Origin of the sequence: Pedobacter cryoconitis (assembly GCF_001590605.1) — a bacterium.
Lineage (GTDB): Bacteria > Bacteroidota > Bacteroidia > Sphingobacteriales > Sphingobacteriaceae > Pedobacter > Pedobacter cryoconitis_A.
In genome coordinates, this window is record NZ_CP014504.1 from 4,497,955 (window position 1) to 4,728,640 (window position 230,686).

Genomic DNA, 230,686 nt, shown 5'->3' on the forward strand with positions numbered 1-230,686 from the left:
GACCAGAGTATCGCAGAAATTAAAGATATCCTGAACGGAAAAATCGGTAACGTTATCAAAGACGTTAAACTAGTGATCAAAAAAGCAGTCGATGAACTGAATTTTGAATATGCCCATCAGTATCAGAAAAAATTACTGGTCTTGGAAAAGTATCAAAGTAAATCAACTGTAGTCAACAGCTCTATTACGAATGTAGATGTGGTGAGTATTGCTTCTGATGAGCGTTATGCTTTTGTCAATTATTTAAAGATTATGAATGGAAGTATCATTCAGACGCAGACCATAGAGATCAAAAAACGACTTGATGAATCTGATGAGGAACTGCTTACCCTGGCTATTACCGAATTCAGGACGAAGTTCAATAGTACTTCCAAAGAGATTATCGTCCCTTTTGATATCAAATTAAAAGATGAAAATTTAAAGTTTACTGTTCCTAAACTAGGTGAAAAGAAAAACCTGCTGGAACTTTCTCATAAAAACGTATTGTTCTTTAGACGTGAAAAGCTGAATCAATATGAAAAACTAAACCCGGATTTAAGGTCTGAACGTATTTTAACACAAATGCAGAAAGATCTGATGCTGACACAGCTGCCTGTCCATATTGAATGTTTTGATAACTCGAACTTTCAGGGCGCTTATCCTGTTTCAGCGATTGTGGTTTTCAAGGATGCTAAACCTTCTAAAAAAGATTACAGGCATTTTAACGTGAAAACGGTAGAGGGCCCTAATGATTTTGCAACGATGGAGGAAGCTGTTTACAGGCGATATAAGCGCATGTTAGAAGAAGAGGAATCATTGCCTCAACTGATCATCATTGACGGCGGTAAGGGCCAGCTATCATCTGCAGTAAGCAGTTTAAAGAAATTAGGAATAGAACATAAGGTTACTGTCATTGGTATCGCTAAAAGACTCGAGGAATTATATTATTCCGGAGATAGCTATCCGCTGCACCTGGATAAGAAATCAGAGACATTAAAAGTTATTCAGCAGCTCCGTGATGAGGCTCACCGTTTTGGGATTACCTTCCACAGAAAGAAAAGAGATCAGGGCACTTTAAAGACCGAACTGGAAGATATTCCGGGTATTGGCAAAACAACAGCCGACAAGCTTTTACGCCAGTTTAAATCCGTTAAAAAAATCAGAGAGGCTACAGAAGCTGAATTGGAGAAAGTGCTGAACAAGGCACAGGTTAAAACCCTGCTGGCACATTTCACTCCAAAAATCACTTAAATTTACCAACCCTTTCAGTAGAAAGAATTTAAAATTTAAACCTTACAAAAAAGCGCTGCTATCTAATGATAACAACGCTTTTTTTATGTTTTGATATTGATAAAGGTCTTAGTATTCCCACAAACTTTGTTCGTAGTCTGCCATTCCTTTTTTAATCCGTTCTGATTCATACAATTTTCTAGGATCTTTAGGATCGGTCTGATTCAAAATCTCTATAATAGTTTTATTGGCCGGGTTTGTTTCTTTCACGATATTACTGGAAAACAACCTTCTCACAAAGAAATCATCGAAAGTTAGTACCGATGCATCATTTGATGGATCCTGTAGTTTCTTCTTGCTCAATATCGTTCTGGCTTCATCATAATAAATCCAGAATACGGGTTGCCAGTTCCCCTCAACCATTTTCATGGGTGCAAGCCCCACAATACGTGGTTCAAAGATTGAGCGCTTCACGTCCAGAATCCAATCTTCCTTAATTCTGTATTTTAGGAATTCATCTGCTCTTAAACGTTTCAATACAGGATCTCCGATTTTACCTTTCTCATCAGCTTCTCCTTCAGAAGTCCCTCTTGCATTTCTCAATGCCTCGGCCGAAGTCAGCGCAATCTTGAAAGCGTCATTATCTTCCAGCACTTTTCCAGCAGTGGTATCTTTAGGTGAATAAGCTGTTAATTCCTCGTTTCCAATGGCTTCCAACAGAACTTCTATCAGTTTAGAGTTCTCTGTATTCAACACTGAATTGATCGTATCCCGTAAATCAAGCTCTCTCCAGATACGTTTAGAATAAAATACATCTTCTTCTCTGACATCTGCATAAGGAACCATTACACTGCTATCTACATCTTTTCTTGCAAAAAAACCATCTTTTGGAGGGGTCTTGATCTTAGATTTTTTAAGCAAAGGCGTAGTGGCGGCAGCAGCTGTTGTAGCAACTGGTGTATTAAATGATGGTGTATTTGCAGCAGGAGTATTCACCGAAGGTGTACTAACTGCTGGTGTAGCAATTGGTGTAACCGTTTCAGGTACTGGCTTCGTTACTTCTGTAGCCGGTACTGCAACCGCATCCGGAGCTGGTGTAACTGCTGCAGGAGTTGAGTTTGTTGGTTTTATCTTCGGACGCTGACTAACAACTGGTTTTACAGGTTTACTCTGCGCGAACGCCTCGGTTCCCACGAACAACAGGATAATCAGATATAAAAATTGTTTCATCTTGATTCTATTTAGCTGTAAATGTTATACCATCTAAATTCTTTTGTCTGCCGTCAGGTCCTTCAGCAATGATATCTTTAAAGATTACAGTTGCTCCTGGTTTAATCGAATTCAAAGCCCCTTTGATCTGACCGCTGAATGAACCACCACTGTTAGGGATATTCACCGCATCCGATCTTGGATTAATAAAGGTAGCGTTAAACCTGATTACTTTATATTTAATGTCAAACACGAAATCATCCAGTTGCGTCTCAATTGCGCCAGACCTTGCTAACCATTCCAACTCAACATTTCCACCAGATTTACCTTTTATAAAGGCTTTTGGCGTTGGTAATGCTTTTACTCTGAATTGTTGTGAGCCCAAATTCACTGTTTTACCAGCATTGTTCGCAGTTACATTAATATTCAGTGTTTTACCAATCTGATCACCGCCTACGCTCACTGAATATTTACCATTCGAACCGCTCATTGAACCGCCAGAAATACTTGCTTTCACACTTTCCAAAGGAAACCCTGCTGCAGAAACAGAGAACGGATTCGGAATACCGGCATAAATTACGTTCATCTTATCTGGTGAAACCGTAGCCGATGGCTTGGCAACCTGGTAAGTTTGTTCAGGAGTTCTGTATTCTTTAATCTGCCCGTCAGTTTGTTTTACACGGATTGTTCCAACCCATTTAAACACGCCTACAGAACCAGTTCCACCTGTATAAGTTCCTTTACCGTCTTTAATGGCCAATCTGCCACCGCCAACACTAATTTCAGGACTTGATTTAGAGTCACTAGCTGTTAAAAATACCTGGGCACTGTAAGGTTGTCCCTGAATTACGTAAGAAGTCGGCGCAACCGCTACAGCTGCAAACTGATCCAGATTAACCAGTGACTTGTCCATGTTTCCGAATAACTTTTTAACAATTTCTGCTTCAGCATTTCTTGTATCTGACTGAATTTTAGTTAATACGGTATTTGCAGCAGTTAAAGGGGTACCTTCTCCGAAGTTAATGTCTTCCCACTTCTTTTTACCTTCTATGCTTTTCTCTGCATCTTTTGCTTCCAGAGAGAAAGAAACATGTTTACGGTCTTCGGCCTCTAACAGGGCAATTAATTTTTCACGTGTTTCATTAATCTTTGCTTTAAGCTTTTCGCCTTCTTTCGCATTGATCATAATACCCTGAGCGATATCCTGGTTTCCTCTTTCTTTAAGGTCACCTGTTTCAGGGTCGATACCACCACCGGCAGTATTGAATTGTTGTTTCAATTGCTGAATATAACCGTTCAGGTCATCCGCATATTTTTTTGCCTGATTGGCTTTGTCCCAAATCGGCTGTGCCCTTCCAGGCTCCTCTTTAAGTTTAGTATTCTGAAATGCAGTGAACAACTGATCAATGCTCGTACTTACATTCGTGCGTGACGAATCCAAACTATCATTGATATTCTTAAAGGCATTCAGTATAGTATCAGATACGTTTAGCGCAAGCATAGCTAACAATACCAAATACATGATATTGATCATCTTCTGCCTCGTTGTTTCTTTTCCTCCGGCCATTAGTTATGGTTCTCTGTGGTTATAAATAAATTGATTACCTGGTTATGGACGTGGCTGGTTCATCGCTGTCAACATGTTGCCATAAATAGCATTCAGCGAAGAAAGATTTTTTGCCAGTTTACCTACTTCTTCCTTAAATTGTTTCGAATCATCCATCGATTCATTGAAATTATTCATTGTCGCAGAAAGGTTCTGATAGAATTTGTTCATTGACTTAAGGTGTGTAGTAGAATCCTGTAATTCTAATTCATAAACTGCGTTAAGGGCAGAAAGATTTTTAGAAAGGTTGTTCACCTGCTCATGGTAAGATTTTGAAGCATTTCCACTTTCGCCCAGTTCTACCAGTTGAGAAGTCGCTTTACTAAATGCGCCGTTCAGCTGATCGAAACCTGCAGAAGCTTGTTTTACTTTTCCGGTGAAATCATTCGTTGCAACTGCTGCATCAGCAACTGTAGAAATGGTCGCTACTTTGTCTCCGAAGTTACGTAACCCATTGCCCAGGCTTTCGATTAATTCAGGGCCGATTTTAGCATCGCCCAGCATTTTATCCAATGCTGCTGTAGAAGAAGGCCCTGCCACAGCAACTGGTCTTGCAGTAGCTACAGGCAATTCGCCTTTAAAATCATCTCTTAATTCAGGATATACTTTTTCCCAGGCCAATTCTGGTTCTGGTGGAAAAAATCCGGTGATAAAGAATAAGGCTGCTTCCACCCCCAAACCTATACCGATTGCATAACTTCCCCAAATACCTCCAATGTGAAGGATTTTACATAATGCCCCCAAAATTACAATACTCGCTCCCCATGAGATTGCCGAGTGTAACCAATTAGAATTCTTTTTAGCTGCCATATTACTACTAGATAGATGTTATTTTTAAAATTTTATAATTGAGATTGAATCAACTTAATTTTTGAAGTGGATGTCAGTACCCGCATAAGAAGAAACACATCTGAATCCGATGTATGATCTCGCCTGATCCTGGTATTCGTAAGTACCAACTGAGTTCTGAAGGAAGAAACCGATGTCTTTCCACGATCCACCTCTAACTACTTTACGTTTAAGGTATTTACTATCTGTAGTTTTAGCTACATAAGTGAAATTAGGGTTGAAATCCAGCAATTGAGGTGCTGCTGAATTGTTGTAAGCTGTTACTGTCCATTCCGCAACGTTACCAGCCATGTTATACAGCCCGTAATCGTTAGGGAAATAAGATTTCACATTAACAGTGTATAAACCACCGTCATCAGAGTAATTTCCTCTGCCTACTTTAAAGTTGGCTTGCATACATCCCTTTGTATTTCTGACATAAGGACCGCCCCATGGGTATTTCGTTTTCACATTGCCACCTCTTGCTGCATATTCAAATTCAGCATCAGTAGGCAATCTGTACTCAGGACGTGAGCTTAAAGGAATTTTTCTGGAAGCTGCAACCGGCTCATATAAGCGGGTACGCCAAAAACAAAATGCATTGGCTTGTTCCCAGGTTACCCCTACAACAGGATAGTTATCATAAGAAGGATGATTGAAATAAGATTTCACCATCGGATCGTTCTGGGAATAAGAATAATCCACTTTCCAAACCATTGTATCCGGGTAAACGCTCACCGAAGGAAACTGGTTCGGGTTATTCGGATCTGGTGAATCCACATAACTTTCAATAAAGTCTTTACGTTTTTTTGTCGGATCTTTTCTTCCGGCTTCTGCCAGGTCAAGATTTACAAAACTATAAGAATATCTTAATTTTCTGATGTCTAAGTCATTGCGGCCGGGTAATGCGTCATCACCTGCATAATACATGTCCTTGAATTTATTGCTCAGGCCACCTTTTTTATCGTTCCACATCGCAGAACCATTACCAACTTTCTTCCAGTCAATATTTTTCTGTCCTGAGGTAAGGCTTGCGCCACCTGCAGTCTGGCCTTTAGGCGTAATGAAATAGCCTGGTGCTCCGCTTGGGCCGACAGAAGTTAAAGCAACTGAGTCTCTTACCCAGTTTACAAACTGTCTGTACTTTGCGTTGGTGATCTCAGTTTCGTCCATATAAAACGCACTGAATGAGGTCATCTTACTGGGAGAAGTCTGTGAGTTGTTAATATCCTCGTCAGACATACCAATAAGCGTCTTACCCTGAGGAATGTAAACCATTCCCCTTGGCATTTTCTTGTTGTTAAATTTCTTATTGTATACACCAACAAGCTCTCCCTGCCCACCTTTTCCGCAGCTTGAAAACAATGCTGTAATTAATAAAAAACCCAGTGTGTAAATTTTCCTCATAAGCCCTGGAGCAATTTTACAACAATTTTATCAAATATGATTGATATAAACAATTATTATGAGATAAATATAAGTCTTAAACACAAAAAAAGCAAGATGTTAATAATTATATAACATCTTGCTTACTAGATTAAAAGAATTTAGCAGGCCATTTGATTCCCCAATTTGGGAAAATTTATCAACAGTACTATTTTACTTATTTGATTTCTTAATATAATTTTCAATAGCCATGATCATCGAAGGTGATTCCGGTGATGGCGCGGCGATGTCAACAATCAGGTTATTATCCATAATCGCTTTATGTGTATTTACTCCAAATACTGCAATCCGCGTATTATTTTGCTGGAAAGTAGAGAAGTTTATATAAAGCGATTGAATACTTGACGGGCTAAAAAAGGCAATCATGTCATAAGTCACTTCAGCAAGATCTGAAAGATCGCTTACTACGGTCTTAAACAATACTGCAGGGGTCAGATCGTATCCATTTTTCAACAGGAAATTCATAGTATCTTCCGTCGCTACGTCAGAACATGGGTAAAGAAACTTCTCTCCTGCATGTTTCTTCAGTACTTCCGATAAATCGGCAGCAGTCTGCTTGCCAAAAAAGATCTTCCGTTTCCGGTACTGGATATATTTTTGAAGATATAGGGCGGTTGATTCCGAAATACAAAAGTATTTCAGATCTGCAGGCACTTCGTACCGCATTTCCTCACTAATTCTAAAAAAATGATCCACCGCATTCCTGCTTGTAAAAACTACAGCAGTAAAATCAGCTAATGTGATCTTGTCTTTTCTGAAGTCCCTTGCCGGAATACCTTCCACATGAATGAAGGATCTGAAATCAATTTTTAAATTGTATTTCTTAGCCAAATCAAAGTATGGGGACTTCTCTGTTTCGGGCTTTGGCAAAGTTATCAGTATACTTTTTACTTTACGCAACCTATCTTCTGTTTTTTCTTGCATTTTACCTAATTACAGCTCCAATCCTATGGCCTTGATTAATATCAAAATAGGACATATTTCGAGGGCACAAAAGTACATAAATAAATAGAACTTAGAAAACCGATAATGAGATAAAATATTTATTCCTGCTCTTATAAATTGAAACGTGAAGATAATCCCCAACAAAATAAATGAGATAACTATGTAGTATATACCATATTTCATTGGCGATAAAGCAAAAGCGACAACCAATGGAATGAAGATTAAAGAGATGTTAAAATAACTCAAATATAATATAGAAACGTACTCGTGGACGGCTTTTTGGATGTTAAACAGATGTCCTAGCACACGCAATAAAAGAATTTTCGTCGCATATAATACGACAATAAGAATGGAAACACTAACGAAAAAACGAAAGCCCTGATGTACGTAAGCGAGCTGATAATATTGTGCAACGAGATAAAAAAACATCCCGATTGTGAAGCCAAATTGTATAAATAAAAATAAAAATGGCCAGGAACTGAACACATTATCTTCTTTATTCAGGTTATTTAATCCGCGATTACTGTAAAAAGATTGGATAATACTCTGTAATTGTTTCGCAAAAGAGATCCTGAGGATGGCAAAAACAACCAGCAACAGGACAATAAATCCAAGTACCCAGGTCTGTCCTTTGTGCAAAGGATTACCCGTCCTGAACTTGCTCACTTTTTTCAGTTTACTGTACTTTTTAAACCAGGCATCGAGGTCTAGTTTCTCAAAAACATTGGCTTTGAGAATACTGTCAATCAAAATATGTTTGTTGATCAAAGAGTCCGGAAGGATCCAGGTGTGCGTCATGATGGAATCGGTGACGAACTTTTGCCGCGCCAAAAATGCAGAGTCTCTGACCACACGAGGTTTATAAACCCTGCGTTGTATGGTAGAATCTCTGACAACTGGCAAATTCTGCGCATTCGCCTTTCCAAAGCCCGCGGTGCACAGCAGGAAAAAAGTCATCAAAAAGTATTTATACATCGACCTATTAATGTAACGGGATTATTCCTTTGTGCAAATCTAAGATATTATTATTTCACATTCATGCTTTGCTACAGAATACCACGGCTGGGATGACTAGGGTCTTAGTTAAGTACGTATCCACATCAGGTCAGTAATGAGTCATAGTGAGCCCACGTATTTACGGGAAAAAGTGGACTCACGCCCTAGTCAACCAGACGCGTGTAATAACCTCCTCTTTACAAAAGCAGGTAGAAATTCAGGAATAAATAAGGAATTTTTAAAAGATTGGGCAATCAGCGACAGGCAAGATCCCTTCCTGATCTGTTTTCAGCACTTTGTCTTTGCCACTGCCTGTAATGATCCAGATGGAGTCGAAATCCTTTGGATTCCAGCTTAGTTTTTGGTGCTTGATTCCGAGCGCTTTGGCTAATGCAGGAATATTGCCATGGTTCCAAACTAATAGTACCGTTCCTTTTTTATGTTTAAGTTCTTTAGCAATACTGGCGTAATCTGCGCCATCAAAACTGCTGTTGATACTTAAATCGTATTTAACAGCAAAAGGGGTAATAGTCTGAAACATGCGCGAATGGCTGGTTTGGTTCCCATTCCCTAAAGAAGGTACATAGATCGCAGCTGGAACTCCAATCTTTTTAGCGAGTACATTGGCTAATTTTAAAGACCGGTTAAGCCCTTTACAGTTGAGGTTTTCATTCTTTTCTTGTTTTTCTCCATGACGGATGATGAAAATTTTAGTTTGCGATTTTACGAATAATGGTAAAATCAGGGTGTATATTATACAAAGAATGGTGAAGGCGGTTTTTTTCATGGGGTTTAATATTATTTCAATTGTAATTCGTAATGCACATTTCTCCCTGCTCCAAAGGAAGTTAAAATACCCATTTCGGCCAATGTTTGCAAATCACGTGTTGCGGTTGCTTTTGAAGTTTTAACTATGCTCATATATTTCTTAGCAGTCATCCCTCCTTGAAAACCATCCAGACCAGCTTCAAATATCCTGTTGATCACTTTTAGCTGCCTTTCATTTAATATTTTCATGTAACGATCAAAAAACATCGTTTTTTTCAATGTGAAGTCTATAGTTTGACGTGCCTCCTGTTGCGCTTTCAACACAATATTAACAAAGTATGTCAACCAATCTGTAATTTCATTATGCTGTTGTGCATCTCCCAAAGCTTTGTAGTAAGCTTTTCTATCAGCTTCAATCGTTTTTGAAAGACTCATCATAATTGGCTTAGTCAGTGTTTGTGACAAGGCTTTTTCTGCAATTGCCCGCCCTAAGCGCCCATTACCATCTTCAAAAGGATGAATACTTTCAAAATATAAATGTGCAATAGCAGCTCTTACCGGAGCACTGTAAATTTCTCCTTTTCCATTTGGCCCAGTTTCATTAAACCAGGTCACAAATTTCTCCATTTCTGCGTTAACCTCGTCAGATGGTGGTGCCTGAAAATGTATTTTTATCCTACCCATAGCACCTGAGATCACCTGCATGGGTTCTTTACCTTTCCTCCAAACTCCTTTATTTATTGTACTATAAGAAGACATCAATATTTCATGCCAGCTCCACAGTTTCTCGCAACTTAGTGGCTCTTTATACGTTTTCCGGACATCGACCATCAATTGTCCCACTCCCATAGCCTTTCGATCGAGAATAGCCTCTTGCTTTTCATTTAGTCCTAAATTATTACGGATAGAAGACATCAGATCTTGTCTGCTTAAAAATTCACCTTCGATCTCTGAAGTTTTGATAGCTTCGAGCAAAATAATTTCCAACAAGGCTTCTTGCTGTACATAAGCAGGAAGAGCTTGCAGCATTCCATCTATCACTCCTGCTTCTGTTGCAAAAGTATAAAGCACAGGTTCAATTGTATCGAGCCGATAACGAAAGTATGGCCAGTCAGGTAATTCCCAATTATAGAGCATGAGCCGATTAAATAATTATTCGGCTCAAATATACAGAATAAATGAGCCGATTAATTATTTCATCAGCTCGTTAGCTTGTCCATTTCAAGTCTTGCTTAATTTTGGTAAGATTCAGCATTAACCACTTTAATTTCGGATTGGGGTCATCTTTACAAATACAGATGCCTCAAAACACATAATTGCACTTACCTTTGCCCCATGGCAGGAATTTATATCCATATCCCCTTTTGTAAACAAGCTTGTAATTATTGCGATTTTCATTTCAGCACCTCTCTGCAACATGTAGATGAAATGACGGATGCGATTTGCAAAGAAATCCTTTTAAAAAAGAGCAGAATAGCTGATGAGCACATAGGGAGTATTTATTTTGGTGGTGGTACACCTTCTCTTTTACCGGAGAAATCATTGGCCAGAATCTTTGACACTTTAACTTCTAATTTTTCTATCGCAGCCGATGCTGAGATTACGATTGAAACTAATCCTGATGATTTAGACGCAAAAAAGATCGCACAGTTGCGTCAGCTTCCTGTGAACCGCTTCAGCATTGGCGTACAATCTTTCTTTAATGATGACCTGGTCTGGATGAACAGGGCACATACTGCTAACGAAGCAGAAACTTGTATTAAACGGAGTCAGGATGCCGGGTTTGAGAATCTGAGCATCGATCTTATTTATGGATTTCCCTTGCTGACAGATGAAAAATGGCTGAGTAATATCAACAAAGCAATCAGTTTGCAAACACCGCATATTTCGGCCTACTCCTTAACTGTTGAACCTAAAACTGCTTTAGCCGCAGCGATAAAAAAGGGAAAGCAAATTCCTGTAAATGATGAGCAAAGTGCAGCGCAGTTTATCACACTGACGGAGAAGCTGGCTATTGCTGGTTTTGATCATTATGAAATATCAAATTATAGTTTACCTGGTCGTCACGCGGTGCACAATACCAATTATTGGAGAGGTATTCCCTACTTGGGAATCGGCCCTTCGGCACATGGATTCAACGGAAATGTAAGGTATCTGAACATCGCAAACAATGCTAAATATATGCAGCAGTTAGCGCTGGGTAAACTGGCAGAAACGATAGAAGAACTGGATAGCTATGACCGCTTTAATGAGTATATCATGACTTCGCTCCGCACCATGTGGGGTACAGATTTACAAAAGATAGGCAACGAATTTGGTAAAATATTTTTAGAAGACACGCTAAAAAACATCATTCCGTTTTTACAGCGTGATTGGTTGAAAAACGAGAATAACAGGTTAATATTAACACCGGACGGCAAATTATTTGCTGACTATATCGCTTCAGAATTATTCCTTTTAGACGAACATCCGGAAGATTAATCCTGAATAATTAATAAAAAACAATGAAGAATAAAGTAATCTGGATCACGGGAGCTTCTTCGGGTATCGGTGAAGCACTCGTTTATGCTTATAATAATTCAGGGGCAAACCTTATTATTTCTGCCCGCAACAGAGATGAACTTTTCAGGGTAAAAGGAAACTGTAAAAATCAGATTAATGTCCATGTCCTTTCTTTTGACCTGGAAGACACTGCCTTATTAGCAGACAAAGTCAGAGATGCACAGAAAATATTTGGCCATATTGATATGCTGATCAACAGCGGAGGATTGAGTCAACGGTCATTAGCCCTGGAAACTGCTTTAAACGTAGAACAAAAGCTGATGAATGTTAACTTTTGGGGTACAGTCGCTTTGAGTAAAGCAGTATTGCCTCAGATGATTGCTAAAGGTGGGGGTAAAATTGTCTGCATCAGCAGTCTGACAGGTAAATTCGGTACTGCTTACCGCTCCGCTTATGCAGCTTCCAAACATGCTTTACATGGGTATTTTGATTCATTACGTTCAGAAGTATTTGATAAAAACATCCAGATCACCATGGTTTGTCCAGGTTATATTAAAACAAATATTTCGCTGCATGCAATGACTGCCGATGGCCAGCTGCATAACCAAATGGACGAGAATCAGGAGCACGGTCTTGCCGCGGCTGAGTGCGCAAATTTAATTGTCAAAGCTATTCAGCAAAATAAGGAAGAAGTCTATATGGGTGGCAAAGAAGTGAAGGGGATTTTGTTCAAACGCTTTTTTCCACTGAGGTTCTCCAAACACATGCGAACAAAAAATTTAGCTATTCAGAAAACCAAGCACTAGTATTCGCCGTATCTCCTGCTATAAAACAAAATCATGAAAAGATTCATCTTACCTGTATTTGTCATAGTAGCTATGGCATTTTCAACTTCAGTTTACGCCCAAAAAAATCCAATGGTTGGTGGTGCAGCTATGTACGCCAATAAAGATATTGTTGACAATGCGGTGAACTCAAAAGACCACACTACATTGGTTGCTGCTGTTAAAGCTGCTGGCCTTGTAGAAACTTTAAAAAGTGCCGGCCCTTTCACTGTATTTGCTCCAACGAATGAAGCTTTTGACAAATTGCCTGCTGGTACGGTGGAAACAGTTTTGAAACCAGAAAACAAAGCAATGTTAACTAAAATCCTTACTTACCATGTTGTTGCTGGAAAAATGGATTCAAAAGCAATCGCTAAAGCAATTAAAATGGGTAATGGTAAAGCAGAATTAACTACTGTTGCTGGTGGAAAATTATGGGCTTCTATGGACGGAGACAAATTAATTCTAACTGACGAAAAAGGCGGAACAGCTACCGTAACTATTGCCAATGTAATGCAAAAAAATGGTGTAATTCACGTTATTGACAGTGTTTTAATGCCTAACTAATTCTTTTAGTTTATTTTTTATAACAGTGAAAACACAGCAACTTATGCTGTGTTTTTTTATTGTCAGAATTTTTTATTTTCCATTGACCTGTTGGTAAGAAAAGTCAAATTCTATAGTTTTACATGAATTAACATTATTTTAACATGAAGTTTGATTTAACTCAGATTGATTGCGTTGATGATATCTCCAAAGAGGACTTTGAAAAAAACTATCTCAATGCGCGCAGACCATTAGTCATCAAAAACATGGCTAAAAACTGGCCGGCATATGAGAAATGGTCTATGGATTACATGAAAACTGTAGTTGGAGATAGACTAGTGCCGCTCTACGATAGTTCTAAAGCTGATCCGTCCAAGCCAATTAATGCTGCTGCTACAGAGATGAAGTTTGCAGATTATATTGACCTGATTAAAACTACGCCTACTGACCTTCGGATTTTCTTATTTGATCCGATCAAACAAGCGCCTAAGTTATTGAATGATTATATCGCTCCTAAAGATTTGATGGGTGGTTTTCTGGATAGTTATCCTAATATGTTCTTCGGTGGAAAAGGCTCTGTTACCTTCCTTCATTATGATATAGACATGGCGCATATTTTCCATACGCATTTTAACGGCCGCAAGCATGTCATTTTATTTGAGAACAAATGGAAGGAGCGCCTTTATCAAATTCCATATGCAACATATGCTTTAGAAGATTATGATATTGAAAACCCCGATTTTGATAAGTTCCCTGCTTTAAAAGGAGTAAAGGGTATAGAAGCTTATCTTGAACATGGAGATACGCTGTTTATGCCTACAGGCTACTGGCATTGGATGAAATATCTGGACGGTTCTTTTTCTATCAGTTTGCGGGCCTGGGATAAGTCATGGGCAGTAAAAGCGAAGAGCTTATACAACCTGACTATCCAACGTAAATTCGATGATTTCATGAAGGCCAATTTCAGAGAGAAATATATGGCATGGAAAGAGCGGCTGGCTATAAAAAGGGCGAATAAAGCATTGGCAGAACATGCTCCATTCTAATTAAGAATCAGTTTAATTTCATATAGTATATTTTTTCTGCGTCATACCTTGCGTTTTTATATAAATAAATAGATTTTAATTTACACTTTTGTTGTCAAACAAGATCTTTTTTGATTATGAGCTTTATATTAAAGCCGGTAGATACCGTTGAGAATATCAGTCCCGCAGATTTTAAAAAAAACTATTTAGACCCTAGAAAACCTCTAATCATAAAAGGTTTAACAAAGACCTGGCCTGCAAGAGAAAAGTGGACAACTGAGTACCTGAAAGAAATTGCTGGTAACCTGGAGGTTCCATTATATGACAATGCAAAAGTAGACCCATCCAAGCCTATCAATTCGGCGGCAGCGCATATGCGTTTCGGTGATTATCTTGACTTGATTAAGTCAGAGCCTACAGAACTCCGTATATTTTTCTTCAATTTATTCAAGCATGTACCAAGTCTGATCAAGGACATCGTATTGCCTAAAGATTTAATGGGTGGTTTCATTGAGAGTATGCCTGCCATGTTTTTTGGTGGTTCAAATTCTGTGACCTTCCTGCATTATGATATCGATCTTCCACATCTTTTCCATACACACTTTGGTGGCAGAAAGCATATTATATTATTTGATAACAAGTGGAAAGACCGTCTTTATTGTATTCCAAATGCTACTTATGCGCTGGAAGACTATGATGTGGCCAATCCTGATTTCGATAAGTTCCCTGCACTAAGGGGGGTTGAGGGATATGAGGTTTTCCTTGAGCATGGCGATACGCTGTTTATGCCTACAGGAATGTGGCATTGGATGAAATATCTGGATGGTTCTTTCTCTTTGAGTTTAAGAGCATGGGATGCCTCTCCGATCAGAAAAGCGCAAAGTTTATTCAATCTTGCAATTAAAGGCGGTTTAGACAGTGTGTTGAAAATGGCCTTGAAAGCCCCTTACGCAGAATTCAGAGAAAAGCTAGCTATTAAAAGAGCAGAAAAGGCTTTAGCTAGAGGCTTGCCAAAAAAATAAAGGCACAATTTTGTGTCATAATTCCTTTTTAAATTAAAGGTTGTCTATAGCCTTTTCGTCATAAAACCAGTATTCTTAAATCTGAATGCTGGTTTTTTTGCTTTTAAGACTCCGGAGGGTATTTTTACAAGCAGGTAACATTAGTTGTCTGGCAAACTTTTACCTTCGATATTCCGTTATATACTCACATATGAAAGGTTTCCATTTTTCTAATTTTCAAGCAGATGACAAGCCTAAGGGCGGGTTTGATGAAATGCTGAAGTTATTTACACAGCTATTGAATTACACTGCAGGTGATGCAGGTGAAACATTGGCCTGGATGAATGAACTGGACAAGCAATATAAGTTTACCACGGGCGATTACGGCATGGGTGATTTTATTGATGAGCTGAAAGATAAAGGCTATATCAAAGAAGATCCTAAGGATGGAAGTGTGGATATTACTTCCAAAACTGAACAGGTAATCCGGAAGTCTGCACTGGAGGAAATTTTCGGTAAATTGAAGAAGGCCGGAAAGGGTAATCACAATAGTAATATCTCTGGTATCGGGGAAGAGAAGAATGCCGATCGCCGTGAATATACATTTGGTGATAGCCTGGATCAGATTGACATGACTGCATCGATACAAAATGCACAGATCAATCATGGTATCGGCAATTTCACTTTAACTGAGGGTGACCTGGAAGTAGAGGAAAAAGATTACAAGACGCTTACCTCGACAGTGCTGATGATTGATATCTCCCATTCTATGATTTTATATGGAGAAGATAGGATTACCCCGGCTAAAAAGGTAGCGATGGCCTTGGCGGAGCTGATCAAAACCCGTTATCCTAAAGATACACTCGACATTGTAGTATTTGGAAATGATGCCTGGCCGATTACGGTGAAGGATCTTCCCTACCTGCAGGTTGGGCCTTATCACACCAATACCCTTGCTGGTTTGGAACTGGCTGCAGATTTATTGCGCCGGCGTAAAACACATAACAAACAGATTTTCATGATTACTGATGGTAAACCAACCTGCTTGAAAGAGAATGGGCGTTACTATAAAAACAGTATGGGACTGGATAGAAAGGTAATTAATAAAACCTTGAACATGGCAGCACAGTGCAAACGCCTGAATATCCCGATTACGACCTTTATGATTGCCCAGGACCCCTATTTACAACAATTTGTAAGGGAGTTTACAGAAATAAACGGTGGAAGGGCATTTTACAGCTCTTTAACTGGTTTAGGCGAGTACATTTTTGAAGATTATATTAAAAACCGAAGAAAAATAGTCCGTTAATACGGACGAATACAACCTATGGAGCAAAACTCAATTAAAACTCTTGGCGAATTAAAAGCCTCAAATTACATCTCCTTAACAGTAAAAGACGAATTGCGTAAGAACCTTATTCAGCAGCTTCAAAATAAAGATGCTGGTTTTGAGGGTATTGTGGGTTATGATGAAACTGTTATTCCAGAACTTCAGACTGCAATTTTATCCAGACACAACATTTTACTCCTGGGCTTAAGGGGCCAGGCTAAAACACGTATTGCGCGTTTAATGGTTAACCTCCTTGATGAATATATCCCTTACATTACAGGAAGTGAAATCTTTGATGATCCTTTAAATCCAATTTCATGGTTTGGGAAACAGGAAGTTGCTGCACATGGTGATGCTACACCGATCAGCTGGCAGCACCGTTCTGAGCGTTATACAGAGAAATTAGCGACGCCGGATGTGACTGTGGCCGATTTAATTGGCGATATGGACCCGATTAAGGCCGCTACACTAAAGTTAACTTATAACGATGAGCGTGTGATCCACTTTGGGCTAATTCCAAGAGCACACCGAAGCATTTTTGTTATCAATGAGCTTCCCGATTTACAGGCAAGGATACAGGTAGCATTATTTAATATGCTTCAGGAAAAAGATATTCAAATCAGAGGTTTCAAATTACGTCTTCCTTTAGATGTACAATTTGTATTTACGGCCAACCCTGAGGATTATACCAACAGGGGATCAATTGTGACTCCATTGAAGGACAGGATAGAAAGTCAGATCCTTACTCACTATCCTAAAACGATAGCGATCTCCCGGAAAATTACTTTTCAGGAGGCAAAAATCACTGCAGCACAAAAACTAATCGAAGCCGATGGTTTGGTGAAAGATTTGATTGAGCAGGTTGCTTTTGAGGCACGTAAGAGTGAGTTCATCGATCAAAAATCTGGTGTATCTGCACGTTTAACAATTTCTGCTTACGAAAACCTGATCAGTACTGCTGAAAGAAGGATGCTGATCAACGGCGAGAAGAAAACCTTTGTAAGACTTGCCGACCTGACAGGAATTATACCGGCAGTAACTGGTAAAATAGAATTGGTTTATGAAGGTGAGCTTGAAGGGCCTGCAAAAGTGGCCAATATCTTAATTGGTAAAGCTATCAAAAGTCTGTTCAACCGTTATTTTCCTGATCCTGAAAAGGCAAAGAAAAGCAAAACTGCAAATCCTTATCAATTGATCACAGATTGGTTCACGGATGGCAATACACTGGACATTGCTGATAACCTGACAGAGTCTCAGTATAAGAAGGAGCTGATGCAAGTTGGAGGTCTGAATGAATTGGTTAAACAATTTCATCCTAAACTAAGTGCCAATCAAACCCTTTTATTAATGGAGTTTGCTTTACATGGCCTGGCAGAATATTCTCAGTTGAACAAAAAATACCTGAGTGGTGGTTTCGGTTTCTCTGATATGTTTGACAGCTTATTTAATACTGATCCTGAAGAGGACGAAGATGATGACATCGATTTCAATGCTTAGTCTATTTTAAGAAGTATCTTTTAATATTAATATAAATAAATGGGCCGATTACCCTTTCTTATTATAGGATGCCTTTTAATCATCGCATTCGATTTTTACTTCGTTAAGGCTATTTTATCTGCTTTTAAAAATTGGAGTGAAACAGCAAAAAATAGGTTTACCCGCATCTATTGGGGGATTACCACGGTATTGATTGCTGGCGTTTTTGCGGGTATCTTCTTAAATCTCTTTTTATCCCTGCGTGCGGTAATCTTGGTCATTTTTTTCCTGACCACAGCCTGCAAAATCGTGATGCTGCCTTTTCTGCTGGTTGATGACCTCCGCAGATTAGCTATTACAATATTCAGACGTATCAAAAGATCAGAAAACAATAGTGCATTAGTAGCAGGAAACTCAAATGATCAGGATAACGCAGTAGATTCATCCCGTAAAACAAGCACCATTAGTAAAACCGGTTTAGCTATCGAAGAACCAATCAGCCGTTCTTCATTTATCGTCAAAGCCGGGCTGGTTGCGGCTGCAATCCCGCTGACTTCATTGTCCTGGGGTATTGTATCCGGAGCGTATGATTACCAGGTTCGCAGAAAAACACTGATCCTCCCCAATTTACCTGCTGCCTTTGATGGCATCACTATGGGGCAAATTTCTGATATCCATTCGGGAAGCTTTTACAATAAAACTGCTGTAAAAGGTGGGATAGAAATGCTGCTTGGTGAAAAACCTGATTTCATCTTTTTCACTGGTGATATCGTTAATGATATGGCTACTGAGATGCGCGACTATCAGGATATCTTCAGTAAAATAAAAGCTCCCCTTGGTGTCTATTCATCCCTTGGGAATCATGACTACGGAGATTATCATTTTGGCAAAGAGCCCTCTCCTGCTAAAGCAAAAAACCTGAAGGATGTAATCAAAACCCACGAACTTATGGGCTGGGATCTATTAATGAATGAGAACCGCAGGTTAAAGATTGACGGAGAGGAAATCGGGATCCTGGGTATCGAGAACTGGGGCATGGGACGTTTCCCGAAATACGGTCGTATGGACCTTGCTGTTAAAAACACCGATGATCTTCCCGTAAAGCTTTTACTTTCTCATGACCCTTCACACTGGCGCGCAGAAGTACTGCCTAAATATCCTCAGATAGACGCCATGTTTAGTGGCCACACGCATGGTATGCAATTCGGTGTCCGCACAGAAAAGTATCAATGGAGTCCTATAGAGTATATCTATAAAGAATGGGCAGGATTATACCAGGAACAAAAACAGCAACTCTACGTGAATGTAGGTTACGGTTTCCTCGGTTATCCGGGAAGAGTAGGTATTTTACCGGAAATCACCATCTTCACACTCAAAAGAGCATAAAAAAGAATCCATAAAAACGTCCCTGTAATTTCTGATCCCTTTGTATAGTTCACAAAAACGAAGGCTGGAAATTACAGGGATTTGTATATCCGGGAATTTATCCCTGTACTCAGGACAATCCGGTTAATTTATCATAGAAACTAACTATTAAGCGTAACTAAGTTATTCTGCCAGTTTTCCAACAAGTTCTTCTATTTATCATCCAACAAACTTTCACAGTTTTCCGTATAAAGCTATCACAACTAATCTTTCCAACAAGTTCTTCCTTTTAACCATCCAACAAACTTCCTCTATGTATGGATATCGAAAAAAAACAAGTATGCTAATGTGAGGGCATTCGTTCCGAGCCTCTTCAGGCGAAGGCAATGCCGGCCGAACATAGTATGCTTGTTTTTTGCGAAACCGGACATCCCCCCACACTGTTAATAACTCACTAACAACTTATTCAAACTCGTTAAAATTAATTTATTACATTATAAATAAATTAAACGCTATGAAAACTCACTTTATAACCTATGGAGACGATAAATACAGAGCGCAGAGAAAATTTCTCAAAAAAACAGCCATAGACTCCAACTTTTTCGACGAAGTAAAAATCTTCAGTCCAGCCGCCATTGACCCAATCTTTGCCAAACGCTTTAAAACCATCCTTGAACAATCAAAAGGCGGTGGATACTGGATCTGGAAACCCTACCTCATCAAAAAAATACTCGATACCCTTCCCGAAGATGACATCTTAATTTATGCCGACGCAGGATGCCTCATTAATAAAAGCGGTAAAAAACGTTTCCACGATTACTTAACGCTTCTAAAAGCAACCGACACCGGTACAATTGCCTTTGAACTACCCCACAAAGAAAATGAATATACCAAACAAGAAGTATTCGATTACTTTAATACCACCACAGAAATCATCAATTCTAATCAATTAATAGCGACTGTGATCATGCTGAGGAAATGTCAGCATGCCACACATCTTATAGACAAATGGTACGACACCCTCTATGAAAACCTATCCCTTTTTACAGATCAGAAAGACGCAGCCCTACAGCAAAAATCCTTCATAGACCACCGCCATGACCAAAGCATATTCAGCGTGCTCAGAAAAACCCACGGAACCCTCATTCTGCCCGACGAAACTTATTTCCCCAATTTCATGCAAGACGGTGCAAAATACCCCTTTTGGGCAACACGCCTGAGAGACTAATCTTAACTAAAAAATTAACTCCTCTAAAAAACTAACCAAAAAAATAGCGCATTCCTGTAAAAAGACTGCGCTATCCTGTATAACAGTTAAAAAAACCTATCCCGCATTAAAACGGTATCCGATACCTCTGACAGTTTGCAACAACTGAGGATTATCAGGATTCAATTCAATCTTCTTTCTTAAACGAACAATATGCATATCAAGCGTACGCGTATTCACATCAGAATTGTATCCCCAAACAACCAGCATCAACTCATCACGGTTAATCACCTTATTCGGATTTCTCAGGAAATACAATAGAATCCTGTTCTCTAATATCGTCAACTCAATCTTTCTTCCACTTCTGTAAAGCGTATGAATATTTGGATGATGCTCCATATCGCCAAAACGGTGAATCTCTGACTTATCATTATTCAGCAAAAACTTCACCTTACTCTCCAGCATCGCCACCAAAACATCCATATTAAACGGCTTGGTTACATAATCAGATACACCAAAAGTATAAGCATCGATCTTATCCACATCCTGTGCCTTCGCAGTCATCATGATAATCAGGTTCTCAAAACCTTGCTTACGCACCTCCTGACAAACATCCGATCCCTGCTTTCCTGGCAACATCCAGTCCAGCAAAACAATATCCGGCTTCTCATCCATGATAGTTTTTACCGCCAGCTCACCATCTCCGGTTTCCAGTACATCATAACCTTCAGACTTTAGCCTGTGTACAACTAAAAACCTTAAATTTTCATCATCCTCAACTATCAGTATTTTAATTCCTTTAGACATATCATTAATTATTATAAGGCAGTACTATTTTAAACTCTGTTCCTTTATTTACTTTGCTCTTTACCGAAATCTCACCCTTCATGAAATTCACCAGTTCTTTACAGAAAGCTAATCCCAATCCAACACTACCATTCTGATTATACTGATTCTGTATCCGGTAAAATTTCTTAAAGATATTATTAATTTCTGGTGTAGGAATACCTATCCCCTGATCTACAAACCTGAATACAACTTTTCCCTTAATCATTCTCGCTACAATATGCAGCCGCTTATGTTCAGGACGTGAATACTTGTAAGCATTCTCCGCCAAATTATCAAAAAGGCTGCCCAGCAATACCGGATCAGTGATAAACGTCCCAAAACCAGTAACTTCATAGGTAACTACAAAATCAGGATGCTTCAAGGTATGAGACTCTATCGTACTCTCTATAAAATCTACAATATTGATTTCATCATGATTCAACTGAATAGCTCTGTTTTCAATCTGTGTAAAAGCCAGTAACTTGTTCATCAATCCATTCAACTTATCGGCTTCCTCATCCAGGATCTTACCGTATAACTTTAGCTCTCTTTCTGTGAGTACACTCGCACTTTTAATATTATTACCTGCTATTTTAATCACACTCACGGGCGTTTTAAACTCATGCGTCAGATTATTCACAAAATCATACTGCAATTTAAACATCTTATGATTAATATTCAGATTTCTGTAAATCAAAACAGTTACCAGAACCAGAATCCCATAGAAAAGTAACAAGACCAAGGCAATAGGCATAAAATAGTTCAGGATTCCACGAGCTACAAACGACTTTGCAGAAATGAAATAAAGCTTATAATCTGAAAATGGGCCCGGTAAGGTGATCTCTGTAGCTACATAATCTGCAGACGTATTTAAAGGATCATAAGTAAGCGGTTCAATTCTTATATTTTGATACAATAGCGGACGCGTATTGATAATTTTGATCTTATAAGGATCAAGATGAAAAGATAACATATCCTGCTGATAAACCGGAGATGGACTCAGTTGCTGCCTTAACATCTGCTTGTAGACTTTTAAATCTTCAAATCCAGGAATATTCAGATAGGATATTTTATTGGAACGGATAATGCTGAAATTGGTAAAAAGCTCCTCCTGGCTAGGCACAATAGTCGTATCCAGACTCTCAATGTAAGAAATCAACTTGATCCCCAGCGCATTAAAGTCATCTCCCCTGCTGAACTTCTTCGTATCATCTCTCGAAAACAACTTGACAGAATCCAAAGGTACCAGATCACCGAACTGATATATTTTTTTAGGGCCAAAAGAGAAATGCCCTGTATTTAATCCATCTCTGACTGGTGTATTTCCAATCTCTGAATCATAAAAAACCACCTTTGAAACAAAGGGATAGGCATTAATAATCGTATCGACAAACTTAGATGCCGTAGCAGAATCAAGATACCCGTTGTAGTAAGAGATTTCAGGAACCTTATTCTGAAAAAATTCATTGTAAGGCTTGATACTTTCTTCCAGCACCTTTACCTTTTCAGAGACAAATTCACTCTCTATAAATTTTTTGCTAAAATTATAAGCTAAAAATAGCGACAAGATGAACAGCACAGAGATCAGCACAATAAAGGTGACGATCAGTGAAAAGTTCTTACGATAGCCGCTAGTTTTTTCCGGAGCCATATTGTTCACCTATTTTCTGGATAAATTTACAGACAAAAATTGCTCCAGGGAAGCATATAATTTCTGGCGCATATCTTCGCCCTGTGGAGAAAACTCACTATGTTCTTTTTCCAGATAAGTTACATTCACGTTTCTTTTTTTAAGCTCTTTTACAAACTGGACCGCTTCGCCCGAATTGCTTCTCGGATCCTTTGGACTTTGTGCCAGAAACACAGGAACCCTGAACTTATCTGCATGAAAAACCGGAGATACCTGGCGCATCCGGTCACCTTCTGTTACTGGATTACCGATCACCTCATAATACATTTGCAAATTGGTCTTTAAAAATGGAGGAATAGACTTCAGATAACTGAATAAATTGATCACTCCTGAATTAGATCCACCGCAAACATACATTCCCGGACTCGAATATAAACTATTCAGTGCAATATAGCCGCCAAAGCCAGAGCCATATATAGCTATTTTTCTTGGGTTCGCTATCTTATTTTCAATGAGCCATCTCACGCCATCATTAATATCATCTTTAATTTTACCCCCCCATTGACCGGACCCTGCAGCCGCAAAAGACTTCCCATAACCGGATGAGCCTCTGTAGTTAACCTGAAAAACTGCATATCCTCTATTCGCCAGGAATTGTACTTCTGCTTTATAACCCCAGGAGTCTCTGCGCCCTGGCCCATCATGTGGCAATACAACTACAGGAAGGTTAGAAGACGGTTTATTAATCGGTAAAGTGAGGTATCCCTGTATTTTTAAGCCGTCACGTGCAGTATAAGAAATAGGTTTCATCTCACACATTTCAGCCTCTTTAACGTAAGGATTAAAATCGCTTAGTTTTCTGATCGTGCCTTTATCGGCGATATATAAATAGTAAGACCCTGGATTTCTATCTGTAAACGTCCTGACAATAAATGTATTTTCTGCTTTATCTCTGTCAATAATCCTGGATTCTGTGCCTGGTAATAACTTATCCAGCTTTTCATACAGTTTTTTAACAGAGGGATCAAGATAATGCTTCTCCTTTTTCCAGGTTTCGCAAATTACAAAGGCTATTGTTTTCTTGGATTCGGAATATTGAGCATCCACCACATTCAGCGTATCATTACTAAAAAGCACTTTGCTTTCTTTTCCCGTTGCACAGTTCAATTCTATCAATGCATTTTTATCTCTTTTGACGTTAGAAATCGCATAAACAATATTTGGTCTTACGTCTGAAATCGCAATAGGTGTGAAAGTAGTTTTAAAATTATTGGTCACAACAGCTCTGAAAGCTTGGTTTTCTGTCTCTCTGTACAGTAAAGTCTGGTTCACACCATCACTGGTAGTAGCCAGCCGGATTTGCCCTTTTGAGTCTGTAACCCAGTTTGTGATATTTCCAGGATTCCTGGCCGCCATATCCATCTGTCCATCCCGTACATTTAAGCGGTAAACATCAAATACTGTAGAATCTCTCTTATTGGAGGAAACCAATAAGAATTTACCATCAATCAATTGATCTTTGAGTACGTGCATCCTGCTTTTTCCATTATCACTAAGCTGACGTTCATTTTCTCCGTTTTTATTGATAATAAAGATATCAGATAACCGCTCCGCACCCGCCTTCTCTTTATAATAAACGATCTCATCGTTACTTACCCAGAAATAATAATTGATATTTTTTTCATTTAATTGTGTAATCTGTGATGATCTGCCGGTAGTCAGATCTTCGACAAACAGGTTTTGTTTTTTACCCTGCGATTTTAGGTAAGACATAGTTTTACCGTCCAGAGAGATTGCATAATACCCTTTATCTTGAGCTTTAAAGAATTCTGCTACAGGAATAACCCTTACTTGCCTGTTTTGCCGGCAAGCACTGAAAAGGGCGAGAAGAACAATCAATAAATATCTTTTCTTTAAGGTCATAGCATTCTGGTAGCCTGCAAAAATACGCAACACCTTCTGTCTAAACAGGCAATACACTAATATTGTTACCTGATTGCAAATGGAGAGCGTCTCAAAATAGGAATATTTTATCGCTGACAAAGAAATGTGTGGTAACATTTAAAATACGGGTAATCGGGAATGATGGAAAACCACAATTTAGTATCTTTATTTTTGAGAACAGTTTCTTTGCTGTTCAGGTAGCTTCAGAATATTATGATAAAAACAATATTGGCGATTATACTCTGCTTTACAGGTTCATTATCATTATTAGCACAAAGTAATAATGATAATGAGATGGCGATGCTGTACTATCAAAATGGAGATTATCAAAAAGCTGCTGTTTTATTGGAAAAGATAGTCTTTAAAATAAAAAACGAAGCTTATGTGGACCTGTACTTCAACGCCCTGCTTAAATCAAAACAATATGAAATTGCCGATAAAGCCATTAAAAAGCTGATCAGGCAAAGTCCTGAATCTTCAAAATACCTGACTATACAAGGCAGGATTTACAAAGAAAAAGGAGAATTGGAAAATGCAAAAAAGACTTTTGACCAGCTTTTACATTCTCTTCCTGATGACGAGTCAAAAATAAGAGCACTTGCCAATGATTTATATCAGATGGCTGAGTATGAGCTGGCTGCTGATGTGTTTCTGCAAGCCAGAAAAAACCTGAAAAATGAGCAGATCTTTACTTTTGAATTGCTAAGTATTTATCGTTTCAAGAAGGACAAGATTAAACTGGGAGAAGAATATTTGAATGCGTTGTCAACCATGCCGCAAATGCTCCAGCAGGCTGAAACAGTATTGCCTTCAGTGTTTGAAACGAATGCAGATTATCTGATGCTTCAAAATTCATTATTTAAAAGGATACAGAAGGATCCTCAGAATGAATCTTATTCAAAGCTGCTGATCTGGCAATTTTTGCAGCAAAAAGAATATGATATGGCTTTACGCCAACTAATTGCACAAGATAAAAGGATTAAGGATGATGGCACAATCTTATTCGGGCATGCACAAATATTTGCTTCCAACAAGGCTTATGATACAGCTATAAAGGCATACACCTATTTAGCGCTTAAAGGCAAGGATAGCCCATATTATCTGCCTGCTAAATTAGCTTTGATTGATGCCAGTTATCAAGCACTTTTATTGGGCAAAAATGATCAAAAAGATATTATTACACTGGCGGCCCAATATCAGGAAATCCTGGATGAATACGGTAAAAATGCAAAAACTCTTTTTGCACTCAGGAAATGGGCAAATCTACAAGCTTATTATCTAAAGGATCTAAAAAAGGCAGAATCGGCTTTAGAAGAAGCGATAAAGATTCCAGGTATTACCAATGCTGATTTAGGTGAGATGAAACTTGAACTCGGAGACATTTACAGACTTACGCAACAGCCATGGGAAGCCATTTTAATGTATGAACAGGTTGCTAAGGAATTTGAAAATCAAAACATAGGAACTGAGGCCAAATACAGGTCTGCAAGGTTATCATTTGAGCAAGGAAATTTTAGTTATGCCAAGTCTCAAGCCGATGTATTAAAGGCTTCGACGGAACAATTAATAGCAAATGATGCGCTAAATCTGAGTCTTTTGATTTCAGATCATCTGGAAACTAAAACGGATACACTAGCGCTTAAAATGTATGCTGCTGCTGAAGCGCTACAATTCAGAAACCTTAACAAAGAAGCAATAGCCAAAGTGGACAGCATTGCGTTGCTATATCCTAAAAATGGCCTGGCTGATGATATTCTAATGTTTAAATCAAACATTTATATCAAAAACAGAGATTTTATACTTGCCGTACCACTGCTTAAGGAATTGATTGGGCACCAGCAAAAAGGGAATTGGGCAGATGAAGCCTTATTTATTCTTGCCGGAATCTATGAAGATCAGCTGAATGATACTGTGCAGGCTAAAGTATGCTATCAAAAACTGATTGCAGACTTCCCGGGCAGCATGTTCGTAACCGAGGCACGCAAGCATTTCAGGAAGCTGAGAGGTGATCCTGCTGAGTCCTGAATTTATTCCTGTAATTTATAAAGTTACACAAGCTCTTAATTATATCTTTGTCTTATGTTATTATACAATGTAACCCTGATTATTGAAGATGCCTCTGCTGCAGCATGGCTGCAATGGATGCAAGAAGAACATATTCCTGAAGTAATGGCTACTGGATTATTCGTTTCCAACAGATTATTAAAGGTGGTTGATTCACCAAATGAAGGTGTAACTTATTGCGCACAATATGTTGTACAGTCCATTGAAGATTATGATGCTTATCAGTTAACGTATGCAAATGCGCTGGCAGCAGAATTAAATAGTCGTTTTAAGGATAAATTTGTTTCTTTCACTACCGTAATGGAATATATAGCCTAACTATGAATATAATACAAACACCTATAGCTGATCTTTTTGTCATCGAACCTAAAGTATGGAAAGATAACCGCGGCTATTTTTTTGAAAGTTTTAGTGCACGCGCATTTGCAGAAGCCGGCATTCAGGCCGACTTTGTACAAGACAACCAGTCTTTCTCACAAAAGGGTACTTTGCGTGGCTTACATGCACAGAAAGCCCCTTTTGCACAAGGGAAATTGGTAAGGGTTATACAGGGTAAAGTTCTTGATGTTGCTGTAGATGCGAGAAAAGAATCTGCTACTTATGGCCAGCATTTCAGCATCGTCCTGAGTGGGGACAATCATAAGCAATTATGGGTTCCGCCAGGGTTTCTTCATGGTTTTTTAACGCTTGAAGATGATACTATTTTCACGTACAAAGTGACTAACTATTATGACAAAGAATCTGAATGCGGGGTAATCTGGAATGATCCGGATTTGAATATTAACTGGAGTGAGGAACTTACAAAAGAAGAACTTTTACTTTCTGATAAAGATTTGATACTTCCTTCTTTTAAAGATTTCTCAAGTCCTTTTTAATTCACGGACCTAAGTCTTCCCATGTTAAAAGAAGCTATAAAAAAATGGCATCCGGATAGTCCGGATGCCATTTTTTTTATAATGATAACTTATTTTTTGATCAGGTTGTACAGTTCATCCAGTTTAGGCGAGAGTACAATTTCAATTCTGCGGTTTTTGCTTCTTCCTTCAGGAGTAGTATTCTGCTCTAATGGCTGGAACTCACCTTTTCCAGTGGCGGTTAACCTTACACCAGGAACTTTTTCAGTTTCGGTCAGGTAACGCACCACAGAAGTAGAACGCAGCACACTTAAGTCCCAGTTATCTTTGATCTGACCCAGATTCGTTATTTTCTGTGAGTCTGTATGTCCTTCTACGGCGATGATAATTTCTGGCTGCTCCTTTAATACTTTAGCAAGCTGGGCCAATGCTTGTTTCCCTTTTTCATCAATAATGATACTTCCTGAAGGAAATAATAATTTGTCCATCAGAGAAACATAGACTTTACCGTTTTTCATTTCAACCGTTAATCCGTTCTTAGAGAATCCCAGCAGTGCTTGCTCCAATTTCTCTTTTAATTGATTAGAGGCTTCATCACGTTTGCGTAAAATGTCTTCTACTTCTTTAAGGCGTTGTTCACGCTTTTTAAGATCATCTGAGAGCTTACTGATTGCTGAAGAACTATTGTCCTTTAGCTTGGCATAATTGCCGTCTATGGCTTTATATTTACCCTGAAGCTCATTAAGCTTACCATTCAGGTTGGCTGTGTCACGCTGTAATTTAGCAATAGCGCTTTGCAGCTTATCCATGGATTCTTGCGCTCCACTCCAACCGGTACCTAAAGAATCTTGTTTAGCCAGCAGGGCCTTATATTTTTTTGGGGACAGAACTACACAGGAACTAAATGCACTGGCTAATAGCACAATGCTCAAAAACAAAATAACTTTCTTCATAATTATGGTGCTATAGCTCCTCTCAGGAAGCGGATAAATGGGTATATCCCTATAAATGCCTTTTTTAAATGATTGACTAATGCAGGTTTTAGTAGTTCCGCATCTGTAAGCGGAAGTACAGCAATATAGCTTTTGAGTTTTAACAAATCAATATGAGGATGTTCCGGATCATATCCTTTAGGAGCTTTCTTCAGTGTATCATTTTTACTCAATTCAAACTGGTCTTTAAAACCTTTTGCTGCTATAATTTCAAGGAAATCTGAAGTATTATAGTCTATTTCTTCTCTTATTTTTTTTAGCAGGGATGCCTCCGGCATCCAATAGCCACCGGCAAAAAACGAATTCCCTGGTTGCAGGTGTAAGTAAAATTCCGGTCCGTTCCCTTCTGAGTTTTTCACAGAAAAGGAGATTCCAAAGTTATTCTTGTAAGGGTCTTTGTTTTTACTGAACCGCACATCTCTGTAAATGCGCATCACGCATTTCTTAGCTTGTGTTTCGAGTGGGAATTGTGGGTCAACGTTTGCAAGAATAGGAATAAGTTCTTCAACCAGGCTAATTACATCAGCCTTTGCTGTTTCATAAACTTCCTTGTTCAGGGCAAACCATTCCCTGTTATTATTTGCTGCTACTGCGCTTAAAAAAGCTAGTGTTTCTGGCTTAATCATGGTCTGTCGTAATAGGCGTTATAACTAATTTTAGGGGAGAGCCAATGTAATAAAATCACGCGTGAATAACGATAGTTAAATGGTGCAAGAACTAAGCATCCACTAAAAATCACACCTACATACATCCATAAGGAATCAAATTCCAGATTACCTCCAGAAAAAATATAGGTCGCAATACCCACGGCAATCATTTCCATCACATTCATTGCATAGCTGACATACATAGCGGCATAAAAGTAGCCTGGCTCTATCTCATACCGCTGTCCGCAATGACTGCAGATCTCATTTGTGCGTTGTAAATCGAAACCATATAATGTACCAGTAAAGATATTTCCTCTGCGGCAATGCGGACATTTACCTTGTACCAATGCATATAGTTTTGTTGTTTTCTCCATCTAAGCTGAAGGAGATCAGGAACGCAGGGAAGCTTGTGAACGACGGTATCTTTTATACCACAGGAAGCCAATAGCAGCGATCATCAGGTAAGGAATTGCCATCAGATACAAAACACCGGTGTTTAGTCCGACAGCTTGTGTATTCCCATTTTGAGTTCCCTGTTCTGCACTGATTGTACACATGGCACATTGTGCTGCAGCTTTCTGCAGACCAGCTCCTGCTGTTACAGCAACCAAAAGAATAAAGAAGATAATAGCTCTTTTCATTGGATTTTATTGTTTATAAACCTTATCAAAAGCAAGGTTCACTATGTGAATTGGTAACGCTAACAAATATAAAGATTAAACGAACAATTAAGCCTGACATTACATAAGCCTAATGTAAAAATGCCAGATGTTGTTTAAAAATTATAATATGGTGAAATCATCAGGTAAACAATTACTCCGGTAACAGCTACATATAGCCAAACCGGATAAGCCCATCTAACGATTTTACGGTGTCTTTCAATCTGCATACTAAATCCTCTCAGGAAACTAATCAGGATCAATGGCAACACAATGACGGCCAGCATAATATGGGTAATCAGAATAAAGAAATAAATCATTCTTGTTCCGCTTACTGCTGCAAGTTCAGCGACAGAAAGGATTCCGTTATGATCAATATCACCGTATTTGGTATCCTTTTCATAAAGGTGAAACAGGATATAAAATACAAGGAAAATAGCTGACAGGATAAACGTAATCACGTTCGTTATTTTATGGGCTTGTATATTTTTATTCTTGATAAAAATTAAAGACAGGATCAGTAATACTGCACAGGTAGCATTAATACCACCAATTAAATGTGGTAATAAATAGATGAAAGATGGTTTTGTTGTTGGTGGAGGTACAATCTTCAAAGCAATCACTACAGCAAGGACTACTGCACTAACAATCCAGATCAGACGTAAAAAGAATTTATCGTTAATATTCATGGTGTGTATCTTTATTAAGCATCAGGCGTCCCGCAGGGCAAATCTACCTTCCGTCTCTTACATTTCTAAGTTCTTCGGCAACGAGAACTTTTATTTCATCATTCAGCTTGGAGAGCGCTTCTTGATTAGTCGCATCATAATAACCTCTGATACGGTGCTGAGGATCCAGAAGAACAAATAGATTGCTATAGGTGAATTTGCGTTCTCCCTTTTCAAAATGTTGCTGGGCATCAATATAAAGCCCTTTATTAATCCAGTTATAAACTGCAGTACTATCTCCGGTCAGTATATCCCATTTACCTGCCTTTGCTTTTAGTTTCTCAGCATAAGGAAGCAGTTTAGCAGGAACATCTGTTACCGGATCTATACTTAAGCCCATAAAATGAATTAACGGATTCTTGATATAGGTATTCATATACACGTTCATTGCTTTGTTAGCAAATTCTACGGCATAATTATTCCCGGATGTGTAAATCAGGTTCAGCACAATTATTTTTCCTTCGTAATTCTTCCAGCTCACAGTGTCTGCCCGCTGATTGATAAACCGGAAATCAGGTAACTGATGATAAATAGTATCTGGAATCTGTTTTCCTCTTTTGGAATGGAAAGTAGCAGCTACTTTTTTGGGGCCGAAAAAGGGTAATGGTTTATACCTGTTCTTTCCTTGTTCAACCAGTTCATAATATAAAAATCCCGGTACCGCTAAAATCGATACCAGGATTATTATTTTTTTTATTGAAGAAAACTTCATGAATTAAATAGTCATATGTATATGCAAATAACCACCTTCAATGAGCATCAAGGTTATAAAGTACGCAATAAATATAAATGCGAGCCCAAGTGAAAGCTGCAGCCCTGTTTTCTCAAACTTAAGGTGCATAAAGTAGGCAACAATATAATATGCTTTTAAAAGGGTTAATAAGATGTAAGCAATATTACCAGCAGTGTGAGAAACCAATCCTTTTGGTAAAATTACCAATGCAATGATAAATTCTACTACAGTAATCCCTAATAAGATAAAGAATACTTGCCAGATTTTTGATTTGCTTAGGCCAGCATGCTCATCATGTGCATGCTCTTCTGTATTTTGTAAGTTATGTTCAGACATAATATATTTTTTGAGGAATTAAACTAAATAGAAGAAGGTAAATACGAATACCCAAACCAGGTCAACAAAGTGCCAGTATAAACCTACTTTTTCAACCATCAGGTAATGACCACGTTTCTCGAAAGTTCCGTTGATAGTCATAATCAGGATGATGATATTTAATAAAACACCCGTGAATACGTGAAATCCGTGGAATCCTGTAATCGTAAAGAACAAGTTAGCAAACTGTTGCGCTGCGACGTTAGACACAGGCCCAACAAAGAATTCCTGTAACTTCTCTGGTTTTGGAATAGATGCCCACCAGAAACCTTCATGGTGAAGGTGAGTCCACTCTAATGCCTGGCAACCCAGGAACATGAAACCACCGATAATAGTAGCAACCATCCACCAGATCACTTCTTTCTTAGCACGTCTGTGACCAGCTTCAACAGCTAATACCATAGTTACCGAACTCATGATCAGGATAAAAGTCATAATACCTACGAACACTAATGGTGCTCCGGATTCTACTAAACCTGGAATAGACTGGAATACCAAATCCGGATCAGGCCATGTAAATTTCGTGAAACGTTGCGCTCCGTAGTATACCAATAATGAAGAGAATGTAAATGCATCTGATAGCAAGAAAAACCACATCATTATTTTTCCGTATTCTACCGACCACGGTGAACGGCCGCCACTCCATGGAGTAGTTTTTACCTGATCTAATTGTGATAATGAATTCATTTTAAAAATTGTAATAGTTTGTTAAAAAGTCTAACTGTTCAAAAGTAAAAAAACATAGAGATATATCCATAATATATCTATAAAATGCCAAAATATAGAGGCTATTTCTATGCGATATACCGCATTTTCTTTAGGAATTTTGCCATATGCACCCCAAAGGCTATTCAGGATGAAACAAAGTCCCGCAAAAATATGCAGTAAGTGCATGCCGGAAACAATATAAATCGTAGAAATTGCTGCGTTATTGTTAACCAGTGTTGCACCGCTTTGGTATAATGCCGACCATGCGTCTACTTGAAGATAGCCAAAAGCAATCCCCAATGCCAGGGTTGACCATAGAAATATTTTTTGCGTCTGTATATTTTGCTGACGGACTGCTTTTGCTGCGAAGAATAAACAGATGCTGCTTAATACCAAAACTGCTGTGCTGTACATAAAGACATCGGGAAGAACTAATCCATGTCCTTTACCTTTAGATGCCGCAAAAACAATATAATAACTTGTAAATCCTCCAAACATAATAGTCGAAGAGACCACAAATAGCCAAAGAACAAATTTCTTAGCTTTAAAAGAGGTAGCTAATCTATCTTGTGCTACGTCTTCCGGTTTTAATGTGTGTACCATATATAAAAAACTATTTACCTATAAAATCAAACAATAAAATCAATTGTACCAGTGGTATATAAAAGAACGAACAGAACATCACTTTACGTGCGCTGTCTATATCCAGTTTTACCAGTAGTTTAAAGGCCAGCAGTGCAAAAACCACCCCGGCTATCATCGAAACTCCTGCAATGTAATACCCGCCAAATCCAAAGAAGGTAGGCAACAAACTCACAGGTATTAATATTAATGTGCTTAAGAAAACAAGAAATGCGCTTGTCTTGTCTCTTTTTTTAGTTGGCAACAACCTGAAACCTGCTTTTTTGTAGTCATCATCCAGCACCCATGCAATTGCCCAGAAATGTGGAAACTGCCATACGAACTGTACAAGAAAAAGAATCCCTGCTACTTCATAATCTACATGCGTAAAATTAGTGGTATGGCCCAGAGCAGCTAAATAACCAATCAGCGGTGGTAAAGCACCTGGTATTGCACCTACAAAAACGGCAATCGGAGATTTACGTTTTAAAGGGGTATAAACAAATGCGTAAAGTAAAATAGAAAACACTGATAAAAGACCTGTTTCCAGATTCAGCTTCCCTAATAACCAGGTACCAAGCATTCCCATGATCAAACCCAGTACTAAACCCTGGCCAGTTGTCATTCTTCCTGCCGGCATTGGACGATCCATGGTACGGGTCATCAGTTTATCCAGATCCTTTTCTATAATCTCATTGAAGCAATTGGCTGCTGCAGTGACTAAAAATCCACCCGCTACCAGAATCAGCCAGTTTCCCCAGTCAATAGACGGAACCTCACCCCTGGCAACCTGCATCCTTGAACCAATTAAAAAAGTAATTGACGCAGAAAACACAACCAGAAAAGTAAGTCTGAATTTGATGAGTTTAGATAAATCTGAGAAAAATAATTTCAATTCTATGTGTTTTAATATTATTGATTATAAGTACTTGTTCTGTATACCAGCAGATAAAGATAAAACTGGAGTGTAAACAGAACTGTTGAGAACACTAAATGTATAACCTGAGCTGCAGGCGGCAGTGCAAAGCTAGCTAATAATAATCCACTCGCAATTTGTACCATCAGTACCAGTACTATTGAATTACCTAATTTCAATTCCGTCGCTTTACCGCCAAATTTATTCATTACGAACTGGTAAATGAATGCATTCAGTACCACTACAAAAATTGCCAGATCACGGTGATAAGAGAAGATATCCCCTATTTTTCCAATCCAGGTATGTCTTTCCTGGTATAAAAGGTTTTTTGAAATCTCATCAATAGCTTCTCTTACTTCTGTTCCCAAAACGATTTGCAAAACACTCAGAACCAAAGAAACCAGGATCAGTACTTTTAACCAGAATACTTTAGAAATAACGACAGTTGGTTCCTTATGCAGTGATTGCGCATAGTAATGCGTGTAGACCAATATTGCCAGCATGACCAGGGCCAGCAGCATATGAACGGTCACTACCCAGGCCAGTAAATTAGTGGAAACAACAATTGATCCCAGCCAGGCCTGAAAAACTACCATAAAAAGGTTCAGTATACTTAAAACTATAATCCTTTTAGCTTTACTCTTATACGTAAATGAAAGAACGGTAACTGCAATTAATAAAAATCCTGTAGCTGCTCCGGTAAGGCGGTTAATATATTCAGTCCAGGTTTTTGCTGCATTAAATGATTCCGGAACTGTTATACTTTGATCGTGACGGATACTATCTGCCACATCTTTTTTACCCATTTTATCAAGCATAAGCGCAAAACGCTCATTCTTTTTAACCCTGCCTGCTACGTATTTATCTTTATAGTCTTTCGGAAGCTGATCTACCGATGTTGGCGGAACGTATTGGTCAAAACATTTTGGCCAGTCCGGACAACCCATACCTGAACCTGTACTTCTTACTACTGCACCAGCTAAGATGAGTACTAATGTCACTATTAAAGTAATCAGGTTTAACCGGATAAATCTCTTTTCAGATTTAGGAACCATTAGTTTGATTTTAAAAAAAATGAGGTTATCGTTCTAAGTAGATACTCAAGCAGATAACCTCATTGTATAATTTTAATAAAGGAGATTAATCCAGTATTGCTTTTTCTTTTGCTTGTTTTTCTTCCCACTCTCTCTGGATGCGCTCAGATTCTGCATTTCCTTCAAAGTCATGCGGCATGTTAGAGCTCATAGTTTGAGAATAAGGAACAGTCTGAGGAATGAAATCTGCTTCAGAACCTGGCTTACTGTAATCATATGGCCAGCGGTATACTGTAGGGATTTCTCCTGGCCAGTTACCGTGGATATGCTCAACTGGCGTAGTCCATTCTAAAGTATTAGATTCCCAAGGATTCTGTGTTGCTTTTTTACCTTTGAAAATTGAGTAGAAGAAGTTGAACAGGAATGCAATCTGTGCTAATGCGGCAACGATAGCTGCCCAGGTAACAAAGATGTTTACAGTAACCCATTTCTGCATGAATTCAAATTCAGTGAAAGCATAGTAACGACGTGGTACACCATCTAAACCTAAGAAGTGTAATGGGAAGAATACTAAGTAAGCACAGATAAATGTAATCCAGAAGTGAAGGTATCCTAATTTCTCGTTTAACATTCTTCCGAACATTTTTGGATACCAGTGGTAAACACCGGCAAGCATACCAAAGATCGCAGCAGAACCCATTACAAGGTGAAAGTGAGCTACTACGAAGTAAGTATCGTGAAGGTTGATATCCAGAGAGGCATTACCTAAGAAGATACCAGTTAAACCACCTGAGATAAAGAATGAAACCATACCAATAGCACATAACATTGCAGGTGTGAACCTGATATTACCGCGCCACAATGTAGCCAGGTAGTTGAAAGTTTTTACTGCTGAAGGAACAGCGATAATCAGGGTCGTGATCATAAATACACCACCCAATAATGGATTCATCCCTGTTACAAACATATGGTGGCCCCATACGATGAAGGAAAGAATAGTAATACCGATTAATGAATAAACCATCGCATGGTAACCAAAGATTGGTTTTCTTGAATTTACCGAGATAACCTCTGAAGAGATACCTAATGCTGGCATAATTACAATATATACCTCAGGGTGACCAAGGAACCAGAATAAATGCTGCCATAGAATTGGAGAACCACCTTCGTTAGGTAATACCTGAGTACCCATAACGATATCAGATAAATAGAAACTTGTACCGAAACTACGGTCAAAGATCAATAACACCACACCCGCAACTAAAACAGGGAATGATAAGATACCTAAAATAGCTGTTAATAAGAAAGCCCAGATAGTTAAAGGCATTTTCCAAAGATCCATACCTTTAGTACGCATGTTTAATACAGTACTTACATAGTTGATACCACCCATTAACTGAGAAGCTACAAAAAGAACCATACTGATTAACCATAGTGTCATCCCTAAACCAGAACCTGAAATAGCTTTTGGAAGCGCAGATAATGGAGGGTACACTGTCCAGCCCGCACTTGCTGGTCCGGTCTCAATAAAGAATGAACTCATCATCACAATACAAGCGATAAAGAATAACCAGTATGAAAGCATATTCATAAATGGTGATGCCATATCCCGTACACCGAGCTGAAGTGGAATCAGTAAATTACTAAAAGTACCGCTCAATCCTGCGGTCAGTACAAAGAATACCATGATGGTACCATGTATCGTTACCAGAGCAAGGTAGAAATCAGGTTTGATCCTTCCTCCTTCTGCCCATCTTCCTAAAAATGTTTCAAGGATAGGAAAACTTTTATCCGGCCATGCCAGTTGCAGACGAAATAAGATAGACAATCCCATTGCAATAACAGCCATAACAATACCAGTTATTAAAAACTGTTTAGCGATCATTTTGTGATCCTGGCTAAAAATGTATTTGCTTATGAAAGATTGTTCGTGATGCCCATGATCGTGACCGTCATGGTGATCGTTGTTATGTGTATCGTGTAATGTTATAGTTGACATAATGCGCTATTCCAGTATAATTATTTTTTTAAAGCCGGTTTATTCATTGCTACAGCAGGAGCACTTGTCGCAGCTTTAGCTGTACTATCAGCTGGTGCTGCTGCCGCTGGTGCAGCTGCTGGTTCTGGTACGATTGGCAAGTTAAATTGCTTTCTCAAATCGTTATTGATAAACTTAGGTTGTTTAACTATCCAGGCATCATATTCAGCCTGAGAAACAACTCTAACAACCTTTTGCATGTTATAGTGACCAGATCCACAGATTTTCGAGCAATAGAACAAGAATTTAAATGCTGGATCATTTACTTTAGTCTGCATATCAGCAGTAGTAATAGTTGGGGTGAATTCGAAGTAAGAAGTCATACCCGGAACAGTGTTTAACTGAATCCTGAAATGTGGCATGTAAAAACTGTGCAATACATCTTTACTGGTCAGGATCAATCTTACTGGTTTGTTGACAGGAATAACCATTTCCTCTGCCATCTGATCATCAAGATTGTCCTTATCATTAAAGTCCATACCCAAACTGTTCGTTCCGGTAATCAGTTTATAGTTTTTCTTACCTACAATCTTATCAGCTCCGGGATAACGGATAGTCCATGCGAACTGCTGAGAAGTAATCTCAATGCTCAATGGCTTGTTATTAGGATCTTCGATTTTGTAGAAAATTGATCTCCAGGTAAGGAATCCCATTAATACCAATACAGTAAGAACCAATGCCGGAACAATTGTCCAGATACGCTCCAATGCATTATTGTGTGGGTAGTAATAAGCTTTTCTTTTACCAGTATTCTTGTAGAAATAAGAGAACAGGAATAATACAAGGTGTGTTCCGATGAATACAATAGTAGTCAGGATCAGCGTGATGTTAAACATCTGGTCAATCTTCTTACCGTGTTCTGAAGCAGCGTCAGGAAGAATCATGTTCCCGTGAACTGTATATTCAAAGTAAACACCATACAATCCGACGATTAAGAAAATCACGAAAAGAACACCATTTACTGTATTCCAGTTGATGCCAGCAGGTTTATCCTGAGCTTCACGTGTCAATTCATATACCCGCATAGCTTTACCAACTATTGCTATGAATAAGCAAAGCAGTAAAAATAACAGGGTATAAAATGCTGCCGACTTATAGATCGGGAACATATCAATAGGTTTTTTCGCAGCCGTAGCGGCAGCACCGGCGGCAGCTTCTTGTGCAAATGCGCTCGTATTTGCAAACACAGTAAGAATTACTGCCAGGGCCGCTATTGTCTTATTGCTTATATATTTTCTTAAACTCATTTTCTTAAAAGTAGTACGATGTACTTCTACTATAAATTAATGTATATACTCTCTAACCAGTTACTACAAATGGTGATTCAGACTTTCCTGTAAGAAAGGGTGATTCTTTGCAATTAAAGGTTTCTTACTTAATGAAGATAATACTGTAAAGGTAAACAAGCCTACAAAACCGATTGCTGTACCTATTTCAATAATACCAAAACCATTATGTGATTCTACAGTTCCAGGCATAATCATTTGGTAATAATCCACCCAGTGACCGCATAATACAATTATACAAACACCAAGCATGATATTTTCCTGTCTTTTATTGTCACGGTCCATCAACAACAGAACCGGAGCAAGGAAATTCATCACTAGATTCAAAAAGAACCAGAACTTGTAAAACTCAAATCGTTTGTAAAAATACACAGTTTCTTCCGGCATGTTGGCATAATAGATCAACATAAATTGCGCAAACCATACATAAGTCCAGAAAATTGAGAACCCGAAGATGAATTGACCTAAGTTATGAAGGTGACTATTGTTAACCCATTGCATATAACCTGCTTTTCTTAACAGGATGATAATTACAGCTATAGTAGCTAAACTGCTCACCCACATTGCTGCGAAGTTATACCAACCAAACATAGTTGAGAACCAGTGTGCCTCTAATGACATCACCGTATCAAATGCAAAGATTGGCGTAGTAAAGCCGTAGATAACTAAAAATATACAAGAGTATTTAAAACTTTTAGTGTATGAATTCAAACCGCCTTCTAAATCTTCGTTAGTTGATAATTTAGAAAGTAAGATAGCGAAGAAAGAATAGATACTTAAAAATACAACCTGACGTCCTAAAAAGAAAGGTACATTTAAGAAAGCAGACTTTCCATCGATTAATTTATCATAGTGTTCAGAAGTCGGGTCAGTTAAGCCCGGTGCATTCCAGTGGTGATAAAGATTATGTGTATATAGTCCCAGACCAATAACTACGATCAGGATTACTACTGCGACAGGCAATGTTCTTGCCATAGCCTGAGGCACACGTAAGATTGATGCAGACCATCCCGCCTGCGCTACAAACTGAACAGCTAAAAAGAATGCACCCGACATACATACACAGGCGAAGTAATAGGCCATAAGTAACAGGTTGGCAAAAGTCCGCTCATGAAGTCCATGATCAGAAAAACCATAAGCTATACTTGCGATACCAATAACGATCGCCGCTATGCTTAAAGTTTTAGCTTTTCCTGTAAACTCAAACTGCTCATTGAAATTATAATTGTGAGTTCCCATTTATATCTGCTTTTCTATTGTATTTTTTGTAATTGTTGAACATACATCACAACTTTCCATCTTTGATCTGGAGTAAGCTGAGAGGCATGTGACCCCATGTTATTTAATCCGTACATGATAGTGTGATAGATTTTACCTTCCGATAAATCTTTCATCAAGCCACCACGTGATGACGCTGCATCACCATGATAAGCTGGTACACCCGTAAATTTCTCAATTTGAACAAGGTGTCCTTTACCATCTCCTTTTTCACCGTGACAAGGTCCGCAGAATACAGTAAAGTAATGTTTACCTGACAATAAGTTCTGTGGTGTCTTAGCTAGAGGGTTGTGCAGATTTAAACCTGCGGCTTCATAACCTTCTTTAGTATTTGCATACTCATACTTTACAAATCCTACCGGGCTTGTATTCGCAGGAGGCGTTTGTGCAGTTTGTCCGTTTGCAAAATTCTTGTTCGGCTGGTCAGGATCATAAGCAATATGATCATACATATTCCTCGCATATTCCAAACCTGGGTTATTCTTATTCCTGCAAGACGAAAGTGTTGTAACAGCCAGGGCAAGAACAACAAATGAGGCTGCAACTATTTTATTCTTATTCATAGCTAATATACTTCCTTTCATTGTGCTTAACTTCTATAGCACCAGCTTCTTTTAATAGTCCGTCAATTTTACTGTGATCTCCGTTTTCCTGAGCATCAACAGCTATAATAAATCTATCATCTGTGGCTCTTAAGTCCATTACTCTTGGCGCTCTTCCCGGGAAAAGGTGAGTAGATGCATAATAAGATCCTACTAATCCAAATGCACAGAATAAAATAGTTACCTCAAACATAATCGGAATAAAATCCGGTAATGCAAAAGCTGGTTTACCACCAATATTATGTCTCCAGTCTACTACCGAGGTAAGATAGATCAGTGCAAATGCTGATACTGTTCCTGTTATCCCGCAGAAAAATGCAAGGATATCCAATCTTGATCTTTTAATTCCTAGTTTGGCTTCGATGCCGTGGATAGGCATAGGCGTATAAACATCATGGATCTTAATGTTGTTTTCCTGTAACTTTTCGATGCCATGCATCATTTCGTCAGGATCGCCAAAACTGCCTAAAATATATTTGATATTACTCATTGTTATATTTTTGCGTATTCTTCTTGTTTAACACTATCAAATTTCTCTAAAGACTCAACGTATTCTTTAACGTGAGTTTTGTCCAGATGACCTTCTTTAATCTGCGCAAGTTTAGCTTGCTCACTTGAGGTTTTAAGTAATAGTTTCACCTCAGCAATTGCAATTGAAGGCAGAACTCTTAAGAACAACAGGAATAAAGTAAAGAATACCCCGATTGAACCTACAAAGACACTTACATCTACCCATGTAGGATAGAACATCGCCCAACTTGATGGAAGGTAATCACGGTGTAATGAAGTAACGATAATTACGAAACGTTCAAACCACATACCGATGTTTACCACGATAGATAAGATCCATGTTGCAGGGATGCTCAAACGGATTTTCTTGAACCACAGTAACTGCGGAGAAATTACGTTACAAGTCATCATCATCCAGTATGCCCACCAGTATGGACCAGTTGAACGGTTGATGAATGCATATGCTTCATATTCTGAACCTGAATACCAGGCGATAAAAAACTCAGTGATGTAAGCCACACCTACAATCGATCCTGTAAGAATGATGATTTTGTTCATCGATTCAATGTGGAACATGGTGATGTAGTTTTCAAGACCCAATACTTTACGGGCAACCAGTAATAAGGTTAACACCATGGCGAAACCAGAGAAGATCGCACCAGCCACAAAGTATGGAGGGAAAATTGTCGTGTGCCATCCCGGAATAACCGAGGTTGCAAAGTCCATAGATACAATCGTGTGTACCGAAAGTACCAGCGGTGTAGAGATACCAGCAAGGATCAGAGACACAGTCTCAAAACGCTGCCATGTTTTAACGTTACCGCTCCATCCGAAAGAGAAGATAGAATAAATTCTGCGGCGCATACCTGTTGCACGGTCACGGATAGTAGCGATATCTGGTAATAAACCTGTATACCAGAATAATAAGGATACAGAGAAGTAAGTGGAGATCGCAAACATATCCCACACCAGCGGTGAGTTAAAGTTTACCCAAAGTGACCCGAACTGATTCGGTAATGGTAATACCCAGTAAGCTAACCATGGTCTTCCCATGTGGGATACAACATACGTTGCGGCACAGATAACGGCGAAAATCGTCATCGCCTCTGCTGACCTGTTAATGGAGTTACGCCAGTTTTGACGGAAGAGTAATAATACCGCTGAAATCAGTGTTCCTGCGTGACCAATACCTACCCACCATACGAAACCGGTGATATCCCATGCCCATCCTACAGTTTTGTTCAGACCCCATGATCCGATACCATTCCAGAAAGTATAACTTACTGCAACTAACCATAAGGTTGCTCCCATAAGGGAAACTATAAAACCTATCCACCACGCCCTGTTGGGCTTATTCTCAACTGGCATTAAGATATCATCCGTAATTTTTGCATACGTGATATCATTGCCGGTGATTAGTGGTTCTCTTAATATTGATTCGTTATGTCCTGACATAATGTGTTTTCTTTAATATCAGCTTACGCTTGTACTGTTGGTAATGAATCTGTGTTTCTAATTTTTGTCATATAACCTATTCCTGGCTGAGTATTTACCTCTTCCAATACATAGTAAATACGCTCACTGCGTAATGCTTTCGATACTTCTGATTCCGGATCATTTCCATCACCAAATATAATTGCATTGGCTGAACAAGCTTCCTGACATGCCATCTTGATATCTCCATCTTTCAACGGACGTTTCGCAATCTTAGCTGACAATTTACCAGCCTGGATACGTTGGATACACATTGAGCATTTCTCCATAACCCCTCTTGAACGGGTAGTCACGTCTGGGTTAAGAACCAGTTGAGTGAACTCATTGTTCAGGTAGTTATCAAAACGTGAATCATTCCAGTAGTTAAACCAGTTGAAACGACGTACTTTGTACGGGCAGTTATTTGCACAGTAACGTGTACCTACACAACGGTTATAAGCCATGTGGTTCAGACCATCCGAAGAGTGGGTCGTTGCCAATACAGGACAAACAGTTTCACAAGGAGCGTGATCACAGTGCTGACATAGCATCGGCTGATGAACAACTGATACACGGTCAAGATTTTCCATGTGTGCAATTTCTTTCTCCTCAGATACGCTCTTATCGCCTTCTTCAAAGCTATAGTAACGGTCAATACGGATCCAGTGCATCTCTCTGCGTCTGCGAACTTCATCGCGTCCAACAACAGGGATGTTATTTTCTACGTTACAAGCAACAATACAAGAACCACAACCAGTACAAGCATTCAAGTCGATTGCCATTACCCAGTTATTACCTGGTTTTTCGTATTTATCCCATAAATCATAAGTTTTATGTTCGCTGTCATGCTTACCAGTTCCTGCAGATGGGTTTTTCACATATTCCTTGAAAGTTGCTTCGCGGATAATGTTTCTTCCTTCAAAAGAGTGGTGAGTCTGCGTTTGTGCAAGCTCGTTGGTCGCACCAGTTTTAGTGATTGTGATCGTATTTGCATACTGTAACGTTCCATTACTGAAAGTTACGAATGGATAAGCATTCTGACCTACGTTATCACCAGCTTTACCCACTTTAGTACGTCCATAACCTAAAGCTATAGAAGCAGTACCCTGTGCTTGTCCTGGCTGAACCAGAACTGGTAAAGTAATTTTATATCCGTTGCTTCCTTTAACGTCAACAACATCGAATTCTTTGATTCCCAATGACTCAGCGAACTTAGGCGCAAGAGCAATGTAGTTATCCCAGGTTACTTTAGAAACCGGATCAGGTAATTCCTGTAAAAATGCGTTGTTGGCATGTTTACCATCGCGCATTGCTACACTTTCATAAACCTGAAGCTCAATATCCTTAGCTAAAGCAGCACTGCTTTTCACTACTGAAGGTGCAACAGCTGCTAATGAAAGGTTGAAGGTATAAGAACCTGCTGCCTTAGGTGCTGAAGCAAAAACTCCAGTCTCTAATACATCATTCCATGATTTACCGAAAGTTGGAAGTATATTTTTCTCCCAGTTGTTACGCACATACTGGTAGTATTCTTTAACAGGAGCGTTAGACCAGATCAGTAAACTTTCTTCAGCCTGACGCGAATTGAATACCGGGTTGATTGTTGGCTGAACGATAGAATAATATCCTTCATAGCTATTAGCATCACCCCATGCTTCTAAGTAATTCTGATTGGTTGCAATCACATCACATAAAGTAGAAGTCTCATCCTTACGGTCTGAGAAAGAAACTTTCAATGGGACTTTACTTAATCCATCAGTGAATGACTTCGTATTAACCACATCGTAAGCAGGATTGTTATCCAGGAAGAATACAGCAGCAACTTCGCCTCTGTTCATCTCATTTAAGAATTCCGCAAATTCAGCGTCATTACCAGCATAACGTTTGTTTGGATTATCCAAATCGATAGTTGTACCATAACTGCCAATAGCAGAGTTGATCGCGTTAACCAGGATCTGAGTAGAAACATCGTTAGAACCACATACGACTAAAGCTTTTCCTTTTTGCTGAACCAATTCTTTAGCAATCAGTTTAATCGCTTTTTCAGCAGTACCGTTCTTAGGTAAAGAACCACCAGCTAAATTGCCACCAGTGATTGCATTATATAAGGTAATCAGTGCAGGACCCTGCTCTGATAATTTAACCGGGATACGTGTATCAGCATTGGTACCTGTCAAACTCATACCAGCTTCGAACTGGAAGTGACGTGACATTTTACCTTTTGCCAATGATTTATGGTTTCTGTTAGCTACATACTGAGAAGTAAATTCTTCTCCGCTAATCCATGTTCCTAAAAAGTCAGCAGCAAAACTCACAATTAAGTCAGCTTTGTCAAAGTTATATTTTGGGATTACAGCTTTACCAAAGCTATTCTCATTTGCTTTGATGATACCAGTATAAGATACTGCATCGTACTGTACATGTTTAGTTGCAGGATAAGCAGTTATAAAGTCTGCAACTACTGCTTTAGTAGAAGGACTGTTTACAGATGAAGAAACGATGCGGATTTTCTTGCCCGAAGCTTTTGCTTTTGCCAGCTCTGCAGCTACAAATGCATCAACCTTCGCCCAGGTAGTCTCATCATTCTTTAATACAGGTGCTTTAAGTTTCGAAACATCGTACAAATCTAATACAGAAGCCTGAGCCTGTGCATCGGTACCACAATTGAACTCACCCGCATTTGGGTTTGGCTCAATCTTGATTGGTCTGCCCTCTCTGGTCTTCACCAGGATACTCTGACCATTATAACTTGACACATAGTAATTCGGGATACCCGGAATTACTTCTTCAGGTTTAATCAGGTAAGGTATTGATTTGTGAATCGGAGCAGGCTGACAAGCGGCAAGTGTTACCGCACCAAGACCAAAGCCTAAGGCTTTTAAAAAGTCACGGCGAGGAGTTACTGTACTTAATCCTGCTTCATTTAAAACATCTTCTATTGGAAGCGGCTCCGCAAATTCGTTTTTGTTGTTTTCAACAAAATCGGAGGTCTTGTTAAATTCCTCTAAGCCTTTCCAGTATTTTTTATTGCTTTCCATTTAAGCTATATTACTGTTTATCGAACGTTCTTTTTACTAAACTCTATTAATAGTGACATTTACCACACTCAATTCCACCTAATGCTGCAGGTGTAATTTTCTCACCTTTTTTGATTTTCTCATGAGCCTCAATAATTTTGGTGTAGAATGCGTTGTCTTTAACTTCTAACTTGGTGTCTTTATGACAGTTGATACACCATTTCATGGTTAGAGGAGAATACTGATAGATCTCTTCCATTGTATTCACTGGTCCGTGACAAGCAAAACAAACTGGTTCGTTTGGTTTCAACCCTTTTTCTTTACGGATAGCTTCTTCAGCTACAACAACGTGTTGTGAGTGATTGAAGTAAGCGAAATCAGGAAGGTTGTGAACACGTACCCACTCAATTGGTTTTTCTTTAGACTTGTCATAAGTCATTTTATCTGCATCATAACCTAATGCATTGTAGATTTTCTGAATCTCAGGAGAGATGTTTCCATCATGGCTGTCTCTGGCCTGAACCTGTTTGTGACAGTTCATACAAACGTTAAGCGAAGGTATGGTTGCGTTTTTAGATTCGAATGCACCAGCATGACAGTACTGACAATCAATCTGGTTTACACCAGCGTGTAATTCGTGAGAGAACTTAATCGGCTGTGTTGGCTGGTAACCTGTAGAAACACCAGTGTTCCACATGCCCATCCATCCAAATGAACCTAAGCTTATCACTAAGCACAGGATCACGAAGAAAACAAACTTCTTGTTTTTGAATAACTGACCAATGCCAGCTAACATCGACGCTTTCTCTTCGTCTTCTTCGATTTCTACACCTTGTTTTTTCAGGATCAGGCGCTCAAGCATTTTAATTGCTCTTGCCAGGATCACTAATACAATAATAGAGATCAGGATTACAGCAATTACTCCTACGATAGAGAAGTTTGAAACTTCATCAGAACCAGTAGCTGCACCAGCAGCTTCTACTTTCTTAGGCTCACCTACTTTTACGTAAGCAAGGATGCTTTTAATCTGCTCAGGCGTTAATGATGGAAACGCTGTCATATCGGCATTCGGATTGAACTTTGAAGCCTCTACAGCCTCTTTGTCTCCCGACGCGATAAATGCCGGAGCATTGTTGATCCATTTTAACAAAAACGCTTCGCTCTTTGTAGGTACAATCGTTTGTAATGCCGGGCCGATCAAATCGCGGTCCAGCGCATGACATGAAGTACATTTTTCCTTGAAGATTTTTCTACCTTCTACTGCGTCTTGTGCTTGCGTACCAGAAACGATTAAAACAGATAGAGCCGTAAACATAAATGCCGACTTCCAAACTCTTCTAATGATCAATGAGATATTCCTCATAATGAGTATTTTATGCTTTATTTTAAAAAACTGTAATGAACGTATTGATGTTTAAACTCTTGTTCTTCACCAAAACGTCCACAAAAGTAAAATTTATTAAGTTACCAATGACAAAGAAATGACAGTAAATACAATTTATAATCATTCTAAACTTTTCCATTTTATGGCTTTAAACGAAGAAAATCAGCAAATTTTTCTATTTGCTGATTTTCTATACGACAAAAATCCAGATAAGGATTTGGAATTATAATTTACATTTTTAATATCCAGGCAAAAATCAATGGAGCAACGATAGTTGCATCAGATTCCACGATAAACTTAGGCGTATTGATGTCCAGCTTGCCCCAGGTGATCTTTTCGTTTGGTACAGCACCAGAATACGATCCATAAGAAGTTGTAGAATCAGAGATCTGGCAGAAGTAAGTCCAGAAAGGAATATTCTCCATTTCCATATCCTGATATAACATAGGCACTACACAAATCGGGAAATCTCCAGCAATACCACCACCAATCTGGAAGAATCCGATCCCTTTTCCGCCACTGTTTTTAATATACCAGTCCGCAAGGTAACCCATGTACTCAATTCCACTTTTCACTGTAGAAGCCTGTAACTCATTTTTCATTACATAAGAAGCGAAGATATTTCCCATCGTTGAATCTTCCCATCCCGGAACTACAATCGGCAGATTTTTTTCTGCAGCCGCAAGCATCCATGAATTTTTAGGATCAATTTCATAATATTGCTCAAGTACACCGCTCAATAACATTTTGTACATATACTCATGCGGAAAATAACGCTCACCTGCTTTTTCTGCATTCGTCCAGATCTCCTGAATATGTTTTTGTAAACGTCTGAAAGCTTCTTCTTCAGGAATACAAGTATCAGTTACACGGTTATAATGGTTTTCCAATAAATCCCACTCGTCCTGAGGAGTTAAATCACGGTAGTTAGGTACACGTTTATAATGTGAATGGGCAACAAGGTTCATAATATCCTCTTCCAGATTCGCACCTGTACATGAAATTATAGAAACTTTATCCTGACGGATCATCTCTGCTAATGAAATTCCCAATTCGGCAGTACTCATTGCACCAGCCAGGGTAATCATCATTTTTCCACCTTCATCTAAATGCGTTTCATAGCCTTTAGCCGCATCCATCATTGCTGCTGCATTGAAATGGAGGTAATGCCCTTCCATGAATTTTGATATTGGTCCTCTTGTTACGCTCATTTTAATTAAGATTATTCTGTTTTGTATAAACCGCCGCAAAAATAAGGAAATATTCGTTAAAAACGATCCCTGCCCCTACACCATATTATTAATGAATATTATTTTATTTAGAATAATTATAAATAATGTATTATGTTTGAACTATTCCAACAAAGCCGTTCTCATTTTATGCTCAATTGTTAAACTCAAAAATGCAATCCTATGTGCAAAACAATAGTTTTAAGTTCAGGAAAAGACACTGCAATATCTCATTGCCCATGCTGTGATGTATTTTACATCTGGCACAATAATCTCTTGTTAAACTTCACCCACAATGATTTTCTAAATTTTAAAGACATCATTCAAAATTTCTCCTTCTCAGAAACCAGTCTGCCCTTTCCAGACAAAAAAGAGAGAATATTATTACGTACCCCCAATGAAGACATCAGCTTCGCCTTTACACATGATGAACTGGATTCCTTCCGGTCTATGCTGAACGAAGCTGTATTTATGAAAGAAGTTTATACCTTGATGGGAACAGAACCCGGAACAAATCATTAGCGATAAATAAAGCCGCACCAGATTTTACTCATAAATTGCTTACTTTAGCGCCTTTATTTTACGCATTATAACTACGCGCAACCCCTCTAATGAGAAAACTTTTGCTTTCCACCACCCTATTGCTCTCAACGCTTCATGGATTTGGACAAATGAAACTGATCAAACGTATGTTATCAGAAGATTTGGATACAACACGTAAAGCGAGTTTTATGCCACTTCCCCTGCTAAGATATGCTCAGGAAACAGGATTAGAGTTTGGCTTTGGCGGTCTTTATTCCACTTATATGGATCGGAAAGATACCTTAAACCGTAGTTCTAATTTTTCAACAGTCCTCTCCTTTTCTACTGAAAAACAATATAATGTAAGTCTGAAAGGTGACGTGTGGACTAAACACAACGCCTTTCACCTCATCAGCGAACTCAGGTTCAGAAGTATGCCTTTTGACTTTTACGGCATCGGTAACCAAACACTGGAAGCCAACAAAGACAGGCTGGTACAACGTCAGATGAGAGCCTTCTTTGACGTAGAAAAAAACATACTCCCCTATTTCTATACAGGCGTATCCTTAGGCTTTGAAAACTTTAGTTTTAAAGATAAAGAACCAGGGGGCATTTACGAAACAGATCCGGCAATACTAGGCAAAAATGGAGGATCAGTAGTTTACCTGGGTGTATCTCAAACTTACGACACCAGGAATTCGAACAACTACCCTACTAAAGGATTCTTCGGAAGAGTATCCTACCAGTATGCCCCTAATATTTTTGGGGGAAATGATTTTACAGGCAGCCAGATTAAAGTTGTTGTCCGTAACTTCTGGCCACTTTCCAGAAAATTTGTATTGGGCGTAAACGGTATCTATCATACCTTACAAAGCAATAATACACCATTCTATCTTTTACCACAATTGGGTAATGACGAAATGATGCGCGGCTATTACTCAGGCCGTTATAGAGATGAAAACCTGCTGGCTGCACAAACAGAATTACGCTACCGCTACAATAACCGCTTCGGCTTAGTTGCATTTGGGGGCGGCGGACGCGTTTTTGCAAACGGAGATTTCTCCCTTAAACAATTTAAGCCATCTATCGGAGCTGGTGTGAGATACTTCTACGATCCGGCTAAAGGCCTGAGCGTAAGAGCAGACTATGCAGTTGGAGAGAAAAGACCGAACGAAGCCAGACAATCAGGGTTTTACCTGAGCCTGGCAGAAGCATTTTAGAACTTAATCTTAAAATGTTCCTTTTGCTGACCTTTTTTGAAGTAAACCAGTCCGATCCAGAATAAATCAACTGTTACCGTTACGTCCGGATGGTTCTTGATTTCTTCCCAGGCTTCCTTCATTCCTTTACTCCAGTAAATATCATCGAAGATCAGTAATGTATCCTCATGAACCTTTGGCAAACACCATTTAAAGTAATTTATGGTTGCATCTTTACGGTGATTACCATCAATATAAACAAAATCCAGTTTTGGGGCGTGTTCAATCACCGCTGGTAACAACACATCAAAATTACCAACTTGTAACTCTATATTATCGAGCTCAAGGTCCTGGAAGTTCTCATAAGCCTTTTTGGCAGTTTCCGGACAACCCTCAATCGTAACGATATCTGAATCAGGGCAAGCCTTAGACAAATAAGCCGTCGTAATCCCCAGGCAAGTACCCAATTCAATTAAATTAGCCGGCTTACTATTTTTTGCCAGGCGATAAATTAATTGAGCTAACCTAGGAGACTTTAAAGCATTTTTAGCGATTTCCTTTACCTTTTTTGTACGGTTTTTGTTCAGATGAGAACCAGCACCAAGATCAGTAACCGTAATTAAGGCATCGTCATTTAAAAGTTTTTTTCTTTGTTCCTCAATACCTTTGTATTCAGTTTTGGAGTTAAAATCGTAAATTACCTTATCTACCAAATGATAGACAAAAGGCGAATGAGTTCCGTGTCTGCTTTTAGAGGTTAAACGATGTTTCAGATAGTCGCTGATAAATTGTAATGCCATAACTGCAAAAATAGATAAACGATTATTCTAATTGGTATTTTTTAATGGAAAATAGTACAGAAATAAAAGCACTGGTAAAATTACTCGATGATACTGACCAGGAAGTTTTTGAACAAGTAGCAAAACGTCTCCTTGAACACGGAACATCAGTCATTCATTTTCTGGAAACAGAATGGGAGAAATCCCTGGATACACTCTTGCAGGAAAGAATAGAAAACATTGTCCATCAAATCCAGTTTAACACCGTCAAAGAAGACCTTAACCTTTGGTATCAGAGCGGTGCGTTCGACCTTTTGCAAGGCGCCTTAGTCATTAACCGGTATCAATATCCTGACCTTGACGAACAGAAAGTAATCAACCAGATTGAAGAGCTTAAAAGAGAAATCTGGACTAACCTGCAATACGAAATGAGTTCTGTAGAGAAAATCAAACTCATTAACCACATCTTTTACAACATTCACGGCTTTAAAGGCAATACTAAAAACCACCACGATCCGCAGAACTCTTACATAAACCAGGTGCTGGATACCAAAAAAGGGAACCAGATTTCGCTGGCTATTATTTATGCCACTATCGCACAGAAACTTGACATTCCGGTTTATGGCGTCAACCTGCCGCAGCATTTTATACTCGGTTATATTGATGAAAGCAAAAGAGAAGAAAATGAATTCGGGGTATTATTTTACATCAATGCCTTTAACAAAGGAGCTATTTTTGGCAAACACGACGTAGACCAGTTTTTACGCCAGCTGAACCTGCAGCCACTACCAGGTTTTTATGCCCCATGCAGTAACGTAGAAATTATCCGCAGGATTATCCGCAACCTGATCTCAGCTTATGAAAACCTTGGCAATCCGGATAAAGTAGAAGAATTGAAAGAATTACAGGATATCCTGGTCAAAAGTGAGCTCTAGTTTGCAGTTAACAACTGATTAGCCAGCATCCATTCCTGCAAACGAAGAAACCAATCGTCAGAAGTCTTCTTATTGTGCATACCATACCCATGCCCGCCTGCCTGGTAAAGATGGGTTTCTACAGGAACCTTATTCTTCACCATAGCCTGGTTAAACAGGATGGTATTTTCGACCGGAACAGTATCATCATCATTTGCATGAACCAGGAAACTTACCGGCGTCTGCGCATTCACATGCAACTCATTAGAGAAGTACTCCTTTTGTGCCTGCGTAGCATCCGGGCCGAGCAGATTTTTTACAGAGCCTGTATGCGCTGAAGCCGTAAAACTGATTACCGGATAAATCAATACCGCAAAATCAGGTCTGAGACTCAATCCCTCGGGATCCTTAATTTTAAGATCTCCATAATGAACCGCAAGCGAAGCCGCAAGATGTCCACCAGCAGAGAAACCCATAATTCCGATTTTCGAAGGATTAATATGCCAGGCCGCTGCATTTTTACGGACCAGATAAATTGCCTGCTGCGCATCCTGTAAAGGTCCAGAAGACCGGTCGACCATAATCGTGTCACTCGGCAAACGATATTTTAACACAAACGCTGTTACACCCTGTGCAGCAAAACGGCGTGCCACTTCCTCTCCCTCATGGTCAGTAGCGAGAAAAGCATAACCACCGCCAGGACAAATAATCACAGCCGTTCCATTTGCCTTCTGCGGATCAGCCGCATAAAGACTGAGCGAAGGATCAGTGACCTTGCTCAGTCCAAAAACTTTACCCTTAATGATTGTTTCTTTTTCCTTATAAGTAGCAGGAGCGGATTTTGCCCCCGGTATTTTTCCGGGATACAGCTTCATCACTTCCTGAGCCTGTACTCCACTCCCCACCAGTATTCCCATAACTAAAAGTAACCACCAATTTTTATACATTAGAATTCCATTAAATATGCTTTCAAAAAATCATTCAGCTCTCCATCAAGGACAGCCTGTGCATTAGAAGTTTCATAATTAGTTCTCAGATCTTTCACCAGTTTATACGGATGTAAAACATAGTTCCTGATTTGCGAACCCCACTCAATCTTCATTTTTGAACCTTCAACAGCAGCAGAAGCAATCATTCTTTCGCGCATGACAGCTTCATATAACTGTGACTTCAGGAGTCTTAACGCATTCTCCTTGTTCTGCAATTGAGAACGCGATTCCTGGTTTTTAATTACAATACCAGAAGGTTTATGATACAAACGTACCGCAGTTTCCACTTTATTTACATTTTGTCCACCCGCTCCACCAGAACGGAAAGTCTCAAATTCAATATCCGCATCCTTGATCTCAATCTCGATCGTATCATCCACTAATGGATAAACATAAACAGAAGCGAATGAAGTATGCCGGCGTGCATTAGAATCAAAAGGAGAAATACGCACCAAACGATGCACTCCGTTTTCCCCCTTCAGATAACCATAAGAAAAATCTCCTGCAAACTGTAAAGTAACCGATTTTACGCCAGTTACCTCTCCAGGCTGAAAATCCTGCTCCGTTACCTTGTAGCCGTTCTTTTCGCCCCACATGATATACATCCGCATCAGCATGGCTGCCCAGTCACAACTTTCAGTTCCACCAGCACCCGCAGTAATCTGCATTACTGCATTCAGCTGATCTTCCTTGCTGCTCAACATATTTTTTAATTCCAGATCCTCGACCAGGTGCAGACACTTTTCGTACTGCTCCTCCATCTCCTCCTTGGTGGCATCTCCGGATTGCAGGAAATCAAATAAGACCTGTGTATCCTCAAACTCCGCGTTCACTTTCTGCCAGGCATCGGTCCACACTTTTTTGGAGTTCATTTCTGCCAAATGCTTTTCAGCCTTTTTGGGATCATCCCAAAAATCTGTTTGTAAGGTAAGCTCCTGTTCTATATAAATAGCTTCGAGTCGGGTTTCGACGTCAAAGATGCCTCCTCAGCGACGCTACTCTGTCCCTTAAATCCTGTATTTGTTCTTTTGTCATAAGCACAAATATAACACAAAAGGCTACCTGAACAACATCCAGATAGCCTTTTGCGAAATTAGTATCTATGTTTAGCTAAAAAGCCCTTTAAGCTTATCTACAATACCACCGCCTTCAGCACCTGCTTCCCCTTCTTTAGCACCAGTAAATAAGTTGGTCAGATCTGACAATTCAAACTTTCCATCCGGCCCTGATATTTTGCTCAATACGTCTTTAATATCAAATGAGCTATCCTCAGGATCATTTGTTTTGTTAATGAATTTGCTAATTATGCCGGGAATAACTGAAGCAGCAATTCCTTTTGCTGTATCCAGGTTAATTCCCATGCCGGCCAATTTATCAATAAAACCAGCAGAAGCATCCTGCGCCACAGCACTTCCCTCTACATTTCCACCTTTAAAAGCGTCTACAAGACCACCAATGTTACCAGAAGACAATTGTTGTTTTAAGGCCTCAATAATAGATCCCGAAGCCGCAGAAATCGCAGCCTCATTCTGTTCATCAGGAATTTCACTATTGTTGACAATAGCATCCTGAGTACTATCCTTTACCAGTTGATTTAAATTTTCTAACATAATGGGTAGTTTTTAGAGGTGAACTGTTATTTCTTATTAAATATAATATAAATAAAAACCAGTGACAACCACTCATTTGACTGTTAAAAGTAAAATATTCAATTTAAAAGCCCGTTTTACTATTAAATACAATCCAATCTGCCGACATTTAAATTATACATTTACAGAAACACCATTATTTATGTTACCAACCATAAACTTTACAGAGACAGCGGCCTATAAATATCTGGCTGATCACTTCATTGACATTAATGAAAAGAACTTAAAACAACTGTTTGCAGAAGATGAAAAGCGTTTTGAGAAGTTTTCACTGGTTTTCGAAGACATCCTGCTGGATTATTCAAAAAACAGGATCAATGATACTACCCTTGCTTTGCTAATGCAGCTTGCCAGAGAATGCAAATTGGACGAAGCCATTAAAGCAATGTTTAGCGGAGAAAAGATTAACCAGACAGAAGACAGAGCTGTTTTACATACGGCCTTGCGTAATCAAAGCAATAAGCCGGTTTACGCAGACGGTGTTAATGTCATGGACGATGTCAACGAAGTATTGGCCAAGATGGAGAAATTCAGTGAGGCAATTATTTCCGGATCATGGAAAGGTTATACAGGTAAAGCAATTACTGACGTAGTTAATATCGGTATTGGCGGATCTGACTTAGGACCAGTTATGGTTACTGAAGGCCTGAAAGCCTACAAGAACCATTTAAATATGCATTTCGTGTCCAACATAGATGGCACACATATCGTGGAAACCCTGAAAACTGTAGATCCTGAGACTACACTCTTCCTGGTCGCTTCAAAAACATTCACGACACAGGAAACCATGACTAACGCGAATACAGCAAGAGAATGGTTCCTGAACAAAGGCGCAAAACAAGAGGACGTTGCTAAACACTTCGCTGCCCTTTCTACCAATGCTAAAGATGTAGCTGCATTCGGAATTGACACTGCAAACATGTTTGGTTTCTGGGACTGGGTTGGCGGAAGATACTCTTTATGGAGTGCTATTGGTATGCCTATCGCACTAAGTGTAGGTTTTGCTAATTTTAAAGAACTGCTTGCAGGCGCACACGCAGCAGACGAGCACTTTGAAAACACTCCATTTGAAAACAATGTACCCGTAATCCTTGCCTTAATAGGCATCTGGTATATCAATTTCTTCGATGCAGAAACTGAAGCCATCCTTCCTTACGATCAATACCTGCACCGTTTCGCAGCTTATTTCCAACAAGGAGATATGGAAAGTAATGGTAAGCACGTAGACCGTAACGGAAATGAAGTTACTTATGAAACAGGCCCGATTATCTGGGGTGAGCCAGGAACAAATGGTCAGCACGCATTCTATCAGCTGATTCACCAGGGCACACGTATTATACCTTGTGATTTCATTGCCCCTGCACAAAGCCTGAATCCAATCGGAGAGCACCACCCAATTTTACTGTCTAACTTCTTTGCACAAACAGAAGCCCTGATGAACGGTAAAACAGAAGAACAGGTAACCGCTGAATTGAAAAAAGAAGGTAAAACAGAAGAAGAGATCAAAAAACTTGCACCATTCAAAGTTTTTGAAGGTAACAGGCCAACAAACTCCATCTTACTGAAAAAAGTAACACCACGCAGCCTTGGAACACTGATTGCAATCTATGAACACAAGATATTTGTTCAGGGAATTGTATGGAACATCTTCAGTTTTGACCAATGGGGTGTGGAATTGGGAAAACAACTGGCGAAAAGCATCCTTCCTGAATTGAAGAATGACGATGCCGTTTCCTCTCATGACGCTTCAACAAATGGGTTAATTAACCAGTATAAAGACTGGAGATAATCGTATATTCCTGTTTAGCAATAAACAGGAATATGAACTAAACATTTTCATTTGTATATTAAACCTTTATACTTAAAGACCGTCTTAGGCTTAAATTCGCTAATCACGCCTGCAAACTATAAATTATATACAAATGGAAACGTTTAAAAATTGTCTGCTCCTGGTTCTTATCTTTTCAGGCTTTCAATTAAAAGCTCAGACAGCAGAAGAAACCACTACAAAAAATGTAGAAGCAAAAAACTATGTATTTGTTGCCAGCAGCGCAAATCCTTTGAACGCTGCAGACATCAATAATGTGATGAGCAGAATGCCAGGTTATACCGGCGGAGGAAACATTAACCTTACAGGTTCAAATTACAATTTTACAGTAACACCAGACAGCCTGGTTTCTTACCTTCCTTATTACGGCAGATCTTACACCCCTAAAATCGGAGATCCCAATGATAGCGGGATTAAATTCAAGTCTAAAGATTTTACTTACAAAAGCACTAAAAACAAAAAAGGCAGCTGGTTGATTCTGATTAATCCAAAAGATGTGAAAGACAATTACAACCTGACGCTTTCCATTACAAAAACAGGCCGTGCTACACTTTCTGTCACCAGTAATAACCAGCAAGCTATCAGCTTTGAAGGAAACATCACTGAACCAGAATTAAAAAAGGAAAAATAGGCACACACCAAATGCTGTGCTCAAATCAGCTGCTTATTTCGGCGTAACCGGAACAAGCTGTATCTGAAACAACTTACTAAACTTCTTTCCAGTTACAAAAAGACGTTTACCAGCCGCATCCCATGCAATCCCATTCAGCACATCTGTGTTAGGAAATCTGTCTTTCGCAGGTAACAATCCGGTAAGATCAATATAGCTCAATACAGAGCCGCTTTTAGGATCTATCACAGCAATTTTATCTGTCTGATAAATGTTGGCATATATTTTTCCATCTATGTACTCCAGTTCGTTCAATTGAGCGACCTCTCCGTTATTATCATAAACATCCACGTAATTTTCTTCCTTATAGTTGTCTTTGTTTAAAAACCAGATCCGGTTAGTTCCATCAGACTTGATGATCCGCTGCCCATCAAAGGTAAGCCCCCAACCCTCTCTGCTATTCTGGTATGGGAAAGTGCCTAACTGTTTTAAAGACTTGGCATCATAAATAAACCCAACATCTTCTTTCCAGGTCAGCAATATAATTTTATCGCCAATCAGGGTAGACCCTTCCCCAAAGAATTTCTTTTCCAGCTCAATCTTCGGAGATGCCTTACCCGTCTGAAGATCTACCCATTTTAGAGTAGAAAAACCATACTCACCGCTGCTTTCCAGCAAACGGCCATTGTGATATTCTAAACCTTGTGTATAAGAACTTGTATCATGCGGAAACGTATTGATCACTTTATAAGTGAATTCAGCGGGCTTAACCGACGATTTTAAAACAATATTAATTGTTAATGTATCTTTTTTGGAGCCCTGATCAACTACCGCAGTAATCAATTTATAACCCAGTGACAAATCACCAGTTTTAATAGTCAATGCCTCTCCGTTATTTTTTGAGCCTACCGGCTTTCCATCCAGCAGATAATTTACACTACTGACTTTACCCTCAGCCGGAACGTCCAGTTGTACCTTTACATCCTCACCCAGGCCATAACTCTGACCCTGTTCAGGAAGTTTGAAGCTCAATGCATCACTGGCGCCCGCACCGCTTTTACAAGAGATCACGAAAGTAATACCAGTAAGCGCACCAATCAGGAGTATTAATTTAGGTAATTTAACGAGCGTATTAGTTTGGCCAAAATGCATCTTCAATATGATTAATTTTATAAAGTTGTTCATTTTCAAAAACAATTGCAACAATATCGTACCGAATTTCCCCCTGATGGTTCTTTCTGTCGATATAAATAGCGGATGCGAATTCCATTTGCTTTTCCTTTTTCCAGTCCACAAAATCTTCCGGTTCACCATGCCCTACAGAACTACGGGTTTTTACCTCCACGAAAATAAGCTTACTGTCATAAAAAGCAATCAAGTCTATTTCTGCTCTCTTAAACACCCAGTTTTTCTCCAGAATGCGGTAACCGAGCTGTTCTAAATAGGACGAAGCCAACTGCTCTCCCCTTCTTCCCAATTCGTTATGCGCCGCCATTATTTGATGACAACAGAACCTAAGAATCTGGAAATTTCACGTTCCACATTTTTAATGTGTGCATACCGCTGCATCAGGATTTCCTGATTCACAGCATCCGTTTCCACTTTAATTTCCTGTAGTAAACCAAGCAGGATACGGTCAACTTTTCTCTTTTTCAGATGGAAAAGCCCACCCAGAATAGTCGCTTTTAAATTAACCGTTTCATCCCGCACATAAATCTTATGCTTGTTATACCAATTCTCACTCAGCGAATAAGGCGAACTGGATAAAGTAATCGCCAGATCGGCAACATTGCGGTCACTATTTTTAATGAACTGGTTCGCCACCGGCAAATGTCCGTTCTCAATTTCTTCTTTGTAATTCTGAATAATCAGCTTGCAGGTTTCATCCTCAAAAGTAACATCAGAGAGGTTTTGCATGATAAAAGAACCGATGTACATGTTATCAATGTTATCCCAGCTCACCAACTCATGCCCAAAGGCAAGCAAAAGCCTTACAATCTCATGTTCCTGCAATAAATCATCATCCGCCCGGGTTTCCGTTTCCGGAAGATCCATAGGCGCATTATCATCAAACAAATTATCAGGCGGGCCATCCGGATAAGGAGAATGCTGATTTGCATTGGAAGACTTCTGCTGATAACCTTGCTGGTATCCCTGACCTTGTCCACCCTTTTTAAACTTCGCCGAACGGATCTTGTTCAGCTCGGTCATTAACATCCTTTCCTCTACCTGGAGCAAATGACTGCATTCCCTGATAAATACAGAAGCTTTGATATCATCAGGTATCTTGGCGATACTTTCTACAATATCCCTGATAATACCCGCACGCTTAATTGGATCTGTACCCGCTTCTTTCAGTAATGTATCAGCTTTATACAGAATAAAATCCTTACGGTTATTTTCTATATAAATCTTAAACGCACCGGCACCAACCTTGTGCATATAAGAATCCGGATCATGGCCATCAGGAAAGTTAACAACTTTCACATTCAGCCCTTCTTCCAGGATCATATCCAACCCACGCAGCGAAGCTTTAATTCCCGCAGCATCCCCATCATATAAAATGGTTACATTTTGCGTAAAACGTCCGATCAGCCTGATCTGTTCAATCGTTAATGAAGTACCCGAAGAGGCTACCACATTTTCAATATTTGCCTGATGTACAGAAAGCACATCCGCATAACCCTCTACCAGGTAACAATTGTCTAAATCGCGAATTGCTTTCTTGGCCTGATACAACCCATAAAGCACATTCGATTTATGGTAAATATCACTCTCCGGAGAGTTGACATATTTCGGGACATTCTTATCCGTTTTCAGGGTACGGCCACCAAAACCGATCACCCTGCCGGTAAAATTATGGATCGGGAACATCACCCTGCCCCGGAAACGGTCATAAACCTTTCCCTTCTCATTGCGGATGGCCAGGCCGGTTTTTTCCAGATACTCTTCCTTATGCCCTGCCGAAGCTGCACTTAAAATTAAAGCATCCCACTGATCAGGAGAATATCCCAATTCGAATTTCTTAATGATATCTTCCCGGAAACCGCGTTCTTTAAAATAGCTTAAACCAATTGCCCGGCCCTGTTCACCTGTCCACAATTCATTGGCGAAATAATTTGCCGCATACAAAGAAACTACATATAAACTTTCCCTTGCATTGTTAGCCTCCAGAACTTCCGGACTTTCTTCCTTCTCCTCAACCTCAATATTGTATTTCTGCGCCAGGTATTTTAAGGCCTCAGGATAAGAATACTTCTCGTGGTCCATAATAAAACGTACAGAATCTCCCCCTTTACCGCAACCAAAGCACTTATAAATGCCTTTCGTTACCGATACGTGGAAAGAAGGTGTTTTTTCATTATGAAAAGGACAATTACCAATTAAGCTAGTCCCCCGCTTCTTTAAAGACACAAAATCACCAACAACCTCCTCAATACGGGAAGTGTCCATAATTTTGTTAATAGTATCCTGATATATCATTCAAACAAATTACTTGACTAGTGGTATCAACGTTGCAGCTAACGTTTCATTACCTTTTTCATTAAGATGTACGCCATCAGTTGTTAAGATCCCTTTTGGGAGATCCTGCGGATTATTCTTCAAATCATACTCCGTAAACAACTTTCTCAAATCACATAACACCAATTTATTTTTAGTGGCCAGTTCCCTGATCGCTGCCGAATAGGTATCCAGCTCAGCATCCAGTTCATTGCTACCCTTCTTTTTCTCTCCAATAACTGCTGGTGTACAAACGACAACCTTAGCACCATTAGTCTGAATTTTATGAATTAATGCCTGGTAGAATTTCACAAATTTATCCAGATCCGTTCCCGTATGAGAACTCTGTTTGTGCCAAACATCATTTACACCAATATAAATGACAACCAGGTCTGGTTTTTTATTTAAAACATCATCCTCTAAACGCAGGTAAAGATCATATACCTTATTCCCGCCAATACCCGCTCCAATAACTTCATAAGCCGGGGAATTCAATTTTTTGCTGATCAGATCAACATAACCACCCGGCTGGACACCTTGCTGGGTAATAGAATCACCAAAGAAAATAATCTTTTTAGATTTGGCTTTCATAGCCATAAAAGTAAGTAATAAACATCCTGTAGCCAGAAATGCCATAGTTTGGATCAATTTTTTCATCAACATGCGTTTTGTGGTTAGAATAGGTTTGGTATCGCCGGAAATCTGGTTAAAATCCCCAGGAATCAAAGGTAACCAATTTAGAACTTTTTTAGGTAAAGCTTTAAACTCTATTCCGTGACGCGTGAATTTAACGTGGACTAAACATCCATCTGATTGAATTTTGGATACGGAATATATCATTCATTGCAAATAGTCCAACGGACTCTTCCAAATGGTCATTTGAAGGTTTTTCTTCTACTCCAGAAGCAATCAGGTGAATTTGATTGGCCAGGTCAGGCAGATATTTCATCAAATAAATAGCATCGAGCGAAATCCTTGCTGTTCCATCATTATAAACAGATCCTCTGGCTTTACCATTCTTCAAATCCTTTAATTCAGGAACCTGCGTAAAAACCTGATCATAAAACTCTATAATCGGACAATCATTCTGCCCAACCAAATCATGGATATAAGCCGCATAAAACTGACCATCCAATTGGAATGAAATTACATCTTTTGGTCTGTAGAAAGTGATACTATCGCGATGTCCTGGTCTTTTTTTAAGTGGTACAGGTACTGAATTTAAAACTGCTTTGATCTCCTCCGTCTTTCTGAAAAAATGATCACTCAGCACTACACCCTTATTCAACTTATCAATTGCCTTTAATGCCTGCTCAGTAATCGATTTATCCTTAAAACCATATTTATGCAGTAATACAGCCAATACAAGAATTACTTTTTCTTTATAATAAGCACCAACTTCTTCTTTTCCAGCCTTCAGCACACAATTCCACCGTGATAATAATTTAGGGAGAAAATCTGCCAGTTGCTGTTCCGCAGTTTCAAATTCCCTATTCATAGTCCAGCCTACCAATCTGGCCAGTTCATCATCAATACAGGAGACTATAGCCCCTGCAGCTAGCTTATCTAATATTTGCTGATGCGTCATTTGAGTTAAAATTGTAGTTATCATCCTTGCAATTGTAATATTGAATATTCGATTTGCAAGGACAAATACTGATTTTAGTGGTAATCCTTATGCAATATCAAAAAGCTTGCCCGCTCTTCTTTCTTAAAAGGTACATTCCAATTTCCCTGATACGTAATCTTGGTTGGCAATTTATCCTCCCCAAAATAGCCCATTTCAATATTCATCTGCACATTAAAATCAAATAACATATTGCTGTATTTCATATCTACATAACGGCCAAGAATTGCAAAATCACGCTTATCAAAAATCGTGACCAGCTCCTTGATCATTAAACCATCCTTGGTCCATGAACTTAAATCATTCTTCACACTTACCCTGAAACGGTATACCGGAATTGAATCCAGGTAAGTCCCGCTTTGGAAATTATAATCATAATACTGACGCATATTCGGTGTAAAAATCTCCGTTTTGCTGCCAATAAAAGGAATACCCTTTACCGGTTTTCCAGGATTAAAAATCAATGTTTTCAACTTATCCTTATAGCTTGAATTGCTATCACCTTTACCACCCGGAGAAGAAGTCGCTGTGTTTGAAACCAGATCAGACTTATAAGCATTCATAAAAATGTAATCAAACATTTCTATCGTATACAATTGATACTTGCCATTCTTCTTAAACACCTTCCCTGTATCCTGTTTAACCAGGTACTCCATCCTTACCGGCCCGGAATTGGAATGCTTGATCTTGCGGTAAATTTTTCCGTTTACTTTATTCTTCTTATCATAAGTATAAATCCTGTTTTCAGCAATGAAGCTATACTTCTTCATCTTTCTGAATGCCGCATAAAAACTCGTATCAGTTGTAATCGCCCTGATAAAAGTCTCAACGTTCAACCTCTGAGCAACAATATTCACATTAGAATCCAGCTGGATCGTCTTGAGCGTATCCGGATTAAAACGCGGAATTTCCTGTGCAAAACCTCCAAACCAGCAAACCACTAAAGCAGTAATAAGAAAACCCTTCATTTAGTTCCCCAATTGTTTTAAAGCGATATAAGCCATCAGGCCAGTAGATATTTTCAACGCATCTTCATCCACATCAAAATTCGGATGATGCACAGAATATTTAGTCCCTTTAGCCTCATTTCCCGTGCCTAAACGATAGAAACAAGCATCAGTGACCTGAGAATAATAAGCGAAATCTTCCGCAGCCATCCAGATATCCAGGTCAACCACATTTTCTTTCCCTAAATAATCTTCCGCATAACCACGCGCACTTGCTGTTAATTTTTCCTCATTCACTAAAAACGGATAACCATGCATAATATTAAACTCACAACTACCACCCATGCTTTCCGCAATCCCTTCCGCCATTTTCTTCATCAAACGTTTCGCTTCTGCTCTCCATTCCTCATTCAATGTTCTGAAAGTTCCTTCAAGCTTCACCTCATTCGGAATAATATTAGTTGCACCATTTGCAATCACCTTTCCAAAAGAAAGTACAGACGGTAACCTTGGATCTGCGTTACGGCTTACAATCTGTTGTAAAGCCACAATAATATGAGAAGTAATCAGTACAGGATCGATGTTCTGCTGAGGCTGTGCCCCGTGCCCGCCTTTTCCTTTAACTGTTACATATAATTCATCGGCAGATGCCATATAAATACCAGAACGGAAACCCACTTTACCAGCATCTATCCATGGCATTACATGCTGCCCGATAATACTCGCAGGTCTTGGATTCTCCAATACCCCTTCAGCAATCATCAAACTTGCCCCGCCCGGAAGGATTTCCTCACCCGGCTGGAATATCAATTTAATCGTTCCGCCAAATTCTGCCTTCATCTCGTTCAGGATGTACGCAGCTCCCAACAAAGAAGAAGTATGTACATCATGACCACAAGCATGCATTACCCCAACATTCTTCGATGTATAAGGCTTGTCATTCGCCTCAATGATTGGCAAAGCATCTATGTCCCCACGAAGTGCAATAACCTCATCAGACGGCAGCTCTCCTTTGATCAGCCCTACTACTCCAGTATTCGCCATCAGCGTAAACGGAATACCCCAGGCATTTAATTTATCCTGGATAAATGCTGAAGTCTGGAACTCTTGAAAAGAAAGTTCCGGATTCATATGAAGATGCTGACGATAACCTACAACATCCTGAAATATAGTATTTGCTAAATTTTGAATCTGTTCTTTGTTGATCATTTGATTGGCTATAAACGGGGTGCATTGATTTTTTCCCTGAAGATGAACAAAGTCGGAAATGTTGACCTAAGCTCATTCATCAATCTCTGGGCTTCCAAACGTGTTCTGAAATCGCCCACGCGGAGATAATAATTTGGTTCTTTATAAGTAATATAAGTATTCAGCTTTGGATAAGCCGATTTAAAACGCGCCTGTTCATTGAAAGTGTGTCTTCGGTCTGAACCATAAAACACCTGTACACGGAATCCCATCTGCGAAACAATTGCTCCATTTCTGTGCCCCGTTGCCGGCGTTGCTTTTTTGCTCAAAGCAATCCTTTTTTCGATCAGGCTATCTACCAGCGGATCTTTCACAATGACCACTTCTCCTCTTTTCTGAGCGGAAACAGCAAAAGAGAAGCAACAAATAATAAATGTAAAAAGTGTTTTCATAGGAAAGGTTACAAACTGTTCTAAAAAAAAGAATGCCGATTTCTTTTTACAAAAATCGGCATTCTTTATGTGTATTACAAATTACAATCCTGCACCATGGCAGTTTTTGTATTTCTTGCCGCTTCCACAAGGGCAAGGATCGTTTCTTCCAACAGTAACTTCTTTACGGATTGGTTGTTGCGGAACCGCCTCACGTGTGTCCTCAAACTGTACATCACCTGTACTGGTTGAAGAAGCAAATTCAGGTTTTGACAACTGCAGTCTGCTTGGCGCTGGCCTTGGCTCTTGTACCTCCTTGATGTCATCAGCTTCCTGCTGCATCGGGATACCACCTTTATATAAGAAACTAACTACTTCTTTATTGACTGCATTCAACATGTTTTTAAACAAATTGAAAGCTTCCATTTTGTAAATGATTAACGGATCTTTCTGCTCATAAACTGCATTCTGTACAGACTGTTTTAACTCGTCCATTTCACGCAAATGCTCTTTCCATGACTCATCGATTAAAGCAAGAACAATAGTTTTCTCAAACGACTTCGTTACTTCTCTACCATGATTAGCGATCGCTTTTCTCAACTCTACAGGAACCTGGATACTTCTGATCCCGTCAGTGAAAGGAACAACGATTTGCTCAATATGCTCACCACGTTCTTCAAATACCTGTGTTAATACCGGCATCGCCTGAAGAATGATATTCTCAGATTTTCTTGCGTAAAACGTAGTTGCTTCTTCAAACAACTTATCTGTTAAAATATGGATACTTCTTGAACTGAATTCAGCTTCAGTAATATCAGTATCCAAAGAGAAGTTTTTAATGACCTCTAATTTGAAACCTTCGTAGTTACCAGCCTCTTTGTATTCAGAAACAACATCTTCAGCGACATCAAACACCATGTTGTTCATGTCTACATCCAGACGTTCACCAAACAAAGCATTTTTACGTTTCGCATAGATTACAGAACGCTGTGAGTTCATCACATCATCATATTCCAGCAAACGCTTACGGATACCAAAGTTATTCTCTTCAACTTTTTGCTGTGCACGCTCAATAGATTTGGTAATCATAGAATGCTGAATCACTTCACCATCTTCAATTCCCATTTTGACCATGATATTAGAAATACGCTCAGAACCAAATAAACGCATTAAGTTATCTTCCAGTGACACGAAGAACTGAGAAGAACCCGGATCTCCCTGACGACCTGCACGACCACGTAACTGTCTGTCTACACGGCGCGACTCATGACGCTCTGTACCAACGATAGCTAAACCACCTGCTTCTTTAACACCAGCACCTAATTTAATATCCGTACCACGACCAGCCATGTTGGTTGCAATCGTAACCGTTCCGGCCTGACCAGCTTCAGCTACAATATCAGCCTCTTTCTGGTGCATTTTCGCATTCAGTACGTTGTGTTTAATACCACGTAACTTCAGCATACGGCTTAACAGCTCAGAAATCTCTACAGAGGTCGTACCTACCAATACAGGTCTTCCTGCTTCTGTTAATTTTACAATTTCTTCTGCAAGTGCATTATATTTTTCACGAACAGTACGGTAAACGTAATCCTGCTCGTCCATTCTCTGCATCACCCTGTTTGTAGGTATCTCTACCACATCCAGTTTGTAAATAGACCAGAACTCACCAGCTTCGGTTGTTGCTGTACCAGTCATACCACATAATTTATGGTACATTCTGAAGAAATTCTGTAAAGTAACTGTCGCATAAGTTTGTGAAGCATCTTCTACTTTCACATTTTCTTTAGCTTCAATCGCCTGGTGTAAACCATCAGAATAACGACGGCCATCCATGATACGGCCAGTCTGCTCATCTACAATTTTGATTTTACCTTCATCGATGATGTATTCTACATCCATTTCGAATAAGGTATAAGCTTTTAACAGTTGATTGACAGAGTGAACACGTTCAGCTTTGATAGAGTAATCACGCATTAAAGCATCTTTCTGTGCAATCTTATCTTCACTTTCCAAAGTTGATTTCTCAATTTCAGCAATTTCAGTACCTACATCAGGCAACACAAAGAAATGCTCATCCTCACCAGATTTGGTGATCAGCTCAATTCCTTTTTCTGTTAATTCTACCTGGTTATTTTTCTCATCGATATAGAAATATAAATGTGAATCTACTTTAGGCATATTTTTCGACTGATCAGCCATATAGCTGTTTTCAGTTTTAAGCAGGATATTTTTGTTATTTCCTTCACTTAAAAACTTGATCAGTGCTTTATTTTTTGGTAAACCACGGTGCGCTCTTAATAAAGCTAAACCACCTTCACCTTCTTCAGTTCCGGTTTTACCATCTGCAATTAATTTTTTGGCTTCATTTAAAGCTCTGGTCACATATTCGCGCTGTGCATTTACCAAACGTTCGATTCTTGGTTTCAGCTCATGAAACTCATGCTGATCTCCAAAAGGGACCGGACCTGAGATAATCAATGGAGTACGTGCATCATCAATTAATACTGAATCGACCTCATCCACCATTGCAAAGTGCAATTTACGTTGTACCAACTGACCTGGTTCCTGCGCCATATTGTCACGCAGATAATCAAAACCAAACTCATTGTTTGTACCATAAGTGATATCAGCCAGGTAAGCATTTCTACGTTCCTGAGAGTTAGGCTCATGTTTATCGATACAATCTACTCTGATACCATGGAATTCGAATAAAGGGCCATTCCACTCCGAGTCACGTCGTGCCAGGTAATCATTCACTGTTACAATGTGTACACCCTGACCAGCTAAAGCATTCAGATAAGCAGGTAATGTACTGACCAGCGTCTTACCCTCACCCGTTGCCATTTCAGCAATTTTACCATTGTGTAATACGATACCACCGATTAACTGTACATCATAGTGAACCATATTCCAGACTACTGTACTTCCGGCAGCATCCCATGAATTAGCCCAGTAAGCTTTATCGCCTTCGATTTTCACGTTAGCTCTGCGCGCAGCATATTCTCTGTCATACGGAGAAGCCGTAACTTCAAGCGTAGGATTCTCAGCAAAACGTCTGGAAGTTTCTTTCACCACTGCAAAAGCAGCCGGAAGAATTTCCATCAATACAACTTCTAATTCTTTATCTCTATCTTTTACCAATATATCGATCTGCTCATAAATGGCAGTTTTTTCAGGTAATGATAAATCCTGACCATCAGCATCAATTTTCAGGGTACTAATTTGAGTATCAATCTCCGCTAAAGATTTGGCTATAATGTCTTTGAAATAGACAGTTTTGTTACGCAATTCATCATTGCTTAAGGCCGAAAGCTTAGCGTATTCTTCATTTATCTTAATGACAAGTGGTTGGATTGCCTTAATATCTCTTTCTGATTTGCTTCCAAAAACTTTGGTTAAAAATCCCAGCATCGTTTTATTTATGTTTTATTTGTTTTAAAATCATCATTTTACAACAACCAAGCCACACCAGTCTACAGGTCACTTTGGCAGTTATCGAGGGATAAAACTACAAAATATCTTGTAATTGTAATGGCTATATAGCTTTATTTAGGCAGATAAGTACAATTTGTCATCTTGCGGTAATGATTGGATGAATATAATTTAGGAGAGTCTGTCTAAAATTTAGGCAAAGCGTTTATCTTTGCTGAATATGAATATCTTATTATTAGGTTCTGGTGGAAGAGAAAGCGCTTTCGCCTGGAAGATGAGTCAATCTGAACAATGCTCCAAACTATTTATCGCACCAGGTAATGGTGGAACAGCAGCATATGGTAAAAATGTAAACCTGAATCCGAATGATTTTGCAGCAATCAAAACGTTTGTTTTAACGGAGAAGATTGAGCTTGTTGTTGTGGGCCCTGAAGAACCTCTTGTAAATGGTATTCATGATTTTTTCCTGGCGGATGATAAACTTGCAGGTATCCCGGTTATCGGCCCTAAAAAAGAAGGTGCTATATTGGAAGGCAGCAAGGATTTCTCTAAAGAATTTATGGCACGCCATAACATTCCTCACCCGGGTTCTAAATCGTTCACCAAAGATACTTTGGCAGCAGGATTAGCTTACCTGGAAAACCACAGCTTACCGGTTGTTTTAAAGGCAGATGGTTTAGCAGCTGGAAAAGGTGTGTTGATTTGTGAAACCGCAGCAGACGCAAAAGCTGAACTAACCTTGATGTTAAGCGAAGGCAAGTTTGGAAATGCAGGTGCGATCGTTGTGATCGAAGAGTTCTTAACAGGTATTGAATTGTCAGTATTTGTCTTGACTGACGGTGATAATTACGTGATTTTACCAGAAGCAAAAGATTATAAACGTATTGGTCAGGGTGATACCGGATTAAATACAGGTGGTATGGGTTCTGTTTCTCCGGTTCCTTTTGCAGATGAAAAATTCTTAAAGGAAGTTGAAAACAGCATTATCATTCCTACAATTAACGGCTTAAAGAAAGATAAAATAGATTATACAGGTTTCATTTTCTTCGGATTGTTCAAGGTTGGCGATAAACCAATGATCATTGAATATAACTGTAGAATGGGTGACCCTGAAACTCAAAGCGTGATACCAAGAATCGAGAATGATCTGGTAGAACTTTTCATCGCAGCCTCGAAAAAGCAGTTAAAAGATGTTCAATTGAAAATTAGCCCGAAAAGTGCAGCTACAGTGGTCATTGTAGCAGGTGGTTACCCTGGCGATTATGAAAAAGGTAAAGCAATGACCGGAATTGATAACATCCGTAAATCATTAGCTTTCCACGCAGGAACAATTGCAGAAGGTGGCATAATTAAAAGTAACGGCGGACGCGTGTTAGCAGTAACGAGTTTACAGGATAACATGTTTGAGGCATTACAATCAGCAACAGCTGATGCAGCAAGGATATATTTTGACGGAAAATACTTCAGAGAAGATATAGGTTTCGATTTGATGTAAGTCGAAATAACAAATTATCACAAGGCCCGGAACAGTTATTTCGGGCCTTTCTGATTTTAACACATTCAGCTTAATAATCATCCAGACAATGGATCAAGTCATCAACTTGTGGAGCAGACTCTTTTTTAAGCATAAATTTTGACACGCTCAACAGACAGTCTTTGCTGTCACTGATGCGCTTATGCCTGTGGAATTTGCGCTGAAAGCTTTCCATTTGCATGGGAATGACTCAGCCGAAACAAGGCCGGGCTGTTCGTAAATAAATTCAAAATAGCTAAATAATAAAGCTATATCGGCCGGGTACTGCCTGAGTACTGGTCGGGTACTCGTTAGGGTAAGAGCAGTGCTAAAGTAACGCGGGAGCATGGCAAGTCCAAGTCAAAACAACTAGTTGAAATGACTTGGACTTGCCATAGTTAAAGCCCGTTCTCAGCCTGTTGTCATCCCGACCACCACTCAGGCACAACCAAACCATAACTAGTTGAATATTAATGAAATTATAATTCCCCCTTGGACTAACCCATGGACAACTGCGGACAATTGCAGACAGCTGCGGACAATTGCGGACATTTTTTACGCATCAGGATAATCTTTAACGCGAATAGCTTACATTGGTGGAAAAGCAATTATTTATTATGGGAAGTTTAACGGGTAAATTTTCAAAGGGAATCCTGGGCGATTTCATTTTTAAAGCAGCAGTTTGGCGTACTGGTTGTTTCAAAAGGTCTGTACTGGGCAAAAGGAAACAAGCAATGGAAACCCAAAATCATTCACAACCTTGAGCATTAGAATTGCATTTTCTTCAGACACATTGATCCAAATATCGAGATCACCTGTGTGACGGGGCTTACCATGGAATGCCAATGCATAACCTCCGGCAACCATGTACTCAACATTCATTATATTGGTTTAACAAAATCTTCGGCTAACATTATGCGTTCTTTTCTTTACCAGCTTAGTTTTATCCATTCAATCCAATAGTTTTTCACAAAAAAATATTTTTTCACAGAAATCATTAAATAATAACAAGAATTTTTAAATATATTTAGGATTAATCAACCAATCCTGCCCTTATGAGAAAATTAATGATCAATGCAATGATCGCTGGCTGTATGCTGGGATCATTAACACTTCAGCCAGTTATGGCAGCAGCAACAGCTAAAATTGTAAAAGCCAGAGTTGCAGCCATCGATTATGGCAAAGTAAAACAAGGCAAATATATTGTCTCTTTGTTTGGAGATAGTGCCCAGAATTTTACCAGTGCACAAGTGTATGACACAATTAGTGGTACATGGCTAAATGTAACCTCCATTACGGGAAGAATTTCTCCTGATGGCAAGGCAAATGCAGTGATCCGCTACGACAATGGTACTAAGACTTTGTATGTGGTTAACCAATCATTTATTCAGTAATACCCAAAAAGCCCGGCGATTCGCTGGGCTTTTTATGCAGCTCTTATGCAGCGCATTACTTTTTATTCAACCCGGACGGCAACGCAATCTCGTCCATATTCGCAAGAATTGCATTTTCAATTAACACAACCCTTTTCTTTAGCAAAGCTGCCATTTCTACCGTAGGTGCAATATTAAAAGGATAACAATCTGCAGCTGACAAACCTCCTTCAACGTTTGAAATCCACTTTTTAGCCAGATCAACATAATCAGCAAGTACATGAACCGTATTTTTAGGGCCGTAAATATCAAGGTACATCGGAGGAAGATCACCTACAACCACCCATAAAAAGTTATCATCCTTACTCGCTGCATTATCAATTTCATATAAAAAGACACATAACTTCTCCCCCAGATTAAAATACAGAGAAGATGCCATAACAGCTTTACACCAGGGAAACCCTTTGAGGTATTGAGTTGCGCGCTCCTGCATCAGGACCACTTCACCATAAAAGTCAAGATTTTCTTGTAATTCAGTTGTTTTTATTGGGTAGATCATAATTAGCGTGAAGGTAAGAATCGCCTGTTAAAAGTCCCAACTTCCATCCCCTGAATAGGAATAATAACAGGAAATAAAAATCATAATCAATCCAGCCACCATAAAACCAAACTCTATATATTCAGAAGACTTATTGTCAAGAATGAAATTCTTACTATCTCCCTGTTCGTAAATAACTTTTACAGACTCTCCTTTTCTGTAAGCTGAAGGCATTGACCCCAATGAATACTCCTCTTCCATACGAACTCCATCTAATGTTTCATAACTCACAATCGGATAATAACTCCTCCCACTCAATACAATATCAGAAACAACACCTGAAGTTTTAACTCCAAACTTCTTAAAACGCTTCCGGTCAATAACTTTAAAAAGTCCAAAACCTGACAACAATAAACCCACAATTAATAAATATACCATCTGATTATCCTTCTTAAAAACCTCAATTTCAATTTATTACGTTAACACTGCTATTAGACAGGTGAACGCTTCCCAATATACCATTTAAACGATAACAAAGCCAATCATGTAGCGACTTATTTACGTTAAAATAAAAAATCATACCATATAATTAACAATCCTATCTAACGTATTGTAAAGCGTGTCAACTCCTATTACTAGCTAGGCCTGTATATGTCCGCAGAGCAGATTTTCGGGTTTCATGATGGCCCGATGATTAACCGTTTAACCAGGACAGTTCAGCAAATCCTTTTGCAATACTATCCTTCTAAAAATGAAACGCACCAGTTTAATGAAGATAGCTTTGCTAGCTTGAAGGGTTTTGATTTTAATATAGATTCTCCGATGAACAAAAGTTTATGGACAGAGCCAACCATTAGCCTATCAGGCCATGAACTCAAAGTCAATTTGCAGAAATGAATATAGCGGAGGAATTGAAATTCCCAAAAGTCACCACTGGAACTTTTGTTCCTCAAAAACAAGACAAATGGACATCATCCAATTGGTCTAAAGCAGCTTTTGATAAGTACGCCACCATAAATCAGGCACTTCCCCATTAACAGCCATTGTATAATCTTCATACCGGCAAGGCACCAAATGGAAACGCTCGTTTTTAGACACTCCCGAAGGATAGGGAACCTGCATCCACCAGCGGTCAGATTTCTTGCTTTTTACAAAAAGCATTTCACCTGAACCATCATTCAAACTTGCACGGTAAATTAAATATTGAGACTTAGGATTTAATGGAAAATCTTTTTTACGGTTATAAAAACCATCTACAAAATACCAAACCATCTGGCCCAGCAACATCGCTGATTGGCTGCCATGATCAAACGCGGGGTTAAATTCATAAAAACCAATAGAGGTTAACTTATCATTTAATCCCGCATAATGGGCAATCTTACAAGCCTGCTCGCCATAAAAACCATTCGGGCCGGCATTCCCATTTGCAGAAGAATCCGAAGAACGGATGCAGGAGAAATCAAAGCTCATCATGTTTGCATTCCTGATCACGGGTTCAGCAGAACTTACATCTGTCAGAAACTCACCCAAACGGTGAACATCGAAATATAATTTATTCATCACCTTAAGACTGTCCTGATTAACCAGGTAAGTCTGATAACCGATGTTACTAAAATTAAACAGATAATTAGGCTGATGCATGAAAATCCTGTTCAGATAAGTATCCGATCGGGTCGCAATACTCTCCTGTTCATTTTCATCCTCATCCAGATCAAATCTGCTATCCACCACCACCAGGTCCACCTTCTGCTCTAAAGCTTCATAAGCCATATACTGTGCATAAGTCAGATCCTGCCCGCCGCCTATAATAACCGGAACGATATCCAGTCTCATCAGCTCAGTTACTACCATTTTAAGCGCAACATAAGTATCAGAAATTGTTGCTCCGGCTATGATATTCCCCAGATCAACAATTCTGCTCTCAAATGCACCTTCATGCAGTAAATAAAACTGCTCCCGGAAATAATCCGGTCCTAAAGAGCAACCGTTGTTATTCACCGCACCACGGTCATCCTTTACCCCCAGAACCGCGATATCGAAGGTTTTATCACCCAGTTCAGGAAATTTTTCAGTATAAAAACTTGCCTTCATTCCCAGCTGACTGGTATAAAAGCCCTGTTTAGGCGTGAATTTTTCGAGAGCTAAAGGGGAGAAAAAATCGGATAAGGACATAATTAATGGTATCTATGCTGTCAAATATCTATTTTTGAGATCATATATTAATGAACATCCTAAAAAAAATGAAATGATTTTAGTTACCGGTGCCACAGGATTTTTAGGAGCTGAACTCATTTGCCAGCTTACCGGGCAGGGACAAAAAGTACGTGCCCTGAAAAGAGAAGACTCCGTAATTCCTGCGATACTCTCCGGCAATACATTGATTGAATGGATAGTAGCCGACATTAATGACCTCTCTTCACTTGATGATGCTTTTGAGAATATCACAAAAGTATACCACTGTGCAGCTAAAGTATCATTTGATCCAAAAGATAAAGCAACCCTGCTGAAAGTTAACATTGAAGGGACCAGTAATGTGGCTAATTTATGTGTACACCATAACGTAAGGCTCCTTCACGTGAGTTCTGTTGCCGCATTGGGTGAAGCCAAAAAAGGGATGCAGATTACCGAAAAAGACTTTTGGGAATATGATGCCAATGTCCATTCCTATGCAATTTCCAAATATGAAGGAGAAATGGAAGTATGGCGCAGCATAGCTGAAGGCCTGGACGCAGTGATTGTGAATCCATCGGTCATCATTGGCCATAATGCCGGATATACAGGCAGTGGTGCCATCTTCAAACTCGTTAAAGATGGTTTAGGCTATTATACCAAAGGGGCAACAGGAATTGTAGACGTTGAAGATGTCGCAAAAAGCATGATTCTGTTGATGGAAAGTGAGATCACAGGTGAAAGATTTACAATATCAGCAGAGAATTACTATTATAAGCAGTTTTTTTCAGAGATTGCCAAAGGAATGGGTGTTAAAGCCCCATCCAAAGAAGCTAAACCATGGATGCTTGGTCTTGCGTGGCGGGCAGCAAAATTAGCATCTTTATTTACAGGAAAAGCAGCCGCACTAACCAGCGATGCCGCCAAAAGCAGTTTAAATATAAGTTTATACAGTAACGATAAAATCAGGAATAGTACGGGTATCACCTTTAAGCCCCTGCATCAAAGCATTCAGGAAGTATGTGCAGGTTTAAAAAAACTTTAAAATGAAGCAAAAGAATATTTACATCATTGATTTCGACAGCACTTTCACACAGGTAGAGGCTCTTGATGAGCTTGCCCGCATTTCCCTCAAAAAGCATCCGGATAAGGAAGCCATCTTTAAGAAGATTGAAGACCTGACGAACCTGGCGATGGAAGGCAAACTATCATTTGGTGAAAGTCTGGCGCAAAGAGTAAAGTTACTGGAAGCTTCAGAAGATCACCTGAAACAATTGATTACCCGGTTAAAGAAGAAAGTATCCAAATCTTTTTCCCGAAATGCAGAGTTCTTTAAAAAACACGCGGATCAGGTATTGATCGTATCGGGCGGATTTAAAGAGTTTATTACCCCGGTCGTGAGCCAGTACCATATCAAAAAAGAAAATATCTACGCGAATACTTTTGTGACTACAGGCGATGGCAAAATCATTGATTATGATCATTCCAACCCCTTAAGTGAAGAAGGTGGAAAAGTAAAACTGATGCAGCACCTGAATCTTGAAGGCGATTTATACGGAATCGGTGATGGGTATTCGGATTTTCAGCTTCGGGAAAGCGGAATGATTAAGAAATTCTTCGCTTTTACAGAGAATATTTCCAGAGAAAGTATCGTGAGCAGAGCTGACCATGTTACGCCTAGCTTTGACGAATTTTTATACGTTAATAACCTGCCACGGGCGATTTCTTATCCAAAAAACAGGATTTTATGTCTCGCAATCGGAGATATTCCAGAAGAAAGCCTGGCACTTTTTAAGAAAGACGGTCTTTCAATCCGTCACAAAACTTCCTTTGAAGACAAATATGTAAAAGATGTCCATATGATTTTGCTGGGAAAAGGCGAGAAAATGGATCCTGAGAAATTAAAAATTGCGCTGAAGCTAAAAACAATCGGTTACCTGGGCAATACACTTAGTAAAATGGATTTGCAAGCTTGTACAGCTATGGGCATCGTAGTTTTTGAAGATCCAAAAAACAACCCGAGAAATGCTAATTTCATCCCTAAAAGGATGTTGGATTTCATGAATAAAGGCACTACTTATCTGAGTGTTAACTTTCCGAATTTACAGTTGCCGAGAATTGACGCTTCACACCGTTTGATTCACGTCCACCATAATGTTCCGGGGATCATGGCGCAGATCAATACTGTTTTTGCGAAACATAATATCAACATTGTAGGCCAGTTCCTGATGACCAATTCATTGATTGGGTATGCGATCACGGATATCAATGCAGAATATGACAAGGACCTTTTTAAGTCTTTAAAGAAAATTGAACATACTATAAAATTCAGAGTACTTTATTAAAATGGAGCTTACACCAGAAATAAAAAGCAAGCTGGACAAACTACAGGAAAAGTATGAAGCAATGGGCCAGGACATGGCCGCCTATTTAGATGGGTTGCTTTATGCCGACTTCTTAACCTATTGGGATTATATCCATCTTGACACCTTATTGAGTCTTCAGAGTCCGAAAACACCTTTTCCGGACGAAGAGATTTTCATCATGTACCATCAGATTACAGAGCTTTATTTTAAGCTTTGCCTGCATGAGTGCAAACAAATTGCGGAACATCCTGCACTAACGGTCGCATTTTTTACAACCCGCGTAAAACGTATCAATGCTTATTTCAATGCACTGACCAGCTCTTTCGACGTGATGGTAGAGGGTATGGAGAAGGAACAGTTCCTTAAATTCAGGATGTCGTTGTTACCAGCCAGTGGTTTTCAATCTGCGCAGTACAGAATGATCGAAATTTGTGCGACAAATTTTACCAGATTGGTAGACAAGAGCAAAAGGGAAGAACTGGCCAATGCGAGTCTGGAAGAGAAGTTTGAAAACATCTACTGGAAATTCGGGGCGACTGAATTGTCGAGTGGAAAACAGACCCTGACTTTAAAACAGTTCATCACCAAATATGCTGCACAGTTTTTGCAATTGGTCAAAGACAGGGAGTTCACTAATTTCTCTGCCTTATACGCCAGGTTTGAAACCGAGGGTCAGGATGTTAGTTTACTAGCCGAAGAGTTAAGAAAACTGGATCTGTTCGTGAATGTGGAGTGGCCGTTGTCACACTATAAGTCGGCAGTCAGATATCTGGAACGTGATCCGGTAGACATCGCTGCTACAGGAGGGACCAACTGGCAGAAATACTTGCCTCCGCGTTTCCAGAAAAGAATCTTTTATCCGTTTTTATGGACGTCCGAACAAGTTGAAGAATGGGGTAAGTCGTGGGTGTTGACTGTACTGAAAAGTATAAAAAAATAAGTTGGCCCTGACGAACCGCTCTTTATTGATAATGTAGCGCTCAATACCGGACAAATGTCATAAAGAGAAATAATATATTATATAAGACGAATATTTCGTAATTTTGTACTGATAAATAAGAGAAACCGTGATAGATACATTAACTATAAAAACCACAAAAGCTGGTCATTCCAGACTGGCTGAAACAGATTATACTGACTTGCCTTTTGGAAAAGTTTTTACAGACCATATGTTCGTAGCTGATTATGAAGATGGTGAATGGAAAAATTTCGAAATCCTTCCTTACGGCCCGATTCCGATGAGCCCTGCTATTTCTGCTTTACACTATGGACAGGCAATTTTCGAAGGGCTGAAAGCTTATAAACAAGCGGACGGTGGTGTAAGCGTATTCAGAGCTGATAAAAACTTTGCACGTTTCAATAAATCTGCTACCCGTATGGCGATGGCAAATATTCCTGAGGAAGTTTTCATGCAGGGTATTGCTGCGCTGATTGACATTGATAAAGCATGGGTTCCGGCTGAAGAAAATTATTCTTTATACCTCAGACCAGTGATGTTCGCTACAGACCCTGTTTTAGGGGTAAGACCGTCTTCAACATACAAGTTTGTAATTTTGGCTAATCCAAGTGCTCCTTATTACAGCAAACCTTTAAAAGTTAAAATTGAGACGCATTATACACGTTCTGCTGAAGGTGGTGTTGGTGCAGCAAAAACTGCCGGAAATTATTCAAGGGCAATGCTTCCGACTGTAGAAGCCCAGGCTGAAGGTTTTGATCAATTGATCTGGACAGACGCTAAAGAGCATAAATACTTAGAAGAATCTGGTGCAGCTAACCTGATGTTTGTCATTAATGGTAAAATTGTAACACCTGAAGTTCGTGAAACGATTCTGGATGGTGTAACCAGAGATACGATTATCCTGCTGGCAAAAAGCATGGGTACTGAAGTAGAAGAAAGAAGAGTATCGATCCAGGAAGTGCTGGATAACATCGAAAACGGAAGCTTAACAGAGGCTTTTGCTGTAGGTACTGCTGCAACAGTTACACAGATCAGTGAGCTCACCTATGAAGGTAAAACTTACCAGTTAACAGATCCTGCTACACGTACCGTTTCTACTGGAATTGCTAAAAAATTAAATGACATCCGTTACGGAATTACAGCTGATGAATTCGGCTGGAACTGGTCAATTTAATTCAAAATAAAATAATTTAAAAAAATGGGGATGTTCATCGTATATGAGCATCCCTTTTTTTATATTTATGGAAAGGCAGCCATTCCGGCATCCTGTTGGGGTAACATAGCAAACATACCATGAAAACACAATTCAAAAACTTCAGCACCAAATTAATTCTGACCCTGATTTTTATAGCTGGCCTTTCCAGTTATAGCAAAGCGGAAGACATCCGGATGGTTATCAAAGAAGAGCGTGCAAATTGTACAGGTATGGGGCCTCAAACCTGTTACCTGGTCAAATATACAGCCAGTAAGGACTGGGAATTTTTATATGGTGGTATCTTAGGGTTCAGTTATCAGCCTGGTTACCGGTATACCCTGCTGGTTTCACGGACCAAAAGAGCAAATGTTCCGGCAGATGCTTCCAGCTATAGCTACAAAGTAAAAAGGGTTTTAAAACGCCAGAAAATATCACGTGGTATCGAAAGCACAATTACAAATACTGCTGAAGCAAACTTCATTTTTAATCATAAATGGAACTTAATCCAGCTAAACGGGATTACCCAGGAAGAATCACCTGCTTACCTGATCTTTCACCGCGAAGATCAGCGGTTCAACGGTTCTGCGGGTTGCAATTCCATTTTCGGAAGTTATGAATTCAGCAAAGGCGCGATCACGTTTAAACAGATCGGAAGCACTATGATGGCCTGTTCAGAAGAGAAGATGAAATTGGAAAATGATTTTGTAAACCTGCTGAACGATAAAACATTCAGATACGACATTGCTGATCAGACCCTGAACTTTTATCTGGGCAATAAACTGGTCGCCATGTTCGGAATGTCTGGCCTGGAAACCGGCAACCCATAATAAATTAAAGATATCTTCAGGAAAGCATGCTGCATTAAACGCAGCATGCTTTTTTTTATCAGGTAACATCTATTACACAATACAAATAATGCGCCTTTGCTTTCTTAGTTTTGTGCCACTAAATTTCCCATATGAAGAATCCTTTACTATTTGGTCTGGCAGCCGGACTCTGTTTCAGTTTCAATCTGCAAGCCCAGGAGCACAGACTTAATTTTGCACAAACGCAGGGGCTTTCCCCTTCGTTAACCAAAAGCCTGAATAAAGTTACAGGCTGGAGTGATGAAAACCACTACATAGAAAAAGACGAGAAAACGCGAAGTTTATATGCGGTAGATATCAATTCAGGTGCAAAAACTGCCTATACACCACCACCGAAAAGTGATGTAGAAGTAACAGTAAAAGACAATGATGTTTATATTCAATATGGTAAATCAGCACCTAAACGCTTAACCAATACGCCTGAAGAAGAGCTAAATCCAACCCTTTCTCCAGATGGAAAATATGTAGCCTTTACCCGTAAAAGCGACCTTTATGCCGTTGATGTGATTACAGGCAAAGAAATCAGATATACCACCGATGCTACCGATGTGATTTATAATGGATATTCTTCGTGGGTTTATTTCGAGGAAATATTAGGCCGCCCTACAAAATACAAGTCATTCTGGTGGGCTCCGGATAGCAAGCACCTTGCTTTTATGCGTTTTGACGATACTAACGTACCGATGTTCCCGATTAATGGTTCAACAGGTCAGCATGGTTACGTAGAGAAAACCCGTTATCCAAAAGCTGGTGACCCTAATCCTGAAGTTAAAATAGGTTTTGTTCCTTCGGCAGGTGGTGCTATTGTATGGGCTGATTTCAACGAAAAAGACGATCAATATTTTGGAACTCCATACTGGAGCTACGATGGCAGCAATATGATGGTGCAATGGATGAACCGCGGACAGGATAACCTGAAGTTTTACGCTGTTAAACCAGAGACTGGCGCTAAAAAAGAAATCTATAATGAGAAACAATCATCGTGGGTAGATCTGGATTACGATGGCCGCATTACCTATTTAGAGGACAAACAACATTATATCCTAAAAAGCGATAAAACAGGCTGGGCGCATTACTACTTGTATACCCTGAACGGCAAACTGGTGAATCCATTGACCAGTGGTAAATGGCAGGTAAAAGACATTGTTAAAGTTGATGAAAAGAACAAAATAGTTTATTTCACTGCAAACAAAGAAGCTTCTACCACTACCGATTTATACCGTGTAAACTACAATGGTAAAGATTTAAAAAGACTGACTTTTGGAAACTATACCCACGAAGTCGAAATGTCCCCTTCGGGCGATAAATTCATCACGACCTATTCCAATGTGTCCACTCCGTACAAACAAGCCCTGGTTGATCACAATGGAAAAATTATCAAAGAAATCGCGGATAGCAAAGCTGCTGATTTCGCCAGTTACAATATCGGAAAGACAGAAATGATCACCATCCCAACTGATGATGGTTATAACCTGCCAGCAGTAATCACTTACCCGATAGACTTTGATCAGACTAAACAATATCCTGTGATATTCAGTATTTACGGCGGCCCTAATGCCGGAACTGTAAAGAATACCTGGAAAAAAGCGGACCTGCAATGGTGGGCAAATGAAGGTATTATCCAGATAGAAGTAGATCACCGTGCTTCTGGTAAATTCGGTAAAGAAGGTGTAGCCTTAATGCATAGAAATCTGAGTAAATGGGAAATGAAGGATTACATTACCGCTGCGAAATGGTTAAAAGCAAAACCGTGGGTGAACAATAAAAAGCTGCTGATTACCGGACACAGCTACGGTGGCTATATCACGACGATGGCTTTAACCTATGGTGCTGATTATTTTGATTTTGGTTACGCAGGAGCTCCGGTTACGAGCTGGGAGCTTTATGATAGTGTATATGCTGAACGTTTTATGGATACACCTAAGGAAAATCCTGAAGGGTACAAAAATGCTTCAGTGTTAACCTATACGAACAAGTACAAAGGTCTGATGCGCATTATGCACGGTGATATGGATGACAATGTCCATATGCAAAATACGATCCAGCTGATCAATAAATTAGAAGACGAGAATAAACACTTTGAACTGATGATCTACCCAGGTGGCAGACATGGTTGGAGAGGTGTCAAAAGCAAGCATGATTTTTCAGAACGTGCCCGCTTTTATTACACTAACTTGTTAGACAAACCAGCACCTGCAGAAGTTTTACAATAAAAATAACTTCTTGAAAAAGTCAAAATGCTGAACGACTATAGTTGTTCAGCATTTTGACTTTTTCAGGATATCTATAGCTGTAAATATTATTTTTTCCTTCGCCGCCGGGCCTCTCTGCGATGTTCCCTATCGCTTTTCATCTTCTCGAACTTTGCTATCTGCGCATCTATCTCGGCCTGCTTCTCCGGCGTTAACCCAACCGTATATTTAATTCCCTGCAGTAATGTTTTCCAGATAAAACTAAAAAAAGAAATCCTCGGATCCCTTTGAAAGTAGATCGAAGCTTCAACAAATTTCCCCTTGTCATCCGGATTATCAGGCCTGATCACCAATGAATTTGCCAGCATAGAAAACAGCCCCAGTTTCACCAACCTGTTTTTCCCCTCCACTTTCTTCATCAGGCCAATTGATAAATCTTTATACCCGAAACTCAGATTACCGCTAGCCTTCGCCTCATCAGCCACTACATTAAAACTCAACTTTTTCACCAGGCCACTGTTCACCTGCAACATCCCCAAAGGCTTGGTAATCCTGTTTAAAAAACCTCCATCCATATCCCCGAGTGCACCATTATAAGAAAAAGCTCCGTTCTTAGCATTCAGATCAAACTTGAAATTGACCATCAGCTTCCCTTGTCCCATCATATAGGTATTCAAATTAGCCAGCATGAAAGGATTCTTAGCCTTCACTTTCGCCTCGTTCGTCACATTTAAAATCGTCCCTGATGTCTTCTCAAAAGTAATCCTGCCCTTCTGCTTGCTATCACTATCAAACTCCGCATAACTAATATCAACATCACTCAAATTCAACTTCTTCACCGTTAACTGTGCTTTAACCATTTGTAACAGCTGATGTGGAAATTTCCCCACCCGTTCTATGCCCTGCGAAGGCAATGCATTGTTATTAAAAACGGACACAAAACCATTCGTAATATTCATTTCTTCTGCCGCAAGTTCCTGCTTCTTGATATACAATGGCAGATCGATCCCACTCAAACTAATATCACTCAGCTGAATACTGAACCGCTCTTTGGAAAAACCAACCTTACGTCCAAAATCCATTTCCGAATACCGTGGTACTACCGCAAACTTCTTCACATTCAGTTTCCCTGTCGAAGCAGCAAACGAAAACTCGTTTAGCTGTATATGGTACAAACTATCAGGCGTAGCAAACTGATAATCATTCAAATTGATCAATACATCTTTTAACAGGTAAATCCGGGTTGGATCCGTAGCCGAATTTGCATCAATCAACCAATCCTTCATCGTAATGTCCAGCTTATCCAGCGAATCTGCTTCTGGTACAGGTAAATTTTTATTGATATACTTGAAACTCACATCCTTTAAACTGATCGTATTTACACTGACCAGCTTCAGGAACTTTGAAATATATTCATAAGGAGATTTATTTGGTCTTGGAGGCCTGTTCTCATTGAAATCAAACTGCCTGTTGATCATGACTACTTTAGGATGATCAAATAACAACTGCTCTACACTCAGCTTCTTATCCTTGTAAATAAGGAATGGATGAAAGTTACGAATGGTCAATTTTTTCAGGCTGACCTCATAAATATTGTTTGGTGCCCGTTTAAGCTTGATCAGCTTATTATAAATATTGGTATCGGGAATAATCTTCACATTACTGACAGAAGCATTCCCCAGCAGGAAATTGGTATTTACGGTAGAAAACTCAATACGATACAGGCTATCCGTAGAATTCAGTACCAAATCCTTCAGTTCTTTCATAATAACGGGCCTTAGCTTTACACTAAGATACCATGACGCCGCATCCGCTGCTGCAAACAGCAGAAACATGACAGCGGCAACCCATTTAATTACCGTAAATGTTTTTCGGGTTTTTCTCCTCATGCCTAACCAAGCGTCTAAAAATTACAATATACGTTTTTAAGAAAATAAAAACCAGTCATTTTACCTCTTCCCGTTAATTTTCTCCGCCTTTTTGACCCGGCGCTCCTTCATCTTATCCACCACTTGTTTCCGGCTTTTCTCCGGACTCTGCATCGGGATAATCCCCAATCCTATCGTTTCTCTCATCCCAACAAAAACGCTCTTCCACAACAAGTTAAAAAATGAAGCACCGGGAGGCCGCTCAAAATGGATCTTAGCCGTTCTTAAATCGCCATTTTTAGACGGATTTTCATCCTTAATAATCAATGTATTCGCTAAGAAAGAGAGTAAACCTTTTTTCTGAACTGGCTTTCCATTTTCACCTTCTTTCAACAGTTTCACTTTCAACTGATTATAGTAGAGCTGCATAGTCCCGTCAGATCCCTTTTCATTCGCCTGAACATCAAAATCTATTTTTTGTATCTGCCCAGTCTCAATTTCTACCATCCCCAACGGCTGAGCAAGTGGATTTAATTTCACCATATCTAGTTTCCCGATATGCCCCTTAAAAGAAAAAGCACCGTTTTTGGCCAGCAAATTTAACTTAATTACGATATTCAGTTGTGCTGCCTTAATCATCAGTGCATTTAAATCAGCCACGGCAAAATGATTTCTTGCCAGTGAAGAAGAATCATTGGTTACATTCAATACCTGACCAGTCAACTGGTCTATATTTACTGTTCCACGTTGCTGGGACATCGGATTATATTCTGTATAGGCAACGCTCACCTTATTCAATTTCAACGTATCAATCGTAACCGCTATGGGTAACCGCTGCAAGGCCATATGCGGAAAGTTATTTCCCTTATTTGCTGAACCTGGTGGCATCTCCCTGTTCATAAATACCTTGGCTATGGTCTGTCCGATTCTGAGGCTCTTTGCATGAATCACCCGGTCTAAATTAAATTTTACGAAATCAATCCCTGTAAAAGCGACTTCCCCAAAGACCAGATCATAACGATCTTTCTGAACTTTTAGTTTCCTGCTGAAAGCCAGGTCAGGATACATGGGGATCATTTTAAACCCTTTGATCCGGATGGTCTGGCCTGTTGCAGAGCCCGTTATGGTATCGACTTTCATGGTATAAAGCTTATCCTTCGTTAGAGAATGATAACCCGCCAGTTCAAATGATACATCTTTTGCATAATAAAATCTGGTTGTATCTTTTTCAGTAGCAGCATCCAGTTTAAAATCCCTGATCTGCACATTCAAGTGCTTTACTGAGTTTAGTAAACGGCCATCTGCTCCATTGATATAATCAAAATCAGCATCTGCAATCTTGATTCCCCCGATATGAACAGCTGCAAGCGTTTTTGAAATCAGCTCATAAAGGCTGCGTTTATCTTTAACCGTATCCGGCTTTTTATCAACTTTATTATAAATCATATTAATCGAAGGATTCTCCAGAATAATATCATTCATAATTATCTTTTTATGAAGCCACACTTTAAAGATACCGATATGACGCAACCTGAGGCGTGCCAGTTTCACCTGGAATAAGTGTGTTGGCGCGTTCCCCAATTTCTTTCTTGCATTAAAAACGGAGGTATCAGGTGCCAGCAAAATACTGTCAACAGTTACACTCCCGGCAAGCAGGTTCAGATGGATATCCTTAAAATCAATTTTATACAGATCGGCTGAACCTTCGGAAACTACCTCTTTAATTTTTTCAGTAAGGACAGGTTTCCATTGCATACTAAAATAAAGTGATGCACAACCCATACTAACAATCAGGAATAAAAGCACTCCAGCGAGCCATTTCCATATTTTCTTTTTTCCTGATGTATGGTCTGTCATATTGATGTATTTAACTAATATTACAGATAATGCCTTATAATGTTTTCGGTATTTGAAACGTTGAATGTCAATATAGCGTCTAAAAGGGGTAAATATCGGGCTGAACCTGATTTTTAAATGCTGCCAATTTGTCATTTACAAATTAAATTTAGTATTTTTGTCCCTTTAAGAATGTTACTCATTTATGATCGATTTACAGCTAACAGACAAAACACATGATGAAGGGCGCCAGGGCGAAGCTCTGATTGTTGATGCCCCAAAACTGCTTAATGCGAGGAAGCTTTATATTGAAAGTTATGGTTGCCAGATGAATTTCGCTGACAGTGAAATTGTTGCCTCTATCCTGTTAGATCAGGGTTTTGAGACTACGGGTAATTATCAGGAAGCAGATGCTATTTTTATCAATACCTGCTCGATCAGGGAAAATGCAGAACAACGTGTCCGTAACCGGTTATCACAGTTCGGTATAGAAAAACGTAAAAACCCTAAACTGATTGTAGGGGTTTTAGGCTGTATGGCAGAACGTTTGAAATCTAAATTCCTTGAAGAAGAGAAATTAGTAGATCTGGTTGTCGGACCTGATGCTTACCGCGATTTACCACAACTGATTGAACAGGTTGGTGATGGTCAGAAAGCAATTAACGTTTTACTATCCAGAGAAGAGACTTATGCAGATATCAGCCCTGTCCGGTTAAACGGGAACGGAATTACTGCTTTCATTTCCATTATGCGTGGTTGTGATAATATGTGTTCTTTCTGCGTAGTCCCTTTTACCAGGGGCCGGGAACGCAGTCGTGATCCGCATTCTATTCTTGCGGAAGCGCAGGATTTACAGGATCGCGGTTACAAAGAAGTTACCTTACTTGGACAGAATGTCGATTCTTATAAATGGAAAGGCACAGCAGAAGCGGAAGATGGTGCTGAGATCATGGTCAACTTTGCCCAGTTACTGGAAAAAGTAGCACTGATCAGCCCTGAATTACGTGTTCGTTTCTCAACTTCTCATCCAAAAGATATTACAGACGAGGTATTGCATACCATTCAGAAATATGATAACATCTGTAACAATATCCACTTACCGGTACAATCGGGAAGCAGCAGGGTATTGGATCTGATGAACCGTACTTATACCCGCGAATGGTATATCAACCGGATAGATGCCATCAGAAATATTATTCCTGATTGTGCAATCTCTACAGATATCATTGCTGGCTTCTGCTCTGAAACTGAAGAAGAGCACCAGGAAACCTTAAGCATGATGGATTATGTGGGTTATGATTTCGCTTTTTGCTTCAGTTATTCCGAAAGACCAGGAACAATGGCTGCAAGAAAACTGGAAGATGATATTCCGGAAGATGTTAAAAAACGCCGTTTACAGGAAATCTTATTGAAACAACAGACTACATCTCATTACAGGTTACAGAAATCTGTAGGAAAAACAGTCCGGATTTTAGTAGAAGGTTTCTCTAAAAAGTCTGACAAGGACCTTTGCGGAAGAAATGACCAGAATGCAATGATCGTATTCCCGGCAGCAGAAAATGTTAAGCCAGGGCAATATGTAAATGTCATTATTGAGCGTTGTACATCAGCGACCCTACTGGGCAGGATTACAGCTTAAAAAATATACTCCAGTGAGCATTTAAATATAATTATTTTGGACGTACAAGATATTAAAAACCGATTTGGGATTATTGGTGGTTCCCCACTTTTAAACCGTGCTATAGATATTGCCAGGCAAGTAGCGCCAACGGATATGTCAGTATTAATTACTGGGGAAAGTGGTAGTGGAAAAGAAGTATTTTCACACATTATCCACCAGATGAGCACCCGTAAACACGGTGCTTTTATTGCCGTAAACTGTGGTGCCATTCCCGAGGGGACAATAGACTCAGAATTATTCGGACACGAGAAAGGCTCTTTTACCGGTGCTCATGAAGCACGTAAAGGATATTTTGAAGTGGCGAACGGAGGAACCATCTTTTTGGATGAAGTTGCTGAATTACCTTTAGGTACACAGGCCCGTTTATTAAGAATACTGGAAAGTGGAGAATACCTGCGTGTAGGTTCTTCTAAAGTACAGAAAACTGACGTCCGTATTATTGCAGCAACAAACGTAGATGTGTATAACAGGGTAAAATCTGGTAAGTTCCGTGAGGATTTATATTACCGTTTAAATACTGTGCCTCTGCGCATACCTGCTTTACATGAGCGTAAAGAAGATATCTTTTTGCTCTTCAGAAAGTTTTCTGCCGATTTCAGCGATAAATACCGCAGTCCGGGTATTCATTTAGAACCGGATGCGATACAGATGCTGAGCAATTACAGCTGGCCGGGAAACGTCAGACAGCTTAAAAACATTGCCGAACAAATTTGTGTGCTTGAAAAAGACCGGAATGTAACTGCTGGTGCTTTATTGAATTATATTCCGAATGAGGGGGGCAGCAATTTGCCAATGGCATTGAATAACGGAAGTAATAAAGAAGATTTTTCTGAAAGAGATATCCTTTATAAAGTTCTTTTCGACATGAAAAAGGACATGATGGACTTGAAGAAACTGGTTGCCGAGATTATTCAGAGCGGCGGAAATACTTCACACATCATGGAGGAAAACCCGCATTATATCAATCAGCTTTACCAGGAGGTAGATCAGACTGTGAACAACGATTCTACTTTCATGATTAAAAAATCTCCGCAGAATACACCTGTAGACTATAACTACACACATGACGCGGAAGAAGTAGAAGAATCTCTATCCTTGATAGACAAGGAATCTGATCTGATCAAGAAGGCGTTGAAAAAACATAAAGGCAAACGTAAGTTCGCAGCCCAGGAACTGGGGATTTCGGAACGTACGTTATATAGAAAGATCAAAGAACTCAATTTAAATTAGGTCATGAAAAGAATCTGTTTATTGCTGTTGTTCCCGCTGGCAACCTTAGTGAATTCATGTTCAGTAAAGTTAAACGGCGCCTCTATTCCTGCAGAGATGAAAACGGTAACTGTGTCGTATTTTGAGAACAATGCGCCATTGGTGATCCCGACATTAAGTGCAGATTTCACGGAGGCATTAAAGCTGCGTATCCGGAACCAAACCCGCCTGATTGTTAGCCAAAGTAATGCTGATGCAATTTTTGAAGGCAGGATTACGGGTTATGATATCCGCCCTATCGCCCTTCAGAATAACAATGCGCCAAGTGCTGGTGGAAACAGGCTAACCATTAAAGTAAGTGTAAAATACACGAACAACCTGAATCCTAAACAAAGTTTTGAAGAATCATTTGAACGGTTTAAAGATTTTGACATGAGGGGTCAGAGTCTGGAATCTGTTCAGCTCCAATTAAATAAAGATATTAACGCACAGCTTACTGAAGATATATTCAACAGGGCTTTCGCGCAATGGTAAAAGAGCTGAAAAAACCGGTATATTAAATGAATTTCAATCGTTAACTTAGCCTCATAATGCTGGATAAAGACATACAACAACAACTTGCTGAATTAATTGCGGACCCTCAGAAGGCCACTCCGCAGCATACGGCTATGTTGAGCGATTTGTTGCAGACTTACCCATATTATCAGCCTTTGCATTTGTTATTGGCCAAAGCCGATTTACAGCGGGCAAAAAGTACGAATCAGCTTGTTCAGGCCTCTCTTTATACCAACGGCCCGATTTTACACCAGTTTCTGTTCAAAAAAGAAAATACACCTGTCACCTTTTTGATTGTTAACGGATGTGCCGGGGTCAGAGAAGAGAACGAGCAGGAAAGTTTCGATGAGCTGGAAGAAGTGTTTGAGGAGATTGCTGAGGTTGACCATACGAATTACCGCCCATTCAGGAATTCAGATGCTGGTGCTGAAACAGCTGTTACAGCTGAAGTGCCCGAACGCAAGAACTCCCTGGAAGATGATTTCGTTTTTGAAAGCATTGCTTCTTCAGATTTCTTTGCCTTTGAGCAAAACTTCAGTACAACAACGGTTATTGAACCACCGAAACCGCAGCTGGTCGCAGATGCTCCGGTGATTGAAGAACATGAAGCTCAGGCAGCAGCCGAAATAGAAAACAGCCAGGTCAGCAATTACCATGATGAAAACCTGCCCTACACCTTTTTATGGTGGCTGGCCAAAACCCGTAAAGAGCATCAAAGCATCTTTCAGCCTTATGCTTTACCTAAAACAAATAACGCTCAGGAATTACAACAGCAATATGTAGAACATATTTTCCATATACAGAGCCACCTGACCACAAGTGAAGCTTTAATCGGTGCCGAAGAGCAGCAAAGACCAGCGACCAAAGATGCGGAGATTATAGAAAGCTTTATCAAAAATGATCCGCAGATCCTGCCCCCTAAACCCGAGCAGATCGATAATGAAAACAAGGCAAAGAAAAGTGCAGAGGATCAGAATGACCTCGTATCTGAAACACTTGCCAATATTTACATCGAGCAAATGCTTTACGACAAGGCGATAGATACTTATGAAAAATTAAGTTTGAAGTTTCCAGAAAAAAGACGTTACTTTGCCGACCTTATCCAATCTATAGAAAAGAAAATTTAACCATTTAACATACTATGCTTTTTTTAATTATTTTATTGATCATTATTTGTGTTGCATTAGGCCTGTTTGTTTTAATACAAAATCCTAAAGGCGGTGGTCTGGCAACAGGCGGGTCGGGAAGCAATATGTTCGGTGTACAACGTACAGGTGATGTACTTGAAAAAGGCACCTGGGTTCTTTTAACTTTAGTCGTTGTAATTTCACTGGCAATTACTGCGATTGGAAAAACAGGATCAATCGGAGCTACTGGCAGCGGAGATTCTAAAATTCAACAGCAATTGGATAAAACACCTACGCCTTCTCCAATTGGCGGTGGTATTAAACCAGCTACAACTCCTGCACCGGCAACTACACCGGAAGCACCAAAAAAATAAGCACTTTTTATAAGAGTGCGGAAGCCCGTCAGAATTGTTTTCTGACGGGCTTCCTTCGTTTATCCCTGCCAGTCTGACACAAAAAAAATAGGCGCTTAATCTATTAGCTGACAAGCCTGTGTAAATTTGGCAACCGAAAGCTCTTGGCATAAAAACTGATGTGCCTTTAACGTTATTATACAATTTATACGTTAACCTTTAAATTAAAACAATAATTAAGTTATGGCTTTAAACATTAAACCCATTGCAGATAGAGTAGTTGTTGAAGCTGCTCCTGCCGAAGAAAAAACTGCTTCGGGTATTTATATCCCGGATACAGCTAAAGAAAAACCTCAGCAAGGAACAGTAGTTGCAGTTGGCCCGGGTAAATATGCCGAGTTAACAGGAAACTTAGTACCATTGAGCGTTAAAGTTGGTGATGTAGTTTTATATGGCAAATACGGAGGTACTGAAATTACTTTTGAAGGTAAAGAGTATCTTATTATGCGTGAAACTGATCTTTACGCAGTTCTTTAGTTGTTGGTTTAACCCGGCAAATCTCACCAAATATTAAAAAAAAGTTAAAAATGGCAAAGCAAGTAAAATATAACGTAGAAGCCCGTGACGCCCTGAAAAGAGGTGTTGATACTTTGGCTAATGCAGTAAAAGTAACTTTAGGTCCAAAAGGACGTAATGTAATTATTGATAAAAAATTCGGTTCACCAGCGATTACGAAAGATGGTGTTACTGTTGCAAAAGAAATTGAATTAAAAGACCCAATCGAAAACATGGGTGCTCAAATGGTTAAAGAGGTTGCTTCTAAAACTGCTGATATTGCAGGTGACGGAACAACTACTGCAACTGTATTGGCTCAGGCGATCGTTACAGCGGGTATTAAAAACGTTGCTGCTGGTGCAAATCCAATGGATTTGAAACGCGGAATCGATAAAGCGGTTACAGCTATTGTAGCAAACTTAAAAGCTCAGTCTCAAACGGTTGGTGAAGATAACAACAAAATCAAACAGGTTGCGTCTATCTCTGCAAACAATGACGAAGTTATCGGTGCATTGATCGCTGAAGCAATGGGTAAAGTAGGTAAAGATGGTGTAATTACTGTTGAAGAAGCAAAAGGTACTGAAACTGAAGTTAAAACAGTTGAAGGTATGCAATTTGACCGTGGTTACTTATCTCCATACTTTGTAACTAATGCTGATAAAATGGAAGCGGAATTAGAAAACGCTTACATTTTGATCTATGACAAAAAAATCAGCAACATGAAAGAATTGTTGCCAATTTTAGAGAAACAAGTTCAAACTGGTAAACCATTATTAATCATTGCTGAAGATTTAGATGGTGAAGCTTTAGCTACTTTAGTAGTAAATAAAATCCGTGGTTCTCTGAAAGTTGTTGCTGTTAAAGCTCCAGGTTTTGGTGACCGTAGAAAAGCAATGTTAGAAGATCTTGCTATCTTAACAGGTGGTACTGTAATCTCTGAAGAAAGAGGTTACAAATTAGAGAATGCTGACCTTACTTACTTAGGTACTGCTGAGAAAATCGTTGTTGATAAAGACAATACAACAATTATTAACGGTGCTGGTTCATCTGAGGATATCAAAGCCCGCGTTAACCAGATCAAAGCTCAAATCGAAACTACAACTTCTGATTACGATAAAGAAAAATTACAAGAGCGTTTGGCTAAATTAGCTGGCGGTGTTGCAGTTCTTTACGTAGGTGCAGCTTCTGAAGTAGAGATGAAAGAGAAAAAAGACCGTGTTGATGATGCTTTACATGCAACCCGTGCGGCTGTTGAAGAAGGTATCGTTGCTGGTGGTGGTGTTGCTTTCATCCGTGCTATCGAAGCTTTAGAAGGAATGAAAGGATCTAACGAAGACGAAACTACTGGTATCGCAATCGTTAAACGTGCTATCGAAGAGCCATTACGTCAAATCTGCCAGAATGCAGGTATTGAAGGTTCTATCGTAGTTCAAAAAGTTAAAGAAGGTAAAGGTGATTTCGGTTACAATGCCCGTACTGATGTTTATGAAAACTTAATCAGTGCAGGTGTTATCGATCCAACTAAAGTTGGTCGTGTAGCTTTAGAAAACGCAGCTTCTATCGCAGCGATGTTGTTAACAACTGAGTGCGTATTAGCTGATGATCCTGATGATAATGCAGCAGGTTCTGCTATGCCTCCTATGGGTGGCGGTGGAATGGGCGGAATGATGTAAGTCAATTCTGTTAATCTCCAATTAAAACCTCCAGTCTTAAAACTGGAGGTTTTTTACGTTTTAGAAATTTCAATTCGTTGTAAGGCAGGTGTTTGGAAAAATAGATTCTATTTTCTAAATTCATATACCGATACAATATGAGGAAAATTTTAACTCTCTTTTTCGCTCTCTTCCTTAGTATTATATCCTTTCATTCCAAAGCTCAGCTGACTCTTGGAACGGTGGATGGAGGACCTTATACGCCAGGATCAAGCATCAGCGCCACTTTTAATATCGGCGAAAGCAGTTGTATTAAGATTGGTAATACGTTTAGCCTGGTTTTAGTGAATGCTGCCGGGAATGAAACTACAATAGGTACCTATAATGGGTTCTATTCTACTTTTGTCAACGGAGTTATACCACAGGGCACCTCAGCCGGCATGGGTTATAAATTAAGAATTAAATCTTCAAACCCAGCGTTGAATTCTGATTTATCAGCAGCTTTTGAAATTAAAGCCGGAACCCCGGTAACAGCTTCTCTTAATGCAGTCGCATCCATCATCAGTCAAAACCCCCGAACTTTTGGCTCTTGTAATGCTACTGACAATACAAAATATAATTTCACGAATGAATCTACAACTGACCAGGTAACCGCAACAATTAATAATGAATTAAATCCCGGAGCTCCCATTACACTAACTTACCCTGCTGCTAACAATGTCAATACCTTTACTGCTGGCCTGGCCCATTATACCATATTTGTAAAAGCAAAAAGTCCGGATGGGAATATCGGTACGCAAGCTTATCTGTTAATTAATAACCTGGCAGTAACGGCATTTAGAACAACAAGCGGCAATACAGTCTGTTTTCCTGTCGGATCTTTTGCTTATGGAGTGGACGTCAGTAAATCTGATGGTATTGGTGCAAATTTCCCTGGCAATACTTATAAAATCGACTGGGGAGACGGTGACTCCAATGAATATACTTTTTGTGATATCAAGTCAAATGGCAGTAGTGTACAGCATACTTTCAAGAAGTCCTCTTGCGGGTTGACTTATACGAGCGGCAATCAAGTTACTTACAACGCATTCGGAGTTAATGTTGGTGTAAACAGTCCTTATTGCGGACCTATTGGAACGCCTATTTCAACAACAGCCAGAGTTGTTTCCAGACCTGAAAATAAATTCAATGCTCCGGCCGTTGTTTGTATTAACGATCCTATAGCTGTAGCTAATCAATCAACTGCCGGACAAAACCCAAATTCAAATTCTTCTGGCTGCACAGATAATATCGTTTTTTATACCTGGTATGTTGATGACGTGGAAGTGTATGTAGATAAGCCTGTATCTTTTACACCAGATTTCGTATTTACAACGAAAGGGCCACATAAAATACGTCTTTCTGCCAGAAGTGCAGGAAGCTGTCAACCAGAAGATGTTGAACAGACTATTTGTGTGCAGGATCCGCCAAAACCGAGCTTCACCGTTACAAATGCGGTAATCTGTTTAACTCCGGGAACGTTAGCACCAGTCAATACTACTGTACTGGACAATACCTGTGTGAATGCCAGTCCTGATTATACCTGGTCAGTTACTCCAGCGGCAGGGGTAACTTTTGATCCGAAGACCACAAATCCACAATTTAAGTTTGCGCAGATCGGAGTATATACTATAACGCTGGCTGTTAAGTCCGGAACTTGCACTGTAATTAGCGCCCCGCAGAAAATTGTAGTGAATACACAACCGCAAGCAACTTTATCACCAGATGTTACGCTGTGTGCTACTGGAAATTACACTTTTAATCCTACCGCAGGCCCTACACAAACTACGCTGAATGGGACAGCAGAAGAAATCAGCGGAACCTATACATGGGCAGTAACCAGCACAGGTAATTACACCTTTGTATCGCCCGATGGCCCAAACACCAAATACCCGACGCTGAATTTTGCAGATTATGCGACCTACACAGTAACGCTGACACATACCAACAATTGCGGAACTGTAACAAGAACGCAGAAAATCATACTTTCAAAATCACCTAAACCTGAAATAACGACTGTTGCTAACCCGGTTTGTTATAATGCAGCGATCAGTTTGACCGGGAATATCATTGATCGTAATCCGAATACCACTTTTGAATGGGTAGGTAATGGAGGTATTTTTTCTGCACCAGATAATTTAATTACAACTTATACGCCCACTGCTGCTGAACGCAATGCCGGAGTTGCAACCGTTATATTAAGAGCTCAAACTGGTCTTCCTGCACCTTGTGCGAGTGTCGAAACAAATCTTTCGGTACAGATTTACCCTAACAACACAGGCACAAATACGACACAGAATATCTGTTCAGGTCAGGCAGCGTTTCATACGCCTGTATCGAGTGTAACAGGCAGTACTTTTACCTGGACAGCCGCAAACGCTGATGGACTGGCTACTGGGTTTACAGCATCTGGGTCTGGCCCGATTAATCAGGTCATCACCAATACAAACGCAACCACTAATGCCGTAATCATCTATACCATTACACCCAAAAGCAATGGATGTGATGGTGTGCCCTATACTTTTACTGTAACGGTTACCCCTATACCAGTGGTCACGGCAACCGCAGCTCAACCTGTAATCTGCGGAAATGAAGCTGCCGGAATTACACTGAGTTCCACCATAGCGAATACTCAATATACCTGGACAAGTACTGCTACTGCAGGTATTAACGGAAATACAAATCAAGCCGTTCCAATTGCGGTCTCTGCTATCCAGGATATTTTAGTGAACAGCGGTGCGGTGCAAGGCACTGTGACTTATATTATCACTCCGGTTTCTACTACCGGCTGCCAGGGGACACCAATTACTCTTGTTGTCAAGGTTGATGCAGCAATTACAATTGCCAATGCCGGGCCTGCACAAACTTTATGCGCCAAAACAGTGACATCGCTTGCCGGAAATACTCCTAAAGCAGGGGAAACAGGGCAATGGTCTGTAGTTTCAGGAACATTGGTAATTGCTGATCCATCAAATCCACAGACACAGGTCACCGGGCTTACCCCAGGCCAGGCTTACGTATTAAAATGGACCATCAGAGGTGCCGCAAATTGTACACCAACAGCGTCAGAAGTCACGATTAACAACCTTTTGCCAATCAGCAATACCATTACCAGCAGCAGTACTGAAGTTTGCTACGGACAAACGATTGACATCAATGGCGATATGCCAACTGGCGGAACCGGGACTTATACTTATCTCTGGGAAAGCAGCGCAGACAATGGAGTTACATGGAATGTGATCAGTGGTGAGACTTTCAAAGATTTAAATTTCAAACTCTTAACGACTTTAAGCTTCCGCAGAACGGTAACCAGTGGTCCCTGCCCTATGCTCAGCAATGTAATTCACGTGATCGCACAGCCACCAATCGGCAATAATACAATAGCTGCCGATCAAACGATCTGTACCGGATTAATCCCTGCTGCATTGACTGGCAGCACACCTACCGGAGCTGATGGTCATTTTAATTATCAGTGGCAATCCAGTCCTGATGATGCTGTATGGACGGATATTAGCGGCGCTGTATTTTCAGGTTATACGCCTCTGGCTTTGACAAATACCACTTTTTACAGACGTATAGTAAGTACACAAGCTTGTAACGGAGCTTTACAAAGTATCAGTCCTTCGGTAAAAATCACAGTCAAACCAAATGCGAAAGCTGAATATACTTTCACAGCAGATAATGGCTGTATTCCCTTTGTTTTAAATATAACAGCTGTTCCCTATCCTGACCGTAATGCTACTTATACCTGGTATGCTGACGGTGTGCAAATCGGAACAGGCAGTGATTTTCCCGGTTATACGATCAAAGTCAGCAATACTACTGTGGTGATCAAACTCGTAGTGACCAGCAGCCTGGGCTGTACACAGGATGAATTCAGCCATAACTTTAGTACGATTGAGAATGTTTTGCCTGCTTTTACCCAAAGTGCAACGGAGGGTTGCGGCCCGCTGAAAGTCAACTTTATCAATACTTCTACTTCTCTGACCAATGCGACTTTTTTCTGGGATTTTGGAAATGGGGTAACTACGACACAGGTAATGCCCGGACAAGTTACCTTCCAGCCAGATCCGCTGGGCAAGGATACGACCTATAAAGTTTCGCTGACTGCGACCACTTCATGCGGAAATGTCACCGTGGTTTCGGGCGTATTTGTAAAGGCCAGACCCATTGCTTTATTTTCACCTGATAAAACGGTAGGCTGCTCTCCTATGAAGGTAACTTTCAGCAATACTTCTCCCGGAGGGACCAATACCTATTATTATGATTTCGGAGACGGGACATTGCTAACCAAAAATGACAAATCACCAGTAGAACATACCTACACTACTGGTGCTGTTAAAGATTACGTGGTAAAAATGGTTGCCCAGAATGAGTGCGGACGGGAAGAGACGTCTTATACGATCCGGGTATCTCCGAATACCATTTTACCAGAACTGGTTGTAAATGCAGATGAAAAAGAAGGTTGTGCACCTTTAAAGGTTAACTTTTATAACAATAGTAAAGGAGCAAGCAGTTTTCAATATGATTTTGGAGATGGAACTACTTTGGTTACCAGGTCTGCGCCTGAAGTTGTGACGCATACTTTTACTACTTCAGGAACATTTACAGTGAAGCTGACAGCTTCAAACGGATGTTCGGACACCACAACTACCGAAACTATTAAAGTACTTCCTCAGCCAGTTGTAGCCTTTACCGGTGACATGCTACTGGGCTGCCCCGGACTTGTTGTACAATTTAAAAATACCAGCAGTGGTGGAATCAGTTATTTATGGGACTTTGGAGATGGAACGACATCTGCCGAATTTGAGCCCAAACATACTTTTGATGGTAGCAAGGAATTTTATACAGTTACCTTAACGGCGACGAATACCTTAGGCTGTTCCAATGCTTCGGTATTGACTGATTATATCCACATTGTCCCTCCTCCTGTTGCCCGCTTTAATGTCTCTCCTGCCACAGTAATTAACATTCCGGATTATACTTTCCGGTTTGAGGACGAGAGTACCGGGAACCCATTAGTGTGGTTCTGGGATTTTGGGGATAAACAAACGTCAATCCTGAAAAGCCCTTCTCATACTTACCTGGATACAGGAACTTATGTAGTTACCTTAAGGGTAACCAATCAGCAAGGCTGCTTTGCTACCACCTTCAAAAAAGTTTCTATAGTTGGCGTACCCGGTTATTTATTTCTGCCCAACTCCTTTTTGCCCGGTAGCGAGACGCCCGAACTCCGGATTTATAAGGCTAAAGGATCTGGAATTAAAAACTGGCGGATGAGTATCTTTAATAAATGGGGACAAGACTTATGGGAAACAACCAAGCTCGACGAAGGCCGGCCAGTTGAAGGCTGGGACGGATCATTCAAAGGAGAGCCAGCCCCGCAAGGCGTATATTTTTGGAAGATTGATGTCGAGTTCATTAATGGCATGGAATGGAAAGGGATGACTTACGATTCTTCAGCACCGAAAAGAACAGGAATTATCCACTTGATTAGATAAAGGAATATGAAACTGAGATCAACCTACATTTTGCTGCTATGCATGTTTGCCAGATCAATTGCTGCATTGGGTCAGGACCATATTTACTCCCAGTTTTTTAATGCGCCATTATATCTTAATCCCTCCTTAACAGGGCAGTTTGAAGGTGATTTCAGGATGAATATGATTTACCGGAACCAGTGGACTGGATTGAATGGTACGCTTTCTTATATCAATGCATCCGCCGATTTGAATATTCCCCATTTTGGAGGTGGAGTTGGTTTACAATTTAACCGCAGTTCTGAGGGCACTGCCTTTCTGGTCAAAAACAATATTGCAGCGACTTATTCTTATAGTGTAGGTACAGATGATTTCGTATTGTCCTTCGGTATTCAGGCTGGGTTCACTAACAGGCAGATCGACTGGAATAAACTGGTTTTTTCCGACCAGATTGATAACCGGCTCGGTTATATTCCAGGAAGTATCAGCGCGGCACAGCTACCCAGTCAGGCCAGTAAATTTTTCTTTGATCCTGCCGCAGGAGTCAACCTGGTGTACGGAAATTTCATGACTGGTGTTGCCGCTCATCATATTAACCAGCCGGACGAGTCTTTTAGTGGTGCACAGGCAAAACTACCAATGCGGCTTACCGGTTATGCCAGTTACAGAATCGCGCTTACCCAGAATTATACCTATGGCGTAGACGATGCGTCTTATGTGATTCCTTCCGTCGTCTATTACAAGCAGGGAAATGTGTCTTCGATGAGTGCCGGGGCACAGTTTAAGCATAAAGGGCTTAATTCAGGTCTTTGGTACCGCACCGCTGGTGAAGGCGGCCCGGACGCAATCGTAGTTTCCCTGATCTTCGATATCTTTACCGGACGCGAAAACGGGGAGAAGTTAAGAGTAGGTATCAGTCATGATGCGACCACTTCAAAAATAAACTATACCAATACCAACGGGACAACGGAAGCTAGTATTGGTTATCAAAAGTATTTCCCCAATAGTTCCAGCTTTAACAAGTTCAATGGCTTAAGGTGTTATGACTTCTATTAAAACCTTCCACTATCCTGCGTTCTTTCATTATCTTTAAAAAGATTAAAACTTTTACGCGAATTTCATCTTTTGGATACCATGGAAGAATTTATTGAAGGCAACCATTTTTTAACCCAAAGCGAGGTATATAAATTTTTACTGACCATATTATTGTGTGGGCTTATTGGTATTGAGCGCGAATTAAGAGCCAAACAAGCCGGATTAAAAACGATGATCATGATTGGCCTTGGCTCTACCCTTTTTACTATTTTATCTATTAAAATTGGTACAGGAAGTTATGACCGTATTGCTTCTAACATTGTAACCGGAATCGGCTTTCTGGGTGCGGGTGTAATCTTCAAAGAGGAAAACAGGGTCAGAGGATTAACCACTGCCTGTGTAATCTGGATTGTGGCTGCGATAGGTATGGCTGTAGGTGCTGGTTATTCTGAGCAATCTATCGGTGTAACCATCGTTGTTTTACTTGCACTTATTTTCTTCCCTTACGTAGAAGAATTCGTGCAAAACCGCTCCTCTTCAAGAGAATATAGGATTGTAAAGAAATACGAGAATGAAGGACTGGACAGCTACGAAGAACATTTTAAAATTGCGCGTTTAAAATTAAGCCGTGGTCAGCAGCGTATGTCTGATGGGATTATCAGCGGAACATGGACTGCAGTAGGCTCACCCAAAAACCATAAGCTATTTGTCGATCATATGTTACAAGATGAAAAAATTCTTGAATTTCAGTTCTAACCTCCTATAATTCATCTTAAACTATTTAGCTTTGTATCATGCATAGAGAACAAATCTCCGTATTTGATATTTTTAAGATCGGGATAGGCCCCTCGAGTTCACATACCCTTGGTCCCTGGAGGGCTGCCCAGCAGTTTACGGCTTCATTAGCTAACAAAGGCCTTTTGAGTGGTGTTGAACAGGTAAAAATATTGCTATATGGATCTCTTGCAAAGACAGGTCATGGTCACGGCACTGACATTGCTATTTTATTGGGGATGATGGGTGCGGATCCGGTGACTTTTGATGTCAACGCGATCGATTCTACAGTTGCAGCGATTAAAGCTGACCAACAGTTATTGTTAGGTGGCAGTCATCAGATCACTTTTGACTATACAGATGATTTAATTTTCCTTTATAAAGAGAGTTTACCTTTTCACCCGAATGCTGTAACTTTCCAGGCCTTCCTGACGAACGGCAGCGCATTTTCTGAAACCTACTATTCTATTGGTGGTGGTTTTGTAGTTAAAGAAGGTGAGACAGGTGGAGATAAAGAGCAGGTGGAGCTTCCTTTCCCAGTTGAAGTTGCGGGAGATTTATTACACTGGTGCTTAACTACTGGCTTAAAAGTTTCTGAAGTCGTGATGGAAAATGAACTGATGTGGCGTACAGAAGCGGAAACTAAAAAGGGTATGCTCCAGCATTTCAGAGTGATGAAAGAATGTACTTTCCGTGGTTGCCATACTGGTGGGTTTTTACCCGGAGGATTAAATGTTGGCCGCAGAGCAGCAGCCTTAAATAAAAGGCTGATTGGCGACAGAACCTATACAGATTACGAAAGCTGGATTCAAGCTATCAGAGCTGGCGGAAATAGTTTCAACTATACCTTAGACTGGGTGAGTTGTTTTGCTTTGGCTGTGAATGAAGAAAATGCATCATTCGGCCGCGTAGTAACAGCTCCGACCAATGGTGCTGCAGGTGTGATTCCGGCGGTATTACAATATTATATTGCTTTTTGTGATGGCTTTGAGGAAGAAAAAATTACCCAATTCATTGCCTGTGCATCTGAAATTGGAAGTATTTTCAAAAAAGGAGCAACGATATCGGCAGCAATGGGTGGCTGTCAGGCAGAGATTGGCGTTTCTTCTGCCATGGCTGCAGCTGCATTAACAGAGTGTATGGGCGGTTCTCAGCGACAGGTGATGATGGCTGCAGAAATTGCCATGGAACATCATTTAGGTTTAACGTGCGACCCTATTGGCGGTCTGGTTCAGATTCCTTGCATAGAACGGAATACCATGGGTGCAATTAAGGCAATTACTGCAAGTCAGCTGGCTTTGCAGAGTAACCCGGATAAGGCAAAGGTAAGTTTAGGCGCAGTTGTCAACACGATGTGGGAAACTGCACTGGATATGAACTCAAAATATAAAGAAACTTCTGATGGTGGTTTAGCAACCAACATTCCAATCAGCTTACCTGAGTGTTAATTATAGCTAGTTAAAAGCTTTGATAATGGATGGGCTGAGGCGATCTGCCCATTCTTTATACATTTTTCCTGAAGGATGCAGTCCGTCGGAGGCTACCAGCGCAGTGTTAGTTGCCGCATTTCTTGAACCTGGTGTGATGTCTGTATAGCTGATCCCTGCTTTGAGGCTTTCTTCTTTATTCACAGCATTAAAGGCATCTATTTCATTCGCGATAACTTTCACGTCTCTACCACTTTGTGCCCCATAAGGGGTTACTCCCCAATCAGGTATGGAAACCACAAAGACATGGGCTGCATTTCCGCCCGCAAAGGCAACAGCTGTTTTAAGCAGTGCGATGAACTCTTTACGGTAGGCCGCGATAGCATAACCTCTATACTGATCATTTACACCGATCAGCAAAGTCACCAGGTCATATTCCGGCAAAAATGTTTCCCCCTTAATTCCTGTAATCAATTCTCCTGCAGTCCACCCGGTTGTGGCAACAATTTTAGGGGCTGAAAAATGAAGTGATTGCCCGTTCAGGTTTTCTCTCAGTTGATAAGGAAAACTTTCTGCCTGGTTCACCGCTTCTCCAATGGTATAAGAATCTCCAAGCGCGAGATAAGTCAGTTCTGTGGGTGGATCAATTTGAGGTATATCAGTTTTATTCATGCCATTTATTGAATTTTTCCCACATCCTAACATGAAGAGCATCAGAATAGCTATTGTCGTTAACTTCATTCTAAAATTTACGAAAGATGCGCCGGGCCAGATGTTGAAGGTAATAATTTATAAGTATTGTTAGTGAATATGCGGTGCAAAAATCTTAAAAAGATAACTGATTGCAATGATTGATCCTGTGAGCATAAACAGCACATTAACGAGGATTTTACTTTTCAGGCCCCAGAAGTAATTGGCTGTAAGACTAATCACAATGGTCAAAAGTATAGGAACAGTAGCTGGATACAAATGGAAACTCTGTTGAAAGTCGCCTTTAAGCAAGGCTAGAAAAGAGCGCTGGAACCCGCAGCCCGGACAATCATAGCCGGTCAGATATTTAACAGGGCAAGGCAGCATATAATTACCCGCTTTCTCCAGTAAAAAAGAGAAAGCGGATAAAAGAAATATTTTAGGCATTGAATTAAGCCTCTGGTGTTGATGGCGGTATTGGTGTTGATGGCGGTGTCGGTGGGTTCGGTACCGCTGGTGGTGTAGTTGGTGCAGCCGTTGGCGTAACCGGAGGTTGATTAAAAGGATTGTTTGCTCCAAAAGGGCTATTCCCATTGAATGGGTTATTTGCACCAAATTGATTGTTAGGACCAAATCCGTTTGCTTCTTTAGCCGATGGGCCAAGATACCTTGCATCTGTAAGACCAAGCAGCGGGAAAAATATAAAAGGAAGCAAGATCAAACCAATCGTAAAGCCTTCAGATTTACCGAAGCTTTTAGACAACAAGTTCAATGCCCAGATACCAAAGATGATATTAGTACATGGCAGCAGCATCCATAAAATCCAGATTGGTGGCTTTCCTATAATTTCAAGCAAAACAATAATGTTATAAATAGGAACGATTGCTGCCCATCCTGGTTTTCCTGCTTTTTCGAAAACTCTCCACATAGAGTAGACAACCAGGACAAGAATAGCGAGATAAGTAAATCCTCCAAAAAGGCCTACTCCTGTAGACATCGGTGAAGATGAAGCGTTATAATCCATAATTTATTTAATTTTTATCCGGGTAAGATAAGAAAAAAATAAATAAATGTTTTACCAAAATCTGACAAATAACAAAGAATTAATAGAGTTCCATATGGAACAACTTGGCGATATGCATTTTAAGTACAGCTTTCACCTCAGCTAAATTTAATTCGTGACCAAGCTCTCTTTGCATCGAGGTTACATCCTTATCATCTATTCCACAAGGAATTATGTTTTTAAAATAATCAAGATCTGCATTTACGTTAAAAGCAAAACCATGCATCGTCACCCAGCGGCTGCAACGCACACCCAAAGCACAAATTTTTCTTGCTTTTTCATTGTCAGCATCCAGCCATACCCCTGTAAATCCAGGATATCTGCCCGCAAGAATGCCATAATCAGCTAAGGTCAGGATGACAGCTTCTTCCAGTGTTCTAAGGTATAAATGAATATCAGTAAAGAAATTATCCAGATCCAGAATAGGATAACCTACAATTTGACCTGGCCCATGATACGTAATATCACCACCGCGATTCGTCTTATAATAGGTTGCATTTTTCGCCTTCAGTCCTTCTTCGTCCAGTAAAAGGTATTCAGCGTGCCCGCTTTTTCCTAAAGTATAAACATGTGGATGCTCACAAAACACGAGGAAATTTGGTGTTTCCACAGTAGTCTCTTGTATACGGTTATTCGTTTTAACGGCAATTGTATCTTTAAAAATAACTTCTTGATTGTCCCAGGCTTCCTGATAATCCAAAAGCCCCCAATCAACAAATTTTACTTTTTTATTCATCTCTGTCAAAATTAAGCGACCACGTATCCCAGCATGTAATTATCTGCAGTCTTGAAGTAATTTGCGGTCAAAGTCCTTGTCCCTTCTGGCAAATCAACGATAGCGGTCAATGCCCCCTCTTCCTTCAGTTCGAAGGGTTGTATATGTATATCTCTTTTAAATTCCAGCCCTTTTTTACCATACCATTTGTAAATGGCTTCTTTGATACACCAGCAAACATACAGTGCGTCTGTATCATCTTTTACATGTAACAATTCTGGCGGAGAGAGAAATTTATGTTTAATCCGGTGAATCTTTTGTTCTATTCTTTCTATATCTATCCCAACACCTTTTTCTTTTCCGATCATGACTGCTGCATAATCAAATGAATGACTCAGTGAAATGGTTGAAGCAGAATTGACCAGGTATGGCTTTCCATGCGAGTCTATCCGGCAGTCAATATAGTCTGCCGTATTCAGCATCTTCCGTAAAAGTAAACGTGTACTTAGCCAGTGCAACAGCCTCTTTCCGTTGTTTAAGGTAGCAAGAAAATCGAGTTCATGCGCCTTTAATTGCAGGCCGGAAATCAGGTCTTCTTCGCGTTCCTGGATTTTCCATACGGCTAGTATGGTGTGATCGTCAATATCTTTATTATAGATTACAGGCATCGTATTTAAAAAATCAATGCAAAAGTATCTTAAATTAATCATAATTTCGCCCAAAGACTTTACAAATGATACTTTCCGATAAGCGTATTCTAGAAGAGATTGACAGAGGGACAATAATTATTGAGCCCTTTAATCCAGATTGTCTGGGCACAAATTCCTATGATGTTCATCTTGGAAAATACCTGGCTACTTATACTGACAGAGTGCTTGATGCCAAAGCACATAATAAAATTCAGCATTTTGAGATTCCAAAAGATGGGTTTGTTTTACAACCCGGAACTTTATACCTGGGGGTAACCCTTGAATATACGGAGACCCATGCACATGTTCCTTTCCTGGAAGGAAAATCAAGTACCGGCCGTTTAGGAATTGATATCCATGCGACTGCCGGAAAAGGTGATGTAGGTTTCTGCAATACCTGGACACTGGAAATTTCCTGTGCACAGCCGGTAAGGATTTATGCAGGGATGCCAATTGGCCAGCTGATCTATTTTGCTGTGGAAGGTGATATTGAAACGCTATATAATGCGAAGGATGATGCGAAATATAGTAATAAGACTACCAAGCCAGTAGAAAGTATGATGTGGAAGAACTCGTTTTAGAAACTGTTTAAACTTCCTATTAATAATATAGCATTTGAGCCTCAATATTCATATATTGAGGCTCTATTTTTTTACTATATTATGAAATCCAAATACCTCTATGCTTGCCTTTTCCTGCTGGTTTGCGCTTTCTCTTTTGCATTCAGAATAGCAGATGATCCTTTCGAAACTCTCTTAAAAAAACTTGCGGATTATACGCAGGAAAACCCACAGGAAAAAGTCCATTTACACTTGGACAAGCCTTATTATGCCATTGGTGATAATATCTGGTTTAAAGCCTATGTGACGGATAACAGTACAGATCAGCTTTCCAAAATCAGCCAGGTTTTATATGTAGAACTGATCAGTGAAAGTGACTCGGTAAAGCGTCAGCTTAAATTACAGCTGGTTTCTGGCCTGACCTGGGGAGATTTTAAATTAACAGATACTTTACCCGAAGGAAATTACAGGATCAGAGCTTATACGCAGTGGATGAGAAATGCAGGTCCGGATTTCTTTTTCGATAAAACGATAAAGATTGGAAATGCCTGGGCGAATAAGGTAATGACCGACACCAAATACACTTACAGTAAAAAGGATAATGAAGACCAGGTGAATGCAGTCATCAAATTCACAGATAAAAAAGGCGCGCCTTATGGCGAAGTCCCTGTAGCCTATACAGTAAGGCTGAGAGATAAGAATATAGACCGGGGAAAAGCAATGACTAATGCACAAGGTGAGTTTTCCCTCTCTTTTAGCAGTAAACAAGCTGAGCTGCTGACATCCGGAAGGATCACCGCTACGCTTACGCTGGCCAATAAAGAGAAAATCGTTAAAACTATTCCAATAAAGGCAGTTTCGGATGCGGTTGCTGTTCAGCTATTTCCTGAAAGCGGAAATCTTGTAGAAGACCTTCCTTCGAGAATTGGGATCAAAGCAGTTGGGTCTTCTGGTCTTGGAGAGGATGTTTCAGGTATGGTGATAGATAATGAAGGAACAGAGGTTCTTCCATTCAAAACCACACACCAGGGTATGGGGAGTTTCATCTTGAATCCGCAGCCGGGAAAAACTTATACAGCAAGAATTAAATTGAAGAATGGCGCTGTTCAGCAGGTACCATTTCCTAAAGTGCTGACCTCAGGTTATGTACTCGCCGTTAACAATACAGACAGCAATAAAGTAGGTGTTAAGTTATTGGTTAGCCAGTCGCTGCTGAATACAGGTGAAATGAAATTGGTGATTCAGCATAACAATACAGTAGCTGCGGTATTGAAAGCCAATACACTGAAACAAATTAATGCCCTTTCTCTGAATAAGAAAGAACTGCCGTCAGGCGTCCTTCATTTTACGTTGTTTTCTCCTGAAAATATTCCTGTTGCTGAAAGATTGGTTTTCATTAACAATCCAGCCGATCAAATCGATCTTAATCTACTGAATTTAAAAAAAACATATAAGGTCAGAGAAAATGTACCAGTTGAGTTTTCGGCCACAGATGAGGGGAAACCTACTTATGGTAGTTTTTCTGTGGCCGTAACCAATGCAAGTATTGTAGAACCGGATGCTGATAATGAAAGTAATATCCTGACTTCTTTGTTGCTGAGTTCAGACCTGAAGGGATACATTGAAAAGCCGAATCAATATTTCCGTGACTACAGTACAGAAACAAGAGTGCATTTAGATGAGCTGATGCTAACCCAGGGATGGAGCAGGCTACTGTGGAAAGATGTGATTGGAAATACGGTGGTTAAACCTGTTTTTGCAGCCGAAAAGTCTTTAAAGGTAAGTGGTATCGTAACTACACCCGGCGGGAAACCAATTGCGAAAGGAAAGGTTACCCTATTTTCCAATACAGGAGGATTCTTTATGCTGGATACTTTAACAGATGCCAACGGTCATTTTAATTTTGATGACCTGAGGTTCGGGGACAGTACAAAGTTTGTTGTTCAGGCCAGAAATGCGAAGGACAAAAAGTTCGTAGAAATCAAAATAGACCAGGTTCCCGGACAGCTCGTTACGCCGAATAAGAACACAGGTGATATTGAGATCAACGTCAATGAGGCTATACAAAGTTATATCATCAAGAGTGAGGGCTATTTTGATGACCTGACTAAACGCGGGCTACTGGAAAGAAGTTATACACTTGATCAGGTCAATATTGTAAAGCAGAAATTAAAGGCACAGAATTCTGCAAACCTGAACGGCGCTGGTCATGCTGATGCAATCCTTAAAGCCTCAGATCTGGCTTATTGTACCACGCTGGCGCAATGTCTGCAAGGCAGGATTGCTGGGTTAACTATTCAGGGTTCACAGGCTTTCTTAGCCCGGAACAATGGGGTACCAATGCAAATTATCCTGGACGGAACAAGTGTGACCCCAGATTTCCTGGACAACATACAGCCTCAGGATGTAGAAACCATAGAAGTGTTGAAAAGTGGTGCAAATACTGCCATTTACGGATCGAGAGGTTTTGGAGGCATTTTAATCATCACTACTAAAAGAGGTGGCAATACTGGCTATGCTACTTATGCACCAGGAATTGTTAATATTATAGCTTCGGGCTATTATGCAGTACGCGAGTTTTATTCGCCAAAATATAATACTTCACAAAATATCAGGGCAGCAGATAAGAGAACTACTGTTTACTGGAACCCTAATCTGGCAACCAATGCAGCAGGAACAGGGAAATTTAATTTCTACAATACAGACGAATCCGGCACTTACAGAGTTGTTATAGAAGGAATGAACCTGGATGGCCGCATGGCTAGAAAAGTATATACTTACGAAGTAAAATAAAAAAGCTATGAACACAATCAATGTGACAATAAAAGATCGTTTAGCGCTGATTACGCTTAACCGTGGTAAATCAAATGCCCTGAACAGGGAAATGATCACTGAGCTGACTGATATGCTCCATAACATTGCCAATGATGACAATATAGGCGGAGTAATCATTGCAGGCCGCGATAACTTTTTTTCTGCCGGACTGGACTTAATCGAGCTATATGGTTACAATGAAGAAGAGGCGGAGTCTTTCTGGCACTTATTTCTGGCTTTTACTGCTAAAATCACCGCTTTTAAGAAGCCTATGGTTGCTGCAATCAATGGTCATTCTCCTGCCGGAGGATGTGTGATTGCTTTAGCTTGTGATGCAAGGGTGATGGCTGAAGGCAAGTTTATTATTGGTTTAAATGAAGTCCCTGTAGGGATTATTGTTCCTGAAAGCATTTTTAGCCTGTATTCCTTCTGGTTGGGTAAAGGTCATGCAACCAGAAGCTTACTGGAAGGTAAATTATTCAGCCCGGAAGAGGCTTTAAATATTGGACTGGTAGATGAACTGGTAAATCAGGATAGTATCATGACTGCTGCAGAACGCAGAATAAGAAAATATATGGCACTGGAGCCTAATACCTGGCAGCAGAGTAAGCTGAACATCAGAAAAGAGCTGATTGCAGCAACTTCTGCTGATCAGTCTGAGACATTAAAAATTATGCTTGCGCAGTGGTGGTCTCCGGCTACCAGGAATATTTTGAAAATGATTATTGATAACCTTCAAAAGAAATAAGTTATGTACAATCAACCGATGTTAAGAGATGATGCTTTAAAAGGCAAAACAATTGTAGTTACAGGTGGCGGTACGGGACTTGGTAAAGCAATGGGGACCTATTTCCTTAAACTTGGAGCTAATTTAGTGATCACCAGCCGCAAAGCAGATGTATTACAAAAAACCGCAGATGAGCTGGAAAAAGAAACCGGAGGTAAAGTCCTGGCAGTTACTTGCGATGTACGCGATTATGAGCAGGTAGAAAATGTACTGGCAGAAACGCTTAAAACTTTTGGGCGTGTAGACAGCCTGCTGAATAATGCAGCAGGAAATTTCATCTCTCCTACGGAACGTTTATCGGCCAATGCCTTCTCTACGGTTATAGATATTGTTTTAAAGGGATCTGTCAATTGTACCCTTGCCTTTGGTAAACACTGGATCAAAGAGAAACAGGCAGCAAGTATTTTAAATATTGTGACCACTTATGCTTTTACAGGCTCAGCATTCGTTGTGCCTTCTGCTTGTGCAAAAGGTGGCGTACTGGCGATGACCCGCTCTCTTGCGGTAGAGTGGGGAAAATACGGGATCAGAACCAATGCAATTGCGCCTGGTCCTTTTCCAACTAAGGGGGCATGGGAACGTCTGCTTCCGGGAGACCTGGCAGAAAAGTTTGACTTCAAGAACCGTGTTCCATTGAAACGTGTTGGGGAACATCAGGAACTGGCAAACCTTGCTGCATTCCTGGTGAGCGATTTCTCAGGATATATTAACGGAGAAGTAATTAGCATAGATGGTGGTGAATGGTTGCAGGGAGCAGGACAATTTAACGGACTGGAAGCTATCCCTGGTGAAATGTGGGACGCGTTTGAGCAAATGACAAGGTCGGCTAAAGGCAGCTAGCAGGGCCTGTTTCACCCGAAATCGTTTAAGGTCAATAAGAGCGTGTTTAAAATTATAAATTAAACACGCTCTTATTTTAATAATAGTTTATTTTTGTATCATGTCAACAGAAACAAAAGAAGAAACGTTTACACTGGAAGAGATTTTAACATCCCTTAAAACCTCGCATCGGCTGATTTTATGGAATGATGATGTAAATACTTTTGATCATGTAATCTATTGTATGACAAAATACCTTGATTATACGGATTCGCAGGCAGAGAAAATTGCCTGGGAAGTCCATAATAAGGGTAAATGTGCTGTATTGGAAGGTTCTTTCACTGAAATGGAAGTCTACCGTAAAATTCTTCAGCAGGAAGGATTAACGGTAACTGTAGACTAGTTTTCCAGGTCGCTGATCAATGCGGTAAGTTCCAGCTGCGTCGTTTGTGTCTTATCTCTGGCATACCATAAATGCAAACGCTCTGCCAGTTCAAACATATCAGAAATTTCTGTTTTCCATTCTCCTAATAAGTCCTGCAGAGTTTCTGGCCTTGGCCCCCATTTGGAAATCAGTTCGCCGTTTGCATCCAGCAGCAGCAGCACAGGGATGGCGCGGCCTCCGTTTGTCAGGTGTGCATCTATTAGCGGCAAATTTTTATCTCTGAGCACAAAACGTAAAGAAAATTTCTCTGGTGCAAATTCAACCATCTTCTCAAAGATGGGAACGATCTGTGCGGCATCTCCACACCATCCTTCGGAAATCACCAATAACTGATAGCTTTTCTGCAGTTTTTTAATGGCTTGAATGAAAGCTTCATTGAGCACACCGGTCTTATCGACTCTGCTCATTCGCTGAACATTCATCTTGCTATAGTGCAGCATAGCTTCGCTATGATCGTCGCCTGTTGTTTTATTGCTTTTAAGAAGAGAATCTATCAAATTCCTATACTTGGAATAAGTTAATCCTTCATTCACAAAAATATTACTGTAATTACTCATAATCGCGTTGTAATAAAATAGTTACCCCCGTTTTTTACCATTCTCAGGCCGTTACTTTGCCGTTATATAAAAATCTAAACACAGACTATTCTAAATGAAGAACTATTGCGCAAAGTTTCTATTCGTAACTTTCACTATTTGTACCACAATTTTTCAACTAAATGCACAAACTCCTGCTACTGGTAAACTTACTGGAAAAGTAGTAGACATCCAAAATAATGAAACAGTTCCTTTTGCCACGGCAATATTAATTAATAAAAAAACAAAAGAGACTGTAAAGGTTGCGCAGACTGATGCTGATGGCGCTTTGCTGATGAATAACATTCCCGCGGGAGTTTTCACTTTTAAGATCAGTTATGTGGGTTATCAGACCATGGTCAGGGATTCAGTAGCAATCACTAAAAATCAGCGGATAATTAGCCTGGGCACGATAAAAATGAAGGCGTCCAAAGGAAATGTGCTGAGTGAGGTCACAATTTCGGGAAAGAAAAGCCCTATACAGCTGGGTATCGATAAAAAGGTTTTTTCTGTGGATCAGAGCCTGGTTAGTGAGGGCGGGTCTGCTGGTGATTTATTACAGAATGTACCTTCTGTACAGACGGATGTTGACGGGAATGTGAGTTTGAGGGGTTCAACCGGGGTGAAGGTTTTAATTGATGGCAAACCTTCTTTAATTGCAGGTGGAAATGTTGCACAGGTACTGGCTTCTATTCCGGCGAGCTCAATTGAAACGGTAGAGGTGATCACAAATCCGTCTGCAAAGTATGATGCAGAGGGACAGTCTGGTATTATTAATATAGTCCTGAAGAAGAATACGAAGTTAGGGTTCAATGGAAATGTAGCTTTAACGGCAGGAAACAGAGATAACTACAATGGAAATGTGAGCTTAAGTTTCCAGAATAAGAAGATCAATATTTACGGAAATTATGGGTATCGTTATGGTAATCGCCCTGGTGGTGGTTATAATAATATTCAGTATCTGAACCGTAAGGATTCATTGGCTTATGCGGATCAGTTGAGCAGAATGGAGTCTACAGATAAGAGTCATAATTTAAAAACGGGGTTGGATTATTATCTGACTGACAAAGATATTTTAAGTTTTTCGGGTGGGTTCAATAGCAGGGTTAATGACCGTACAGAGTTTTTGGATATCAACAAATATGCAGCGGGAAGGGTCCCTTTGGAGTTCAGCAAGAGGATAAACACGAATAATGGGACTGGTCATAGTTATGATTTAAATTTAGACTATAGTCATAAGTTTAAGCCGAATCAGGAGCTGACTTTCAATTTTGGGTATTCAACGGGTACGAATGATAATTTCCAGGTTTATAATACTTCGGTTTATAGTTTAAATGGGGTCCCTGCATCGTCAGTTCCGGATATCCTGAATAATACGAATGATGGGACAAACAAGAATTATAATATCCAGCTGGACTATACTATGCCTTTGGGAAAACTCGGAAAAATTGAGACTGGTTATAGAAGCCAGATCAGGTTTTCTGATGCGAATACAGTGGCAAAGAGGTTTGATAATGCTTCGGGGGCTTATGTGGATAATCTTCCTTTATCGAATGATTTTGACAGTAAGGACCAGGTGCATGCGGTTTATTTAAATTATCAGAACCAGATTAAGAATTTCGGGTACCAGATTGGGTTAAGGGCTGAGGATGCATTGCTGAATACCACTTCTGGTGGGTATGATCAGTCGGGTGTGTTTGGTACTGCGCCTGCGCGTATTGCTTATAAGCGGTTATATCCGAGTGTTTATTTAACGCAGAAGTTTACTGGTGAGCAGCAGGTTCAGCTGAGTTATTCGAGAAGGGTAAACAGACCGAGGCCGTGGGATACGAATCCGTTCATCGATTATTCTGATCCGCTGAACTGGCGTAAGGGTAATCCAAATTTATTACCGGAGGATGTGCATTCTTTTGAGTTGGGTTATAGTAAGTTCTGGTCTAAGGTGACTTTGATTTCAAGTGTTTATTTGAGACAGACGAATGATTTGATTCAAAGGGTAAGGTCTGTGCCTGATGCGGATGGGGTCATTATCACAACGCCTGAGAATTTAACGAAGGATCTTTCGAGTGGTTTGGAGTTTATTGCAAAGGTGGATGCGTTGAAGGTGTGGAATTTCACAGGGAATTTAAATGTTTATCATAGCAAGATTGACGGGGTGCCGGCTTTTGGTATTCAGGGAAATTCGGGATTTAGCTGGAATGCGAATCTGACGAATAATTTTGTGTTGCCGCATAGTATTACGTTGCAGGTAAGGGCGGATTATAATTCTTCGCAGGTGATGGCACAGGGCACGAGAAAGGCAATGTATGGTATTGATGGGGGTGCGAAGTATGATTTTAAAGGGAAAAAGGCTTCTCTTAGTTTGAATGTGAGGGATATTTTTAATACGAGAAAGTTCGGGATGTTAACGCAGGATGCGAATTCTATTATCGATTTTCAAAGGTATCAGCAGGGGCCTATGGGGAATTTGACGTTTTCTTATCGGTTCGGAAAAACTAGTTTTATGAAGAAGGGTAAGAAGGTGGAGCAGCAAGAGAGTAAGGCTGACGAAGGTTCCTTCTAAGGGGGCTTTGTGTGGGGGTTTCGCCACCAGGGTTTTAAAAAAAAGCAGCCGTGTATTTTGACGGATTTCTCTGAAGAGAGAAACATTGTCAAAATACACGGCTGACTTTTTTATTAAAAATCATAATTTAGTGAAACCCATTGGCACTCAGGCCCTCCTTCTGCGTCATGGGAAATAGGGCGGATAGTTTGGCAGGGATTTTTAAGGAAAACTTTTATTTTTAGACTGGGCTTTTAGCAGAACCCTTAGAACAAAATTCAGATATGCTTCTTGTTATGCTTTTAGACAGGGCTTTTAGCAGAACCCTTAGGATAAAATTCAGATATAATTATTGTTATGCTTTTAGATAGGACTATTAGAGGAGCCCTTAGGACAAAATTCAGATATAATTATTGTTATGCTTTTAGATAGGGCTTTTAGCAGTACCCTTAGAACAAAATTCAGATATACTTTTTGTTATGCTTTTAGACTGGGCTATTAGAGGAGCCCTTAGGACAAAATTCAGATATAATTATTGTTATGCTTTTAGATGGGGTTATTAGAGAATCTTTTCGAAGAAATAACAGTAAATTATATTTACCTTGCATTGTTATGCTTAGTAAAGCCTCCTTTTCTTCGGAAGAGCGTAACTAAGTAAGTTGTTTAGCCTTCGGTCGCATCCGGGGCTTTTTTGTTTTTGGCGATTAAATAACCCAAAGTATGGTTTCAAATTTAATAAAGCTAAATTTAGGTAGTTTGCTTATTTGCATTATTATCGCATGTTCAAATAACACAGGCAAAGAAAATACTCAATTAGTCAAACCATTAACTGATACCTGCGGAGATTTAAGGAAATATACTGGCAGCTTTATATTGTCTGATGTGGGCTGTTCAGGTTGTCATTCCACTTGAGAAAAAAGGATTTTCTATGACATCCCAACATTTTCAGAAGTAGCTGCAACTGATAGCTTAAAATTAGCGATTACATCGCTAAAACAAAGCACAATAATTTATACATCAAGAAACCTATGCTTAAGGAGCATAGTAACAAAAAGCTTGATAGTCTAAGTGAATGTCAGAAAAAAAGCCTGATCCACTATATCAAAGATTGCAACAGAAAGATTCCTAAGATATAATATCTTTCAAAATGATATATCCCACTATTACAAATGCTTTGGGGTTCTTTTACCAGATGTAAGTGTTCAATCTTTCTTCTAATTGTGCGAGTTCCTCGCGAACGTCAATGGTGATTTCTATGGAATGACAGTACTCGTCATCTTCGAGGACTTGCTTTAGTGCAGCTATTCCAAGTTTAAGGTCGTCTTTGAGCTCCTCGGTTGGCCATACATAAATACGGCCGAATTGTACGAGACAGAATGCGGCAGCCCGGAGTACGTCAGCACTGTCTTTATGGAGTTCTTCTGACAGGGTTTTCCGGACGTGAGCTGCCAGACCTGTTTTTTTCATCATCGTGCCGTACCAATCGGCGGCAGGGTCGTTATCCCATGGTTGATCTCCCCACATATGGTTGTGTTTTGATTTGATTTGATTAATGGTAGAACAGTTGAGTTTGAAAATTGTTGCCTGATTTCGGGCTTTAGATTTACAGTTACTTATACTTTTTAGAAATTTTGTAACTTGCGGGCATGGAAGAGCACAATCCCTGGACTATTCTGGATAGCCGAAAGATTTATGAGAATAATTGGATTGGGGTTACTGAACATCAGGTTCTTAATCCTTCTGGTGGAAAAGGCATTTATGGGGAAGTTCATTTCCGGAATTATGCGATCGGTATTTTACCGCTGGATCAGGATATGAATACCTGGCTTGTGGGACAGTACCGTTTTCCAATAAAGGCTTATAGCTGGGAGATTCCGGAAGGGGGCGGCCCGCTGGGGCTGGAACCGCTGGATAGTGCTAAGCGTGAGCTGCAGGAAGAGACTGGATTGATAGCTACGGAATGGATGGAGGTGCAAAGGATGCATTTATCAAATTCGGTGAGCAATGAGCTGGCCATTATTTATATTGCAAGGGGCCTGACTATGGGGGAAGCTGAACCGGAAGAGACGGAAGAGCTGGTTTTACGGAAGTTACCGTTTGAGGAAGCTTACCACATGGCTATGGATGGGAGAATTACCGATAGCATGAGCGTTGCAGCATTGTTGAAAACCAAAATATTATTACTCGAAGGCAAACTATAAAATTATATGAACAAATTTCTGGGATATATCCTGACTCCCGTATTTTACTTTTTCTTTTTCCTGACCCTGATTATTTTTCAACCTATTCAATGGGTGTGCTTTCGCCTTTTTGGTTATAAGGCACATAAGGTATCGGTTGATTACCTGAATTTCTTTTTGACGTATTGCCAGGTCTTTTTAGGCAATTCAATAACTTTTGTGAATCAACAGGAGCTGCCAGCTGACAGACCCGTTATTTTTGTAGCGAATCACCAGAGTATGTATGATATCCCCGGGATTATCTGGTTTTTGAAGAAGCACCATGTGAAGTTTATTTCCAAGATTGAACTGACTAAGGGTATTCCTTCGATCTCGTTTAATCTGAAGTACGGGGGCGGCGCAAATATCAATCGTAAGGATAGTAAGCAGGCAGTTTCTGAGATCATTAAGCTGGGCAGAAGGATGAAAGACAATAATTGGTCAGCGATGATTTTTGCGGAGGGTACAAGGGCTAAGGATGGTTTGATGAAGCCTTTTCATGTTGGGGGAATTGCCACTTTATTGAAAGCTGCTCCTGATGCGCTGATTGTACCGATTGCAATTGAGAATTCCTGGAAGATTGTTCAGTATGGGGCATTCCCACTGAGCTGCGGAGAAAAGATCAGATGGACTGTCCTCCCTCCTGTTCCAATTGCAGGACTGAACCCTGAAGAATTGACATTGGCAGCCGAACAGGCGATCAGAAAGTTCCTGAAGCAGTAGTCCGGCTTTTTGTTAAGGCAACAGGCTAACTGTTGCGCTTAGATGTTTTTATTTTCTATCCGTTTGAAAAACTCATCCCGGTAGGTATCACCGATAGGGATAATTTTACCGCAGATCGCTATCCGGCTGCGCTCTATGCTTTCAATTTTGTCGAGCGCGATGATATAGGATTTATGTACCCTGATAAACTGAGCCGAAGGCAGGGTCTCTTCCATTTTCTTCATGTTCTGAAGGGTAATGACCCTTTCGTTCCTGGTGAATATGGAGATATAGTCTTTCAGTCCTTCGATGTAAAGAATATCACTGAGTTCAATTTTCTGGATTTTATGCTCGGTCTTCACAAAGATGAAATCCTGAACAGGCTGAATTGTAACTGCAGGGGGAGCTACCACTGGCGCAGGAGCGGGAACAGCTACCGTTTCTGCATTATTTTTATGCTGGTTATGGACTTTTTCTACAGCTTTATAAAAACGGTCAAAAGCAATAGGTTTCAGCAAATAATCAGATACATTTAAATCATAACTTTCCAGTGCATATTGTGAATAGGCGGTAGTCAGGATGTATTTAGCTTTGTTATTGGCAATTTTAAGGAATTGAATCCCTGTCAGATCAGGCATCTGAATGTCCAGAAATACCAGGTCAATTCCGCCCGCCTGAACAAGCTGCAGAGCTTCGATGGCATTCTCCGTTCTCGTCACCAACTCTAAAAAGGGCACTTTTGAGATATAATCCTCAATGATATCAAGCGCTAATGGCTCATCATCTACAGCTATACATTTTAGTATCATTATAATTATTTTTATCTTTTTATATGTCAAGCATGAGCTCGCTTGTATAATGGGTAGCCGAATTTACGATATTTAACTTATACCTCTCAGGATAAAGTAACTGTAAACGGCGCTCTACGTTATTCAGGCCTACCCCTCCTACTTCATCCTTATTCCCATTACTTTTCTTATTCGTAATACTGAAATGCAGTATTTTCTGGTTCGCAATAATATTGATCCGGATTGGGTCTGTAGGATCATTGGCCACGCCGTGTTTGAAAGCGTTTTCCACGAAGGAAATCAGAATTAATGGAATAATCTGCTGGTCATCAATTTCGCCGTTCAGGGTCATCTCTACTGCTGCACCATTTTTAAACCTTAGTTTCTGCAGCTCAATATAACTTTGTACATACTCAATTTCCTTACGCAAAGCAACCCAGCTATCATTACTTTCATAGATCATATAACGCATGATCTCCGCTAGCTTTAAAATGGCATCTGCTGTTTTATCCGATTTCTGATAGGCAAGTGAATAGATATTATTTAAAGAATTAAACAGAAAATGCGGGTTTAGCTGTGATTTAAGGAATTGTAATTCCATGTCTTTTCTTTCTGTTTCAAGACTGCGCTGAATACGGATATTGCTAAACCAGTCCAGCATAAATTTGATCAGACAACTGGAAATAATAAAGAATCCAGATATGAATACCGAACTAATCATATACAGATTGAGGTCGGAGTGTGTGGTAACCCCGGTTTTAGGGTTTGTATGTTCCAGCATCACGTCCCGGTAAAGTAAGGCCAATCCCGTTTTTAAAAACATCATGACCACAATCAAGGCCACAATAGAAATTACATAAATCCAGTACTTTTTCAGCAACTGAGGGATAAGAAGCGTATAGTTAATATAAAATATGGAAATATTGATAATGGAAAAATAACATATACTCACCAAAATGTATTCCCTGGTCATCTTCTCTTTATTGAAGAATATCATCAGGGCCATAATTACCCCTAAAAATAACCAGTAAACAGAATGTACAATCAGCGCTCTTTTATCCTTCATTTGATTTTTATTGTTTTAAACAGCTATAGTTTTAGTGACCGCTCAAAGTAATGAAAGTAACGTTTTTAAGTCATAGGTTTCGACGAACTGGCATTTTTTTTCTACCAACGCCCGAAAATAGGATTTTCACCACTTATTGGCAAAATAACCCGTTGATCTATAATTATATCCAATTGGTATAATACATTTTAGCCAGAATAATTTTATGAGTCTATTTGTTTCATCAAAACGAAACAATTATGAAAACAGCATCTCTACAATACATCGATACTACAGTAAAAAACAGCTTGCATGTTTCATATGAATCAGAAATCAACGCTTTAAATAATATAGCCTCTTATACAATGAAAAAATTAACAAATGTCTCTCCTTTTATATTATTGTTGATCCCAGTTTTTGTCATGATGATTTTTGCCCTTACAGGCCCTTCAAATATGACTAAGGGTAGTGAAATCACTGCTAACGCTACTTCTGCAAATCAAGTTGCGGAAACAGCATACCAGGGAAAATAGTCCTGCCCGCTTTCTTAAGAATTTAGTTTTTAGTTAATAGTTAAAAATATGGTGATTGGATGGTCACCATATTTTTTTTGCGCTTATTCTTTGAAACTAAACAATTAGTTCATACATTTATATAACTAGTTTTTTAGTTACAACCTTCACAAGAACATAAGACCTATGGAAATTAAAGACCTGACCAAAGCCGAAGAACAATTAATGCAGATCATCTGGCAAATCGAGAAAGGATTTGTCAAAGAGGTGATGGATTTCCTGCCAGAACCCAAACCTGCTTACAATACAGTCTCTACCATTATCCGGATATTGGAAGTGAAAGGGTTCATTGGCCATGAAGCCTTTGGAAAATCACACCAATACTATGCACTGGTATCTAAAGAAGACTATAAACGCCATGCCACAGAAAAACTACTTGGAGGCTACTTTGAAAACTCCGTAGAAAGCATGTTCTCCTTTTTTGTAAAGGAAGAGAAGATGGACATCGGTGATGTAGATGAAATTCTTAAAATGATCAGCAAACTTAAAAACAAAGCAAAATGACCTGGGCCCACTATCTTCTGCAAATAAATATATACCTGGTTATATTTTACGCATTTTACAGATTGCTGCTTCACCAGGAGACCTACTTTGTACTGAACAGGATTTATTTGATTGCTGCGGGTACGCTTTCTTTAATTATTCCATTTTTAAGACCAGAATGGTTTGTCAGACAGCCTGCCACGCAACAAATTAAAATTAGTATAGACGAACTCACCATGATGGCTCAGGGAACAGTATCAGCTGATCATGGCCAGTATTTCAACCTGATCGCTTTCTTGGTATGGACTTATCTTGCCGGTGCTTTATTCTTCCTGTGCAGGTTGAGCTATCAATTGCTTACAGTAAAAAAATTACTGCATGCAAATCCAAAAGGCATGGCCTTTTCATTTTTTCGCAAAAAAGTAATCGATCCCACACTGTCAGAACTACATATAATTCAAAAACATGAAGAAATCCACAGTCGTCAACTGCATAGTTTCGATGTCTTATTCTTCGAGTTTTTAGGAGCATTGGTTTGGTTCAATCCGATTATTTATGCCTACAAAACCGCAGTAAAACATATTCACGAATACCTGGCCGATGAAGAAGCCGCCCGTTTTCAAGGTGACAAAGAAAGTTACGCCCTGCTGCTCTTAAGTCAGGCTATGGGAGTCGACCAGCATGTACTAACCAATAGTTTTTTCAATAAATCAATGCTTAAAAACCGAATTATCATGCTAAACAAACAACCCTCCACAAAAACAGCGATCTTGAAATATGGCTTGTTTTTACCCCTGTTCGCAGTTACTTTACTATTCTCCTCAGCGGCGATCAGTAAAAATGAAAATCTGAAAACTGTTGCTGCAGAAATTGAAGCTCCAGTTTCTCTTCCTGAAGCGGTTTTACCAGATTTCATTCACAGCAATAATCAGCGCAAAATTATCAACCAAACAAATCAATGGACACCGCTTTACAACTATTTGGCAAAAAGCATTAAATACCCTGTTGCAGCCTACCAGCGTAAATTGCAGGGGAATGTACAAATTAGCTTTACACTTCAAAATGGTGAGCTTAAAAACATCGGGGCGGGCACGCAACTGGGCGCAGGGTGCGATGCTGAAGTGATCAGGGCTGTTTCAGCTTTTGAGGGCTTTAAATCGGTAGATAATGGCAAATACAGCTTTACGGTTGCCTTCCGTTTAAAGGGCGCAACTACACCATTAGAGAACATAAATATTAAGCCGTTGAGTGGATATACTACTTTAAATTTAATTACAATCACCGGTGAATCTGCTAAAAATAAACAGATTGCTCAAACTAAAGAAGAGCCAGTTTACGATTTCGTTACGATAACTACTCCACCATCTTTCCCTGGAGGAATGGAAAATTTTTATAAGTTCCTCGGAAAAAGTGTTAAATATCCTGAGGAGGCAGTAAAAAATAATGTCGAAGGTAAAGTGTTCCTCTCTTATATTGTAGAAAAAGACGGGACCCTCACGGATATCAAAGTAGTCAGGGCACTTGGAGCAGGAACTGATGAAGAAGCAGTCAGAGTGCTGAAGTTATCACCGAAATGGATTCCTGGTTATAGCGGTAAAGATCCTGTACGGGTCAAATTTAATCTGCCAATCGGTTTTACTTTAACCAAAGAAAAACCCAAGCAAGAGGATAAGCAAAAGCAAACTGGCATTGTTGCTCCACCTGCAAATCCATTGTATATAATCGACGGCAAAAACATGACCGGCCAAACAGATATACAAAATATCAATCCTAATGACGTTGAGAGTGTAAATGTATTAAAGGGCGAAGCAGCCATCAAACAATACGGCGAGGCAGCGAAGAATGGAGTGATCCAGATTACCACCAAAAAGAAAGGTTAAAAAATAAAGGATTTAACACAAAACCCCTGCTAAAAATAGCCGGGGTTCTGTGTTAAATCCTTGTCTCGTTGTTTAAATCTATTAAACTTCTTCCTCAGAAACAAATTTTGCGGAATAAAAGTCTCTGTTCATTCTTGCAATATTCTCTAAAGAAATTCCTTTAGGGCATTCAGCCTCACAAGCACCGGTATTGGTACAGTTACCAAAGCCTTCAGCATCCATCTGCGCAACCATACTCTGTACGCGACGGTAACGTTCTGGCTGACCCTGAGGCAATAATGCCAATTGCGAAATCTTAGCCGAAGTAAATAACATCGCAGATGCATTTTTACAAGTAGCTACACAAGCACCGCAACCAATACAAGCCGCAGCCTCGAAAGCTAAATCTGCCTGGAACTTAGGGATTGGCAGTGCGTTAGCATCTTGCGCATTACCCGTATTTACTGAAATAAACCCTCCTGCTGCAATAATTCTATCGAATGCAGTACGATCTACCGTTAAATCTTTAATCACTGGAAAAGCCTTCGCTCTCCATGGTTCTACCACAATGGTATCACCATCTTTGAAAGAACGCATGTGCAACTGACAGGTAGTAATACCTTCTTTTGGTCCATGTGGCCTTCCGTTAATATACATTGAACATGCACCGCAAATACCTTCTCTGCAATCATGATCGAAAACTACCGGCTCTTCGCCCTTATTAATTAGCTGCTCATTTAAAACGTCGAACATTTCTAAGAAAGACATATCAGGAGAAATTTCTGATATTTTGTAGTCTACCAAATTACCTTTGGCTTTGTTATTCTTCTGACGCCAGATTTTCAGCGTTAAATTCATATTTCCTGTACTCATGGTATTGAGATTTTAGTACTAGATTATTTATAACTTCTTTGTGCAATTTTGATGTTCTCGAATTTCAACTCCTCTTTGTGAAGTTCAAACTTAACATCATCCTTGTATTCCCATGCAGATACGTAAGCATAGTTTTCATCATCCCTTAAAGCTTCACCTTCTTCAGTCTGATATTCTTCTCTGAAGTGACCTCCGCATGATTCATTTCTGTTCAATGCATCCATACACATCAGCTCACCCAATTCGATAAAGTCAGCTACACGGCCAGCTTTTTCTAACTCAGGATTGAATTCATCTGTTGAACCAGGAACACGTACATCAGACCAGAAATCTTTACGCAATTGTTGTATTTCTACAATCGCTTCAGAAAGTCCTTTTGCATTACGCGCCATTCCACATTTTTCCCACATGATCTTACCTAATTTCTTGTGGAAGAAGTCTACAGATTTTGTTCCTTTAATTGAAATGAATTTATCAAGGATAGCTTTAACACTCGCTTCTGCCTCCACAAATGCAGGATGATCCAGAGAAATTGCTTTAGTAGCCAACTCTTTAGAAATATAAGAACCGATAGTATAAGGGATTACAAAGTAACCATCCGCAAGTCCCTGCATCAAAGCAGAAGCACCTAAGCGGTTAGCACCATGGTCGGAGAAGTTAGCCTCACCTAAAGCATATAAGCCCGGCACAGTAGTCATCAGGTTATAATCTACCCATAACCCGCCCATTGTATAGTGAACTGCAGGATAAATACGCATTGGTAATTCATAAGGATCTTCACCAGTAATCTGTTTGTACATGTCAAACAAGTTTCCGTATTTCTCTTTGATCACCTCACGGCCTAAGCGCATGCAAGTTTCTTTATCCGGATTGTGGATATTGTGTACTGAAGCTTCAATACGTCCGTAACGCTCTGTATTTGCTTTGAAATCCAGGTATACAGCCAGTTTAGAAATACCAACACCATAACCAGCGTCACAACGCTCTTTGGCAGCTCTTGAAGCCACATCACGTGGAACAAGGTTACCGAAAGCAGGATAACGACGCTCTAAATAATAATCTCTTTCGTCTTCAGGAATATCTGTTGCGATACGCTGATCGTCTTTTTTCTTAGAAACCCAGATACGTCCGTCATTACGTAATGACTCAGACATCAGGGTTAATTTCGATTGGTGATCTCCTGATACCGGGATACAAGTAGGGTGGATCTGGGTAAAACAAGGATTACCAAAGAAAGCTCCTTTTTTGTGTGCTTTCCAGGCTGCAGTTACGTTACTTCCCATCGCATTGGTAGAAAGATAGAATACGTTTCCGTAACCACCTGTTCCTAACAATACCGCATGACCGAAGTGACGTTCCAGTTCACCTGTAATTAAGTTACGGGCAATAATACCACGTGCTTTACCTTCAATTTTAACAACTTCAAGCATTTCATGACGGGTAAACATCTCTACTTTACCCATACCAATCTGACGCTCTAAAGCACTGTAAGCACCTAATAGCAATTGCTGACCAGTTTGTCCGGCAGCATAAAACGTACGCTGAACCTGAGTACCACCGAATGAACGGTTATCCAGTAATCCACCATACTCTCTCGCCAGAGGAACTCCCTGAGCCACACACTGGTCAATGATATTCGCACTTACCTCAGCTAAACGGTGAACGTTAGCTTCACGGGAGCGGTAATCACCACCTTTAATCGTATCGTAGAATAAACGGTAAACACTGTCACCATCATTCTGATAATTTTTTGCTGCATTGATACCACCCTGAGCTGCAATAGAGTGCGCTCTTCTTGGTGAATCCTGGAAACAAAAACATTTAACTTTATATCCCATTTCAGCAAGGGTTGCTGCTGCCGAAGCACCTGCAAGCCCTGAACCTACTACTATAATTTCTATACTTCTTTTATTCGCCGGGTTAACCAGAGGCATTGAAGACCTCAGTTTAGTCCATTTCACGGTCAGTTCCCCTTCCGGTATATTTGCATTAAAATCTGCCATTTTATTTAGCGTTTTATACGTTCGAAATTTTATTTAATAAGTCCTGTATGCACTGCAATAGGCATAGCTGCAAAAAGTAAGGCGATGATAATGGAATACCATACCCCAAAACCTTTGATAAGCGGACTATACTTTTTGTGGTTCCATCCTAAGGTCTGGAATGCAGAAGCGAAACCATGTAATAAATGGTAAGCTAACGATGCCATTGCAAAGACATATAAAACCACGATCCAAACATTTTGAAAAGTCTCTCTCATTACTGCGAACAAATCTTCATGTCCATTTGAATCTGTTGTCGGGATACCTGTAAAACGAGATACTACCCAGAAATTAGATAAATGCACAATCAGGAAGATTAACAATAATGTCCCTAATAACCCCATGGAGCGGGAGTACCATTTACTATTTGCATTTCCATCATTCACTGCATACTTTACCGGGCGGGAAGCCTGATTTTGAAAAGTCAGACGAAGGCCCTGTACAATGTGTAAAAGCAAGCCAACCATCAGTATAACTTCTGACCCTCTGATTAACCAGTTTGTAGCCATAAAGTGAGCACCAAGATTGAATGTTAATCCACCGTCATTCAGAAATATCAACGAATTGATAAAGCAATGCACAATTAGAAATAAAATAAGAAACAGGCCGGTGATACCCATTATTAGTTTTTTTCCTATAGACGAGGAAAAAGCGTTTCCGAAACTAGCCATTAGATTTATATTTTTGAGTTCTATTCCTGCAAAAGTATTTAATAAATGACTTAATTTATACAAGAATTCCAGTTAAAATCAATAAATAAACTATTTAGAAACGTTCTAAGTTTTATGCTTTTAGGGGGTTATTGTGCAAATTACACGAACAACAGGGCGTAAAAAAACGGGAAGCAATTGTGATTGCTTCCCGTCAGAAAATCTTTAAAATATGATTGCTTAGTTAAAGCTGAAAGTGTAATTTCCATTAGGTCCGATTCCCGCTACAGTCGTCTTTCCGTTTTTAGAAGTTGGCAATGCAGCTTCTACATCCTTCGCACTGTTCACTGGTTTACCATTGATACTGGTCACCAACAATCCTTTAGGGATATCCAGGTTATCAAATGCCTTACCTGGTTCTACAGCAGTCACTACAACTCCGTTTTTAGCGCCAAATTTAGCTTTAATTGCTGGTGATGCCGGAGCAAATGAAGCCCCAAGTTTACTCATCGTCGTCCCTGTTGTTTTTGCAGCAAGCGTAGTTTTTGGTTTATTTAAGCTTTCATCACCTTTTAAGGTAACGTTTACATTCTGCTCTTTTCCATCTCTTGAAATCGTCAGCTGCACTTTATCACCAGGACTCATACGGCCAATCTTTTCCTGAAGATCCGGAGAAGCAAAAACCTCTCTGCCCTCTACCTTTTTGATGATATCTCCTTTTTTAATTCCTGCTGCTGCGCCACCACCTTCTGGCATGACATCGTTTACATACAGACCTGAAACATCATTGATTTTCAGGTTTTCTGCTGCATCAGCATTCAGTTCCTGGAAAGTAACGCCTACATAACCACGTTTTACACTACCATATTTCTTAAAATCTTCTAAGATCTTTTTAGCAAGGTTTACAGGAATAGCAAATCCGTAACCTTCATTTGTACCCGTCTGAGAAGCAATTGCTGCATTAATACCAATCAGCTCACCATTTGCATTCACTAATGCACCACCACTGTTTCCAGGGTTAATAGCCGCATCAGTCTGAATATACGATTCAATTGCGCTGTTTGTTCTTGCAGGCGCTTTACCTGTACGCTGATATTCTTCGTATTCCTCTTCAGTAGGCTGCTGATCTCTGTTTAAAATACCAATTGCACGGGATTTCGCACTGACAATACCAGCAGTTACCGTAGTTTGTAAGTCTAATGGGAAGCCTACTGCCAATACCCATTCTCCTACCTGAACATTATCAGAGTTTCCCATTTTCACTACTGGTAAATCTGAAGCATCTACTTTGATTAAAGCAAGATCGGTATTCGGGTCTCTTCCAATTACCTTAGCCTCTACTTTACGGCGGTCTGAAAGCACTACCTGAATTTTATCTGCGTTATCTACCACGTGGTTATTGGTTACGATATAACCATCAGGCGTTAAAATCACACCCGAACCAGAAGCGGCTCTTGGCGCACGTGATCTTCTGCCACCACGGCCTCCGAAGAATTCTTCCATCATATCCATTGGAGAACCTGGGCCCCCTGCTGCTGAACCTTCTGCTTTAAATGTTGTTCTGATATGCACTACTGCCGGGGAAACCGCAGCAGCAGCCTGAACGAAGTCAACTGCTCCCGTTGAAGAAATTTTTACCGGGTTGCTTGCAAAAAGAACATTTTGCTTTTCAGCCAATGTCATTCCGCTTGTACTGCGTTCAAACATCTTATAACCGCCAATTGCGACTGCACCTCCAATGAATGCAGCTAAAACTATTAATGCTATTTTTTTCATCAGTATATAATTGTTTTTTAATTGTTATGAAGCTATCATGTGCTAACCAGTACTGTTCATTTTTATTTGTGCTGTGCTGCTGCACATGATGGTTTCATCAGTATGTTTGTTAATTTATTTGTTAACTAGTATCAAAGCTTGCACCAGCCTAACTTTATTCATTAATTTGAGCATTAAACTCATGCAGGTTTCATTTGTTTGTGTTTCTTTGTTCTTATTACTCAAAGTTAATACCAATACACCGATATTTGTGTCACCGAAGCATCCCTTAATTGTTAAAAAATGTTAAATACCAGACCTACCGATCCATTAAGACCACATTTCTATAAATATCAGGGTGCAGGCAATGATTTTGTCTTAATCGATAACCGCAACCAAACATTTCAATATAGGGATAATAATCTTGTTCACCAACTGTGTGACAGGCGTTTTGGTGTTGGCGCAGATGGTTTAATGCTATTGCAGAACCACTCAGAATACGATTTCGAGATGCTTTATTTCAATGCAGACGGAAACCTGGGCAGCATGTGCGGGAATGGTGGAAGATGTATCGTAGCCTTCGCTAAACATTTAGGGATCATAGACAAGCAAACGAACTTTTTGGCAGTAGATGGCCCTCATTATGCCAAAATTTCAGAAAAAGGAAACTGGGTCGATTTACAAATGATCGATGTCCATACAATCAGCAGAGACGGAGAAGCTTATGTACTGAATACTGGTTCTCCGCATTATGTAGCACAAGTGACTGCGCTTAAAGAAATGGATGTCTTTAAACAAGGTAGCGAGATCCGCAACAATGCGACTTATAAAAAAGAGGGAATTAATGTAAATTTTGTAGAAGACAAAGGTGACCATCTGTTTGTACGCACTTTTGAACGTGGTGTAGAAGATGAAACTTTTGCATGCGGAACCGGGGTCACTGCAGTTGCATTGGCTATAGCTAAAGATCAGGAAAAAACAGGGAGCCAGGTTACCGAAATAGAGGTATTAGGTGGCAACCTGCGTGTCGGCTTCCATTATGACGGACAGGAATTTACCAAAGTGTTTTTATGTGGACCCGCAGAACTGGTTTTTGAAGGAAATATCAGATAATATCCAAAACAGCCTAAGGGATTCTTAGTTTTCAGCCAGATGGGCAGCAATGCCTATCTTGATTTCGCCAAAAGTAAAGCTCTTACCCAAATGATCTCTGATGGGCGCCAGGCTCATGGTTTTCAGTTCCCTGATCGCCTCCAGGATATTTTCAAGCTTTTTGCGGCCTAAGATATCCTTCGCAGAAATCTCCTGTAAAGCAACATAATGCGCCAGGTGTCCTTCGATAGTTCCGATCACCATTTTCCGCTCTTCAGCAATCTCAATAATCGTTTTCCCTTTTAAAAATAGTTCCAGAGAGACCACTTTCGTATCTTCTTTTGGTGCTTTAGGCGTTGCTGTTTTCTTCGTTCTCTCCTTTTTAGCCGTAAAATCCAGCTTATTTGGCATCGCATAAACCGATTTCATTTGTGCTTCGCGCTCTTTTTGATTCAATAAAGAACCAACATCAGTTTTCGTGAAATCCGTTCCATTAATCGTAGCCTGTAACAGCCCGGTAGCCTTTCTTATCTTTTTAAATTGCTCATAAAACAACGATTCCATTTCCAGCAATTCAGTCAGGAAAGCGGTCACCTGCTTATCCTGTTTCACTAACTCCATCCTTTCAAAAATACGTTTGGAAAGATCCAGGATCAGTGGATTAAAATAGTTCTCTGCCGCTGTAGTTCTGACCAGCAGATTAGCCAGGCCATCAGCAGATTGGTCATTGCATAAACGCTGAAGCTGTGCAAGAAATTTATTCGCATTGGCTTTAATCTCACTCAGATCTTTTAGCAACAGTTGCGCCCACTTCACATGTTTTTGCTTAGCAGATTTATTGATATCCTTACTGTAAGAATGCACATGCTCATAAACATAGTTATCAAGCGGGGTCAAATCAAAACAGGTGATCAGATAGCTTTTCAGGAAAACCTGGCTCTCCTGAGTAATCTGCTCTTTCAATTCTTCTTCTTCCTGTTTGTTCTTAGAGAACAAAGCAACATTCTGGTCCTGTCTGATCCCAGTTCTGGAAATCTGAGAAGTCAGCACCAAACCGTCCAGCGATCGTAAACGGGACAAAGCCACATAAATTTGTCCGGGTGCAAACGCATTCCCAATATCAATGATCGCTTTATCAAATGTTAAACCCTGGCTTTTATGTACAGTAATTGCCCAGGCCAATTTAATCGGATACTGGATAAATTTACCAATAACCTCTTCTTCAATCTCATTGGTCACCTTATGATTGCTGTACCTTATATTTTTCCAGGTAAACTTCTCCAGGATAATTTTTTCTCTCTCCCCTTCTGTTTCTACCTCTATCCCGTCCTCGCCTAAACGGATAACTGTGGCTATTTTTCCATTAAAATAACGGCGGTCCCCACTCTGATCATTTTTGATAAACATAATCTGGGCACCCAACTTCAATTCAAGCATATGCTCGGCAGGATAAGAGTTTTCAGAAAATTCATCCTCTACCGTTGCCTTGAAAAAATAAGACTTCCCGCCAAGCTCTTCCAGACTCTTTTTATTCAAAGTATCTGCACGCTGGTTATGGGTAGTCAGGGTAATATACTTATCATTCTTTGCTGGCTCAAAACCGGCTTTATAATACTTTTCCAGCAGCGTGATATTCTCTGCTGTGATTTCATTATTTCTAAGGTTATTTAACAAATCTATAAACACAGAGTCTGCCTGTCTGTAAATCTTCTCCAGCTCAATGTATACCGGAGGATGATGATACAATGCATGTGCATCAAAGAAATACACACTCTTATAAAATTCGCCTAAAAGCTGCCATTCATTAGCTTTAACAACCGGAGGCAATTGATGAAGATCCCCGATAAATAAGACCTGTACCCCGCCAAAACTGGTATTATTCTTTCTGATATAACGCAATACCATATCAATCGCATCCAGTAAATCTGCACGCAGCATACTCACCTCATCGATGATCAGTAATTCAAGGTCTTGAAATATCCTTCTTTTAGTCGTGTTCATCTGTAAATGACGAACGATGGATCTCGGTGTATTGTACTGCTGATTAACAGGCTCAACAGCAGGCTGTTTAGGCAGATAAGTTCCAAAAGGAAGCTGAAAAAGTGAATGAATCGTTACTCCTGCAGCATTAATCGCCGCAATCCCTGTAGGGGCTACAATAACCGCTTTTTTATGGGTCAGCTCAATTAAATTTCTCAAAAAAGTAGTCTTCCCGGTTCCAGCCTTCCCGGTCAGGAAGATGTGCCTTGAAGTATAATTGATAAATTTAGCTGCCAGTTCAGCAGGGTTGTATTCACTCATATTTTGCACCGTTGTTGAAAAGCAAAGGTACTAAAGCTTTCTTTAAACTAATTAATTACACTTGGTAGTTTATTGTTAAATCAGGATGGATCCAGAATTTTACCAGCCCCATCCTGTTAATACTCAACATTTGCTTTGTTTAAACCGGACAGTTCCCTCCGCAATATTTAGACGGTGCAATGAAAGTAGCAGTTCTGGTTGTCCCATCCAGACTGGTTATTAAAACGCTCACAGGATAGGTATAAGGAGCTGTGCCACCAATGTTTTTCAAAATAACATTCACAGTTTGTGTATTTTGACCACTGGTAATTGTGGCCCCGTTACTACTTACGGTCCATACAAAAGTATCACCCAAAACCGATCCGTATACAGTAAATGAATATTCTTGCCCTCTATAACCACTGCCATACCCGAATATACGAGGCGTAGTAGTCCCATATAAATAGTTCAATGCAACAATATCATTGTTATTAAAAGTTCTGTTTCCACCATTTAAACAGGCCAGCATAAATGAACCCGCTTCAGCACCAGAAGGCGTACCTGGAATATATATAGCCCCAACAGTAGAAGCTCCTTCATTAACTGCCTGCCCGCCACAGCTGTAAGCTCTGTTTGCCAGATCAGTATGGCGCAGACCAATCGTATGTCCAACTTCATGCTGCAATACCGAAGCCAGATTCAATAACTCTGGATTTGTACCATATGCAGCTTCGTTAGTATTCATTCTGACCTCATTAAAGGGCTGCCCTGTTGCTGTTGGGAAACCAGATGACCCCAGAACAATCTGACCACCACCCGGGCCTTGATTAAATCCTACTACATTAATATCACCAATTGTACCAGTATTTGCACGTTGGAAAGAGATTTTCAGACCAAGCTGATTATACCTTTCAATCATTAAATTTGTCGCGTCACTATAAACCGCCGGTAAATTTGTAACTGATATCGTAAAAACCCGTGGTAAACCTTTCACCACATTCGTGGTCCTGTAGTGTTCTGTTTTAGCAATATTTAAAAGGTTAGTTGCCGGATTTTCATCCAGGATTTTTTCAGTCAAAAGGATATCGCCTTCTACTAAATAACCACCTGGCACTTTTTGAGCTCCGGCAGCGCTAAAGCCTAATTTATTAATTTTTGCCTTAGCTGAAGCTGATATTTCAGTATTCGTATCAACCGTTTTAGGGTTTTCCCTTTTTTGGCAGGCAACAAAACCAATAGTCAGCAAACCAACCATTAAGAGTAGATTTCTTTTTTTCATGAGCGTTAATTTAAATAAATTAATATAACCCTAATTTAAATAATTAACCTATAAATACAAAGAAACTATTATTAAATAAAAAAAAGCCGCCTTCTTTCCAGAAAACGGCTTTAAACAAAATATTTTTTACTAATTAATCAAAAGCTTATAGCCCTTACCATGCACATTCAGGATTTCCACTTTCGGGTCTTCTTTCAAATATTTACGAAGTTTGCTCAAGAATACATCCATACTTCTTCCGTTAAAGTAATTATCATCATGCCAGATACTTAGTAAAGCTTCTTCGCGGGTAAGCACTGCATTTTGCTTTAAACAAAGCAACTGCAACAACTCGGCTTCCTTGGTCGAAAGTTTCTGTTGCTGTCCGTTGTGCTGAATCAGTTGTGTCGTATAATCAAAAGTATAACTGCCAATCTGGAACTGAGACTGTACCGGCGCAGCTACTTTGGTTTCCTTAGCAGATACACGTTTCAGTAAAGCATTGATCCTAAGCAATAATTCTTCAATACGGAAAGGCTTTGTAATGTAATCATCACCCCCTAAATCATAAGCAGAGGCTTTATCTTCCATCATTGCCTTTGCCGTCGCAAAAATAATAGGGATATTTTCATTCACCTTCCTGATTTCCTTGCCCAAAGCAAAACCATCTTTTTTAGGCATCATCACATCAAGGATACATAAATCGAAAGCCTGTTTATTGAAAGCCCGGAGCCCTTCTTCACCATCAACACATAATACTACATCGAATTTACCCTTTAGCTGTAAATAGTCCTGCAGCAGCATTCCAAGATTAGGATCATCTTCTACCAATAGAATTTTCATAAGTAATAGCGTGTTATTTTAGGGGTATAATTATTTCAAATACTGTTCCTTTATCCTTTTCACTCTTCAACTTGATTGTTCCGTTCATCTGGGTAATGATATCCTGAACGTAATTTAAACCGAGCCCAAATCCTTTTACATCGTGTAAATTCCCGGTGGGCACTCTGTAAAACTGATCAAAAGCGCGTTTACATTGCTCTTTTGTCATTCCGATCCCTTTATCCTCTATATCTATAAACAGACATTTATGATCATTGCTTGTACTCAAGGTAATCTGAGGCGGATCGATACTGTATTTATTCGCGTTATCTATTAAGTTATAAATTACATTTGATAAATGCAGCTCATCCCCTGTCACTAATGCGTTGGATGCCTTAAGATTTAAGGTCAGGGTCGCTTCTTTTTTCTGCAACTGAAGGCTCATACTATCTGCCACTGCAGCAATCAGCTCATTCATTTCTACATCTTCCTCCTCTAATTTCAATTCCTTTTTATCCAGCCTCGCGATACTCAATACGCGCTCAATATGGTTGCCCAAACGAACATTCTCATCATATATAATTCCCGCAAGCCTGCTTACCCGTGTCTTGTCCTCCTGGATCTCGGGGTCTCTAAGCGCTTCACTTGCAATCATGATCGTAGAGACCGGAGTCTTGAATTCATGCGTCATATTGTTAATGAAATCAGTCTTCATTTCAGCGATCTTTTTCTGTCTTAATATGGCATAAAGTGTATAAGAGAAAATAGAAATCAGTACAATCAATAAACCTGCAGAAGAAGCCATAGTGACACTCAGATTATTGAAGATGGCAGCATTTTTATTCGGAAAATTAATATACAGCATTCCGGGGTCCCGTAGCACATCATTACTGAAAAGAGCCGTCTTATAAGTATTGGCCGGCAAAATCTCTCCTCTCAGAGAGGCTATTTTACGGAATACCAACCGGTCACTGACCAGACTTTTCAACCAGAAATCGTAATCAAGATTGATATTTTTATTAGCCAGTTCAGCACGAAGTAAAGTATCAAGCGTCTCTTTCGAAACACGCTGTGCCAATGGTACATCCAACTGGCTCATTTCTTTAGCCGCTGCTTCGATTACACTAAAACTGCCTTCGTCCAGTAAACGTACCGTATCTGCCTGCAACTCCTTTAAAGCGTGATTTCTTCGCCTGGTGGCAATCTCATCTTCTACCTTGAATTTTAACCGCATGTCCCCGTTCAAACTTGGCAAAGAAACCCTTAAAGGCCTGCTGTCGTAACGGCTATAAACCAGATAGCGGATACTATCTGGCAATTTTTTGGGCTCTATATCAAATGTTTTAACAGAGCCAAGCCTGAAAGTTTTCTGCACGTTACTTCCAATCATGTTCAGATTGGCATCAAAACCCACGTTCACATCTACATTTAATGGAGTTGTTGCCCGGTTTTCCAATGCATAAAAATCAGCCTCAGAAATTATAGTCGGGCTCAGGTACATTTTCCGGATCATCTCATCCTGATAATTAAGCTCGTCAATCATCTGCTTGCGCTGATCGTACTTTCTCTTTCTTTCTAATTCTTTATATTTCTGATCCAGGTCGATCAGCTGACGGGTACGGTCACGGCGCTGGTTCTCCGCTTTAATCCGCCATTCCAGATCTTTCTTGTTGATATGATTTACTGCATTTAAACGTTGTACCTTATCAGCAACAGCACTTAATACCTGGTTAACTTCCTGTTCAAAAAGCTGAGATTTTAGTATGTAGGCTTCCCTGATGTAATACAACTGCATTACAAACACGCCTAGCAGAGCTATGGTCATGAGGACGGTAATTAACCAAAGACTTCTCTTTTTCATTCTCGAAAGTCAAAAATAAGCATAGAGTAATGCAATAAGTTCTATTTTAACAAAATTTAACACGTAAGGTCCAAACTTTGGGGCCAAAAAAAAATGCCAGGAAATAATTCCTGGCATTTTTATACCATTTGATTTTTCTAAAAAGACGCTTAGAATGGCAGATCATCTTCCTCACCCGGTGCACTGTTTAAATCTGCAGGGGGAGCATATTGTGGAGTTGAAGCCGCTGCACCACTGTTCGTCAGTGCATTGATACGCCAAACTACTAAACTATTAAAATAAGAAACTTTACCCATTTTATCTGTCCACGGACGACCGCGCAGATTGAATGAAACTTCTACATCATCACCGGTTTTCAAGCTATCAAATAAAGCAGTTTTATCTTGTAAAGCCTCGAACCTGATATATTCAGGATAAGTTGGGTTTTCTGCATATTCAATAATGAGATCACGCTTTTTAAAAGTCTCACTCACCTGCTGTAATGCACCGATTTCGTGCACTTTTCCTTTTAATTCCATAACAATAACTCTTTTATTCTATTGACTAGTTCAAATCTCTATATTATTATTGATAACTTAGCACAATAATTATGCAAGTTTTCCACAACAAAAGTAAGGTTATTTTAACCTGTAACAAAAGACTTTCGCCTTATTTGGTAGAAGAGGTAAAAGCGCTTGGCTATGAAATCGTAAGAGATTTCCCTACGGGAGTAGAGCTTAATATCACACTGACAGAGTGTATTAAACTAAATTTAAACTTAAGATGTGCCAGCCAGATCTTATACTGTTTAAATAGCTTTAAAGTCAATAATCCAGAAGAATTGTACCGTGAACTGGTTGACATGCCATGGGAAGATCTGATTGATTTTTCAGGGTATTTTTCGGTGACTTCCAACGTAGATAATCCAACAATAACAACCCCTCTTTTCACCAATCTGAAAGTCAAAGATGCTATTGTTGACCGGATAAAAGACAAAAAAGGAATGCGTCCGAATTCAGGTTCAGATGCGAACAAAACTGTTGTTCACCTATACTGGAAAGACGATGAAGCAGATATTTTCATCGATACTTCAGGAGAAACTTTAGCGAAGCACGGTTATCGTAAAATCCCTGGAAAAGCACCTATGCTCGAAGCGCTTGCTGCAGGCGTGGTGATGAGTACAAACTGGGATCAGAAATCACCATTTATCAACCCGATGTGTGGTTCAGGAACACTGGCAATTGAAGCTGCTTTAATAGCGACAAACAGAAGACCTGGGTTATTCCGGATGAATTATGGCTTTATGCACGTTCTGGGTTATGATGAAGAGGTATTCTTCGCTGAACGCAGGATCCTTAAAGAACAGGTGATCAAAAATATTGACTTACAGATTGTAGCGACAGATTTATCTGAAGATGCGGTTGATATCAGTCGTAAAAATGCGCAGACTGCTGGTGTGGATACGCTGATTACTTTTGAAGTTTGCGATTTCGCAGATACACCGGTTCCTGAAGGTGGAAAAGGCGTTGTGGTATTTAATCCGGAGTATGGAGAACGTTTAGGTGTTCACTCTCAACTGGAACTAACTTACAAACGTATTGGTGATTTCCTGAAAAAAGATTGTAAAGGTTACAGTGGCTATATTTTCACTGGTAATCCTGATCTGGCTAAAAAAATTGGGTTAAAAGCCTCCCGCAAAGTTGAATTCTACAATGGTAAATTAGATTGCCGTATGATGGAGTATGAATTGTATGACGGTACGCGCAGAGCTGAAGAAGAAAGACCTCAGCCTAAAGAACATAAAACAGAAGATTAAATCTTTTTTTAATGCGATATAAAAGACTTGTTCAATTTGGACAGGTCTTTTTTTATGGGGTTTAAGAATGGCACTTGTATAGGGGTACTGTAGGGGTTGTGGTACACATTGAACTAGGGTTGAAGAACCGTTGAAGTAGGCTTGAAGTAGCCTGGGCTACTTCAAGGGTAGTCGAATACTAGTTCAAGGCTACTTCAATGTATACCACAACCTAGCCACAACCCCTACAATACCCTAACTTAACCACTATCAGGAATATTTCTTTTTAAATCTGAAATCCGTGCACTTTCCATTTACGTTAGTTAATCAACACACCAAAATAAATTATGAGAGACCTCTTGGAATTGAAACCGGAAATTGTAGCGGCTAACATCAGAAAAGTCAGAGAGTTTAGGAATTATACGCAGGATTACCTGGCGGCCAAACTGTCAATTTCTCAAAATGCTTACAGCAAAATTGAATTGGGCTATAGCAAGCTTACTGTTGAAAGATTATTTCATATTGCATCTGTATTGGATGTCAAGGTAACAGAGTTAATAGCGGTAGATCATAGCCGTGGCGTTCACCTGGAGCATTGATGAAATAATCAGGATTATAATATCTTTGTTTCATGCAAATGGACTTTGATATTATAAAAGAAAAAACAATCAGTTTTGTAAAAGATACCCTTCAGGGAGCAGAAGCCGGGCACGACTGGTTTCATATCGAAAGGGTTTACAAAACTGCTTTAAGTATAAATACGAAAGAGGGTGGAGATTTACTTCTGGTTACCCTTGCCGCTTTATTGCATGATATTGCTGACAGTAAATTCAACAATGGCGATGAAGAAATCGGGCCACGGCTAGCTGGAAATTTCCTGCGCACGCTCGGCCTTACCGCAGCTGTAATTCTCGAAGTGCAGCAAATCATCAAAAATCTGAGCTATAAAGCGAGCTTGGGGGAGATCGGTTTTTCTTCTAAGGAACTAGATATCGTACAGGATGCCGACCGTTTAGACGCGATCGGTGCTATCGGGATTGCCAGAGCCTTCACTTATGGCGGTTATAAAAATAGGGTGCTCTATGACCCGGAAATCAAGCCAGATCTGAATATGAGCAAAGAAGCATATAAAAATTCTGAAGCGCCGACCATCAACCATTTTTATGAGAAGCTGCTGCGCTTAAAAGACCTGATGAAAACCAGGACAGGAAAAGAACTTGCAGAACAGAGACATCAGTTCATGCTCCTTTACCTCAATCAATTTTATTCTGAACGGGAATGCGAAAGCTAAAATAATTAGTATTTAAATGCTACATTTGTTAGTAAATATAGCATTATGTCTGAACGTCTTAGAGAAAAGCTGAATATTCTGGCAGATGCCGCTAAATATGATGTATCGTGTTCATCCAGCGGAGGAAATAGAAAAAATGACAACAAGGGTTTGGGAAATAGCCATGCTTCTGGTATTTGTCATACTTACACGGAGGATGGCAGATGTGTTTCTCTGCTAAAAATTCTGCTGACCAACCATTGTATTTTTGATTGCGCTTATTGTGTTTCCAGAAAAAGCAATGACATTACAAGAGCCGCATTTACTGTAGAAGAAGTGGTAGAACTTACGATGAACTTTTACAGAAGGAATTATATCGAGGGGCTGTTTTTGAGCTCAGGAATCTTTAAGAATGCTGATTTTACGATGGAGCGTTTGCTTAGAATTGTAAAAAAGCTCAGACTGGAAGAGCGCTTCAATGGCTATATCCATTTAAAAACAATTCCAGGGGCAAGTGAAGAACTGATCAGAGAAGCGGGTATGTACGCAGACCGGATGAGTATTAACCTGGAAATGCCTACTGAAAGCGGCCTTAAATTGCTTGCTCCTGAAAAAACCCATCAGCAAGTGACCCAGCCGCTTGGCTTTATCAAAAATCAGATTGTACAGTTCAAAGAAGAGCGTAAACTCATTAAAAGTACGCCTAAATTTGTTTCTGCTGGTCAGAGTACACAAATGGTAATTGGTGCAACTCCTGAGACAGATCAGGAGATTATGCAGACCGCAGCACTGTTTTACAAAGACTTTTCCCTGAAAAGAGTCTATTATTCAGGTTATATCCCGATTAGCTACGATAACAGGCTACCGATGATCGGCTCCCAGCCTCCATTAATCAGAGAAAACAGGTTATATCAAACTGACTGGCTGATGCGCTTCTACGGTTTTCATGTCAATGAATTGCTGAATGACGCCAATCCGCACCTTGATATTGACATTGATCCAAAATTAAGCTGGGCTTTGCGCAACCTGCAGCATTTCCCGGTAGATATTAATGTGGCAGCTTATAAAGTCATTCTCCGGATTCCTGGAATCGGGGTTACTTCAGCAAAGAAGATTGTACAGGCGCGTAAATTCGGAAAACTGCGGATAGACCAGCTCAAAAAAATCGGAGTCGCTTATAACCGGGCTAAATATTTTATCAAATGTGCAGATAGCCCCTATCAGCTAAAAGATTACCAGGGAAGCCAGATTAAATCATTTATACAGGCTGAAAGTCAAAGTAAATATCTAAAGTACGATACCAGCCAGCTTATTCTTTTTTAGATGGAGAACTACGTATTTGACGGGAGCTTTGAAGGGCTGCTATGTGCGGTATTTAACTGGTTTGAGCGTAGGCCCGGGCAGGTCAAACTTCAAACTGAAGCTGTTTTTCAACCGGATGCTTTTGTGCCTTGTCTGCATATTGTGAACGAACGTGAAAAAGCAGACCGGGTATGGAAGGGTTTACAAGCAAGTTTATCTAAAGCCACACTCCGGAAGTTTTATTGTACTTATCTCTCTGAACTGGAAGAAGGCTATACTGCATTATTTGAGTTTGCCTGTTATCTATTTATTGAAGGGGCGGCTATAGAAAATAACTATGGCAATGCTTATGTTCTGGCTTTAAGTAAAATAGCTAAAAAAGTAGAGCGGGAGAAACATAGGATGGAAGCTTTTATCCGCTTTCAGCATAATGCTGACGGTATTTATTACTGTGGAATAGATCCGGATTTTAACGTACTGCCTTTAATTGCCACCCATTTCAAGAACCGGTATGCGGATCAGCAGTGGATTATCTATGACCTGAAAAGAGACTACGGTTTATTCTACGATCTAAGCAAAGTAGAAGAAATCAATATAGATTTTAATCAGTGGCAAAAAACAACCGGAATAGCAAGTGCTATCGTTTCAGAAAAGGAAGGCCTGTACGCCCTGCTTTGGAAAGACTACTTCAAAAGCACAAATATTCAAGCCAGGAAAAACACAAAGTTACATGTACAACATGTACCCAAAAGATATTGGAAATACCTCACTGAAAAACAATTTAAGCAGGATTAAGCCGAATTCTAAATTTAATATCCCGTTTGATTATTATCTCGTAAATTGCCCTTATGAAGTTAAGTGTCCTGGTTTTAATTACTGCGCTCGCAGTTGGCCTGTCTATCGGGCTGGTAAATTTCCATTTCCAGCAAAGCTGGTATTTTATGCTGGTCTCTTTCGCAGTTTCGTTTGTGACGAGTTTTATCATGTTTTATTATCTGCTGGAAAAATATATCTATTCCAAAATCAAACTGATTTATAAACTGATCCACAACCTGAAATTGGGGAAAGATCTGAAAGATGCATTGGGCGAATATGTGAGTACTGATCCGATCAATGATGTAGAAAATGAAGTTAAAGAATGGGCTGGTGCTAAAAAGCAGGAAATAGATTTGCTTAAAAAACAGGAACAGTTCAGAAGGGAATTCCTTTCCAATGTCTCTCATGAATTTAAAACTCCGTTGTTTGCGATACAGGGTTATATCGAAACTTTACAGGATTGTCTGCTTGATGATCCGGAAATGGCGGTTAAGTTTTTACAAAAGGCAGAGAAAAATGTAGAGCGACTGAGCTACCTGATCAATGACCTGGATGCAATTTCGAAACTTGAATCTGGCGAAGTGCCCATTGATTACCGGAAATTTGATTTCGTACTGCTGGCTAAAGAAGTGATGGAAGCCCTGGAAGACAAAGCAGGAAACAGAAAGATTCAGCTTTCCTTTAAAGAGAAATATATGCACCCGGCTTTTGTGAATGCAGACCGGGAGAAAATACGACAAGTGATGATTAACCTGATCTCTAATTCCATCAAGTATGGCAAAGAGAATGGATCTACAGCAATCAAGATCTTTGAATTGCATGATCAGTACCTGATTGAAGTGACAGATGATGGCATCGGGATCGATGAAAAACATTTGCCCAGATTATTTGAAAGATTCTATAGAATTGATTCCCACCGCTCCAGAGAAGTTGGCGGAACAGGCTTAGGACTGGCAATTGTCAAACATATCCTGGAAGCACATCAGCAAATTATTTCGGTGAGAAGTACCCTGCAAATTGGGACTACTTTTGCGTTTACGCTTCAAAAAATCGGTTAAGATTTAAAGAAATATTCCTTTTATGTTAACACTTAACACTAACTTAACATTGCGATCCTACTTTTGTAACCATATCTTATAGTTAACATGAATAATATTTTTAAGTTCTTTACACCAAAAGACAAAAAATTCCAACCGCTGTTTGAACAAGCCGGAAGTAATGTATTGAAGATCTCAGAAGCACTTTTTCTTGCTTTAAGTACCAAAGATCTGGAAAAAAGAAAAGAATATATAAAGGAGATTGAACGCCTTGAGCACGTTGGTGACGACATCACGCACTCGATCTTCTTAGAATTAAGCAAAAACTTTATCACACCTTTCGACAGGGAAGATATTCATGCATTGGCAAGTGCGGTAGATGATATTGCAGATTATATTCATGCTTCAGCAAGTAATATAGAATTGTATAACATCACGAATATCGGCGATGCCATGATTAAACTGGCTGAATTACTGGTTGAAATGTGTACAGATTTAGATAAGGCCATCAAAGAATTGAGAAGCTTTAAGAACATCCGTGTCATTGCTGATGCTTGTGTACGTATCAATAGTGGTGAAAATCAAGCGGATTATGTTTGTAATATCGCAATCGCAAGGTTATTTGAATTTGAAACCAATGCAATTGAACTGATTAAGCAAAAAGAAGTTCTTCAAACACTTGAAATGGCTACAGATAAATGCGAAGATGCAGCAAATGTGTTAGAATCTATATTGGTTAAAAACGCTTAAAATTCAACGAAATGCTTACACCCTTATTGATCGTCGTAATTGTACTGGCTATCGGTTTCGATTATATCAATGGCTTTCACGATGCCGCCAATTCTATTGCAACGGTTGTATCGACAAAAGTACTTACCCCTTTTCAGGCGGTACTCTGGGCAGCACTTTTTAATTTTGCTGCTTACTTCTACTTTACAGATCACAAAGTTGCAAACACTATTGCTAAAACGGTTGTAGAGAATTTCATTACCCTGGAGGTTATCCTCGCCGGACTTTTAGCAGCAATCACCTGGAATTTATTTACCTGGTGGTATGGTATCCCTTCAAGTTCATCACATACCTTAGTTGGTGGTTTCGCTGGTGCTGGTATGGCTAAAGCAGGTACATTGGGTTTTGGAATCATGTCAGCAATTAACCTGGCCCCAATTCTGAAGATTATCGCTTTTATTGTACTTGCTCCTGTAATCGGGATGTTTATTTCGGTAATCATTTCCATTATCCTGTTGCACCTTTCTAAAAATGCAAGACCTTCGGTTGCAGAAAAATGGTTTAAAAAACTACAGCTGATCTCTTCTGCAGCATTAAGTTTCACACATGGTGGAAATGATGCGCAAAAGGTAATGGGTATTATTTATGTAGCCATGGTTGCAGCAAAAGTATTAAAAACAGGTGATACAATGCCAGAATGGATTCCATTTACTTGTTATGCAGCTATCTCTTTAGGTACGATGAGCGGTGGATGGAAGATTGTAAAAACAATGGGTTCAAAAATCACGAAGGTAAATGCTTTTGAGGGCGTAGCAGCAGAAACTGCTGGTGCGGTGACTCTTGGGATCACAGAACACTTCGGTATCCCGGTTTCTACAACGCATACGATCACAGGTTCCATTGTTGGGGTTGGTTTACTAAAAAGAGTTTCCGCAGTAAGATGGGGAGTAACGGTAAGTTTACTTTGGGCATGGGTTTTAACTATTCCTGTCTCTGCTGTCTTAGCCGCTATCATTTTCAAACTTGTTGATTTTTTCTTCCCGGGTTTGGGAGTTGTATAGAAACGATAAAATTTACGAAAACATAAAAAGCCCTTGAACGCAGCGTTCAAGGGCTTTTTCTTTAAAACGCAATGGTATAAATTACCCTGCTTTCTTTATCTTTGGGCCGTTCCCATTTGGGGCCTTCTTTAATCAGCCTGATAGCTTCTTCATCAAATTGTTTATCAATGCCTTTGGTTACTTTTAAATCAGCAGGATTTCCTTCGTTATCTACTAAAAAGCTTAATTCTACCAGTCTGTCCCCTGTACCACGCAATTTATTGTTATCATTCAGGTAAGTGTCCAGGTTTACCCAGCCACCAACTGGAGTGGATACGGACTCAACTGCTGTAGAGACTGCTTCTTTTGCCACTACCTTACTCATTCTGGCCATGGCCTGTACCGGGACATCCGCTGTGACTGTGCTATCTGCTGGTTTAACCGGTGCACCTTGCATTGCATAAGGCTGTACAGAACGATCTATGACTACGTCATTTTGTAATTCTCCTGAAGGGGTAACCTGTCCTGCAGTTACGGGTTTAGTTTTTGCAGCCGGAACATTGGCGGCATAAATATCATTCTTTGCAGAGTCAATCACAGCCTGAGCTGGTGAAGGTGCAATATTTACATCTACTTTTCTCGGCTGGTTTTTAGCCATTTCTTCACGCTTCTCTCTGTCCTTCATGAAGAACATGATACTGACTGAGATAAACATCACAGCCGCTGCTGCTGCGACACTTAAACGCTGCCAGGTGAATACAGTTTCCTTCTTGGTCACCTGCTGCTGCGCAATACGCTCATACAGTTGTTTTTGAAGCAAAGAGACATTTTGCACTGCTCTTCCGCGTGATTCACTTAGCCCTGCCAGTGCCTGGGCAACGAAAGGATCTTCCAGCGCCTGCTTCTCAATTTTATGCATAGCTTTGCTATCAAGCTTACCATCCAGGTAATCTTCCAGTAATTCTATATCTAACCAATCGTTATTCACTGCTGTTTTTCTCTATACAAATTTTCAAATTCCTTTTCCCGTTTTGAATATAGCTCTTTACTTTGACCAGCTCAAAACCTGTGATTTCGGCAACTTCTTTATAACATTTTTCCTGAAGATAGAACAAGTCAACGCTCTTGCGCTGTTCTTCAGTAAGGGTCTCCATACACTTTTCCATTATGGTCAACTGCGTTTCTTTGGTCTCGTCTATATCCAGATGCACAAAGTCGGTATTTTCCACAAAAGTATCATCAATAGACACCGTATTGTTCTTAGCTAACTTCCTCAACGCCATTAAACAATGATTTCTGGTTAACACGTGCAGCCAGCTTTTGAAATTCTGCACTTCATGAATTTTTAATTTTAAGACCAGTTCCTCAAAAATCTGCATGACAGCATCTTTACTGGCTTCTTCTTCCTTGAAATAGTTGAGACAGACCCCGTAAACCAGGTGCATATACCGGTTATAAAGCATCCCCAATGCATCCAGACTTCCTGTACTTTTGTACCGCAAAAGAAGTGCTGCGTCATCGGGATCCTTGATTCCTGTTGTATTCTTTATAAATTTCAATTGTATATAGTGGAAAAATCTATTCAAGTATAAAAATATTTTCTGACTCTGCGCTTGTTTAAATTTAGAAAAGCAACAGTATACAGGCACATAAAATTGATAATCAGCATTTAATGGCCAGAAATTTGCTTACTATTGACTTATAACAACCATCATGAATAAAATCAAACTCGCGTCCCTGGCTTTTGCAGCCATTGCATTCAATAGCTATACTGCACAAAGTCAATCTCTTGGGAGCCTATTAAAGAAAATAAAATCTGCTACAGAGACCAAGCCCGCCACTACACAAACAGCCACTAAAACCGTAACGCAAACAAACGGGACAACCACTACAATTTCTACAGTGGTTAAGCCTACAAATTCAGAAATAGGGACCGGAATTAAGCAGGCATTAGAAGCAGGGATTTCTAAGGGGGCCGACCAGTTGTCTTTGAAGGATGGCTTTTTAGGAAATATGGCTGTTAAAATTTTATTCCCACCTGAGGCACAGAAAGTAGAAAAAACGTTGAGAAGTATTGGACTGGGTTCCCTGGCAGATAATGTGGTAACCAGTTTAAACAGAGCAGCAGAAGATGCAGCGAAAGAAGCCAAGCCAATTTTTGTAGCTGCAATTAAACAAATGACGATTACTGATGCGACTAATATTTTATTAGGCGGTGAAAATTCAGCAACTGAATATTTTAAAAGGGCAACTACAGCACAGCTTTTAGAGAAATTCAGACCTGTTGTGAATGCGAGTTTAAGTAAAGTCGGTGCAGCCAGATATTGGGGCGACGCAACTGGACAGTACAATAAATTACCATTGGTTAAACCTGTTACGACTGACCTTAATGCCTATGTAACTCAAAAAGCAGTGGAAGGGATGTTTATTCAGGTCGCACAGGAAGAATTGACAATCAGAAATAATTTAGGCGGGCGTACAACTTCTGTACTTCAGAAAGTATTTGGATACGCAGATCAAAAAAAATAAAAATTAATCAGCAGATTAATTTAAATTCAGCTAAATATTGATTGCAAGCTTTATAGCCCTTAAAAAAATCTACATTAAGATAAAAATAAAGGCTACTTTTATGCAGAACAATTACGAATAACATACAAGTATATTGGATTTTAAAGATTTTAATTTTAACCCTGATTTATTAGAGGGTTTATTAGCAATGGGTTTCAGAAATGCAACCCCCATACAACAGGAAGCGATTCCCCTTATCTTAGCAAAAAAAGACTTGATAGCGTGTGCCCAGACGGGAACAGGTAAAACAGGTGCTTATTTGCTGCCGGTCATGAATATGATCAGTCAGACGGAGAACCGACATAACAATACCCTTATCCTTGCCCCGACACGTGAACTTGCGCAGCAAATTGATTTGCAGGTTGAAGCACTTTCTTATTTCACAAATATCAGCTCACTGACCGTTTATGGTGGTGGAGATGGTATTGCTTACGAGCAACAGAAAAGGAGCATGCGTGAAGGAGTTGATATTATCATTGCTACACCGGGAAGGCTTATTTCTCATCTTTCTTCAGGTTTACTGAAGCTGGATCAGTTACAGCATCTTGTTTTGGATGAGGCAGACAGAATGCTCGACATGGGTTTCTATGATGATATTATGCGCATTGTAAGTTTCCTTCCGGAAAAAAGACAAACTGTATTGTTCTCTGCAACAATGCCTCCTAAAATAAGAAAGCTCGCGGGCACTTTATTGAAGGACCCTGAGCAGATCAGCATTGCAATCTCTAAACCAGCAGCAGGAATCAATCAGCAGGCTTATATCGTACATGATAGTCAAAAGGTAAAATTACTGACTGAGCTGATGAAAAATGTTGATTTCCCTAGTATTTTGATTTTTGCTTCCACCAAAGAAAAAGTTAAAAACCTGGGTAAAGTTTTCCGTGGCCTTGGATTTAAAGCAGAAGCTTTCCACTCCGATCTTGGACAAAAGGAAAGAGAAGCTATCTTATCAGAATTTAAGAATAAACGTGTTCCGGTATTGATTGGTACCGATGTACTTTCCAGAGGGATAGATGTAGAAGGGATTTCATTGGTGATCAATTTTGATGTACCACATGATCCTGAAGATTATATTCACCGGATTGGCCGTACAGCGAGAGCTGCGACTACGGGCACAGCCATTACCTTAGTGAACGATAAGGATAAACGTAAGTTCGCGAACATTGAAAAGCTGATTGATAAAACTATTGAGAGAATGCCTCTACCTGAACATTTAGGGGAAGCACCAGTAGAAACTGCAGCAACTTCGTCTTCAAGACCTGAACATAACAGAGACAGAAAAGCCCCTCAGCGTAAGTTCTGGAAAAAGAAACCTAAAACTGAAGGTTCTGCTGCAAAAAGTGAAGGAACTGCTGCAAAAACTGAAGGTTCCTCTTCAAAGCCTGAAGGTGTCGCATCCAAAGCAGCAGGTGCAGAACCCAAAACAGCAGGTGCAGCTCCAAAAGCTGAATAATATAAAAACTGTTTATGCTTATTTTGTAAACTTTAAGCAGTTCTAAGGCAGGAGCAATTTTTATTGCTCCTGTTTTTTTTATCTTTACATTTATGCAAAACCTTCCTCCATTAGCAGAGCGCATGCGTCCGCAGAATCTGGACGAATATGTTGGACAACAACATTTGGTAGGACCGGATGCTGTTTTACGCAAAGCGATACAGAGTGGTCAGCTTCCTTCAATGATCTTCTGGGGCCCTCCGGGAGTCGGAAAAACAACATTGGCCTATATCATTTCTCAAACGCTTGACCGCCCTTTTTTTAACCTGAGTGCAATCAATTCGGGGGTTAAAGATATCCGCGAGGTTATTGATAAGGCAGCATTATTAAAAGATAGTTTTCTGGGTTTGCCGCTCTTATTTATTGATGAGATTCACAGGTTCAGTAAATCACAGCAGGATAGCTTACTGGGCGCCGTAGAACGTGGCCTGGTTACTTTAATTGGTGCGACAACAGAAAACCCTTCCTTTGAGGTGATCTCCGCTTTACTGTCCCGCTGCCAGGTCTATATTCTGAAGTCTCTGGATGAAGATGAACTTTCTGGTTTATTGCAGACAGCCATCAGGGAAGATGTGACGCTGAAAGAAAAGAAAATTACCATCAAAGAGCACGAGGCTTTAATTCGATTATCTGGTGGTGATGCCAGGAAATTATTAAATGTTCTCGAAATTGCGGTAAACGGTATTGGTGGTGATGTCATTGTGCTCACTAATGAAAATGTATTGAAACATGCGCAGCAGAACCTTGCTTTATATGATAAGGCGGGCGAGCAGCATTATGATATTATCTCTGCCTTTATCAAATCAATCAGGGGAAGTGATCCAAATGCCGCGGTTTATTGGCTGGCCAGAATGATTGAAGGTGGTGAGGATCCGCTATTTATTGCCAGACGTTTGCTTATCCTCGCTTCTGAGGATATTGGAAATGCTAATCCGAACGCTTTATTATTAGCAAATAATTGTTTTCAGGCGGTCAATGTGATCGGTTATCCTGAAGCCCGGATTATTCTCTCACAGGCGGTAACTTATTTGGCTTCATCAGTCAAAAGTAATGCAGCATACGAGGCGATTAATAAAGCGCAACAATTAGTTAAACAAACTGGTAATTTACCTGTTCCGCTACACATCAGAAATGCACCGACTAAATTGATGAAAAACATAGGTTATGGAAAAGACTATAAATATTCTCATGGTTATGAAGGTAACTTCGCTGCACAGGAATACTTGCCCGATTTAATTAGCGGAACTAAATTATATGATCCTGGTCATAACCCGGCAGAAGATAAACTCCGCGAAAAGTTAAAGCAGAACTGGAAAGATAAATACGATTACTAGCCTCAGCAGTGATTAAACATTTGTGCCAGTTAATTACCTTTTTTAAAACAAATTGTACAGAATTGTAGTCAATCTCAATATTTTCATACAATCTCCTATTGGGTATACCTGATCTCCTATCAGCTATACCCGGAAATTTAGACAAAATCTCTGTCTTATGACAAGAAATCACAAAAAACTTACAATTGGCATTACCTTTGATTAAATGCCTTTATAAACAAATAAATTATTATCATGATTACTTCGAAATTTAAAATAGCTGCATTCAGCATCGCCTTATCCTTAACCGCAATGGGTTTTCAAGGATGTGACAGTTTAACAAAAACACAAAAAGGAGCTGGTATTGGTGCTGCTGCTGGTGGTGTTTTGGGTGCTATTATTGGCAAGAAAGCAGGTAATACAGCAATTGGTGCTATTTTAGGAGGTGCAATCGGTGGTACTGCTGGTGGATTCATCGGAAAACGTATGGATAAACAAGCAGCTGAAATTCAGAATGCAATTCCAAATGCAGAAGTAGTACGTGAAGGTGAGGGTATTATCGTGAAATTTGATAGCGGTATCTTATTTGATTTTGATAGTGCAAACTTAAAAGCACAAGCAAAAGATAACGTAAAATCATTAGCCGGATCACTGTCAAAATATCCTGACACTGAAATTAAAGTTATTGGCCATACAGATAATAAAGGTACTGAAGCTTATAACATGAGCCTTTCAGAAAGAAGAGCAGCAGCTGTTAAAGCTTATGCAGTTACACAAGGTGTGCCATCATCACGTTTAACTACGGTAGGTAAAGGTTTCTCTGAGCCAATTGCAGACAATGCAACTGATGCTGGAAGAACTGCTAACCGCAGAGTTGAGATTGTGATTGTAGCAAATGATCAATTGAAAAAACAAGCGCAACAAGCTAACAACTAAAAATATTAAGATCTACCTATTTTAATAAATAGAAAAAGCCGGAGTAATTATACTCCGGCTTTTTTGTAGAGATAGATTTTTTATCCTGTCTTATTGATAGATATCTTCGAAATAATGAATGGCCAGAGATTTTAAAAGCAATTCCTGCTCCATCATGGCAAATGAAGGAACTTGTTTGACCAACTTCCAATGTGGCCATCCGTCCTGATCCAAGCCTTCAAGCTCATAAAATCCCATTTCACTCATTAAACGGCAGGTGGCGATATGCATCAGCTCTTCTTTTTGACGTTTGCTATACTTACCTGGCCCCTTACCCAATTCCTGAACACCTATCAAAAACAACATTACCTTTAAATCAGGTATATCTGAATCAAATTCTTCAGCAATCTTTTGCTGTAGAACTTTCCATTTTGCGTGAATTTCTGCGGGTTTCATATACAAAGATAAAAAATATAAGAGCCTGCCTCCTATTTATTGAATAAATACAAAGGGTTAAATGGTTTATGACAATATTATTAAAACATCGATTTCTGGATTGACTAATTTAGCTGCTCAAATAGCGTAATTGATGACTAAAGTAATCTCGACTGGCCTGATGGCCTATGGCATGTCCGGCAAAATATTTCACAGCCCTTTTCTGACTGCACATCCAGGGTTTAAACTCCATGCGGTGACAGAACGTAATCAAAAAAATGCAGAGAAAGATTTTGCAGGGATCATCAGTTATGACAGTATTGAAGAATTACTAAACGATAAAGAGATCGAACTGATTGTCGTCAATACGCCTAATAATACACATTATGATTATGCCATACAGGCCTTAAATGCGGGCAAGCATATCTTGGTGGAAAAGCCGTTTGCAGCAACTTCTGCAGAAGCTATTGAAATATTTGAATTAGCTGAAACCCTGGATAAGAAAGTATTTGTTTACCAGAACCGCAGGTGGGACAGTGATTTCGTAGCCGTAAAAAACATAATTAAGAGTAATAAGCTAGGTAAACTCTCGGAAGTTCACTTCAGATTTGATAGGTATAAGGCAAGCATCGGCGTAAAAAGCTTTAAAGAAGAACCGGTTGCAGCCAGTGGTTTACCATATGATCTGGGACCACATTTAATAGATCAGGCCATCAGTCTTTTTGGCAAACCGTTATCATTTCATAAGATATCAGGCAGAAACAGGAAAAACACAAAGGTTGATGATTTCTTTTCCATCCATTTGAGCTATCCGGATAGTTTAAATGTTTTTGTACATGCCAATATGATGGTTACTGATATCCAGCCTTCTTTTGTTTTACACGGGGAAAGTGGAAGTTTTATTAAAGAACGGGCAGATGTACAGGAAGAACAATTGTTAAAGGGAATTAAGCCTAATGAGCCTGGTTTTGGAATTGAAGCCAAAGGAAAAGAAGCAGTATTCACTTTAATCAGTGAAAATGGAGAAAGGACTAAACGCCTGGTTCCTTCCAAGCCTGCCAGTTATATCTCTTTATTTGAAGCGGTATATCAATCCCTGGTTAATAAAGAGCCTTATCCAATACGCGAAGAGGATATCCTGGTACAACTTCAAATCCTGGAAGCAGAATAATGACGCCATATCTGATCTTACTCGCCGCATTTATAGTTGCCTTGTATTTCATCTTCCGCAATAAAAAATCTAAACAGACTGCTCAAAATAAGATGACTGAAACTGACCGGCAACTGTTGTTGAGCCATGTAGCTTATTATCAGCACCTGGACCAGAACAACCGGTTAAAGTTTGAGCAAATGCTTCTGGACTTTTTAAGTTATGTCCGGGTAGAAGGCATTGATCTTGTCCCTGATGCCACAGACCGTTTATTAATTGCATCAAGCGCAATTATTCCAGTGTTTGGGTTTGGCCAATGGAAGTATCAGAATCTCCATGCTGTAATTTTATATCCTGATACTTTTAATAAAGACTTTCAATTTGAGGGTGGTGACCGGAATATTCTGGGAATGGTTGGGACAGGTTATATGAATGGACAAATGATCTTGTCGCGCTCTGCGCTATTGGAAGGGTTTTCTATCAATGCGGATAAGGAAAACACGGCTATTCATGAGTTTGTACACTTACTTGACAAATCGGATGGGGCAACAGACGGCATCCCTGAAAACCTGATGCCGCATCAGTATATTATTCCATGGGTAAAGATGATTCACCAGGAAATCAGTAAAATCGAAGCTGGAAAATCAGATATCAATCCTTATGCGGTGACAAATGAAGCTGAATTCCTTGCAGTGGTCTCAGAATATTTCTTTGAAAAGCCAGCGCAATTCAAAGAGAAACATCCTGAGCTATATCAGATTCTTGCAGCAACTTTCTCGCAAGATCCGGTAAAGAAATAAATGGAGAACCTGCCTTCGCAGGTTCTTGTAACTGACTATAATCCGCCCAATAAGGCGACTGTAAATTCTGTAGGCACTTCCAGGTGAGGAATGTGGCCACTACCATCAAATTCAATCAGCTTAGCGTTCGGTATCCTTGCTGCAATTTGTTTCCCCAGTAGTTTATATTGTCCATGAAGCGCTTGCTGCTGAGGGCTTAATAAGCCTTTGCCCACAATTGTTTTGTCTTCTTTACCAATAAAAAGAACTGTTGGAACAGTGATATTCTGGAATTCATAAACAACAGGCTGTTCGTATATCATGGTAAAGGTCATCGCTGCTACTTTTGCCCAGCGTGCATAATCCGAGCTGAATGTCACTCCCGCAGCAATCCTGACCAATTCATCATATTCTGGTTTCCATACGGTGAAGTAGGAGCTTTGATAGTATTTTTTGATACTTTCTGCTGTAGCTTTCAGCTCTGTTTTATATTGTTCTTCTGTTGTTGCATAAGGGACAAAGGCACGGTAATCTTCCAGCCCGATCGGGTTTTCCAATAAAAGTTTTTCTGTAGTCTGCGGGTACATCAGCGCAAATCTGGTGGCTAACATCCCACCCATAGAATGGCCAAGAATATTTGCTTTCTGAATCCCTAGCGTATCTAATAATGCTTTATTCCAGCGTGCCAGCTGATGAAAGCTGTAATGAATAAATGGTTTAGAAGATTTCCCAAATCCGATCTGATCTGGCACAACAACTCTGAATCCTCTGCTGGTTAAAGCCTTAATCACATTAGTCCAGTAGTATCCGCCAAAGTTTTTACCATGAAATAAAACTACAGTTCTGCCATTTGCATTTTGCAAGGGTGCGATATCCATATAGGCCATCTTGATATCTTGCCCTTCGGTATGGATGGGAAAGTATTTTACCGGATAAGCGTATTTTACATTTTCTAAGGTAATAGACAGTGTATCTGCCTGTTGCGCAGATGCGGATAAAGACAAACAAAATAAAAGGATTGCTGGTAGCAGTAGTTTTTTGAACATATGATCTCAATCGTTTAGTACCTACAAACAAAGCAGGAAGCTGAAAGTTCTAAAACTAACGATTATTTTACAAGAAAACCCCGTTCCTTAACAGGAATCGGGGTTTCGTTACAAACGTGTGTGTGTTTATTTGTGGTGTGTGATGTGCTATTTTTTCAATGTAAATGGAAGAGTTACACCAAAGGTGACACTGCGGCCCATGTTATAAATACCCAAAGTTGGATCTTCATCACTTAGTCTTCCTGGTTTAAAACGGCTCAAATGATCATAATAAGCTTTGTTCAATAAGTTCTTACCAGCTACGTAAATTGTGATATCCTGGTTTTTGCTTAGTTTCAAAGTTGTTCCGATTGATGCGTTTAATAAAGTATAACCTGAGGTTGATTGCTCAAAACTATCAATCTTGGTTTGCTTAAAGTAGTTATCAATTCCTACAGAAACATAAGAATGAGAAGTACCTGCAAGAGTTGGTTCAAAACGCAATTCGTTATGTAAAGTAGCCGCAGGAATAAATGGAAGTGATTGTTTAGTGGTACGGTTTGTTGCCCTGGTATAAGAGAATCCATTCTCAAAGTGGATAAAACTAACCGGGTGTAACGTTAACGATGCTTCTACTCCACGTAAAAAGGCATTATTCTGTACAAAGTTATAAACAGGGAAATCTCTGCCATCTACAGTCTTAGTTGTGCCGTCTGTATTGTAATAAATGTAATCATTAATAAAGTTAGCAAAACCTCCCAGGCTTGCGCTTACGTACTGATTCTGATAGTCAAAAGAAGCATCAAACTGGTAACTCTGCTCTGGCTTAAGGTTTGGATTACCCACTTCGTAACGGAATACACCTTCATGTACACCATTTGAGGCTAATTCTGCAATATTCGGTGCTCTGAAAGCGCTACCGGCATTCGCTTTAAAACTAAAAGCTTCATTAAATTCATGTGTATAACCTAATGCACCGGTAATATGAGAGAATTTATTGCTGAATGCAGGGTAATTTGAGTCGCCACTAAATTCTTTACCTGTCATTTTTCTATAGTCAAAACGAATACCTGCATTAAAGGTATCCTCATCCCATGTTTTTTTAACAAAAGCAAAACCACCGAACGCCTGCGTATCGAAATCAGGAATTAATTGCTCGCTGCCTGCTGTATTTAAACTATGAATATATTCTCCGGAAACACCAACAACTGGTGCCCAGCCATTCACTTCTTTAAATGAATATTTAAGGTCATAACTGTAAGTGTAACTGTTCAGGAATAAATCAGGGCCTGCATCAGCTTCTCCAAGTTCTCTGCGCAAATTGTGCTGATAACCTAAAGTAGCTTTCAAACTTCCTTCTCCTAAAAGAATATTACTGTTTAACGCGATTTTATAATGACGCACATCCTGTTTAGGATAAGCCAGCGTTCTATCTTTATTTTGTGCATCAGAAAAAGGATTGTTATCGTCATCCACTAATTGCCCCGCATCATTCCTTTTAGGATCATAAAAGCCAATATTGGTACGGAAAACAGAAGCGTCTAAATGAGCATATCCCCATTTCTTGTTCAGGCCAACCTGTCCTTCAAAGTTCGTTTCGTTGAAACCTGAGTTAGGGACATATTCGGTAGGTGTTTTATAAGAATATGCATTTTTATAAGATCCGCGTGCTTTGTAGATGAATCCGTTTTCATTTCCCTGCAGCATTAATGAATTGCCGGTCATTCCATTATTGGTAGAATAATTAGTCAGGAATTCACCTCTTAAAGTACCCTCAGGAGCAGGTAATCCATCCAGAATATTAATCACCCCACCCAGGGCATCCGAACCATACATTAAACTTGCCGGGCCTCTTAAAACTTCTACACGGTCTGCACTGTACTGATCGATTTCAATTCCATGCTCGTCTCCCCATTGTTGTCCTTGCTGTTTAACACCGTTGCTCAAAGTAACGACACGGTTGTAACTCAAGCCACGGATCACTGGTTTTGAAATTGCCGGCCCCGTGGTGATTTGAGATACTCCAGGTACACGTGAAATTGCATCAATCAGATTTGTAGATGGGTGGTATAACAAATCCGATTTACTTACTGTAGTGACAGAAGTCGAGTTTTTACGGTTATCAGAGCTGGATGCTGAACCGGTAATCACCACTTCTCTGCCTTCGATAACACTTGGCTCTAAAGCGAATTCAAGGTTTCCGGGATTAGAAAAATCAACTGATTGTGTAATTGTTCTATAGCCAATATAACTAATCTGAACAAGGAAACGACCATGTGCAGGTGCATTTTTGAAGGTAAATTCTCCATTTTGGTTGGTAATTGCCGAAGTACGCAGATCTGGAATAGTAATAGAAGCGCCTGGCAATGGTGTTTTAGTCTGAGCGTCGATAATTTTGCCTTTAAATTCAGCTATATCAGCCGCGAATGTGCTGGTGAAAATAAAAGCTGATAGTAGTACAACTAGAAATAGGTGTATCTTTTTCATATGTCTGTATGGTAATTTTTTTACACGAAGTCCTGAGCTGGCAAGCCCATTCAGGTTTCCTGATCAAATGTGTGTTTGTTTTTTTGGATAAAATTGCCCGAAGCCGTCAGGGTAAAAACCCATCACTGTCCTTGCAATAAATTAGAATTTTCTTATACCTGAGCTGTAGGGGGGCCGCGAAGAGAGGTACTGATTAATGCAGTGTAACTCGCACCGATTATAGCATAGTTTTTCACAACAGCTTTACTCTCCAGTTTAGCCCGGTAAGCGACTGTAGTTGTATAATAGTCCTTTTCAAAATGTGCAGAACAGATCAGACAGTTGTGTCTTTCACTGCCAACATGGAATTTATGCAAACATACTTTACCGTCTTTAGCGCAATAGTCACCCACCTCTTCATGGTGATGAAGAGCGCTCCAGGGCGTAAGTGCAATGGCAAAAACCATGAGCAATAACGTCGCGAAAATGCGGCTGATATGTAAGCGTCTGTTGTTCAATTAGACACAAAAGTAATCAAATCTGCACAATTCAGGTAATCTTCACGTAACATTGCTTTGATATGGGCTAAATAAGCGACCTGATATGTCATCAGAATGCTTTTATTCAGTCACAAGCTACCTCATTAAGCAATTTGGAAAACTATTCTGAGCCCTAAATCGTTAATAAAGAAAAAAGGTATGGCAACGGCTCAACAAATCAGAACTGCTTACATCGATTACGTACTAACGCAGGACGAAAAACCCAAATCAGTTTATAGTTTCGCAAAAAAAATAAAGATTTCAGAAGCTGAGTTTTACGAATTCTATAGCTCTTTCGAAAGTATTGAAAAAATGGTTTGGGCAGACCTCACTGTCGATGTAATCAGTACTATTCAGCAACAGGAAGTTTGGGCCCAGTATTCTTCGAGGGACAGAATGCTGTCTTTTTTCTACAGTTATGTAGAATTACTAAAGCGACATAGAAGCTTTATTGTCTACAGTCTTAAAAGTCACCAGGACAGATTTGCTACGCCAAAGGTATTATCAGGCGTAAAGCCTATTTTCGAGAATTTCGCAGAGGAATTAATTAATGAGGGATTGGAATCGGGAGAATTGGCAGACCGTAAGTTCTTCAGCAAGCGTTATAAAGATGCACTTTGGGTTCAGTTTGCATTCATTCTGAATTTTTGGGTGAATGATGACAGCACTGACTTTGAAAAAACGGATGAAGCTATTGAAAAAGGGATCAATGTAACGTTTGATTTATTCCAGCGCTCCCCTATTGATAATCTTTTTGAGTATGGTAAATTCTTATCCAGAAACGGAAAGTTTGCAGAAAGCAGGGGTAGAGCATAACATGGCTGAACAGAACAGTATTCCAGTAACTAAAACAGAGCGCTCTGCTAAATTTGTTAAAACAGGTTTTCAGATTGGCGGCAATTATATCAAACATTATTCTAAAAAGCTATTTAATCCGCAGTTAGGAAGAGATGAGCTGAATGAGGATAATGCAACGGATATTTATAAATCATTGAGTGAGCTGAAAGGAAGTGCTTTGAAAATTGCACAAATGCTCAGTATGGATAAAAATATCCTCCCGAAATCATATGTAGACAAATTCACACAGTCACAATACAATGCACCGCCGCTTTCAGGGCCGCTGATTGTCCGGACATTTACAAAGAATTTTGGTAAACCTCCAGAAGTAATTTATGATAAATTTAACTTGGTTTCCACCAATGCTGCTTCTATCGGACAGGTGCATGAGGCAGAGCTGAATGGAAAAAAATTAGCTGTTAAGATTCAATATCCGGGAGTTGGGGATAGTATTTCTTCAGACCTGAAATTAGTAAAACCTTTTGCTTTTCGTTTATTGGGAATGAGCGAGAAAGAGCTTAATATTTATATCAAAGAGGTAGAGGAACGTTTGCTAGAGGAAACGGATTATGAGTTAGAGGTTCGCCGTTCTATCGAGATTACTGAAGCTTGCAAGGATCTGAATAATATAGTCTTCCCTATTTATTACCCTGAACTTTCGGGTAAAAGGATAATCACGATGGACTGGATTGAAGGCTTGCATCTCAAAGAGTTTCTTCAGACCAATCCTTCTCAAGAACTCAGAAATAAAATCGGGCAGGCTTTATGGGATTTTTATAATTTCCAGCAGCATGAATTGAGGGCTGTACATGCAGATCCCCATCCTGGAAATTTCATGATTACTGCAGACGAGAAATTAGGAGTGATAGATTTTGGTTGTATTAAAGAATTACCGGATGATTTCTACATTCCTTTCTTTTCATTGATTTCATCTGATGTGATCAAGGATAAAAATAAAACTATTGAGGCTTTCAGAAAGCTGGAAATGATCCATCCGGATGATGATGCTGCGCAGATTGAGTTTTATTATAAAGCATACCTGGAAATGATCCAGCTATTTGCGAAACCTTATACGAGCAAAACTTTTGACTTCAGTCAACCTGAGTTTTTTGCGCAGCTGTACGCTTATGGAGAAAAAATCGCCAAAATGCCGGAGTTTAAACAGGCCAGGGGGGTGAAACATTTCATTTATGTGAACCGCACAAATTTTGGATTATATACAATTTTACAAGAGTTAAAAGCAGTTATTCAAACAGATACGTACAATCCACATATAGCATGAAAGTCCTGCTGACCGGCGCAAACGGCTATATAGGGACCAGATTATTGCCTGTTTTACTTGAGCAGGGACATGAGGTGGTTTGTATGGTTCGTGATCCGCGCCGTTTTGCAGAAGAATCTGACTTTGGTGATCAGGTAAAGATCATTACTGCCGATTTATTACATCCGGAATCCTTAAGCAATATACCTGAAGACATTGATGCAGCTTATTATCTGGTGCATTCGATGTCTTCGGGAAATCAAAAGTTCGCTGACCTGGAATTTGAATCGGCAATGCATTTTGTGAAAGCGATACAGCAAACATCTTGCCGCCAGCTGATTTACCTTACGGGGATTGCAAATGATGAGAATCTTTCTGTGCATTTGACTTCCCGGCTTTCTGTGGAAGATGAACTTAAAAATTCAGGTATTGCCTTTACCATTTTACGTGCCGCGATCATTATCGGGTCGGGAAGTGCTTCTTTTGAGATTATACGTGATCTTGCGGAAAAATTACCTGTTATGGTTGCGCCTAAATGGGTCAATACCAAGTGTCAGCCGATTGGTATCCGGGATGTGCTGGGTTATCTGACCGGGGTATTAATGAATGAAAAAGCTTTCGATCAGATTTTTGACATTGGAGGCCCGGATATACTGACCTATAAGGAAATGATTCTTCAGTATGCTGCTTCCAGAAATCTGAAACGCTGGATACTCACCGTGCCGGTACTCACGCCAAGATTATCTTCTTTGTGGCTTTATTTAGTAACTGCTGTGCCTTATTCGTTAGCAAGAAGTTTGGTTGACAGCATGAAAAATGAAGTAATCTGTAAGGATGAACGGATCAAAGAAATTGTGCCGGGTACCTGTTTCACTTATAAAAAGGCATTGAAGCTTGCTTTTGAAAAGATAGAACAGCATTCAATTGTTTCGAGCTGGAAGGATGCCTTAAATAGAGGTTATCTGAATACTTCCTTTATGGATCAGGTAAAAGTACCTCAGAATGGTACGCTGGAATATAAAGTTAAAATGTCTTTTAAACGAGACCCTGAAGAGGTTTTTGAAAACATCTGGAGCATTGGAGGTAGCAGGGGCTGGTATTATGCAGACTGGCTCTGGAATTTAAGAGGTTTCATTGATAAATTATTTGGTGGTGTGGGTACCAGAAGAGGGCGCACCAATACTGTTTCTATACATGCAGGGGATGTGATTGATTTCTGGCGTGTATTGCTTGCTGATAAGAAAAATGCGAGGTTACTGCTTTATGCGGAGATGAAAGTACCGGGAGAAGCCTGGCTTGAATTCAAAGTGATCAATTATCGCGGGGAAGCATTTTTATCGCAGATTGCAACTTTCAGACCTTCAGGCTTATGGGGCAGGATTTATTGGTATGCCATGTTTCCCTTCCATATCTTTCTTTTTAAAGGAATGGCGAGACAAATTACCACTTATGGTTCAAATACTAAAGTCGTTTAAAAGACAAAGGTATAGTCGCCACAACTATACCTCTGCTAACCTATAAACTTGTATATAAGACGTAAATGAGTTGAAAAGGTTTCAAAGCATTTATTTTATTTTTCAACCTTTCCACATTCTTCCCGGATTAGCCGCGGCCAATAATCATTACCGCCCAGAATTATACTTATATTAGTGTTGTCCAAAATGGGACATTATCTACTATTATGAAACCTAACGAAAACCTCATTCATCATTTTTACACTTGTTTTAAAAACAAAGATTTTAAGGGTATGCAAGCTTGTTATGCAGATAACGCCACTTTTAGTGATGCCATATTTAAAGATCTGGATGCTGCGCAGGTGCGCAGTATGTGGGAAATGCTAATTAAAAGCGGCAAAGATATGCGTGTAGAATACAATCATGTTCAGACAGGCGGAGAAACAGGCACTGCTGAATGGGTGGCGCATTACACATTTTCGGCTACCGGCAAAAAAGTGGTCAATAGGGTTAAAGCGTCTTTCGTTTTTGAAAATGGAAAGATAGTTCAGCATACAGATCATTTCAATTTCTATAAATGGTCAAGCCAGGCTTTAGGTTTACCGGGTATTTTATTGGGATGGACAGATTTCCTGAGAAATAAGATCAGCAAACGGGCGGCTGAAAACCTCCGTTTATATATAGCTGCTCACAATTAAACATTATAAGTTCATTTCTTGTTATACTAAAAACTAAATAAATGAAACCAATTCTTACCATCGCCATGACACTGATCGTATCTGGTTCCTTTGCACAGCTTAAACCTGTTGCTTATCAGGATGGCCAGCAGCAATTAAAGGGGCTCGTGATTTCACCAGCTAAAGCCACACAAAAAAAGGCAGGAGTACTTATTTTGCCAGCCTGGAAAGGGATCGATAACACTGCAAAAGAATCGGCCGAAAAATTGGCCGGTCTTGGGTATTACGCATTTGTGGCTGATATTTATGGAGAAGGCCATTATCCGAAAGATGCAAAAGAAGCTGGCCAGCAATCAGGTTATTATAAAAAGAATGTTGCTGCTTACCAGCAAAGAATTAAGCTTGCTTTACAGCAGTTAATTAAAGCGGGTGCTGATCCAGCGAGAATCGTTGTGATTGGTTATTGTTTTGGCGGCACAGGAGCTCTGGAAGCTGCAAGAGCTGACTTTCCTGTTAAAGGCGTAGTTTCTATCCACGGCGGGTTGGCGCAATATGCAGGCGAAAGAGCTGTAAACCCTATTCACACCAAGGTATTGGTTTTACATGGTGCGGACGATCCATCGATGACTAATGAACAGGTTTTAGGTTTCCAGCAGGAAATGAGAACTGCTAAAGCAGACTGGCAAATGATTGAGTATGCGAATGCTGTACATGCGTTTACAGACCGTGAAGCGGGAAATGACAATTCAAAAGGTGCAGCTTACAATGAGCTGGCCTCGAAAAGATCATGGAAACATATGTTGTTATTTTTTGATGAAATATTAGCCAATTAACTGGCTAATATTTCTGTTTTAAGTATTTCGATAATAGAAGCAGCAGAGATTTTTTGCTGTTCGCCTGTATGCATATTTTTGAAAGTAAGGATGCCACTTTGCAATTCATCGCTTCCGATCAGGATTACATAAGGGATCGATTTGGCATCTGCATAACTCATTTGCTTTTTAAGCTTTGCTGAAGATGGATAAAGTTCAGCAGCAATATTTGCATCTCTAAGTTGTTGTAATATAGGTAAAGCGTAAAGTTCCGATTCCGCATCAAAATTACTGATCAGCACTTTTGTTCCGGCAGCAGCTGATTCAGGGAACAGGTTTAATTCTTCTAAAACGTCATAGATCCGGTCAGCTCCGAAAGAGATCCCTACTCCTGTCAGTCCTTTTAATCCAAACATTCCAGTCAGGTCATCGTAACGGCCACCTCCGCAAATGCTGCCCATTGCTGCTTCATTGGTTTTTACCTCGAAGATACAGCCGGTATAATAGTTCAGGCCACGGGCGAGTGTAATGTCAAGTTCAAGGTCTGGTTGTCTTAAGTCACTGTTTTTTAATAGTCCTTGTACATAAGTAAATACCGTTTCAATTTCAGCTATCCCTTTTAATCCAACTTCCGAAGTTGCCAGCACTTCTTTTAGGCGGTCAAGTTTCTCTGCATTCGTTCCTTCTAACAGGATCACTGGTTTTAAACGTGTAATATCGCCTTCGGTAAAACCTCTTTCCAGCAGTTCTTTGGTTACCCCTTCAAAACCGATCTTATCCAGTTTATCGATGGCAACTGTCATATCAATAATCAATTCTGGTTTACCGATAATTTCAGCAATTCCAGAAAGAATTTTACGGTTATTTAATTTAATGGTAAAGTCAGTCATTCCCAGGTTACAAAGGGCTTCCTGGTAGATTAGTACAAATTCTGCTTCGTTCAACAGGCTTTCTGAACCTACTACATCTACATCGCATTGGTAGAATTCACGGTAACGGCCTTTCTGAGGTCTGTCAGCTCTCCATACGGGCTGAACCTGGAAACGTTTGAAAGGAAGTGCAATATCGTTCTGGTGCATCACTACATAGCGTGCAAAGGGTACAGTTAAGTCGTAACGCAATGCTTTCTCACTAATCGAGGAAATCAGTGCATTAGAGTTTAAGGTGCTTAAATGGTCCGCATTCGCTTTAGAAAGGTAATCTCCTGAGTTCAGGATCTTAAAAATCAATTTATCGCCTTCATCACCGTATTTACCAGTCAGGGTAGAAAGGTTTTCCATCGAAGGAGTTTGTATTTCTGCATAACCATATTTCTTAAATACCTTTTTAATGGTATCGAATATGTAATTACGTTTCACCATTTCCTGAGGTGAAAAATCACGGGTTCCTTTTGCTAAAGACGGTTTAATGTTTGACATGGGGGCAAAAGTACAAAAAGTAGCACGCATAAAAAAAGCTGCCGGAGCAGCTTTTTAAATATTTCAATAGTATTAAACTAATAATCTTACTGGTTCTTCTAATAATGCTTTGAATGTTTGTAAGAATGCAGCACCTGTAGCGCCATCTACCGTACGGTGATCACAGCTCAAAGTAACTTTCATTACATTTCCAGGAACAACAGCACCATTTTTAACTACTGGTACTTGTGAAATCCCGCCTACTGCAAGGATACAAGAATCAGGTGTATTAATAATAGCTGTAAATTCATCAATACCGAACATACCTAAGTTAGATACGGTGAAAGTTGAACCTTCCCAGTCTGAAGGCTGAAGTTTTTTAGCTTTTGCACGTTGTGCGAAATCTTTAACCTCAGCTGAGATACGTGACAATGATTTTCCATCAGCAAAACGTACCACAGGAACTAATAATCCGTCTTCAACGGCAATAGCTACTCCAACGTTCACATGTTCATTGTAACGGATTTTATCCCCTAACCATGAAGAGTTCACATTTGGATGTTGTTTTAAGGCAACAGCCACTGCTTTGATCACTAAATCATTGAATGAAAGTTTAACCGGAGAGAATTCATTCATCTTCACACGTGCAGCCATTGCAGCATCCATATCAATACTCATCGTAAGATAGAAGTGCGGCGCAGTGAATAAGCTTTCTGATAATCTTTTCGCGATTACTTTACGCATTTGAGAAACTGGTTTCTCTGTATATTTTTCTTCGCCGATATATTGTGCAAGAACTGGTGCTGATTTCTCAGCAGATGCAGGAGCTGAAGCAGCTTCTGTACCTTTTGCAGCCGCAGCAGCAGGCTTGAAGTTTTCGATATCTTTCTTAATGATACGGCCACCATCAGCACTACCTGCAACCTGTGCAAGATCTATACCTTTTTCTTTTGCAATTCTTTTAGCTAAAGGAGAAGCTTTCAGGCGTGAACCATCAGCTGTATGTGTTTCTTCTTGTGCTTCTGCAGGAGCAGCTTCTTTAACAGGAGCATCTGCTTGATCAGCAGCTGGTTTATCTGCAGCAGGTTTTGCCGGAGCATCACCCTGGTTTAATATTCCGCTGATATCAAATCCTTCCGGACCTACTATCGCGATAATACCGTTTACTTTTGCAGCAGCTCCTTTTTCTACACCAATATGTAATAAAGTTCCATCTGCATAACCCATTACTTCCATAGTCGCCTTATCGGTTTCTACATCAGCAAGGATATCATCATTTTTAATTTTATCACCTACTTTTTTATGCCATTCAGCAATTACGCCTTCAGTCATGGTATCGCTTAACAATGGCATACGGACTACCGTAACCCCTTGTTTTTCCAGATCAGCATCAGTTACCGCAGCACCTTTTGTTTCAGCTTTCGGAGCTTCTTCAACAGGTTTTTCTTCAGCAGCTTTTTCCCCTTTTGCCGGTGCAGCAGCACCTTCTGCGTCAAGAGCAGCTTTATAATCTTCGCCTTCTTTACCGATAACTGCAATTACAGCATCAACAGGAACAGCTTTACCTTCTTCTACACCAATAAAAAGGATGGTGCCATCCCAGTAGGATTCCAGATCCATAGTCGCCTTATCGGTTTCTACTTCTGCCAGAACATCTCCACTTTTAACTTTATCGCCAACTTTTTTATGCCACTTCGCCATTACCCCTTCGGTCATGGTGTCGCTCATTTTGGGCATCTTAACTACTTCAGCCATTCTATAATATCAATTGAAAATAGGTTGTAAAATTAATCTTGGATATATGGATAGTCTTGTTGCACATAAACATCAGTATATAATTCTGATGCTTCAGGCCATGGTGACTCTTCAGCAAATTTCACAGACTCATCCACGATCTGTTTCACTTTAGCTTCAATTTCCTCAATCCATGCTTGATCAGCATACTTTTCGTTAAGAATAGTTTCTCTTACTGATTCAATCGGATCTTTAGCTTTATATTCTTCTAATTCGTCTTTAGTACGATATTTAGCAGGGTCAGACATCGAATGTCCACGGTAACGGTAAGTTCTCATTTCTAAGAATGTTGGTCCTTCACCATTACGGGCACGCTGAGCTGCTTCATCCATTGCATTGTGAACAGCAACGGGATCCATTCCGTCAACCGGGGCACATGGCATATCGAATCCTAAACCGATTTTGTAAAGATCTAACATGTTAGTCGTACGCTCTACAGAAGTTCCCATTGCATAACCGTTGTTCTCACAAACAAAGATTACAGGAAGTTTCCATAACATGGCCATATTGAAGGCTTCATTCAATGCGCCCTGACGAACAGCACCATCACCCATATAGCAAACGTTTACGTTTTTAGTCCCTTTATATTTTTCAGCAAATGCGATACCTGCACCTAATGGTATTTGACCACCTACGATTCCGTGACCACCATAAAAATTATGTTCTTTGCTAAACATGTGCATTGAACCACCTTTACCTTTGGAACAGCCAGTAGCTTTACCGTACATCTCTGCCATTATACTGTTTGCACTTACACCTTTCGCCAAAGCATGAGCGTGATCACGATAAGCGGTGATCATAGAATCTTCAGGTTGTAATGCAGAAATCGCTCCGGCAACAACAGCCTCCTGACCTATGTATAGATGACAAAAACCACGGATTTTCTGTTGTCCGTAAAGTTGACCAGTTTTCTCTTCGAATTTACGCATTAGTAACATCGACTCAAACCACTTCAGATAGGTATCCTTATTAATTTCTACTGCACTCATTTTTGGCTATTGATTTTTATTTATGAGAGCAAATCTACTTTTTTATTGTAATATATCGAAGGATTAGTGTAAAATGCATGTGAGCAATGACCGTAAAATGTTAATAACTCATACATTTCATCAAAATACATTTGGATAACATATCTAATTTACATAGTTTTGACAACCTGACAATAAGCCTTAGCTGGTGTACGTTTAAGTGCAAGTGCCTTTTACCCAAACTTAACAGTGTAACATGATAAAAAAATTTTTGTTTTCTGCCCTTATTGCTTTGTGCAGCGTAACTGCTTTAAACGCGCAAACTAAAACAAAAGAAACCAACAAATTAGAGGATCCTGATAACTTAGCTTCCCAATATTTCTCCCAGGTTATGGGTATCGCAGTCGACGCGACATCTAACGTTAAGCTCTACAAATTCATTTATGAATGGATAGGAACCCCTTACCGGTTTGGAGGAAATACCAAGAAAGGAATAGATTGTTCAGCATTTACCAAGGCGATCTACGACAAAGTTTTCAACACTACATTGTTAAGAAATTCAAGAGACATCTTCAGCATGGTAGACCCACTACCTAAAGATGAACTAAAAGAAGGAGACTTAGTCTTCTTTAAAATCAGAAGTACAAGAATCACACATATCGGAATTTATTTAGGTGACAACCGCTTTGCTCACGCATCTTCTTCAAGAGGTGTTGTAATCAGCAATTTGAATGAGCCTTATTATTCACGCTTCTTTTATAAAGGCGGACGGATTCTTGAATCTGCTAAAAAAGATTTAATCGAAGAATAATATCTTCTGTACCAATAGCTATACGATCCTTCTAAATTATTTTAGAAGGATTTTTTTATGAATGAAAAGATGAAAACAAAAATAACCTGCTTTATTCTCCTTGCTGTAGCAACCAGCCTGATTTTATTGAGCTGTACAGGAAATGTGAATATGGCTGCTGAGCAACATACAGCTGTTCAAAGAGATACGACTTCAAAATCAAGAAAGGATACACTGACTATTACCGCTGTTGGCGACATTATGCTGGGCTCTGCATATCCTTCAAAGTCAAATCTGCCTGCAGATGATGCAGTTGGCAGTTTTAAAAATGTAGCTTCTTTTTTAAAGGGGGATATCGTATTCGGAAATTTGGAAGGATGTTTTCTGAATACCGGGAAATCAACGAAGTGTAAGGATACTATTGGCAATAGCTGTTTCGCTTTCAGAATGCCGGAACGTTATGCAGGAATTTATAAGGAAGCAGGGTTTAATTTATTGAGTGTAGCGAATAACCATGTTGGGGATTTTGGCTGGAAAGGAAGAAAACGCAGTGCTGCAATCCTGGATTCACTGGACATTAAATATGCTGGTTTAACTTCTCACCCGTATACAATTTTTGAAAAAGACAGTGTTAAATATGGTTTCTGTGCTTTTGCACCTAATGAAAATACGGTTTCTATCAACCAGGCAGATAGTGCAAAGCAATTGGTTGCTTTCCTAAAAAAGCAGGTCGATATTGTAATTGTTTCTTTCCATGGTGGTGGTGAGGGCGCAAGGTTTGAGCATGTACCCAGAACTAATGAGATCTTCTATAAGGAAAACCGGGGGGATGTTTATGCTTTCGCGCATGCGGTAATTGATGCTGGTGCAGATATTGTATTAGGACAAGGTCCTCATGTTACGCGTGCGGTTGAGGTTTACAAAAACAAGTTTATTGCGTATAGCCTTGGGAATTTCTGTACGTATGGGATGTTCAGCCTAAAAGGTCCGAATGGCTTTGCTCCGCTTTTACAGGTAAAGATCAATGGCAAGGGAGATTTTTTATATGCTGATGTTATTTCTGTAAAGCAGGATAAAGTTCACCGCCTTACTTTAGATACAGCACAAACTGCTTTCAAAAAAATAATTTCTTTAACAGCTGCCGATTTCCCTGGCCATCGTCTAAAGTTTACTGACCAGCAGATCCGGGTGAAGGATTAAGCCTCATCTTTTGTATTTTTAATCAGCCCGATACCTGAGAAAAAGAATATGATACTGATTACTGCGGAAACTAAAAGTTCACGTGTCATCATTGTATGTTTTACAAATCCGATACCCGCGTAGATCAGGCCAATAATGCCAAGGATAGTTAAGATTGTACCGAAAGTTCTTTTTACGTTCATGATGATTAAGTTAATTCAAATCTTCTTATACAATATCTGTGCCCGGAGTCTTTAACTACAGGAAGATTCGCATATGATAGTTATTCCGTATCTTGAAAAAGTTTAACTTATTTAATTATTAATCATGAATTACGCCATGTACATTTTTTTCTTCTTTGTCCTGATCGTGCTTTTTAGCTCTTTTGTAACGGTAAAGCAAGGTACAATTGCAGTTGTTACGGTCTTTGGAAAGTATAGACGCCAGTTAAGGCCAGGACTGAATTTTAAAATTCCGCTTATTGAGGTTATCCACTCCAGGATCTCTATACAGAACCGTTCAGTGGAGTTATCTTTCCAGGCAGTGACGCAAGATCAGGCCAATGTATATTTTAAGGCCATGCTGCTCTATTCAGTGTTGAATCACGATGAAGAAACGATTAAGAACGTTGCTTTTAAGTTTGTAGATGCAACCAATCTGATGCAGGCACTGATCCGTACCATTGAGGGTTCTATCAGGGCTTATGTAGCGACTCAGAAACAGGCTAATGTTTTAGCACAGCGAAATGAGATTGTAATGCATGTGAAAGAACAGATTGATATTGTTTTAGAATCATGGGGTTATCATTTACAGGATCTTCAATTAAATGATATTACTTTCGATGATGAGATTATGCGCTCTATGAGCCGTGTAGTAGCTTCAAATAATCTTAAAGCTGCCGCAGAGAATGAAGGACAAGCTTTATTAATTACGAAAACCAAGGGTGCTGAAGCTGATGGTAATGCCATTAAAATTGCCGCAGCGGCAGAACGTGAGGCCGCACAATTGCGTGGACAGGGTATCGCTTTATTCAGAGCTGAGGTTGCGCATGGTATGACCAAAGCTGCGCAGGAAATGGAAGAGGCAAATCTTGATATCTCGGTGATCTTGTTCACCATGTGGACTGAATCTATCAAGCATTTTGCAGAGAACAGTGATGGTAATGTGATTTTCCTTGACGGTTCTACCGACGGAATGAACAAAACAATGAAAGAAATGATGGCTATGCAAGTACAGAAGCCTAAGAACTAATAGTATTTAAAATTAACAGGTATTAAAAAGGCCCTTTTCAGATATGAAAGGGCCTTTTTAATTTTATGGATTGTTGGTTATGGCTTAAGCTGGATAAAGTCTCCCATCACTCTCAAGCTTTCATCCTGGAAGAAGTCAAAATCTTCTTTCTTCTTGATCTTGTCTCCTTTTTTAACAGGTGGCAGACCTCTTGAAGCTCTAAGCTTATTAGTTTTTTCCAGAGATTTAGCTTCCAGGCTATCTCTTTCTGATTTCAGTTTGCCTTCGTTCAAAGTCACAGAAGTTTCCTGATCACGTTTCTTCATATCAGCAATTCCCTGGATCAGCACTTTATAATCCAGTGATTTCTCCATTCTTGCATCATGCAGTTTAACCAGTTCTGGCTTCACAGCAGCTAAGTTGGCAACTGCGATAAAGTTAGATTTCTGAACTTCATCCCATGGCAATGCTGATGTTTCTGTGTCTTCTCCAATTTTATCCATTGGATAGAAAGATGGTAGCGTAATATCAGGCATTACTCCTTTATGCTGTGTACTGCTCCCATTTACGCGGTAGAATTTAGCCATAGTCAGGTTGATCTGTCCAAGCTGAGGAGTATCTTTTCCGCCTTTGATAGTCAAACCAGAACCTGGGGCACCTTTCTGTACCAAACTTGCCAGACGTTGCAGGATAGAAGGATTAACCAGTTTATTTAGATCAATTGACGACTGAACAGTTCCTTTACCATAGGTCTGTGTACCAATAATAATTCCTCTTCCATAGTCCTGAATTGCTCCTGCAAAGATCTCTGATGCCGAAGCACTCAAACGATCTACCATCACACCGAAAGGACCAGACCAGGCAACACCCGGATGTTCGTCACTGCTGACCTCTACATTTCCTTTTAAATCTTTAACTTGAACGACAGGCCCTTTATCAATAAATAATCCTGTTAAATCAATTGCTTCTAACAATGAGCCACCGCCATTTGCACGAAGGTCCATCACAATTGCATCAACTTTATCTTTATTTTTCAGGGTATCAATTAATAGTTTTACGTCGCGGGTTGTACTTTTATAATTTGGATCTCCTGCATTGGCTGCTTTAAAATCTGCATAGAATGCAGGAACAGTAATGATTCCTATTTTATAAGGCTTGCCATTGGACTCAATAGTTTTTACTTCTTTTTTAGCAGACTGATCTTCCATCACGATGCGCTCTCTGATGAGCTCAACGATCACAGGTTTAGAAGACATATCCTGACCTACAGGAATGATTTTCAATCTTACTTTAGTGCCTTTAGGACCTTTTATTTTAGCAACGGAGTTATCTATTCTCCATCCGATAATATCTTCGAATTCTCCTGTTGCTTGTCCTACGGCAACAATTCTGTCACCTGAGTTTAGTAGTTTACTTTTAAAAGCTGGTCCACCAGGAATGATCTCTGAAATTTTCAATACATCATTTTCCAATTGCAGACGTGCACCGATCCCTTCAAAAGAACGTGCCATATCTTCATTGAACTGAACAGCTTTAGCTGGATTAAAGTAATTGGTGTGCGGATCAATAGTTTCTGTAAAAGCATCCATGATCATCTGGAATACATCCTGATTGTTCAATTTAGAAGACTGTGACTTCAGATTCTGATATCTTTTGGTCAGTGTTTCTACATTTTTGGCTTCAGCTGTACCGGCGATCTTTAAATTGATCAGTTCATATTTAACTCTCTTTTTCCAAATATCATTTAAAGCAGCCGTAGAAGTTACCCATGGCATTTTCTCTCTGTCAAATACGTAAGTATCATTCTGGTTGAAATCATATTTATCTTTGATATGTGCCATCGCATAATTCAAGGTTTCGTTATATCTTTTAGAGTAAACATTGAATATATAAAATGGAGCGCTTAAATCACCTGCTCTGAAAGCATCATCGAGTGTGCTACGGAATTGTTCGAAATCTTTAATATCTGAAGCCAGGAAATAACTTCTGTATGGATCCAGCGCCTTGATATATTTATCAAGCACGAGAGAGGAAATAGAATCGTTTACTGTTAATTTCTTATAGTTATAGTTTTCTATAAGTGCCACGATTTCCTTGCATACCAAACTCTGCTGCTCATCAGGCTTAATATTAGGGATACCTTCAACCAGCTGTTGTGGTTTTGGAGCGGCCGAGCAGGCAAGTACAGCTGCAGTGAAGGTTACCAGTAATATTCTTTTCAACATCTCTTTAAATAATTTAAAATCCATTTTTATTATAACAACCAATATGATACCAATTTCTCAAATAAACAGAAAAGAGACAGCATTATACTGTCTCTTTTCTGTAATCTTTATCAAAGATAATTAAATAGTGTTCAATACGGCTTATATCAATAATTAAAATAAATGCTAACACACACATAAACAGCATTTTCAATGGAGCTTAAAAAGAGTCGAATTTATTTTAATGTGCTCTTTTTTTCTGCAATAGAAGTTCTGGCCAGTTTAAATTGGCCTTTAAACTGATTTAATTTAGTCGTTTTAGCAAATAATTCTGCACGATTGATATCCTTTAAGGCTAAAGAATATTCTTTTTTCTTCATTTTCACCTGCACAAGACCGAGTATGGAGTCTATATATGCAGCGTTATTATTGACTTGTCTGGCTAAAATTCCTTGTTGGGTAAAAAACCACATAGATTGTGTCAGCTTATTTGCTGCCAGATAAATTTTACCTAATTGGTTGTAAGAAGCCATTTGTCCAACCCTGTTCCCGAAACGCGAATAGGTTTTAAGTGCAACGTTTAAAGTCACCTGTTCAGCCTCTGTATAGTGCTCCATGAGGTAATGAACATTGCTCAACCTTAAAAGAGAAGCACCGTAACGGGAAAAATTCTTAGCGTTATTGTATTCAAAAGCAGCCTTTCCAAACAGGGTAACCGCATCATTTAAATCTCCATTCTTTTCATTCTTCTCTGCTTGTTCAAAATAGAGATCGCCATCTGCTCCGGATACAGCGATGGTGATTGAACCATTGTTTGAGAGTGGTTCTTGTTGAATAAAGGTATTTGTTTGTGCCATTGCTGACCCGGAGAATCCCAGGCATAACAGAGCGAAACAGAGTTTATACATATTACAAATATATATATTTTAGTTAAACACCTGTAAACTAACATCAAAAGAAGCCCAAACCATATAGGGATGTGAATCAGTATGGTAGACTTCGCCAGCAGCTGTAATACCAATTACGCCTGCAAAGCCATTTATAGCTTTTAATTCACGAAAAGATTTATCGCAAGCATCTTTTAAGCTAAAGCCGTCAGTAACCCTGGTCACAATCCTGGCTGATAGTGCTACGCTCACAATATCTTCTCCTACTCCGGTACAGGAAATCCCGGCATATTCATTTGCATAGTTCCCGGCTACAGTTGCCGAATCACTGACCCTGCAGGGAATTTCAAAGCCTTTCCCTCCGGTAGAGGTGGCCGCTGCAAGATGACCAGCAGCATCAAGCGCTACACATCCCACTGTTCCTTTATTATTCTGCTGATTAAGTTTCAGCTCGAATTCAGCTAAGCGCTGAGGTATAACAGGATCAAAATAAGGGAATTTATTATTTCTCGCAAAATCTATGGCGCCTTCTCCGCTTAATACGCTGTCCTCATAATTTAAGAGTAGTGAAGCAATCCTGATAGGATTTTGAACATCCTGAATATTAATTACTCCTGCAAATTTCTGTGTTTTTCCATCCATGATAGAAGCGCTCAGCCTGACTTTACCATCACTTTGAATCTGTGAGCCTAAACCTGCATTAAAAAGAATATTATCTTCAAGCAGATTAACTGCATAAGCTACAGTTTCTAATGCAGTATGGGATTGCAGATAGGTATAAGAAAGTGAAGCAATTTCAGATAATGCGTCTTGCTTCGCTTTTTTAGTTTCCTGATTAGTGGAAGATTCACTAAAAAAACCGCCGTGGATAATTAACTTCATACGAATTAGGGTGTAGGTACAACTTTTGGATGATGAATAGTTAACTGGTGCGCTGTAAGATCATAAATATCCCCGTCGCACATTACGTGTACTACCATATTTTTGATGGAAACAGGTTGTCCCATTTCTACATCTGTCAGGTTAGTATCCGACATACTTCTTCCGTCAACAAGAATAACCATTCCTGAACCGATTGCTTCCATGGTATTGCCATTGGAGATATACAAGCCTGTATCTTCTCCAAGCCCAATTCCAAGTATGCCAGGACTGCTTGCTGTTGCATAAAGTAAACGTCCGATTCTACCGCGTTGTACGAAATGGGTATCAACGATCACTCCGTCAATAAAACCCAGTCCAGCAGTAATTTTGACTTCTCCTTTTAACAGGGCATCTTTACTATTACCCTGGTAGATCATATTTTTAGAACTTGCCGCAGCACCTGCTGAGGTACCTGCAATTACAACTTCTTCATTCGCATATTTGTCAAGCAAGATTTCATGTATGGCTGTTCCTCCAAAAATAGAAGATAAACGGAGCTGATCTCCACCAGTAAACACCAGTACATCAGCTGCTTTAACCCGCTCACAATTCAAAAGATCATTCGCTTGCTCTCTGTTTACAATATTAAGTACGCCAACATCATGTACATCAAGCTGTGCGAAAGCCTTAATATATTCTTCTCCAACTTTTTCTGGAACCAGCGATGCGGTAGTAATAATTTCGAAACGGGACGAAGTGTCTTTAACAGATTCAGTAGTAATACGTTTTAGAATACCACGCTCAAAGAAATTCATATTCTGAGGTAGTCCGAATTGTGTTTCAGTAAAACTTCCGGTATTTATTGCACCACCAATAATTATCAATTTACCTTTTGGAGCCATTTTATTTGTTTTCTTAGCCTAAAATCTCAAATATATATTCATTAGTTTAAATATTACCATATTTAATCAATAATCTGTGTGCAAACAACAAATATTCCTTTATTATTCAATTCTTTGATTAAATTTATGCACGTTTATATTTTAAGTGTTTTTAAGCGGATAACTTCGGCTATTATAAAAAAACATTCATATATTGATTAACCGTTTAATAGCGTTTTTAACAAAAAACAACTACGGAATTATCAATACACAGCCCTTATTGGAACTTAAGTTGAATAATCCTGAAGTCAGGACAGTCCTCGGGGACAAAAGGTTTACTGTTAAAGAAACATGATTAGAAAAACAAATGAAGGATGAAACTGGTTGTTTCATTGGGTTAAACCTGCCAGGGCTCTTCAGCACGGCAAGCTTCATCACCTTTAAAAAACAATAAATAACATATATGAAACCTGTCAGGGCCCTTCAGCCGGGCAAGCTTCATCACCTTTAAAAAATAATAGATAACATATGAAACCTGCCAGGGCCCTTCAGCCGGGCAAGCTTCATCACCTTTAAAAAACAATAGATAACATATGAAACCTGCCAGGGCCATTCAGCCTGGCAAGCTTCATCACCTTTAAAAAACAATAGATAACATATGAAAATACTCGGCATTCAAGTGCTAAGGGGACCAAATATCTGGTCGGTCAACAGGAAAAAACTAATACAGATGAGATTAGATCTGGAGGACATGGAACAACGTCCTACAAATCTGATTGATGGGTTTGGTGATCGTCTGGAAAAAATGATGCCAAGCTTATTTACGCACAGGTGCTCGAAAGGTGAACCCGGAGGCTTCTTCGCCCGTATAAAAGAAGGAACATGGATGGGTCATGTTATTGAACATATTGCGCTGGAAATCCAGACCCTTGCTGGTATGGATACTGGTTTTGGAAGGACAAGACAAACCAAAACAGAAGGCATCTATAATGTAGTATTCAGTTATCTGGAAGAAAAAGCAGGTATTTACGCTGCAGAAGCCAGTGTTAAAATTGCTGAGGCACTGATCGGCAACCTGGATTATGACCTTGAATTTGATATCCACCGGTTAAGGGAACTGAGACAAATGGAACGTCTTGGCCCAAGTACCGGATCTATTGTAGATGAAGCTATAGCAAGGGATATTCCATGGATAAGATTGAACAAAAGCTCTTTAATCCAGTTAGGCTATGGTAAAAACCAGGTGCGCTTCAGAGCGACCATGACTGAAAAAACAAACAGTATCGCTGTAGATATTGCCGGAGATAAAGACGAAACCAAAAGAATTTTAAAGGATTCTGCTATACCTGTTGCCAATGGAGTCACTATCTCTGATATCAGTGAACTGGATGATGCCATTGAAAGAATTGGCTTCCCCCTTGTATTTAAACCATTGGATGGAAATCACGGTAAAGGTGCTTCCATTAACGTTAAAACACCGGAAGCTGCTAAACTTGCCTTTGAACATGCAAAACAGTATTCCAGAAGAATAATCATTGAAAGCTTTATCACAGGCTACGATTTCAGAATTCTGGTTATCGACAATAAAATGGTTGCCGCAGCTTTACGCGTGCCAGCCCACGTTACCGGAAATGGAACCGCTACTGTTCAGCAATTAATTGATAAAGAAAACGAAGATCCACGACGCGGTTACGGACATGAAAATGTGTTAACAGAAATACTTGTAGACCGCGACACACTTGACTTGTTATCTAAAAAGAATTATACACTGGAAACTGTTGTACCAAATGGCGAGCTTGTTTATTTAAAGTCAACAGCGAACCTGAGTACAGGTGGAACATCTATTGATGTAACTGATCTTGTTCACCCGCAAAACATTTTTATCAGTGAGCGGATATCCCGTATTATCGGTTTAGATATCTGCGGAATTGATGTCATGGCACAAAACCTGACGCAACCACTTACAGAAAATGGTGGTGTAATTCTTGAAGTTAACGCTGCACCTGGATTTCGTATGCACCTTGCTCCAAGTGAAGGTTTACCAAGAAACGTTGCTGCACCAGTGATTGATATGTTATATCCTCCTGGTAAAGCCAATAGAATTCCAATTATCGCGGTAACTGGTACTAATGGGAAAACAACGACTACAAGGCTGATTGCACATATTGTGAAAAGCAATGGAACAAGAGTTGGTTTTACAACCTCGGATGGTATTTACGTTCAGAATACGATGCTGATGAAAGGTGATACAACCGGACCAGTGAGTGCAGAATTTATACTGAGAGATCCTACTGTTGAGTTTGCTGTATTAGAAACTGCCAGAGGAGGTATTCTGAGAGCCGGACTTGGATTTAAACGCTGTGACATCGGGGTAGTAACCAATATACAGGAAGATCATCTTGGAATTGCAGATATCCATAGCTTAAAGGATCTGACCAGAGTAAAGGCAGTTGTTATTGGAGCGGTGAAAAGAGACGGATGGGCAGTTTTGAATGCAGATAATAAATACTGCGTTAAAATAGCTGAAACGGCTGATTGTAAAGTGGCATACTTCAGCATGGATGAGAATAATCCTGTTATTGTAGAACATTGCAAAAAAGGTGGTTCCGCAGCAATCTATGAAAACGGTTACATTACGATCAAAAAAGGAGACTGGAAGATCAGGGTAGACAAAGTAACCCATATCCCGCTAACTTTTGGTGGTAGTGTTGATTTTATGATCCAGAACGTTCTGGCAGCAACGCTGTCTACCTTCCTTTGGGGATATAAGATTGAAGATATACGTATGTCTCTGGAGACCTTTATTCCTTCTGCGGCACAAACTCCAGGCAGAATGAACATCTTTAAATTTAAAGAGTTTAAAATCCTGGTAGATTTTGCACACAATGCGAATGGATTTAACGGAATCAAAGACTATCTGAAAACGATTGAGGCAACAGAGCATATCGGTGTAATCTCAGGAACCGGGGACAGACGTGATGAAGACATCAGAGAAACAGCGCGTATTTCTGCACAAATGTTTGATAAGATTATCATTTGTCAGGAAAAATATCTTCGCGGCCGTCAGCAGCAGGATATCATAGATATTTTGATCTCAGGCATCAGAGAAGTTAAACCTGATATGGAAGTCATTATTAATAATGACTCTTCAGACTGCTTGAAGTTCCTGATAGCAACAGCAAAATCAGGTTCTTTCATTACGATTCTAAGTGACACTATTGATAGTGCAATAGAAAAAGTAACAGAATATCTGGATAAGGAATTTGGTATTTAACCAATTCTTATAAACAAAAAATGGCCTGAGCATATGCTCAGGCCATTTTTTGTTTATATACTAAGATGTTTATGTACTAAGATGGAGTCTGATCTCTCAACCCTTTAATTTGATCATGAGATGCACGCAACTCCGATTTTTGCTCAGTAATTAAGCTTCTTGTATCTGCAGAAAGGCCTTCCTCTTCTAAAGCAGATTTATAAGCTCTTTGTGCTGCATCTTCTCCAGCCTCACAGTTATTTAAAATCGTTTTGCGGTCATGACCTGTAAATACTGCTTTAACATCCATCCAGGCGCGATATATTTTACCAGATGTTGTAGTTCCGGTTTCCATTTCAGTACCTGTACCTTGAACTGCTGAAGCTAAAGCCAATTTATTTTTATGACTTTCTGCTACCATTTTCACAAATAAGTCTTTCAGATCACTGTCTTCAGGTGATAATTCCTGAATAGCTTTTTCATAACCAGCAATACGGTCATTATTAATTTGAATCAGGTCGTTCAGTGTTTCTGGGTTTACTTTAGTATTTTCCATGTCTCTAAAAAATTAGTGTCAGGGAAGTAACGTGTACCCTACAGAAAAGTTTTACAAATTTTTCAAAGGAAAGTAACCCAGGTGGATTTCGTCCTGAACAGTTGTTTCACCAGCAGTTATTAAAATCTGATAACGCTCCTTAAGCCCAGGTGATAGCACCTCTTCAATTTCAAAGATATCATCCACGTCAACCCCATATTTATCGTCTATATGAGAAGGTGCTCCTTCAAAACCTGTATGCAGAAAAAATGCAGACTCTTTAGCCTTTTTAATCACTTCTGCTTTATCCGCTCCGACCAGTAACATTCTATAATGCAGCTCGTCAAATTCATCTTTTTTATACCCACCCAGATTAAGGAAAAACAAGGCTTTTGAAGGTTGAGCATGAACTGGCGTTTTCTCAACGATTGATATGTTAAATCCTTCTACTGAAGTGACTTCTCTCCAGGCATCTAAATGTATTTTACCATTCGCTTCAGGCCAGAACTCCAGAATTTGAGGGATAAGCTCTTTTAATGATGCTCCTACTGCAAAAAACACATCATGTTGTTCTGTATTTCTGCCTGCTGGTTTACACCCTACTAATATTTGATATAATTTCAACGGCTCCATTCTTTATTTTTTTAATTCTTTTATCAGTTTTTTTTGCCCTGTCTTCTATCGTTAAAAAAACCGGATCAAATAGCTGATCATCAAAATAAGGGTCAGTAACTTCCTTTTCATCAGTCAAAAACAACCTTACTTTTTGACGATGCTCTTGATTAGCCGCTAATTTCAAGACGTCACGTAAGTTGTTTTTATCCATCACCAGGATATGATCAAATTCATCAAACAGCTCCTGCCCAAAAAGCCGGGCGCGCTGACTTGAAATATCATATCCATAGTTTTTAGCTATGGATATACTCCTTTTATCAGCTGGCTGACCAGTATGCCAGTTTCCTGTGCCGGCAGAAGCGACTTCCCAATCCAGGTTTTCATCGGCAATTAATTTCCTGACAATCCCTTCAGCAAGCGGAGAACGGCAAATATTACCGAGACAAACCATCAGAATCTTCATCGGCTTAAGAATAAATATCGTTAATGATCTGTGCTAAACGTACACCACCTTTTAACAACTGCTCATTCATCAGGCCGACAAAATCAAAGTTATAACGGTAACTTAATTTATCATCAGCTTTAGTCTTGTCATATATTTTATTGCAAGCCACATAAGACTCATAAACAGTTTCCTTCAATGAATCATGACTCCATTTTGTAAATTGTTCTTTCGAAGGATGATTAATTGCTGTTGCGTATTCAGTATAACTTAATTGTTGTCTGTCAATCAGATCCTCATCCCAAACACGGTGAAGGTTCGAACGCTGTCCAAACCACATTACACTAACCTTATTGCCACCAAGATCTTCTTTTCTTGCGGTATGCATCGGTTGATGTACATCACCTACCATATGTATCAATAAACGCATAGCCATTTGCTGCTGTTCAGCCGTGCTTTGCTTATCCTTAAGAATCTTGATCATCTCTGGAATCTTATTGTAAACATTAGGCTCTTTACTTGTTTCCAGAAAATTAAATACTCCATTCTGATCCAGGTTACCAGGGATATTTACATAATGCCAGCTGGTCAGGTAGTTATATGTTGTATCTGACTTGATGAAATCCGGCCAGTTACTTGCAATTGCCATACTTTCATTTCCTAATACCTGTTTTACAGCTTTACGGGCTTTTGCAGTCAGATAATAGTCGGCAATCTGTCCGACAATCCTATGTCCTGTTTGTCCCCATGCTGCTGCATTCAATGGCAGATAGGCAATCAATGCGACTGCGATACAAACCTTTTTTATATTTACTACTGAAATCATTGTTTTATTTTATAATTCTTGCGGTACACATTTGATTTTTTGTTTCAGGACAAGATTAACATCTCTTTGATCACTCAGGCTTTGTAAAGAAAGGTGAGTGGAATCCTTTGACTTGATCAGAAAACTTTTTCTGTATATTCCAATCGTATAACAACCGGAAACCTTTTGCTTATAATTAGCTTTAGTATAAGTTCCCTCTAAGAACAAACTATCCTTTCTTACCTGGTATACACCTTTTGCATACTCTTTCCAAACGCCATTATTGTAACAGGGATCTTCATAATAGTTGACCTTTGAATGTGTAGTCAGGTCAACATAAAATGAGTCACAGGTAATTTTCACCTGATGCTGCGTATAATTCATCAGTTTAGCTGCATTGGCTATGCTATCCTGACTCCAGACGCCCTGTAAAAAAGCTTCTCCATTACCCTGAACGTTTGGGCGTCTCTCGCAAGCGGGAAACGCCATCAAACAAAATAGAATAATTAGATAATGGTATCTATTCATGTTATTTTAAACTACCTACCATATCTTCTGGTCTTACCCACTCATCAAACTGCTCACTGGTCAATAGACCCAGCTCTACAGCAGCTTCACGAAGTGTTTTATTCTCTTTATGCGCTTTTTTAGCAATTTTAGCCGCGTTCTCATAACCGATATGTGGATTAAGCGCTGTAACCAGCATTAAAGAGTTTTCCAGATGTTTTTTGATCTCTGGTAAATTTGGTAAAATACCTACTGCACAGTTATCATTGAATGATACACAAGCATCACCAATTAATCTTCCCGATTGCAATACATTCGCTGCAATAACAGGTTTGAAGACATTCAGTTCGAAATGACCATTGCTGCCACCAATACCTACAGTTACATCATTACCCATTACTTGTGCACAAACCATAGTTAATGCTTCTGGTTGCGTAGGATTAACTTTTCCCGGCATAATAGAAGATCCTGGCTCATTGTCAGGGATGATGATCTCACCAATACCCGAACGTGGACCTGAGCTTAGCATTCTTATGTCGTTACCAACTTTCATTAAAGCCACCGCAGTACGCTTGTAAGCAGCAGATAATTCTACCATTGCATCATGTGCAGCCAGTGCCTCAAACTTATTTGGTGCTGTTACAAATGGTAAACCTGTAAGTTCCGCAATTTTGCGGGCAACCAGTACATCATATCCATTTGGAGTATTCAATCCTGTTCCTACTGCTGTACCACCTAAAGCCAATTCAGTGATCATCACCAAGGAATTCTTAACTGCCCTGATACTATTTGTGATTTGCTGCGCATAACCTGAAAACTCCTGACCCAACGTTAATGGAGTTGCATCCATAAAGTGAGTTCTTCCTGTTTTCACGATCTGTGCAAACTCAACCGCTTTGGCTTTTAAAGTTTTTTCCAGTTTTTCTAAACCTGGTATAGTGATTTCTACAGCTTGTTTATATGCTGCAATGTGCATAGCTGTAGGATAAGTATCATTTGAAGATTGTGATTTATTGACATCATCATTCGGATGAAGAATTTTCTTCTCATCTTCCAGGCTGCCACCGTTCATTACGTGTGCACGGTTTGCAATCACTTCATTGGAGTTCATGTTGCTCTGGGTTCCGGAACCTGTTTGCCAGATTACCAGAGGGAACTGATCGTCTAAAGTTCCTGCGATTACTTCGTCGCATGCCTTAGCAATCCATTCTGCTTTATCACTTGCAAGCACACCAAGTTCTTGATTGGCCAGCGCCGCAGCTTTTTTGAGATAACCAAAAGCATGGATAATCTCTTTTGGCATTGAAGCCTCAGGACCAATTTTAAAATTATTACGTGAACGTTCAGTTTGTGCTCCCCAATACTTATCAGCAGGGACCTGCACTTCGCCCATGGTGTCGTGTTCGGTTCTAAAATTCATTTCTTTTATTTTTTTTCAAAAATAAGCTTTTATCTCTATAGAAGAATGTAAAGTATATGATAATGTTTAAAACTCTTTTACGTTTAAAGGCTTAATATTGTTTATTTTTCAGCCTTCAAAAAAGACTAATCTAATTCATGACTTACCGTACCTTTTTTCCCGTGGCTTTACTAGCCACTTTTCTCATCAGTGCCTGTTCGCATACTAATAAAAAACATCCGGATCCAAAGATCAGAACCGTAAATGATGATAAAGCGGATAGCCTCCTCATTTCATATGACCCGGCTAAAGGAGACAAATGGATCGCTAATTTTGTAGACAACCTGCATAAGAAATTTGGATTTAACGGAAACATGCTCGTTGCCAAAGACGGTAAAATAATTTACGAAAAAGCTATCGGATGGGCCGATTACCTTCACCGTGACAGTTTAAAGATCAATTCTGAATTTGAACTGGCCTCTATTACCAAAACATTTACGGGAGTTGCTATCATGCAGCTGGTGGAACAGGGTAAACTTAAATTAACAGATAATGTTAAACAATTTTATCCTAACTTTCCTTATGAGGATATCACTGTAAAGCTATTGCTTACCCATCGCAGCGGAATGATGAATTATGTATATTTCAGCGATGGCGTATGGAAAGATAAAAAGAAACCGATGAGTAACGTCGACGTAATGAACCTCATTGCACAATACAAGCCGAACCGTTATGCTAAACCAGATACAAGATTCCATTACAACAACTCCAATTTCATGGTGCTTGGTGCTATTATTGAGAAGGTAACTGGTAAAAAATATTCAGATTATATGATGGAATATGTTTTTAAACCTGCGGGTATGAAACATACACATGTATATTCTACCACTGCTTATTCTAAAATACCTGTTGATGTGGTTGGTCATGACCGTACCTGGAAATACTCGGTAGTACAGAATTTCCTGGATGGGCCTGTAGGTGACAAAGGTATCTACAGTACAATTCATGACCTTGTTTTATATGACAATGCCCTGAAAAAAGGCAGGTTATTAAAACAATCCAGTCTTGACTCAGCCTATACAGGTCATAATAAAGCGATCAATGGCCACTTTAACTATGGTTACGGATGGAGAATGTATGATGGAGAAAATGGCCGTAAAGTAGTTTATCACACTGGCTGGTGGCATGGCTTCCGCCACATTTATGTGCGCGATGTACAAAAGAATATTGTAATTATTTTCCTGGGCAACCTGACTAATGGAAGTCTGATGCATCTTGATGATCTTTACAAACATCTGGGTGTTCCGGTGATCAGAAAAGGTGCCTATACAGGAACCGGCTCTATGCCAGGTAGTGATGAAGATTAAGAAAATCTGATTCTAGGATATTTTATCCAAAGCGATCCCTCTGCTTTTTTTATCGACAAAACGCTTCAGTAAAGCATTTTCCGGTAAAGAAAGCGTAGGGTCTTGCTGAAAAATCTCAATCACAGTATTTCTTGCCTCTTGTAAGATCTGCTGATCTTTCACTAAATCTGCCAGTTTCAGATCCAGCACCCCGCTTTGCATGGTACCAGACAAATCTCCGGGCCCGCGCAACTCCAGGTCAATCTCTGAAATTTCAAACCCATTATTGGTCATCACCATAGTTTCCAAACGCTTTCTGCCTTCTCTGCTTAACTTTTCTCCCGACATCAGGATACAAAAAGACTGCTCTGCACCTCTGCCCACTCTACCACGCAGCTGATGTAACTGCGATAATCCAAACCTTTCCGCATTCTCTATGATCATTACAGAAGCATTAGGAACATTTACACCAACCTCTATAACGGTCGTAGCTACCATGATTTGCGTTTGACCGTCTATAAACCGCTGCATCTCATATTGCTTATCCTTATTAGGCATTTGCCCATGAACAATACTAATCTGAAAATCTGGTAAAGGAAATTGATAACGCATTTGTTCTATACCAGCTTCCAGATGAAGTAAATCCAGCTTTTCACTCTCTTTAATTAGTGGATAAACCACATAAACCTGCCTGCCTTTGGCAATCTCAGTTTTCATGAAGCCAAACATCCTTAGTCGTTGCCCTTCCACCAAATGTTTAGTTTCAATGGGCTTTCTTCCCGCAGGAAGTTCATCAATCATAGAAACATCCAGATCCCCGTATAAGGTCATAGCCAGTGTTCTCGGAATCGGTGTGGCAGTCATCACCAGGATATGAGGGGGTGTACTATTTTTACGCCAAAGCTTGGCTCTCTGCTCCACTCCAAAACGATGCTGTTCATCAATAACTACCAGGCCGAGATTTTTGAAAACTACTTTATCTTCAATCAGCGCATGTGTGCCGACCAGGATATCTATTTCTCCAGCCTCTAATTGTTGATGTAAAAGTATTCTTTGTTTCTTAGTCGTATTACCAGTTAAGATATCGACCTTAATTAGTCTTCCATCCAGTAAAGAGGCGATAGAATGATAATGCTGACGTGCCAGAATTTCGGTTGGAGCCATCATACAAGCCTGATAACCGTTGTCATTGGCCAGCAGCATACTCATTAAAGCCACCACTGTTTTTCCACTTCCTACATCGCCCTGTACCAGTCTGTTCATCTGAATACCGCGTTGTGTGTCCAACCTTATTTCTTTGATCACCCGTTTCTGAGCACCAGTGAGTTCAAAGGGCAGAATATCCTTATAAAAAGTATTCACCCTTTTCCCAACCGTACTAAACAGGTGTCCTTTGAACTTGAGTTCTCTGAATTGTTTATTACTTAATAATTGAAGCTGAATAAAAAATAATTCTTCAAACTTCAATCTGCGCTGTGCATTTTGCAAAGCAATTGTATCTTTTGGAAAGTGGATATTTAATAAGGCTTCCTTGCGGTTAACCATCCGGTATTTATCCAGAATATAAGCAGGGATTGTTTCTCTGATTTCCTGCAGGCACTGTTCAATAACCAAGGCCTGCATCTTCTGGATTCCTTTACTATCCAGCGAAAATTTCTTCAGCTTTTCTGTAGAGTTGTAAACAGGCTGTAAGGTCAGGTTCCCTGTCAAAGTAGCTGGTCTGGGATAACTCTCCATTTCGGGGTGAGAAATGCTGTAAGAACTATTAAAAACAGTCGGCTTGCCAAAAGCGATATAGACTTTGCCACGCATCACATTTTCATCTACCCATTTTAAACTTTGAAACCAAACCAGTTCAATAGTTCCGGTTTCATCTGTCAATCTGGCTACAATTCTTTTTTTATGTTTTTCCCCAATAGTTTCCTTTCCGGTAATGCGTCCTAGAATCTGAACGTAGGGTAAATCAGCATCAAGCTCATTTATTTTATAAAAACGCGTTCTGTCGATATACCGGAACGGATAACAACCCAGCAAGTCGGCATAAGTATATATACCTAATTCTTTCTGTAAAATTTCAGCACGCTTAGGGCCTACTCCTTTCAAAAACTCAATCGTTGTATCTAAATCAGAAGCAAACAAGTTGTTAGTAATTAAATATTAGATATTTTTTTAGCAATAAATATAGTGCTGATCAAATTCCAGTTAAACAAAATTACTGAAAATAATAACAGCGCATAAGCATAAACCTGATGGACATCAATCGCCTCACCAAAATAAAACACGGCAATAGCGAAGGCAATGATAGGATTGATATAAATCAGAATTCCCAGCGTAGAAGAAGGGATACCAATTAGTGCGTAAAGGCTTAAGAACAAGGGGATAATTGTAAATACAATAGCGATAATCAGAATATGTATCCAGAACCAGCTGTGCTGCGGAAACCCATTATACTGGTAAAGGAAAAAAGGGAGCAAAATTATACAGGCTACTAAAAACTGAACAGCCAGTACATTGAGTTTATCAATTCCCTGCATTTTTCTCTGAATGACCAGGTAGCCAGCATAAAATACGGCAATCACGACCGACCATATTACATCTCTGAATGAGCCAGTAGCTAAAAACACGACACTAATCAGTGCAACTACTAACGAAATAAGTTTTAAGGTCGATAATTGCTCTTTAAGGATTATAAAGCCACCAAAAGCTGTCAATAATGGACATACCATATAAGCGAATGCCGCAGAAGTAAGACTGACATTGTTGACAGCATAGATAAAAGTATACCAATTGAGCGTCAGGAATACCGTTGCACAAAGGATTTGCCACAAATAAGTAATCCGCTGCTTTTTAGTTACAGCTTTTACATAAGCAATATCCACAGTCAGTTGCTTTCTCCTGAAAAGGAGGATTACTGTCCAGATCAAAATCAGGGAGGTAAATATACGATAGTACAAAATCTCGTCAGACGGGAAGCCTTTAATATTTCTTAAAGGAATAGCAAAGCATCCCCAAATTACAAAGGGGATGAATCCTGCCAGCAGGTAACGCACATTCGACCCCGCCAATTTATCCTTTATAAGCAATTACTGAGATTTCCACATTCACCCCTTTAGGCAATCCTTTTACAGCTACAGTTTCACGTGCAGGAAAGTCAGACTCAAAGTAAGATCCATAGACTTCATTTACCTCTGCAAATAAGTCCATATCCGACAAAAATATGGTTGATTTAAGGATATGAGTAAATTCAAAACCCGCTTCCAGCAATACTGCATTCAGGTTACGCATTACTTGTTCAGTTTCATCTTTAATAGAAGACTGTGTAAGTTCTCCTGTTGCAGGGTTAATTGGGATTTGTCCGGATACGTATAGAAATCCATTAGCTAATACAGCCTGGCTATAAGGGCCTATCGGAGCTGGTGCATTCGAGGTATTGATAATTGTCTTCATTATTTATATCCAGTGTAAAAGTTTCAGGGTAATTCCAATGATAAAAATTGAGATAGCAAGCGCATTAATGACATGCATGATTTTGATGTCAATACTAGTTGGCCTGTTCGGGTCTTTTTTTCTAAAAAAGTACATAACACAAATGTATAAAATCCAGCGCATAAAAAAAGGGCTCTGATAAATCAGAACCCTTTTCTATGTTGTTTAAGAAATACTAGTTTCTTGAAGTTTCAACACGACGGTTTTGGATACGACCTTCTTCAGTATCGTTAGAAGCGATTGGATTTGCTTCACCTAAACCTTTTGTAGCAACTTTGCTAGCACTAACTCCAGAGTTTACTAAGTAAGTTTTTACTGAGTTTGCTCTGTCTTTAGATAATTTCAAGTTGTAAGCAGCAGTACCTTCGCTAGAAGCATAACCTTTTACTAAGGCTTTACCATTGCTTTCTTTCAATACAGAAGATAATTTATCTAAAGTAGGGTAAGATTCAGTTTTTAAAACTGAAGAGTTGAATTCAAATTGAATAGTTTCGAAACCAGTTGCGTTAGAAGCATTAACTACTGTAGCTGCTGCTGCAACAGGAAGTGGACATCCTGAACCATCAACTGCAGTACCAGCAGGAGTTCCTGGGCATTTGTCGAATTGATCAGAAACACCGTCTCCATCGCTATCTTTTTTCAAATCTTCAACAGATTTTTCAACGTTAGAAACACGAGTTTTAAGTGCTTCAACTTCTTGACGTAATGAAGGGTCTTTTAACTCATCATACATAATTGCAAGAGGGTTAACCCAGTCAAGGTTTGGTTTAGCTTTAGAACCTAATGAGAATTCTAATCCAGCATAACCGTATGAGAATTTATCTTTAGTTGTTCCTTTAGCGTAAACTCCGTCAAAGTTATCACCGTCAATGAAGTGCATTGTGTAACCTAAGTTAAACGCAACACGGTCAGAAACTTTGAATTTCACACCAGCACCAACTGGGATGTAAGCTTCTTTAACGTATTTTTTATCGCGGCTATCACCAGCTTTGTCTTTCCAGTCAGTAACTGCACCACCTACTGAAGTTACTTTAGGAGCATAAGCAACTAAACCGTAACCAACAGTAACGAAGAAGTTAACTGAGTTTTCGCGACGTAAGAAATCTACAGTAGCAACATTAACAACACCTCTAATGTCAGCTGCGTAACCGATTTGAGTTTCAAATCCGGTAACACCACTTGCTTGACCACCTGGTAAGTCTTTGTTTGTACCAGAAACTTTTCCGCGGAAAATGTTACCTTCTAAACCGAAAGCATGACCTAATTGTTTTTTCAATGAAACACCGTAACCTAAGTTAACATCTGCATTTTTGAAGTCATTTGATCCACCAATCGCAACGAATGGAGATAAAACACCAGCATTAACACCAATTGACCAAGTTCTGTACTGGCCTCTTCCACCAAATACTTTGGCTGAAGATGAAGTGGAAGTAGAATCAGTTTGAGCTGAAGCAAGAGTAGTAACACCCATTACAGCAACAAAAGAAACTGCTAAACCCTTCTTTAAAGTAGAGTAATTCATAATTTTTCTTTTTTAAGGTTAAACAAATTTAAAAATGTATAATTTTTTTGTGTAGCAAAATTAAACAAATTTTTAATTCTCACAAGGTATATACAAACTCCGTTCCAATTTTAGCAAATTTTAGGAATTCGATATATTTCCCTTTATTTGCCTACAGATAAAGCTGAATATGAAATATCAGAATATAGAAAACAAGCTGTTTATTAACCACAGAAAAAACTTCAATAAACACCTCAAAAACAACTCATTAGCTATATTAAATTCTAATGATGAGTTCCCGAGAAGTGGCGATCAGAATTTTCTTTTCAAACAAAATTGTGACTTGTTTTATCTCTCTGGCATAGACCAGGAAGACACTGTTCTCTTACTTTATCCTGATTGTCCTAATCCATTATATAGAGAAGTCCTGTTTTTAAGACAGACAAATGAGCATATTAAAGTGTGGGAAGGGCATAAATATACTAAAGCAATGGCAGAAAGCGCTTCTGGTATAAAAAACATATACTGGATAGCCGATTTTGATAATATTCTTCACAGCATTATAACTTATGCGGAGCATATTTATCTGAATACGAATGAAAATGATAATAAAGCATATACCGTAGCTTACCGCGATATCCGTTTTATCGGAGAGATGAAAGCTAAATATCCATTACATCATTACGAAAGGGCAGCGCCAATTATGCGTCAGCTGAGGGAAACAAAATCTGAAGGAGAAGTTCAGTTGGTCCAAAAAGCATGTGACATCACCAGAGACGCTTTTATACGGGTTCTTAAATTTACTAAGCCAGAAGTGACTGAATATGAAATCGAAGCAGAGATTATACATGAATTTATCCGTCAGCAAGCTACCGGGCATGCCTACCCTCCGATAATTGCATCCGGCAACAACGCAAATATCCTTCATTACGGCGACAATAATCAAATTTGTAAAGATAACGAAGTGATCCTGATGGATTTTGGTGCAGAATATGCAAACTACAATGCAGACTTATCCCGTACCATTCCTGTAAACGGCAAGTTTACACCAAGACAAAAAAGTGTCTACAAAGCTGTGCAGCATGTGCTGCAGGAATCCATAAAACTAATGAAGCCTGGCATTTTGGGAAGTGATTATAATCAACAGACAGGTGAGCTCATGACTGAACAGCTGGTTGGGCTGAAACTCATCTCGATGGAGGAAGTGAAGAATCAAAATCCAGGATATCCAGCTTACAAGAAATATTTTATGCACGGTATCAGCCATCACCTCGGGCTTGATGTCCATGACTTTGCCAACCGCTATATCCCTTTCCAAGAAGGAAACCTCCTGACCTGTGAACCTGGAATCTATATTCCTGCAGAAGGATTTGGTATCAGGCTGGAAAACAATATAGTGCTTACTGCAGATGGAAACATCGACTTAATGGCTAATACTCCAATTGAAGCTGAAGAAATAGAAGAAATTATGAACAGCTCAACCTTATAAGAAAACATGTCAATACCAAAAATCATACACCAGACCTTCAAAACGTCTAAATTACCCTTATTGACCCGATGGCACATCGCCCGGTTCAGGAAGAAAAATCCTGACTATACTTATGAATTTTATGACGACCAGCGAATTGAGGCCTTCCTGGCCCACGAATATGGTGCAGAGGTCTTATCACTTTATAAAAAGATAAATATAGGAGCGGCCAAAGCAGATTTTTTCCGTTATGCGGTCCTCTATAAGAAAGGTGGGGTCTACGTAGATATTGACAGTGGTATAAACGGAAGCCTGAATCAATTCATTGAGCCTGGCGATGCCGCAATCATCACCAGGGAAGGAAATCCTGATTTATTTGCACAATGGGCATTAATTTATAGTCCTGAACATCCATTCTTAAAAAGAACAATGGAAATGGTTCTTGAAAATATCCGTCAGAACAAATATCCGCATGATGTCCATCAAATGACCGGGCCTACTGTTTATACCCAAGCTATTTTGGAATCTTTAAAAGACAATCCTGAAATCCCGCACCGCATATTAGGCACAGATTATAATGGCTATTTAAAAGTAAAATATAAGCTCGGAAAGTTTTTCTTATATGAAAGAGGTGATCATTGGAAAAAAAAGCAACTCACTACTCCTGTACTCAAACAGGAGTAATTCTGCAATTATTTAAGGTATGCTCCTACAAACCGGTAAAGGTTAAAATCTTTCTGTTCAAGAACTTCAGCAATTTTCTGTTGAAGTTCAGTTTTCAGGACATCCTGCATTCTATCATTCTGTATTAATTTGAATGCCTTTTCAGTATACAAGAACAATTTTTTCTCATTCTTCCTGATTTCAAGTCCTGTAAGCCAGGCCAGTAATTCATTCACACCGGTTTGTTTATCAGCAACTGTTTTAAATACCGGCACTGCATGAACACGTTGATGCAGCATTTTCTTGAGTTGATTGGCAAAACTATCTGCTCCCTCCCGGTCTGCTTTATTCACTACAAAAGCATCTCCTATTTCCATTAAACCTGATTTAATATGCTGAATTTCATCACCAGCTTCAGGAACTAAAATAACCATGGTTATATCTGCCAAACCTGCAATTTCAATCTCCGACTGGCCAACACCAACTGTTTCTACAATAATATAATCAAAACCCGCTGCCTTTAAAACATCAGTCATCTCAATAATCTTTGCAGAAAGCCCTCCAACAGAGCCCCGTGTTGCTACAGAACGGATAAAAACGTTGGGTTTATTGAAATGTGCAGACATCCGGACCCTGTCGCCTAATAAAGAACCCAGATTAAAAGGAGAAGTAGGATCAACAGCCAGCACTGCAATTTTTTTATCCTGCTCACTTAGCCTGTCAATCATTGCATTGACCAGCGTACTTTTACCAGCCCCTGGAGGACCAGTGATCCCAATTACCGGGGTCTGCTGATTAATGACAAGCTCCTTTAGGATTTCACTACTGCCGGGAAGAGAATTTTCAATAAGTGTCAGTACTCTGGCTAAAGACAAATAATCACCTTCTTGTATGGCCGACAAATATTGCGCTATGGTTTTCATTGGCAAAAACTTAATCTATCTTTGCCTGCAAAGAACCAGAATATATATTCTTTAGCAAAATAAATAATTAGTAATTCTTTAGCAAAGCGATCAAAATGAAAGTAAGCGGCTTCACTTATATGCGAAATAGTTTCAAATACGGATATCCTGTAATTGAGTCTATAAAATCTATACTCCCTTTGTGCGATGAATTTATAGCTGTGGTTGGTAAATCGGAAGACGGAACACGCGAAGCCATCGAAGCTATTGGCTCAGACAAGATCAGGATCATAGATACCGTTTGGGATGATGATTTAATTAAAGGAGGTAAAGTATTCGCTCAGCAATCCAATATCGGCCTGAAAGCAGTAACTGGTGACTGGGCATTTCATATTCAATCTGACGAAGTATTCCATGAAGATGACCTGGCCGAAATAAAAAAAGCCATGGAAGATAACCTGCATGATAAAAAAGTAGAAGGGTTCTTATTCAACTTTCTTCATTTCATAGGGGATTATAAACATAGAGGTACAACCAGAAAATGGCACCGCAGGGAAATCAGGATTATCAGAAATGACCCTTCTTATTATTCTTATAAAGATTCACAAGGGTTTAGAAGTTACCCGTCCTTAGCAGATTACGAAAAAAACACGAACAGCAGGAAGCTAAAGGTTAAATTGCTGAATGCCCGTATATTTCATTACTCTTATTGCCGGAATCCTGATTTATTGCTGGGAAAAGTTAAGAGCTTTGGCAGTTATTATGCGCCGAAAGAACACGTTCTCGAACACTATAAAAAATTCAAGACCTTCGATTTCGGAACTGTTGCAGATATTCTTGCTCCTTTCGAAGAGCCGCATCCGGCAACGATGAAAGATACCATTGCAGCACAAGACTGGACTTTCAAACACAATCCCAATAAGATAGATTTATCCCCCCGGAGAATGTTTCTGCACCGGATTGAAATGCTAACTGGATGGCGTATTGGTGAATATAAAAACTACAAAATCATTAAATAGCCCGTAAATCCGTAACTTTGAAAAATTTTTAGATTTTAATGAAGACCTATTTTAGATTATTATCCTTTTCAAAGCCTATAGAAAAATATGCTATTCCATATGCTTTGGTAACTATACTTGCTATATTTTTCAATACACTCCTATTTACTTTACTGGGGCCGTTACTGGAAACACTTTTTTCTTCCAGGGCAGCAACTGCCGGACCTACTTTACTGGAAAAAGCCTCAGCATTTGACTTCATCGGACACATTAACGCCTACATCAATTATACTATTGAGAACTATGGCAAACTATACACCCTTAAAATTGTATGCGGAGCCATTGTAATCTGTGTATTTTTAGCGAATCTTTTTCGCTACCTCTCTCAGCGATTTATGGAAGATCTGAGAGTACACACCCTGCTAAATCTGCGGAAATCGGTTTTTAACAATGTGATGGATCTTCATCTGGGCTATTTCAATAATGAGAGAAAAGGTGATATTATCTCAAAAGTTGCCTCAGATGTGCAAGTCGTGCAGGGCACAGTAACCAACACTTTACAGGTCGTATTCAAGGAGCCTGTTCAGCTCATATTTTATATCGTTGTATTGTTATCAATTTCGCTGAAACTTACTTTATTCTCACTTTTGGTGATTCCGGTTTCTGGCTTTATTATTAGTAAAATTGTTAAAAGATTAAAGCAGCAAGCCAGAGAATCTCACGAAAGCTTTGCAAGAATGATTGGCTTTTTAGATGAAGCGCTGGGTGGAATCAGGATCATTAAAGCATTTAATGCAACGCTTAGAATCAAGGATAAATTCCATAATGAGAATCTTGTTTATTCAGATTTGAACAGAAAGATGGCGCGCAGACAGCAACTGGCATCCCCTGTTTCACAAACCCTTGGTGTATTGGTTGTTGTATTTATAGTCCTTTATGGAGGAAGTATGATTCTACAGCATCAAGGAGATCTTACCCCTTCAAAATTCCTGGTATACATTGCTACCTTTTCACAGGTTATGCAGCCTGTAAAAGCACTATCTGATTCATTCAGCTCTATTCACTCAGGACTGGCAGCTGGCGTAAGGGTATTAGATCTTATCGATACTAAACCTGAATTGACAGATGCAGAAAATGCCATACAACTTCAGGATTTCAAAGAAACTATACGTTTTGAAAACGTGTCTTTCAATTACGGTGAGAAAGAAGTATTAAAAGATGTCAGCTTTACGGTAAAGAAAGGTCAGAACATTGCACTTGTAGGTCCATCTGGTGGGGGGAAAAGTACAATGATTGATTTGATCCCACGCTTTTATGATCCTAAAGCAGGAGGTATTTATTTCGATAACATTAACTTAAAAGACATCTCTCTGGATAGCCTGAGGCACCAAATGGGCACTGTTAACCAGGAATCAATTCTTTTCAACGAAACTATTTTCAACAATATTGCTTTTGGTAAACCTGACGCAACCAAAGATGAAGTTATTGCGGCAGCGAAAATCGCCAATGCCCATGATTTTATTCTGAATACAGAGAACGGTTATGAAACCAGTATCGGAGACAGGGGAAATAAATTATCAGGAGGACAGAAACAACGTATTTGTATTGCCAGAGCTGTCTTAGCAAATCCGCCGATTATGCTCCTTGATGAGGCTACATCGGCACTGGATACTGAGTCTGAAAGACTTGTACAGGATGCACTGAACAGATTGATGGAAAACAGGACATCTATTATAATCGCGCACAGGCTAAGTACAATTCAGCATGCGGATATGATACTTGTGGTTGACAATGGTAAAATTGTCGAATCCGGAAATCACTCTGCTTTACTTAATCAGAATGGTCTTTACAGAAGATTAATAGATATGCAGACCTTTGCAGATTAATTATTTTATATGCTTGTAACGTCACTTATCGTAGCTACATACAATTGGCCGGAAGCACTTAATTTATGCTTATTAAGTATTAAAAATCAAAAAGTGCTTCCGGCTGAAGTTATCATTGCAGATGACGGATCAGGACAGGATACCAGATTATTAATTGAAAAATTCCAACGTATTTTTCCAGTTCCTTTAATTCATATCTGGCATGAAGATTCAGGATTCCGAAAATCTATCAGCTTAAATACTGCCATTAAAAAGGCTAAAGGGAATTATATTGTTCAGGTAGATGGAGACGTTATCCTGGATCAGAACTTTATCAAAGATCATCAATCGCTTGCCGAAACAGATGTTTTTGTGAGGGGCACGCGTGCTCATATTACTCAAAAAATGCTGCCTGAAATTTATAGCACAGAAAAGATCAGCTTTAATTTCTTGTCTAAAGGGATAATTAACCGCTTTAATGCAATTCGTTTACCCTTGCTGGCATTTTTATTTGAGAAGAAAATAAAGAATTCAAATAGCGTAAGAGGAAGTAACTTAGCTTATTGGAAATCAGATTTTTTACTGATCAATGGATATAATAACGACCTTAAAGGCTGGGGACATGAAGATGAGGAACTTGCTGCAAGATTTATTAATAACGGGAAACTGAAGAAAGCAGTTAAATTCAAGGCTATTCAATTTCATTTGTCACATGGAGAGACCTCGAGAACAAACGAGCCAGTACATGCCCAGGTTGTACAGAATACACTCCTAAAAAAGATAAAAGCTTGTGATAATGGTATTGCACAGCTCTAATTCAATCAAACATGAATAGACCAGCACTTTCAGGTATTTCATTGATTGTTTCTACCTACAACTGGACTGAAGCTTTAGACCTATGCTTAATCAGCATTAGTAAACAACGCATACTGCCTGATGAAGTCATTATTGCAGATGATGGCTCTGCTGAGGAAACCAAAAACCTAATCGCAAGACATCAAAAAGACTTTCCGATCCCTTTAATTCATGTCTGGCAACAGGATGATGGTTTTCAACTCTCAAAAATCAGAAATAAAGCAATAGTTAGAGCTTCTAAGCCCTATATCGTGCAGATTGATGGGGATCTTATCCTTGAGAAGAACTTTATTAGTGATCATATGAAATTCGCAAGCCCCGGAAGTTTCGTTTCCGGTACGCGTGTCAATATGTCTTCTGCTTTATCAGCGAAATTAATCAAGGAAACTAATATTAAAGTCTCCATTTTCTCTAAAGGAATAACCAATTTTTCGAATGGAATAAAGTTGCCCTTTCTTACCGATTTCCTTGCCAGCAGGTATAAAGCAGGTAATATTACTTATGTACGGGGCTGTAACATGGCTTTCTGGAAAACAGACTTATTGAAGGTGAACGGATATAATGAAGCTATAGTAGGGTGGGGAAGAGAGGACAGTGAACTTGCTATCAGGCTTGTAAATGCTGGTATAAAGAAAAGGATTATTAAATTTGCCGCGATTACTTTTCATATTTATCATCCTGAGATAGCCAGGACTCATTTATTAGTGAATGACGAAATTCTTAATCGTACTTTAAAAGATGCGATAAAAAGCTGTGACCTTGGCATTTCACAATACCATCAAGATTAATATCAAAAAATAAGTTTTTCATGGACAAAGTATCTATTGTTATCGTTACCTATAATGCAGTCCGCGATTTGCAAAACTGCCTGGACAGTATTAAAAAACAAACATACGCTTCATTCGAGGTTATTGTAGTTGATGGATTAAGTCAGGACGGAACAGTAGATATTCTGAAAAAAAATAGTGATATCATCACGAAATGGATCAGTGAAAAGGATAAAGGAATATATGATGCTATGAATAAGGCATTAAAAATGGTGACTGGAGATTGGGTCTATTTTTTAGGCGCTGACGATCTCCTCTTACCCGATTTCTCCCCTATGTTAAATGGCCTTCAAGAAAAAAATGCTATATACTATGGAAGCGTACTGAAGGGCAAAGAAAAGTATTTAGGCTACCTGAGCCCATATAACCAAGCCAAAATAGGGATCTGTCACCAATCTATGATCTATCCTAAAAGGGTTTTTGATAAATATCATTTCGACGAAAGATACCGCATCTCAGCAGACCATCATCTCAATATGAAATGCTGGGCTGACCCAGACTTTAAAATTCAGTTTGCCGATTTTGTCATTGCTGATTTCAACGAAACAGGTATTTCTTCTTTATCAAAAGACGAACTCTTTGAGAAAGAAAAAAGTGGTCTGATGCTTAAGTATTTTGGCTTCTCTATCTGGTCAAGATTTATGTTCAGAGAATTAAAATGGTGGTTATTTAACAGAGCTAACAGGTCTATTTCCAGCTAAATCTGTAAGTTCCATCAGGATTATAAACTATTTTTGGAGGCATAGCCATAACTTTCATAGTAATCTTACTTTTTAATTTAAACAGGGGAATAAGCTTTGCGAAAAATTTCATAAAACGCATAAACCGAAAATAAGCTCTTGTATTTCCTATACTTAATTCCCGTTGAATGACAGTACTGAGTTCCGCTATATATTCTTCCCTTTGATCTTTACTCTTTTGAATTCCACTTCTGAAACGGAATCCGGAAAGCAAAAGTTCTGTTGAATAAAGCTGATCATGTCTGAAGAACCTTAACCATAACTCAGCGTCACTAGCAAGAGAAAGATTCGTATCTATATAAGCACCAGATTTTTCCCATAAACTACGTCTCCAGAAAACAGATTCCTGTTGAATATATTCGCCATCCTGATCGTACATTTTCCACTTTGACCACCTTTCATTAAACATATTAGTGCCATAAATAAACTCCCTGCCCTGCTCATCATAAAAGGTATTTTTTCCCATGATCCAGTTAATATCCGGGAAATCTTTAAAGAGTTCTGCTATAGTCATTAAGGATCTTCTATGATGCATATCATCAGAATTTATCCAACACATAATTTCTCCCGTTGACCGCGAAAATCCTTTCTGTAAGGCATGGTATAGACCCTTATCTTTTTCGCTGACCCAATAAGTTAAAAGGTGTTCATATTTTTTTATAATCTCTATCGAATGATCCGTACTACCACCATCAATAACAATATATTCCAAATTAGGATATCCCTGATTCAAAATCGAAGTTATGGTATGCTCCAGATATGCTCCCTGGTTAAAAGATGGTGTTATTACAGTTATTTTAGGGTATTTCTCTAACATAATTTCAATGAAACTTCTATATTCCTTCAGTTAAAGGTCTGTTTAGCTTGGCAAAGTTAGTAATTAATCGCCACAAGTTTAATCAGCCAATTAGATAGTTACACATAAATGTGGGAATTAAAAATCATTATGATTGCCATACCAAATCATTTATATTATTTTTCAAACACCCGATCTCATGGTATTTAAAAAGATCAGTAATTGTAAAATATAACCTCTAGAGAAATAGATGTATTGTTAAATGAACGCAAAAAAACATAATTCTAATCGGTTTGAATATCTTTTCACAAATTAAAGAAGTGAATTATGTAGCTTTGAAAACAATTATCAAATGGGTGCATTCAAACAAATTAGCCCATATCTTCATTTTTTCATAAAACCGTAGATTTAGTATTCGTGACAATACACTCAAATAAATTACTAAAAGATAGTAAAGGTTTAACTATTCTCATTTGCACTTACAATGGCTCTTCAAGACTACCTCAAACTCTTGCGCATCTCGCTGCCCAAGTAATAAGCAATACTATAAAATGGGAAATCATTGTGATAGATAATGCTTCAACAGACAACTCATTAAGCATTGCCAAAGCTGAGTGGAACAAATATAATTTACCAGGTGTTCATTTTAATGCAATAACTGAGTCAAAGCCAGGAAAAATAAATGCATTGAAAGCAGGTTCTGCTTTAGCACAATTTGAATATCTTATCATTTGTGATGATGACAATTGGCTAGCTCCGGATTATGTTCAAAAAACCTATCATTTGCTCGAAGAAGATCCTACTATTGGAGCTGTAGGTGGGCAATCTATCATGGTAAACGATTCTGGGACATATCCGTCTTGGTTTGAGAATTATTCCGAAGGATATGCTATTGGAAAACAAGGAAGCATCATTGGAGACGTAACCTCATCAAGAGGTTATTTATGGGGGGCCGGATTAGGCACAAGAACAAATCTTTATAAGGATTTATTTAAATATTTCCCCTCATTGCTTGTCGGCCGGGAAGGGGAAAAGTTATCTGCCGGGGAAGATAGCGAATACTGTCAGCGGCTCATTTTAAAAGGTTATAAACTCATTTATGATCCAACACTGGTTTTTAATCATTATATACCCTCAAACAGATTAGAAGTAAGTTACAGAGAAGCATTATATGCAGGCTTTGCAGAATCCAGCATAATACTGGAAAAATATTATTTTCTTACTAAACTCAAACTACATTTAGATGCAGATGGTACAAATAAGTTCTTTGTCTTATTGCGCTCACTGTTCAGAGCTATATTTATAAGTTCAAAAGAAAAGCGCAACCACGAAAAAAAAATAATCACATACCTGCTTAATTTAAAATTCAAAAATGATCCAATTCTTCAGAAAATCGTTGATTTTGAGCGAAGAGATAAATTATAAAGTTATTTTAGGATGTAATAAACATTTAAGAGTTAATAAAAAACGTTATAGAACTTTATAAGTATGATTAGAAAGATAAAAAGGATGCTCTTAAAGAGGAAACTGAAATTAAATTTTAGAGATCAATACTATCAGCTGCTTAGTTTGGAAAAACAAAGTAAAAAGCGTTTTATTATTGATGAACGTGATTTTTTTCCATGTCTATATGATAATACAACCGAAACAGGTTTTGACAGGCATTACGTTTATCACCCGGCTTGGGCAGCCAGAATTATTAAAAACAACAATCCAGCAAAACATATTGATATCTCATCGACCCTTCATTTCTGCTCCATTTTATCAGCTTTCATTCCTGTCGACTTTTATGACTATAGACCTGCGGACCTGCATCTGTCGGATTTAAAATCACTAAACGGAGACTTGATGAATTTACCTTTCAAGTCCGATTCAATTGAGTCGATCTCGTGTATGCACACCATAGAACATATAGGCTTAGGCAGATACGGAGACCCATTAGACTATGATGGAGATATCAAAGCAATTAATGAACTTAAAAGAGTTCTTGCAGCAAATGGAAGTTTATTTTTTGTAGTACCATTAGGAGCAAAAGATTTAATATGTTTTAATGCACATCGAATATACACTAAAGAACAAGTTTTAAAACTGTTTTCAGATCTTGAACTCAAGGAATTTGCATTTATACCTGAAGAAGGCAAGGATGGAGGTTTAATTGTAGATCCTGATCAACAATTGCTTGCGAGACAATTTTGTGGATGCGGTTGTTTTCATTTTATCAAAAAAATATCATCATGAAAATTATTCGTTTTTTAGGCGGGTTAGGTAACCAAATGTTCCAATATGCCTGTTATAAAGCCCTCAGTAAGAAATATCCAGATGTTAAAGTAGATTTAAATAGTTTTAATTTCGATACTGCACACAATGGCTATGAATTAGAAGATATTTTTCAGGTAAGTACAAACAAAGTTTCACCATTTACAGGCGGTATCTATGATATAAAAAACAGAAAATGGATCTATCGAAAGATCAGAAGAGTGCTTAACTTAAAAAAGTATCATAAAGCCGAAGAGAAAGACTTTACATATGATCCTGCAATTTTCTCCAATTCTAAATCAAGGTATTACTCAGGCTTCTGGCAAAATGAAAATTACTTCATTGATATTGCTGATGAGATAAGAAAAGATTTTAAATTCAGTCCATTAACAGCTCAACAAAACATTGATACCCTAAAAAAAATAGAACAAACAAACAGTGTTGGAGTACATGTAAGAAGAGGTGATTATGTTAATCATCCCGCATTTGGAGGCCTTTGTGAGAAAGAATATTATGATCAGGCTTTACAAATCATACAATCAAGAACAGAAGCCGCAAAATTCTTCCTATTCTCTAATGACATTGATTGGTGTGTTAATAACCTGAATATTAAGAATTGTGAATTTATTTCATGGAATAAAGGGACACAAAGTTACATTGACATGCAATTAATGAGTGCTTGCAAGCATAATATCATTGCAAACAGCAGCTTTAGCTGGTGGGCAGCATGGCTTAATAACAATCCGGAAAAGATAGTTATAGGCCCTAAAAAGTGGCTTCATGGAGATCAATACGATACCTCTGCACTGTTGCCGGCAGGCTGGATAAAAATATAGGCACTAAGCCCAAACCTCTGTTCATAAAAAAGGCCCTGTTAAAAATCTTTTACAAGATTCATTAACAGGGCCTTTTGGTATGTGTTATTTATAAATTTATAACTTTCTTTTTACTTCTACTTGTTCGTAAGCTTCAACGATATCACCAACTTCAATGTTATTAAAATTCTGTATGTTCAGACCACATTCGTAACCTCTTGCTACTTCTTTCACGTCATCTTTATAACGTTTCAGTGAAGCCAGCTCACCAGTGTAAACAACCACACCGTCTCTTACAATACGGATCTTACTGTTACGTGTAATCGTTCCATCCAATACCATACAACCAGCAATCGTTCCTACTTTCGTGATCTTGAAGGTATCTCTGATCTCTACGTTTGCAGTAATTTTCTCCTGGAATTCAGGAGCAAGCATACCTTCCATCGCAGCTTTGATCTCATTGATCGCATCATAGATAATTGAGTACAGACGGATATCGATTTGCTCAGCTTCAGCAAGCTTTCTTGCACCTGAAGAAGGACGAACCTGGAAACCGATGATAATCGCATCAGAAGCCGAAGCTAACAATACATCAGATTCTGAAATCTGACCTACCGCTTTACTGATGATATTAATCTGAATCTCTTCGGTAGATAATTTCAGTAATGAATCGGCTAATGCCTCAATCGAACCATCCACATCACCTTTAACAATCAGGTTAAGCTCTTTAAAGTTACCAATCGCCAAACGACGGCCAATCTCATCCAGCGTAATGTGTTTCTGTGTTCTTAAGCCCTGCTCACGCATCAATTGTAAACGTTTGTTTGCAATCTCTCTCGCTTCAGACTCATTTTCTACAGCATTGAATTTATCACCTGCTGTAGGTGCGCCCTGCATACCCAATACCTGTACTGGTACTGAAGGTCCGGCTTGTTCTACTTTTTGTCCACGTTCGTTAAATAACGCTTTCACACGACCACTGTAGCTACCCGCTAAAATCGGATCACCTACTTTTAACGTACCAGCCTGAACCAGTACAGTAGTCACAATACCACGTCCTTTATCTAATGTCGCTTCAATTACACTACCAGTAGCACGTTTATTAGGATTAGCTGTTAATTCTAACAATTCAGCTTCTAATAGTACTTTATCTAATAAAAGATCAACATTTAAGCCGCTTTTACCTGAGATTTCCTGAGACTGGAATTTACCGCCCCAATCCTCTACCAGGATATTCATGATCGATAATTGTTCACGGATCTTATCAGAGTTAGCTCCCGGTTTATCAATTTTTGTGAAGGCGAATACCAAAGGAACTCCAGCTGCCTGAGCATGACTGATTGCTTCTTTAGTCTGAGGCATCACTGCATCATCCGCTGCAACAACAATAATTGCAATATCCGCTACTTTCGCACCACGTGCACGCATCGCTGTAAAGGCTTCGTGACCCGGTGTATCCAGGAAGGTTACCTTTTTACCAGTTGGTGTAGTTACCATATAAGCACCAATGTGCTGTGTAATACCACCCGCTTCACCAGCTACCACATTCGCTTTACGGATATAATCCAGTAAAGAGGTCTTACCATGATCCACGTGACCCATGATCGTAACTACCGGTGCTCTTGGTACTAAATCTTCAGGATTATCTAATTCTTCAATGATACTATCGCCTTCATCATCTGGTTTAACGAATTGTATCTCGTAACCAAATTCATCTGCAACGATCGTTAATGTTTCTGCATCTAAACGCTGATTGATCGAAACGAACATACCAAGACTCATACAAGTACCAATAATTTTGGTAACCGGTACATCCATCATGCTCGCTAATTCGTTTGCCGTAACAAATTCTGTTACTTTCAACACTTTAGACTGTAGTTCCTGTTCCATTGCAGCTTCTTCCGCAGAAAGAGCCACATCATCACGCTTACCACGACGCAGTTTTGCACGTTGTGCAAATTTACCAGATTTACCAGCTCCGCTTAAACGTGCAAGCGTTGCTTTAATCTGATCTTGTATTTCTTTTTCCGTAGGTTCTTCTTTAGAGCCTCCAGGTCCGCCTGGTTTGCTGTTTCTAAAGTTTGGCCTGTTGGCTGTATTGTTTGTATTGTTCCTGAAATCAGGTCTGTTGGTAAAAGTTGGCACGCCTGCAGGTTTTGCAGGTGTAGCAGGATTGTTTCCTCCTTGCTGACCAGGCGCTGAAGGATTACCTCCCGACGACTGATGCTGTCCAGGTGCACCCGGAGCCTTTTTACGCTTGCGTTTCCTTTTCGCATCATTGCTGTCCGCTGAAGAAGCGACAGGTTGCGATTTACGTTCAGGTGTTGTCGGCAAGACAATTTTACCAATAATATTTGGTCCGGAAAGTTTTACAGAACGGGCTTTGATAACCTCAACTTCGTCAGGTTTATCCGCTTTCGGTGCAACAACTTCTTTAACCGGCTCTGCTTTAACAACAGGTGATTCCACAGGTTTTGGTTTTTCTTCTTTAACTTCTTCTTCCACAGCTTTAACTACTTCAGGTTTAATTTCAACAGGTTTAGCCTCAATAGGTTTTTCTACTGGCTTAACTTCCTCCTGAACTACCTTAGGTGCCTCCGGGATAATCGCTGCTGGTGCAGGTGTTTCAACGGGAGCAGCCGGTACAACCGGAGCTTCAGCTTTAACAACTTCAGCAGCTGGAAGTTCTTCTTTTTTTGCAGGGCGGGTCTTAGCGTTTAAATCGTCAAGATTAATTTTCCCTACAATTTTAACACCTTTCAATGTTCCTTCTTCAACCTTTTCAGTTTCCTTTTCCACTTCTGCTTCTTTTTCAGGAGCAGGTTCAGGAGTTACTTCTTCCTTAGGTTTCTCAACTGTAGGAGGAGTATAGGAATGAAGGTTTTTGATTAAAATACCCTCGCTTTCGAATTCAACATTCTTTCTAGGTGCATCCGTAACTTTTTCAGTTACTTCAGGCTCATCACGACGAATTTTACCTATAACAATTTGATTGGCTTCTTCTTTTACGATTTTATCTCCCTGAAACTCTTTCAATAATGCATTATACATATCGCGGGAGAGTTTAGTAGTGGGTTTATTCTCAACAGAAAAGCCTTTCTTTTCTAAAAACTCAACGGCCGTAGCTATCCCTACGTTAAGTTCCTTAACTGCTTTGAATAAAATTATTGGTTTGTCGTCTGACATTGATATCCTATTTTTTCTTAATTCTTATACAAAAGTAACGTTTATTCTTGTTTTTTCTCATCAAGTCAACGCTTATTCAAATTCTGACTGTAATATACTGATAACTTCTTTAATAGTTTCTTCCTCCAGATCAGTTCTTTTTACTAATTCGTCTACTGACAGCGCTAGTACGCTTCTTGCAGTATCACAACCAATTGCCTTCAATTCGTCAATGATCCAGCTATCGATTTCATCTGAGAATTCTTCGATATCCACATCTTCATCTTCTTCACCAGCTTCACGGTAAACATCAATTTCGTAACCAGTTAATTTACCGGCAAGTTTAATATTATGTCCACCACGGCCAATTGCAAGAGAAACCTGATCAGGCTTCAGGTAAACCGAAGCATGTTTAGTTACATCATCCAATTTGATTGAAGTGATTTTAGCAGGGCTCAAAGCTCTTGTGATATAAAGAGAAACATTATTAGTGAAATTGATTACATCAATATTCTCATTTTTAAGTTCTCTCACGATTCCATGAATACGTGAACCCTTCATACCAACACAAGCACCCACCGGGTCAATTCTGTCATCATAAGATTCCACAGCTACTTTAGCACGTTCTCCTGGTTCACGAACAATTTTCTTAATTGTAATTAAACCATCAAAGATCTCAGGAACCTCAATTTCAAACAAACGTTGTAAAAACTCAGGAGCAATTCTTGAAATGATAATCTTTGGGGTGCTATTCATCATATCCACCTTTAAGATTACCGCACGTACAGTATCACCTTTTTTGAAATAATCAGCTGGTATCTGTTCAGTTTTAGGCATGATCAACTCATTACCTTCATCATCCAGTACTAACGTTTCTTTTTTCCAAACCTGGTAAACTTCTCCTGTTACGATTTCTCCAACTCTGTCCTTATATTTCTTAAAGATCTCGTCTTTCTCTAATTCAAGTACTTTAGATACCAGTGTCTGACGTGCAGCTAAAATAGCTCTTCTTCCAAAACTCTCTAAAGTAATCTGCTCAATGTAGTCGTCTCCAACTTCCATATCTGCATCTAACTGCTTAACCTCTGCCAATTCGATTTCAAGATCATCATCTTCAGAAAAGCCGTCTTCCATTACTTTTCTTGTACGCCAGATCTCTAAATCACCATTATCAGGGTTAACAATTACATCACAATTCTCATCAGTACCATATTTCTTACGTAACATGCTACGAAATACTTCTTCCAGCACACTGATCACCGTAGGACGGTCGATGTTCTTGAACTCTTTGAATTCTTGAAATGAATCGATTAAATTAATATTGCTCATTTTTATTTAAATGAAATTAAAACCTTTGTTTCTATTATATTACTAAAGTCCAGACTGGTTTCAACCAATTGTGCTTTCTTTCCTTTTTCTTTTACTTTCGCTTCAATGGTAACCGACTGCTCATTTACATCCAGCAGCTTTCCTTCCATAATATCACCTCCGGTAACTTTAACACTCAATTCGCGTCCGATGTTTTTCTCATACTGTCTTTGGAGCTTTAAAGGCTCGCCAACACCAGGAGAGGAAACTTCCAGGTTATATGCTTTCTCAATAGTATTTTCTTCTTCCAGATGAAATCCAACATGTCTGCTAATTGCAGCGCAATCCTGGATACTGATACCCTGGTCACCATCCACATGAATGATTAACTTATTGCCAGGCAACAACTTTACCTCAACTAAAAACAACTCCGGTCTGTCCGAAATTTTTTCCTCTACTAATTCTATTACTCTCTTCTCTACTTGCATAAACCAATTTGCGGATAAAAGAAAAGAGGGGACATCTGCCCCCTCTTGCCCCTCTATATCAGTGCAAAGGTAGGGATTTTATTTCAAAAATAAAAACAAATACAGCTTGTAAATCGATATGCTGTTTACCACAACTAATTTAAAAAAATTAAATAACAGCCTGAAACAGAAAATAAAAAAAAAATTAAATGCAGAATAATTAAAGACTTAACGCTTTAGTATGACCTGCTGAGCCTTTACACTATGATTTAGCTGACCGCTGATGATTTTCTCTGTACTGGCAAACTTCGCATTCATATAGGAGATGACTAAATAATTTTTTCCTGAAATAAATGATTTAGAAGGTCTGAAAACCAATGTACTGTCCGTTACTTCCAATTTGCCTGGCACCTCATGCTCCATAGCAGCAGTATCCTCATCGGAGGGTGTTTCTAAAACAGTAATCAAATCGGCATGCGCTGTATCCACTCCCTTTATATTCCTGATCAGTCCTAAACCAGCAGGCGCAATGTCTGAAAAGATAATTGCGGAACTATCTGCTGAAAACCGGACAGAAAGTGGCTTATTATTTGCTGAAGAACATGACATTAAACAAGCCATTCCAAACAGCACCGGAGGGAATTTTAATAAACAGCTGTACATTTTTTAAAACTAAACATTATGAAACTTATTATTGAAATTTTATTAATGGGCCTGGCTATGCTGCTGGGTTCATACCTTGTTCCGGGCGTTCAGATTGATGGATTCGGGACTGCTATTATAGCAGCTGTATTGATTGCACTGGCCAATGCGACTATCGGTTTTATTTTAAGACTTCTTACTTTCCCTATCAACTTTCTGACATTGGGCTTGATGTCTTTTATCATTACCGTATTAATGATCTTATTAGTAGATAGTATGATGTCCGGCTTTAATACTTCTGGCTTCTTTGCTGCTGCATTCTTAGCGATTGTTGTGGCTGTTATCAAAGCTTTATTCGGTACAATTGCTGGTACTGACAACGACTAAGCAAAATAAAAAAGCTGTTTTCCGAACAGAAAACAGCTTTTTTATAGTAAAATTGATCAGTTATATTATCTTAATATTTCTCTTGAAATAACCATTTGCTGGATTTCAGAAGTACCTTCATAAATCTGTGTAATTTTCGCATCACGCATTAAACGCTCTACATGGTATTCTTTAACAAATCCATAACCACCATGCACCTGAACAGCCTCAACTGTCACGTCCATCGCTACTTTAGAAGCATATAATTTAGCCATAGAGCCAGCAAGCGTATAAGGTAAACCCTGATCTTTTAACCAGGCCGCTTTATAAACCAGCATTCTCGCGGCTTCAATACTTGTGGCCATATCTGCCAATTTAAAGGCAATCACCTGATGTTCTGCAATTGGCTTACCGAATGATTTACGTTGTTTAGCATAAGCAAGTGCCAGTTCATATGCACCAGCTGCAATACCCAATGCCTGAGCAGCGATACCAATACGGCCACCCTCCAGGGTCTTCATGGCAAACTTAAATCCAAACCCATCCTCACCAATCCTGTTTTCCTTAGGAACTTTAACATCATTGAACATCAGAGAATGTGTATCAGATCCGCGGATCCCCATTTTATTCTCTTTTGGCCCGATTGTAAAACCTTCCATTCCTTTTTCTACAATAAAAGCGTTGATCCCTTTATGCTTAAGATCAGGATGCGTCTGTGCAATAACCAGGTAAGTAGAAGCATTGCTTCCGTTGGTGATCCAGTTTTTTGTTCCGTTTAACAGGTAATAGTCACCTTTATCTTCGGCAGTAGTCTGCTGAGAAGTGGCATCAGAACCCGCTTCTGGCTCAGATAAACAAAATGCACCGATTTGTTGTCCCGAAGCTAAAGGCTTAAGATATTTCTCTTTTTGAAATTCAGAGCCATAGGCTTCTAAGCCATAACAAACTAAAGAATTATTGACAGAAACCACAACTGAAGCTGAAGCGTCAACTTTAGAAAGCTCTTCCATAACCAATACGTATGAAACCGCATCTAATCCGCTTCCACCGAACTTTTCTGAGACCATCATTCCCAAAAAGCCAAGCTCGCCAAGTTTTTTCACCTGCTCTGCCGGAAATTTTTGATGTTCATCTCTTTCAATTACACCAGGCTTTAATTCATGCTGCGCGAAATCTCTCGCAGCCTGCTGGATCATCAATTGTTCTTCACTTAGTTGAAATAGCATAATAATTATTTTTGGAAAATTACTTTTTGCCAAATTTAGTATTTCAAATCGAAAGATACTATGGTTGCATAGTATCTTTCCGAAAAATAATTATTTCAGCAGATGATTGTGATCATCAGGGAAGACCAGAATAGGTTTGTACAACTTAGCTTCTTCAATAGGTAAAGAGCCATAAGAAATGATAATTAAGGTATCCCCAACCTGCACTTGCCTTGCAGCTGCGCCGTTTAAACATACAGTACCTTTACCACGCTCACCTTTAATCACATAGGTTTCAAATCTTGCCCCGTTATTATTATTGACAATCTGCACCTTTTCATTAGCAATGATATTCGCGGCATCCATCAGGTCTTCATCAATTGTGATGCTGCCTACATAGTTTAATTCCGCCTGTGTCACTCTGACACGGTGTATTTTCGATTTTAAGATCTCGATAATCATGCTGTAAAGTTAGATAATATTATATTGATTCATTGTAATTCTTGTCAGTTCAGCATCATGTTATCGATCAGCCTGGTCTCTCCGACTTTCGCCGCAACCAGGGCAACCAGCTGCTGCGCTGCTTTATCTTTTTCCGGAAGGAGCGTCTCACTGTTCGCAATCGTAAAATAATCGAGTTCCACTCCTTTTACGCTTTGAATGATAGCTATGGCTTCTTTTAATAAGATATCTATACTTTCTGTTTGAAAATGATCTTTCACATAGGTTAACGCTTTACTGAGTACCAGCGCGTGTTCATGTTCTGCAGCAGAGAGATGAATATTCCTTGAACTCATTGCCAGTCCGTCTTCTTCCCTGATAATAGGACAGGAAATAATATTTACTGGCAAATTGAAATGAGCTACCATATTACGGATCATTAATACCTGCTGAAAATCTTTCTGACCAAAAAACGCCAGATCAGGATCAACCGCATCAAAAAGCTTCTTAACGATTTGAGTTACGCCTTGGTAATGTCCTCTTCTGAACTCTCCTTCCAGCAGAAATTCAGCCGGTCCAAGGTCAATATGCCAGTTTTCAGGCACAGGGTACATCTCTTTTACGGACGGCATGAACACATAATCACATCCCGCATCCTGCAGCATTTCAATATCATGCTGCAGTGGCCTTGGATATTTCTCCAGGTCTTTAGGGTCAGTAAACTGCGTTGGATTCACGAAAATACTGCAAACTACAACATCTGCATGCTGCTGAGCGATCTTGACGAGAGACACGTGTCCTTTATGCAAAGCACCCATAGTAGGCACTAATGCTATTTTTTGTTGAGCCAGTTTTAGTGGCTTCAGCAAGCTATTTAATCCTGCTATTGTATTTATAACTTCCAAACCGGGTTGTAAAATTTCAAAGTCCAAAGTTGGTTAATAATATAATCCCAACAAAACATCTCAGCAAGATATTGATAAATTTGAATAAATTGCTTACCTTTGCCCCTTGATTATCTTTTCTTTAACATAAATATTTATTCACAAATATGGAGATGGCAAAAACGAAGCTACTGATTGTTACACACGAGATGTCGCCTTTCCTGGAACTCACCAAAATTTCAGAGATTACCCGTCAATTACCTCAGGCAATGCAAGAAAAGGGATTTGAGATCCGTATTCTTATGCCAAGGTTCGGTAACATCAACGAACGGAGGAACAGGCTGCACGAAGTTATTCGTTTATCGGGAATGAACATCATGATTGATGACAATGACAACCCGCTTATTATCAAAGTGGCCTCTATTCCAGCAGCCCGTATGCAGGTTTACTTCCTGGATAATGAAGATTATTTCCAGCGCAAGTATGTATTCAGAGATAAAGAAAACAAGTTTTATGCAGACAATGACGAAAGAACAATTTTCTTTTGTAAAGGTGCACTTGAAACTGTTAAAAAGTTAGGCTGGGCACCGGATATCGTGCATTGCCATGGCTGGATGACTTCATTGGTTCCTGTTTACATCAAAACTTCTTACAAAAACGATCCTACATTCAAGAACTCTAAAGTTGTTTATTCTGTTTATGAAAACTGTTTCACTGAAACTTTACATGCTGATTTGCATAAAAAAGCAGTAATGAACAATATGACAGCAGATGACACCAAAGTTTTCGAAAATGCTGACAGTAATACTTTACATATTGGTGCAATTACTTACTCAGACGCTGTAGTTCTGGCTGATGAGAAAATTGATGCGAATGTGTTAAAATTTGTTAAAGATTCAAATAAGCCAACTTTAGCCTTTAATTTAACCGAAAATTTCGAGAACTTCTATGCTTTATATGAAGAAATCTCGAATGATGAATTGGTTTCAATAGCATAAACTCAGGTATTATTAAATTAATTATGAAATTTTCAAAACTAGACTTATTGACCCTGTTGATAAGTCTTTTTCTTTTTTCGTCTTGTAAAGACTCCAGTACTATCGGTTTAGATATTAATCCAGCTAACGCGGTCAGTGGGATTCTTTTAGATACAGTTACAGTTACTTCCCGTACTGAATTAGATGATCCTGCCTCAACTTATCCTCCTGCAACTACAGGATCAGCGGTTGGTTTAGTCAGATATCCTCTGGGACAAATGGCTGATCCGATTTTTGGTTCAACCACAGCAAATCTGGCCATGGCAGTTAACTTGCCAGGGGGCGCGGGGTACAGCTTTGGTACAGCCGCCGAAATTGATTCAGCAGTATTAGTGATGCCTTATGCTACGAATACTGCAGTTCCTACTTCAGTTCAGGCTACTATCGGAAGTCAGCTTGCACAGTTTTATGGGGATAGTACTTCAACATTCAATGTTAGAGTAACACAGTTAAATACTAATCTTTCGACACAAACCGGTTTCCTGAATACTACAGATTATCCATCAACTGATCTTCTTGGATCAGCAACTATAACACCAAGACCAGGTTCATCTGTCAGAGTGCTCAGAGTAATCCCCGGAGCAGTGGATACTGCATATAATGCTGGTCCGCAGGTAAGGATTAAATTGTCAACAGCACTGATCAAAAGTAAGATCATGGCCCTTGACTCTGCAACTTTAAGTACAAATGCGAATTTAGCAGCTGCATTTAAAGGTTTAAAGGTAACCGCAAGTCTTGTTTCCGGAAAACCTGGGGCAGTCATGTTCTTTAATTTCACCGGCAGCAATTCTAACCTGGAGATTTATTATAAAAAACAGAACACTACTACTGCAACACTCAGAGATACAGTGGCAGCAATGTTTCCAATCTCTGTGTCTTCAGGACCAGTTGCAGCAACTGTAAAACATGATTATACCAATACAGCTATCGCAACGCAGCTTAAAACTCCTGCAGATTACGCAGTAACTTATTTACAGGCTATGAGTGGGGTGAGAAACAAAATAACCTTCCCTTACCTGAAGAACCTGAAAGCTTCCATTGGGACAAAAATTGTGATTAACAAAGCGGAGCTGGTAATTGACATCAGTGATCCTGCAGATTCAATTCCATTTAAAATACCACCGCGTCTTTCTTTATACAGGCTGGATCTTGCCAAACAAAGACAAAATCTACCAGATAATAACGTTGCCTCACAAAATAACCCAACCGGTGACCCAAGAGCATTATTACCATTCGGAGGATTCTACGATAAAACTAAAAAAAGCTACACTTTTGTAGTAACCAGCTACATTCAGGATATAGTTGACGGAAAAACTGTTGATTACGGGACTTACCTGGCACCAACTGCAACAACCGAATTTAACCTGTTACCTTATGCAACTTCAGCAGGAAGAGCAGTAATTGGTTCATTTAACAATCCTGCAAGCAGGAAAATAAGACTTAATATTTATTACGTTAAGAATCCTAATTAGTTTTTAACACTCAGGATATAAAAGGCTGCCCCATCAGGGCGGCCTTTTTCATTTTAAGCCATTTTCAGACTGTTCCCACACTGCAAATGTAGTGTAGGAGTTGGCTAGGGTATGAATCCACCCCTGCACTACCAGCCCGCAAACCGAACAAAAAACTTTACGCTATACTTCGAATCACCTTAAAAAGGTAAATCACCTGAGATACCATCTGCATCCAGATAATCATTTTCACTTTTAGGTGTACTGTTAGTGGTTACCGGAGTATTTTCAAAATCACTTTTTCTGCCCAGAATAGTAAAATTCTCTGCTACAACTTCAGTTACATATTTCTTTATCTTCTCCCGGTCCTCAAATGACCGTGTACGTAGTTTTCCTTCTATATAAACGAGTTTCCCCTTTTGCAGATACTTTGACGCCACTTCAGCTAAACCCCTCCATAACACAATGTTATGCCACTCTGTTTGCTCTATGCGTTTTCCATCTTTATTATAAGTTTCTGATGTAGCCAGCGGAAAGCTTGCAACGGTAACACCACCATCTAGGTGACGGACTTCAGGATCCTTCCCTAAATGTCCAACTAAAATTACTTTGTTAATACCTGACATGAATTTGGAGTTTACTATTTGTTAAAATAGAAGTTAATAAATTTGGTTAGAATTTTCGGTTGTGGCAGCTGATCCAAATCGGCCCAAGTGACCCAATTCGCTTCTGCGCTAATATTAAAGTTAATGATATAATTATCTAAACCAAAAAATTGAACGTATATAATTTGGTGTGTCAATAAATGTTTCACTTGCATCAGTGGCCGGATAACAACAGCTGATCCGAAATTTTGTTTAACTTTTTCCAAAAAAACCTCATTATTAACGCCTGCTTCTGCTATCGTTTCTATGTTGGGAAAATCATATAAATGCTGCCAGATATCTTCTGAAATCCTTTTATTAACAAGCACTTTATTGTCATTTTCGCAAATAAAATAATTAATATAGCGTGTTTTGACCTTCACTGTTTTGAGTTTAACAGGAAGAACAGGGATCAGGTTATTATTTTTCGCATAACAGGAAAGCATCAGCGGACAAATTTCACAATTGGGAGACTTAGGCTTACACTGCAAAGCACCGAATTCCATAATCGCCTGATTATACAGGGCAGGGTCTTGCTTATCAATAAGAGATTGTGCAAGTTCTGAGAATTGTTTTTTGCCCAGCGTACTATTAATCGGTGTACTGATTCCAAAATATCTGGAGAGTACCCTGAACACATTTCCATCTAAAACAGCCATCGATTCACCAGAAGAAAAGGAAGAAATCGCAGCTGCTGTATATTCACCAACCCCTTTAAGTTTGATCAGTTCCCGGTAACTTACAGGAAAAATACCTGCATATAAATCCATAATCTGGCGTGCAGTAAATAACATATTTCTACCGCGTGAATAATACCCTAAACCCTGCCATAGCTTCAGAATCTGTGTTTCTGTTGCTGCAGCGAAATCCGAAACTGTAGGATATGCTGCTAAGAAACGATTAAAATAAGGCAATCCCTGTTCCACCCTTGTCTGCTGTAAAATGATCTCTGATAACCAGATAATGTAAGGATCTTGCGTATGTCTCCAGGGGAGATTTCTTTTGTTAACCAGGTACCAACTGATAAGCTCTTGCTGAAATGCCATAACCCCAAAAATACAAGTAATACATTATTTTGCCGAGTTATAAATTATTATTTTTTATTGCGCAAAATTCACCAATGTTTATTTTGTTATAGCCAGTAGAAATACGCTGATCAGGTTAGATTATGTAAAACTTGCAATTCCCTGATACTATTCAAGATAAATAATTGATCTTTTATTTTCCTATCTCATTAAAAAGCAATACTTTTGCAACCCCAAATCACTTATAATATTAAACACACAACAATTAATAATAGAAAATATGACTAAGGCAGATATTATTTCAGAAATATCAACGAAAACAGGAATTGAAAAGGTAGATGTACAGGAAACCGTTGAGGCGTTTTTCAAAGTAATCAAAAGCAGTATGATCGGTGGCGAAAATGTCTATGTTAGGGGTTTTGGAAGTTTTGTTGTTAAGAAAAGAGCACAAAAAACTGCAAGAAATATTTCAAAAAACACTGCGATTATTATTCCAGAGCATTTTGTACCAAGTTTCAAACCAGCAAAAGTTTTTGTTGATAAAGTAAAAAACAATTCAAAAAAACTAAGCGTAGAAGCTTAATCTGCTTATGATGAACACTATCCGATCTAAACAAACATTAATTATTGCAGCAGTAATTCTGCTGAGTGTATTTTTGTTTACAAGAGATATCAAAGGTTTAGTGAAGCCGAAGAAAGAAACATCTGGCGTTCCTGCCGGAGGGCAACTTACTTCAGCAGGCAGTACAATTAATTTAACAGAGGTCTCGACCGCTGCTAAAAATTCAATTAATGCTAACTTAGCTGCGGAAATCACTACATTGGAAAATGCGTATAAAACTGCATCTGAAGATCAGAAAGTGAACGCTGCGAAAGTTCTTGCAGAAAAATGGGATGATGTTGAACAAGCTGTTCCAAGCGCGTTATATCTGGAAATCATTGCTGGCAAAGAGCGTAACCTGAATAGCTGGTTAGCTGCTGGTGGCAGATTGATGAAAGCTTTTGACAATACACAGGATAGTTTAATTTCTCCTGTATTATTACAAAAAGCAAATGCAGCTTATACGAATGCTGTAGCACTGGATTCAACGAATCTTGAAGCTAAAACCGGTTTGGGAATCACTGTCGTTAATGGCATGGGTGCACCGATGTCGGGAATAGCAATCTTGCTGGACGTCATTAAAAAAGATCCTGATAACCTGAAAGCAAACATGAGCTTAGGAACTTTTGCAATAAAATCCGGACAATTTGATAAAGCAATAACCAGGTTCAATGGTATAATAGCTAAAAAGCCTTCACCAGATGCTTATTTCTATCTGGCTACAGCTTATGAGAACCTGGGTAAAAACAAGGAGGCTGTTGAGGCTTACCTGAACAGTAAAAAATTGGCAGCAAATCCAACCTTATCTAATTTCATTGATAAGAAAGTAGCTGAGCTGAAGACCAAAAACTAATAAACAGATTTATAAAAATATCTAAACCTTACAATTATGCCAAGCGGTAAAAAAAGAAAAAGACATAAAATGGCCACCCACAAACGTAAAAAGCGTTTAAGAAAAAACAGACATAAGAAAAAATAGATTTTTCTCCATGATCAACGAATAATAGATACTAAAACTAGTTTTAGTATCTATTATTCGTTGATCTGTTTTTTATATATTCAGTCCATGTGTTTAATAAGGGATTCATCCCTTTAAATGTATAGCTTTTGGTAAAGGAATTAATTATCGATTCATCTCCTACGGGAGTAACCATAGCTTTGATTGAAGATAAACAACTTGTAGAACTTCATAAAGAACACGTCAACACAAATTACGCCGTAGGCGACATCTATTTAGGCCGCATAAAGAAAATTATGCCGGGATTAAATGCTGCGTTTGTTGATGTGGGTTATGAGAAAGATGCTTTTTTGCATTATTTCGATCTTGGTCCGCAAGTTCAATCTTTATTAAAGCTTACAAAAATTAAGCGGAATGGCACTGTTAGTGGGACGTTATTAGACAATTTAAAGCTTGAAGCCGATATTAATAAGGCTGGCAAAATATCTGAGGTCGTTTCCAAAAACATGCTTATACCTGTTCAAATAGCTAAAGAGCCTATTTCAACTAAAGGACCGCGTCTAAGCTCTGATCTTTCTATTGCAGGACGGTACATTGTATTAGTCCCTTTTTCTAATGTAATATCAATCTCGAAAAAAATTAAGAGTAATACAGAACGTAATCGTTTAAAAAAGATTATTGAAAGTATTAAGCCTAAAAACTTCGGAGTAATCATCAGAACAGTTTCTGAAGGTAAAGGTGTTGAAGAATTGCAAAAAGACTTATTGGATTCTGTCTCTAAGTGGGAAAATTTCATTAAGAAATTACCTGAGGCCGAGCCTTCCAAACGTGTTTGGGGCGAGATGGACAGAACGTCAACGTTAATCCGTGACATTTTAAGTGTTGACTTCACTAATGTTTATGTGAACGATGCAGGTTTGTTCGAAGATATCCGTTCTTATGTGCATGAGATTTCTCCGGAAATGGAGAAAATAGTAAAACCTTACAAGCACAAGGAACCTATATTTGAGCATTTCGGAATTGAAAAACAAATTAAGAATGGCTTTGGCAAAACCGTAAATCTTGCCGGCGGAGCTTATCTTGTTGTGGAACATACCGAAGCACTTCACGTTATCGACGTTAACAGCGGTAACAGAACAGCTAATAAAGAAAACCAGGAAGACAACGCCTTACAGGTAAACAAGGAAGCTGCAAAGGAAATTGCGCGTCAACTCAGACTACGTGATATGGGTGGTATTGTAGTGATCGATTTTATCGATATGCATAAACCAGTAAACCGTAAAATGTTATTTGACTATCTGCGTGAACTGATGCTGCTGGATCGTGCTAAACACACTATTTTGCCTCCAAGTAAGTTCGGCCTTGTGCAAATTACACGTCAGCGTGTTCGTCCTGAGATGAACATTGTGACCAGTGAAGTTTGTCCAATGTGTCACGGTACTGGTGAAATTAAAGCGAGCATCGTTTTAATGGATGATATTGAAAGTAATATGAATTACATTTTGCGTGAGCAGAATGAAAAAAACATTACGCTTTGTGTACACCCGTATATAGAGGCCTTTATCAAAAAAGGTGTTTACTCCCTGCAATGGAAGTGGTTCTTTAAATTCGGACAGAAAATTAAAGTTAAGGCAGTTCCGTCTTACTTATTAACAGAGTTTCATTTTATCTCTTCTAAAGACGAAGAAATAAAACTGTAAGACTCATGTTCAAAACATAATGGAAAAGCCTGATTACTTTAAATAGTAACCAGGCTTTTCTATTTTCCCACCGAATTAAGTTAAATTTGTGTTTTAATCTCAAATCAATTGGCTAAAACTAAATCAGCATATTTCTGTCAGAGTTGTGGGTATGAATCAGCCAAGTGGCTTGGAAAATGCCCATCCTGTAATTCCTGGAATACTTTCGTAGAGGAAGTTATTGAAAAACCAGGAGCCAGTGTTCCTGCATGGCAAACATCCGGTTCTACGAAAAGATCCAATAAACCTAACAAGATTACCAACATTGCGTTTTCTGAGGAAAATAAGCTCTCCACCAATGATCTTGAACTCGACCGGGTACTAGGTGGTGGTTTAGTGGCCGGATCTGTAGTTTTAATCGGAGGTGAACCGGGTATAGGTAAATCAACACTGATGCTGCAACTTGCCTTAAACATTACCGGAAAGAAAGTACTCTATGTTTCAGGCGAAGAAAGTGAACAGCAGATTAAAATGCGCGCAGAAAGGATTACCAGTAATCCAACCGCAGACTGTTATATCCTTACTGAAACCTCCACACAGAATATCTTTAAGCAAATTGAGGTGCTTGAACCCGATATTATTGTAGTAGATTCCATCCAGACACTTCATTCTGCACATATTGATTCTACACCAGGCAGTGTTTCTCAAGTAAGGGAATGTACTGCTGAATTGCTGCGTTTCGCCAAAGAAACGGATACTCCGGTCTTTTTAATCGGTCATATTACCAAAGATGGAGCGATTGCGGGGCCTAAAATCCTGGAACACATGGTTGACACCGTTTTACAATTTGAAGGCGACAGACATCATGTTTACAGAATTCTACGTTCTATTAAAAACAGATTTGGTGCCGCAGCAGAATTAGGCATTTATGCCATGCACAGCGGTGGGCTCAGACAAGTTTCCAATCCTTCGGAAATTTTGCTTTCTCAAAGAGATGAGGAATTAAGTGGTATTGCCATTGCAGCGACTCTTGAGGGTGCAAGGCCAATGTTAATTGAAACACAGGCCTTGGTTAGCACTGCAGCTTACGGAACGCCTCAGCGTTCAGCTACGGGCTTTGATACCCGAAGAATGAATATGCTCCTTGCCGTACTGGAAAAGCGATGTGGCTTTAGGTTAAGTACAAGAGATGTATTCTTAAATATTGCTGGTGGGATTAAAGTGGAAGATCCTGCAATTGACCTTGCGATTCTTGCGGCCATTATTTCATCACATGAGGATATTTTCATCTCTTCAAAAATTTGTTTTGCGGCAGAAGTTGGTTTATCAGGAGAAATCCGCGCAGTAAACAGAATAGAACAGCGGATTGCTGAAGCTGACAAGCTGGGATTTGAAAGGATTTTTGTTTCTAATTATAATTTAAAAGGGCTGATTACAGATAAATATAAACTGGAGATTACAGGCGTGAACAAAATTGAAGATGTCTTTTCATTATTGTTCGGGTAACTGGATATAAGAAATTGGAGCAAGAATTAAAATGTGGTTAAAATTAAACCGCATATCACTGATATAGAACAAGAAAGCGTAATTTTGTTTTAAATCAGCCTTTAAAACATGCATCCTAATCTAAAAAAACTATCCGCAGCGGGTATGTTAGTGACATTGGGTATAATATTCGGTGACATAGGAACGTCTCCGCTTTATACCTTTCAAGTATTACTTAAAGAGGGCGGACAGGTTAATCCCGCCTTAGTATTAGGTGCTATTTCGTGCGTATTCTGGACGCTCACACTACAAACTACATTCAAATATATTTTCATTACACTTCAGGCAGACAATAAAGGGGAAGGGGGCATTTTTTCATTGTACGCATTAGTGAGGCGTTACGGTAAATGGATGGCCATCCCCGCGATAATCGGCGCCGGAACCTTACTGGCCGACGGGATCATTACACCCCCCATTTCTGTAACTTCAGCTATTGAGGGCCTAAATCTCGTTCCTGCATTGTCAAAGATTATTGTGCCCGGTAATACTTTGATTTTGTGTATCGTCATCACAATTATTGTACTGCTATTCTTTTTCCAGCAATTTGGAACGAAGGTTATCGGCGCTTCTTTCGGACCGATTATGCTTTGCTGGTTTTGTATGATTGCCTTGCTTGGACTGATCCAGGTATTGCATTACCCTGAGATTTTCAAAGCGCTGAACCCCTATTACGGCGCCAGGTTATTAATGGATCATCCACATGGTTTTTGGCTACTGGGTGCTGTATTCTTATGTACAACGGGCGCGGAAGCACTCTATTCCGATTTAGGACATTGCGGAAGAAAGAATATCCAGATCAGCTGGATCTTTGTTAAAACAGCCTTAGTATTGAACTATCTTGGTCAGGGCGCATGGGTCTTAATGCAAAGTCCGCAGAAAGATTTCAATGGGATCAATCCTTTCTTTGAAATTGTCCCGCATTTATTCCTGATTCCAGTGGTCATTATTGCAACTATGGCGACCATCATTGCCAGTCAAGCCTTAATTTCAGGTTCCTTTACCTTGATCAGCGAGGCAGTGAGTATGAATTTCTGGCCTAAAGTCACGATTAAATATCCCACTAATATCAGAGGTCAGATTTATATTCCGAGTATCAATTGGTTACTTTGTATTGGTTGTATCGCAGTCTCTCTTTATTTCAGGACCTCAGAGAATATGACCGCAGCATACGGGTTTTCTATTACAATCGCCATGCTGATGACCACGATACTGATGTATTATTTTATGCGCTATGTGAAGCACTGGCCACTTTGGCTGGTCATTATCATTGTCAGTGTTTTTGCCGTAGTAGAACTTTCTTTCTTTGTGGCAAACTCCGTTAAAATTGTTAAAAGATTATTCTTCTTAGTCTTCGAAGTAGGTTTGATTTTCACCATGTTTGTTTGGTTCAAAGCGCGTAAGATTACAAATCGATTCTTGAAATTTGTAGAGCTTGAAGAACATGTCCCTATGCTGAAAGCACTAAGTGAGGATCGCTCGATAGCTAAGTATTGTACCCATCTGATTTATTTGACCAAGGCAAATAATAGCAAGCAAATTGAACAAAAGGTTCTTTATTCAATATTCAGCCGTAACCCAAAGCGGGCAGATGTGTACTGGTTTGTTCACATTGAAAGAACTGATGAGCCGTATACGATGGAGTTTATGGTAGAGGAGCTTTCTGACGATAAAATTATCCGTATTGAGTTCAGACTTGGCTTCCGTATTCACCCAAGGATCAATGTGCTGTTTAGAAAAGTGGTACAGGAGATGGTGGCGAATAAAGAGATTGACATCACCAGTAAGTATGACTCCCTGAATAAGTTCAATCTGGCAGCAGATTTCCGCTTTGTAATCATGGAGAAATTCCTTTCTTATGAGAATGAATTCAGTTTAAAAGATGGATTTATCCTGAGAAGTTATTTTGCGATTAAAAGACTGGCCCAATCTGATACCAAGGCTTTTGGACTGGATACGAGCGAAACGGTCATTGAAAAGATCCCACTGGTGGTTTATCCTGCCGAGAACATTCATTTAAAACGTATTTTCAGACCCGCTAGTTGATTAATTACCAATTGTCACAATAATTAATCACTAAAAAACATACCTTCATTATTTACAAACAATATTTCACAAAAAAATTATTAACCTCCTTTTTTAAAATTATATATATAACTTAGAGTATAAAATTATACCTAATTATATAACCTATGAAAAAAAATCTCTATTTAACGCTTCTCGTTGTATGTGTTATTTCGTTTTCCTGTAAAAAGAAAACTATTGATCAGCCGGATCATTCTGATAAAATTTCCGCAGATGTAATAGAATCCATCAAAAAAAAAGGATTTAATACCGATGGAATTATTCGATATAAAGATGGTTATATCGTAGAAGGAGATATTTTCTTTGACAGTAAGTCATTGTTAAAAGAAAAACCAGAAAGCCCTGTTTTAAACATCGCAAAGTCAGAACAGTATAAAACTTATAATCTAGTATCAGGAACCGCCAGGGTGATTACGATTTCATGCAATTTGGGCAGCCCTTATAGTGAAGCCCTGGACCAGGTAATCAGTAATTATAATGCTTTACAGCTAAGAATAATTTTTCAAAGAGCCGCCAGTGGCGCAAATATTAACGTAGCTGGGATGAATCAGGGAAGAAACCCGGATGGATCTATCATTTTAGGCATTTCTGCTGGCTTCCCCGATATTAATGGAAATCCAGCCCCTTCATTTTCTATCAATACAAATTCACTTGCCGTACCTCCATCTACATCAATAGCTAAAATTGCTGAAATCATGCAGCATGAAATTGGACATGCCATAGGATTAAGGCATACTGATTATATGACCCGGGCGAGCTGTGGCAGAAATGTTAATGAAACTGAAACAGAAGTAGGCGCAGCACTTATACCAGGAACTCCATCAGGTTATGACTATGAGTCGTATATGCTTGCTTGTACGGATATGAATGGTCAAGCGAGAATATTTAATGCAAATGATATTATTGCTTTAAAATATTTATACGGTGGGCCGGAGAGAATAGCCAGAACAATTAAATCTATTTCTTTTAATAATGTATTTCTAAGAATGAGCGGTCTTGGATTAACACAGGCCAGAGCTTCGGGCGGAGGAGTTGTCAATTGCCAATACGGTGCAACTGTATTTGAAAAGTTTTATTTTGTTCCACAAAGTGATGGTAGTTATCTAATTGAATCAGCTGTTTTTCCAAATGTATTTTTAAGACTGGATGGTGCAGGCGTGCAATTTGGATATGCAGGAGGAACAGTGAACGCACAATATGGCGCAGGTCCGTATGAAAAATTCCTTGTCTTAAAAAATCTTGATGATAGCTATTCCATCTGGTCAACAGCTTTTTACGGCACCTGTCTTCAAATTGATGGCAACGGTGTAACACAGCCTGATGCAAATGGGTCGGGAGCAGTTAAAGCGCTGAACTTGATGCCTGCTGAATGGGAATCATTCACGATCAGCCCTGCACTTTAATTGTATTAATAGAGGGGAGGTAAACATTAACAGTACTTAGATTACTATATCTTTCAGAGCTAATAACCCTTCTTGCATTATTGAGTTTATACTGCAAAAAAAGAGGCTGTCCATGTGAACAGCCTCTTTTAAGCAAGTTATTATTTCGATAAATACATCGATTTATCTTTGTACAGTTTTCTGAAATATGGATCTTCCAAATCTTTGATAAACCGGATAGATTCACCAGTTGATTTCATCTCAGGGCCTAACTCCTTTGGTACTTCAGGAAACTTATCGTAAGAGAAAACAGGTTCCTTAATCGCATACCCTTCTAACTTGCGCTCAATTGTGAAGTCCTTCAATTTGTTCACGCCTAACATAATTTTAGCTGCGATATTGATATAAGGAACATCGTACGCTTTAGCGATGAAAGGAACAGTTCTGGAAGCTCTTGGATTCGCTTCAATTACATAAACCTTCTCGTCTTTCACAGCAAACTGAATGTTCAGTAAACCAATTACATTTAATGCTCTGGCAATTTTCTTAGAGTAAGTCTCCATGCTCTCCATTACTTTCGCAGAAAGACTGAATGGAGGTAATACCGCAAATGAATCTCCGGAGTGGATACCAGCTGGCTCAATGTGTTCCATTAAACCTACGATATGTACATCCTCACCGTCACAGATCGAATCTGACTCCGTTTCTTCTGCTCTGTCAAGGAAATGATCAATCAATACTCTGTTACCTGGCAGATCACCTAATAACTTCACTACTGCTTTTTCCAGATCCTCATCATTGATGACAATGCTCATCCCTTGTCCACCTAATACATAACTAGGACGAACCAGTACCGGGTAACCTACTTCATTAGCTACCACGATAGCCTCTTCCGCATTTTCCGCAACACCATATTTAGGGTAAGGGATTTCCAGTTCTTTTAATAAGTCTGAGAAACGGCCGCGATCTTCAGCAACATCCATATCATTGTAAGATGTTCCGATAATCTTAATACCATTCTCATGAAGTTTTTCTGCCATTTTCAAAGCAGTCTGACCACCTAATTGTACAATTACACCCACCGGATTTTCCAGTTCGATGATTTCACGTACATGTTCCCAGAATACCGGCTCAAAGTATAACTTATCAGCCATATTGAAATCTGTAGAAACCGTTTCAGGATTACAGTTGATCATGATCGATTCAAATCCGCTTTCTTTTGCTGCCAGCAAACCATGCACACAAGAGTAATCAAATTCAATCCCCTGACCAATACGGTTCGGGCCTGATCCTAATACAATGATTTTCTTTTTATCTGTAGGGATAGATTCATTCTCTTCCTCAAAAGTTGAGTAGTAGTATGGAGTTTGTGCAGAGAATTCAGCAGCACAAGTATCTACCATTTTATAAACTCTTCTGATTCCCAATGATTTTCTACGGTCATAAACCTCATCCTCAGTTACATTACCTAACAGGTAAGCAATCTGGATATCAGAGAATCCTTTTTGTTTCAGGGTGAAGAAGAATTCCTTCGGTATATTATTTAATGAATAACGTTTTAATTCTGTTTCCAGCTGTACCAGTTCCTGGATCTGAGCTAAGAACCATTTATCAATTCTGGTTACTTTACGGATAGACTCCAATGGAACGCCCATGCTCATTGCATCCTTGATCAGGAATAAGCGGTTCCAGCTTGGGTGTTCCAAACCGTGCATAATCTCTTCGATACTTCTGTTATGTTTTCCATCGGCACCTAAACCAGCGCGTCCGATTTCTAAACTCTGACAGGCTTTCTGAAGGGCTTCGATAAAGCTACGGCCAATAGCCATTACTTCACCAACAGATTTCATCTGCAAGCCCAGCTCCATGTTTGCACCTTTAAACTTATCAAAGTTCCAACGCGGTATTTTAACGATTACATAATCTAAAGTCGGCTCAAAGTAAGCTGAAGTAGTTTTAGTAATCTGATTTTCAATTTCATCCAGGTTGTAACCAATCGCCAGCTTAGAAGCAATTTTAGCAATCGGATAACCAGTTGCTTTACTTGCCAGTGCTGATGAACGGGAAACCCTTGGGTTAATCTCGATGGCAATGATATCGTCGTTATCAGGGTTAACTGAGAACTGTACGTTACATCCACCCGCGAAAGTACCAATCGCACGCATCATTTTGATTGCCTGGTTACGCATCTCCTGATAACAGGTATCAGATAAAGTCATTGCTGGTGCAACTGTAATAGAATCACCAGTATGAATACCCATCGGATCAAAGTTTTCGATCGAGCAAATGATAATCACATTATCATTGGTGTCTCTTAATAACTCCAGCTCATATTCTTTCCAGCCTAAGACTGCTTTTTCTACTAATACTTCGTGTGTTGGAGAAGCCTCAAGACCACGTTTCAACGCAGCATCAAATTCTTCTTTTTTATGGACAAAACCGCCACCTGATCCACCTAAAGTATAAGAAGGACGGATAACCAGCGGATAGCCGATTTCCTGTGCTGCTTCTTTACCTTCAAGGAAAGAGTTTGCAATTTTTGAGGGTGCAACACCCACACCTATATCCACCATTAACTGGCGGAAAGCTTCTCTGTTTTCTGTTTTTTCAATTGCAGCAACATCAACGCCAATTACTCTAACGCCATGTTTTTCCCAAACACCACGTTCTTCAGCTTCCTTACAAAGGTTTAAGGCAGTTTGCCCTCCCATTGTTGGCAATACAGCGTCAATTTTCCGCTCTATTAAAATCTGCTCAATAGAGTCTACCGTTAAAGGTCTGAGGTAAACATGGTCTGCAATGATCTTATCAGTCATAATAGTTGCAGGATTGGAGTTTATAATAGAAACTTCAATTCCTTCTTCTTTTAAGGATAAGGCAGCTTGGGATCCGGAGTAATCAAACTCACAGGCTTGGCCAATAATAATAGGTCCGGAACCGATAATCAATACTGAACGTATGGAGGTGTCTTTAGGCATAAGGCTTTAAAAAAGTCTAAAGTGTTTTGTTAAAAAATGTTCGTCTTGTAAGACTGATAGCTGGGCGAGATTTTACGTGCTATTGCTGAAGAATCCCGACTGTTCTGTCGGGATGCAAAGGTACATTATTAGACGGTAATAATTCAGTTTTTTTTCAAAAGAAACCTAAAATAATCAGAACAGAAAAATGGGACGACAGATTGTTAGTGTATGTTTATTTTTAATCAGCGTACTTTGAACAAAGTTAGTGCGTTAATGGAAAAGATATAACGCAATCATACAAGCTAAAAAACAAAACTATATTAATGAAAAAAATACTATTTGCAGTCTTTGCTACGGTTATTCTGCTAAGCGGATGCGGAACTGTTCAATCCATTATTAAATCCAGTTTCCCATATACTGCCACCCAGGTTATTCCCAAATCTTCAAAAGTGGACAGCACAGCTTCTGTGACCAGTGCTGCTGGTAGTTTTGATGAAGTCATCGGTAATCAGAGTGGAAATGATTATGTCAGGGATATCAGGATTGCATCTGCAAGGATTATTGCTTCCGATCCGAATGATAAAAGCATGGGTATGTTTAAATCCATTAAAATTTTTATTTCCAACGGAAGCAGTGGCGAAGTCATGGTTGCTTCAAGAAATGATGTATCAGAACATATCGGATCTTCTTTGGTACTGGACATTGACAATTCACGTTTTGTTGATCAGTATATCAAAGGCAGCAGCCTAAAGGTAAGATTGGAATATGTATTGAGAGAAAAGCTAACCACAGATGTGAGTGTCAGAACTTCTTTAAGCTTCAGCTCTTCACCTGCCAGTAAAAATTGATCATAACCTCAGTATCAGGTATTCTTCAAGAATTTTGTTTGGTTTAAAAATCCCGTCTGAGATGTTCATCTCTGCTGGATTTTTTTACATTTGACGCATGGTAGCTCTAGTTGATGTAGTCAGAGAAAGTATTGTTCATTTTTTTAAGATAACCAGCTTGCTGGAATGGTGTGGCGTAATCACAGGAACACTTTGTGTCTGGCTGGCTGCAAAGAATAATATTCTGAACTGGCCCCTTGCTATTGTCAGTGTACTGATCTATATTTTCATCTTTTTTGAAAGTAAACTTTACTCGGATATGGGCTTACAAGTCTATTTCCTGGTAACTAATGCCTACGGTTGGTATTTCTGGAGTAAAAACAGGAATAATCCTGAAACTTCCAGGCCCGTCAGTATTATTACCGACAAAGAAATGGCTTTGTCGGCTGTTGCCATTATTTTACTAACTATTCTTCCCGGTACTTTACTGCATTACTTTACCAAGGCATCTTATCCATTTTTAGATAGTTTTTGTACTGCATGCAGCCTGGTCGCTCAAATCTTCCTCGCCAGAAAAGTATTACAGAACTGGCTGATCTGGATTTTTGTTGATATCATTTACGTGGGTGTTTATATTTCAAAAGATCTTTATGCAACTGCAATTATGTACGCTTTATATGTTTATATCGCCTGGGTAGGTTACCAGGGATGGAAAAAATCAAGATTGGAAACAGAAATTACAACGAAAAGTCATGACTAAAAAAATAGCTATTGTTGGACCTGAAAGTACAGGGAAGTCCACACTGACAAAATTATTGGCTAAACATTACAACACGCTTTGGGTTCCTGAATTTGCAAGGTATTACTGCGCAGCATTAACAGCTCCTTGTACCATGCAGGATGAAATTAATATGTTTCATGGACAGCAGGCGCTAGAAGAATCAATTCTGGCTATTGCAGAACAGGAACTGATTTTCTGTGACACCACATTTTTAACAGTAAAAATATGGAGCGATGAAATGCTGGGTGAAACTCCTCAACTGGTATTGGATGCTTTGCCATTGAGAACTTATGATCATTACTTACTGCTGAATATTGACTTACCATGGCAGGAAGATCCACAACGCAATTTCCCACATATGCGGGAACATTTTATGGCGATATGGCACAAAGAATTGAAAAACCTGGGTGCTGACTATGTTTTGATCAGCGGTATTGAAGATAGATTACAAAATGCGCTCAAAGCAATAGATAAATTTTTGGAGACAAAATAAGAATACGAAATGAACGAAACAGAATTTTTAGATTATTGTAAAAGTCAATTGACCGGACCAATTAAAGATGAGGATATTATTACCATGTTAACCGCCTGGGGAAGTATCAAATATGCACAGGGATATACGAATGCACAAAACGAGAAAGAAGATATAGAATGACGGTACAGACGTTGTTAAATTGCTATATCTAAAATATTTTATACATTTGCCGATATCAAAGGGGTGCCTTGTTTTGTAAAAAACACAAAGACAGGCTGAGATCATACCCATTATTTGAGCGCTGAATTGATTTCATGCGATTCAAATATGCACCTGATCCGGGTAATGCCGGCGGAGGGATTGGAGTTATGGAGTTTAATTATGTTGCATTAGCCCTATGTGCAACAGGTTTTACTAAAAAACAGTAGCAAATTGAAAACATTATTGATCGCAGTTATAGCTGTGTTCCTTTTACCTGTAGTTGCCAGCGCGCAATTCACAATTTCGGGATCTGTTTCCGAAAACACCAAACATACCAGCTTACCGGGAGCAAGTATCAGTCTAAAAAACACCAGTATTGGCGTTAGTAGTGATACGAATGGAGCCTATCAGCTTAAAAACGTTAAGGCTGGTAAATATGTACTTACCGTAAGTTTTGTTGGTTATGAAACACAGCACAAAACTATTGAAGTGAAAGGAGATCAGCAGATCTATTTTAACCTGGAGCCTTCAGCATACCTGGCAGATGAAGTTATTGTCATGGCGACAAGGGCTACTGAGAAATCAGGTACGACTTATAAAAATGTCAGTAAAACTGATATTGAAGCCAATAATTTTGGACAAGATTTACCTTTCATTATTAACAACACACCGGGAGTAGTCGTAACTTCTGATGCTGGAACCGGAGTAGGTTACACAGGTATAAGGATCAGGGGAAGCGATGCGACAAGGGTCAATGTCACTGTCAACGGAATTCCTTTAAATGATTCTGAAAGTCAGGGTTCATTCTGGGTAAACATGCCAGACTTTGCCTCTTCGGTTGAGAGTATCCAGATTCAGCGTGGTGTAGGAACTTCTACAAATGGCGCCGGTGCGTTTGGCGGGAGCCTGAATATACAAACTTCTGCCCCAGGCTTAGAACCTTATGCGGAGGTTAACAGTACCTATGGTTCTTTTAATACTTTAAAAAATACCGTGAAAATCGGAACAGGACTCATTGATAATAAATTCAGTTTTGATGGCCGCTTGTCCAGAATACAATCTGATGGTTATGTAGACCGCGGTGCATCTTTATTAAAATCTTATTTCTTATCCGGCGCTTATCATGGAAAAACTGATCTGTTAAGGATTAATGTATTTTCTGGTTCAGAGAAAACTTACCAGTCCTGGAATGGTGTTCCGGAAGCAAAATTAAGAGGGGATGTACAGGGAATTAATGACTATATCGAAAGAAATGGCATAACAGGTGCTGATGCAACGAATTTATTAACAGCAGATAACAGAAAATATAACTCTTTCTTATACAAAGATCAGAATGATAACTACTGGCAGGATCATTACCAGGTCTTGTATGCGAAACAATTTAATGATAAATTCTCTTTTAATGGCGCATTGCATTATACTTATGGAAGAGGGTATTATGAAGAATTTAAAGCTGGACAAAAATTTGCCGACTATGGTTTAGAGAATCCAATGATTAACGGCGCACCTGTATTGACAACCGATCTTGTTCGCAGACGCTGGTTAAACAATAATTTTTATGGCGCCACTTATAGTTTCAATTATAAAGCATCTTCTCAGCTGAATTTCACAGTAGGTGGTGCTTATAATCAATACCGTGGCAAGCATTATGGTCAGATCAACTGGTCACAAATCTCTTCGAACCTGAATAACTCTGCTCATTATTATGATGGAGACGGGAATAAAAATGATTTCAATATTTATGCGAAGGTTGCTTACAGCCCCGTTGAAAAACTGAACTTATTCGCCGACCTGCAATACAGAAGATTGAATTATGATATTACAGGGAATGACAATGATCTGTTGCCTTTAAATATTCATGACAAGCTTAATTTCTTCAATCCAAAGCTTGGCGCCTCTTACTTTATAAATCCAAAAAGTAACCTCTATGCTTCTTTCAGTATTGCCAACAAAGAGGGTAACCGCGATGATTATGTGAATGCGAATGCAGGCACTGTTCCACATCCTGAAAGATTGTATAATGTAGAAGCTGGATACCGGATTAAAGATGCGCAATACAGTGCGGGCGTCAACGTATATGGCATGTTCTATAAAGATCAGCTGGTGGTAACCGGAAAGCTAAGTGATGTGGGTGCTTCTATTCGTCAGAATGTGCCTAATAGTTCCAGAATTGGAGTTGAATTTGACGGATCCTATACTTTAAGCCGCCATTTTCTGATTAACGCCAATGCAGCATTGAGCAGAAATAAAATTAAAGACTTCTCTGAGTTCATTTATAACTATGATACGAAAAAAGAGGATACTTACAATTACACCAATACCAACATTTCTTTTTCACCAGATGCAGTAGTATTCGGAGAGTTGGTTTATAAACCATTTACCAGTTTCGCCATCGCTTTACAAAGCAAATATGTGAGCACACAGTATATGGATAATACAAAGAATGAAGGCAGAAAACTAAATGGATATTGGGTAAATAATGTCCGCTTAGGTTACGATTTCAGCTTTAAAGGAGTGAAAAACATGAATGTTGGTTTACTGGTTAATAACATCTTCGATAAAAAATATGAGAGTAACGGCTATACTTATGGATCTTACAGTGGTGGTAACCGCGTAACAGAGAATTTCTACTTTCCACAAGCGGGCACCAACTTATTATTATCCCTGAATGTTAAGTTTTAAGATTTAACTTTAGAAAATTTTAATCCGGAAATCTTTAAATAATAATATACATGAAAAAATTCATCGAAAAGCTTCAGTTTATCACACATGATATTGATGCCTTAACGCATATTGAACAGGCACAAATTGCTTGTGAAGCAGGCGCAAAGTGGGTTCAATACCGTTGTTTGACTAAGGATGACGAAGCTCTTTTAAAGGATATTCATGCCATTGCAGAAATTTGCGATGACTGGGGCGCAACACTGATTGTAACCAATCACATTCATTTGAACAGAAAAGCGGATATCCAGGGTTTTCATATCGAAGACATGGATGCCGATTTCAGTGCATTGCGTGAGCAGTTAGGAGAAGATATTACTATTGGCGGTTCTTCCAATACCTTAGAAGGATTACTCAGATTAGCCAGAGAAGGTGCTGATTATGCAGGATGTGGTCCGTTCAGCCATACGGATACGAAGCCGAATAATGCGCCATGGTTAGGCCTGGAAGGTTATGCAAAAATCGCCTCAGCTTTAAAAGAAAAAGAAATTGATCTTCCGGTATTAGCTGTCGGCGGTGTAAAATTAACTGATGTAGAAGCTTTACTGGAAACAGGCATCTTTGGAATTGCAGCTTCTTCTGCCATCAACCAGGCAGAAAACATGAAGCATGCCTATCAGGATTTCTATGATCTTGTAAAATAATTTATTAATGTCAAATATGGCTTTGTCATATTTGACATTACATTTCAAAAAGACTTGCTTATAATATACATTTGTTTCAAATCATTTTCCTTTGGACAGTCCCACAATTGTAGATAAACAAGATCCTTATGCCGCCCTGCGCTACAGGGAATTCAGATCTTTTCTTGGTATGCGTTTCTTTTTTACGTTTGCCTATCAGATGCAGGCTGTAATTATCGGCTTCCACATTTATCACTTAACGAAAGATCCGCTTGCTTTAGGCCTGGTTGGTCTTTGTGAAGCACTCCCCGCTATCGGGATTGCACTCTATGGAGGATATATTGCAGACAAATCTGAAAAGAGAGGACTGTTACTGAAAATATTCCTGGGCGTTTTTATCTGCTCACTGATCATGTTGATTGCAACTTCTCCTCAAATGCACCCTTACGTTCCGGAAAGTTATATCATTCCTATCATGTACTGTATGGTATTCGGAATAGGAATAGCCAGAGGGTTCTTTAGCCCGGCTACTTCTTCTTTAATGGCCATGACTATTCCCAGAGAACTTTATCCGAATTCCAGTACCTGGAATAGTTCTTCTTATATGACAGCCTCTATTTTAGGACCTGCCGTAGGAGGCTTAGTTTATGGCTTTTATGGAATTACAGTTACTTATACAGTAATCATTGCTTTTATATTCATTGCTTTAGTCTGTGTGTTTTTCCTGAAATCGCATCCGCCTAAATATATTCCTAAGGAAAGTATTATGAAGAGCCTGACAGAGGGCGTACAGTTCGTATTCAAGAGTAAAATGATGCTTGGTGCAATGAGCCTTGATTTGTTCTCCGTATTTTTTGGAGGCGCAGTTGCTTTATTGCCTGTTTTTGCGAATGACATTTTAAAGGTAGGTTCCGAAGGACTCGGTTTTATGCGCGCAGCAGCTTCGGCAGGCGCAGTACTGACCATGCTGGTCATGACCAGGATCTCCCCGATGAACAAGCCCTGGAGAAACCTGCTGGTAGCTGTAGTTGGCTTCGGTACAAGTATTATCTGTTACGGCCTTTCTAAGAATTTCTATCTGACTTTAGTGTTCCTGTTCATGGAAGGCGCATTTGATAGCGTCAGCGTCCTGATCCGGTCTACAATCATGCAATTACTGACACCCGACCGGATGCGTGGCCGGGTATCAGCTGTAAATAGTATGTTTATTGGCTCTTCTAACGAAATCGGTGCTTTTGAATCCGGGCTTACTGCAAAGCTCATGCGGACTGTTCCGGCAGTGGTTTTTGGTGGCTGTATGACTATCATCATCGCAGGTATCACTTATACCAAGACTAAAAGTCTGCTTGGCCTCACTTTACAGGATATTCACGAAGAAACAGTTTAGGCCTGCCTATCTTTCTCCTACCTGCTGTCTCCACATGGCGTAATACAGTCCTTTCTCTTCTAAGAGGTCTGCATGTTTTCCCTGTTCGATGATGTGCCCCTTTTCAAGTACATAAATCCGGTCTGCATGACGGATTGTTGATAACCGGTGTGCAATCAGTATCGTGATATGATTGGTAAATTCTGAAACTTCTCTGATCGTAGCAGTAATCTCTTCTTCTGTCAAAGAATCTAAAGAAGAAGTAGCTTCATCAAATACCAGGATGTCTGGCCTGCGCAATAAAGCCCTGGCAATTGACAGTCTTTGTTTTTCGCCACCCGATACTTTCACTCCACCTTCCCCGATAACCGTATCCAGTCCTTTGTCAGCTCGTGCTAAAAGTGTTTGACAGGCTGCTTGCTCCATTACCCGTAAACATTCTTCATCTGTGGCTCCCGGACGGACAAACTGCAGGTTCTCTCTGATAGTACCCGAGAACAGCTGTGTATCCTGGGTTACAAAACCTATTTTCTCTCTGAGCTGATCCAGATCAATCTCTTTACTTGAAATCCCATTGTATAAGACTTCACCTACCTCAGGCTGATAAAGTCCAACCAAAAGCTTTACAAGTGTAGTTTTACCAGAACCGGACGGCCCCACGAAAGCGATAGTTTCTCCGTCATGTGCTTTAAAGCTGATTTCGTTCAGTGCATTTGTTTTCCCCGTCAGGTGTCTGAAATTTAAAGCTGAGAATTCCAGAGATTCAATTTTATTCAGCACTTTAGGATTCAAAGGTTTCTGATCGATTGGCGTACTGAGGATCTTTTTAAAATTCCCCAGGGAAACTTCTGCTTCTCTCCAGGAAAGAATAACATTCCCTAGCTCCTGCAATGGGCCAAAAAGGAAAAACGAATAAAACAGAAAGGAGAAGTATTGTCCTGCGGAGATCGTATTTTCAAAAATAAGGATCAGCAATACCACAACCATGATACTTCTGACCAGGTTCACAGTAGTTCCCTGTACAAAGCTCATACTCCGTACATATTTGACTTTTCTAAGCTCTAAGCCTAATATCTTATAAGTAGTTTTATTCAGACGATCTATTTCCTGGTTAGCAAGCCCCAGACTTTTTACCAGTTCGATATTTCTTAAAGATTCTGTTGTTGAACCCGCCAATGCAGTAGTTTCTGCAACAATACTCCGCTGGATCACTTTAATCTTCCGGCTTAAAAACCAGCTGACAAAACTAATAATAGGGATAGCCAGGAAATAAATTACAGTTACTTTATAACTTACGGTAACGGAATAGACAATAACAAAGACCATCCCGATTAAACTGACAAATAAAATGCTGATGAAAGAAGTAATAAATTTCTCACTATCCAGCCTTACTTTTTGAAGGATTCCAAGCGTTTCTCCGCTTCGCTGATCTTCAAAAACCTGGTATGGCAATTCCAGTGAATGTTTAAGGCCATCGGCATACATTTGTGCGCCGACTTTCTGAACGATAATACTGGTAAAATAATCCTGGAAATTCTTTGCGATACGGGATACCATTGCTGCGCCCACGCCAAGGCCAATCAGCCCTAAAACGCCCCAGACAAACTGATCTCTGCTCAACACGTCCTTTTTCTCAATGAACCTGTCCACAATGCGCCCTGTGATATAAGGATCAAGTAATGAAAAGCCTATATTAATGGCTGCAAGAAACAGCGCAAGACAAACTATCCATTTATAATTTTTAAGATATTGTACTAATAAGTTCATGTTGAAAAAATAGAGCGCAAAAATAAACAAAGGGAATATAGCAAAAGCTATATTCCCTTTTAATTACTCTTAAATTATATTTGAGCAGATCCGGATTATACCGTCATTACGTCTTTCTCTTTTGCTTCAGCGTGTTTATCCACCTTTACGATATAAATATCCGTTATTTTCTGTACTTCACCTTCACCTGCCTTGATCTCATCATCAGAAACTCCTTCGCCCTTCAGCTTTTTGATTTTCTCATTGGCGTCTTTACGGATGTTCCGCACTGTGATACGGCCACGTTCTGCTTCTTCTTTAACCTTTTTAACCAGGTCTTTTCTGCGTTCTTCAGTTAGTGGCGGAACTACCAGACGGATAACAATACCATCATTTTGTGGATTGATCCCAATGTTAGCTTCCATAATTGCGCGTTCGATTGGAACTAACATGTTTTTTTCCCAAGGCTGAACCAAAATAGTACGTGCATCAGGAGTGGTTAAACTCGCTACCTGGGCCAGACCAGTTGCACTGCCATAATAGTCAACCATAATTCCATCCAGCATACCTACTGAAGCCTTACCCGCACGTATTTTAGTCAATTCAGTTTCACAATGCGCAATTGCTTTGTCCATTGTTGCCTGAGCATCTTGTAATTGTTTCTTTATGAGGTCGTTCATAATTTGTGCTTTTTATCAAAAAAATATATTTGTATTAAATTTAGCCTTTTACCAGTGTTCCGATTTCTTCGCCCTGCGCAATTTTCATGAAATTTCCTGTTTTATTCATATCGAAAACGATAATAGGAAGTTCATTCTCTTCGCAAAGTGTGAAAGCGGTCATGTCCATTACATTTAATCCTTTCGAATAAACTTCTTTGAAAGATATTTCTGTATAACGGGTTGCTGTCGGATCTTTTTCCGGATCTGCAGTATAGATCCCATCTACGCGTGTACCTTTCAATACCACGTCTGCTTTAATTTCAATTGCGCGTAATGCTGCAGCTGAATCTGTTGTGAAGTATGGGTTACCAGTACCCGCACCAAAAATAACAACACGACCTTTTTCAAGGTGTCTTACTGCTCTCCTGCGAATAAATGGTTCACAGATCTGCTCCATTTTAATGGCGGTAAGCAATCTTGTTTTAAGTCCTACTTTTTCCAGTGCATCCTGTAAAGCCATACTATTAATTACAGTCGCCAGCATTCCCATATAATCAGCTTGTGCACGATCCATACCAGATTTCTCTGCGCTCAAACCTCTGAAAATATTACCACCACCTATAACTATTGCAATTTCCAGGCCCTGTGCATGGACAGCTTTAATATCTTCTGCGTACTGCTTAACGCGGTCATTATCAATACCATATTGCTTTTCGCCCATTAGCGACTCTCCGCTTAATTTGAGTAGGATCCTTTTATACTTCATGACTCCAAAAATAACTATTTGTTTTAATTATTAAGCTGAAATGTTCAAACGTTTATTAAACCCGCTATAAAAACCTTTTGAAGGGCTAGCTGCGCTGTGATTAACAACAAATCTGCTGTTTTTCCTATGGCTATTTGTCCGTGTTCAGTATCCATTCTCAAAACTCTTGCCGGATGAGCTGAAGCCATATTTAAGGCTGCTGACAGTGGTACATCACAATGGTCAACGCAATTGCGCACCGCATCCAGCAAAGTGATATTAGAGCCTGAGATCGTGCCTTCAGGAGTTACATATCTGGAACCTGCTAACTGATGCTGATAAGGCCCAATATTACATGCAGTAACTGCATCTGTAATCAGGAACAAGCGTTCAGGCATTAATTTATAAGTCATTTTGACAATTTCAAAATCAACATGAGCACCATCAGCAATGATACTGGCCATAGCAGTTGGATGGTTAAAAACTGCCGTCGGTAAATTTGGATTTCTATGGTGGATAGCAGGCATC

General features: G+C 39.4%; 209 protein-coding genes and 1 riboswitch (2 of these 210 running past the window's edge). Of the genes, 100 read left to right on the top strand and 109 right to left on the bottom strand.

Annotated features, from left to right (window positions below; translation table 11 throughout):
* Nucleotides 1-1,230: the 3' portion of an excinuclease ABC subunit UvrC gene (gene uvrC, locus AY601_RS18775; protein ID WP_068403892.1), read on the top strand. Its footprint begins 576 nt before the window's first position; only the last 1,230 of its 1,806 coding nucleotides appear in the window; its start codon lies beyond the left edge, outside the window; it ends in the stop codon at nucleotides 1,228-1,230.
* A 108-nt stretch (nucleotides 1,231-1,338) separates the two neighbouring features.
* Here uvrC and gldN read toward each other — a convergent pair whose 3' ends face one another.
* The 8 genes from gldN to AY601_RS18815 form a co-directional block, all read right to left on the bottom strand.
* Nucleotides 1,339-2,439 (bottom strand): gliding motility protein GldN, encoded by a 1,101-nt coding sequence (gene gldN / locus AY601_RS18780; protein ID WP_084359347.1) that lies wholly within the window; start codon nucleotides 2,437-2,439, stop codon nucleotides 1,339-1,341.
* Nucleotides 2,440-2,446: 7 nt separating this feature from the next.
* Nucleotides 2,447-3,985 (bottom strand): gliding motility protein GldM, encoded by a 1,539-nt coding sequence (gene gldM / locus AY601_RS18785; protein WP_068403894.1) that lies wholly within the window; start codon nucleotides 3,983-3,985, stop codon nucleotides 2,447-2,449.
* 42 nt (nucleotides 3,986-4,027) lie between these two features.
* Entirely contained in the window at nucleotides 4,028-4,834 is an 807-nt protein-coding gene (gldL, locus tag AY601_RS18790; RefSeq protein WP_068403896.1) for a gliding motility protein GldL, read from the bottom strand.
* 54 nt (nucleotides 4,835-4,888) lie between these two features.
* Nucleotides 4,889-6,259: an SUMF1/EgtB/PvdO family nonheme iron enzyme gene (locus tag AY601_RS18795; RefSeq protein WP_068403898.1), complete on the bottom strand. Its 1,371-nt coding sequence runs from the start codon at nucleotides 6,257-6,259 to the stop codon at nucleotides 4,889-4,891.
* Nucleotides 6,260-6,451: 192 nt separating this feature from the next.
* On the bottom strand, nucleotides 6,452-7,222 hold the full coding sequence (locus tag AY601_RS18800) for a uroporphyrinogen-III synthase (protein WP_068403899.1): 771 nt from the start codon (nucleotides 7,220-7,222) through the stop codon (nucleotides 6,452-6,454).
* A 9-nt stretch (nucleotides 7,223-7,231) separates the two neighbouring features.
* Nucleotides 7,232-8,200: a DUF4271 domain-containing protein gene (locus tag AY601_RS18805; protein ID WP_084359587.1), complete on the bottom strand. Its 969-nt coding sequence runs from the start codon at nucleotides 8,198-8,200 to the stop codon at nucleotides 7,232-7,234.
* A 277-nt stretch (nucleotides 8,201-8,477) separates the two neighbouring features.
* Nucleotides 8,478-9,026: a histidine phosphatase family protein gene (locus AY601_RS18810; protein WP_068403905.1), complete on the bottom strand. Its 549-nt coding sequence runs from the start codon at nucleotides 9,024-9,026 to the stop codon at nucleotides 8,478-8,480.
* An 11-nt stretch (nucleotides 9,027-9,037) separates the two neighbouring features.
* The gene (locus tag AY601_RS18815) at nucleotides 9,038-10,144 is read right to left on the bottom strand and encodes a Fic family protein (protein WP_068403908.1); all 1,107 of its coding nucleotides are present in this window, start codon (nucleotides 10,142-10,144) and stop codon (nucleotides 9,038-9,040) included.
* A 198-nt stretch (nucleotides 10,145-10,342) separates the two neighbouring features.
* On the opposite strand from AY601_RS18815, the gene hemW reads away from it, so the two are divergent.
* From hemW to AY601_RS18860, 9 genes are all read left to right on the top strand, one after another.
* Nucleotides 10,343-11,488 (top strand): radical SAM family heme chaperone HemW, encoded by a 1,146-nt coding sequence (hemW, locus tag AY601_RS18820; RefSeq protein WP_084359349.1) that lies wholly within the window; start codon nucleotides 10,343-10,345, stop codon nucleotides 11,486-11,488.
* Between the two features lie 23 nt (nucleotides 11,489-11,511).
* Nucleotides 11,512-12,315 carry an SDR family oxidoreductase gene (locus tag AY601_RS18825; RefSeq protein WP_068403912.1) on the top strand — a complete coding sequence of 268 codons (804 nt, stop codon included), beginning with the start codon at nucleotides 11,512-11,514 and terminating at the stop codon, nucleotides 12,313-12,315.
* Between the two features lie 33 nt (nucleotides 12,316-12,348).
* Nucleotides 12,349-12,900 (top strand): fasciclin domain-containing protein, encoded by a 552-nt coding sequence (locus AY601_RS18830; RefSeq protein ID WP_068403914.1) that lies wholly within the window; start codon nucleotides 12,349-12,351, stop codon nucleotides 12,898-12,900.
* A gap of 143 nt (nucleotides 12,901-13,043) precedes the next feature.
* Nucleotides 13,044-13,925: a cupin-like domain-containing protein gene (locus AY601_RS18835; RefSeq protein ID WP_068403916.1), complete on the top strand. Its 882-nt coding sequence runs from the start codon at nucleotides 13,044-13,046 to the stop codon at nucleotides 13,923-13,925.
* A gap of 116 nt (nucleotides 13,926-14,041) precedes the next feature.
* On the top strand, nucleotides 14,042-14,926 hold the full coding sequence (locus AY601_RS18840) for a cupin-like domain-containing protein (RefSeq protein ID WP_068403918.1): 885 nt from the start codon (nucleotides 14,042-14,044) through the stop codon (nucleotides 14,924-14,926).
* A gap of 190 nt (nucleotides 14,927-15,116) precedes the next feature.
* Nucleotides 15,117-16,214, top strand: a complete 1,098-nt coding sequence (locus AY601_RS18845) for a vWA domain-containing protein (protein WP_068403920.1) — start codon at nucleotides 15,117-15,119, stop codon at nucleotides 16,212-16,214.
* A gap of 18 nt (nucleotides 16,215-16,232) precedes the next feature.
* The gene (locus AY601_RS18850) at nucleotides 16,233-17,732 is read left to right on the top strand and encodes a sigma 54-interacting transcriptional regulator (protein ID WP_068403922.1); all 1,500 of its coding nucleotides are present in this window, start codon (nucleotides 16,233-16,235) and stop codon (nucleotides 17,730-17,732) included.
* Nucleotides 17,733-17,771: 39 nt separating this feature from the next.
* Nucleotides 17,772-19,097 carry a metallophosphoesterase gene (locus tag AY601_RS18855; protein WP_068403924.1) on the top strand — a complete coding sequence of 442 codons (1,326 nt, stop codon included), beginning with the start codon at nucleotides 17,772-17,774 and terminating at the stop codon, nucleotides 19,095-19,097.
* Between the two features lie 493 nt (nucleotides 19,098-19,590).
* Complete coding sequence (locus AY601_RS18860) at nucleotides 19,591-20,304, top strand: hypothetical protein (RefSeq protein ID WP_068403926.1); 714 nt, start codon at nucleotides 19,591-19,593, stop codon at nucleotides 20,302-20,304.
* A 96-nt stretch (nucleotides 20,305-20,400) separates the two neighbouring features.
* On the opposite strand, the gene AY601_RS18865 is transcribed toward AY601_RS18860, so the two are convergent.
* From AY601_RS18865 to AY601_RS18875, 3 genes are read right to left on the bottom strand one after another with little or no spacing between them, the layout of a single operon-like run.
* The gene (locus AY601_RS18865) at nucleotides 20,401-21,090 is read right to left on the bottom strand and encodes a response regulator transcription factor (protein WP_068403928.1); all 690 of its coding nucleotides are present in this window, start codon (nucleotides 21,088-21,090) and stop codon (nucleotides 20,401-20,403) included.
* A gap of 4 nt (nucleotides 21,091-21,094) precedes the next feature.
* Nucleotides 21,095-22,762 carry a sensor histidine kinase gene (locus AY601_RS18870; RefSeq protein WP_068403930.1) on the bottom strand — a complete coding sequence of 556 codons (1,668 nt, stop codon included), beginning with the start codon at nucleotides 22,760-22,762 and terminating at the stop codon, nucleotides 21,095-21,097.
* Between the two features lie 9 nt (nucleotides 22,763-22,771).
* Nucleotides 22,772-24,664 (bottom strand): prolyl oligopeptidase family serine peptidase, encoded by a 1,893-nt coding sequence (locus tag AY601_RS18875; protein ID WP_068403932.1) that lies wholly within the window; start codon nucleotides 24,662-24,664, stop codon nucleotides 22,772-22,774.
* 234 nt (nucleotides 24,665-24,898) lie between these two features.
* Here AY601_RS18875 and AY601_RS18880 point away from each other — a divergent pair, with 234 nt between their 5' ends.
* From AY601_RS18880 to rfbC, 3 genes are read left to right on the top strand one after another with little or no spacing between them, the layout of a single operon-like run.
* Nucleotides 24,899-26,710 (top strand): tetratricopeptide repeat protein, encoded by a 1,812-nt coding sequence (locus tag AY601_RS18880; RefSeq protein ID WP_068403933.1) that lies wholly within the window; start codon nucleotides 24,899-24,901, stop codon nucleotides 26,708-26,710.
* A gap of 54 nt (nucleotides 26,711-26,764) precedes the next feature.
* Nucleotides 26,765-27,067, top strand: coding sequence for a DUF4286 family protein (locus tag AY601_RS18885; RefSeq protein WP_068403934.1), 303 nt, complete (start codon nucleotides 26,765-26,767; stop codon nucleotides 27,065-27,067).
* A gap of 2 nt (nucleotides 27,068-27,069) precedes the next feature.
* Nucleotides 27,070-27,624, top strand: coding sequence for a dTDP-4-dehydrorhamnose 3,5-epimerase (gene rfbC, locus AY601_RS18890; protein WP_068403936.1), 555 nt, complete (start codon nucleotides 27,070-27,072; stop codon nucleotides 27,622-27,624).
* An 89-nt stretch (nucleotides 27,625-27,713) separates the two neighbouring features.
* Here the strand turns inward: rfbC and AY601_RS18895 are convergent, their stop codons facing one another.
* From AY601_RS18895 to AY601_RS18990, 20 genes are all read right to left on the bottom strand, one after another.
* On the bottom strand, nucleotides 27,714-28,556 hold the full coding sequence (locus AY601_RS18895; RefSeq protein ID WP_068403938.1) for an OmpA family protein: 843 nt from the start codon (nucleotides 28,554-28,556) through the stop codon (nucleotides 27,714-27,716).
* A gap of 2 nt (nucleotides 28,557-28,558) precedes the next feature.
* Nucleotides 28,559-29,221: a DUF2461 domain-containing protein gene (locus tag AY601_RS18900; RefSeq protein ID WP_068403939.1), complete on the bottom strand. Its 663-nt coding sequence runs from the start codon at nucleotides 29,219-29,221 to the stop codon at nucleotides 28,559-28,561.
* The gene (locus tag AY601_RS18905) at nucleotides 29,218-29,616 is read right to left on the bottom strand and encodes a hypothetical protein (RefSeq protein ID WP_068403941.1); all 399 of its coding nucleotides are present in this window, start codon (nucleotides 29,614-29,616) and stop codon (nucleotides 29,218-29,220) included. Before AY601_RS18905 ends, AY601_RS18900 begins: the two co-directional genes overlap by 4 nt.
* Nucleotides 29,617-29,631: 15 nt before the next feature.
* Nucleotides 29,632-29,883, bottom strand: a complete 252-nt coding sequence (locus AY601_RS18910; protein WP_068403944.1) for a hypothetical protein — start codon at nucleotides 29,881-29,883, stop codon at nucleotides 29,632-29,634.
* A 134-nt stretch (nucleotides 29,884-30,017) separates the two neighbouring features.
* On the bottom strand, nucleotides 30,018-30,590 hold the full coding sequence (locus AY601_RS18915) for a DUF420 domain-containing protein (protein WP_420480553.1): 573 nt from the start codon (nucleotides 30,588-30,590) through the stop codon (nucleotides 30,018-30,020).
* A 43-nt stretch (nucleotides 30,591-30,633) separates the two neighbouring features.
* The gene (locus AY601_RS18920; RefSeq protein WP_068403946.1) at nucleotides 30,634-31,341 is read right to left on the bottom strand and encodes an SCO family protein; all 708 of its coding nucleotides are present in this window, start codon (nucleotides 31,339-31,341) and stop codon (nucleotides 30,634-30,636) included.
* 3 nt (nucleotides 31,342-31,344) lie between these two features.
* On the bottom strand, nucleotides 31,345-31,698 hold the full coding sequence (locus AY601_RS18925; protein WP_068403948.1) for a cytochrome C oxidase subunit IV family protein: 354 nt from the start codon (nucleotides 31,696-31,698) through the stop codon (nucleotides 31,345-31,347).
* 18 nt (nucleotides 31,699-31,716) lie between these two features.
* Nucleotides 31,717-32,424, bottom strand: coding sequence for a cytochrome c oxidase subunit 3 (locus AY601_RS18930; protein ID WP_068403950.1), 708 nt, complete (start codon nucleotides 32,422-32,424; stop codon nucleotides 31,717-31,719).
* 30 nt (nucleotides 32,425-32,454) lie between these two features.
* Nucleotides 32,455-33,048: a cytochrome c oxidase subunit 3 gene (locus tag AY601_RS18935; protein ID WP_068403952.1), complete on the bottom strand. Its 594-nt coding sequence runs from the start codon at nucleotides 33,046-33,048 to the stop codon at nucleotides 32,455-32,457.
* Between the two features lie 10 nt (nucleotides 33,049-33,058).
* On the bottom strand, nucleotides 33,059-33,961 hold the full coding sequence (cyoE, locus tag AY601_RS18940) for a heme o synthase (RefSeq protein ID WP_068403958.1): 903 nt from the start codon (nucleotides 33,959-33,961) through the stop codon (nucleotides 33,059-33,061).
* A gap of 17 nt (nucleotides 33,962-33,978) precedes the next feature.
* The gene (locus AY601_RS18945; protein WP_068403963.1) at nucleotides 33,979-35,037 is read right to left on the bottom strand and encodes a COX15/CtaA family protein; all 1,059 of its coding nucleotides are present in this window, start codon (nucleotides 35,035-35,037) and stop codon (nucleotides 33,979-33,981) included.
* Between the two features lie 85 nt (nucleotides 35,038-35,122).
* Nucleotides 35,123-37,015 (bottom strand): cytochrome c oxidase subunit I, encoded by a 1,893-nt coding sequence (locus AY601_RS18950; protein WP_198163557.1) that lies wholly within the window; start codon nucleotides 37,013-37,015, stop codon nucleotides 35,123-35,125.
* 20 nt (nucleotides 37,016-37,035) lie between these two features.
* Nucleotides 37,036-38,301 carry a cytochrome c oxidase subunit II gene (locus tag AY601_RS18955; RefSeq protein ID WP_068403967.1) on the bottom strand — a complete coding sequence of 422 codons (1,266 nt, stop codon included), beginning with the start codon at nucleotides 38,299-38,301 and terminating at the stop codon, nucleotides 37,036-37,038.
* A 63-nt stretch (nucleotides 38,302-38,364) separates the two neighbouring features.
* A complete protein-coding gene (locus AY601_RS18960; protein ID WP_068403969.1) occupies nucleotides 38,365-39,579 on the bottom strand; it encodes a quinol:cytochrome C oxidoreductase in 1,215 nt (404 codons plus the stop codon).
* 14 nt (nucleotides 39,580-39,593) lie between these two features.
* Complete coding sequence (locus AY601_RS18965) at nucleotides 39,594-40,181, bottom strand: c-type cytochrome (protein ID WP_232324631.1); 588 nt, start codon at nucleotides 40,179-40,181, stop codon at nucleotides 39,594-39,596.
* Nucleotides 40,174-40,710, bottom strand: coding sequence for a DUF3341 domain-containing protein (locus AY601_RS18970; protein ID WP_068403973.1), 537 nt, complete (start codon nucleotides 40,708-40,710; stop codon nucleotides 40,174-40,176). The genes AY601_RS18965 and AY601_RS18970 overlap by 8 nt, the downstream gene beginning before the upstream one ends.
* A gap of 2 nt (nucleotides 40,711-40,712) precedes the next feature.
* Nucleotides 40,713-42,185 (bottom strand): NrfD/PsrC family molybdoenzyme membrane anchor subunit, encoded by a 1,473-nt coding sequence (nrfD, locus tag AY601_RS18975; protein WP_068403975.1) that lies wholly within the window; start codon nucleotides 42,183-42,185, stop codon nucleotides 40,713-40,715.
* Between the two features lie 23 nt (nucleotides 42,186-42,208).
* Nucleotides 42,209-45,241 (bottom strand): TAT-variant-translocated molybdopterin oxidoreductase, encoded by a 3,033-nt coding sequence (locus AY601_RS18980; RefSeq protein ID WP_068403977.1) that lies wholly within the window; start codon nucleotides 45,239-45,241, stop codon nucleotides 42,209-42,211.
* A 46-nt stretch (nucleotides 45,242-45,287) separates the two neighbouring features.
* Nucleotides 45,288-46,583, bottom strand: a complete 1,296-nt coding sequence (locus tag AY601_RS18985) for a c-type cytochrome (protein ID WP_068403978.1) — start codon at nucleotides 46,581-46,583, stop codon at nucleotides 45,288-45,290.
* Nucleotides 46,584-46,834: 251 nt separating this feature from the next.
* Nucleotides 46,835-47,815 carry a deoxyhypusine synthase family protein gene (locus AY601_RS18990; RefSeq protein WP_068403980.1) on the bottom strand — a complete coding sequence of 327 codons (981 nt, stop codon included), beginning with the start codon at nucleotides 47,813-47,815 and terminating at the stop codon, nucleotides 46,835-46,837.
* Nucleotides 47,816-48,016: 201 nt separating this feature from the next.
* On the opposite strand from AY601_RS18990, the gene AY601_RS18995 reads away from it, so the two are divergent.
* Together AY601_RS18995 and AY601_RS19000 are read left to right on the top strand one after the other, a co-directional pair.
* Nucleotides 48,017-48,355, top strand: coding sequence for a DUF6686 family protein (locus tag AY601_RS18995; RefSeq protein ID WP_232324632.1), 339 nt, complete (start codon nucleotides 48,017-48,019; stop codon nucleotides 48,353-48,355).
* Nucleotides 48,356-48,444: 89 nt separating this feature from the next.
* Nucleotides 48,445-49,575, top strand: a complete 1,131-nt coding sequence (locus tag AY601_RS19000; RefSeq protein WP_068403982.1) for a BamA/TamA family outer membrane protein — start codon at nucleotides 48,445-48,447, stop codon at nucleotides 49,573-49,575.
* Here the strand turns inward: AY601_RS19000 and AY601_RS19005 are convergent.
* Nucleotides 49,572-50,354: an O-methyltransferase gene (locus AY601_RS19005; RefSeq protein WP_068403984.1), complete on the bottom strand. Its 783-nt coding sequence runs from the start codon at nucleotides 50,352-50,354 to the stop codon at nucleotides 49,572-49,574. The genes AY601_RS19000 and AY601_RS19005 overlap by 4 nt on opposite strands.
* A 44-nt stretch (nucleotides 50,355-50,398) precedes the next feature.
* Between AY601_RS19005 and AY601_RS19010 the strand changes: the two genes are divergently transcribed.
* Nucleotides 50,399-51,268: a transglutaminase-like domain-containing protein gene (locus AY601_RS19010; RefSeq protein ID WP_068403986.1), complete on the top strand. Its 870-nt coding sequence runs from the start codon at nucleotides 50,399-50,401 to the stop codon at nucleotides 51,266-51,268.
* Here the strand turns inward: AY601_RS19010 and AY601_RS19015 are convergent.
* The 3 genes from AY601_RS19015 to AY601_RS19025 form a co-directional block, all read right to left on the bottom strand.
* Entirely contained in the window at nucleotides 51,265-52,194 is a 930-nt protein-coding gene (locus AY601_RS19015) for an alpha/beta hydrolase (protein ID WP_068403988.1), read from the bottom strand. The two genes, AY601_RS19010 and AY601_RS19015, sit on opposite strands and share 4 nt — an antisense overlap.
* Nucleotides 52,194-53,271, bottom strand: a protein-coding gene (gene prfB, locus AY601_RS19020) for a peptide chain release factor 2 (protein WP_157288007.1) whose coding sequence is annotated in 2 segments (ribosomal slippage) — nucleotides 52,194-53,210 and nucleotides 53,212-53,271 — 1,077 coding nt in all. Because the reading frame shifts where the segments join, the coding sequence is not laid out codon by codon here. The genes AY601_RS19015 and prfB overlap by 1 nt, the downstream gene beginning before the upstream one ends.
* Nucleotides 53,272-53,342: 71 nt before the next feature.
* Nucleotides 53,343-53,846, bottom strand: a complete 504-nt coding sequence (locus AY601_RS19025) for a hypothetical protein (RefSeq protein WP_068403992.1) — start codon at nucleotides 53,844-53,846, stop codon at nucleotides 53,343-53,345.
* A 181-nt stretch (nucleotides 53,847-54,027) separates the two neighbouring features.
* Between AY601_RS19025 and pgi the strand changes: the two genes are divergently transcribed.
* Together pgi and AY601_RS19035 are read left to right on the top strand one after the other, a co-directional pair.
* Nucleotides 54,028-55,674: a glucose-6-phosphate isomerase gene (gene pgi / locus AY601_RS19030; RefSeq protein WP_068403994.1), complete on the top strand. Its 1,647-nt coding sequence runs from the start codon at nucleotides 54,028-54,030 to the stop codon at nucleotides 55,672-55,674.
* Between the two features lie 133 nt (nucleotides 55,675-55,807).
* Nucleotides 55,808-56,344 carry a DUF4251 domain-containing protein gene (locus AY601_RS19035; RefSeq protein ID WP_068403997.1) on the top strand — a complete coding sequence of 179 codons (537 nt, stop codon included), beginning with the start codon at nucleotides 55,808-55,810 and terminating at the stop codon, nucleotides 56,342-56,344.
* A gap of 33 nt (nucleotides 56,345-56,377) precedes the next feature.
* Here the strand turns inward: AY601_RS19035 and AY601_RS19040 are convergent, their stop codons facing one another.
* The 9 genes from AY601_RS19040 to secA form a co-directional block, all read right to left on the bottom strand.
* Nucleotides 56,378-57,475, bottom strand: a complete 1,098-nt coding sequence (locus tag AY601_RS19040; protein WP_068404002.1) for a glutaminyl-peptide cyclotransferase — start codon at nucleotides 57,473-57,475, stop codon at nucleotides 56,378-56,380.
* Complete coding sequence (locus AY601_RS19045; RefSeq protein WP_068404004.1) at nucleotides 57,456-57,818, bottom strand: YraN family protein; 363 nt, start codon at nucleotides 57,816-57,818, stop codon at nucleotides 57,456-57,458. The genes AY601_RS19040 and AY601_RS19045 overlap by 20 nt, the downstream gene beginning before the upstream one ends.
* Entirely contained in the window at nucleotides 57,818-59,806 is a 1,989-nt protein-coding gene (gene dnaG, locus AY601_RS19050; RefSeq protein ID WP_068404009.1) for a DNA primase, read from the bottom strand. The genes AY601_RS19045 and dnaG overlap by 1 nt, the downstream gene beginning before the upstream one ends.
* 9 nt (nucleotides 59,807-59,815) lie before the next feature.
* Nucleotides 59,816-60,481: an SGNH/GDSL hydrolase family protein gene (locus AY601_RS25775; protein WP_068407722.1), complete on the bottom strand. Its 666-nt coding sequence runs from the start codon at nucleotides 60,479-60,481 to the stop codon at nucleotides 59,816-59,818.
* Between the two features lie 130 nt (nucleotides 60,482-60,611).
* Entirely contained in the window at nucleotides 60,612-61,436 is an 825-nt protein-coding gene (locus AY601_RS19060) for a hypothetical protein (RefSeq protein WP_157288009.1), read from the bottom strand.
* Between the two features lie 50 nt (nucleotides 61,437-61,486).
* Complete coding sequence (locus AY601_RS19065) at nucleotides 61,487-62,419, bottom strand: hypothetical protein (RefSeq protein ID WP_068404013.1); 933 nt, start codon at nucleotides 62,417-62,419, stop codon at nucleotides 61,487-61,489.
* Nucleotides 62,420-63,607: a M20 metallopeptidase family protein gene (locus AY601_RS19070; protein ID WP_068404018.1), complete on the bottom strand. Its 1,188-nt coding sequence runs from the start codon at nucleotides 63,605-63,607 to the stop codon at nucleotides 62,420-62,422.
* An 8-nt stretch (nucleotides 63,608-63,615) separates the two neighbouring features.
* On the bottom strand, nucleotides 63,616-64,038 hold the full coding sequence (locus AY601_RS19075) for an SPOR domain-containing protein (protein ID WP_068404021.1): 423 nt from the start codon (nucleotides 64,036-64,038) through the stop codon (nucleotides 63,616-63,618).
* A gap of 81 nt (nucleotides 64,039-64,119) precedes the next feature.
* Nucleotides 64,120-67,431 (bottom strand): preprotein translocase subunit SecA, encoded by a 3,312-nt coding sequence (secA, locus tag AY601_RS19080; RefSeq protein WP_068404022.1) that lies wholly within the window; start codon nucleotides 67,429-67,431, stop codon nucleotides 64,120-64,122.
* Between the two features lie 241 nt (nucleotides 67,432-67,672).
* Here secA and purD point away from each other — a divergent pair, with 241 nt between their 5' ends.
* Nucleotides 67,673-68,947, top strand: coding sequence for a phosphoribosylamine--glycine ligase (gene purD, locus AY601_RS19085; protein ID WP_068404027.1), 1,275 nt, complete (start codon nucleotides 67,673-67,675; stop codon nucleotides 68,945-68,947).
* Nucleotides 68,948-69,664: 717 nt separating this feature from the next.
* On the opposite strand, the gene AY601_RS25780 is transcribed toward purD, so the two are convergent.
* A complete protein-coding gene (locus AY601_RS25780; RefSeq protein WP_157288011.1) occupies nucleotides 69,665-69,847 on the bottom strand; it encodes a hypothetical protein in 183 nt (60 codons plus the stop codon).
* A 173-nt stretch (nucleotides 69,848-70,020) separates the two neighbouring features.
* On the opposite strand from AY601_RS25780, the gene AY601_RS19090 reads away from it, so the two are divergent.
* Entirely contained in the window at nucleotides 70,021-70,359 is a 339-nt protein-coding gene (locus AY601_RS19090; protein WP_068404029.1) for a hypothetical protein, read from the top strand.
* Between the two features lie 55 nt (nucleotides 70,360-70,414).
* On the opposite strand, the gene AY601_RS19095 is transcribed toward AY601_RS19090, so the two are convergent.
* Together AY601_RS19095 and AY601_RS19100 are read right to left on the bottom strand one after the other, a co-directional pair.
* Complete coding sequence (locus AY601_RS19095) at nucleotides 70,415-70,897, bottom strand: hypothetical protein (protein WP_068404030.1); 483 nt, start codon at nucleotides 70,895-70,897, stop codon at nucleotides 70,415-70,417.
* Between the two features lie 27 nt (nucleotides 70,898-70,924).
* Nucleotides 70,925-71,314 carry a DUF3592 domain-containing protein gene (locus tag AY601_RS19100; RefSeq protein ID WP_068404032.1) on the bottom strand — a complete coding sequence of 130 codons (390 nt, stop codon included), beginning with the start codon at nucleotides 71,312-71,314 and terminating at the stop codon, nucleotides 70,925-70,927.
* A gap of 213 nt (nucleotides 71,315-71,527) precedes the next feature.
* Between AY601_RS19100 and AY601_RS19105 the strand changes: the two genes are divergently transcribed.
* Nucleotides 71,528-71,773 carry a hypothetical protein gene (locus AY601_RS19105; RefSeq protein WP_068404037.1) on the top strand — a complete coding sequence of 82 codons (246 nt, stop codon included), beginning with the start codon at nucleotides 71,528-71,530 and terminating at the stop codon, nucleotides 71,771-71,773.
* 87 nt (nucleotides 71,774-71,860) lie between these two features.
* Here AY601_RS19105 and AY601_RS19110 read toward each other — a convergent pair whose 3' ends face one another.
* The gene (locus AY601_RS19110; RefSeq protein WP_068404039.1) at nucleotides 71,861-73,048 is read right to left on the bottom strand and encodes a formimidoylglutamase; all 1,188 of its coding nucleotides are present in this window, start codon (nucleotides 73,046-73,048) and stop codon (nucleotides 71,861-71,863) included.
* A 73-nt stretch (nucleotides 73,049-73,121) separates the two neighbouring features.
* Here AY601_RS19110 and AY601_RS19115 point away from each other — a divergent pair, with 73 nt between their 5' ends.
* From AY601_RS19115 to AY601_RS19140, 6 genes are all read left to right on the top strand, one after another.
* The gene (locus AY601_RS19115) at nucleotides 73,122-74,090 is read left to right on the top strand and encodes an NAD-dependent epimerase/dehydratase family protein (protein ID WP_068404044.1); all 969 of its coding nucleotides are present in this window, start codon (nucleotides 73,122-73,124) and stop codon (nucleotides 74,088-74,090) included.
* Nucleotide 74,091: 1 nt separating this feature from the next.
* Nucleotides 74,092-75,390 carry an HAD-IB family phosphatase gene (locus tag AY601_RS19120; protein WP_068404045.1) on the top strand — a complete coding sequence of 433 codons (1,299 nt, stop codon included), beginning with the start codon at nucleotides 74,092-74,094 and terminating at the stop codon, nucleotides 75,388-75,390.
* Nucleotide 75,391: 1 nt separating this feature from the next.
* Complete coding sequence (locus AY601_RS19125) at nucleotides 75,392-76,351, top strand: tryptophan 2,3-dioxygenase family protein (protein WP_068404052.1); 960 nt, start codon at nucleotides 75,392-75,394, stop codon at nucleotides 76,349-76,351.
* 127 nt (nucleotides 76,352-76,478) lie between these two features.
* Entirely contained in the window at nucleotides 76,479-77,543 is a 1,065-nt protein-coding gene (locus AY601_RS19130) for a branched-chain amino acid aminotransferase (protein ID WP_068404055.1), read from the top strand.
* 119 nt (nucleotides 77,544-77,662) lie between these two features.
* Nucleotides 77,663-78,391, top strand: coding sequence for a DUF4377 domain-containing protein (locus tag AY601_RS19135; protein WP_068404057.1), 729 nt, complete (start codon nucleotides 77,663-77,665; stop codon nucleotides 78,389-78,391).
* 131 nt (nucleotides 78,392-78,522) lie between these two features.
* Nucleotides 78,523-80,643 (top strand): S9 family peptidase, encoded by a 2,121-nt coding sequence (locus AY601_RS19140; protein WP_068404059.1) that lies wholly within the window; start codon nucleotides 78,523-78,525, stop codon nucleotides 80,641-80,643.
* Nucleotides 80,644-80,729: 86 nt separating this feature from the next.
* On the opposite strand, the gene AY601_RS19145 is transcribed toward AY601_RS19140, so the two are convergent.
* Together AY601_RS19145 and AY601_RS19150 are read right to left on the bottom strand one after the other, a co-directional pair.
* Complete coding sequence (locus tag AY601_RS19145; protein ID WP_068404061.1) at nucleotides 80,730-82,511, bottom strand: hypothetical protein; 1,782 nt, start codon at nucleotides 82,509-82,511, stop codon at nucleotides 80,730-80,732.
* A gap of 60 nt (nucleotides 82,512-82,571) precedes the next feature.
* On the bottom strand, nucleotides 82,572-84,347 hold the full coding sequence (locus AY601_RS19150) for a hypothetical protein (RefSeq protein ID WP_068407726.1): 1,776 nt from the start codon (nucleotides 84,345-84,347) through the stop codon (nucleotides 82,572-82,574).
* A 184-nt stretch (nucleotides 84,348-84,531) separates the two neighbouring features.
* Here AY601_RS19150 and miaB point away from each other — a divergent pair, with 184 nt between their 5' ends.
* The 11 genes from miaB (at nucleotide 84,532) to AY601_RS19205 (ending at nucleotide 100,234) form a co-directional block, all read left to right on the top strand.
* On the top strand, nucleotides 84,532-85,965 hold the full coding sequence (gene miaB, locus AY601_RS19155; protein ID WP_068404062.1) for a tRNA (N6-isopentenyl adenosine(37)-C2)-methylthiotransferase MiaB: 1,434 nt from the start codon (nucleotides 84,532-84,534) through the stop codon (nucleotides 85,963-85,965).
* 36 nt (nucleotides 85,966-86,001) lie between these two features.
* A complete protein-coding gene (locus AY601_RS19160) occupies nucleotides 86,002-87,237 on the top strand; it encodes a sigma-54 interaction domain-containing protein (protein ID WP_068404064.1) in 1,236 nt (411 codons plus the stop codon).
* A 3-nt stretch (nucleotides 87,238-87,240) separates the two neighbouring features.
* Nucleotides 87,241-87,750 (top strand): LptE family protein, encoded by a 510-nt coding sequence (locus tag AY601_RS19165; RefSeq protein ID WP_068404067.1) that lies wholly within the window; start codon nucleotides 87,241-87,243, stop codon nucleotides 87,748-87,750.
* Between the two features lie 56 nt (nucleotides 87,751-87,806).
* A complete protein-coding gene (locus AY601_RS19170; RefSeq protein ID WP_068404069.1) occupies nucleotides 87,807-88,898 on the top strand; it encodes a hypothetical protein in 1,092 nt (363 codons plus the stop codon).
* Nucleotides 88,899-88,912: 14 nt separating this feature from the next.
* A complete protein-coding gene (secG, locus tag AY601_RS19175; protein WP_068404071.1) occupies nucleotides 88,913-89,272 on the top strand; it encodes a preprotein translocase subunit SecG in 360 nt (119 codons plus the stop codon).
* A gap of 222 nt (nucleotides 89,273-89,494) precedes the next feature.
* A complete protein-coding gene (groES, locus tag AY601_RS19180) occupies nucleotides 89,495-89,788 on the top strand; it encodes a co-chaperone GroES (RefSeq protein WP_041878207.1) in 294 nt (97 codons plus the stop codon).
* Nucleotides 89,789-89,838: 50 nt separating this feature from the next.
* Complete coding sequence (gene groL, locus AY601_RS19185) at nucleotides 89,839-91,479, top strand: chaperonin GroEL (RefSeq protein ID WP_068404075.1); 1,641 nt, start codon at nucleotides 89,839-89,841, stop codon at nucleotides 91,477-91,479.
* A gap of 137 nt (nucleotides 91,480-91,616) precedes the next feature.
* On the top strand, nucleotides 91,617-96,998 hold the full coding sequence (locus AY601_RS19190) for a PKD domain-containing protein (protein WP_068404082.1): 5,382 nt from the start codon (nucleotides 91,617-91,619) through the stop codon (nucleotides 96,996-96,998).
* Nucleotides 96,999-97,004: 6 nt separating this feature from the next.
* Nucleotides 97,005-98,033: a PorP/SprF family type IX secretion system membrane protein gene (locus AY601_RS19195; protein ID WP_068404085.1), complete on the top strand. Its 1,029-nt coding sequence runs from the start codon at nucleotides 97,005-97,007 to the stop codon at nucleotides 98,031-98,033.
* A gap of 78 nt (nucleotides 98,034-98,111) precedes the next feature.
* Nucleotides 98,112-98,768: an MgtC/SapB family protein gene (locus AY601_RS19200; protein ID WP_084359351.1), complete on the top strand. Its 657-nt coding sequence runs from the start codon at nucleotides 98,112-98,114 to the stop codon at nucleotides 98,766-98,768.
* Between the two features lie 38 nt (nucleotides 98,769-98,806).
* Entirely contained in the window at nucleotides 98,807-100,234 is a 1,428-nt protein-coding gene (locus tag AY601_RS19205) for an L-serine ammonia-lyase (RefSeq protein WP_068404087.1), read from the top strand.
* Between the two features lie 6 nt (nucleotides 100,235-100,240).
* On the opposite strand, the gene AY601_RS19210 is transcribed toward AY601_RS19205, so the two are convergent.
* From AY601_RS19210 to AY601_RS19230, 5 genes are all read right to left on the bottom strand, one after another.
* The gene (locus AY601_RS19210; protein WP_232324633.1) at nucleotides 100,241-100,885 is read right to left on the bottom strand and encodes an SGNH/GDSL hydrolase family protein; all 645 of its coding nucleotides are present in this window, start codon (nucleotides 100,883-100,885) and stop codon (nucleotides 100,241-100,243) included.
* Nucleotides 100,886-101,014: 129 nt separating this feature from the next.
* Nucleotides 101,015-101,350, bottom strand: a complete 336-nt coding sequence (locus tag AY601_RS19215; protein ID WP_068404090.1) for a DUF2752 domain-containing protein — start codon at nucleotides 101,348-101,350, stop codon at nucleotides 101,015-101,017.
* Between the two features lie 4 nt (nucleotides 101,351-101,354).
* Nucleotides 101,355-101,927 carry a DUF5684 domain-containing protein gene (locus AY601_RS19220; protein ID WP_232324634.1) on the bottom strand — a complete coding sequence of 191 codons (573 nt, stop codon included), beginning with the start codon at nucleotides 101,925-101,927 and terminating at the stop codon, nucleotides 101,355-101,357.
* A 79-nt stretch (nucleotides 101,928-102,006) separates the two neighbouring features.
* Nucleotides 102,007-102,702 carry a lipoyl(octanoyl) transferase LipB gene (gene lipB / locus AY601_RS19225; RefSeq protein WP_068404098.1) on the bottom strand — a complete coding sequence of 232 codons (696 nt, stop codon included), beginning with the start codon at nucleotides 102,700-102,702 and terminating at the stop codon, nucleotides 102,007-102,009.
* A gap of 11 nt (nucleotides 102,703-102,713) precedes the next feature.
* A complete protein-coding gene (locus tag AY601_RS19230) occupies nucleotides 102,714-103,391 on the bottom strand; it encodes a 4'-phosphopantetheinyl transferase family protein (RefSeq protein WP_232324635.1) in 678 nt (225 codons plus the stop codon).
* Between the two features lie 23 nt (nucleotides 103,392-103,414).
* Between AY601_RS19230 and dcd the strand changes: the two genes are divergently transcribed.
* The 5 genes from dcd to AY601_RS19255 all read left to right on the top strand — a co-directional run bounded on the left by dcd (nucleotide 103,415) and on the right by AY601_RS19255 (nucleotide 108,753).
* Nucleotides 103,415-103,951: a dCTP deaminase gene (dcd, locus tag AY601_RS19235; protein ID WP_068404102.1), complete on the top strand. Its 537-nt coding sequence runs from the start codon at nucleotides 103,415-103,417 to the stop codon at nucleotides 103,949-103,951.
* A gap of 81 nt (nucleotides 103,952-104,032) precedes the next feature.
* Nucleotides 104,033-106,723 carry a carboxypeptidase-like regulatory domain-containing protein gene (locus AY601_RS19240; RefSeq protein ID WP_068404107.1) on the top strand — a complete coding sequence of 897 codons (2,691 nt, stop codon included), beginning with the start codon at nucleotides 104,033-104,035 and terminating at the stop codon, nucleotides 106,721-106,723.
* A 7-nt stretch (nucleotides 106,724-106,730) separates the two neighbouring features.
* Nucleotides 106,731-107,492, top strand: a complete 762-nt coding sequence (locus AY601_RS19245) for an enoyl-CoA hydratase/isomerase family protein (protein ID WP_068404112.1) — start codon at nucleotides 106,731-106,733, stop codon at nucleotides 107,490-107,492.
* 3 nt (nucleotides 107,493-107,495) lie between these two features.
* A complete protein-coding gene (locus AY601_RS19250; RefSeq protein WP_068404114.1) occupies nucleotides 107,496-108,371 on the top strand; it encodes an SDR family oxidoreductase in 876 nt (291 codons plus the stop codon).
* 100 nt (nucleotides 108,372-108,471) lie between these two features.
* Nucleotides 108,472-108,753, top strand: coding sequence for an ATP-dependent Clp protease adaptor ClpS (locus tag AY601_RS19255; RefSeq protein ID WP_041878221.1), 282 nt, complete (start codon nucleotides 108,472-108,474; stop codon nucleotides 108,751-108,753).
* Here AY601_RS19255 and AY601_RS19260 read toward each other — a convergent pair.
* The gene (locus AY601_RS19260) at nucleotides 108,750-109,352 is read right to left on the bottom strand and encodes a thioredoxin family protein (RefSeq protein WP_068404116.1); all 603 of its coding nucleotides are present in this window, start codon (nucleotides 109,350-109,352) and stop codon (nucleotides 108,750-108,752) included. The genes AY601_RS19255 and AY601_RS19260 overlap by 4 nt on opposite strands.
* Before the next feature lie 94 nt (nucleotides 109,353-109,446).
* Between AY601_RS19260 and AY601_RS19265 the strand changes: the two genes are divergently transcribed.
* Nucleotides 109,447-111,933 (top strand): TonB-dependent receptor domain-containing protein, encoded by a 2,487-nt coding sequence (locus tag AY601_RS19265; protein ID WP_068404120.1) that lies wholly within the window; start codon nucleotides 109,447-109,449, stop codon nucleotides 111,931-111,933.
* Nucleotides 111,934-113,097: 1,164 nt separating this feature from the next.
* Here AY601_RS19265 and AY601_RS19270 read toward each other — a convergent pair.
* On the bottom strand, nucleotides 113,098-113,436 hold the full coding sequence (locus AY601_RS19270) for a hypothetical protein (RefSeq protein ID WP_068404122.1): 339 nt from the start codon (nucleotides 113,434-113,436) through the stop codon (nucleotides 113,098-113,100).
* 122 nt (nucleotides 113,437-113,558) lie between these two features.
* Here AY601_RS19270 and AY601_RS19275 point away from each other — a divergent pair, with 122 nt between their 5' ends.
* Nucleotides 113,559-114,113 carry an NUDIX domain-containing protein gene (locus AY601_RS19275; RefSeq protein WP_068404124.1) on the top strand — a complete coding sequence of 185 codons (555 nt, stop codon included), beginning with the start codon at nucleotides 113,559-113,561 and terminating at the stop codon, nucleotides 114,111-114,113.
* 6 nt (nucleotides 114,114-114,119) lie between these two features.
* Nucleotides 114,120-114,854, top strand: a complete 735-nt coding sequence (locus tag AY601_RS19280) for a lysophospholipid acyltransferase family protein (protein WP_068404125.1) — start codon at nucleotides 114,120-114,122, stop codon at nucleotides 114,852-114,854.
* Between the two features lie 38 nt (nucleotides 114,855-114,892).
* Here AY601_RS19280 and AY601_RS19285 read toward each other — a convergent pair whose 3' ends face one another.
* Nucleotides 114,893-115,642, bottom strand: a complete 750-nt coding sequence (locus AY601_RS19285) for a LytR/AlgR family response regulator transcription factor (protein ID WP_068404130.1) — start codon at nucleotides 115,640-115,642, stop codon at nucleotides 114,893-114,895.
* Nucleotides 115,643-115,661: 19 nt separating this feature from the next.
* Complete coding sequence (locus AY601_RS19290) at nucleotides 115,662-116,687, bottom strand: sensor histidine kinase (protein ID WP_068404132.1); 1,026 nt, start codon at nucleotides 116,685-116,687, stop codon at nucleotides 115,662-115,664.
* 239 nt (nucleotides 116,688-116,926) lie between these two features.
* Here AY601_RS19290 and AY601_RS19295 point away from each other — a divergent pair, with 239 nt between their 5' ends.
* The 3 genes from AY601_RS19295 to AY601_RS19305 all read left to right on the top strand — a co-directional run bounded on the left by AY601_RS19295 (nucleotide 116,927) and on the right by AY601_RS19305 (nucleotide 119,601).
* Nucleotides 116,927-117,199: a hypothetical protein gene (locus AY601_RS19295; RefSeq protein ID WP_068404136.1), complete on the top strand. Its 273-nt coding sequence runs from the start codon at nucleotides 116,927-116,929 to the stop codon at nucleotides 117,197-117,199.
* Nucleotides 117,200-117,364: 165 nt separating this feature from the next.
* Nucleotides 117,365-117,742, top strand: a complete 378-nt coding sequence (locus AY601_RS19300) for a BlaI/MecI/CopY family transcriptional regulator (RefSeq protein WP_068404138.1) — start codon at nucleotides 117,365-117,367, stop codon at nucleotides 117,740-117,742.
* Complete coding sequence (locus AY601_RS19305; protein ID WP_068404141.1) at nucleotides 117,739-119,601, top strand: M56 family metallopeptidase; 1,863 nt, start codon at nucleotides 117,739-117,741, stop codon at nucleotides 119,599-119,601. The genes AY601_RS19300 and AY601_RS19305 overlap by 4 nt, the downstream gene beginning before the upstream one ends.
* Nucleotides 119,602-119,682: 81 nt before the next feature.
* On the opposite strand, the gene AY601_RS19310 is transcribed toward AY601_RS19305, so the two are convergent.
* From AY601_RS19310 to AY601_RS19325, 4 genes are all read right to left on the bottom strand, one after another.
* Entirely contained in the window at nucleotides 119,683-120,453 is a 771-nt protein-coding gene (locus AY601_RS19310) for a succinate dehydrogenase/fumarate reductase iron-sulfur subunit (protein ID WP_068404143.1), read from the bottom strand.
* A 23-nt stretch (nucleotides 120,454-120,476) separates the two neighbouring features.
* Nucleotides 120,477-122,456, bottom strand: coding sequence for a fumarate reductase/succinate dehydrogenase flavoprotein subunit (locus AY601_RS19315; protein ID WP_068404147.1), 1,980 nt, complete (start codon nucleotides 122,454-122,456; stop codon nucleotides 120,477-120,479).
* A 29-nt stretch (nucleotides 122,457-122,485) separates the two neighbouring features.
* Nucleotides 122,486-123,166, bottom strand: a complete 681-nt coding sequence (locus AY601_RS19320; RefSeq protein WP_068404148.1) for a succinate dehydrogenase cytochrome b subunit — start codon at nucleotides 123,164-123,166, stop codon at nucleotides 122,486-122,488.
* Nucleotides 123,167-123,385: 219 nt separating this feature from the next.
* Nucleotides 123,386-124,921 (bottom strand): Do family serine endopeptidase, encoded by a 1,536-nt coding sequence (locus AY601_RS19325; protein WP_068404149.1) that lies wholly within the window; start codon nucleotides 124,919-124,921, stop codon nucleotides 123,386-123,388.
* A gap of 282 nt (nucleotides 124,922-125,203) precedes the next feature.
* Here AY601_RS19325 and dapF point away from each other — a divergent pair, with 282 nt between their 5' ends.
* On the top strand, nucleotides 125,204-126,013 hold the full coding sequence (dapF, locus tag AY601_RS19330) for a diaminopimelate epimerase (protein WP_068404151.1): 810 nt from the start codon (nucleotides 125,204-125,206) through the stop codon (nucleotides 126,011-126,013).
* Nucleotides 126,014-126,037: 24 nt separating this feature from the next.
* Here dapF and AY601_RS19335 read toward each other — a convergent pair whose 3' ends face one another.
* The 5 genes from AY601_RS19335 to AY601_RS19355 all read right to left on the bottom strand — a co-directional run bounded on the left by AY601_RS19335 (nucleotide 126,038) and on the right by AY601_RS19355 (nucleotide 132,731).
* Nucleotides 126,038-128,293 carry a helix-turn-helix domain-containing protein gene (locus tag AY601_RS19335; protein WP_068404153.1) on the bottom strand — a complete coding sequence of 752 codons (2,256 nt, stop codon included), beginning with the start codon at nucleotides 128,291-128,293 and terminating at the stop codon, nucleotides 126,038-126,040.
* A 139-nt stretch (nucleotides 128,294-128,432) separates the two neighbouring features.
* Complete coding sequence (locus AY601_RS19340) at nucleotides 128,433-129,551, bottom strand: M57 family metalloprotease (RefSeq protein WP_084359353.1); 1,119 nt, start codon at nucleotides 129,549-129,551, stop codon at nucleotides 128,433-128,435.
* A 129-nt stretch (nucleotides 129,552-129,680) separates the two neighbouring features.
* Entirely contained in the window at nucleotides 129,681-130,373 is a 693-nt protein-coding gene (locus tag AY601_RS19345; protein WP_068404157.1) for a response regulator transcription factor, read from the bottom strand.
* Nucleotides 130,374-130,386: 13 nt separating this feature from the next.
* Complete coding sequence (locus AY601_RS19350; protein WP_068404161.1) at nucleotides 130,387-132,213, bottom strand: sensor histidine kinase; 1,827 nt, start codon at nucleotides 132,211-132,213, stop codon at nucleotides 130,387-130,389.
* A 149-nt stretch (nucleotides 132,214-132,362) separates the two neighbouring features.
* Complete coding sequence (locus tag AY601_RS19355; RefSeq protein WP_068404163.1) at nucleotides 132,363-132,731, bottom strand: DUF3127 domain-containing protein; 369 nt, start codon at nucleotides 132,729-132,731, stop codon at nucleotides 132,363-132,365.
* A gap of 71 nt (nucleotides 132,732-132,802) precedes the next feature.
* Between AY601_RS19355 and AY601_RS19360 the strand changes: the two genes are divergently transcribed.
* The 8 genes from AY601_RS19360 (at nucleotide 132,803) to AY601_RS19395 (ending at nucleotide 140,202) form a co-directional block, all read left to right on the top strand.
* Complete coding sequence (locus AY601_RS19360) at nucleotides 132,803-134,008, top strand: THUMP domain-containing class I SAM-dependent RNA methyltransferase (RefSeq protein ID WP_068404165.1); 1,206 nt, start codon at nucleotides 132,803-132,805, stop codon at nucleotides 134,006-134,008.
* Between the two features lie 326 nt (nucleotides 134,009-134,334).
* Nucleotides 134,335-134,586 (top strand): helix-turn-helix domain-containing protein, encoded by a 252-nt coding sequence (locus tag AY601_RS19365; RefSeq protein ID WP_068404167.1) that lies wholly within the window; start codon nucleotides 134,335-134,337, stop codon nucleotides 134,584-134,586.
* A 38-nt stretch (nucleotides 134,587-134,624) separates the two neighbouring features.
* Nucleotides 134,625-135,278, top strand: a complete 654-nt coding sequence (locus tag AY601_RS19370) for an HD domain-containing protein (RefSeq protein ID WP_068407732.1) — start codon at nucleotides 134,625-134,627, stop codon at nucleotides 135,276-135,278.
* Nucleotides 135,279-135,323: 45 nt separating this feature from the next.
* The gene (locus AY601_RS19375; protein WP_068404169.1) at nucleotides 135,324-136,580 is read left to right on the top strand and encodes a putative DNA modification/repair radical SAM protein; all 1,257 of its coding nucleotides are present in this window, start codon (nucleotides 135,324-135,326) and stop codon (nucleotides 136,578-136,580) included.
* Nucleotides 136,581-137,354: a TIGR03915 family putative DNA repair protein gene (locus AY601_RS19380; protein WP_068404172.1), complete on the top strand. Its 774-nt coding sequence runs from the start codon at nucleotides 136,581-136,583 to the stop codon at nucleotides 137,352-137,354.
* A gap of 53 nt (nucleotides 137,355-137,407) precedes the next feature.
* On the top strand, nucleotides 137,408-138,433 hold the full coding sequence (locus AY601_RS19385; RefSeq protein WP_068404174.1) for a sensor histidine kinase: 1,026 nt from the start codon (nucleotides 137,408-137,410) through the stop codon (nucleotides 138,431-138,433).
* An 87-nt stretch (nucleotides 138,434-138,520) separates the two neighbouring features.
* Nucleotides 138,521-139,162 carry a DUF47 domain-containing protein gene (locus AY601_RS19390; protein ID WP_068404177.1) on the top strand — a complete coding sequence of 214 codons (642 nt, stop codon included), beginning with the start codon at nucleotides 138,521-138,523 and terminating at the stop codon, nucleotides 139,160-139,162.
* An 11-nt stretch (nucleotides 139,163-139,173) separates the two neighbouring features.
* Complete coding sequence (locus tag AY601_RS19395) at nucleotides 139,174-140,202, top strand: inorganic phosphate transporter (RefSeq protein ID WP_068404179.1); 1,029 nt, start codon at nucleotides 139,174-139,176, stop codon at nucleotides 140,200-140,202.
* Nucleotides 140,203-140,263: 61 nt separating this feature from the next.
* Here AY601_RS19395 and AY601_RS19400 read toward each other — a convergent pair whose 3' ends face one another.
* Both AY601_RS19400 and AY601_RS19405 read right to left on the bottom strand, forming a co-directional pair.
* Nucleotides 140,264-141,169 (bottom strand): energy transducer TonB, encoded by a 906-nt coding sequence (locus AY601_RS19400; protein ID WP_068404182.1) that lies wholly within the window; start codon nucleotides 141,167-141,169, stop codon nucleotides 140,264-140,266.
* Nucleotides 141,162-141,740 carry an RNA polymerase sigma factor gene (locus AY601_RS19405; RefSeq protein WP_068404184.1) on the bottom strand — a complete coding sequence of 193 codons (579 nt, stop codon included), beginning with the start codon at nucleotides 141,738-141,740 and terminating at the stop codon, nucleotides 141,162-141,164. The genes AY601_RS19400 and AY601_RS19405 overlap by 8 nt, the downstream gene beginning before the upstream one ends.
* A 154-nt stretch (nucleotides 141,741-141,894) precedes the next feature.
* Here AY601_RS19405 and AY601_RS19410 point away from each other — a divergent pair, with 154 nt between their 5' ends.
* The 4 genes from AY601_RS19410 (at nucleotide 141,895) to AY601_RS19425 (ending at nucleotide 146,490) form a co-directional block, all read left to right on the top strand.
* Nucleotides 141,895-142,710: a DUF4197 domain-containing protein gene (locus AY601_RS19410; RefSeq protein WP_068404187.1), complete on the top strand. Its 816-nt coding sequence runs from the start codon at nucleotides 141,895-141,897 to the stop codon at nucleotides 142,708-142,710.
* Nucleotides 142,711-142,843: 133 nt separating this feature from the next.
* On the top strand, nucleotides 142,844-144,202 hold the full coding sequence (locus AY601_RS19415) for a DEAD/DEAH box helicase (RefSeq protein ID WP_084359355.1): 1,359 nt from the start codon (nucleotides 142,844-142,846) through the stop codon (nucleotides 144,200-144,202).
* A 92-nt stretch (nucleotides 144,203-144,294) separates the two neighbouring features.
* The gene (locus AY601_RS19420; RefSeq protein ID WP_068404189.1) at nucleotides 144,295-145,575 is read left to right on the top strand and encodes a replication-associated recombination protein A; all 1,281 of its coding nucleotides are present in this window, start codon (nucleotides 144,295-144,297) and stop codon (nucleotides 145,573-145,575) included.
* 234 nt (nucleotides 145,576-145,809) lie between these two features.
* The gene (locus AY601_RS19425) at nucleotides 145,810-146,490 is read left to right on the top strand and encodes an OmpA family protein (protein ID WP_198163558.1); all 681 of its coding nucleotides are present in this window, start codon (nucleotides 145,810-145,812) and stop codon (nucleotides 146,488-146,490) included.
* A 90-nt stretch (nucleotides 146,491-146,580) separates the two neighbouring features.
* Here the strand turns inward: AY601_RS19425 and AY601_RS19430 are convergent, their stop codons facing one another.
* Nucleotides 146,581-146,925, bottom strand: coding sequence for a hypothetical protein (locus AY601_RS19430; RefSeq protein ID WP_068404193.1), 345 nt, complete (start codon nucleotides 146,923-146,925; stop codon nucleotides 146,581-146,583).
* Nucleotides 146,926-147,058: 133 nt separating this feature from the next.
* Between AY601_RS19430 and AY601_RS19435 the strand changes: the two genes are divergently transcribed.
* The gene (locus tag AY601_RS19435; protein ID WP_068404195.1) at nucleotides 147,059-148,075 is read left to right on the top strand and encodes a Gfo/Idh/MocA family oxidoreductase; all 1,017 of its coding nucleotides are present in this window, start codon (nucleotides 147,059-147,061) and stop codon (nucleotides 148,073-148,075) included.
* Nucleotides 148,075-148,854 carry a zinc-dependent peptidase gene (locus tag AY601_RS19440; RefSeq protein WP_068404197.1) on the top strand — a complete coding sequence of 260 codons (780 nt, stop codon included), beginning with the start codon at nucleotides 148,075-148,077 and terminating at the stop codon, nucleotides 148,852-148,854. The genes AY601_RS19435 and AY601_RS19440 overlap by 1 nt, the downstream gene beginning before the upstream one ends.
* A gap of 35 nt (nucleotides 148,855-148,889) precedes the next feature.
* Here AY601_RS19440 and AY601_RS19445 read toward each other — a convergent pair whose 3' ends face one another.
* The 3 genes from AY601_RS19445 to AY601_RS19455 all read right to left on the bottom strand — a co-directional run bounded on the left by AY601_RS19445 (nucleotide 148,890) and on the right by AY601_RS19455 (nucleotide 152,842).
* Nucleotides 148,890-149,879 carry an alpha/beta fold hydrolase gene (locus AY601_RS19445; protein WP_068404199.1) on the bottom strand — a complete coding sequence of 330 codons (990 nt, stop codon included), beginning with the start codon at nucleotides 149,877-149,879 and terminating at the stop codon, nucleotides 148,890-148,892.
* A 147-nt stretch (nucleotides 149,880-150,026) separates the two neighbouring features.
* On the bottom strand, nucleotides 150,027-152,345 hold the full coding sequence (locus tag AY601_RS19450) for a TonB-dependent receptor (protein ID WP_068404201.1): 2,319 nt from the start codon (nucleotides 152,343-152,345) through the stop codon (nucleotides 150,027-150,029).
* A gap of 152 nt (nucleotides 152,346-152,497) precedes the next feature.
* Nucleotides 152,498-152,842 carry a hypothetical protein gene (locus tag AY601_RS19455; protein ID WP_157288018.1) on the bottom strand — a complete coding sequence of 115 codons (345 nt, stop codon included), beginning with the start codon at nucleotides 152,840-152,842 and terminating at the stop codon, nucleotides 152,498-152,500.
* Between the two features lie 180 nt (nucleotides 152,843-153,022).
* Between AY601_RS19455 and AY601_RS19460 the strand changes: the two genes are divergently transcribed.
* The 5 genes from AY601_RS19460 (at nucleotide 153,023) to AY601_RS19480 (ending at nucleotide 157,925) form a co-directional block, all read left to right on the top strand.
* Nucleotides 153,023-153,679 (top strand): TetR family transcriptional regulator C-terminal domain-containing protein, encoded by a 657-nt coding sequence (locus AY601_RS19460; protein ID WP_068404205.1) that lies wholly within the window; start codon nucleotides 153,023-153,025, stop codon nucleotides 153,677-153,679.
* Nucleotides 153,624-154,982 carry an ABC1 kinase family protein gene (locus AY601_RS19465; RefSeq protein ID WP_232324636.1) on the top strand — a complete coding sequence of 453 codons (1,359 nt, stop codon included), beginning with the start codon at nucleotides 153,624-153,626 and terminating at the stop codon, nucleotides 154,980-154,982. The genes AY601_RS19460 and AY601_RS19465 overlap by 56 nt, the downstream gene beginning before the upstream one ends.
* Complete coding sequence (locus AY601_RS19470; protein ID WP_068404207.1) at nucleotides 154,979-156,436, top strand: SDR family oxidoreductase; 1,458 nt, start codon at nucleotides 154,979-154,981, stop codon at nucleotides 156,434-156,436. Before AY601_RS19465 ends, AY601_RS19470 begins: the two co-directional genes overlap by 4 nt.
* Nucleotides 156,437-156,642: 206 nt before the next feature.
* The gene (locus AY601_RS19475) at nucleotides 156,643-157,113 is read left to right on the top strand and encodes a nuclear transport factor 2 family protein (protein WP_068404208.1); all 471 of its coding nucleotides are present in this window, start codon (nucleotides 156,643-156,645) and stop codon (nucleotides 157,111-157,113) included.
* 41 nt (nucleotides 157,114-157,154) lie between these two features.
* Nucleotides 157,155-157,925 (top strand): dienelactone hydrolase family protein, encoded by a 771-nt coding sequence (locus AY601_RS19480; protein ID WP_068404210.1) that lies wholly within the window; start codon nucleotides 157,155-157,157, stop codon nucleotides 157,923-157,925.
* Here the strand turns inward: AY601_RS19480 and hisS are convergent.
* The 3 genes from hisS to pdhA all read right to left on the bottom strand — a co-directional run bounded on the left by hisS (nucleotide 157,922) and on the right by pdhA (nucleotide 162,084).
* Entirely contained in the window at nucleotides 157,922-159,322 is a 1,401-nt protein-coding gene (gene hisS, locus AY601_RS19485; protein ID WP_068404213.1) for a histidine--tRNA ligase, read from the bottom strand. The two genes, AY601_RS19480 and hisS, sit on opposite strands and share 4 nt — an antisense overlap.
* A gap of 72 nt (nucleotides 159,323-159,394) precedes the next feature.
* Complete coding sequence (locus tag AY601_RS19490) at nucleotides 159,395-161,056, bottom strand: pyruvate dehydrogenase complex dihydrolipoamide acetyltransferase (RefSeq protein WP_068404215.1); 1,662 nt, start codon at nucleotides 161,054-161,056, stop codon at nucleotides 159,395-159,397.
* A 32-nt stretch (nucleotides 161,057-161,088) separates the two neighbouring features.
* Nucleotides 161,089-162,084, bottom strand: a complete 996-nt coding sequence (pdhA, locus tag AY601_RS19495; RefSeq protein ID WP_068404218.1) for a pyruvate dehydrogenase (acetyl-transferring) E1 component subunit alpha — start codon at nucleotides 162,082-162,084, stop codon at nucleotides 161,089-161,091.
* Between the two features lie 235 nt (nucleotides 162,085-162,319).
* Between pdhA and AY601_RS19500 the strand changes: the two genes are divergently transcribed.
* Both AY601_RS19500 and AY601_RS19505 read left to right on the top strand, forming a co-directional pair.
* A complete protein-coding gene (locus tag AY601_RS19500; RefSeq protein WP_041878629.1) occupies nucleotides 162,320-162,874 on the top strand; it encodes a C40 family peptidase in 555 nt (184 codons plus the stop codon).
* A gap of 69 nt (nucleotides 162,875-162,943) precedes the next feature.
* On the top strand, nucleotides 162,944-164,053 hold the full coding sequence (locus tag AY601_RS19505; protein WP_068407739.1) for a CapA family protein: 1,110 nt from the start codon (nucleotides 162,944-162,946) through the stop codon (nucleotides 164,051-164,053).
* Here the strand turns inward: AY601_RS19505 and AY601_RS19510 are convergent.
* Nucleotides 164,050-164,235 carry a hypothetical protein gene (locus AY601_RS19510; protein ID WP_068404220.1) on the bottom strand — a complete coding sequence of 62 codons (186 nt, stop codon included), beginning with the start codon at nucleotides 164,233-164,235 and terminating at the stop codon, nucleotides 164,050-164,052. The two genes, AY601_RS19505 and AY601_RS19510, sit on opposite strands and share 4 nt — an antisense overlap.
* A gap of 124 nt (nucleotides 164,236-164,359) precedes the next feature.
* On the opposite strand from AY601_RS19510, the gene AY601_RS19515 reads away from it, so the two are divergent.
* The gene (locus tag AY601_RS19515) at nucleotides 164,360-165,283 is read left to right on the top strand and encodes an SPFH domain-containing protein (protein WP_068404222.1); all 924 of its coding nucleotides are present in this window, start codon (nucleotides 164,360-164,362) and stop codon (nucleotides 165,281-165,283) included.
* 77 nt (nucleotides 165,284-165,360) lie between these two features.
* Here the strand turns inward: AY601_RS19515 and AY601_RS19520 are convergent, their stop codons facing one another.
* From AY601_RS19520 to AY601_RS19535, 4 genes are all read right to left on the bottom strand, one after another.
* The gene (locus tag AY601_RS19520) at nucleotides 165,361-167,511 is read right to left on the bottom strand and encodes a carboxy terminal-processing peptidase (RefSeq protein ID WP_068404225.1); all 2,151 of its coding nucleotides are present in this window, start codon (nucleotides 167,509-167,511) and stop codon (nucleotides 165,361-165,363) included.
* 191 nt (nucleotides 167,512-167,702) lie between these two features.
* Nucleotides 167,703-168,374, bottom strand: a complete 672-nt coding sequence (locus AY601_RS19525; protein WP_068404227.1) for a hypothetical protein — start codon at nucleotides 168,372-168,374, stop codon at nucleotides 167,703-167,705.
* A gap of 18 nt (nucleotides 168,375-168,392) precedes the next feature.
* Nucleotides 168,393-169,235, bottom strand: a complete 843-nt coding sequence (locus AY601_RS19530; protein ID WP_068404229.1) for an isoaspartyl peptidase/L-asparaginase — start codon at nucleotides 169,233-169,235, stop codon at nucleotides 168,393-168,395.
* A gap of 5 nt (nucleotides 169,236-169,240) precedes the next feature.
* Complete coding sequence (locus AY601_RS19535) at nucleotides 169,241-170,116, bottom strand: cyanophycinase (RefSeq protein ID WP_068404231.1); 876 nt, start codon at nucleotides 170,114-170,116, stop codon at nucleotides 169,241-169,243.
* A 637-nt stretch (nucleotides 170,117-170,753) separates the two neighbouring features.
* On the opposite strand from AY601_RS19535, the gene cphA reads away from it, so the two are divergent.
* Nucleotides 170,754-173,369 (top strand): cyanophycin synthetase, encoded by a 2,616-nt coding sequence (gene cphA, locus AY601_RS19545; protein ID WP_068404235.1) that lies wholly within the window; start codon nucleotides 170,754-170,756, stop codon nucleotides 173,367-173,369.
* Nucleotides 173,370-173,445: 76 nt separating this feature from the next.
* On the opposite strand, the gene AY601_RS19550 is transcribed toward cphA, so the two are convergent.
* The 6 genes from AY601_RS19550 to fumC are packed head-to-tail and all read right to left on the bottom strand — an operon-like array spanning nucleotide 173,446 to nucleotide 177,672.
* A complete protein-coding gene (locus AY601_RS19550) occupies nucleotides 173,446-173,904 on the bottom strand; it encodes a PA2169 family four-helix-bundle protein (protein WP_068404237.1) in 459 nt (152 codons plus the stop codon).
* Nucleotides 173,905-173,955: 51 nt separating this feature from the next.
* Nucleotides 173,956-174,516 carry a DUF1543 domain-containing protein gene (locus tag AY601_RS19555; RefSeq protein ID WP_068404239.1) on the bottom strand — a complete coding sequence of 187 codons (561 nt, stop codon included), beginning with the start codon at nucleotides 174,514-174,516 and terminating at the stop codon, nucleotides 173,956-173,958.
* Entirely contained in the window at nucleotides 174,476-174,961 is a 486-nt protein-coding gene (locus tag AY601_RS19560; protein ID WP_068404241.1) for a low molecular weight protein-tyrosine-phosphatase, read from the bottom strand. Before AY601_RS19560 ends, AY601_RS19555 begins: the two co-directional genes overlap by 41 nt.
* Nucleotides 174,962-174,965: 4 nt before the next feature.
* Nucleotides 174,966-175,766: a S1/P1 nuclease gene (locus tag AY601_RS19565; RefSeq protein WP_068404243.1), complete on the bottom strand. Its 801-nt coding sequence runs from the start codon at nucleotides 175,764-175,766 to the stop codon at nucleotides 174,966-174,968.
* Nucleotides 175,767-175,775: 9 nt separating this feature from the next.
* A complete protein-coding gene (locus AY601_RS19570; RefSeq protein WP_232324637.1) occupies nucleotides 175,776-176,234 on the bottom strand; it encodes a fumarate hydratase in 459 nt (152 codons plus the stop codon).
* 40 nt (nucleotides 176,235-176,274) lie between these two features.
* A complete protein-coding gene (fumC, locus tag AY601_RS19575) occupies nucleotides 176,275-177,672 on the bottom strand; it encodes a class II fumarate hydratase (protein WP_068404247.1) in 1,398 nt (465 codons plus the stop codon).
* Nucleotides 177,673-177,809: 137 nt separating this feature from the next.
* Here fumC and AY601_RS19580 point away from each other — a divergent pair, with 137 nt between their 5' ends.
* Nucleotides 177,810-179,018, top strand: a complete 1,209-nt coding sequence (locus AY601_RS19580) for a serine hydrolase domain-containing protein (protein ID WP_068404249.1) — start codon at nucleotides 177,810-177,812, stop codon at nucleotides 179,016-179,018.
* A 12-nt stretch (nucleotides 179,019-179,030) separates the two neighbouring features.
* On the opposite strand, the gene recG is transcribed toward AY601_RS19580, so the two are convergent.
* Genes recG through AY601_RS19600 form a run of 5 tightly spaced genes read right to left on the bottom strand, consistent with a single transcriptional unit; the run spans nucleotide 179,031 to nucleotide 184,005 of the window.
* Entirely contained in the window at nucleotides 179,031-181,136 is a 2,106-nt protein-coding gene (recG, locus tag AY601_RS19585) for an ATP-dependent DNA helicase RecG (protein WP_068404251.1), read from the bottom strand.
* A gap of 11 nt (nucleotides 181,137-181,147) precedes the next feature.
* Entirely contained in the window at nucleotides 181,148-182,062 is a 915-nt protein-coding gene (locus AY601_RS19590) for an EamA family transporter (RefSeq protein ID WP_068407741.1), read from the bottom strand.
* 1 nt (nucleotide 182,063) lies between these two features.
* Nucleotides 182,064-182,444, bottom strand: coding sequence for a RidA family protein (locus tag AY601_RS19595; protein ID WP_068404253.1), 381 nt, complete (start codon nucleotides 182,442-182,444; stop codon nucleotides 182,064-182,066).
* A gap of 3 nt (nucleotides 182,445-182,447) precedes the next feature.
* On the bottom strand, nucleotides 182,448-182,606 hold the full coding sequence (locus AY601_RS26275; RefSeq protein ID WP_311676427.1) for a DUF6728 family protein: 159 nt from the start codon (nucleotides 182,604-182,606) through the stop codon (nucleotides 182,448-182,450).
* Between the two features lie 52 nt (nucleotides 182,607-182,658).
* Nucleotides 182,659-184,005 (bottom strand): OmpA family protein, encoded by a 1,347-nt coding sequence (locus AY601_RS19600; RefSeq protein ID WP_068404255.1) that lies wholly within the window; start codon nucleotides 184,003-184,005, stop codon nucleotides 182,659-182,661.
* Between the two features lie 169 nt (nucleotides 184,006-184,174).
* Here AY601_RS19600 and AY601_RS19605 point away from each other — a divergent pair, with 169 nt between their 5' ends.
* Together AY601_RS19605 and AY601_RS19610 are read left to right on the top strand one after the other, a co-directional pair.
* Nucleotides 184,175-185,473, top strand: coding sequence for an aminopeptidase P family protein (locus AY601_RS19605; protein WP_068404257.1), 1,299 nt, complete (start codon nucleotides 184,175-184,177; stop codon nucleotides 185,471-185,473).
* Between the two features lie 6 nt (nucleotides 185,474-185,479).
* Nucleotides 185,480-186,136, top strand: coding sequence for a glycosyltransferase family 32 protein (locus AY601_RS19610; RefSeq protein ID WP_068404259.1), 657 nt, complete (start codon nucleotides 185,480-185,482; stop codon nucleotides 186,134-186,136).
* Between the two features lie 8 nt (nucleotides 186,137-186,144).
* Here AY601_RS19610 and meaB read toward each other — a convergent pair whose 3' ends face one another.
* Nucleotides 186,145-187,038 carry a methylmalonyl Co-A mutase-associated GTPase MeaB gene (gene meaB, locus AY601_RS19615; protein WP_068404262.1) on the bottom strand — a complete coding sequence of 298 codons (894 nt, stop codon included), beginning with the start codon at nucleotides 187,036-187,038 and terminating at the stop codon, nucleotides 186,145-186,147.
* A gap of 95 nt (nucleotides 187,039-187,133) precedes the next feature.
* Here meaB and AY601_RS19620 point away from each other — a divergent pair, with 95 nt between their 5' ends.
* Genes AY601_RS19620 through AY601_RS19640 form a run of 5 tightly spaced genes read left to right on the top strand, consistent with a single transcriptional unit; the run spans nucleotide 187,134 to nucleotide 192,263 of the window.
* Nucleotides 187,134-188,036 (top strand): glycosyltransferase, encoded by a 903-nt coding sequence (locus AY601_RS19620; RefSeq protein WP_068404264.1) that lies wholly within the window; start codon nucleotides 187,134-187,136, stop codon nucleotides 188,034-188,036.
* A gap of 38 nt (nucleotides 188,037-188,074) precedes the next feature.
* The gene (locus tag AY601_RS19625) at nucleotides 188,075-189,901 is read left to right on the top strand and encodes an ABC transporter ATP-binding protein (protein WP_068404266.1); all 1,827 of its coding nucleotides are present in this window, start codon (nucleotides 188,075-188,077) and stop codon (nucleotides 189,899-189,901) included.
* Nucleotides 189,902-189,910: 9 nt separating this feature from the next.
* Entirely contained in the window at nucleotides 189,911-190,696 is a 786-nt protein-coding gene (locus tag AY601_RS19630) for a glycosyltransferase family 2 protein (RefSeq protein WP_068404268.1), read from the top strand.
* A gap of 11 nt (nucleotides 190,697-190,707) precedes the next feature.
* The gene (locus tag AY601_RS19635) at nucleotides 190,708-191,523 is read left to right on the top strand and encodes a glycosyltransferase family 2 protein (protein WP_068404271.1); all 816 of its coding nucleotides are present in this window, start codon (nucleotides 190,708-190,710) and stop codon (nucleotides 191,521-191,523) included.
* Between the two features lie 20 nt (nucleotides 191,524-191,543).
* On the top strand, nucleotides 191,544-192,263 hold the full coding sequence (locus tag AY601_RS19640; protein WP_068404273.1) for a glycosyltransferase family 2 protein: 720 nt from the start codon (nucleotides 191,544-191,546) through the stop codon (nucleotides 192,261-192,263).
* Here the strand turns inward: AY601_RS19640 and AY601_RS19645 are convergent.
* Nucleotides 192,250-193,119, bottom strand: coding sequence for a glycosyltransferase family 2 protein (locus AY601_RS19645; protein WP_068404275.1), 870 nt, complete (start codon nucleotides 193,117-193,119; stop codon nucleotides 192,250-192,252). The genes AY601_RS19640 and AY601_RS19645 overlap by 14 nt on opposite strands.
* A gap of 396 nt (nucleotides 193,120-193,515) precedes the next feature.
* Here AY601_RS19645 and AY601_RS19650 point away from each other — a divergent pair, with 396 nt between their 5' ends.
* The 3 genes from AY601_RS19650 to AY601_RS19660 all read left to right on the top strand — a co-directional run bounded on the left by AY601_RS19650 (nucleotide 193,516) and on the right by AY601_RS19660 (nucleotide 196,190).
* Complete coding sequence (locus AY601_RS19650) at nucleotides 193,516-194,523, top strand: glycosyltransferase (RefSeq protein ID WP_068404277.1); 1,008 nt, start codon at nucleotides 193,516-193,518, stop codon at nucleotides 194,521-194,523.
* 144 nt (nucleotides 194,524-194,667) lie between these two features.
* Complete coding sequence (locus tag AY601_RS19655) at nucleotides 194,668-195,336, top strand: DUF268 domain-containing protein (RefSeq protein WP_198163559.1); 669 nt, start codon at nucleotides 194,668-194,670, stop codon at nucleotides 195,334-195,336.
* Entirely contained in the window at nucleotides 195,333-196,190 is an 858-nt protein-coding gene (locus tag AY601_RS19660; protein ID WP_068407743.1) for an alpha-1,2-fucosyltransferase, read from the top strand. Before AY601_RS19655 ends, AY601_RS19660 begins: the two co-directional genes overlap by 4 nt.
* A gap of 96 nt (nucleotides 196,191-196,286) precedes the next feature.
* On the opposite strand, the gene infB is transcribed toward AY601_RS19660, so the two are convergent.
* The 4 genes from infB to AY601_RS19680 form a co-directional block, all read right to left on the bottom strand.
* Entirely contained in the window at nucleotides 196,287-199,355 is a 3,069-nt protein-coding gene (gene infB, locus AY601_RS19665) for a translation initiation factor IF-2 (protein WP_068404281.1), read from the bottom strand.
* Between the two features lie 72 nt (nucleotides 199,356-199,427).
* Entirely contained in the window at nucleotides 199,428-200,663 is a 1,236-nt protein-coding gene (gene nusA, locus AY601_RS19670) for a transcription termination factor NusA (RefSeq protein WP_068404283.1), read from the bottom strand.
* A 2-nt stretch (nucleotides 200,664-200,665) separates the two neighbouring features.
* Entirely contained in the window at nucleotides 200,666-201,130 is a 465-nt protein-coding gene (gene rimP / locus AY601_RS19675) for a ribosome assembly cofactor RimP (protein WP_068404285.1), read from the bottom strand.
* A gap of 207 nt (nucleotides 201,131-201,337) precedes the next feature.
* The gene (locus AY601_RS19680; RefSeq protein WP_068404287.1) at nucleotides 201,338-201,772 is read right to left on the bottom strand and encodes a hypothetical protein; all 435 of its coding nucleotides are present in this window, start codon (nucleotides 201,770-201,772) and stop codon (nucleotides 201,338-201,340) included.
* 18 nt (nucleotides 201,773-201,790) lie between these two features.
* On the opposite strand from AY601_RS19680, the gene AY601_RS19685 reads away from it, so the two are divergent.
* Entirely contained in the window at nucleotides 201,791-202,138 is a 348-nt protein-coding gene (locus tag AY601_RS19685) for a phage holin family protein (RefSeq protein WP_068404289.1), read from the top strand.
* Nucleotides 202,139-202,203: 65 nt separating this feature from the next.
* Here the strand turns inward: AY601_RS19685 and AY601_RS19690 are convergent, their stop codons facing one another.
* The 3 genes from AY601_RS19690 to panC form a co-directional block, all read right to left on the bottom strand.
* Nucleotides 202,204-203,343, bottom strand: coding sequence for an acyl-CoA dehydrogenase (locus tag AY601_RS19690; RefSeq protein ID WP_068407746.1), 1,140 nt, complete (start codon nucleotides 203,341-203,343; stop codon nucleotides 202,204-202,206).
* A 90-nt stretch (nucleotides 203,344-203,433) separates the two neighbouring features.
* Nucleotides 203,434-203,784 carry an aspartate 1-decarboxylase gene (panD, locus tag AY601_RS19695; protein ID WP_068404291.1) on the bottom strand — a complete coding sequence of 117 codons (351 nt, stop codon included), beginning with the start codon at nucleotides 203,782-203,784 and terminating at the stop codon, nucleotides 203,434-203,436.
* A 44-nt stretch (nucleotides 203,785-203,828) separates the two neighbouring features.
* Nucleotides 203,829-204,668, bottom strand: coding sequence for a pantoate--beta-alanine ligase (gene panC / locus AY601_RS19700; RefSeq protein ID WP_068407747.1), 840 nt, complete (start codon nucleotides 204,666-204,668; stop codon nucleotides 203,829-203,831).
* Between the two features lie 146 nt (nucleotides 204,669-204,814).
* Here panC and AY601_RS19705 point away from each other — a divergent pair, with 146 nt between their 5' ends.
* Together AY601_RS19705 and AY601_RS19710 are read left to right on the top strand one after the other, a co-directional pair.
* The gene (locus tag AY601_RS19705) at nucleotides 204,815-205,645 is read left to right on the top strand and encodes a glycogen/starch synthase (RefSeq protein WP_157288020.1); all 831 of its coding nucleotides are present in this window, start codon (nucleotides 204,815-204,817) and stop codon (nucleotides 205,643-205,645) included.
* A 23-nt stretch (nucleotides 205,646-205,668) separates the two neighbouring features.
* Nucleotides 205,669-207,156 carry a DUF4270 domain-containing protein gene (locus tag AY601_RS19710; protein ID WP_068404293.1) on the top strand — a complete coding sequence of 496 codons (1,488 nt, stop codon included), beginning with the start codon at nucleotides 205,669-205,671 and terminating at the stop codon, nucleotides 207,154-207,156.
* Between the two features lie 179 nt (nucleotides 207,157-207,335).
* Here AY601_RS19710 and AY601_RS19715 read toward each other — a convergent pair whose 3' ends face one another.
* Nucleotides 207,336-207,761 carry a single-stranded DNA-binding protein gene (locus tag AY601_RS19715; RefSeq protein WP_041883024.1) on the bottom strand — a complete coding sequence of 142 codons (426 nt, stop codon included), beginning with the start codon at nucleotides 207,759-207,761 and terminating at the stop codon, nucleotides 207,336-207,338.
* Nucleotides 207,762-207,775: 14 nt separating this feature from the next.
* The gene (gene mutY, locus AY601_RS19720; protein WP_068404295.1) at nucleotides 207,776-208,825 is read right to left on the bottom strand and encodes an A/G-specific adenine glycosylase; all 1,050 of its coding nucleotides are present in this window, start codon (nucleotides 208,823-208,825) and stop codon (nucleotides 207,776-207,778) included.
* A gap of 259 nt (nucleotides 208,826-209,084) precedes the next feature.
* Here mutY and AY601_RS19725 point away from each other — a divergent pair, with 259 nt between their 5' ends.
* The 6 genes from AY601_RS19725 to AY601_RS19750 all read left to right on the top strand — a co-directional run bounded on the left by AY601_RS19725 (nucleotide 209,085) and on the right by AY601_RS19750 (nucleotide 217,072).
* Entirely contained in the window at nucleotides 209,085-209,387 is a 303-nt protein-coding gene (locus tag AY601_RS19725) for an HU family DNA-binding protein (protein ID WP_041883022.1), read from the top strand.
* Between the two features lie 7 nt (nucleotides 209,388-209,394).
* A complete protein-coding gene (locus AY601_RS19730; RefSeq protein WP_068404297.1) occupies nucleotides 209,395-210,258 on the top strand; it encodes a tetratricopeptide repeat protein in 864 nt (287 codons plus the stop codon).
* A 254-nt stretch (nucleotides 210,259-210,512) separates the two neighbouring features.
* Entirely contained in the window at nucleotides 210,513-212,063 is a 1,551-nt protein-coding gene (locus tag AY601_RS19735; RefSeq protein WP_068404299.1) for an Rne/Rng family ribonuclease, read from the top strand.
* A gap of 108 nt (nucleotides 212,064-212,171) precedes the next feature.
* Complete coding sequence (gene radA, locus AY601_RS19740) at nucleotides 212,172-213,548, top strand: DNA repair protein RadA (RefSeq protein WP_068404300.1); 1,377 nt, start codon at nucleotides 212,172-212,174, stop codon at nucleotides 213,546-213,548.
* A 108-nt stretch (nucleotides 213,549-213,656) separates the two neighbouring features.
* On the top strand, nucleotides 213,657-215,630 hold the full coding sequence (locus AY601_RS19745; RefSeq protein WP_068404302.1) for a KUP/HAK/KT family potassium transporter: 1,974 nt from the start codon (nucleotides 213,657-213,659) through the stop codon (nucleotides 215,628-215,630).
* Nucleotides 215,631-215,776: 146 nt separating this feature from the next.
* Nucleotides 215,777-217,072 carry a M57 family metalloprotease gene (locus AY601_RS19750; protein WP_068404304.1) on the top strand — a complete coding sequence of 432 codons (1,296 nt, stop codon included), beginning with the start codon at nucleotides 215,777-215,779 and terminating at the stop codon, nucleotides 217,070-217,072.
* 140 nt (nucleotides 217,073-217,212) lie between these two features.
* Here AY601_RS19750 and carB read toward each other — a convergent pair whose 3' ends face one another.
* Nucleotides 217,213-220,029 carry a carbamoyl-phosphate synthase large subunit gene (carB, locus tag AY601_RS19755; protein WP_068404306.1) on the bottom strand — a complete coding sequence of 939 codons (2,817 nt, stop codon included), beginning with the start codon at nucleotides 220,027-220,029 and terminating at the stop codon, nucleotides 217,213-217,215.
* Nucleotides 220,030-220,334: 305 nt separating this feature from the next.
* Between carB and AY601_RS19760 the strand changes: the two genes are divergently transcribed.
* From AY601_RS19760 to AY601_RS19785, 7 genes are all read left to right on the top strand, one after another.
* Entirely contained in the window at nucleotides 220,335-220,859 is a 525-nt protein-coding gene (locus tag AY601_RS19760; RefSeq protein ID WP_068404311.1) for a hypothetical protein, read from the top strand.
* 97 nt (nucleotides 220,860-220,956) lie between these two features.
* A complete protein-coding gene (pnuC, locus tag AY601_RS19765) occupies nucleotides 220,957-221,598 on the top strand; it encodes a nicotinamide riboside transporter PnuC (RefSeq protein ID WP_068404313.1) in 642 nt (213 codons plus the stop codon).
* The gene (locus tag AY601_RS19770; RefSeq protein ID WP_068404315.1) at nucleotides 221,591-222,112 is read left to right on the top strand and encodes an AAA family ATPase; all 522 of its coding nucleotides are present in this window, start codon (nucleotides 221,591-221,593) and stop codon (nucleotides 222,110-222,112) included. Before pnuC ends, AY601_RS19770 begins: the two co-directional genes overlap by 8 nt.
* A gap of 9 nt (nucleotides 222,113-222,121) precedes the next feature.
* On the top strand, nucleotides 222,122-222,274 hold the full coding sequence (locus AY601_RS25785; RefSeq protein WP_157288022.1) for a hypothetical protein: 153 nt from the start codon (nucleotides 222,122-222,124) through the stop codon (nucleotides 222,272-222,274).
* Between the two features lie 49 nt (nucleotides 222,275-222,323).
* Nucleotides 222,324-222,471, top strand: a riboswitch (TPP riboswitch).
* A gap of 55 nt (nucleotides 222,472-222,526) precedes the next feature.
* Nucleotides 222,527-224,977 (top strand): TonB-dependent receptor, encoded by a 2,451-nt coding sequence (locus tag AY601_RS19775; protein WP_068407753.1) that lies wholly within the window; start codon nucleotides 222,527-222,529, stop codon nucleotides 224,975-224,977.
* Between the two features lie 50 nt (nucleotides 224,978-225,027).
* Nucleotides 225,028-225,660, top strand: coding sequence for a thiamine phosphate synthase (locus AY601_RS19780; RefSeq protein WP_068404317.1), 633 nt, complete (start codon nucleotides 225,028-225,030; stop codon nucleotides 225,658-225,660).
* Nucleotides 225,661-225,751: 91 nt separating this feature from the next.
* Nucleotides 225,752-227,026, top strand: a complete 1,275-nt coding sequence (locus AY601_RS19785; RefSeq protein ID WP_068404319.1) for an MFS transporter — start codon at nucleotides 225,752-225,754, stop codon at nucleotides 227,024-227,026.
* 6 nt (nucleotides 227,027-227,032) lie between these two features.
* On the opposite strand, the gene AY601_RS19790 is transcribed toward AY601_RS19785, so the two are convergent.
* The 4 genes from AY601_RS19790 to nagA all read right to left on the bottom strand — a co-directional run.
* On the bottom strand, nucleotides 227,033-228,772 hold the full coding sequence (locus tag AY601_RS19790) for an ABC transporter ATP-binding protein (protein WP_068404321.1): 1,740 nt from the start codon (nucleotides 228,770-228,772) through the stop codon (nucleotides 227,033-227,035).
* A 95-nt stretch (nucleotides 228,773-228,867) separates the two neighbouring features.
* Nucleotides 228,868-229,431, bottom strand: coding sequence for a ribosome recycling factor (gene frr, locus AY601_RS19795; RefSeq protein ID WP_068404323.1), 564 nt, complete (start codon nucleotides 229,429-229,431; stop codon nucleotides 228,868-228,870).
* A gap of 40 nt (nucleotides 229,432-229,471) precedes the next feature.
* On the bottom strand, nucleotides 229,472-230,179 hold the full coding sequence (gene pyrH, locus AY601_RS19800; RefSeq protein WP_068404326.1) for a UMP kinase: 708 nt from the start codon (nucleotides 230,177-230,179) through the stop codon (nucleotides 229,472-229,474).
* A 44-nt stretch (nucleotides 230,180-230,223) separates the two neighbouring features.
* Nucleotides 230,224-230,686: the 3' portion of an N-acetylglucosamine-6-phosphate deacetylase gene (gene nagA, locus AY601_RS19805; RefSeq protein ID WP_068404328.1), read on the bottom strand. Its footprint extends 647 nt past the window's final position; the window shows 463 of its 1,110 coding nt (coding positions 648-1,110); the start codon falls outside the window, past its right edge; it ends in the stop codon at nucleotides 230,224-230,226.

What these genes read in the sequence shown, in the direction of transcription:
- gldN (WP_084359347.1), bottom strand. Translation starts at nt 2,439, where the DNA reads ATGAAACAATTTTTATATCTGATTATCCTGTTGTTCGTGGGAACCGAG.
- gldM (WP_068403894.1), bottom strand. Translation starts at nt 3,985, where the DNA reads ATGGCCGGAGGAAAAGAAACAACGAGGCAGAAGATGATCAATATCATG.
- gldL (WP_068403896.1), bottom strand. Translation starts at nt 4,834, where the DNA reads ATGGCAGCTAAAAAGAATTCTAATTGGTTACACTCGGCAATCTCATGG.
- AY601_RS18795 (WP_068403898.1), bottom strand. Translation starts at nt 6,259, where the DNA reads ATGAGGAAAATTTACACACTGGGTTTTTTATTAATTACAGCATTGTTT.
- AY601_RS18800 (WP_068403899.1), bottom strand. Translation starts at nt 7,222, where the DNA reads ATGCAAGAAAAAACAGAAGATAGGTTGCGTAAAGTAAAAAGTATACTG.
- AY601_RS18805 (WP_084359587.1), bottom strand. Translation starts at nt 8,200, where the DNA reads ATGACTTTTTTCCTGCTGTGCACCGCGGGCTTTGGAAAGGCGAATGCG.
- AY601_RS18810 (WP_068403905.1), bottom strand. Translation starts at nt 9,026, where the DNA reads ATGAAAAAAACCGCCTTCACCATTCTTTGTATAATATACACCCTGATT.
- AY601_RS18815 (WP_068403908.1), bottom strand. Translation starts at nt 10,144, where the DNA reads ATGCTCTATAATTGGGAATTACCTGACTGGCCATACTTTCGTTATCGG.
- hemW (WP_084359349.1), top strand. Translation starts at nt 10,343, where the DNA reads ATGGCAGGAATTTATATCCATATCCCCTTTTGTAAACAAGCTTGTAAT.
- AY601_RS18825 (WP_068403912.1), top strand. Translation starts at nt 11,512, where the DNA reads ATGAAGAATAAAGTAATCTGGATCACGGGAGCTTCTTCGGGTATCGGT.
- AY601_RS18830 (WP_068403914.1), top strand. Translation starts at nt 12,349, where the DNA reads ATGAAAAGATTCATCTTACCTGTATTTGTCATAGTAGCTATGGCATTT.
- AY601_RS18835 (WP_068403916.1), top strand. Translation starts at nt 13,044, where the DNA reads ATGAAGTTTGATTTAACTCAGATTGATTGCGTTGATGATATCTCCAAA.
- AY601_RS18840 (WP_068403918.1), top strand. Translation starts at nt 14,042, where the DNA reads ATGAGCTTTATATTAAAGCCGGTAGATACCGTTGAGAATATCAGTCCC.
- AY601_RS18845 (WP_068403920.1), top strand. Translation starts at nt 15,117, where the DNA reads ATGAAAGGTTTCCATTTTTCTAATTTTCAAGCAGATGACAAGCCTAAG.
- AY601_RS18850 (WP_068403922.1), top strand. Translation starts at nt 16,233, where the DNA reads ATGGAGCAAAACTCAATTAAAACTCTTGGCGAATTAAAAGCCTCAAAT.
- AY601_RS18855 (WP_068403924.1), top strand. Translation starts at nt 17,772, where the DNA reads ATGGGCCGATTACCCTTTCTTATTATAGGATGCCTTTTAATCATCGCA.
- AY601_RS18860 (WP_068403926.1), top strand. Translation starts at nt 19,591, where the DNA reads ATGAAAACTCACTTTATAACCTATGGAGACGATAAATACAGAGCGCAG.
- AY601_RS18865 (WP_068403928.1), bottom strand. Translation starts at nt 21,090, where the DNA reads ATGTCTAAAGGAATTAAAATACTGATAGTTGAGGATGATGAAAATTTA.
- AY601_RS18870 (WP_068403930.1), bottom strand. Translation starts at nt 22,762, where the DNA reads ATGGCTCCGGAAAAAACTAGCGGCTATCGTAAGAACTTTTCACTGATC.
- AY601_RS18875 (WP_068403932.1), bottom strand. Translation starts at nt 24,664, where the DNA reads ATGACCTTAAAGAAAAGATATTTATTGATTGTTCTTCTCGCCCTTTTC.
- AY601_RS18880 (WP_068403933.1), top strand. Translation starts at nt 24,899, where the DNA reads ATGATAAAAACAATATTGGCGATTATACTCTGCTTTACAGGTTCATTA.
- AY601_RS18885 (WP_068403934.1), top strand. Translation starts at nt 26,765, where the DNA reads ATGTTATTATACAATGTAACCCTGATTATTGAAGATGCCTCTGCTGCA.
- rfbC (WP_068403936.1), top strand. Translation starts at nt 27,070, where the DNA reads ATGAATATAATACAAACACCTATAGCTGATCTTTTTGTCATCGAACCT.
- AY601_RS18895 (WP_068403938.1), bottom strand. Translation starts at nt 28,556, where the DNA reads ATGAAGAAAGTTATTTTGTTTTTGAGCATTGTGCTATTAGCCAGTGCA.
- AY601_RS18900 (WP_068403939.1), bottom strand. Translation starts at nt 29,221, where the DNA reads ATGATTAAGCCAGAAACACTAGCTTTTTTAAGCGCAGTAGCAGCAAAT.
- AY601_RS18905 (WP_068403941.1), bottom strand. Translation starts at nt 29,616, where the DNA reads ATGGAGAAAACAACAAAACTATATGCATTGGTACAAGGTAAATGTCCG.
- AY601_RS18910 (WP_068403944.1), bottom strand. Translation starts at nt 29,883, where the DNA reads ATGAAAAGAGCTATTATCTTCTTTATTCTTTTGGTTGCTGTAACAGCA.
- AY601_RS18915 (WP_420480553.1), bottom strand. Translation starts at nt 30,590, where the DNA reads ATGAATATTAACGATAAATTCTTTTTACGTCTGATCTGGATTGTTAGT.
- AY601_RS18920 (WP_068403946.1), bottom strand. Translation starts at nt 31,341, where the DNA reads ATGAAGTTTTCTTCAATAAAAAAAATAATAATCCTGGTATCGATTTTA.
- AY601_RS18925 (WP_068403948.1), bottom strand. Translation starts at nt 31,698, where the DNA reads ATGTCTGAACATAACTTACAAAATACAGAAGAGCATGCACATGATGAG.
- AY601_RS18930 (WP_068403950.1), bottom strand. Translation starts at nt 32,424, where the DNA reads ATGAATTCATTATCACAATTAGATCAGGTAAAAACTACTCCATGGAGT.
- AY601_RS18935 (WP_068403952.1), bottom strand. Translation starts at nt 33,048, where the DNA reads ATGGTACACACATTAAAACCGGAAGACGTAGCACAAGATAGATTAGCT.
- AY601_RS18945 (WP_068403963.1), bottom strand. Translation starts at nt 35,037, where the DNA reads ATGGTTCCTAAATCTGAAAAGAGATTTATCCGGTTAAACCTGATTACT.
- AY601_RS18950 (WP_198163557.1), bottom strand. Translation starts at nt 37,015, where the DNA reads ATGTCAACTATAACATTACACGATACACATAACAACGATCACCATGAC.
- AY601_RS18955 (WP_068403967.1), bottom strand. Translation starts at nt 38,301, where the DNA reads ATGAGTTTAAGAAAATATATAAGCAATAAGACAATAGCGGCCCTGGCA.
- AY601_RS18960 (WP_068403969.1), bottom strand. Translation starts at nt 39,579, where the DNA reads ATGGGAACTCACAATTATAATTTCAATGAGCAGTTTGAGTTTACAGGA.
- AY601_RS18965 (WP_232324631.1), bottom strand. Translation starts at nt 40,181, where the DNA reads ATGAATAAGAATAAAATAGTTGCAGCCTCATTTGTTGTTCTTGCCCTG.
- AY601_RS18970 (WP_068403973.1), bottom strand. Translation starts at nt 40,710, where the DNA reads ATGAGTAATATCAAATATATTTTAGGCAGTTTTGGCGATCCTGACGAA.
- nrfD (WP_068403975.1), bottom strand. Translation starts at nt 42,185, where the DNA reads ATGTCAGGACATAACGAATCAATATTAAGAGAACCACTAATCACCGGC.
- AY601_RS18980 (WP_068403977.1), bottom strand. Translation starts at nt 45,241, where the DNA reads ATGGAAAGCAATAAAAAATACTGGAAAGGCTTAGAGGAATTTAACAAG.
- AY601_RS18985 (WP_068403978.1), bottom strand. Translation starts at nt 46,583, where the DNA reads ATGAGGAATATCTCATTGATCATTAGAAGAGTTTGGAAGTCGGCATTT.
- AY601_RS18990 (WP_068403980.1), bottom strand. Translation starts at nt 47,815, where the DNA reads ATGAGCGTAACAAGAGGACCAATATCAAAATTCATGGAAGGGCATTAC.
- AY601_RS18995 (WP_232324632.1), top strand. Translation starts at nt 48,017, where the DNA reads ATGTGCAAAACAATAGTTTTAAGTTCAGGAAAAGACACTGCAATATCT.
- AY601_RS19000 (WP_068403982.1), top strand. Translation starts at nt 48,445, where the DNA reads ATGAGAAAACTTTTGCTTTCCACCACCCTATTGCTCTCAACGCTTCAT.
- AY601_RS19005 (WP_068403984.1), bottom strand. Translation starts at nt 50,354, where the DNA reads ATGGCATTACAATTTATCAGCGACTATCTGAAACATCGTTTAACCTCT.
- AY601_RS19010 (WP_068403986.1), top strand. Translation starts at nt 50,399, where the DNA reads ATGGAAAATAGTACAGAAATAAAAGCACTGGTAAAATTACTCGATGAT.
- AY601_RS19015 (WP_068403988.1), bottom strand. Translation starts at nt 52,194, where the DNA reads ATGTATAAAAATTGGTGGTTACTTTTAGTTATGGGAATACTGGTGGGG.
- AY601_RS19025 (WP_068403992.1), bottom strand. Translation starts at nt 53,846, where the DNA reads ATGTTAGAAAATTTAAATCAACTGGTAAAGGATAGTACTCAGGATGCT.
- pgi (WP_068403994.1), top strand. Translation starts at nt 54,028, where the DNA reads ATGTTACCAACCATAAACTTTACAGAGACAGCGGCCTATAAATATCTG.
- AY601_RS19035 (WP_068403997.1), top strand. Translation starts at nt 55,808, where the DNA reads ATGGAAACGTTTAAAAATTGTCTGCTCCTGGTTCTTATCTTTTCAGGC.
- AY601_RS19040 (WP_068404002.1), bottom strand. Translation starts at nt 57,475, where the DNA reads ATGCATTTTGGCCAAACTAATACGCTCGTTAAATTACCTAAATTAATA.
- AY601_RS19045 (WP_068404004.1), bottom strand. Translation starts at nt 57,818, where the DNA reads ATGGCGGCGCATAACGAATTGGGAAGAAGGGGAGAGCAGTTGGCTTCG.
- dnaG (WP_068404009.1), bottom strand. Translation starts at nt 59,806, where the DNA reads ATGATATATCAGGATACTATTAACAAAATTATGGACACTTCCCGTATT.
- AY601_RS25775 (WP_068407722.1), bottom strand. Translation starts at nt 60,481, where the DNA reads ATGAAAAAATTGATCCAAACTATGGCATTTCTGGCTACAGGATGTTTA.
- AY601_RS19060 (WP_157288009.1), bottom strand. Translation starts at nt 61,436, where the DNA reads ATGATAACTACAATTTTAACTCAAATGACGCATCAGCAAATATTAGAT.
- AY601_RS19065 (WP_068404013.1), bottom strand. Translation starts at nt 62,419, where the DNA reads ATGAAGGGTTTTCTTATTACTGCTTTAGTGGTTTGCTGGTTTGGAGGT.
- AY601_RS19070 (WP_068404018.1), bottom strand. Translation starts at nt 63,607, where the DNA reads ATGATCAACAAAGAACAGATTCAAAATTTAGCAAATACTATATTTCAG.
- AY601_RS19075 (WP_068404021.1), bottom strand. Translation starts at nt 64,038, where the DNA reads ATGAAAACACTTTTTACATTTATTATTTGTTGCTTCTCTTTTGCTGTT.
- secA (WP_068404022.1), bottom strand. Translation starts at nt 67,431, where the DNA reads ATGCTGGGATTTTTAACCAAAGTTTTTGGAAGCAAATCAGAAAGAGAT.
- purD (WP_068404027.1), top strand. Translation starts at nt 67,673, where the DNA reads ATGAATATCTTATTATTAGGTTCTGGTGGAAGAGAAAGCGCTTTCGCC.
- AY601_RS25780 (WP_157288011.1), bottom strand. Translation starts at nt 69,847, where the DNA reads ATGAATGTTGAGTACATGGTTGCCGGAGGTTATGCATTGGCATTCCAT.
- AY601_RS19090 (WP_068404029.1), top strand. Translation starts at nt 70,021, where the DNA reads ATGAGAAAATTAATGATCAATGCAATGATCGCTGGCTGTATGCTGGGA.
- AY601_RS19095 (WP_068404030.1), bottom strand. Translation starts at nt 70,897, where the DNA reads ATGATCTACCCAATAAAAACAACTGAATTACAAGAAAATCTTGACTTT.
- AY601_RS19100 (WP_068404032.1), bottom strand. Translation starts at nt 71,314, where the DNA reads ATGGTATATTTATTAATTGTGGGTTTATTGTTGTCAGGTTTTGGACTT.
- AY601_RS19105 (WP_068404037.1), top strand. Translation starts at nt 71,528, where the DNA reads ATGTCCGCAGAGCAGATTTTCGGGTTTCATGATGGCCCGATGATTAAC.
- AY601_RS19110 (WP_068404039.1), bottom strand. Translation starts at nt 73,048, where the DNA reads ATGTCCTTATCCGATTTTTTCTCCCCTTTAGCTCTCGAAAAATTCACG.
- AY601_RS19115 (WP_068404044.1), top strand. Translation starts at nt 73,122, where the DNA reads ATGATTTTAGTTACCGGTGCCACAGGATTTTTAGGAGCTGAACTCATT.
- AY601_RS19120 (WP_068404045.1), top strand. Translation starts at nt 74,092, where the DNA reads ATGAAGCAAAAGAATATTTACATCATTGATTTCGACAGCACTTTCACA.
- AY601_RS19125 (WP_068404052.1), top strand. Translation starts at nt 75,392, where the DNA reads ATGGAGCTTACACCAGAAATAAAAAGCAAGCTGGACAAACTACAGGAA.
- AY601_RS19135 (WP_068404057.1), top strand. Translation starts at nt 77,663, where the DNA reads ATGAAAACACAATTCAAAAACTTCAGCACCAAATTAATTCTGACCCTG.
- AY601_RS19140 (WP_068404059.1), top strand. Translation starts at nt 78,523, where the DNA reads ATGAAGAATCCTTTACTATTTGGTCTGGCAGCCGGACTCTGTTTCAGT.
- AY601_RS19145 (WP_068404061.1), bottom strand. Translation starts at nt 82,511, where the DNA reads ATGAGGAGAAAAACCCGAAAAACATTTACGGTAATTAAATGGGTTGCC.
- AY601_RS19150 (WP_068407726.1), bottom strand. Translation starts at nt 84,347, where the DNA reads ATGACAGACCATACATCAGGAAAAAAGAAAATATGGAAATGGCTCGCT.
- miaB (WP_068404062.1), top strand. Translation starts at nt 84,532, where the DNA reads ATGATCGATTTACAGCTAACAGACAAAACACATGATGAAGGGCGCCAG.
- AY601_RS19165 (WP_068404067.1), top strand. Translation starts at nt 87,241, where the DNA reads ATGAAAAGAATCTGTTTATTGCTGTTGTTCCCGCTGGCAACCTTAGTG.
- AY601_RS19170 (WP_068404069.1), top strand. Translation starts at nt 87,807, where the DNA reads ATGCTGGATAAAGACATACAACAACAACTTGCTGAATTAATTGCGGAC.
- secG (WP_068404071.1), top strand. Translation starts at nt 88,913, where the DNA reads ATGCTTTTTTTAATTATTTTATTGATCATTATTTGTGTTGCATTAGGC.
- groES (WP_041878207.1), top strand. Translation starts at nt 89,495, where the DNA reads ATGGCTTTAAACATTAAACCCATTGCAGATAGAGTAGTTGTTGAAGCT.
- groL (WP_068404075.1), top strand. Translation starts at nt 89,839, where the DNA reads ATGGCAAAGCAAGTAAAATATAACGTAGAAGCCCGTGACGCCCTGAAA.
- AY601_RS19190 (WP_068404082.1), top strand. Translation starts at nt 91,617, where the DNA reads ATGAGGAAAATTTTAACTCTCTTTTTCGCTCTCTTCCTTAGTATTATA.
- AY601_RS19195 (WP_068404085.1), top strand. Translation starts at nt 97,005, where the DNA reads ATGAAACTGAGATCAACCTACATTTTGCTGCTATGCATGTTTGCCAGA.
- AY601_RS19200 (WP_084359351.1), top strand. Translation starts at nt 98,112, where the DNA reads ATGGAAGAATTTATTGAAGGCAACCATTTTTTAACCCAAAGCGAGGTA.
- AY601_RS19205 (WP_068404087.1), top strand. Translation starts at nt 98,807, where the DNA reads ATGCATAGAGAACAAATCTCCGTATTTGATATTTTTAAGATCGGGATA.
- AY601_RS19210 (WP_232324633.1), bottom strand. Translation starts at nt 100,885, where the DNA reads ATGAATAAAACTGATATACCTCAAATTGATCCACCCACAGAACTGACT.
- AY601_RS19215 (WP_068404090.1), bottom strand. Translation starts at nt 101,350, where the DNA reads ATGCCTAAAATATTTCTTTTATCCGCTTTCTCTTTTTTACTGGAGAAA.
- AY601_RS19220 (WP_232324634.1), bottom strand. Translation starts at nt 101,927, where the DNA reads ATGGATTATAACGCTTCATCTTCACCGATGTCTACAGGAGTAGGCCTT.
- lipB (WP_068404098.1), bottom strand. Translation starts at nt 102,702, where the DNA reads ATGAATAAAAAAGTAAAATTTGTTGATTGGGGGCTTTTGGATTATCAG.
- AY601_RS19230 (WP_232324635.1), bottom strand. Translation starts at nt 103,391, where the DNA reads ATGATTAATTTAAGATACTTTTGCATTGATTTTTTAAATACGATGCCT.
- dcd (WP_068404102.1), top strand. Translation starts at nt 103,415, where the DNA reads ATGATACTTTCCGATAAGCGTATTCTAGAAGAGATTGACAGAGGGACA.
- AY601_RS19240 (WP_068404107.1), top strand. Translation starts at nt 104,033, where the DNA reads ATGAAATCCAAATACCTCTATGCTTGCCTTTTCCTGCTGGTTTGCGCT.
- AY601_RS19245 (WP_068404112.1), top strand. Translation starts at nt 106,731, where the DNA reads ATGAACACAATCAATGTGACAATAAAAGATCGTTTAGCGCTGATTACG.
- AY601_RS19250 (WP_068404114.1), top strand. Translation starts at nt 107,496, where the DNA reads ATGTACAATCAACCGATGTTAAGAGATGATGCTTTAAAAGGCAAAACA.
- AY601_RS19255 (WP_041878221.1), top strand. Translation starts at nt 108,472, where the DNA reads ATGTCAACAGAAACAAAAGAAGAAACGTTTACACTGGAAGAGATTTTA.
- AY601_RS19260 (WP_068404116.1), bottom strand. Translation starts at nt 109,352, where the DNA reads ATGAGTAATTACAGTAATATTTTTGTGAATGAAGGATTAACTTATTCC.
- AY601_RS19265 (WP_068404120.1), top strand. Translation starts at nt 109,447, where the DNA reads ATGAAGAACTATTGCGCAAAGTTTCTATTCGTAACTTTCACTATTTGT.
- AY601_RS19270 (WP_068404122.1), bottom strand. Translation starts at nt 113,436, where the DNA reads ATGTGGGGAGATCAACCATGGGATAACGACCCTGCCGCCGATTGGTAC.
- AY601_RS19275 (WP_068404124.1), top strand. Translation starts at nt 113,559, where the DNA reads ATGGAAGAGCACAATCCCTGGACTATTCTGGATAGCCGAAAGATTTAT.
- AY601_RS19280 (WP_068404125.1), top strand. Translation starts at nt 114,120, where the DNA reads ATGAACAAATTTCTGGGATATATCCTGACTCCCGTATTTTACTTTTTC.
- AY601_RS19285 (WP_068404130.1), bottom strand. Translation starts at nt 115,642, where the DNA reads ATGATACTAAAATGTATAGCTGTAGATGATGAGCCATTAGCGCTTGAT.
- AY601_RS19290 (WP_068404132.1), bottom strand. Translation starts at nt 116,687, where the DNA reads ATGAAGGATAAAAGAGCGCTGATTGTACATTCTGTTTACTGGTTATTT.
- AY601_RS19295 (WP_068404136.1), top strand. Translation starts at nt 116,927, where the DNA reads ATGAAAACAGCATCTCTACAATACATCGATACTACAGTAAAAAACAGC.
- AY601_RS19300 (WP_068404138.1), top strand. Translation starts at nt 117,365, where the DNA reads ATGGAAATTAAAGACCTGACCAAAGCCGAAGAACAATTAATGCAGATC.
- AY601_RS19305 (WP_068404141.1), top strand. Translation starts at nt 117,739, where the DNA reads ATGACCTGGGCCCACTATCTTCTGCAAATAAATATATACCTGGTTATA.
- AY601_RS19310 (WP_068404143.1), bottom strand. Translation starts at nt 120,453, where the DNA reads ATGAGTACAGGAAATATGAATTTAACGCTGAAAATCTGGCGTCAGAAG.
- AY601_RS19315 (WP_068404147.1), bottom strand. Translation starts at nt 122,456, where the DNA reads ATGGCAGATTTTAATGCAAATATACCGGAAGGGGAACTGACCGTGAAA.
- AY601_RS19320 (WP_068404148.1), bottom strand. Translation starts at nt 123,166, where the DNA reads ATGGCTAGTTTCGGAAACGCTTTTTCCTCGTCTATAGGAAAAAAACTA.
- AY601_RS19325 (WP_068404149.1), bottom strand. Translation starts at nt 124,921, where the DNA reads ATGAAAAAAATAGCATTAATAGTTTTAGCTGCATTCATTGGAGGTGCA.
- dapF (WP_068404151.1), top strand. Translation starts at nt 125,204, where the DNA reads ATGTTAAATACCAGACCTACCGATCCATTAAGACCACATTTCTATAAA.
- AY601_RS19335 (WP_068404153.1), bottom strand. Translation starts at nt 128,293, where the DNA reads ATGAGTGAATACAACCCTGCTGAACTGGCAGCTAAATTTATCAATTAT.
- AY601_RS19340 (WP_084359353.1), bottom strand. Translation starts at nt 129,551, where the DNA reads ATGAAAAAAAGAAATCTACTCTTAATGGTTGGTTTGCTGACTATTGGT.
- AY601_RS19345 (WP_068404157.1), bottom strand. Translation starts at nt 130,373, where the DNA reads ATGAAAATTCTATTGGTAGAAGATGATCCTAATCTTGGAATGCTGCTG.
- AY601_RS19350 (WP_068404161.1), bottom strand. Translation starts at nt 132,213, where the DNA reads ATGAAAAAGAGAAGTCTTTGGTTAATTACCGTCCTCATGACCATAGCT.
- AY601_RS19355 (WP_068404163.1), bottom strand. Translation starts at nt 132,731, where the DNA reads ATGGAATTAAAAGGAAAAGTGCACGAAATCGGTGCATTACAGCAGGTG.
- AY601_RS19360 (WP_068404165.1), top strand. Translation starts at nt 132,803, where the DNA reads ATGCAAGTTTTCCACAACAAAAGTAAGGTTATTTTAACCTGTAACAAA.
- AY601_RS19365 (WP_068404167.1), top strand. Translation starts at nt 134,335, where the DNA reads ATGAGAGACCTCTTGGAATTGAAACCGGAAATTGTAGCGGCTAACATC.
- AY601_RS19370 (WP_068407732.1), top strand. Translation starts at nt 134,625, where the DNA reads ATGGACTTTGATATTATAAAAGAAAAAACAATCAGTTTTGTAAAAGAT.
- AY601_RS19375 (WP_068404169.1), top strand. Translation starts at nt 135,324, where the DNA reads ATGTCTGAACGTCTTAGAGAAAAGCTGAATATTCTGGCAGATGCCGCT.
- AY601_RS19380 (WP_068404172.1), top strand. Translation starts at nt 136,581, where the DNA reads ATGGAGAACTACGTATTTGACGGGAGCTTTGAAGGGCTGCTATGTGCG.
- AY601_RS19385 (WP_068404174.1), top strand. Translation starts at nt 137,408, where the DNA reads ATGAAGTTAAGTGTCCTGGTTTTAATTACTGCGCTCGCAGTTGGCCTG.
- AY601_RS19390 (WP_068404177.1), top strand. Translation starts at nt 138,521, where the DNA reads ATGAATAATATTTTTAAGTTCTTTACACCAAAAGACAAAAAATTCCAA.
- AY601_RS19395 (WP_068404179.1), top strand. Translation starts at nt 139,174, where the DNA reads ATGCTTACACCCTTATTGATCGTCGTAATTGTACTGGCTATCGGTTTC.
- AY601_RS19410 (WP_068404187.1), top strand. Translation starts at nt 141,895, where the DNA reads ATGAATAAAATCAAACTCGCGTCCCTGGCTTTTGCAGCCATTGCATTC.
- AY601_RS19420 (WP_068404189.1), top strand. Translation starts at nt 144,295, where the DNA reads ATGCAAAACCTTCCTCCATTAGCAGAGCGCATGCGTCCGCAGAATCTG.
- AY601_RS19425 (WP_198163558.1), top strand. Translation starts at nt 145,810, where the DNA reads ATGATTACTTCGAAATTTAAAATAGCTGCATTCAGCATCGCCTTATCC.
- AY601_RS19430 (WP_068404193.1), bottom strand. Translation starts at nt 146,925, where the DNA reads ATGAAACCCGCAGAAATTCACGCAAAATGGAAAGTTCTACAGCAAAAG.
- AY601_RS19435 (WP_068404195.1), top strand. Translation starts at nt 147,059, where the DNA reads ATGACTAAAGTAATCTCGACTGGCCTGATGGCCTATGGCATGTCCGGC.
- AY601_RS19440 (WP_068404197.1), top strand. Translation starts at nt 148,075, where the DNA reads ATGACGCCATATCTGATCTTACTCGCCGCATTTATAGTTGCCTTGTAT.
- AY601_RS19445 (WP_068404199.1), bottom strand. Translation starts at nt 149,879, where the DNA reads ATGTTCAAAAAACTACTGCTACCAGCAATCCTTTTATTTTGTTTGTCT.
- AY601_RS19450 (WP_068404201.1), bottom strand. Translation starts at nt 152,345, where the DNA reads ATGAAAAAGATACACCTATTTCTAGTTGTACTACTATCAGCTTTTATT.
- AY601_RS19460 (WP_068404205.1), top strand. Translation starts at nt 153,023, where the DNA reads ATGGCAACGGCTCAACAAATCAGAACTGCTTACATCGATTACGTACTA.
- AY601_RS19465 (WP_232324636.1), top strand. Translation starts at nt 153,624, where the DNA reads ATGGTAAATTCTTATCCAGAAACGGAAAGTTTGCAGAAAGCAGGGGTA.
- AY601_RS19470 (WP_068404207.1), top strand. Translation starts at nt 154,979, where the DNA reads ATGAAAGTCCTGCTGACCGGCGCAAACGGCTATATAGGGACCAGATTA.
- AY601_RS19475 (WP_068404208.1), top strand. Translation starts at nt 156,643, where the DNA reads ATGAAACCTAACGAAAACCTCATTCATCATTTTTACACTTGTTTTAAA.
- AY601_RS19480 (WP_068404210.1), top strand. Translation starts at nt 157,155, where the DNA reads ATGAAACCAATTCTTACCATCGCCATGACACTGATCGTATCTGGTTCC.
- hisS (WP_068404213.1), bottom strand. Translation starts at nt 159,322, where the DNA reads ATGTCAAACATTAAACCGTCTTTAGCAAAAGGAACCCGTGATTTTTCA.
- AY601_RS19490 (WP_068404215.1), bottom strand. Translation starts at nt 161,056, where the DNA reads ATGGCTGAAGTAGTTAAGATGCCCAAAATGAGCGACACCATGACCGAA.
- pdhA (WP_068404218.1), bottom strand. Translation starts at nt 162,084, where the DNA reads ATGAGTGCAGTAGAAATTAATAAGGATACCTATCTGAAGTGGTTTGAG.
- AY601_RS19500 (WP_041878629.1), top strand. Translation starts at nt 162,320, where the DNA reads ATGATAAAAAAATTTTTGTTTTCTGCCCTTATTGCTTTGTGCAGCGTA.
- AY601_RS19505 (WP_068407739.1), top strand. Translation starts at nt 162,944, where the DNA reads ATGAAAACAAAAATAACCTGCTTTATTCTCCTTGCTGTAGCAACCAGC.
- AY601_RS19510 (WP_068404220.1), bottom strand. Translation starts at nt 164,235, where the DNA reads ATGAACGTAAAAAGAACTTTCGGTACAATCTTAACTATCCTTGGCATT.
- AY601_RS19515 (WP_068404222.1), top strand. Translation starts at nt 164,360, where the DNA reads ATGAATTACGCCATGTACATTTTTTTCTTCTTTGTCCTGATCGTGCTT.
- AY601_RS19520 (WP_068404225.1), bottom strand. Translation starts at nt 167,511, where the DNA reads ATGGATTTTAAATTATTTAAAGAGATGTTGAAAAGAATATTACTGGTA.
- AY601_RS19525 (WP_068404227.1), bottom strand. Translation starts at nt 168,374, where the DNA reads ATGTATAAACTCTGTTTCGCTCTGTTATGCCTGGGATTCTCCGGGTCA.
- AY601_RS19530 (WP_068404229.1), bottom strand. Translation starts at nt 169,235, where the DNA reads ATGAAGTTAATTATCCACGGCGGTTTTTTTAGTGAATCTTCCACTAAT.
- AY601_RS19535 (WP_068404231.1), bottom strand. Translation starts at nt 170,116, where the DNA reads ATGGCTCCAAAAGGTAAATTGATAATTATTGGTGGTGCAATAAATACC.
- cphA (WP_068404235.1), top strand. Translation starts at nt 170,754, where the DNA reads ATGAAAATACTCGGCATTCAAGTGCTAAGGGGACCAAATATCTGGTCG.
- AY601_RS19550 (WP_068404237.1), bottom strand. Translation starts at nt 173,904, where the DNA reads ATGGAAAATACTAAAGTAAACCCAGAAACACTGAACGACCTGATTCAA.
- AY601_RS19555 (WP_068404239.1), bottom strand. Translation starts at nt 174,516, where the DNA reads ATGGAGCCGTTGAAATTATATCAAATATTAGTAGGGTGTAAACCAGCA.
- AY601_RS19560 (WP_068404241.1), bottom strand. Translation starts at nt 174,961, where the DNA reads ATGAAGATTCTGATGGTTTGTCTCGGTAATATTTGCCGTTCTCCGCTT.
- AY601_RS19565 (WP_068404243.1), bottom strand. Translation starts at nt 175,766, where the DNA reads ATGATTTCAGTAGTAAATATAAAAAAGGTTTGTATCGCAGTCGCATTG.
- AY601_RS19570 (WP_232324637.1), bottom strand. Translation starts at nt 176,234, where the DNA reads ATGGCGTTTCCCGCTTGCGAGAGACGCCCAAACGTTCAGGGTAATGGA.
- fumC (WP_068404247.1), bottom strand. Translation starts at nt 177,672, where the DNA reads ATGAATTTTAGAACCGAACACGACACCATGGGCGAAGTGCAGGTCCCT.
- AY601_RS19580 (WP_068404249.1), top strand. Translation starts at nt 177,810, where the DNA reads ATGACTTACCGTACCTTTTTTCCCGTGGCTTTACTAGCCACTTTTCTC.
- AY601_RS19595 (WP_068404253.1), bottom strand. Translation starts at nt 182,444, where the DNA reads ATGAAGACAATTATCAATACCTCGAATGCACCAGCTCCGATAGGCCCT.
- AY601_RS26275 (WP_311676427.1), bottom strand. Translation starts at nt 182,606, where the DNA reads ATGCGCTGGATTTTATACATTTGTGTTATGTACTTTTTTAGAAAAAAA.
- AY601_RS19600 (WP_068404255.1), bottom strand. Translation starts at nt 184,005, where the DNA reads ATGAATTACTCTACTTTAAAGAAGGGTTTAGCAGTTTCTTTTGTTGCT.
- AY601_RS19605 (WP_068404257.1), top strand. Translation starts at nt 184,175, where the DNA reads ATGAAATATCAGAATATAGAAAACAAGCTGTTTATTAACCACAGAAAA.
- AY601_RS19610 (WP_068404259.1), top strand. Translation starts at nt 185,480, where the DNA reads ATGTCAATACCAAAAATCATACACCAGACCTTCAAAACGTCTAAATTA.
- meaB (WP_068404262.1), bottom strand. Translation starts at nt 187,038, where the DNA reads ATGAAAACCATAGCGCAATATTTGTCGGCCATACAAGAAGGTGATTAT.
- AY601_RS19620 (WP_068404264.1), top strand. Translation starts at nt 187,134, where the DNA reads ATGAAAGTAAGCGGCTTCACTTATATGCGAAATAGTTTCAAATACGGA.
- AY601_RS19625 (WP_068404266.1), top strand. Translation starts at nt 188,075, where the DNA reads ATGAAGACCTATTTTAGATTATTATCCTTTTCAAAGCCTATAGAAAAA.
- AY601_RS19630 (WP_068404268.1), top strand. Translation starts at nt 189,911, where the DNA reads ATGCTTGTAACGTCACTTATCGTAGCTACATACAATTGGCCGGAAGCA.
- AY601_RS19635 (WP_068404271.1), top strand. Translation starts at nt 190,708, where the DNA reads ATGAATAGACCAGCACTTTCAGGTATTTCATTGATTGTTTCTACCTAC.
- AY601_RS19640 (WP_068404273.1), top strand. Translation starts at nt 191,544, where the DNA reads ATGGACAAAGTATCTATTGTTATCGTTACCTATAATGCAGTCCGCGAT.
- AY601_RS19645 (WP_068404275.1), bottom strand. Translation starts at nt 193,119, where the DNA reads ATGTTAGAGAAATACCCTAAAATAACTGTAATAACACCATCTTTTAAC.
- AY601_RS19660 (WP_068407743.1), top strand. Translation starts at nt 195,333, where the DNA reads ATGAAAATTATTCGTTTTTTAGGCGGGTTAGGTAACCAAATGTTCCAA.
- infB (WP_068404281.1), bottom strand. Translation starts at nt 199,355, where the DNA reads ATGTCAGACGACAAACCAATAATTTTATTCAAAGCAGTTAAGGAACTT.
- nusA (WP_068404283.1), bottom strand. Translation starts at nt 200,663, where the DNA reads ATGAGCAATATTAATTTAATCGATTCATTTCAAGAATTCAAAGAGTTC.
- rimP (WP_068404285.1), bottom strand. Translation starts at nt 201,130, where the DNA reads ATGCAAGTAGAGAAGAGAGTAATAGAATTAGTAGAGGAAAAAATTTCG.
- AY601_RS19680 (WP_068404287.1), bottom strand. Translation starts at nt 201,772, where the DNA reads ATGTACAGCTGTTTATTAAAATTCCCTCCGGTGCTGTTTGGAATGGCT.
- AY601_RS19685 (WP_068404289.1), top strand. Translation starts at nt 201,791, where the DNA reads ATGAAACTTATTATTGAAATTTTATTAATGGGCCTGGCTATGCTGCTG.
- AY601_RS19690 (WP_068407746.1), bottom strand. Translation starts at nt 203,343, where the DNA reads ATGCTATTTCAACTAAGTGAAGAACAATTGATGATCCAGCAGGCTGCG.
- panD (WP_068404291.1), bottom strand. Translation starts at nt 203,784, where the DNA reads ATGATTATCGAGATCTTAAAATCGAAAATACACCGTGTCAGAGTGACA.
- AY601_RS19705 (WP_157288020.1), top strand. Translation starts at nt 204,815, where the DNA reads ATGGAGATGGCAAAAACGAAGCTACTGATTGTTACACACGAGATGTCG.
- AY601_RS19710 (WP_068404293.1), top strand. Translation starts at nt 205,669, where the DNA reads ATGAAATTTTCAAAACTAGACTTATTGACCCTGTTGATAAGTCTTTTT.
- AY601_RS19715 (WP_041883024.1), bottom strand. Translation starts at nt 207,761, where the DNA reads ATGTCAGGTATTAACAAAGTAATTTTAGTTGGACATTTAGGGAAGGAT.
- mutY (WP_068404295.1), bottom strand. Translation starts at nt 208,825, where the DNA reads ATGGCATTTCAGCAAGAGCTTATCAGTTGGTACCTGGTTAACAAAAGA.
- AY601_RS19725 (WP_041883022.1), top strand. Translation starts at nt 209,085, where the DNA reads ATGACTAAGGCAGATATTATTTCAGAAATATCAACGAAAACAGGAATT.
- AY601_RS19730 (WP_068404297.1), top strand. Translation starts at nt 209,395, where the DNA reads ATGATGAACACTATCCGATCTAAACAAACATTAATTATTGCAGCAGTA.
- AY601_RS19745 (WP_068404302.1), top strand. Translation starts at nt 213,657, where the DNA reads ATGCATCCTAATCTAAAAAAACTATCCGCAGCGGGTATGTTAGTGACA.
- AY601_RS19750 (WP_068404304.1), top strand. Translation starts at nt 215,777, where the DNA reads ATGAAAAAAAATCTCTATTTAACGCTTCTCGTTGTATGTGTTATTTCG.
- carB (WP_068404306.1), bottom strand. Translation starts at nt 220,029, where the DNA reads ATGCCTAAAGACACCTCCATACGTTCAGTATTGATTATCGGTTCCGGA.
- AY601_RS19760 (WP_068404311.1), top strand. Translation starts at nt 220,335, where the DNA reads ATGAAAAAAATACTATTTGCAGTCTTTGCTACGGTTATTCTGCTAAGC.
- pnuC (WP_068404313.1), top strand. Translation starts at nt 220,957, where the DNA reads ATGGTAGCTCTAGTTGATGTAGTCAGAGAAAGTATTGTTCATTTTTTT.
- AY601_RS19770 (WP_068404315.1), top strand. Translation starts at nt 221,591, where the DNA reads ATGACTAAAAAAATAGCTATTGTTGGACCTGAAAGTACAGGGAAGTCC.
- AY601_RS25785 (WP_157288022.1), top strand. Translation starts at nt 222,122, where the DNA reads ATGAACGAAACAGAATTTTTAGATTATTGTAAAAGTCAATTGACCGGA.
- AY601_RS19780 (WP_068404317.1), top strand. Translation starts at nt 225,028, where the DNA reads ATGAAAAAATTCATCGAAAAGCTTCAGTTTATCACACATGATATTGAT.
- AY601_RS19790 (WP_068404321.1), bottom strand. Translation starts at nt 228,772, where the DNA reads ATGAACTTATTAGTACAATATCTTAAAAATTATAAATGGATAGTTTGT.
- frr (WP_068404323.1), bottom strand. Translation starts at nt 229,431, where the DNA reads ATGAACGACCTCATAAAGAAACAATTACAAGATGCTCAGGCAACAATG.
- pyrH (WP_068404326.1), bottom strand. Translation starts at nt 230,179, where the DNA reads ATGAAGTATAAAAGGATCCTACTCAAATTAAGCGGAGAGTCGCTAATG.